Genomic DNA, 229,163 nt, shown 5'->3' on the forward strand with positions numbered 1-229,163 from the left:
TAGGTCATCGTCAAGATCAAATTCCGAAACCCCTATCTGCATCTGCAGGTAGGGGTTTTGTTTTGTCCGCAGGAAAATCTCGCTCGTAGGGGTTTCTATGCAACAGCCCGGGGCATGGCTATCATGCGGGCCTCATTGTGAGGCGAGACTTGCATGCTGACGTTGTTAAAGCTTCTTAAGGATGGTCGATTCCATTCGGGCCAAGCCCTGGGCGCTGCCTTGGGCGTCAGTCGTAGCGCTGTATGGAAGCAGCTTCAGCACTTGGAAGCTGAGCTCGGTTTGTCCATCCACAAAGTACGCGGTCGCGGCTATCAACTGGCTGCGCCGTTGACACTGCTTGATCCTGCGGAAATAAGCGCGCGGGCGCCTTCTTGTGAGTGGCCCATTCTAGTCTTCGACTCAATTGACTCCACCAACGCTGAAGCCTTACGCGCTATCGAGCGCGGCCAGCCTGCGCCCTTTCTGGTGCTCGCTGAGCGGCAAACGGCCGGTCGCGGACGACGCGGGCGCAAATGGGTGAGCCCATTTGCGGAGAACATCTATTACAGTCTCGTGCTGCGCATTGATGGCGGGATGCGGCAGTTGGAAGGCTTGAGTCTGGTTGTCGGGCTTGCCGTAATGCAAGCCTTGCGAGGGATTGGTATTTCAGGTGTGGGCTTGAAGTGGCCGAATGATGTTCTGGTGGGTCAGCAAAAGATTGCGGGAATACTGCTCGAATTAGTGGGGGATCCTGCTGATGTGTGTCACGTGGTGATCGGTGTCGGAATAAATGTGAACATGCAGATGACCGATGAGGTTGATCAGCAATGGACGTCCATGCGCCTCGAGTCGGGTAAGGCTGTTGATCGCAATCATCTGGTTGCGGAGCTAGGGTTGATGCTCCAGACCTATTTAAATCGCCACCAGACCGGCGGATTTCCGGCTATCCAGGCGGAGTGGGAGCAAAATCATCTATGGCAGGGCCGGGCGGTGTCGTTGATCGCCGGTGTTAATCAAATAGATGGCGAAGTCCTGGGTATCGATGGTCAGGGTGCCCTGCGCTTGAAGGTGAATGGTGTGGAGAAGATCTTTAGTGGTGGCGAGCTCAGCCTGAGGTTGCGTGATGATTCTTGAGCTCGATTGCGGAAACAGTTTCATCAAGTGGCGTGTACTCGGCGAGGATGTCCGGCGGGTAGTTGGCGAGGGGGTTGTTGATTCGGATCTCGCCTTGCTGGAGAGCTTGAAAGGGCTCGAGGGGCTCGCTCTCATACATTGTCGCTTAGTCAGTGTCAGAACCGCCGAAGAAACCAGTGCGCTGATTTCTCTGCTGACCGAGGCTTTCGGCGTTTCTGTGGTGTGCGCGGCACCGGCTCGCGAGATGTCCGGGGTTCGAAATGGCTATGAGGAGTTCGAGCGGCTAGGGCTTGATCGCTGGCTTGCAATGCTCGGAGGATTTCATCTAGCTTCGGGTGCTTGTCTGGTGCTCGACTTTGGTACGGCCGTTACGGCTGACTTTATTGCAGGGGATGGCGAGCATCTCGGAGGATTTATCTGTCCGGGGATGCCTTTGATGCGCAACCAGCTGCGTACCCATACCCGTAGAATTCGCTATGGAGATCTTGCTGCCGGGCGCGCTTTGGAGAGTCTTGTTCCTGGGCGTACAACCGTCGAGGCGGTCGAGCGAGGTTGTTTGCTGATGTTGAGAGGGTTTGTCCTGACTCAGCTTGAGTTGGCGCGCAGTTATTGGGGGGATGATTTCGCAGTCTTTCTGACTGGCGGGGATGCTGATCTGGTCTCCGAGATTGTGCCCGAAGCCAGGGTGGTTCCAGACCTGGTATTTGTAGGTTTGGCGATGGCGTGTCCCTTGTCCTGAGGTTTTTATGCGTTGGTTGTTTCTGCTGCTGCTTGTTCTTAATGTGTTCTATTACATCTGGCACCAACAAGAGGCTCCTCTGCGCGCAAAGGATGTAACCCCTTTGAGTTTGTATCGGGGGTCGCAGCAGGACATTCGCTTGTTGAGTGAAACGACTGACGCGGCTCGTGATAAAGGAAAGCCTGCCCAGGCAGATGATGGATGCCTCTATCTTGGCGGTTTTACTCGTCAGGAAGCGGCTCAGGCGGTCGAGCGGCGATTGAGTGGCATGGAAATCAAGTTCGAGTCCTTGCTGAGGCCCCCTGCCGAGTCTGATGGTTACTGGGTGCGTGTGGCACCAGAAAGCCGGCGTTTGCTGGGTGATTCACAGTTGCAAAACCTTTCTAAAGAATTCAATGAGTTAAAACATAAAATAATGCCGTGCGAGGGGGTTGCACCCGCCGAATAGTTTGCATAGAATGGCGCCCGCTTCGCAGTGAAGACCTTTAACGGTTGGCAGTGTGAAGCGAGGTCAACGCAGCTAACCTCAGGTTTTTAATGAGAAAATGCTTGACAGAAGGCTGGCATGATATAGAATGCCGGCTCGCTTAGGAGGGGTTCCCGAGCGGCCAAAGGGATCAGACTGTAAATCTGACGTCTACGACTTCGAAGGTTCGAATCCTTCCCCCTCCACCATTTTTAGCGAGAGCTGCAAGCTCCGCGGGTATAGTTTAGTGGTAGAACCTCAGCCTTCCAAGCTGATGATGCGGGTTCGATTCCCGCTACCCGCTCCAAGTTTGCAGGTCCTGCAAAGTGTTACGCTCTTGTAGCTCAGTTGGTAGAGCACACCCTTGGTAAGGGTGAGGTCAGCGGTTCAAATCCGCTCAAGAGCTCCATATAACAAGGCAGATATGAAAATATCTGCCTTTGTTTTAATGGCTGAGAGTACTTGCTTAATTCTTCTGCTAGGGGTGATTTCGATGGCTAAGGAAAAGTTCGAACGTAACAAGCCGCACGTCAACGTTGGAACCATTGGTCACGTAGACCATGGCAAAACGACCTTGACCGCCGCTCTGACCCGTGTCTGCTCCGAAGTATTCGGTTCGGCAAAGGTTGACTTCGACAAGATCGATAGCGCCCCAGAAGAAAAAGCTCGTGGCATCACCATTAACACTGCTCACGTTGAGTACGATTCGGCTGTGCGTCACTACGCGCACGTTGACTGTCCAGGTCACGCTGACTACGTAAAAAACATGATTACCGGTGCTGCGCAGATGGATGGTGCGATTCTGGTTTGCTCGGCCGCGGATGGTCCGATGCCGCAAACCCGTGAGCACATCCTGTTGTCCCGTCAGGTTGGCGTTCCATACATCGTGGTCTTCCTGAACAAGGCTGACATGGTTGATGATGCTGAGTTGCTGGAACTGGTTGAGATGGAAGTGCGCGATCTGCTGAGCACTTACGATTTCCCGGGTGACGACACTCCGATCATCATCGGTTCGGCGCTGATGGCGCTGAATGGTCAAGACGACAACGAGATGGGCACTACTGCCGTCAAGAAGTTGGTCGAGACCCTGGATAGCTATATTCCGCAGCCTGAGCGTGCTATTGATAAGCCGTTCCTGATGCCGATCGAGGATGTGTTCTCGATCTCCGGTCGCGGCACTGTTGTGACTGGTCGTGTTGAGCGTGGCATTGTCCGCATTCAGGAAGAAGTTGAGATTGTTGGTCTTCGTGACACTGTCAAAACTACTTGTACTGGTGTTGAGATGTTCCGCAAGCTGCTCGACGAAGGTCGTGCAGGCGAGAACTGCGGCGTTCTGCTGCGCGGTACCAAGCGTGATGATGTTGAGCGTGGCCAGGTTCTGGTCAAGCCTGGCACTGTCAAGCCGCATACCAAGTTCACTGCTGAGGTTTATGTTCTGAGCAAGGAAGAAGGTGGTCGTCATACGCCATTCTTCAAAGGCTACCGTCCACAGTTCTACTTTCGTACAACTGACGTGACTGGTAACTGCGAGCTGCCAGAAGGTGTTGAAATGGTGATGCCAGGTGACAACGTTCAGATGACCGTTACCCTGATCAAAACCATTGCGATGGAAGATGGCCTGCGTTTCGCTATCCGTGAGGGCGGTCGTACCGTCGGCGCTGGTGTCGTAGCAAAAGTCATCGAGTAAGTTGTTGTAATGTCTTTTTCGGGCCGGCATAATGGTCGGCCTGATTTTGTTTTAGGTCAGTAGCTCAATTGGCAGAGCGACGGTCTCCAAAACCGTAGGTTGGGGGTTCGATTCCCTCCTGACCTGCCAGATTCACTTGGTGTGTCTGGCTTTCTTTTCACAGGATCTTCATAGATGACTCCTAAAGCTGAAGCTCAAGGCTCTCGCTTCGATCTGCTCAAGTGGCTAGTAGTAGTCGCTTTGGTGGTTGTTGGCGTTGTTGGCAATCAGTATTACTCTGCTTCGCCGATCCTGTACCGCGTACTTGCTTTGCTTGTCATTGCTGCTGTAGCTGCCTTTGTAGGCCTGCAGACAGTCAAGGGCAAGTCTTTCTTTGTACTGGTGAAGGAAGCTCGCACCGAGATTCGTAAAGTCGTATGGCCAACTCGCCAAGAAACCACGCAGACCACACTGATTGTTGTGGCTGTTGTCCTGGTTATGGCGTTGCTGTTGTGGGGGCTTGATTCCCTGCTCGGCTGGCTTGTTTCCTTGATTGTCGGCTAAGGGTGTCCCGTGGCTAAGCGTTGGTACGTTGTGCATGCTTACTCCGGTTACGAGAAGCATGTCATGCGCTCGTTGGTAGAGCGCGTAAAGCTGGCTGGCATGGAAGATGGCTTTGGCGAAATTCTGGTTCCCACTGAAGAAGTGGTTGAAATGCGTAATGGCCAGAAACGCAAAAGCGAGCGCAAGTTCTTCCCAGGTTATGTGCTGGTCCAGATGGACATGAACGAGGGTACTTGGCACTTGGTCAAGGATACTCCTCGGGTGATGGGTTTCATTGGCGGTACCGCTGATAAGCCTGCACCGATCACGGATAAAGAGGCAGAAGCGATTCTGCGTCGCGTTGCTGATGGTAGCGACAAGCCGAAGCCGAAGACGTTGTTCGAGCCAGGCGAGTCGGTGCGTGTCAATGACGGACCGTTTGCTGATTTTACTGGCACGGTTGAAGAAGTTAACTACGAGAAGAGCCGGATCCAAGTGGCAGTGCTCATTTTCGGTCGCTCTACTCCGGTAGAGCTAGAGTTCAGCCAGGTCGAAAAGGTCTAGCTGAGCAAGCATCCCAACCCCGCAGCCCTAGGCTGTGGGGTTTTGTCGTCACTGGGATAAACGCGCAAGTAACCGGGGAGCCTTTCGAGGCGTTCGAACCCGTAATTGGAGTGCCTCATGGCCAAGAAGATTACCGCTTACATCAAGCTGCAAGTGAAGGCCGCTCAGGCTAACCCAAGCCCACCTGTTGGTCCTGCTCTGGGTCAGCACGGCGTGAATATCATGGAATTCTGCAAGGCTTTCAACGCCCGTACTCAGGGTATTGAGCCAGGTCTGCCGACTCCAGTGATCATCACTGTCTACAGCGACCGTAGCTTCACTTTCGAAACCAAATCCACACCTGCTTCGGTTCTTCTGAAGAAGGCTGCTGGTCTGACTAGCGGTTCCGCTCGTCCGAACACCGTTAAGGTTGGCACCGTGACCCGTGCTCAGCTGGAAGAAATCGCGAAAACCAAAAACGCGGATCTGACTGCAGCTGATATGGAAGCAGCCGTGCGTACTATCGCCGGTTCTGCTCGTAGCATGGGCCTTAACGTGGAGGGTGTGTAATGGCTAAGTTGACCAAGCGTCAAAAGGCTATCGCCGGCAAAATCGAAGCAGGCAAGTCCTACAACTTTGTAGACGCTGCTGCTCTGCTGGCTGAGCTGTCGACTGTCAAGTTCAGCGAGTCGTTCGACGTTGCTGTGAACCTGGGTGTTGACCCGCGTAAATCCGACCAGGTCGTTCGTAGCGCTACTGTGCTGCCACACGGCACTGGCAAGACTGTTCGCGTTGCTGTCTTCACCCAGGGTCCAGCTGCCGAGGCCGCTCTGGCTGCCGGCGCTGACCGTGTAGGTATGGACGACCTGGCTGCCGAAATGAAAGGCGGCGACCTGAACTATGACGTAGTTATCGCATCCCCGGATGCCATGCGCGTTGTTGGTCAGTTGGGTCAGATCCTGGGCCCACGCGGCCTCATGCCTAACCCTAAAGTCGGCACTGTAACTCCAGACGTAGCTACCGCGGTTAAAAACGCCAAGGCTGGTCAGGTTCGTTATCGCACCGACAAAAACGGCATCATCCACACCTCCGTTGGCAAAGTCGGCTTCGACGCCGTCAAGCTGAAGGAAAACGTTGAAGCCCTGATCGCTGATCTGAAGCGTATCAAGCCAGCTTCCTCGAAAGGTATTTACGTCAAGCGCGTTACCCTGAGCACCACCATGGGTCCAGGTCTGGTCATCGACCAAGGCTCGCTCGACGCGTAAGACACAGGTTGGCGCAAGCGATTGCGCCAATTGAAAGATTGGGGTCCCTGCCTGGCGGGGGCTATCCAAGACCGTAGGCGACGCAAGTCTTAAACCTCAAGCCTACGCAGATGGTGCTCCCGGTTCCTTACCGAATCAGACACCAAAACGACATCCGGCTTCGGTTGGATGAAACGGTAACAAGCAGGAGTTAAACCCGTGGCAATTAAACTCGAAGACAAGAAGGCCATCGTCGCTGAAGTCAACGAGGCTGCCAAAGTCGCTCTGTCCGCTGTCGTGGTTGATGCCCGTGGCGTAACAGTAGGCGCAATGACCGGACTCCGTAAAGAGGCTCGTGAAGCTGGCGTTTACGTACGTGTTGTACGTAACACCCTGCTCAAGCGCGCTGTTGCTGACACTGAATACAGTGTTCTCAATGACGTGTTCACCGGCCCGACCCTGATTGCATTCTCGAACGAACATCCGGGCGCTGCTGCCCGTATCTTCAAAGAGTTTGCCAAGGGTCAGGACAAGTTCGAGATCAAGGCAGCTGCGTTCGAGGGCAAGTTCCTCGCAGCTAATCAGATCGACGTACTGGCAACTCTGCCGACCCGTGACGAAGCAATTTCCCAGCTGATGAGCGTGATTCAAGGCGCTACCAGCAAATTGGCTCGTACTCTGGCGGCAATTCGCGACCAGAAAGAAGCTGCTGCAGCCTAAGGCTCGTCAACTTCTCGCGTTTTTTGTTTATTTCGATGGTCGCGTAGGCCGTCCCCCAATTCAGGAATTGAGTCATGTCTCTGACTAACGAACAAATCATCGAAGCAATCGGCCAGAAATCCGTAGTGGAAATCGTTGAGCTGATCAAATCGATGGAAGAAACCTTCGGTGTTACCGCTGCTGCTGCATCGGCTGGTCCAGCTGCTGCTGCCGCTGTTGTTGAAGAACAAACTGAATTCAACGTCATGCTGACCGAAGCTGGCGAGAAGAAAGTTAACGTGATCAAGGCAGTACGTGAACTGACCGGTCTGGGCCTGAAAGAAGCCAAGGCTGTAGTTGACGGCGCTCCTGGCATCGTTCTGGAAGCTGTTTCGAAAGACGCAGCTGACAAAGCAAAAGCCACTCTGGAAGAAGCAGGCGCTAAAGTCGAGCTGAAGTAAGCATCGACTTTGCACCTCCAGCCCGAGCGTTAAGCGAAAGGCTGATGGCTGGTGGCTCTTGCCACCGGCCTTTTTCCGTTATTGGCAGCCGACTGGGTCGGTGCTGGTAACGAGCTGTAACCACCCGATGCGGTGGCGCAAACCATGGGGTTTGCACGATTTTCTGGCTGCTCCCGTCGGGAGGGGCCAAACAAGCAGGTGACCAAGCTGGGGAACGCTGATGGCTTACTCATATACTGAGAAAAAACGTATCCGCAAGGACTTTAGCAAGTTGCCGGACGTCATGGATGTGCCGTATCTCCTGGCAATCCAGCTGGATTCGTATCGTGAATTCTTGCAGGCGGGAGCGACTAAAGATCAGTTCCGCGACGTGGGCCTGCATGCGGCCTTCAAATCCGTTTTCCCGATCATCAGCTACTCCGGCAATGCTGCGCTGGAGTACGTCGGTTATCGCCTGGGCGAACCGGCATTTGATGTCAAAGAATGCGTATTGCGCGGTGTGACTTACGCCGTACCTTTGCGGGTAAAAGTGCGCCTGATCATTTTCGACAAAGAATCGTCGAACAAAGCGATCAAGGACATCAAAGAGCAAGAAGTCTACATGGGTGAAATTCCCCTGATGACTGAGAACGGTACCTTCGTAATCAACGGTACCGAGCGTGTAATCGTTTCCCAGCTGCACCGTTCCCCGGGCGTGTTCTTCGACCACGATCGTGGCAAGACGCACAGCTCCGGCAAACTGCTGTACTCCGCGCGCATCATTCCTTACCGCGGTTCGTGGCTTGACTTCGAGTTCGACCCGAAAGACTGCGTGTTCGTGCGTATCGACCGTCGTCGCAAGCTGCCTGCATCGGTACTGCTGCGCGCGTTGGGCTATACCACTGAAGAAGTGCTGGACGCGTTCTACACCACCAACGTCTTCCACGTGCAAGGTGAAAACCTCAGCCTGGAACTGGTGCCTCAGCGCCTGCGTGGTGAAATTGCTGTCCTGGATATCCTGGATGACAAAGGCAAGGTTATTGTCGAGCAAGGTCGTCGTATTACTGCTCGCCACATCAACCAGTTGGAAAAAGCAGGGATCAAAGAGCTGCAAGTGCCTCTGGACTACGTCCTGGGTCGCACTACCGCCAAGGTCATCGTGCATCCGGCAACCGGCGAAATCCTGGCAGAGTGCAATACCGAGCTGAACACCGAGATCCTGGCAAAAATCGCCAAGTCTCAGGTTGTTCGCATCGAAACTCTGTACACCAACGATATCGACTGCGGTCCGTTCGTCTCCGACACTCTGAAGATCGACTCCACCAGCAACCAATTGGAAGCGCTGGTCGAGATCTATCGCATGATGCGTCCTGGCGAGCCGCCAACCAAAGACGCTGCCGAAACCCTGTTCAACAACCTGTTCTTCAGCCCTGAGCGCTATGACCTGTCTGCGGTCGGCCGGATGAAGTTCAACCGTCGTATCGGTCGTACCGAGATCGAAGGTTCGGGCGTGTTGTGCAAAGAAGACATCGTCGCGGTACTGAAGACTCTGGTCGACATCCGTAACGGTAAAGGCATCGTCGATGACATCGACCACCTGGGTAACCGTCGTGTTCGCTGCGTAGGCGAAATGGCCGAGAACCAGTTCCGCGTTGGCCTGGTACGTGTTGAGCGTGCGGTCAAAGAGCGTCTGTCGATGGCTGAAAGCGAAGGCCTGATGCCGCAAGACCTGATCAACGCCAAGCCAGTGGCTGCGGCGGTGAAAGAGTTCTTCGGTTCCAGCCAGCTTTCCCAGTTCATGGACCAGAACAACCCGCTGTCCGAGATCACCCACAAGCGTCGTGTCTCTGCACTCGGCCCTGGCGGTTTGACTCGTGAGCGTGCTGGCTTTGAAGTGCGTGACGTACACCCGACTCACTACGGTCGTGTATGCCCGATTGAAACGCCGGAAGGTCCGAACATCGGTCTGATCAACTCCTTGGCTGCCTATGCGCGCACCAACCAGTACGGCTTCCTCGAGAGCCCGTACCGTGTGGTGAAAGACGCTCTGGTCACCGACGAGATCGTCTTCCTGTCCGCCATCGAAGAAGCTGATCACGTGATCGCTCAGGCTTCGGCCACGATGAACGACAAGAAAGTCCTGATCGACGAGCTGGTAGCTGTTCGTCACTTGAACGAGTTCACCGTCAAGGCGCCGGAAGACGTCACCTTGATGGACGTATCGCCGAAGCAGGTAGTTTCGGTTGCAGCGTCGCTGATCCCGTTCCTCGAGCACGACGACGCCAACCGTGCGTTGATGGGTTCGAACATGCAGCGTCAAGCTGTACCAACCCTGCGCGCTGACAAGCCGCTGGTCGGTACCGGCATGGAGCGTAACGTAGCCCGTGACTCCGGCGTTTGCGTCGTGGCTCGTCGTGGTGGCGTGATCGACTCCGTCGACGCCAGCCGTATCGTGGTTCGTGTTGCTGATGATGAAGTTGAAACCGGCGAAGCTGGTGTCGACATCTACAACCTGACCAAGTACACACGCTCCAACCAGAACACCTGCATCAACCAGCGTCCGCTGGTGAGCAAGGGTGATCGGGTGCAGCGCAGCGACATCATGGCCGACGGTCCGTCCACCGATATGGGTGAGCTGGCTCTGGGTCAGAACATGCGCATCGCGTTCATGGCATGGAACGGCTTCAACTTCGAAGACTCCATCTGCCTGTCCGAGCGTGTTGTTCAGGAAGACCGTTTCACCACGATCCACATTCAGGAACTGACCTGTGTGGCGCGTGACACCAAGCTTGGGCCAGAGGAAATCACTGCAGACATCCCGAACGTGGGTGAAGCTGCACTGAACAAGCTGGACGAAGCCGGTATCGTTTACGTAGGTGCTGAAGTTGGCGCAGGCGACATCCTGGTTGGTAAGGTCACTCCGAAAGGCGAGACCCAACTGACTCCGGAAGAAAAACTGCTGCGTGCCATCTTCGGTGAAAAAGCCAGCGACGTTAAAGACACGTCCCTGCGTGTGCCTACCGGCACCAAGGGTACCGTCATCGACGTACAGGTCTTCACCCGTGACGGCGTTGAGCGTGATGCTCGTGCGCTGTCGATCGAGAAGACTCAACTCGACGAGATCCGCAAGGATCTGAACGAAGAGTTCCGTATCGTTGAAGGCGCCACTTTCGAACGTCTGCGTTCCGCTCTGGTCGGCCACAAAGCCGAAGGCGGCGCCGGTCTGAAGAAAGGTCAGGAAATCACCGACGAAGTTCTCGATGGTCTTGAGCATGGCCAGTGGTTCAAACTGCGCATGGCTGAAGATGCTCTGAACGAGCAGCTCGAGAAGGCTCAGGCCTACATCGTTGATCGCCGCCGTCTGCTGGACGACAAGTTCGAAGACAAGAAGCGCAAACTGCAGCAGGGCGATGACCTGGCTCCGGGCGTGCTGAAAATCGTCAAGGTTTACCTGGCAATCCGTCGTCGCATCCAGCCGGGCGACAAGATGGCCGGTCGTCACGGTAACAAAGGTGTGGTCTCCGTGATCATGCCGGTTGAAGACATGCCGCACGATGCCAATGGCACCCCGGTCGACGTCGTCCTCAACCCGTTGGGCGTACCTTCGCGTATGAACGTTGGTCAGATCCTTGAAACCCACCTGGGCCTCGCGGCCAAAGGTCTGGGCGAGAAGATCAATCGGATGGTCGAAGAGCAGCGTAAAGTTGCTGAGCTTCGCACCTTCCTGGACGAGATCTACAACCAGATCGGCGGTCGTAACGAAGATCTGGATAGCTTCTCCGACCAGGAAATCCTGGATCTGGCGAAGAACCTGCGTGGCGGCGTACCAATGGCCACTCCAGTGTTCGACGGCGCCAAGGAAAGCGAAATCAAGGCCATGCTGAAACTGGCAGACCTGCCAGAAAGCGGCCAGATGCAGCTGACCGACGGCCGTACCGGCAACAAGTTCGAGCGCCCGGTTACTGTTGGCTACATGTACATGCTGAAGCTGAACCACTTGGTAGACGACAAGATGCACGCTCGTTCTACCGGTTCGTACAGCCTGGTTACCCAGCAGCCGCTGGGTGGTAAGGCACAGTTCGGTGGTCAGCGTTTCGGGGAGATGGAGGTCTGGGCACTGGAAGCATACGGTGCTGCTTACACTCTGCAAGAAATGCTCACAGTGAAGTCGGACGATGTGAACGGCCGGACCAAGATGTACAAAAACATCGTGGACGGCGATCACCGTATGGAGCCGGGCATGCCCGAGTCTTTCAACGTGTTGATCAAGGAAATTCGTTCCCTCGGCATCGATATCGATCTGGAAACCGAATAACACGTGACGCGAATCGAGAGCGGGGCAGGATTGCCCGCTCTCTGCTCCGCCAGGAGGAAAGGCCTTGAAAGACCTACTGAATTTGCTGAAAAACCAGGGTCAAGTCGAAGAGTTCGACGCCATCCGTATTGGATTGGCATCGCCTGAGATGATCCGTTCGTGGTCGTTCGGTGAAGTTAAAAAGCCGGAAACCATCAACTACCGTACGTTCAAACCTGAGCGTGACGGCCTGTTCTGCGCCAAGATCTTTGGCCCGGTAAAGGATTACGAGTGCCTGTGCGGTAAGTACAAGCGCTTGAAGCACCGTGGTGTGATCTGCGAGAAGTGCGGCGTTGAAGTCGCGCTGGCAAAAGTTCGTCGTGAGCGCATGGCGCACATCGAACTGGCCTCGCCAGTTGCCCACATCTGGTTCCTGAAATCGCTGCCATCGCGTATCGGCCTGCTGATGGACATGACCCTGCGTGATATCGAACGCGTTCTCTACTTCGAGAGCTATGTCGTTATCGATCCAGGCATGACCACCCTTGAAAAAGGTCAGCTGCTCAACGACGAGCAATACTTCGAAGCGCTGGAAGAGTTCGGCGACGATTTCGATGCCCGCATGGGTGCCGAAGCTGTCCGCGAACTGCTGCACGCTATCGACCTGGAACACGAGATTGGCCGCCTGCGTGAAGAAATTCCGCAAACCAACTCCGAAACCAAGATCAAGAAGCTGTCCAAGCGTCTGAAGTTGATGGAAGCCTTCCAGGGTTCCGGCAACCTGCCAGAGTGGATGGTGCTGACCGTTCTGCCGGTTCTGCCGCCAGATCTGCGTCCACTCGTCCCGCTGGATGGCGGTCGCTTCGCGACTTCCGATCTCAACGATCTGTATCGTCGAGTGATCAACCGTAACAACCGCTTGAAGCGTCTGCTCGATCTGTCCGCTCCGGACATCATTGTGCGCAACGAAAAGCGTATGTTGCAGGAAGCTGTCGACGCACTGCTCGACAACGGTCGTCGTGGTCGCGCTATCACCGGTTCCAACAAGCGTCCTCTGAAATCCCTGGCTGACATGATCAAGGGTAAGCAGGGTCGTTTCCGTCAGAACTTGCTCGGTAAGCGTGTTGACTACTCCGGTCGTTCGGTAATTACCGTTGGCCCGACCCTGCGTCTGCACCAGTGCGGTCTGCCAAAGAAGATGGCTCTCGAGCTGTTCAAGCCGTTCATTTTCGGCAAGCTGGAAATGCGTGGTCTTGCTACCACCATCAAAGCTGCCAAGAAGATGGTCGAGCGCGAGCTGCCAGAGGTTTGGGACGTTCTCGCTGAAGTGATTCGCGAACACCCGGTTCTCCTCAACCGTGCACCGACCCTTCACCGTCTGGGTATCCAGGCGTTTGAACCGGTACTGATCGAAGGCAAGGCTATCCAGCTGCACCCTTTGGTCTGTGCTGCGTACAACGCCGACTTCGACGGCGACCAAATGGCCGTGCACGTACCGCTGACACTGGAAGCCCAGTTGGAAGCGCGTGCGTTGATGATGTCGACCAACAACATTCTGTCGCCCGCCAACGGTGAGCCAATCATCGTTCCGTCGCAGGACGTTGTATTGGGTCTGTACTACATGACTCGTGAAGCGATCAACGCCAAGGGCGAAGGTCGTGTGTTCGCGGATCTGCAGGAAGTTGACCGTGTGTTCCGTGCCGGCGAAGCCGCACTGCACGCCAAAGTCAAAGTGCGGATCAACGAAACCGTCAACGATCGTGATGGTGGCAGCGTCAAGAACACCCGTATTGTCGACACTACTGTCGGCCGTGCGCTGTTGTTCCAGGTTGTCCCACCTGGCCTGTCGTACGACGTCGTCAACCAGCCGATGAAGAAAAAGGCGATCTCCAAGCTGATCAACCAGTGCTACCGCGTGGTTGGTTTGAAAGAGACCGTGATCTTCGCTGACCAGTTGATGTACACCGGTTTTGCTTATTCGACCATCTCCGGCGTTTCCATCGGTGTTAACGATTTCGTTATCCCGGATGAAAAAGCCCGCATCATCGGTGCAGCCACCGACGAAGTGAAAGAGATCGAAAGTCAGTACGCCTCCGGCCTGGTAACCCAGGGCGAGAAGTACAACAAAGTAATCGACCTTTGGTCCAAGGCGAACGACGAAGTTTCCAAGGCGATGATGGCCAACCTCTCGAAAGAGAAAGTCATCGACCGTCATGGCGTCGAAGTCGACCAAGAGTCTTTCAACTCGATGTACATGATGGCCGACTCGGGCGCACGGGGTTCTGCTGCGCAGATCCGTCAGCTCGCCGGTATGCGTGGCCTGATGGCCAAGCCGGACGGTTCCATCATCGAAACGCCGATTACTGCGAACTTCCGTGAAGGTTTGAGCGTACTTCAGTACTTCATCTCCACTCACGGTGCTCGTAAAGGTTTGGCGGATACCGCGTTGAAAACTGCGAACTCCGGTTACCTGACTCGTCGTCTGGTAGACGTGGCGCAGGATCTGGTTGTGACCGAGATTGATTGCGGCACCGAACATGGCCTGGTAATGACTCCGCACATTGAAGGCGGTGACGTTGTTGAGCCGTTGGGTGAGCGCGTGTTGGGTCGTGTCATTGCCCGTGACGTATTCAAGCCAGGTACCGAGGAAATTATCGTTCCTGCCGGCACTCTGGTAGATGAGAAGTGGGTCGAGTTCATCGAGCTGAACAGCATCGACGAAGTGATCGTGCGTTCGCCGATCAGCTGCGAAACCCGCTACGGCATTTGCGCCAAGTGCTACGGCCGTGACTTGGCTCGTGGTCACCAGGTGAACATCGGTGAAGCGGTCGGCGTTATCGCTGCTCAGTCCATCGGTGAGCCGGGTACCCAGCTGACCATGCGTACGTTCCACATCGGTGGTGCGGCAAGCCGGACCTCCGCAGCCGACAGCGTTCAGGTGAAGAATGGCGGCACCGTCCGTCTGCATAACCTCAAGCACGTTGAGCGAGTGGATGGTTGCCTGGTTGCTGTGTCCCGTTCCGGTGAGCTGGCGATCGCTGATGACTTCGGTCGTGAGCGCGAGCGTTACAAGCTGCCGTACGGTGCTGTGATTTCGGTTAAAGAAGGTGACAAGGTCGACGCTGGCGCAATCGTGGCCAAGTGGGATCCGCACACTCACCCAATCGTTACCGAAATGAAAGGTACCGTGACCTACGTGGGCATGGAAGAAGGCATCACGATCAAGCGTCAGACTGACGAATTGACCGGTATGACCAACATTGAAGTACTCGACGCCAAAGACCGTCCAGCTGCCGGTAAAGATATCCGTCCTGCTGTGAAGATGGTTGATGACAACGGCAAGGATCTCTTGCTGCCGGGTACCGACGTAATCGCTCAGTACTTCCTGCCTGCCAACGCCCTGGTCGGTGTAGCGGACGGTGCGAAAATCGCGATCGGTGATGTTATCGCTCGTATTCCGCAAGAGACTTCGAAGACCCGTGACATCACCGGTGGTCTGCCGCGTGTTGCCGACTTGTTCGAAGCCCGTCGTCCGAAAGAAGCCTCGATTCTGGCTGAAGTCAGCGGCACCATCGCGTTCGGTAAAGAGACCAAAGGCAAGCGCCGTCTGGTTATCACCCCGAACGACGGTAGCGATCCGTACGAAGAGCTGATTCCGAAGTGGCGTCACCTGAACGTCTTCGAAGGCGAACAGGTAAACCGCGGCGAAGTTATCTCCGACGGTCCGAGCGATCCACACGACATCCTGCGTCTGCTGGGTGTGAGTGCGCTGGCCAAGTACATCGTGAACGAGATCCAGGACGTTTACCGTCTGCAAGGCGTGAAGATCAACGATAAGCACATCGAGACCATCCTGCGTCAGATGCTGCGTAAAGTTGAAATCGCTGAATCCGGCGATTCCAGTTTCATCAAGGGCGACCAGATGGAATTGACTCACGTTCTGGTAGAGAACGAGCGTCTGGCTGGCGACGAGAAGTTCGTTTCCAAGTTCACTCGCGTACTGCTGGGTATCACCAAGGCGTCGTTGTCCACCGAATCGTTCATCTCGGCGGCTTCCTTCCAGGAAACCACTCGCGTACTGACCGAAGCGGCGGTAACCGGCAAGCGCGATTACCTGCGCGGCCTGAAAGAAAACGTAGTCGTGGGTCGTTTGATCCCGGCGGGTACCGGTCTGGCTTACCACAGCGAGCGCAAGCGCCGCCGTGATGCTGACAAGCCGTTGCGCGTAAGCGCCAGTGAAGTGGAAGCTGCACTGACCGAAGCGCTGAACTCAAGCGGTAACTGAGTTCTGCGATAAATGAGCGTAAGGCCCTGGCCGTTCCGTTCATCGAATCGAGACAATTTGTCGAGGTTGGATGAGCGGGGAGGTCGGGGCCTTGCCTTGACTGGGGGCAAGATCCTCTTTAGACTCTTGTACCCCTAAATTTGGCGGGAATTCGTTCCTGCCATTTTGCTTTTCTTGCAAGACAATAGCGTCGCAAGACAACAGTGGAGCTAGTAGATGGCAACTATCAACCAGCTGGTACGTCAGCCGCGTAAGCGTATCGTCGAGAAATCCGACGTGCCTGCGCTGCAGAACTGCCCGCAACGTCGTGGCGTATGCACCCGTGTGTATACCACCACGCCGAAAAAACCTAACTCGGCACTGCGTAAAGTATGCCGTGTGCGTCTGACCAACGGTTTCGAGGTTTCCTCGTACATCGGCGGTGAAGGCCACAACCTGCAAGAACACAGCGTGGTACTGATCCGCGGCGGTCGTGTAAAAGACTTGCCAGGTGTTCGTTACCACACCGTACGCGGTTCTTTGGATACTTCCGGTGTTAAAGGTCGTAACCAGGGTCGTTCGAAGTACGGTACCAAGAAGCCTAAGTAGTAGTGGCTTTTTGTAAAAACTGATTTTCTATTTTTCTGAGTCGATAAGAGTAAGGTCGGAGGCGTCCCGAAAGGGCACCGATTCCGAGCGAACCTGAAGACCGTTTGAGGGCTTATCCATGCCAAGAAGACGCGTAGCAGCCAAGCGCGAAGTGCTTGACGATCCAAAATACGGCAGCCAGATCCTGGCCAAGTTCATGAACCACGTAATGGAAAGCGGCAAGAAAGCCGTTGCCGAGCGTATCGTTTATGGCGCGCTGGAAAAGGTTAAAGAACGCAAGAACAGCGATCCCCTGGAAATCTTCGAGAAAGCTCTCGACGCCATCGCTCCGCTGGTCGAAGTGAAGTCGCGCCGTGTAGGCGGTGCTACTTACCAGGTTCCGGTCGAAGTTCGTCCGTCCCGTCGTAACGCTCTGGCAATGCGCTGGTTGGTAGACTTCGCCCGTAAGCGCGGCGAGAAGTCTATGGCTCTGCGTTTGGCTGGCGAACTGTTGGACGCTGCCGAAGGCAAAGGTGCTGCAGTTAAGAAGCGTGAAGACGTGCACCGTATGGCTGAAGCCAACAAGGCTTTCTCGCACTACCGCTTCTAATTTTAGCGTCACTAATTTTGCGAGGGCTTTATGGCTCGTACTACACCGATTAACCGCTACCGTAACATTGGTATCGTTGCTCACGTGGATGCTGGTAAAACCACCACCACCGAGCGCGTCCTTTTTTACACTGGCAAAAGTCACAAAATGGGCGAGGTGCATGACGGCGCCGCGACCACAGACTGGATGGTGCAGGAGCAGGAGCGTGGTATTACCATTACTTCTGCTGCCATTACCGCCTTCTGGCAGGGTTCCGAGAAGCAGCACAAGGACCAATACCGCTTCAACGTCATCGACACCCCGGGCCACGTTGACTTCACTATTGAAGTTGAGCGTTCCCTGCGTGTTCTCGATGGCGCGGTCGTTGTGTTCTGCGGCACCTCGGGCGTTGAGCCTCAGTCGGAAACCGTATGGCGTCAAGCCAACAAATACGGCGTTCCACGTCTTGTTTACGTAAACAAGATGGACCGTGCTGGTGCCAACTTCCTGCGCGTGATCGGTCAGATCAAGCAGCGTCTGGGTCATACTCCGGTGCCAATCCAGTTGGCCATCGGTTCCGAAGACAACTTCCAGGGTCAGATCGATCTGCTGTCCATGGAAGCTGTTTACTGGAATGACGCTGACAAAGGCATGACTCCACGTCGCGAGCCTATCCCTGCTGAACTGCAGGAATTGGCTGACGAGTGGCGCGGCAACATGGTTGAGGCTGCGGCCGAAGCCAGCGAAGAGCTGATGAACAAGTACCTCGAGGGTGAAGAACTCACCAACGCGGAAATCAAGGCCGCTCTGCGTCAGCGTACTATCGCTGGTGAGATCGTTCTGGCTGTTTGCGGTTCTTCCTTCAAGAACAAGGGTGTTCCCCTGGTTCTCGACGCCGTGATCGACTACCTGCCTGCTCCTACCGACATTCCTGCCATCAAGGGTACTGACCCGGATGACGAGACCAAGGAAATGGAGCGTCACGCAGACGACAGCGAGCCGTTCTCGGCTCTGGCGTTCAAGATCGCTACCGACCCATTCGTGGGTACCTTGACCTTTGTTCGAGTTTACTCGGGCGTGTTGGCCTCCGGCGACGGCGTGATCAACTCGGTTAAAGGCAAGAAAGAGCGCGTGGGTCGTATGGTGCAAATGCACGCAAACGCCCGTGAAGAAATCAAGGAAGTGCGCGCTGGTGACATCGCGGCCTTGATCGGCATGAAGGACGTCACCACTGGTGAAACTTTGTGCAACGCTGACAAGCCAATCATCCTGGTTCGCATGGACTTCCCGGAGCCGGTTATTTCGGTTGCCGTAGAGCCTAAGACCAAGGATGACCAGGAAAAAATGGGTATCGCTCTGGGCAAACTTGCTCAGGAAGATCCATCTTTCCGCGTCAAGACTGATGAAGAGACTGGTCAGACGATCATCTCCGGCATGGGCGAGTTGCACCTGGACATCCTGGTTGACCGGATGCGCCGTGAGTTCAACGTCGAAGCCAACATCGGCAAGCCTCAGGTTTCCTATCGTGAGCGCATCACGAAGAACTGTGAAATCGAAGGTAAGTTCGTTCGTCAATCCGGCGGTCGTGGCCAGTTCGGTCACTGCTGGATTCGTTTTGCTCCTGCTGACGAAGGTCAGGAAGGTCTGCAATTCGTGAACGAAGTGGTAGGTGGTGTGGTTCCTAAGGAATACATCCCGGCTATCCAGAAGGGTATCGAAGAGCAGATGAAGAACGGCGTTGTTGCCGGCTATCCGCTGATCGGCCTGAAGGCTACCGTGTTCGATGGTTCCTACCACGACGTCGACTCCAACGAGATGGCGTTTAAGGTGGCTGCTTCCATGGCTACCAAGCAACTGGCCCAGAAGGGCGGTGGTGAGTTGCTTGAGCCGATCATGGCAGTAGAGGTTGTTACGCCTGAAGACTATATGGGTGACGTGATGGGCGACCTTAACCGTCGTCGCGGCATGATCCTGGGTATGGAAGACACGGTCTCCGGCAAAGTGATTCGCGCCGAAGTTCCGCTGGGTGAGATGTTCGGTTACGCAACCGACGTCCGTTCCATGTCCCAGGGGCGCGCAAGCTACTCTATGGAATTCAAAAAATACAATACGGCTCCGTCGCACATCGTCGAAACCGTTACCAAAAAACAAGGCTGATTCAGCCCCTTTAGGCTAGGAGTTAATTGTCGTGGCTAAAGAAAAATTTGACCGTACCCTCCCGCACGTCAACGTTGGCACCATTGGTCACGTCGACCACGGTAAAACCACGCTGACCGCTGCTCTGACTCGCGTCTGCTCCGAAGTTTTCGGTTCGGCCGTTGTTGCTTTCGACAAAATCGACAGCGCTCCGGAAGAAAAGGCTCGTGGTATCACCATCAACACCGCGCACGTTGAATACAACTCGCTGATCCGTCACTACGCTCACGTTGACTGCCCAGGTCACGCTGACTATGTGAAGAACATGATCACCGGTGCTGCTCAGATGGACGGCGCTATTCTGGTTTGCTCGGCCGCTGATGGTCCGATGCCACAAACCCGTGAGCACATCCTGCTGTCCCGTCAGGTTGGCGTTCCGTACATCGTTGTCTTCCTGAACAAGGCTGACATGGTTGACGACGCTGAGCTGCTGGAGCTGGTTGAGATGGAAGTGCGCGATCTGCTGAGCACTTACGACTTCCCGGGCGACGACACTCCGATCATCATCGGTTCGGCTCTGATGGCTCTGAACGGCCAAGACGACAACGAAATGGGCACCACTGCCGTTCGTAAACTGGTTGAGACTCTGGATAGCTACATTCCGGATCCAGTCCGTGTTATCGACAAGCCGTTCCTGATGCCAATCGAAGACGTATTCTCGATCTCCGGTCGCGGTACTGTTGTAACTGGTCGTATCGAGCGCGGTATCGTCAAGGTTCAGGATCCACTGGAAATCGTTGGTCTGCGTGACACTACCGTCACCACCTGCACCGGTGTTGAAATGTTCCGTAAGCTGCTCGACGAAGGTCGTGCTGGCGAGAACTGCGGCGTTCTGCTGCGTGGTACCAAGCGTGACGACGTTGAGCGTGGCCAGGTTCTGGTTAAGCCAGGTTCGGTTAAGCCGCACACCAAGTTCGAAGCTGAAGTCTACGTTCTGAGCAAGGAAGAAGGCGGTCGTCACACTCCGTTCTTCAAAGGCTACCGTCCACAGTTCTACTTCCGTACAACTGACGTGACTGGTAACTGCGAGCTGCCGGAAGGCGTTGAAATGGTAATGCCAGGCGACAACATCAAAATGGTTGTCACCCTGATCAAGACCATCGCAATGGAAGACGGTCTGCGTTTCGCTATCCGTGAAGGCGGTCGTACCGTCGGCGCTGGCGTCGTAGCCAAAATCATCGAGTAAGCTCTTTTTGAGTAAGCTTCGATGAGTTGAAAAAGCCTCCGCTTAGCGGGGGCTTTTTTATTGGGTTGACACCTATATGGGGCGTCTATAGAATTGCGCCTCCTTTTAACGGGCGTATTGCGCTCGGTGGGAATAGCAGCCGGAGTCTGAAATCCAATGCAAAATCAGCAAATCCGTATCAGGTTGAAGGCTTTTGACCATCGCCTGATCGACCAATCCACCCAGGAAATCGTGGAAACCGCGAAACGTACTGGTGCTCAAGTGCGTGGTCCAATTCCACTGCCTACCCGTAAAGAGCGGTTCACCGTTCTGGTCTCCCCGCACGTCAACAAAGACGCGCGTGACCAGTACGAGATCCGTACTCATAAGCGCGTTCTGGACATCGTCCAGCCAACGGATAAAACCGTTGATGCACTTATGAAGCTTGATCTTGCGGCCGGTGTGGAAGTGCAGATCAGCCTCGGCTAAGACTCGGTCTTAGTCGTGTAACGCTCTGAAATGGGCGGCCATAGCGGGTGAAAGCCCCGTACACTCATGAGGTTTACAACATGACTATTGGTGTAGTCGGTCGTAAATGCGGTATGACCCGTATTTTCACCGAAGAAGGTGTCTCCATTCCGGTCACGGTCATTGAGATCGAGCCGAATCGCGTCACCCAGTTCAAAACTGAAGAGACCGATGGCTATCGTGCAGTGCAAGTCACTGTAGGCGAGCGTCGTGCTTCGCGTGTTACAGCTGCTCAGGCTGGCCACTTCGCTAAAGCGAACGTTGCCGCTGGTCGTACCGTAATGGAATTCCGCCTTGAAGAAGGCGAGTACCAGGCCGGCGATCTGATCAACGCTGAAATCTTCGCTGCTGGTCAACTGGTTGATGTAACCGGTCAGTCCAAAGGTAAAGGCTTCCAGGGTACGATCAAGCGTTGGAACTTCCGCGGGCAAGATAATACCCACGGTAACTCCGTGTCCCACCGCGTTCCAGGCTCTATCGGCCAGTGCCAGACTCCTGGTCGTGTATTCAAGGGCAAAAAAATGTCCGGTCATATGGGCGCTGAGCGCGTGACCGTGCAGTCCCTCGAAGTAGTGCGCGTGGACGCTGAACGCAATCTGTTGTTGGTCAAGGGTGCTGTTCCTGGCGCTACTGGCGGCAACTTGGTTGTACGTCCAGCAGCCAAGGCTCGCGGTTAAGGGGAAGCTGACATGCAATTAAATGTAAATGACGCTCAAGCGATCGAAGTTTCCGAACTGACATTTGGCGGCGAATTCAACGAGACGCTGGTTCACCAAGCAGTCGTGGCCTACATGGCCGGCGGCCGTCAAGGTAGCAAGCAGCAAAAGACCCGTTCCGACGTTCGTGGTGGCGGTAAGCGCCCATGGCGTCAGAAAGGTACTGGCCGTGCTCGTGCCGGTACTATCCGTAGCCCAATCTGGCGTGGCGGCGGTACCACTTTCGCAGCTCGTCCTCAGGATCACACCCAGAAGCTGAACAAGAAGATGTATCGCGCAGCAATGCGTTCCATCCTTGCTGAGCTGGTGCGTACTGATCGTCTGGTTGTGGTTCAGGACTTCGCTGTTGATGCACCGAAGACCAAAGATCTGCTGAACAAACTGACCGGCATGGGCCTGACTGATGTCTTGATCGTGTCTGAAGTGGTTGATCAGAACCTGTACCTGGCTGCTCGCAACCTGCCACACGTTGATGTACGTGACGTGCAAGGTTCCGATCCAGTTAGTCTGATCGCATACGACAAGGTGTTGATCACCGTGTCGGCCGTGAAGAAATTCGAGGAGCTGCTGGGATGAACCAGGAACGCGTATTTAAAGTTCTGCTCGGCCCGCACGTTTCCGAGAAGGCTACGGTTCTGGCTGACAAGAAAGGCCAGTTCGTTTTCAAGGTTGCGACCGACGCAACCAAGCTGGAAATCAAGAAGGCCGTCGAAAGCCTGTTCAGCGTGAAAGTAGAGCGTGTTACTACCCTGAATGTTCTGGGTAAGAGCAAGCGCACTGCTCGCGGTCTGGGCAAGCGTAATGACTGGAAGAAGGCAGTTATCTCCCTTCAGCCAGGCCAAGATCTCGATTTCAGCAGCAGTGCTGAGTAAGGAAGGGGTGCATCATGGCAATCGTTAAATGCAAACCGACTTCCCCTGGCCGCCGTTTTGTGGTCAAGGTGGTCAACCAGGAGCTGCATAAAGGCGCTCCTCACGCACCGCTGCTCGAGAAAAAATCGAAGTCTGGTGGTCGTAACAACAATGGTCGTATTACCACTCGTCACATCGGTGGTGGCCATAAGCAGCATTATCGTCTGGTCGATTTCCGTCGCAATGACAAAGATGGCATCTCCGCCACTGTCGAGCGTATCGAATACGATCCAAACCGTACTGCTCACATCGCTCTGCTGCTGTACGCAGATGGCGAGCGTCGCTACATCATCGCCCCTAAAGGCGTGAGTGCTGGTGACCAGCTGATCGCAGGTGCTTTGGCGCCGATCAAGCCGGGCAACGCTCTGCAACTGCGTAACATTCCAGTTGGTAGCACCGTACACGGCATCGAATTGAAGCCAGGTAAAGGCGCACAAATCGCTCGTTCCGCTGGTGCTTCGGCTCAGCTGATCGCTCGTGAAGGTGTCTATGTGACCCTGCGTTTGCGTTCTGGTGAGATGCGTAAAGTGCTGGCTGAATGCCGCGCGACCTTGGGTGAAGTCTCGAACTCCGAGCACAGCCTGCGTTCGCTGGGTAAAGCTGGTGCCAAACGCTGGCGTGGCGTTCGCCCAACCGTTCGTGGTGTTGCCATGAACCCGGTTGACCACCCACATGGTGGTGGTGAAGGTCGTACCTCTGGTGGTCGTCATCCGGTATCGCCATGGGGCTTCCCGACTAAGGGCGCGAAGACTCGTGGTAATAAGCGTACCGACAAAATGATCGTCCGTCGTCGCAAGTAAATAGAGGGATACGACAGTGCCACGTTCTCTGAAAAAAGGTCCTTTTATTGATCTTCACCTACTGAAGAAGATCGAAGTGGCGGCGGAAAAGAACGATCGCAAACCAGTTAAAACCTGGTCGCGTCGTTCGATGATCCTGCCACAAATGGTCGGTCTGACCATCGCAGTGCATAACGGTCGTCAACATGTTCCAGTTCTCGTGAACGAAGACATGGTCGGCCACAAACTGGGCGAGTTTGCCGGTACCCGCACATATCGTGGGCACGTGGCAGACAAGAAAGCCAAGCGTTAAGGGGTAAGGAACGATGGAAGTAGCCGCTAAGTTGTCGGGCGCTCGAATCTCCGCCCAGAAAGCCCGCTTGGTCGCCGACCAGATCCGCGGGAAGAAGGTGGGCGAAGCGCTCAACCTGTTGGCTTTCAGCAGTAAGAAAGCCGCCGAGATCATGAAGAAAGTGCTGGAGTCGGCCGTAGCCAACGCCGAGCATAACGAAGGCGCAGACGTTGATGACCTGAAGGTCAGCACCGTTTTCGTCAACGAAGGGCGTTCGCTGAAGCGAATCATGCCACGTGCCAAAGGCCGTGCTGATCGCATCGTCAAGCGGTCTTGCCATATCACTGTCAAGGTTGCTGACAAGTAACGGAGTCGAAGAGATGGGTCAGAAAGTACATCCCATTGGCATTCGCCTGGGAATCGTCAAGGAGCACACCTCCGTCTGGTACGCAGACGGTCGGACTTATGCGGACTATTTGTTCGCTGATCTGAAGGTGCGTGAGTATCTCCAAGACAAACTAAAAAGCGCGTCCGTAAGCCGTATCGATATCCATCGTCCGGCTCAGACTGCACGTATCACCATCCACACCGCTCGTCCAGGTATCGTTATCGGGAAGAAAGGTGAAGATGTTGAGAAACTGCGTCAGGACCTGACCAAGCAAATGGGTGTGCCTGTGCACATCAATATCGAAGAGATCCGCAAGCCGGAGCTCGACGGTATGCTGGTTGCGCAGAGCGTAGCTCAGCAGCTGGAGCGTCGCGTAATGTTCCGTCGCGCTATGAAGCGCGCTGTTCAGAACGCCATGCGCATTGGTGCCAAAGGCATCAAAATCCAAGTGAGCGGTCGTCTCGGCGGTGCTGAAATCGCACGTACTGAATGGTATCGCGAAGGTCGTGTGCCACTGCACACCCTGCGTGCCGACATCGACTATGCCAACTACGAAGCTCACACCACTTATGGTGTGATCGGTGTAAAGGTTTGGATCTTCAAAGGCGAAGTAATTGGTGGTCGCCAAGAAGAGCTGAAACCACAAGCACCAGCGCCTCGTAAAAAAGCTGCTAAGTAAGGGGTACGCCAAATGTTGCAACCAAAGCGTACGAAGTTCCGCAAGCAGATGACAGGCCACAACCGTGGTCTGGCTCAGCGCGGTAGCAAAGTCAGCTTCGGCGAGTTCGCGCTGAAGTCTGTAGCTCGTGGTCGTCTCACCGCTCGTCAGATCGAGTCAGCGCGTCGTGCTCTGACCCGTCACGTTAAACGTGGCGGCAAGATCTGGATCCGTGTATTCCCGGACAAGCCTATTTCCAAAAAGCCACTCGAAGTTCGGATGGGTAAAGGTAAGGGTAGTGTGGAGTACTGGGTTGCCCAGATTCAGCCAGGCAAAGTCCTGTATGAAATCGAGGGTGTTTCTGAAGAGCTGGCGCGTGAGGCTTTTGCCCTGGCTGCTGCAAAGCTGCCGCTCGCCACCGCCTTTGTTAAACGGACGGTGATGTGATGAAAGCGAATGAACTTCGTGAAAAATCCGCACAGCAGCTGAACGAGCAACTGCTCGGCTTGCTGCGCGACCAGTTCAATCTGCGTATGCAGAAAGCAACTGGCCAGTTGGGGCAGTCTCATCTGCTCTCGCAAGTTAAGCGTGACATCGCTCGCGTGAAGACTGTGCTCAACCAGCAGGCAGGTAAGTAATCATGGCTGAAGCCGAAAAAACTGTCCGTACGCTGACTGGCCGTGTTGTCAGCGACAAGATGGACAAAACCATCACCGTTCTGATCGAGCGTCGCGTTAAGCACCCGATCTACGGTAAATACGTTAAGCGTTCGACTAAGCTGCACGCGCACGACGAAACCAATCAGTGCCACATCGGCGACAAAGTCACTATTCGTGAAACTCGTCCTTTGGCCAAGACCAAGTCTTGGGCGCTGGTTGATGTTCTCGAACGCGCTGTGGAAGTCTAAGGACTAGGGGTCGGAGAAATTATATGATTCAGACTCAATCCATGCTCGATGTGGCCGATAACAGCGGCGCTCGCCGTGTTATGTGCATCAAGGTGCTGGGTGGCTCCCATCGTCGTTACGCTGGTATCGGTGACATCATCAAAGTTACCGTGAAGGAAGCAATTCCTCGCGGTAAAGTGAAAAAAGGCCAAGTGATGACTGCTGTAGTAGTCCGCACTCGTCACGGCGTTCGCCGTGCTGATGGCTCCATTATCCGCTTTGATGGCAACGCTGCTGTTCTTCTGAACAACAAGCAAGAGCCGATCGGCACCCGTATCTTTGGGCCAGTGACCCGTGAACTTCGTACTGAGAAGTTCATGAAGATCGTCTCGCTCGCCCCAGAAGTGCTGTAAGGAGATCCGACATGCAAAAGATTCGTCGTGACGACGAGATCATCGTGATCGCCGGCAAAGACAAAGGTAAGCGCGGTAAGGTGCTTAAGGTTCTCGCTAACAACCGTTTGGTTATTGGCGGTCTGAACCTGGTTAAGCGTCATACCAAGCCTAACCCGATGTCGGGCGTGCAGGGCGGTATCGTCGAAAAAGAAGCTCCGCTGGATGCTTCTAACGTCGCCATTTTCAACGGCGAAACCAACAAGGCTGACCGCGTTGGTTTTAAAGTAGAAGACGGCAAGAAAATTCGTGTCTTCAAGTCGACCCAAAAAGCGGTTGATGCTTGAACACTGCTAGGTAGAAGACCATGGCACGACTAAAAGAGATTTACTGGAAGGAAATCGCACCGAAGCTTAAGGAAGAACTTAAGCTTTCGAACGTGATGGAAGTTCCACGCGTTACCAAAATCACCCTGAACATGGGTCTGGGCGAAGCGGTCGGTGACAAAAAAGTCATCGAGCACGCTGTTGCCGACCTGGAAAAGATCACCGGTCAGAAAGTCGTTGTGACTTACGCTCGGAAATCCATCGCTGGCTTTAAAGTCCGTGAAGGTTGGCCGATCGGCGTCAAGGTGACCCTGCGCCGTGAGCGTATGTACGAATTCCTGGATCGTCTGCTGTCGATCTCCCTGCCTCGGGTACGCGACTTCCGCGGCCTGAATGCCAAGTCCTTCGATGGTCGTGGTAACTACAGCATGGGCGTTAAAGAGCAGATCATCTTCCCGGAAATCGACTACGACAAGATCGATGCTCTCCGCGGTCTGGACATTACCCTGACCACCACTGCCAAGAACGATGATGAAGGTCGCGCTCTGCTGCGCGCTTTCAAATTCCCGTTCCGCAACTGATTGGAGTAGGAAAATGGCCAAGATGAGCATGAAAAACCGCGAGCTGAAGCGTCAGCTCACGGTTGCCAAGTACGCCAAAAAGCGTGCAGCACTGAAAGCTATCATCGTTGATCTGAACGCAAGTCCAGAAGCGCGTTGGGAAGCTACAGTAGCTCTGCAGAAGCAGCCACGTGACGCAAGCGCCTCGCGCATGCGTAACCGCTGCCGCCTGACCGGTCGTCCACACGGCGTTTACCGCAAGTTCGGCCTCGGCCGTAACAAACTGCGTGAAGCTGCAATGCGTGGTGACGTACCTGGTCTGGTTAAAGCCAGCTGGTAAGCACTATCAAAGTCTCGGTGTTCGGGATCGCAAGATCCTGACCGCCGGTGACCTTGAACTTGAATCAAGCCCCTATTGGGGCTTGATTCATTTGTGGGGTGTGTCTAGAATACCCGGCTCGCCTGAGCCCGTGCTTTTTTCGCGCGGATGTACTCGGCGACACGTAGTAGCCGCAAGGCTAATTTTTTGTGTATTAGGAGCGTCTAGCCCATGAGTATGCAGGACCCGTTAGCGGACATGCTAACTCGAATCCGTAATGCCCAGATGGCTGAAAAGTCCGTCGTAAGCATGCCATCTTCTACTTTGAAGGTAGCTGTTGCCAAAGTCCTGAAGGACGAAGGTTACATTGCGGGTTATCAGATCAGCAGCGAAATCAAGCCACTGCTGTCCATCGAGCTGAAGTACTTCGAAGGCCGTCCGGTCATCGAAGAAGTGAAGCGCGTTAGCCGTCCAGGCCTGCGTCAGTACAAGTCCGTCGATGATCTGCCAAAAGTTCGTGGCGGTCTCGGTGTGTCTATCGTCTCCACCAACAAAGGTGTGATGACGGATCGTGCTGCGCGCGCTGCCGGTGTCGGCGGCGAAGTTCTTTGCACTGTGTTCTAAGGGGGGATAAGCATGTCACGCGTCGCTAAGAACCCCGTTAAGCTGCCAGCCGGTGTCGAAGTCAAATTCGCAGGCCAACAGCTTTCGGTGAAGGGTGCCAAGGGTACTCTCGAACTGAACATCCATTCGTCCGTTGAGATCGTTGAAGAAGCTGGTGAGCTGCGTTTCGCTGCTCGCAATGGCGATCAACAAACTCGCGCAATGGCTGGTACCACTCGTGCGTTGGTTAACAACATGGTCCAAGGCGTAAGCCAAGGCTTCGAGCGCAAGCTCCAGCTGGTCGGTGTTGGTTACAAAGCGCAAGCAAAAGGCACAGTGCTGAACCTGGCTCTTGGCTTCTCGCACCCAGTGGATTATGAACTGCCGGAAGGCATCACCGCTGAGACTCCTAGCCAGACCGATATCCTGATCAAGGGCATCGATAAGCAGCTGGTAGGTCAAGTGGCCGCCGAGATCCGCGACTTCCGTCCACCAGAGCCGTACAAAGGCAAAGGTGTGCGCTACGCGGACGAAGTCGTCCGTCGTAAAGAAGCCAAGAAGAAGTAGGGCATAGCAAATGACCGACAAAAAAGTTACTCGACTGCGTCGCGCTCGCAAAGCACGCCTGAAAATGCACGAACTCGAAGTCGTGCGTCTCTGCGTGTTCCGCTCGTCGCAGCACATCTACGCCCAGGTCATTTCGGCCGACGGCAACAAAGTCCTGGCAAGTGCCTCGACTTTGGATAAAGAACTGCGTGATGGCGCCACTGGCAACATCGACGCGGCCACTAAGGTTGGCCAGCTGGTCGCTACGCGTGCTAAAGCCGCTGGCGTCTCGCAGGTGGCTTTCGACCGCTCTGGCTTCAAGTACCACGGCCGCGTCAAGGCGCTGGCTGATGCTGCTCGTGAAGCTGGGCTGGAGTTCTAAGTTATGTCAAATAACGACCAAAAGCGCGACGAAGGCTACATCGAGAAGCTGGTTCAAGTTAACCGCGTAGCCAAAACCGTTAAAGGCGGCCGTATCTTCACTTTCACCGCGTTGACCGTGGTTGGTGATGGTAAAGGGCGTGTTGGCTTCGGCCGTGGCAAGTCGCGTGAAGTGCCTGCTGCGATCCAGAAGGCAATGGAAGCTGCTCGCCGCAACATGATCCAAGTTGATCTGAACGGCACCACCCTGCAGTACGCAATGAAGTCCGCCCATGGCGCTTCGAAGGTGTACATGCAGCCTGCTTCTGAAGGTACCGGTATCATCGCTGGCGGCGCTATGCGTGCTGTCCTCGAAGTTGCTGGCGTTCAGAACGTTCTGGCCAAGTGCTACGGCTCGACTAACCCGGTAAACGTGGTTCACGCCACTTTCAAAGGTTTGAAAGCTATGCAGTCTCCTGAATCCATTGCCGCCAAGCGTGGCAAAAGCGTCAAGGAGATCTTCTGATCATGGCTACCGTTAAAGTTACGCTGATCAAAAGCATGACCGGCCGCATCCCTAACCACAAACTGTGCGTTAAGGGTCTGGGTCTGCGTCGCATCGGTCACACTGTAGAAGTACTTGATACTCCCGAGAATCGCGGGATGATCAACAAGGCTTACTACATGCTGCGTGTCGAGGGTTAATCGATGAAACTCAATGATCTGAGTCCAGCGCCGGGTTCCCGTCGCGAAAAGCATCGTCCGGGCCGTGGTATCGGTAGTGGTTTGGGCAAGACCGGTGGCCGTGGCCACAAAGGTCAGTCCTCCCGCTCCGGTGGCACCATTGCTCCAGGCTTTGAAGGCGGTCAACAGCCGCTGCATCGTCGCCTGCCGAAGTTCGGTTTCGTTTCCCTGAAGGCCATGGATCGCGCAGAAGTGCGTTTGTCCGAGCTGGCTAAAGTGGAAGGCGACATCGTCACCGTGCAGTCCCTGAAAGATGCCAACGTGATCAACGTCAACGTTCAGCGTGTGAAAATCATGCTGTCCGGCGAAGTTACTCGCGCTGTCACCATCGGAAAGGGAATCGGCGCCACCAAAGGTGCGCGTGCGGCTATCGAAGCAGCTGGCGGCAAGTTCGAGGAATAAATGGCTAAGCAAGGTGCTCTCTCTGCGCTCGGCAAAGGCGGTATGTCTGAACTTTGGGCTCGTCTGCGTTTTCTATTCTTGGCGATTATCGTCTACCGAATAGGCGCACACATCCCGGTTCCAGGTATCAACCCGGACCGACTCGCGGACCTGTTTCGACAGAATGAGGGGACCATTCTTAGCTTGTTCAACATGTTTTCCGGCGGCGCGCTGGAACGGATGAGCATCTTTGCACTGGGGATCATGCCGTACATTTCGGCATCGATCATCATGCAGCTGATGACCGCCGTCAGCCCGCAGCTGGAACAGTTGAAGAAGGAAGGTGAAGCTGGGCGTCGCAAGATTGCTCAGTACACCCGCTACGGCACTGTCGTCCTCGCTCTTGTTCAGGCAATTGGCATGTCCATTGGTCTGGCAGGGCAGGGCGTTGCGTTCACTGGTGACTTTGGCTTCCATTTCGTCGCGGTATCCACGTTTGTGGCTGGTGCGATGTTCATGATGTGGCTGGGTGAGCAGATTACTGAGCGTGGTGTTGGCAACGGTATCTCGATGTTGATTTTCGCAGGTATCGTCGCCGGTCTTCCGAGAGCGATCGGGCAGTCTTTCGAGTCTGCGCGTCAGGGTGATATCAACATTTTTGCCCTGGTTGCCATCGGTTTGCTGGCAGTAGCGATTATCGGTTTCGTGGTGTTCATTGAGCGTGGTCAGCGTCGTATTGCTGTTCATTACGCCAAGCGTCAGCAGGGCCGTAAGGTCTTTGCTGCGCAGACTAGCCACTTGCCGTTGAAGGTGAACATGGCCGGTGTTATTCCGGCCATTTTCGCGAGCAGCATTTTGCTGTTCCCGGCTTCGTTGGGTACCTGGTTCGGTCAGTCTGAAGGTATGGGCTGGCTGCAGGACATCTCGCAGTCGATCGCTCCTGGTCAGCCGTTGAATATTCTGCTGTTTAGTGCAGGGATTATTTTCTTCTGCTTCTTCTATACGGCGTTGATGTTCAATCCGAAAGACGTAGCGGAAAACCTGAAGAAGTCCGGTGCCTTTATTCCGGGCATCCGTCCAGGTGAGCAGTCTGCGCGCTACATTGATGGCGTTCTGACTCGTTTGACCCTGTTCGGTGCTCTATATATGACGGCCGTGTGTCTGTTGCCCCAGTTCCTGGTGGTTGCGGCAAACGTTCCGTTCTACCTTGGCGGGACCTCGTTGCTGATCGTCGTCGTGGTTGTGATGGACTTCATGTCCCAAGTACAATCGCACCTCGTTTCGCACCAGTACGAATCCCTGATGAAGAAAGCCAACCTGAAGGGTTACGGCAGCGGCATGTTGCGCTGAGTACCCATAAGGTTCGAGGAGTTGGTGATGAAAGTTCGTGCATCGGTGAAAAAGCTGTGCCGTAACTGCAAGATTATTCGCCGCGAAGGTGTTGTTCGAGTAATTTGCAGCGCGGAACCGCGTCACAAACAGCGCCAAGGCTGAGTGTGATTGTGCTTCAAGCCCGGCAGCTAGTGCGCTGCCGGGTTGATTATTTGTTATTACAGCGATATTATCTCGCGCCCTATTTCTTGGCTTCCGGGGCGTAGGTAGCTGTCAATTGGAGTCCCACTGAATGGCCCGTATTGCAGGCGTTAACATTCCAGATAACAAGCATACTGTTATCTCGCTGACCTACATCTATGGTGTTGGTCGCACTACTGCACAGAAAATTTGTGCAGTGACTGGGGTAAACCCAGCCGCAAAGATCAAAGATCTGAGCGACGAGCAGATTGAACAGCTGCGTGGCGAAGTGGCGAAGTTCACCACTGAAGGTGACCTGCGTCGCGAAATCAACATGAAAATCAAGCGTTTGATGGACCTCGGTTGCTATCGCGGTCTGCGTCATCGTCGTGGTCTTCCAGTACGCGGTCAGCGTACCAAGACTAACGCGCGTACCCGTAAAGGTCCGCGTAAGCCGATCCGCAAGTAATCGCCCCAGCGAATCGACAGGAAATTAATCATGGCTAAACCTGCTGCTCGTCCTCGTAAAAAAGTTAAAAAGACAGTGGTTGATGGCATCGCCCACATCCATGCTTCTTTTAACAACACAATCGTGACCATCACCGACCGTCAAGGCAACGCTCTTTCCTGGGCTACCTCTGGTGGTTCGGGTTTCCGCGGTTCCCGCAAGTCCACCCCGTTCGCTGCTCAAGTAGCTGCTGAACGTGCTGGTCAAGCTGCGCTGGAATACGGCCTGAAAAACCTCGACGTTAACGTCAAAGGTCCAGGCCCAGGTCGTGAATCCGCAGTCCGCGCTTTGAACGGCTGTGGCTACAAGATCGCCAGCATCACCGACGTGACGCCAATCCCGCACAACGGGTGCCGTCCGCCGAAGAAGCGCCGCGTGTAATCCAGGAGATTGTAAAGAATGGCTCGTTACATTGGTCCAAAATGCAAACTCGCTCGTCGTGAAGGCACCGATCTCTTTCTGAAGAGCGGCGTGCGCGCGATCGAATCGAAGTGCAACATCGAAGCAGCACCTGGTATCCACGGCCAACGCCGCGGTCGCCAGTCCGATTACGGCACCCAACTGCGTGAAAAGCAGAAGGTCCGTCGTATCTACGGCGTTCTCGAGCGTCAATTCAGCGGCTACTACAAAGAAGCTGCTGGCAAGAAAGGCGCAACTGGCGAAAACCTGTTGCAACTGCTCGAATGCCGTCTGGACAACGTTGTATACCGTATGGGTTTTGGCTCTACTCGTGCCGAATCCCGTCAGCTGGTATCGCACAAGTCGATCAGCGTTAACGGTCAGACCGTAAACGTTCCGTCTTACCAGGTTCGTGCTGGTGACGTGGTCGCAGTTCGCGAGAAAGCAAAGAACCAACTTCGCATTGTCCAAGCTCTCGATCTGTGTGCCCAACGTGGCCGCGTAGAATGGGTAGAAGTAGACACTGAGAAGAAGTCGGGCGTTTTCAAGAACGTTCCTGCTCGCAGTGATCTGTCCGCCGACATCAACGAAAGCCTGATTGTCGAGCTCTACTCCAAGTAAGGGCTAGAAAATAGGTGCATCCATGCAGATTTCGGTAAATGAGTTCCTGACACCCCGCCATATTGATGTGCAGGTTGTCAGTCCAACCCGCGCCAAGATCACTCTCGAGCCTCTCGAGCGTGGTTTTGGCCACACCCTGGGCAACGCGCTGCGCCGCATCCTGTTGTCCTCAATGCCCGGCTGTGCAGTAGTCGAGGCCGAGATTGACGGTGTGCTCCATGAGTACAGCGCCATCGAAGGTGTACAGGAAGACGTAATTGAAATCCTGTTGAACCTTAAAGGTCTGGCTATCAAGCTGCACGGTCGAGACGAAGTTACGCTGACCTTGTCGAAGAAGGGTTCGGGGGTGGTTACCGCTGCCGATATTCAGCTGGATCATGATGTCGAGATCGTTAACCCCGATCACGTAATCGCTAACCTGGCGTCTAACGGCGCCCTGAACATGAAGCTCACTGTAGCTCGTGGTCGTGGTTATGAACCGGCAGACTCGCGTCAGAGCGATGAAGACGAAAGCCGCAGCATCGGTCGCTTGCAGCTTGACTCTTCGTTCAGCCCGGTTCGCCGTATCGCATACGTGGTGGAAAACGCCCGTGTCGAACAGCGTACTAACCTGGACAAGCTGGTTATTGATCTGGAAACCAACGGTACCCTGGATCCTGAAGAGGCTATCCGCCGTGCTGCAACCATTCTGCAACAGCAGTTGGCTGCGTTCGTCGATCTCAAAGGTGACAGTGAGCCAGTGGTTGTCGAGCAGGAAGACGAGATCGATCCGATCCTGCTTCGCCCGGTTGACGATCTGGAACTGACTGTACGTTCGGCTAACTGCCTTAAGGCGGAAAACATCTACTACATCGGTGACCTGATTCAGCGTACCGAAGTAGAGCTGTTGAAGACTCCGAACCTTGGCAAGAAATCCTTGACTGAAATCAAGGACGTTCTGGCCTCCCGCGGTCTGTCCCTCGGCATGCGCCTCGACAACTGGCCGCCTGCAAGTCTTAAGAAGGACGACAAGGCGACTGCCTGATCGTCGTAATCACCGAACGTAGTGTTTGGTAAGGAATGAACCATGCGTCATCGTAAAAGTGGTCGTCACCTGAGCCGCACCAGCTCGCACCGCAAGGCCATGTTTCAAAACATGGCGGTGTCGCTGTTCGAGCACGAGCTGATCAAAACTACACTGCCAAAAGCCAAAGAACTGCGCCGCGTTGCTGAGCCGCTGATCACTTTGGCCAAGACAGACAGTCTGGCTAACCGCCGTCTGGCTTTCGACCGTACTCGTTCGAAAGCTATCGTTGGTAAGCTCTTCAACGACCTGGGCAAGCGTTATGCTACCCGTGAGGGTGGCTACCTGCGCATCCTCAAGTGCGGCTTCCGCACTGGCGACAACGCGCCTATGGCGTACGTCGAGTTGGTTGATCGTCCTGTCGGCGGTGAAGCTGTATCCGCTGAGTAAGACGTCAGTCTGAAACAAAGAACCGGGCCTAGTGCCCGGTTTTTTGTGCGTCTAAGAAACGCGCTGTTTGTACAAGCTTCCTTGCGGTTCATAACTTCAGTATATGAGCGGGATTGTTGGTAGTATTTTTCTATTGATATCTGCAAATTAATGAATTTGTAGGTGTCATGGTTGATGGTCAATACTCCCTCCCACGCCGATTAGCCGGCAGTTCCAAAACTGACAGAGGATGAGATCGCATGAGCCAAAACAAAACGCTTACGACCGCCAGTGGCGCTCCTGTCGCCGACAACCAGAATTCCCGCTCCGCCGGCCCTCGTGGCCCTTTGTTGCTCGACGATTTCCACCTGATCGAGAAGCTTGCGCACTTCAACCGTGAAAACATTCCTGAGCGTCGTGTACACGCCAAAGGTTCGGGTGCTTACGGTACATTCACCGTAACGCGCGATATCACTCAGTACACCAGTGCCAAGCTATTTGAATCCGTCGGCAAACAAACCCCGACCTTCCTGCGATTCTCCACTGTGGGCGGCGAACGCGGTTCGGCCGACACCGAGCGTGATCCACGCGGTTTTGCCCTGAAGTTCTACACAGAGGAAGGCAACTGGGACATCGTCGGTAACAACACGCCGGTGTTCTTCATCCGTGATCCGCTGAAATTCCCTGACTTTATCCATACCCAGAAGCGTCTGCCGCAAAGCAACCTGAAAAGCGCGCAGATGATGTGGGATTTCTGGTCGCATTCGCCTGAGGCGTTGCACCAAGTCACCATTTTGTTCTCGGATCGCGGTATCCCTGATGGTTATCGTCACATGCACGGCTTCGGTAGCCACACCTACAGCCTGATCAACGCCAATGGCGAACGTCACTGGGTGAAGTGGCACTACAAAACCAAACAAGGGATCAAGAACCTCGCCCCCGCAGAAGCAGCGCGCCTGGCGGGTACCGATCCGGATTACGCACAACGTGACCTGTTTGGCGCCATTGAGCGCGGTGATTTCCCGAAATGGAGTGTCAATATCCAGATCATGACCGAGGCCCAGGCCGAGGCTCATTACGAGAACCCGTTTGACGTGACCAAAACCTGGTCGCAGAAAGAGTTTCCGCTGATCGAAGTGGGTGAGTTGGAGCTCAACCGTAATCCGCTGAACTACTTCGCTGAAGTCGAGCAGGCGGCGTTCGGTCCGAGCAATATGGTCCCGGGTGTCGGTCTGTCGCCTGACCGCATGTTGCAAGGTCGCGTGTTCGCTTACGCTGATGCCCACCGCTACCGTGTTGGCACCAATCACCAGCAACTGCCGGTAAATGCGCCTCGCAACCCAGTCAACACTTACCAGCGCGATGGCTCCATGGCATTGGGGGCCAATGGTGGTGCAGCACCGAACTACGAGCCGAACAGCTACGTAGAATCACCGAAACAGGCACCGCGCTACGCGGAACCTGCGTTGGCCTTGAGCGGCGCGGCTGATCGTTACGATCATCGCGAAGACACCGACTACTACAGCCACGCCGGTGCGCTGTTCCGCCTGATGAGTGATGAGCAGAAGGCCTTGCTGGTCAACAACATTGCCGGCGCGATGGCTGGTGTTTCCAGCGATGTGGTTGATCGCCAATTGCAGCATTTCTTCAAGGCCGATCCGGCGTATGGAGAAGCAATCGCAAAGGCGCTCAACGTACAGCTTAACTAAGTCTAAACGATAAGCAGAACCGCCCTCATTTGGGCGGTTTTTGCGTTATTTAAGCTGCTTTTCTAAGAATATCTTCGCTTTTATAGCGTCTGGCGAGTGACCTTCCGGTCAGGTTGGTTCAAACTACAGACTTTAAAGCAGGGAGATGTAGGGCGATGCAAGGTCACCCAGACGTAATCGATTACCTCAACACGTTGCTGACAGGCGAACTGGCAGCTCGTGATCAATATTTCATCCATTCGCGGATGTACGAGGACTGGGGTTTCACCGAGCTCTACGAACGTATCAACCACGAGATGGAAGAAGAGGCGCAACACGCTGACGCCTTGATGCGTCGGATCCTCATGCTCGAAGGTACCCCGCGTATGCGTCCGGACGATCTGGATGTCGGCGCCACTGTGCCTGACATGCTCGCCGCCGACCTGCGTCTGGAATACAAAGTTCGCGCAGCTCTGTGCAAGGGCATCGAGCTTTGCGAGCTGCACAAGGATTACGTCAGCCGCGAGATCCTGCGCATTCAGCTGGCCGATACCGAAGAAGATCACACCTACTGGCTCGAGAAGCAGCTGGGTCTGATCAAACTGATTGGTCTGGAAAACTATCTGCAATCGCAGTTCTGATGCTGTTGTAGGAGCAGGGGGGGGGCGCCTAGCCATTGCCCGCGAAGGGATCGCCGCGGTGCACAGCCGGACCGAGGTGAGGCCTTCGCGGGCAAGCCTCGCTCCTACAGATACGCACAAAAAAGCCCCTGTCACCGATGAAGTGACAGGGGCTTTTTCGTGGCCCTGATTCAGGCCCTGTCGCGAGCCAGCAGCGGTTTCAGGTAGAAGCCAGTGTGAGACTGCTTCATCTCGGACACTTCCTCCGGTGTACCGACGGCAATGATCTGGCCACCTTTGGAACCACCTTCCGGCCCCAGGTCCACCAACCAGTCGGCGGTCTTGATCACGTCCAGGTTGTGCTCGATTACTACCACGGTATTGCCGTGATCGCGCAGACGATGCAACACGTCGAGCAGTTGCTGGATATCCGCAAAGTGCAGGCCGGTGGTCGGCTCATCGAGGATGTACAGCGTCTTGCCGGTATCGCGCTTGGACAGCTCGCGAGACAGCTTCACCCGCTGGGCTTCACCGCCGGACAGCGTCGTCGCCGATTGCCCCAGCTTGATGTACGAAAGGCCTACGTCCATCAACGTCTGAAGCTTGCGCGCCAAGGCTGGGACGGCGTCGAAGAACACCCGGGCTTCCTCGATGGTCATCTCGAGGGTCTCGTGGATGCTCTTGCCCTTGTACTTGATCTCCAGAGTTTCGCGGTTGTAGCGCTTGCTCTTGCAGACGTCGCACGGGACATAGATGTCCGGCAGGAAGTGCATTTCCACTTTGATCAGGCCATCGCCCTGACAAGCTTCGCAGCGTCCCCCTTTCACGTTGAAGGAGAAGCGCCCCGGCCCATAACCTCGGGAGCGGGATTCCGGCACACCGGCGAACAATTCGCGTATCGGCGTGAACAGCCCGGTGTAGGTTGCGGGGTTGGAACGTGGCGTGCGACCGATCGGGCTCTGGTCAATGTCGACGACCTTATCCAGATGCTCCAGACCTTTGATGTTGTCGTGAGCTGCAGCTTCCAGGGTCGTTGCGCCATTGAGTGCGGTGGCGCTCAAAGGAAACAGCGTGTTGTTGATCAGCGTTGATTTGCCCGAACCGGAGACACCGGTCACGCAGGTCAGCAGACCGATCGGAATTTCCAGGTCGACGTTGCGCAAGTTGTTGCCGCGAGCGCCTTTGAGGGCCAACGACAACTTCTTGTTACGCGGCGTGCGCTTGGCTGGAACTGCGATCTTTACCCGGCCCGACAGGTACTTGCCGGTTAGCGAATCAGGGTGAGCCATGACCTCGGCCGGTGTCCCTTCGGCGACGATATGCCCACCGTGCACACCCGCGCCCGGGCCGATATCCACCACATAATCGGCCAGACGAATCGCGTCTTCGTCGTGCTCGACCACGATTACCGTGTTGCCGATGTCGCGCAAGTGCTTGAGGGTGCCCAGCAATCGGTCGTTATCGCGCTGGTGCAGACCGATCGACGGTTCATCGAGGATGTACAGAACCCCCACCAGGCCGGCGCCAATCTGACTGGCCAGACGTATCCGTTGGGCCTCACCGCCCGACAGCGTATCGGCACTGCGATCCAGCGACAGGTAGTCCAGGCCGACATTGACCAGAAACTGCAGGCGCTCGCGGATTTCCTTGAGAATCTTGTCGGCGATCTCGCCACGGCGACCGGTCAGTTTCAGCACGCCGAAATATTCACAGGCGTCGCCGATCGGCAGGTTGGTTACCGCTGGCAAGGTCTTCTCGCCAACCCACACGTGTCGCGCCTCGCGACGCAGACGGGTGCCGCGGCAATCCGGGCAGGGTTGGGTGCTGAGGAACTTGGCCAGCTCTTCACGGACCGAAGCCGATTCGGTTTCGCGGTAGCGGCGTTCCAGGTTCGGCACGATGCCTTCGAACGGGTGTGAACGTTTGACGATGTCGCCACGGTCGTTCAGGTATTTGAAGTCGACGTTCTGCGAGCCACTGCCGTGCAGGATGAACTTCTGCTGATCGGCCGGCAGGTCATTGAACGGCATTTCAAGGCTGAATTTGTAGTGCGAGGCCAGCGACCCGAGCATCTGGAAGTAATAGACGTTGCGCCGGTCCCAGCCGCGAATAGCGCCTTCGGCCAAGGTCAGTTCACCGTTCACCAGTCGTTTGGTGTCGAAGAACTGTTTAACCCCCAGACCATCGCACGTCGGGCAGGCGCCGGCCGGGTTGTTGAAGGAGAATAGCTTGGGTTCCAGCTCGCTGATGGCGTGGCCACAGATCGGGCAGGCAAAGCGCGCGGAGAAGATGATTTCTTCGCCGGGCTCGTCATCCATCGGCGCAACGAGGGCGATGCCGTCCGCCAGTTTCAACGCAGTCTCGAACGACTCAGCCAATCGCTGTTGCAGATCGGCGCGGACCTTGAAGCGGTCGACCACGACATCGATCGAGTGCTTCTTCTGTTTATCCAGCTTCGGCAACTCGTCCAGCTCGCAGAGCCTGCCATTGACGCGGGCCCGCACAAAACCCTGGGCGCGCAGTTCTTCGAAGACCGAGAGGTGCTCGCCTTTGCGCTCGCGGATCACCGGGGCCAGCAGCATTAATTTGCTGCCCTCCGGTTGTGCCAGCACCAGGTCGACCATCTGGCTGACGGTCTGGGCTTCCAGCGGAATGTCGTGGTCCGGGCAGCGCGGAATACCGACGCGAGCGTAGAGCAGGCGCAGGTAATCGTAGATTTCGGTAATGGTGCCAACCGTCGAGCGCGGGTTGTGCGAGGTCGACTTCTGTTCGATGGAGATCGCTGGCGACAGGCCTTCAATGGTGTCGACGTCAGGTTTTTCCATCATCGACAGGAACTGCCGGGCGTAGGCCGACAGCGATTCGACATAACGGCGCTGGCCTTCGGCGTACAGAGTGTCGAAAGCCAGGGACGACTTGCCGGATCCGGACAGGCCAGTGATAACGATCAGTTTGTCCCGTGGCAGGGTCAGGTCGATGTTCTTCAGGTTGTGGGTTCGGGCCCCACGAATCAGGATCTTGTCCAAAGTGGCCTCGCTCGGCGGGCGTCGAAAACGTAGGAGTATACGGCCAAATACTGGATGGATGCACACTATCAAATGCGGGGTGCGCAGCGTTGCATGAAGACTGCGTCATCTGTGCGCGTCATAGCGTCGCGATATACCCCGTCAATCGATGGGACTGGTAGAATCGCCGCCGGTTCACATGAGGTTTTTCCATGCACGATCCCCACAGCGAACGCATGAGTGGCAGTGAGACCCGCGCAGCAAGCGGTCTGGCCCTGGTGTTCGCCTTCCGTATGCTTGGCATGTTCATGGTGTTGCCGGTTCTGGCGACCTATGGGATGGACCTGGCAGGAGCGACCCCGGCCCTCATCGGGTTGGCGATTGGCGCTTACGGCCTGACCCAGGCGATCTTTCAGATTCCTTTTGGCTTCATTTCCGACCGCATCGGTCGCCGTCCGGTGATTTACCTGGGGCTGATCATCTTCGCCCTGGGGAGCGTGCTGGCGGCCAATGCCGATTCGATCTGGGGCGTCATCGCCGGACGGATCCTGCAAGGCGCAGGGGCGATTTCCGCGGCGGTCATGGCGTTGCTGTCAGACCTGACCCGGGAACAGCATCGGACCAAAGCCATGGCCATGATCGGCATGACGATTGGTCTGTCGTTCGCTGTCGCCATGGTTGTAGGACCATTGCTGACCCGTGTCTTCGGTCTGTCCGGGTTGTTCTTCGCCACCGGTGGCATGGCGCTGGTCGGCATCGTCATCGTGATGTTCATGGTGCCGCGTGCAACCGGGCCGTTGCAGCACCGCGAGTCCGGCGTCGCGCGCCAGGCGTTGATACCGACACTCAAGCACCCGGACCTGCTGCGCCTGGACCTGGGCATTTTTGTGTTGCATGCGATGTTGATGTCGAGCTTCGTGGCATTGCCCCTGGCCCTGGTCGAAAAAGCCGGGCTGCCCAAAGAGCAGCACTGGTGGGTCTACCTGACCGCGCTACTGATTTCCTTCTTCGCCATGATCCCGTTCATTATCTACGGCGAGAAGAGACGCAAAATGAAACGAGTTTTGCTCGGTGCCGTCGTGACGCTGATGTTCACTGAGCTATTCTTCTGGCAGTTCGGCGACAGCTTGCGGGCTCTGGTAATCGGCACGGTGGTGTTCTTCACCGCGTTCAATCTGCTGGAAGCCTCCTTGCCATCGCTGATCAGCAAGGTTTCACCGGCAGGCGGCAAGGGCACGGCGATGGGGGTTTATTCCACCAGTCAGTTCCTCGGTTCGGCACTGGGCGGGATCCTCGGCGGCTGGATGTTCCAGCACGGCGGTTTGTCGGTTGTATTCCTCGGATGCGCCGGCCTGGCTGCACTTTGGCTAGTCTTTGCTGTTACCATGCGGGAACCTCCGTATGTGACGAGCCTGCGCTTGCCGTTGTCGCCCGAAGCGATTCGTGAAGCTGGCCTGATCGAGCGCCTGAAGGCCGTCGTTGGAGTAACCGATGCAATCGTGGTTGCCGATGAAGCGGCGATTTACATCAAACTGGACACCGAATTATTGGATCGCACTACCCTGGAGCGTCTGGTGAATAACCCGGCCGCGGCAGCGTGCGAAGCCTAGGAGAACGTTATGGCCCGTGGGGTTAACAAAGTCATATTGGTCGGCACTTGCGGCCAGGATCCCGAAGTTCGCTACTTGCCTAACGGTAACGCCGTGACCAACCTGAGTCTGGCGACCAGCGAACAGTGGACCGACAAGCAAACCGGTCAGAAGGTCGAGAAGACCGAATGGCACCGTGTTTCGATGTTCGGCAAGGTTGCCGAAATTGCCGGCGAATACCTGCGCAAAGGTTCGCAGGTGTACATCGAAGGCAAGCTGCAGACCCGCGAGTGGGAAAAAGACGGTATCAAGCGTTACACCACTGAAATCGTGGTCGACATGCAAGGCACCATGCAACTGTTGGGCGGTCGTCCACAACAGGGCGACCAACAAGGCGGGGGCAATAACTACCAGCAGTCCGCTCCGGCCCCACGCCAACAGGCTCCGCGTCCGCAGCAGTCGGCACCGCAACAGTCGCGCCAGGCACCAGCTCCACAGCAGGCCGCTCCTCAACCGGCTCCGGATTTCGACAGCTTTGATGACGATATCCCGTTCTAGGATACGGCTTGGACTTTCTTGTAAGGTTTAGCCTCAAAACCCCCGATCGGTCCTCTTGACTGGTCGGGGGTTTTCTTTTGCGCCTCATTTTTGTAGGAGCCAAGCTTGCTGGCGAAAAACGATGACGCGGTTGGTCTGATTAACCGCGTGACCGTTCTTCGCCAGCAAGCTTGGCTCTACAGAAATACGGTCAACGGGATAAAGTGGTCACATTGGCCCGTGCCGAGTGCAATTTCTTGTAGCTATCGATCAACCGCAGGTGCCTATCGAGCCCCTCCAGTTTCATGCTGGTCGGCGTCAAGCCATGGAAACGCACGCTCCCGTCCACCGATCCGATCGCTGCATCCATCCGCTCGTTGCCAAACATCCGGCGGAAATTGGCCTCGTAGTCTTCCAGTTCCAGGTCTTCATCCAGCTTCATCTCCAGCACCACATTGACGGCCTGGTAGAACAAGCCACGCTCAACCGTGTTGTCGTTGTACTGCAGGAACATTTCCACCGCCTCTTTCGCCTCTTCAAACTGTTGCAAGGCGAGATAAATCAGCAGCTTCAACTCCAGGATCGTCAGCTGACCCCAAGCCGTATTGTCGTCAAATTCGATGCCGATCAAGGAGGTGATGTCGGTGTAATCGTCCAGCTCGCTTTCCACCAGACGCTCAACCAGCGCTTGCAGTTCGTCTTCGTCCAGGCGATGCAGGTTCAGGATGTCGGCGCGGAAAAACAGCGCTTTGTTGGTGTTATCCCAGATCAGATCGTCCACGGGATAGATTTCCGAATAGTTCGGCACCAGGATGCGGCATGCCTTCGCGCCGATATGCTCGTAGACGGCCATGTACACTTCCTTGCCCATGCCTTCGAGAATGCCGAACAAGGTCGCGGCTTCCTCGGCATTCGAGTTTTCACCCTGGCCGGAGAAGTCCCACTCCACGAATTCGTAATCCGACTTGGCACTGAAGAAGCGCCACGACACCACGCCGCTGGAGTCGATAAAGTGCTCGACGAAGTTATTCGGCTCGGTCACTGCGTGGCCTTCAAAAGTCGGCTGGGGCAAGTCGTTGAGACCTTCGAAACTGCGGCCCTGCAGCAATTCGGTCAGGCTGCGTTCCAGCGCCACTTCCAGGCTCGGGTGCGCGCCGAACGAGGCGAACACGCCGCCGGTACGGGGGTTCATCAACGTGACGCACATCACCGGGAATTCACCACCCAGGGACGCATCCTTCACCAACACGGGGAACCCTTGCGCTTCCAGCGCCTGAATCCCGGCCAGTATCCCGGGGTACTTCGCCAGCACGTGGGCCGGCACATCCGGCAGTGCAAATTCACCTTCGATGATTTCGCGTTTTACCGCGCGCTCGAAGATCTCCGACAGGCACTGCACCTGGGCTTCGGCCAGCGTGTTACCGGCACTCATGCCGTTGCTCAGGAACAGGTTTTCAATCAGGTTGGACGGGAAATACACCACCTCGCCGTCCGACTGGCGCACGTACGGCAGCGAGCAGATGCCGCGCTCTTCATTGCCCGAGTTGGTATCGATCAGATGGGAGCCACGCAACTCGCCGTCGCGGTTGTAAATCTTCAGGCAGTACTCGTCGAGAATTTCAGTTGGCAGCTCATCTTTTCGGCCAGGCTTGAACCAGCGTTCGTCCGGATAGTGCACATACGCTGCGTTGGCGGTGTCTTCGCCCCAGAACTGGTCGTTGTAGAAGAAATTGCAGTTGAGTCGCTCGATAAACTCGCCCAACGCCGACGCCAACGCGCCTTCCTTGGTCGCACCCTTGCCGTTGGTAAAGCACATCGGCGAGTGCGCATCGCGGATATGCAGCGACCACACATTGGGCACGATATTGCGCCACGAGGCGATTTCAATCTTCATGCCCAGGTCCGCCAGAATGGCCGACATATTGGCAATGGTTTGCTCCAGCGGCAGATCCTTGCCCGCGATATAGGTGCCCGTCCCGGAATTGGAAGCAGGCATCAACAGCGCTTGGGCGTCGGCGTCGAGGTTTTCCACCTCTTCGATCACAAACTCAGGCCCGGCTTGCACCACTTTTTTCACAGTGCAACGGTCGATGGAACGCAGAATACCCTGGCGGTCCTTATCGGAGATGTCCGCCGGCAACTCGACCTGGATCTTGAAAATCTGGTTGTAGCGGTTTTCCGGATCAACAATGTTGTTCTGCGACAGGCGGATGTTATCCGTGGGAATACTGCGAGTGTCGCAGTACAACTTCACGAAATAAGCCGCACACAACGCCGACGACGCCAGGAAGTAGTCGAATGGACCAGGTGCCGAGCCATCGCCCTTGTAGCGGATAGGTTGATCGGCCACCACCGTGAAGTCATCGAACTTGGCTTCAAGTCGAAGGTTGTCGAGAAAGTTGACCTTGATTTCCATGGGGGATTACCAGAATAACGGGCTAGACGATTTGGCCGCCATTATCCGGTATTTCAGCCGTAAGTCTTGCGGGCATCGTACTTATGTCCACACCGGCGATGGATGGGTCAGTCGAGTATCAGGTGCGGCAAGAAACGGCTCGAATCCTTGGTGATCAAACTGTTGTCTTCTCGCACGCCAATACCGGCCGCTTGGTCGCCGATGACCCAAGAGCCAACCAGCGTAAAGCTGTCGCCAAACTTCGGCAGCGGGGCGAATTCCTGAAGGATAAATGGCGCGTCGGTGTAGGGCCCGTCCTCTTTCACGATCAGACCGTCAGCGGTTTGCAGCTCGATGTTGGCGCCTTCCCGGGAGAAGAACGGCTTGCGCACCCAGCCTTTGGGCACTGCTTTGCCTGGGTCGGCATCCAGGTGCGCCGCGAGCAGGTTCGGGTGACCTTTGTTGGACTCCCACAGCAGCGGCAGGATGCCCTTATTGGAGATGATGGATTTCCAGGCCGGTTCGAAAAACTGTGTATCGCTCTGAGCAATCGCTGCACCAAAGGGCTCGTGGAAGATGAATTCCCAGGCATGCAGCTTGAACAGATGAGGAATCCAGCGATCTTCTAAATCGACGAAACGTCCTTCATGGGTGAGGCCGATGTCCTCGATGTCGATGTGTCGCGATTCGATGCCGACCTTTTCCGCGATCAGGCGCAAGTAGTCGGTAGTGCCTTTGTCTTCGACCGAATCTTTCATCGAGGCGAAATAGAAGGGCTGTTTCAGCTGCAGTTGAGCAAAGGCCTGATGCAGCTTGGTGTCGATGCTGTTGAACTGGTCGGCATGCTTGGGTAGCAAGCCGCGTTCGATGCATTGCTCCAGCCAGCCCCACTGAAACGCCGCCGCCTCATACAGGCTGGTCGGCGTGTCGTAATTGAGTTCCAGCAACTTGGCCGGCCCGCTGCCGTTGTAGGAGAAATCCATACGCCCATACAGGTGCGGGTGGCCTTCGAGCCATGAAGTGCGAACCATGTCGAAGAATGGCGCCGGAATGCTCAGGCGCTCCAGCAGCTCCTCGCTCTGAACCACGCGAGCCACCAGATCCATGCACATCTCATGAATCTCGGTGGTTGGGTCTTCGAGATCGTTCTCGATCTGTTTGAGCGAGAACTGGTAATACGCGCTCTCGTCCCAATAGGGTTCGTCGTCGATGGTATGGAACAGAAAGCCAAGACTTTCGGCCGTCTGTTTCCAGTCATGACGCTCGGCGCAGAGGATTTTCTTCATGGCGTTCGTTCCTTAACTGCTCGATCGGCCAGCACTGCTCGAACCGCCCCAACCGCTGCGGGCGCTGGCTTTGCTACCGAAGCCGCCACGAGACGTGGACGAGGCAACGGATATCGGCTTGGCGCCCGAACGGATTGAGTCGGTGTAGCTGCTGCCGTACCTTGCCTGATTGGACTTGGTAAAGGTTGATCCCTGCGAAATTCGCTGGTTGAGCGTTGAGGAGCCGTAGTTGCCGCGATCATCGCGGTAGCGGTAGACCGGCTGGGAGAAGTAGCTGCTGCGATTGCTACTCAGCATGTTGCCGATCAGCAGGCCGGTCAGCAGGCTGGTGCCGGAGAACCCGGAGCCCCCGCTGTTCGCTTCCGAGGCCGGCAGTTGAGCCTTGGCCGCGTCCACTTGGGATTGCGTCACCTCGCCATCGGCAGTCAGTTCGAAACCACCCAGCTTGGGGATGAACTTGCCGGCGGAATCCTGTTGGCACCAGTCGGCGACAAAGTCGGCATCGCAATCGGCCTGGTTGTCGTACACCGGCGCGAGACGGCGATGTTCAGCCATGGCGGCCATGTAGGCGTCAGAGCAGACGTCTACCGGGAGCTTTTCGTCGGCGCACTGCTGAACAGACTGGAAGTTGTACTTCTTCTGCACCGGGTAGGTTTTTTCCGCCTGCCCGCAGCCTGATATCGCCATGGCGACCGACGCTGCCAGCGAGAGCTGAACGTACTTGCTTCGTTTCATCGGGATCTCCGTGGCGCAATCAGTTCTGGGAAGGGGTCATGCACGCGGCGTTCAACATGCCGACGCTGATCGCCACTGCCGCGACATAAATACCCGCAGCGATTTCACCTTTTTTAATCCGCTCAGAGGTGCCTTTAAGCACCAGGCTGGTCACCAGAAACGCCAGCAGTTGCACGAAAGCGGCGATCACTGCCCAGACGACGAAGTCCAGAATGCTGATCGAGTAGGCAATCACATTGCTGGCCGGAATGGCGAAACCGATGATGGCGCCACCCAGCGCGATCGCGGCCGCAACGTTGCCCGAACGGATCAGTTCGAATTCTCTGTGCGGCGTGATTCGGGTGTAGATGAACTGGAACAGCGCGAACAGCACGGCGGCACCGAGGATGTACAAGACAAACCCGAGCACGGCGGCTTTGTTCAGGGAGATGGAGAGCGCTTCAAGCATGGACTTCTTCCTTTTTAAAAAGTGTTCAGGTCAGTGGTGTACAGCGAAATGCCCAGCGAAGTGCTCAAGCTGATGGTGCCCTCGGCGTCTTCTTCGACGGAAAACAGCAGGAATTCCCGGCGATCGGTCAGGCCGGTTTCGCGTGCGTACAGCATCGAACGGTGCTCGATGCTGTAAGACTCATCCGGGTTTTTCAGGTGTTCGCTCAATGCCACCAGTTCTGTCTGGCCGCTTTCGGTGCCCCATTCGCGGGTGTACTCGACACCGTTGTGGTTGTAAGTCGGCAGCCCGATCAGGCTTTCAGGACCGGCCAGCCGACGCAGCTCCGATTCACTGTTGATGGTGATGTAACTGAGGTAGTTGAACAGGATCACTGACTCGACTTGTCCGGCGATGTCGCCGCTGGTGTGCACTTGCAGCCAGTGGTCTTCGTCGTTCATGTAATAGCGCGACAGCCAGGTCGACTGCCCGAGATCAACAGTGCCGGCACTCCAGATCTGTTGGGAGCCAGGGATGACCACTGTGGTGTTGCCGTCGAGCAACAACTTCAGGGTGGTGTCGAACATCACGCCTTTGCCCAATGCCAGTCCAAGCGGACCGATGGCGGGCAGGGTTTCGTTGGCTGTCCATTTCGACTCTGTATTCGCTTTCGGGGCCTCAAGCCCCATCAACTGTTTAAACCATCCCATTGGTGATTTCCTTGAGGCGAGTGGAGGCGATGTAGAAGAGTTCGCCGCCCTCGATGCGAGTGGTGCCGGGCGGGTTGATCCAAGGCTGTCGGGCGGCTTTGGCACGGTAGCCGATCAGGGTCGCGTTATGGTGTTCTTTCATCTGTGTGTACAGATCGCCGAACGTTGCCTCAAAGGTGTCGGGCAAACTCATCAGGTATTGAGTGGCGCCTTGGCCCACGCACAGCAATTCATTGATGACCACTGACGAGCCCGGATCCTGAGAGGCGCGCACCAACATCTCGATGGCCATGCTTGAGGTGCATTCCAGGCTGGGTGCGTAGGCGCTGGCAAGGGCGGCGATTTCACTTTCATTGAAGTGGGCGACCACATGCCCGACAGGGCTCAGTTGATTGATCGCCAGCACGGTGGCCAGGGTCAGATCGTCTGAATGGGTTCGCACCAATACGCGTTCGGCACCGGGAACGCCGGCGCGCAGCAAAAGCGCGGCAGAGGACAGGCTTTCGCCTTTGATAAAGTCCGCTTTACCCGGCATGGGGTTTTCTTCGAGGTCGCAATCGCAAATGACGATCAGGTTGTCATTGGACGTTTCGTCCTGCAGCAATAATTCAATCACCCGCTCGCTGGACGCGCCTTCCCAGCCGATGAGAACGGTATGGCCGACCTTGCCGGTGAAATCGCCTTTGCCCTTCATGCCTTTTCTCCATACATCGATGACACTGCTGGTGGTTTTGCCGATGGCTGCCGTCAGCAGCGCAATGCCCCCGAGCATGACCCAGGTAGCCACGAAAATTCGTCCCGCCGATGTCTGTGGCGCGAGATCGCCATAGCCGACGGTGAGCGTGGTGGTGAGATAGAAGTAGGTAAACGTGGCGGCGGCGATGAGGTGTTGTTCGCCCAGAAGCACTAGGCCGATCCAGGCCGTGCTCAAGTGTATGCCCAACGCAATGGCCAAGCCTGCCCAGCCGAACCGATGGAAGAAGGACGAGGCGTACGTGCGCAATAAAAGGAAAATCGACATTACATCCCTGACTCCGTGGGGGGCTCATTCCTGGCGACATAATCGCTCTGGCGTCTGAGTGCTCAAGTGCGGTTACCGGGCGGCATTAAACCTGCTGCGCGGCGTAGATAACAGTACCTTGGCTGCAATAAATCCGGCGATCGCACCAAAAATATGCCCTTCGAAGGACATGCCCTGGCGAGGAAGGAAGCCAAAGATCAAGCCGCCATAGAGCAGGACCACGACACTCGCCGTTATCAGGTTGCTCCAGCTCCTCTGGAACCAGGCGCGCGACAGGAGGTACGCCCACAGCCCGAATACCCATCCGCTGGCACCGATGTGCACGCCTGCAAACCCGAACAGCCAGACCAGCGTACCGCCCAACAGAATAATGATGGCGCTGACGGCCATGAACCGGCTGAGCCCTTCGACGATGACCAGGGTACCAAGGATCAAAAAGGCAATCAGGTTGGTGCTCAGGTGCGCAAAGGACCCGTGCAAGAACGGCGAGGTGATGATGCCGACCAGTCCCTGCAATGTTCTCGGAACCAGGCCGAAGGCAATAAGGCTGTAGCCGGTCACCACATTGAGCAGTTGCAGCGCGACCATGAAGAGAGCCACGCCTGCGATTGTCTTGAACCCCTTCAGGGCATCCATCCGTGACCTCGACTCGGCAAAAAGAAGGGCATTGAATTAATGCCCGTCTGTTAATCAACTTCAGTCGCGACGCATCTCTTTGTAGCAGCTGCCGAGCCTGCGAGGCTGCGTTCGGCTGCGAAGCAGTCGTAAAATCAGAAATTGCGGTGCCTCAGGCAAATTGCATCAGCCGGACTCACGACTGCTGCGCAGCCGAACGCAGCCTCGCAGGCTCGGCAGCTGCTACGGATCGCATTAAGGCTTAACTTACCGGTATCAGAGCAATCAATGTCTGAGATGTTGCCTACGTGGATTACTCAGCCGATTTTTTCTTCAGGCGTTCCAGAATCGCATTGGCACTGCCTTCGTTCGGCGTGATGCCGGCTTCGCGAAGCTTGCGCTCCAGGTCGGTGCCGGTCGACGCATCGGCCAGTTGGTCCTGAGCTTCCAGTTCAGCGGCGCGTTGCTGTTGCTTGGCTTGCAGGCGGTTCAGCGTACCGACAGCGGTTTCCAGCTTGCCGTTGGCGCCGCCACTTGCGATCGAAGCACTGACCTGGGCTTTCTGAACGCTTTCACGCGCCTTGGCCATGTCCACTTGCTGACGCAGGCTTTTGATGCGGCTTTCGGCCTTGGTGATGTCTTTGCGCATATTGTCCGCGTAACCGCCGAATTCGGTGGCCTGCTTTTGCTCGACATCCAGTTCATTGGTCAGGGTCGAGATGGCTTCGGCCACTTCCAGTGCCAGGTCTTCGCGATTGGCCTGGATCGCAGCCAGGGCCTTGGATTCCAGGTCCTTGATCTTGGCGTTGTACTCGCTGACGCGATCAGCCGACAGTTTGTGCTTGGCCATGATGGTGACCAGCTCACGCTTGGCGTTGGCCAGCGCGCTGTCAGCATCGCGAATTTCCTGGTCGAGGATGCGCAGGGCCTGTTGGTCGACGATCGATTCGCCGACTTCGTTGGCGCCGCCACGCAGCGCGGTGAACAATTTGCTCCAGATGGACTGAGTCATTGGATATTTCCTGTTCCCGAATAATTAGATGAAGAAACGTTCAAAGGCTTCGCTGGCACGCTGGACGTTGTCGACGAGGGTTTTGACCTCGGTCACGACGTTGGTCAGACTGGAGTCGGAGCTCAACGCGCCGAACATGTTGTAAACGACCTGCCCGTTGGGCATGGACTCGATACCGATCGAGGACAGCGGGAACATTTCCCGGCTGCGCAGAACGGCATCGTTGAATGCCGGTACGTCGTTGATGGACTCGACGTCGACCAAAACGGTATCCACGATGACCTGATCGCCAACCACCGCGATGAAAATCGGCAAGCCACCGAAATCGTTCATTTCCAGCTTGATGCTGGACTCGGAGCCTTGAACGAGGGAGAGGGTGATGTCGTTCGAAATCACTTCGTCGAGGGCCTGAAGGGCGCTGTAGAGGCGATCGATGTTCCAGTTATTACCTGCGCTCATGTAATTCTCCGACATGAATGAGCCAGCCAGAATCGGTTGGCGTAGCTGTTTCTCCATCTGCTTGAGCAGGCTTCGGTTTTCGGGAAGCACCCAAGTCTCGTGTTTCACATACCCGGCGGCACCCAGGCCCGCACGCATCTGCTTCATGTAGAAGCTGGATGGTTTTTTCGCGGACGGTTTCGAGCGCTCTCCCTTTTGGCTCGCTGAATCGGTAGCAGATCCGCTAGGCGGATCTGATGGAGAGCTGCTGTTCATGATGCTGACCCCGTTGTGAAAAATCTCACGCGTGAGAAACACTACAGGCAATTTTCGCGACCCTCAATACTCACGCGTGAGATTTTTTCGAGCAATCCTGTGGGAGCGGGCTTGCCCGCGATAGCGATGTAACAGTCAACAAAGATGTTGGATGTTATGGCCTCATCGCGGGCAAGCCCGCTCCCACAGGTTCCTCATACTAATCAGCCAGAAAGTCGTCGGTGGATACAACGCTGGCATAGGCAAAGCCCAAGGCCGACATGAAGGCGGCGTGAACGTGGGCAGCCGGGACGGTGACGCCGTTGAATTCCAGGTCACGGGTGGCGCAGGCGTCGTGAATCACCGTGACGGTATAGCCCAGGTCGGCCGCGGCGCGGGTGATGCCGTCGATGCACATGTGGCTCATGCTCCCGACGATTACCAAGTGTTCGATGCCTTGCTGGTCGAGGATGGCTTCCAGTTCGGTCTCGCGGAACGCGTTGACGAAATGCTTGAGCACCACCGGTTCGTCGGCGCGGTTGAGGACTTTGGTGTGCAGCTTCGCGCCGTCGGAACCTGGGGTGAAGAACGGTGCGTCGTCGGAGGTGAACTCGTGGCGGATGTGCACCACAGAATCACCGGCCTCGCGAAACGCCTGAATCATCCGTGCGGCGTTGTCCGCTGCGGCATCGGCGCCCACCAGCGGCCATTTGCCTTGGGGGAAGTAGTCGTTCTGGATATCGACTACGATGAGTGCTTGCTTGGCCATGACTGTTTCCTCGAAGTGTGTTTGGGTGTGGAATCAAGTATTGGTGCTGGCCGTTCGTTCGAGGATTGGCTGCTCCGACAATAGCAGGGGGAAAACTGACAATGGGTGTAGAAAGGGCAGTCGCCGAACTGGGGGTGCTGATCTATCCCGGTGCGCAGATGGCGGCAGTGCATGGGCTGACTGACCTGTTCGACGTGGCCAACGGGATCGCCGCCGAGCATCAGGCGGCGCAGCTACCGTTGCTGCGGGTCAGTCATTGGCAGGCCAAGGGCGATCAAGTGCCCGAGCGGGTCTATGACACTGATCCCGGTCCGGCCGGCGCGTTGGTTGCCGTATTGATTCCGCCCTCGATCGGAGGTTTTTCCGAGGGGCAGGCGCCCCAAGGGCTGATTCGCTGGCTTCGTCAGCAACATGCCAACGGTGCGACCCTCGGCGGGGTCTGCGTGGGTTCTATTCTGTTGGCCGAAAGCGGTCTGCTCGACGGCCGTAGCGCGACTACCCACTGGACCTCGGCCAAGGCTTTCGCCGAGCGTTATCCGGCAATCAAGCTCAAGGCGGACACGCCCATTGTCGACGATGGCGACCTGATCACCACCGCCGGGTTGATGGCCTGGTCAGAACTGGGGTTGCGGTTGGTGAACCGCTTGCTCGGGCCGAGCATCGCCACCGGCACGGCACAGTTTCTGGTGGTGGAGCACAGCAATAGCGCGAGCGAGTGCGGCAGTAATTTTTCACCGATTCTCAGCCATGGCGATGCGTCGATTCTCAAGGTCCAGCATTGGCTGCAAAGCACCGGGGCAACCGATGTCTCGTTGGCGGCGATGGCCAAGCGGGCGGGGCTGGAAGAGCGCACGTTCCTGCGGCGTTTTCGTGCGGCAACCGGGTTGAAACCTACGGAGTACTGCCAGCACCTGCGAGTCGGCAAGGCGCGGGAAATGCTCGAATTCACCAACGGCACCATTGATCACATTGCCTGGACCGTGGGTTACCAGGACCCGAGTGCGTTTCGGGCAACGTTCAAGAAGATTACCGGGCTGGCGCCGAGTGATTACCGGGGGCGGTTTGGGGTGTCTGCGACCGCAGCAACGGCTCGGTAGTGAGCATCACCGCAGAACCCATTGTGGGAGCGAGCCTGCTCGCGATAGCGGTCTATCAGTCGAAATTGATACAAGCTGACCCACCGCATTCGCGAGCAAGCCCGCTCTCACATTAGATCTGTGCCAGACTTTGTCGTGCAAAATGCCGGGAGCATTGAAAGGTGTCGTGCAGAATAAAACAGGCCTTGTGCTACTACCTATTTCGCAATGGGCTGATTTGAAAACCGTTTTTCTCCAGCCGCCATTGGCCTGATCTCTGCACCTCCTTCAGCTACATTTATCAAACGCAGATTGAAGGGGAACGCATGACCCCAACAAACCGCAACAAACTGGTACTCGCCCACTCGGTGCGACCCAGTGCCTCGCTGCACGAAGTCGAAACCAATCGCGCGTTGGCCCGTTGGCTGGCGCAGGTTGTCGGGCTCGAATACGGCGGCAGTTACGACCCGCAGCTGCATAAAGGCCGGGATATTTATCTGTTGCCGACCCAAACGCTGGTAGGCGTTGCTGCCGCCCGGGAGTTGGGCGTCAAAGGGCCGGAGGATTTGTGGGGCGGTTACGTCGACCACGATTTCATCTGCACCAAAGCCATCAGCCATGGGTTGTTGAACCGCTATGCGTTCGCGCCCGAAGGCTGGTCGTCGTTGTTTTCCGAACGGGTTCGCAGCGTTGTACTCGATGGCCTCAGCGTGTTCTCCCTGGAAGATGCTCGCCCGGCAGCGGAGCATCTGCTCTACAGCGGTCCGATCCGCATGAAGCCTATTCATGCCTGTGCCGGACGCGGTCAGGAAGTGATCAAAAGCCTCGACCAGTTCGACGCCATTCTCGCGCGTCCCGATGCCAAAACATTGTTCACCGAAGGCGTGGTGCTGGAACAAGACTTGACCGAGGTGGTCACCCATAGCGTCGGTCAGAGTTTCATCGGCGACAAAGTGCTGAGTTATTGCGGTGATCAATACTTGACCGAAGACGGTCAGGGCGAGCAGGTTTATGGAGGGTCCAATCTGTTGGTGGTGCAGGGTTATTACGAAGACCTGCTGGCGCTGAAACTACCGGACGAAACGAGGCTGGCGATCCAGCAAGCACAGGTATTCGACAGCGCAGCCGATGAAGCCTACCCCGGTTTCTACGCCTCGCGGCGCAACTACGACATCGCCCAAGGGCTGGATTGCGATGGCAAACAACGCAGCGGCGTGCTCGAACAATCCTGGCGTTTGGGCGGTGCCAGCAGTGCTGAAGTCGCGGCGCTGCAGAGCTTCGTCAACAACCCCGGCTTGCGCGTGATTCGCGTGTCGTCGGTCGAAACCTATACCGACGGACCGCTGCCGGCCAACGCCATCGAGGTCTACCGCGGGCCGGCGGAACACAGTGACTTTCTACTCAAGTACGTAACGGTCAAATCCTATGACGGCTAGAAGCGAAACCATTCAAATCGACATCGACGATGAACAGATGAGCGGAACCTTTCTCAGCCCCAAATCGAAAGTCCCGGGTGTGCTTTTCGTGCATGGCTGGGGTGGTAGTCAGGAGCGCGACCTGGAGCGCGCCAAAGGCATCGCCGCGTTGGGTTGCGTGTGCCTGACATTCGACTTGCGCGGGCATACCGGCGGGACCGGTATTCCGTTGTCCCGGGTAACCCGCGAAGACAACCTGCGTGACCTCCTGGCGGCCTATGATCGACTGCTCGCCCATCCGGCGCTCGACACGTCGGCGATCGCCGTGGTCGGCACCAGTTATGGAGGTTATCTGGCGGCGATCCTGACGTCGTTACGCCCGGTGCGCTGGCTGGCGCTGCGGGTGCCGGCGTTGTATCGCGACGACTTTTGGCACACCCCCAAGCGTGAGTTGGACAAGCTCGATTTGCGCGATTACCGCAGCACGCGGGTCAGCGCCGACAGCAATCGCGCGCTGCATGCCTGTTCGCAATTTACCGGGGACGTGTTGCTGGTGGAGTCCGAGACCGACGCCTATGTACCCCACGCGACCATCATGAGTTACCGCGCGGCGTGTCAGCAGACCCACTCGCTGACTCACCGGATTATCGACGGTGCCGATCACGCCTTGAGCGAGCCCGTCTCGCAACAGGCGTACACCACGATTCTGGTGAGCTGGATCACGGAAATGGTGGTGGGCGAGCGGTTGAGCATTATTCAGTCGCGTTGAGATTTGCAGTGGTCTTGCGATTATTCGCGGGCAAGCCTCGCTCCTACAGGTTTTGTGTGATTCCTGTAGGAGCGAGGCTTGCCCGCGAAGGCGTCATCCCGAACGCCACACCTCACCCCGGTTTTTTCGAAATTCGCAACGACTTCGCCCTGGCTTCCACCACCAGGTACATCACCACGGTAATCAGCAGCGGCAGCAGGAAATAAATCGCCCGATAAGCCAGCAACCCCGCCACCAGGCTTCCTCGTGAGGCCTCGTGTTGCAGCAATGCCACGAACACCGCCTCCAGCACCCCGAGTCCGGCCGGAATGTGGGTGATAACCCCGGCAAAGGCGCTGATCAGCAATACGCCAAGCACCAGCGGATAGTCCAGCTTGCTCGGTAGCAGGGTGAAGATCACCGCCGCCATCAGCGACCAGTTCAGCGCGCCGAGGGCCAGCTGCAGGACCGCCATGTGCAACGACGGCAGGTTGATTTCCACGCCGCGAATCGACCACTCCCGCCGTCTGGAAAACCGACAAGCCACCAGATACGCCGCGCTCAACAGCAGCAATAACACGCCCACGCCTTGCAGGGCGTCGCTGCTCAGTTTCCAGCCCGGCGGCATTCGCACCAGTCCGCTGCTGAACACGGTGCCGGCAATCACCATGTAGCCGAACCAGTTGGTCGCCAGGCTCAGCCCGAGGATTTTCGCGATGTTGCTTTTGCTCACGCCGAGCCGCGAATACAACCGATAACGCATCGCAACCCCGCCGACCCAGGCGCTCAGGTTAAGGTTGAAGGCATAGCTGATGATGCCCACCGGCAGGATCTGCCGCCAGGTCAGGTCCTGTCGGATATAGGTGCGACCGATCAGGTCGAAACAGGCGTACACCAGAAAACTCAGCAACGTCAGTCCGAACGCTATGATCAGTGTGCGCACTTTGAGGTTGGCCAGCGTATCGAGCACTTCGCCCCATTCGATGCGTTGGGCAAGCATCGTGAACAGCACGATCAACGCCAGAAAAAACAGCATCGTCAGCGGCTTTTTCCAGCGGTGCCAGTGGGATTTTCGCGGCGTATCGGAGTGAGGCGCTGGCTGCGCATCAGAATGCCTCATGCCTTATCGCTCCCGGTCGGATGGATGAAGGGTTTGAGGCGCGGTTTATGCGCCGGCAGCCAACCGGCCCACGCCGGGAAATGCCGCAGGAAGTGAAACACCAGAAACCCGATGGTCATGTGCCAGATCCGCCCGCGAGGCGCCTTGTCCGCCGACATGACCTTGCAGTGGTTGCTGCTCAATTCGTCGAGGCGCTCGAACAGGTCGCGGTTGAAGGCGCGGTCACGGATCAACACATTGGCTTCCAGATTCAGCGACAGGCTCAGCGGGTCGAGGTTACTTGAGCCGACGGTGCTCCAGTCCTCGTCGACCAGGGCGACTTTGCCATGCAGGGGGCGGTCGCAATATTCGTAGATCGCTACCCCGGCCCGCAGCAGATAATCGTAGGTCATGCGTGCGGCGAGCCGGGCCACGCGCAGATCCGGCTGGCCCTGAAGAATCAGGCGCACCTCGACCCCTCGACGCGCCGCGTTGCGGATCTCCCGCAGCAGCCGATAGCCTGGAAAGAAGTAGGCGTTGGCGATGATCACGCGATGTCGGGCGCCGCGCAGTACCCGCAAGTACACCTCTTCGATATCGCCCTGGTGTTCACCATTGTCGCGATACACCAGCCGTACCTGACCATCATGATCGCTGACGGCCAGTTCCGCGAGCCGCTGTCTGCGGCGTTGCCACCAGTACTTGGCCCGGGCCGGGCGACCGCTTTGCAGCAAGGCGAAATGATGAATATCGGCCACCACCGGGCCTTGCACTTCAACCGAGTAATCCTGTTTGGCTTCAGGGCCGAAGTCGGCCAAATGGTCGGCGGAAAAGTTGATTCCGCCGAGGAACGCAATTTTGCCGTCGACCACCACAATCTTGCGGTGCAGGCGGCGGAACCAGTTGGTGCGGATGCCGAAGTGACGCGGGGCGGGGTCGAATATTTGCAGGCGAACACCCGCATTGCTCAGGGCTGCGAGGAACTCCGTACTCAATTCGCCACAGCCAAAACCGTCGAGGTTGACGGTGATGCGCACGCCACGTTGAGCCGCATCGATCAGGATTTTTTGCAGCTCATTGCCGACCTTGTCCTCGAACACAATGAAGGTCTCCAGCAGGATTTCACTCTGGGCCTGGCGCAGCGCTTCAAACACCCGTGGAAAGTATTCTTCGCCGTTCTCCAGCAATTGGACCCGGTTGTTACCGTGCCAGCCATATACGACGTCAGTCACCGCCGGTTCACGGGTGGCGGTGACGTGTTCGATCGCGGTTTTTTCCATCAAAGGGCCGGTCATAGCTCGATCTCCACCGATAGCGGTGCATGGTCGGAAAGGTGTGACCAGGGCCGTGCCGCCAGTACTCGCGGATGGCTGGCCTTGAGGTTACGCACGTAAATGCGGTCCAGGCGCAACGCCGGCAAACGCGCCGGGAAACTACGCGCCGGTTTGCCAAGCAGTTCAGCGAATACCTCACGCAAACCGCAGGGCTTGAGCAGCGCATCGGCGCGCAGGCGCCAGTCGTTGAAGTCGCCGGCGACCACCACCGGAGCATCCTCCGGCAACTCTTCCATACGTTGGGTCAGCAGCTTGAGTTGTGCCGTGCGATGACTTTCGCGAAGCCCAAGATGGACGCAAATGGCATGCACTTCCCGGCCATCGCCGGGCATCCGTAGCACGCAATGCAGGATTCCACGGTTCTCATGCCCGTGGATGGAAACGTCGAGGTTGTCGTGGCGAATGATCTGGAATTTCGACAACAACGCATTGCCGTGATCGCCCGCCGGGTAGACCGCGTTGCGGCCATAGGCAAATTGCGGCCACAAAGTATCGGCAAGAAATTCGTACTGGGGCATCGCCGGCCAATTGAGGTAGCGCTGTGGGTGATATTCGTGAGTGCCATGCACTTCCTGCAAAAACACCACGTCGGCGGACACACTGCGTACCGCTTCGCGCAACTCGGGCAGGATGAAGCGCCGGTTCAGCGCGGTGAAACCCTTGTGGGTGTTGACCGTCAGCACGGTAAAACGGCTCACGGCGCTGATGATGGGTTGCTGTTCATCCGTGGTGCCGACCGGTTCGGGAACGCTCATGGCAGCACTCCTTCGGCAACTGGCTCACCGGGGGCGGTGGCAAGGTCCTTGTCGAGATGGAAACGCTCAAGCAGGCGGCGGGCATCGAAGGGCGCCCGGACTTTGATGTCGTTATCGAAATAACAGAATACTTCCCGGGATCTACGTGTCTTGGGTTTTTGCCGAGGCGCGATCAATTGCGGATCTGCCGGTTGCTGTCCGTGATACCAGGCCTCGATCCGGTCACCCCAGCGTTTCAGCGCTTGTGGGGTGTAACCGCTGGCGTAGAGTTCTTCAGCACCGTGCAGGCGCAGATAGACGAAGTCGCTGGTGAGGTCCTCGCGATACGGCCATTTGCCGGCGGTGTCAGCGATCACCAGCGCAGTGTTGTAGCGTTTGAGCAGGCGGACGAAGGCGGGATCGACAAAGCTTTCGTGGCGAATTTCCACGGCATGACGCAGCGGTTTCTTGCCGTAGGCCTTCATGCTGGCATGACCGTTCAAGCGCGGCTCATGCTGGCGGGCGAGGGCGGCGGCCTGTTCCGTGTCGTGGGGTAATTGTTCGAGAAAGCTTTCGAACAATTCCGGGTCGAATTTGAAGTTGGGTGGAAACTGCCAGAGGATCGGGCCGAGTTTTTCCTTGAGTTCCAGTACTCCGGAGGCAAAGAAGTTCGCCAGCGGCTTATGAATGTCCCGCAAGCGCTTGATGTGGGTGATAAAACGCGGCGCCTTGACGCTGAACACGAAGCCCGCCGGGGTTTCCTCATACCACTGGGCATAACGTTCAGGCCGTTGCAGGGCGTAAAACGATCCATTGATTTCGATGCTGTTCACGGCCCGTGAAGCGAATTGCAGTTCGCGCTTCTGGGTCAGCCCCTTCGGGTAGAACTCCCCCCGCCAAGGCGTGTAGCGCCAGCCTGAAATACCAATATGAATCGCCGCCATGTCGCCTCCCGTCTATGTAGCCCTCGGACAGCCTCTGTCTTTTGATGACTGCCGGGCGTGCGAGAAAGTTTCGACGGGGGTACGGACGGTAAGGCGAAAAGCTTCGCGGGCAAGCCTGTAGTGGTTCAGTTTTTTTAAACCATTTCGTAGGAGCATTAGGCCGCTTGCTGCTCAAATAGCGCAGGCGGCAAGTGGTTCGAAGCAGAGTGGCAACGGCGATGGTTGTAATGTGAGATGAAATCCATCACATCCTTCTCCGCTTCGAAATGATTTTGGTATCCGTTCTCCGGCATCCAGTCGTGCTTCAATGTTCTGAAACAGCGCTCTACCACCGCGTTATCCCAGCAGTTTCCTCGACGACTCATACTCTGAACAATCCGGCTTTCTGCCAAGCAGGCAACAAATCGATCAGCTGTGTACTGACAGCCCTGGTCTGAATGAAATAGCAGCTCAGGCATTGGTCGGCGAAATGCCACCGCCAGCTTCAGGGCCTTTGCAGCGAGTTCTGCGTCGGCAGTTCGTGAGCACGCCCACCCCACAATCCTGCGTGAAAACAGATCCATCACTACCGCTAGATAAAGCCAGCTATTACCGACTCTGATGTAAGTAATATCGCCTGCCCAGAGAGTGTCAGGCTGGGTCGGATTAAAGCGACGATCAAGTATGTTTGGAGCAACGACTGCCGGTTTTGTCGCACGACGATAGTGGGCATAACGCGGTCTGCGACGGTGCAGGCCGAAGCTTTTGATCAGTGTGCGCATTCGATAGCGACCGATGTGGATCCCTTCTGTTCTCAACGCTTTGGAGAGCCCGCGAGTACCTAAGGCTTCCCGATGTTCTTTATGCAGTGCACGAAGTTTACGCCTTAGCCAACGCAGGCCAGGCTTTAGTCGCTTGGTTTTACGCTTCGTGTAATAGCTGCTTCGGGCAACGCCAAGCACGGAGCACATGCGCCGAATTGACATCGAGCCTCTAACGCCATCAATCATTTGGTTCGACCGAACAGAACCTTTAGATGAGAGGGCAATTGCTTTTTTAGTACTTGGTTCTCGGCCTCTAGCAACGCCAGTTTTGCCTGAAGCGATTCGATAAGTTCTTGATCTTGCAGTCGTGGCGGCTGAGCAATTCCTTCCTGCTCCCGACGCCATCGTACAACCCAGCGACGCAGGGCTGTGGGGCCCACACCAGTGGCTTCACAGGCTTTGGGGACGGAGTAATGCATCTTCACCACCAAGCGAATGGCTTCTGCTTTTTCTTCAGGCGTAACAACCCGATATCCCATGACGCTTCCTTAAATCGACGCTCCTACATCATGGTCTAAAAAAGTTCGACCACAACAGCCTCGCTCCTACAGGTATTCACACGCCCATGTAGGAGCTGCCGAAGGCTGCGATCTTTTGATTTATTAATGACTTATGACGATACGGGCAGAACCCTCAGCCGATTCGGCATACACAGGACCCAATCGATCAAGACGCCCACTCCAGGCGGTCAGTGCCAGTGCGACCAAGACCACCAGGCCGCCGATCCACGCGGTATGAATCAGGCCCATGTGCGCCACGATCAAACCACCGCCCCATGCCCCTCCGGCAATGCCGAGGTTGAATGCCGCAATGTTCAGGCCCGAAGCCACGTCCACCGCATTCGGGGTGTGATGTTCGGCCTGACGCACCACATACACCTGCAGGCCTGGCACGTTGCCGAAAGCGACGGCGCCCCAGACCAGCACGGTGGCCAGGGCCAGCCATGGATTGCCAGCCGTGAAAGTCAGCACGAACAACACGACGGCGAGCAGGGCAAAGATGATTTTCAGGGCGCTGATCGGGCCGTGTTTGTCCGCCAGTTTGCCGCCCCAGATGTTGCCGACAACCACCGAGATGCCATACACCAGCAAGACCAGGCTGACGGTGCTCGCGCTGAAGCCGGAAATGTCCTGAAGGATCGGCGCCAGAAAGGTGAAGGCAATGAACGAACCGCCGTAACCGACCGCCGTCATGGCATACACCAACAACAGGCGCGGCTGCTTGAGCACCTGCAATTGCTGCATCAGCGAAGCCGGTTTGCTGTGGGCGATGTTTTTCGGAACGTAGAGCAGGCTGCCGATGAAGGCGATCACACCCAATGCAGACACCGCGAGGAAGGTTTCACGCCAGCCGAAATGCTGACCGATAAACGTCCCCAACGGTACGCCAGTGACCAGCGCCACGGTCAGGCCGGTGAACATGATGGCAATCGCGCTGGCGGCTTTTTCCTTCGGCACCAGGCTAGTGGCGATGATCGACCCAATTGAGAAAAACACCCCGTGGGCCAGGCCCGTGACGATCCGCGCAATGATCAGCGACTCGTAACTCGGCGCTTTCCAGGCCAACAAGTTGCCGAGCGTGAATAGCACCATCACCGACAACAACAGCAGTTTGCGCGGGACTTTGCCGGTAAGGGCGGTCAGCACCGGGGCACCGATGGCCACGCCGAGTGCATAAAGGCTGACCAGCAGACCGGCGGACGGCAGGCTGACACCAAGGTCGGCGCCGATGGTAGGTAACAAGCCAACGAGGACGAACTCCGTCGTCCCGATGGCGAAAGCGCTGAGGGTCAGCGCGAGCAAGGCAATGGGCATGGCTGCAACTCCGGTGGGGATTGATTGATGGAGCGCAGTGTCGGGGTTTGGGTCGTGCGGAAAAATACAGGGATGGGCATTTGATATTTGCGCGCAGGTCAAATATCGAGCGAATGAATGGACCCTGTGGCGAGGGGGCTGGGTAATATCGATGAGTCGACACAAACCCTGTAGGAGCGAGGCTTGCCCGCGAAGAACGATGACGCGGTACTGCTGATACACCGCAGCGCTTCCTTCGCGGGCAAGCCTCGCTCCTACAGAGAACTATGGCGAGTCAGCTTATTGCGGAGTTCGGCACTGGCTTGCTGATCCAGCTCCAGCCAGAACTGCTGCTTGCCGGCGATCTCGGCGGCGGCCGGTATGCCGTCGCGATACACCAGTCGGTTGCTCGCCAGCGCCGGCACTTTCGCGCCTGGCAACAAGGTGCCGGCAAGGTTCAGCGGATCCACCCCACACACCGCGATCAGACTTCCATCATGAGGTCGCCGCCTGACTTCACGCAGCAAGGGAATCGCCTCGGGCAACGCAAATTGCTCCCCCGCCAGACCACTGACAAACCGCCCGCCACGAATCTCGCCCCGAGCTTCGAGCCGATGAAATGTGCGCAGCAATTCCCGCCAACTCGGCAACCAGTCCGCCTCACGCTCCAGCATGCGCCAGAACACCACGCCATAACGGCGCAACAAGGTCATGGCGATGTGTTCCAGGGTTTCGCTGGGTGTAGGCGCCGGTCGTTGCTTATCCACAACCGGCGCGGCAGCACCGCGGCGCAGCAAGGCCCAGCGTCCGGCATCGTCCATCCCGCCGGAAAACGCTCCGCGCCCACGACGACTGCTGCGATTCTGGCGTTTGCTGGCCGGGGTAATCAGCGCTCGCAGGCCGGCGAAGCTGTCGGCGTTTACCAGCCCGGCACCGACCAGTTCCTGCAAGGCGATTTCCAGTTCCGAGCGCAGCAGATGAGCTTCGTGAATCAGCTCATCGAAAAACAGTGCGCCATGCTGACTGAGCGCTTCATGGACCTTTTGCGTTTTGGGCGACAGTTCGCTGACCGGCGTCTGCTCGGTCAAGCCGCTCCACAAGCCGACCTGACTGCGCGGCAGCAATAGAATCGGCGTGCTGCGCAATGCCGTGCTAGCGCTCTTGTTGCGAGTGGTCAGGCGGGTCCAGACCAGTTTGCCGCTGCGGCACAACTCATCCAGCCAGCTCGCCGAATAGTCTTTGAGTCGCGCCGGCAGAATGTCGCTGTCCCACGCCGAAGCGGCGGCGGGGTAGCCTTCGAACTGGCTGATGATCGCCGGCAACACTGCGCGGCCCTGGCCTTGGCTCGCGGTGGAAAGATGCTGCCAGTCGAACAGAAAACGCATGAAATCCTGCAACGCCACTGGCTCGATTTCCCGTCGCAGCCGTTTGACTGTGTACCGATGAATCCGCGCCAGCAAATGCCGTTCACACCATTCTTCATCAGGGGCGCCTGGGGTGAATTGCCCGCGCAGTACATAGCCTTCGCGCTCCAGCTGTGCCAAAGCCTGAGTGACTTGCATCGCCGGCAATCCAAGCGGTTCGGCAATCGCCTTCAGCGGCAACGGACCAAACGCGCTGAGCCGCGCTCGGATCACTTCCAGCACCGCTTCGTCCGGCTCCCAGGTTTCATCGAAACCGGGCAACGCCTCCAACGGTGGAGCCCATGTGGCCTGTGGATAAATCGCCCGCAGGCAGGTCAGGCGTTCCAGCGCCAACCATAGCGATTGTTCGGTATTGATTTGCAAACGACTGGCTCGGCCAGTATCGGCGAGGGTGTTCAGCCACTCGAGCCAATTCGGATTGGCGTGGGCCTCGGCATCGGCGATGCACGCCAGGCTCATCAGCGCTTCATGCATTTCATCAATGCCGGTGGGCGCTGGCCAGGCTTCATCACGCACCGCGGTAATCGCCTCGGCGTCCAGCGCGCCGAGATCATCGGTGGACTGCGGATCGCTCCAGCGGCGATTGAGCACTGCCTGAGTGCGGCGCTCTTCCAGCGGCGCATCGTCGAGAAAGGTGTAGGGGCGGGCGCTGAGAATCTCCGCCGCCAGTGGCGAAGGCGCTGGCAGATCACGGCTGATCAGGCGGATATCGCCCTGTTCCATACGCCGCAACAACGCCAGCCAGCCTTCGCAGTCCATGGCTTCGTGCAGGCAATCATCGAGGGTTTGTTCCACCAGCGGATGGTCGGGAATCTCACGCTCGCCGGCGAGGTTTTCCACGCAGGCGATCTGATCCGGAAACACGCTGGCGATCAGGTCTTCGCTTTTCATCCGCTGGATCTGCGGCGGTACTTTTCGTCCGCCGCTGTAGCGCGGCAGCGCCAGGGCGACCCCGGCGTTCCAGCGCCAGCGCACACCGAACAGCGGCGCCTCGAGCACCGCTTGAATCAAGGTATGTTCGGCACTGTTGCTGTGCAGATAACGCCAGACCTCTTCCAGCTCGAAGCTGTGACCGGTGGACAGCGACAGCACAATAGCGTTCTCGCTGGCGGCGGCCTGCAATTCGAAGTTGAAGGTGCGGCAGAACCGCTTGCGCAGGGCCAGGCCCCAGGCACGGTTGATACGGCTGCCGAACGGCGAATGGATGATCAGTTGTGTACCGCCGGATTCGTCAAAAAACCGCTCCATCAGCAGCGTCTCTTGCGATGGCAAGGCGCCGAGGGTCTGGCGTGCCCGGGCCAGGTAATCGACCAATTGCTCGGCGCTGGCGAGGTTCAAGCCGAGGGTGTCGGTCAGCCAGTCGACGGCCGGTTGCAAGTTGCCGGGCGTGGCGCCAAGTAGCTCGTCGAGCTGCGCTTGCAGGCGGGCCACGGCGAACGACAGTTCATCACTGCGCCCCGGTGCTTCACCGAGCCAGAACGGAATGGTCGGCGGTTGCCCCTGTGCGTCCTCGACCCGGACCTTGCCGGTTTCGACCCGCAGGATTCGATACGAGGTATTGCCCAACTGAAAGATATCCCCGGCGATACTTTCCACCGCGAAGTCTTCGTTGACGCTGCCGATGTTCAGCCCTTGAGGCTCCAGCAACACGCTGTAGTCGGCGTTGTCGGGAATCGTCCCGCCGCTGGTCACGGCGGTCAGCTTGGCGCCTCGACGGCCGCGCAGGGTGCGGCTTACGGCGTCTCGGTGCAGATACGCGCCACGAACACCCAGGCGACCGCTGTAACCCTCGGCGAGCATTTTCAGCAGTGCCTGATAGTGCTTTTCGTCGAGCGCGGCGTAAGGCGAGGCGTTGCGCAGCATTTCCAGCAGCGCCTGTTCCTGCCATTCCTGGCAGCTGACTTCGGCGATGATCTGCTGGGCCAGCACGTCCAGCGGTGCTTCGGGGATCACTAACGTGTCGAGCTCGCCACGGCGGACGCAATCGAGCAGGGCAGCGCATTCGATCAGGTCGTCGCGGGTGGTGGCGAACAACCGGCCCTTGGGTGTGCCGCCGACCTGGTGCCCGGAGCGGCCGACTCGTTGCAAAAATCCGGCAATCGAGCGTGGCGAAGCGATCTGGCACACCAGGTCGACGTCGCCGATATCGATCCCCAACTCCAGCGAGGCGGTGGCGATCAGTACTTGCAGCTCGCCGCGCTTGAGCCGTTGTTCGGCGTCCAGGCGAAACTCTTTGGCCAGGCTGCCATGGTGGGCCGCTACCGCATCTTTGCCGAGGCGTTCGCTCAAGTGTCGACTCAGGCGTTCGGCCAGACGCCGGGTGTTGACGAAAATCAGCGTGGTCCGGTGTTCACGGGCGAGGGTGGCGAGTCGGTCATAGACCAATTCCCAGATGTCGTTGGCCATCACCGCTGACAACGGCACGGGCGGCACCTCTATATCGAGATCCCGTGGGCGGGCGTGGCCGATGTCGATGATGTCGCACTCGCGATCACGGCCGACCAAAAAGCGCGAGACCGCTTCGATGGGTTTTTGCGTGGCGGACAGGCCGATTCGCACCAGCGGTTGCGAGCAGAGCGCTTGCAGACGTTCCAGGCTCAGGGCCAGATGACTGCCACGTTTGCTGGCGGCAATGGCGTGGATTTCATCGACGATCACCGTGTGGGTGGTGCCGAGCATTTGCCGGCCGGAGTCGGAGCCGAGCAGCACGTAAAGGGATTCCGGGGTAGTTACCAGAATGTGCGGCGCGGTTTTGCGCATGGCCGAGCGGTCTTTTTGCGGCGTATCGCCGGTGCGCACGGCGGTGCTGATCGGCACGTTGGGCAGGCCCATCACCCGCAACTGCTCTGTAATGCCGGCCAGCGGGTTTTGCAGGTTGATCTGGATGTCGTTGGACAGGGCCTTGAGCGGCGAAACGTAGACCACCAGGGTTTCGTCCGGCAGACCGTCCGGGCTCTCCAAGCCTCGATGGACCAGATCATCGAGCACGGCCAGAAACGCGGTAAGGGTCTTGCCGGAGCCGGTGGGCGCGGCGATCAGGGTTGAACGGCGCTGGCGGATCAACGGCCACGCCCGGGCCTGAGCGGCGGTGGCCGTCGCGAAGGTATTGCTGAACCAGGCGCTGACGGCGGGGTGGAAGCCTGCCAGGGCAGCGTCCGTGGGGATGGGCAGATTCATGTCCTGATTTATGCGGGCGAGTCGGGGAAGATGCAAGTACCGCTCACGACCTTTGCCAGCCTTTAGGGCCCCATCGCGGGCAAGCCCGCTCCCACAGTGTTCTCTATTGTTCACAAATATTGCATTCACAGAAGATCCCTGTGGGAGCGGGCTTGCCCGCGATGGGGCCGGTTGCAGCACCGCAAATCCGGGAGATCTACACTTTACGGATGACGGTTGCGCACTAAACCCGCAAAATGCAACGATTCCGGCAACTATCGAGGACATCGCCTGCGGGCAATGTCGATTAAGCCATCGTTCCAATCAGACTGGGCCTGCTGACTCTATGCGAATGCGCCTTATGTTACTGGGCGGCGGAAATGCCCTTGGGCAGGCGCTGATTCGCCTCGGTGCGGAGGAAGACATCGGTTTCCTCGCCCCCCGCCCACCGCAAGACGGCTGGGACGCCGCGAGCCTGACGCAACTGCTCGACGATACCCGTCCGGATGCGTTGATCAATCTCGCCTACTACTTCGACTGGTTCCAGGCGGAAACCGTCAGCGAACAGCGTCTGGCCGAACAGGAACGAGCCATCGAGCGATTGGCCGAGCTGTGCCAGCATCACAACATTGTGCTGCTGCAACCGTCGAGTTATCGCGTGTTCGATGGCTCCCGGGCGACCGCCTACAGCGAAAAAGACGAACCGGTACCGCTGGGCCTGCGCGGCCAGGCCTTGTGGCGAATCGAGCAAAGCGTGCGCGCCATCTGTCCGCAGCATGTATTGCTGCGTTTCGGCTGGCTGCTCGATGACAGCCCCGACGGCACCCTCGGGCGATTCCTGGCCCGGGCCGAGAAAGCTGAAGAACTGTTTATGGCCGATGACCGTCGCGGTAATCCGACGCCGGTGGACGATGCCGCCCGGGTGATTATTTCGGTGCTCAAGCAACTCGATTGCTCCGCGCCGCTGTGGGGCACTTACCACTACGCCGGGCATGAGGCGACCACGCCGCTGGCACTGGGACAGGCTATCCTTACCGAAGCACGCGCTTTACACCCGCTGGCCATCGAGGCGCCGACCGCCCAGGCTCACGCCGCTCGGCCCGACGCAGCCGAAGAACCGCAACACGCGGTGCTGGCCTGCAAGAAAATTCTGCACACTTTCGGGATCAAGCCCCGCGCCTGGCGCGCGGCACTCCCGGGCTTACTGGATAGGTTTTATCGCCATGGCTGACGGCCCTGTTTTAATCACCGGCGGTGCCGGTTTCATCGGTTCGCACCTGACCGACGCCTTGCTCGCCAAAGGGCACTCGGTACGGATTCTCGATGACCTCTCCACCGGCAAACGCAGCAATCTGCCGCTGGACAATCCCCTCGTCGAACTGATTGTCGGCGATGTCGCCGATGCCGCGCTGGTGGCACAGGCCATGGTCGGTTGCAGCGCGGTGGCGCATCTGGCTGCGGTCGCTTCGGTGCAGGCTTCGGTGGATGACCCGGTGAAGACCCATCAGAGCAATTTCATCGGCTCGTTGAATGTTTGCGAAGCCATGCGTCAGGCTGGCGTAAAACGGGTGCTGTTTGCATCCAGCGCCGCGGTCTATGGCAATAATGGCGAAGGTGAGTCGATCGACGAAGACACGGCCAAGGCACCGTTGACGCCGTATGCGGCAGACAAGTTGGCGAGCGAGCATTACTTCGATTTCTATCGTCGCCAGCATGATCTGGAACCGGTGATTTTCCGCTTCTTCAACATCTTCGGCCCGCGCCAGGATCCGTCCTCGCCGTATTCCGGGGTGATCAGCATTTTCAGCGAGCGCGCGCAGAAAGGCTTGCCGATCACCGTGTTCGGCGATGGTGAGCAGACTCGGGATTTTGTTTACGTCGAGGACCTGGTGGACGTGCTGGTGCAAGCCATCGAGAAGCCGCAAGTCGAAGTCGGCGCGGTGAATGTCGGCTGGAATCAGGCGACGACCCTCAAGCAAATGCTTACAGCCCTCGAAGCGGTTGTCGGCAAGCTGCCGCCCGTGAGCTACGGCCCCTCGCGCTCCGGTGACATCCGCCATTCACGCGCGAATAACCGGCGTTTGCTCGAGCGGTTTACCTACCCCGAGCAGACACCAATGAGTGTTGGTCTGGCGCGATTGCTGGGGCACTGAGGTTAGATCGTTCCCATGCTCCGCGTGGGAATGCAGCCAGGGACGCTCCGCGTCCCAAGAGCGGACGCGGAGCGTCCGGTGAGGCATTCCTTTGCTGCCCGTGGGAACGATCAATGAAAAAGGCGCCTGTCGAGGCGCCTTTTTTTGCAGCGGGTTTAGAATTTGTAACCCAGACCCACCATGTAAATGAACGGGTCCACATCAACGTCGACCTTCGCCCGGGTGCCCGGCGCGACGGCGTTGTTTTCCACGGTTGCACGGGTGTCGATGTCGATATAGCGCACCTGGGCGTTGATCATCACGTTGTCGGTCAGCATGTAGTCGGCACCGACCTGCCAGGCCAGACCCCAGGAGTTTTTCGCCTTGAAGTTGCTGAAGCCGTTGGCGGCGGCTTCGCTGCTAACGTGCTCGTCGTAGATCCAGGTGTAGTTGATACCGCCGCCAATGTACGGCTGGAACGCGGACTTGGCGTCCAGCGGGTAGTAGACCAGGCTCAGGGTCGGCGGCAGGTGTTTGAGGGTGCCGAGTTTGCCGTTGGCGGCGCCGAGGGCGGTGCCTTTGAGCTTCACGTCATGCTCGAACGGCGAGGCCGCGAGCAGTTCGATCCCCAGGTTGTTGGTGATCATGTAGGCGAAGTTCAGACCCAGTTGCGTGTCGCTGCTCATGGTGGCTTTGCCACCCAGATCGGCGCCTTTCAGCGGACCTTGATCGACCTTGACGCTGGAACTGTCGGCATCCGGGTTGACGGTGATCGCACCGGCCCGAACGATGATGTCACCGGCGGTGTGAGCATGGGCGAGCGGGGCTGCGAGCGCGAGGGTGAACAGCGAAGCGCAGAGCAAGGACTTGTGCATGGGGGCTCCAAAGGACGTTAAAAATGTTCGATGTCCAATGGTAGGGATCCAACTGATACGGTCTTTTGATTCAGCTCAATGAAACAGTAATGGCCCCGATTTTTGCGGAACCTTTGATGGCCTCTTCGCGGGCAAGCCTCGCTCCTACGGGATTGGTGTTCTCCTTGTAGGAGCGAGGCTTGCCCGCGAAGGCGTCCTCACAATCAAAACAAAACCACCGGATTCACTCCGGCAATTCATACACATAAATCTTGTCCGCCTCCATCTGATACCCGGCATCCGCCAACTCGCTGGTGGACGCTTTGACCTGCAACGCACCTTCGATCCAGTACGGCTGATACAGCTCATCAAGCTTCACGCCGACTTCGCTTTTGACATGCACGATCTGGTTCGACGGTGGCGGCGGTACGTGGATGCAGGCGCCGAAATACGGCACCAGCAGAAACTCCGTGGTGCGGCCTTCTTCGCTGACTTCCAGCGGCACGATGTACCCCGGTAAACGAATATTCTTGCCATCGAGGCTCTTCACCACCGGCGCGTTTGGCATGTCCTGCCTGGCCGCTGGGGCCGACTCCGCGGACAACGCATCGCTCATCTTCGACAGATCATGCAGCGGCGTCATGTTCGGCACTTCTGGCGCCGCATCCGGCGGGATCATTTCCGACCAGGTCAGGTCTTTCGGCTCGGCCGCCCACAGCGGAAGGGCAACCAGCATCAACAGCGCAAGCACAGCGCGGGGCATCATTAATGTCCTCATAGTCGGATCGACAGGCCATCGGCCAGGGATTGGCGATACGCGCGCCAGGCCGGCACGCTGCCCATCAGCAGCGCGGCGATCAGGATGCCACCGAGCAGCGTCCATTCATATTCACTCGGCCAGGCCAGCGGCAAGTACAAGCCGTAATTCGCCTGCACGTAACCCTGCGCCACAGCGATGCACACATACAACAACGCCACACCGGCAATCACTCCGGACAACGCCAGGGCAAAGGCTTCCAGCACCAACAAGGTCGCGATGTGCCACGGCCGAGCGCCCACCGAACGCAGAATCGCCATCTCGCGGCGTCGCTCATTGAGGCTGGTGAGAATCGCCGTGAGCATGCCGATCAACCCGGTCAGCACCACGAACAGCGAGACCACGAACAAGGCTTTTTCCGCCGTGCTCATCAAACTCCACAACTCCTGCAACGCCACACCCGGCAGGATCGCCAGCATCGGTTCGCCACGGAATTCGTTGATCTCCCGTTGCAGCGCAAACGTCGAAATCTTGCTGTTGAGGCCGAGCATGAACGCGGTGATCGCTTGCGGCGTCAGGTCCATGTTGCGCGCTTGGTCAGCACTGATCCGGCCATTGCCGCGCGCCGGCACGCCGTTGTGCCAGTCGACGTGAATGGCTTCCATCCCGCCGAGGCTGATGTGCAGCGTGCGGTCCACCGGGGTGCCGGTGCGTTTGAGTATGCCGACCACGGTGAACGGTTTGTCGTCGTGTTTGACCAGGCTGATCACCGCCACGCCATGGGCCAGCACCAGTTTATCGCCGAGCTTGTAATGCAGCGCATCGGCCACTTCGGCGCCGAGCACCACTTCGAACGGATCGCTGGCGAAGGCGCGACCGTCGGCCAGTTCGAGGTGTTGTCGATGGCCGTACTGGTAATGCTCGAAGTACGCCTCGGTGGTGCCCATCACCCGATATCCGCGATGGGAGTCGCCGAGGGACATCGGGATCGCCCACTTCACTTTCGGGTTGTTGGCGAAATGTTCAAAGCTGTCCCAGCGGATGTTGTTGGTGGCGTTGCCGATGCGGAACACCGAGTACAACAACAGGTTCACCGAGCCGGAACGCGCGCCGACGATCAAGTCGGTGCCACTAATGGTGCTGGCGAAACTGGCCTTGGCCTCGGTGCGCACCCGCTCCACCGCCAGCAGCAGGCACACCGACAGGGCAATGGCGAACGCGGTGAGGATCGCGGTGAAGCGACGGTTAGCCAGGCTGGCCATGGCTAGACGAAACAAATACATCTCAGACCTCGGACGGGGTGGCGGCGCGATTGAGATCGGCCAGCGACAGGTGGCGATCGAACAGCGGCGCGAGGCTCTGGTCATGGCTGACAAACAACAGGCTCGACCCGGCTTCGCGGCATTCGGCGAACAGCAGGCGAATGAAGTTTTCGCGGGCGTCGTAGTCCAGCGCCGAGGTCGGTTCGTCGGCGATCACCAGTTCCGGTTGACCAATCAATGCGCGCGCGGCGGCGACCCGTTGTTGCTGGCCGATGGACAGCGAATCGGCGCGGCGGCTGAGGATGTTTTCATCCTTCAGACCCAAGTGGGCGAGCAGGGTGGCTGCCGCCTGATCGACACTGCCGTGACGCTGTTTCGCCCGTTCGGCGCGCAGCCTGGAGAAGTGGCAGGGCAGCTCGACGTTCTCGCGCACCGAGAGGAACGGCAGCAAGTTGAATTGCTGGAAGATGTAGCCGGTGTGATCGACGCGGAAGTGATCACGGGCGCCGGCAGAGAGCTCGGTCAGCTCCTGGCCGAGCAGGCGAATGCTGCCGTGATCGGGCTTCTGCACGCCACCGAGCAGGCCCAGCAGGGTGGTCTTGCCGCTGCCGCTGGGGCCTTTGAGGAACAGGGTTTCACCCGGTTCCAGACGAAACGCCGGGATATCCAGAAGCGGCGGATGACCGGGCCAACTGAAGTCCAGGTCGGACAGTTCGATGAGTGCTTGGGTCATGGCGCCGATTTCATGGGTTTTGGGTACTTGTCTCAACTTCACATTCAACACAACCCTTGTAGGAGCGAGGCTTGCCCGCGAAAGCCATCTCACAGTCGACATCACTGTTGAATCTAATGGCCTCTTCGCGGGCAAGCCTCGCTCCTACAGGGATTGGTGTTGGATCAGAATTTCAGGGCGGCAGCCTTGGCCGTCACTTCGACCCCTTGCTGCCCGCTCGGGCTGATCAGTTGTACCTGAATTTTCTGGGTAGCCGGGAATGTGTTGAAGACATTCGCCAGGTCCAGGGTCTTCAGCGCGCCCGGGGCCGAGCAGCTGAATTGGTAATGGGCGTGAATTTCGCTGTGGTCATGGTGATGCTCGTGACCGTCCTTGGCGTCTTCTTCGTCATGGTCGTCGGCATCCGGCTTGTCACCGAACAGCGGGCTTTCCAGTTCCTGAGTCGCGACCACGCAACCGGCGGCTTTTGGCAGGTTGAACAGCACCAGTGGTTTTTCCAGTTGCACGCGGACGGCGGCGACTTTGGCCTTGTCGGCATCGGTGGTGGCGGCGTGTTCGAAACCCACCAGGTTCATTGCCGGACTTTCCAGTTCCAGCTCCAGAGTCTGGCCATCCAGCGCCGCGTTCAGGCGACCGACGCCATGTTCGTGGGCGCTGAGGCTGCCGTGTTCATCATGATCGTGATCGTGCTCGACCGCCGCATGGGCGACAGCCAGCGGCAACAGGGCAAACGGCAAAGCGAGCAGCAGACGGCGCATGGCGGGTCTCCGAAGTAAAATGAAAAGTTTGTTATGTAATCTTATAACGAAAGTGCCGAGAGTTTGACCGTCTGCTTGGCGTAGCGCAAGACCCATGGGAGCATGCGAGTCAGGTATGTGCAGGAGCAGACTTATGTTGCGAATACGCGGAAGCATCGGCGACTGGCCGGTGGATTTGACCCTGGAACTGGATGAAGGCGACTGGGCACAGTTCGGTGCGCAGTTGCAGGCAGCAAAACCCGAGGCGAGTGCTACGCCCGTCAAACCGGTAAATCAGGACGATGCGCTGTGGCAGATCGCCCAAGAGCTGCTGCGCAAGGCCGGGCAATTGAGCGGGCCGGATTTGCTGGAGCAACTGGAAGGGCTGACCGGCAGCGCAGCGGCGGGCAAGCGCTTGCTGGTGCGGCTGCGACATTGCGCAGATGTGAAAGTGTCGAGCGGCGGCGATACGCCGCTCTATAGCTGGATCGAACCAAATTTGTAGGAGCAGAGCTTGCTCGCGAAGGCGATCTCAAGGACGCCTTCGCCGGCAAGCCGTGCTCCTACAAGGTCGTGGTCAATACAGGGCGGCGAACAGTTTGCGACGGTACGTGGTCACCAGCGAGTGATCGTTGCCCAGCAACTCGAACACTTGCAGCAAGGTCTTGTGCGGCAAGCCTTCGCTGTAGCTGCGATTGCGGATGAACAGCTTCAGCAAGGCATCCAGCGCCGCGTCGTATTGCTGACGGGCCAGTTGCTGGATCGCCAGTTGATAGACCGCCTCATCGTCCTGCGGATTTTTCGCCAGACGCGCTTTCAGGTCTGCCGCATCCGGCAAATCCCTGGCCTGACCGAGGAACTGGATCTGCGCCTTGGCACCGGCCAGCGCGGCCTTGTGCTCATCGGTCTTGACCGCGTCGAGCACGATTTGCGCTTCACCCAGTTCGCCGCGCTCGGTGAGACAGCGAGCGTAGAGGATCAGTGCCTTGGCGTTGGTGTTGTCTTCGGCCAGCAGCACTTTGAGCGTGGCTTCGGCGTCGGCGTAGCGGCCTTCATCAAACAGTGCCTGAGCCTGTTCGAACAGGTCGGCAGCAGCCGGCGGCGGCATTTGCACGTGAGGTTCGAGCATGGTGCGCACAGCGGATTCCGGTTGCGCACCGGCAAAACCGTCCACCGGCTGACCGTCCTTGAACAGCACCACCGTCGGCAGGCTGCGAATGCCGAAGCGCGCAACAATGTCCTGCTCGATGTCGCAATTGACCTTGGCCAGCAGCAACTCGCCCTGATAGCTCTCGGCGATGGTTTGCAGCATCGGCATCAAGGCCTTGCACGGCGCACACCATTCGGCCCAGAAATCCACCAGCACCGGTTTGTGAAAAGAGTTCTCGATCACCGACTGGTCGAAATCGGCAGTCGTGGCGTCGAAAATGTACGGCGTTTCCTGACTCATGGGGGATCTCGTAAAAGCGTGGATGTGGTCACTATAAGGCTTGGTGGGGGTGGCTGAAAGCGGGGTGGCCATTGAGTGATGTGCTGCCTGACGGGACGTCTTCGCGGGCAAGCCTCGCTCCTACAGGTTCACCTTCATTTCGAAATCGACGCTAACCCTGTAGGAGCGAGGCTTGCCCGCGAAGCTCTTAGTGCATGGTAAAGACTCACATGCCGAAACTCTTCGGGCTCGGCCAGATCGGGCAGGGTCATCGCCTCCAGCATTTCAATGCGCTGATACAACGGATGGCGAAAATCCCTCACGCGCGAATCCGCCACCAACGCTTCCCGGCCACGGCTGAGAAACTCGTCGAGCAGCGGCAGGTTTGCCCGGTCGTACAACACATCGGCCACCAGAATCAGATCGAACCGATCGGCCTCGGCGAAAAAATCCGTCGAGTAACTGAGTTGCACGCCATTGAGTTCGGCATTCGCCCGACACGCGGCAATCGCCAGCGGGTCCAGGTCACAGGCCACCACTTCCAGTGCCCCGGCTTTTACCGCCGCAATCCCTGCTATCCCAGAGCCGGCGCCGAAATCCAGCACCCGTTTACCTTCGACCCAGTGCGGGTGCTCAGCGAGATAGCGAGCCACGGCCAGCCCACTGGCCCAGCAGAAACTCCAGTACGGCGGTTCGTGAAGAATCCGCCGGGTTTCTTCCGGGCTGAAGGCACGGTCCATGTTATCGCCGTCGATCAGCCAGAGTTTCAGCTCGGTGCCCGGTAACTCGCAGGCTACAAGCTGTGCATCGCCGAGCAGTTCACCTAACGCCTGTTGCAGGTCGAGCGGTGCAATCATGGTGCTTTGACGAATTGCAGCTGACCCAGTGCCTGGGTGGTTGGCTGTGTGATCATTCGCGCTGGCAGATGCAGAATCAACTGCCCGGACTGGCTGGCGCGGCCGCGAAGCTCGACGCGGGCACCGGCCGGAAAGGATTCAGGGTTGAAACGCAGACGAAACGGCAACAGCTGATTGGTGCCGATCAGGTTGGAACTGGCGAGCAATTGTTGCGGGCGATCCTTTTCGTCGACCACCAGCAATGCCAGTTCGACTTCGGCTCCGGCCGGCACGCCCTGCAAGGTGCCGCTCAATTCACGTTGATAAGCCGGCAGCGGACCGAGTTCGGCCGACGCCTTGGCTTTCTTCTGCGCCTGTTGCGGTGCAGGGCCGGGTGTCGGCGGCTGGGATTTGGGCGCATCGCTGCCACAGGCCACTAGCAGGCTGAAAAGACTGAGCAAAACGAGCGGTCGTAACGGCATTGGCGGCTCCAGCAAATGAAATCCATGTACAGCCAGTCTGTATACCGCAAACCCTATGGCTTGTCTTGCCACGGGGATGCGCTACCATGGCCCTCCCATTTTTTGTTGCCTGCCACCATGCACTGTCCCTTCTGCGGTGCCAACGACACCAAGGTCATCGACTCGCGTCTGGTCGCCGAGGGCGAACAGGTGCGCCGCCGGCGTGAATGCCTGGCCTGCGGCGAACGTTTCACGACGTTCGAAACCGCTGAGCTGGTGTTGCCGCGCCTGATCAAAACCGACGGCAGTCGCCAGCCGTTCGACGAAGAAAAACTCCGTGCCGGCATGCAGCGGGCGCTGGAGAAGCGCCCGGTGAGTGTCGAGCGCCTCGAATCGTCGCTGGTGCATATCAAACACAAGCTACGCGCCACCGGCGAACGCGAGGTCAAATCCCTCGTGGTCGGCGAACTGGTGATGGCCGAGCTGAAGAAGCTTGATGAAGTCGCCTATATTCGCTTCGCTTCGGTGTACCGACGCTTCCAGGACCTCAACGAGTTCCGCGAAGAGATCGATCGCCTCGCCCGTGAGCCGGTAAAAGAATGACCACCTCCCCGGAACAAGCCATCCTCGACGCGCATTACATGGCCCGAGCCCTGGAGCTGGCGCGCAAAGGTCATTACACGACGCACCCCAATCCCCGGGTTGGCTGCGTGGTGGTGCGTGACGGGCAGATTGTCGGCGAAGGCTGGCATGTGCGCACCGGCGAATCGCACGCTGAAGTCCATGCCCTGCGCGCCGCTGGCGACAAGGCGCGGGGCGCCACGGCTTACGTGACCCTCGAACCTTGCAGTCACCACGGCCGTACGCCGCCCTGCGCCGATGCGCTGGTGAATGCCGGTGTGGCGCGCGTCGTCGCGGCGATGCAGGACCCGAACCCGGAAGTCGCCGGTCGCGGTCTGCAACGACTGGCCCAGGCCGGTATCGCCACTGAAAGCGGTGTGCTGGAAGGCGAGGCGCGCCAGCTCAATCAAGGCTTCCTCAAACGCATGGAACATGGCTTGCCGTTCGTGCGGGTCAAGTTGGCGATGAGCCTCGACGGTCGCACAGCGATGGAAAGCGGCGAGAGCCAGTGGATCACCGGGCCGGCGGCGCGTTCGGCGGTACAGCGTTTGCGCGCCGAGGCCAGCGTGGTGCTGACCGGCGCCGACACGGTACTGGCGGACAATGCGCGTTTGACCGTACGTGCCGACGAATTGGGTCTGGACGCTGAACAAACGACCTTGGCCATGAGCCGTCCGCCGCTTCGCGTGCTGATCGACGGTCGCCTGCGGGTGCCGCTGAATGCACCATTTTTCAAGGCGGGTCCGGCACTGGTCGCCACGTGTGTCGCGGTGGAAGAACAGTACGCCAATGGCCCGGAATGCCTGATCGTACCGGGCGATGACGGTCAGGTCGATCTGCATCAGTTGCTGGTCGAACTCGCCAACCGTGGCGTCAATGACGTACTGGTCGAGGCGGGCCCGCGACTGGCTGGCGCGTTTGCCCAGCTCGGGCTGGTGGACGAGTTCCAGATCTTCATCGCCGGCAAGTTTCTCGGCTCCTCGGCTCGACCGTTACTGGACTGGCCACTGGCGCAGATGAAAGACGCGCCCGAGCTCAAAATCACCGAAATCCGCGCGGTTGGCGATGACTGGCGAGTCACTGCCATCCCTGTGCCATCGGCGAGCGTATAATTCCCGGCCATTGCTCTAGCGCTGGCTCTGTTCTCGAGGAGGACTCCATGTTTACCGGCATTATCGAATCCATCGGCAGTATTCGCGCATTGACCCCAAAAGGCGGAGATGTGCGGGTTTACGTAGAAACCGGCAAGCTCGACCTGAGCGACGTCAAACTGGGCGACAGCATTGCCGTCAATGGTGTGTGCCTGACCGCGGTTGAATTGCCGGGCAATGGCTTTGCGGCGGATGTCAGCCGTGAAACCCTCGACTGCACCGCAATGAATGACCTCAAAAGCGGCAGCCCGGTGAATCTGGAAAAAGCCCTGACCCCGACCACCCGTCTCGGCGGGCATCTGGTCAGCGGTCACGTCGATGGCGTGGGCGAAGTGGTTGCCCGCACCGAAAATGCCCGCGCCGTGGAATTTCGCATCCGTGCCCCGAAAGACCTGGCCAAGTACATCGCCCATAAAGGCTCGATCACCGTCGACGGCACCAGTCTGACCGTGAACGCAGTCGATGGCGCCGAGTTCTTGCTGACCATCATTCCGCACACCCTGAGCGAAACCATCATGGCGTCGTACCAGCCAGGTCGCCGGGTGAACCTGGAAGTCGACTTGCTGGCGCGTTATCTGGAGCGCCTGCTTTTAGGCGATAAAGCCGCAGAGCCAACCTCCAGTAACATCACCGAAAGCTTTCTGGCCGCCAATGGCTACCTCAAATCCTGACCCAAGGGGGTGCCTTGTGGCGCTCAATAGCATCGAAGAACTGGTTGAAGATATCCGCCAAGGCAAGATGGTCATCCTCATGGATGACGAAGACCGCGAGAACGAAGGCGACCTGATCATGGCCGCCGAGTGCTGCCAGCCTGAACACATCAACTTCATGGCCAAGCACGCCCGTGGCCTGATCTGCATGCCGATGAGCCGCGAGCGCTGCGAACTGCTCAAGCTGCCGTTGATGGCCCCACGCAACGGTTCCGGTTTCGGCACCAAGTTCACTGTGTCCATCGAAGCCGCCGAAGGCGTGACCACTGGTATTTCCGCGGCCGATCGTGCGCGCACCGTGCAGGCTGCTGCCGCCAAAGACGCCAAGGCTGAAGATATCGTCAGCCCCGGCCACATCTTCCCGCTGATGGCCCAGGCCGGCGGTACGCTGGCCCGCGCCGGTCATACCGAAGCTGCCTGCGACCTGGCGCGCATGGCCGGTTTCGAGCCGAGCGGTGTGATCTGCGAAGTGATGAACGACGATGGCACCATGTCCCGTCGCGCCGAACTCGAAGCGTTTGCCGCCGAACACAACATCAAGATCGGCACCATCGCCGACCTGATTCACTACCGGATGATCCACGAACGTACCGTTCAGCGGATTGCCGAGCAGCCGCTGGACAGCGAATTGGGCCAGTTCAACCTGGTGACCTATCGTGATTCGGTGGAAGGCGACGTGCACATGGCCCTGACCCTGGGCACCGTGTGCGCCGAAGAGCCGACGCTGGTTCGGGTGCACAACATGGACCCGCTGCGTGACCTGTTGATGGTCAAGCAACCGGGCCGCTGGAGCCTGCGCGCCGCCATGGCTGCGGTTGCCGAGGCTGGCAGCGGCGTGGTGCTGTTGCTCGGTCACCCGCTCGATGGCGACGTGTTGCTGGCGCATATCCGCGAAACCGCGGATCACAGCGCCGTGAAAAAACCGACCACCTACAGCATCGTCGGTGCCGGTTCGCAGATCCTTCGGGACCTGGGTGTGCGCAAAATGCGCCTGATGAGTGCGCCGATGAAATTTAATGCGATATCCGGTTTCGATCTGGAAGTTGTAGAATACGTGCCCTCCGAATAATGACCGGCAGTTTGCGGGCCTGTATTCGCGGTTAACACATCACTGAGGGACGCGTAGAAAACGCGTCCCGGCTCTTTAAGAGATCTAACGAATGACCCTGAAGACCATCGAAGGTACCTTCATCGCCCCTAAAGGCCGCTACGCTTTGGTAGTGGGCCGTTTCAACAGCTTCGTCGTTGAAAGCCTGGTCAGCGGTGCAGTTGATGCCCTGGTTCGCCATGGCGTGAGCGAAAGCGACATCACCATCATCCGTGCGCCTGGCGCCTTCGAAATCCCGCTGGTTGCGCAGAAAGTCGCTCAGAAGGGCGAGTTCGCGGCAATCATCGCCCTGGGCGCAGTCATTCGTGGCGGTACTCCGCATTTCGAATACGTGGCGGGCGAGTGCACCAAGGGCCTGGCCCAGGTGTCCATGGAGTTCGGCGTACCGGTCGCTTTCGGCGTACTGACCGTTGATTCCATCGAACAAGCCATCGAACGTTCCGGCACCAAGGCCGGTAACAAAGGTGCTGAAGCTGCTCTGTCCGCTCTGGAAATGGTCAGCCTGCTGGCGCAGTTGGAGGCCAAGTGATTAGCGACGATAGCGATCGTTTCAACCCGCGCGATCCAAAGCCTGCGGATGCCGGCAAGCCATCGAAAAGCGTCAAGCGTCGCGAAGCCCGTCAGCTCGCGACTCAGGCGCTGTACCAATGGCACATGGCCAAGCAATCGCTGAACGAGATCGAAGCGCAGTTTCGGGTCGATAACGATTTCAGCGATGTCGACGGCGCCTACTTCCGTGAAATCCTGCATGGGGTTCCGGCTCAGAAGGACCGGATCGACGCCGCACTGGCGCCATGCCTGGACATCACCATCGAAGAACTGGACCCGGTTGAGCTGGCGGTTCTGCGCCTGTCCACCTGGGAGCTGCTCGAGCGCGTTGATGTGCCGTACCGCGTTGTGATCAACGAAGGTATCGAACTGGCCAAGGTCTTCGGTTCCACCGATGGCCACAAGTTCGTCAACGGTGTGCTCGACAAGCTGGCCCCGCGTCTGCGTGAAGCTGAAGTGAAGGCGTTCAAGCGCTGATCGGCGCTTGAACGCCAGTGTCCTGTCTCGCCGATGCGTTCCTTTTTTGGCGAGTGGCTGTTGTTGTCAGACAAGGCGCCGCGACGAGTCATAGCTGGCTATGGCGAGGAGCGGCAACGCAGACTGGCGACAACAGACGCCGCTAAAAAAGGAACAGCATTGGTGAGACAGGATACCTGATGGGTGAGTTTGAGCTGATCCGCAATTTCTTCGCCGCCGCGCCTTGTGCGCAAGGCGGCGAAGGCGTTGCTCTGGGGATTGGCGACGACTGCGCCTTGCTGGCTGTTCCCCCCGGGGAGCAGTTGGCGATTTCCACCGACACGCTCGTGGCCGGTGTGCATTTCGCAGACCCCTGCGACCCGTTTCTGCTCGGTCAGCGCTCGCTGGCTGTGGCTGTCAGTGATCTGGCCGCCATGGGCGCCGCTCCCATTGCCTTTACCCTTGCCCTGACCTTGCCGACGGTGACCACCGATTGGCTGGAAGCCTTCGCCCGTGGTTTGAACCTCATGGCGCAAAATTGCGGCGTGGCGCTGGTGGGTGGCGATACCACCCGTGGGCCGTTGAGCCTGACCATGACCGTGTTCGGTCGGGTACCGGCCGGTCTGGCGCTGACCCGCAGCGGCGCACAGCCGGGCGATTTGCTCTGCGTGGGCGGAGAGCTGGGTAACGGCGCGGGTGCATTGCCGCTGGTGCTCGGCCAGCGAATGGCTGACGCGGCCATCGCTGATCCGTTGCGTGCCCATTACTGGTCGCCGCAACCGCAGCTGGGTCTGGGCATGGCGTTGCGTGGCAGAGCCACTGCGGCGCTGGACATCTCCGACGGCCTGCTCGCCGATTGCGGGCATATTGCCCTGGCGTCGAAAGTCGGGATTCAGGTGGAGCGCAGCAAGCTGCCGCTGTCGAAGGCGCTGCTGGCCTTCCTCGGTCAGTCCGGTGCTGAGCAAGCCGCCCTGAGTGGCGGTGACGATTATGTGCTGGCCTTCACCTTGCCGCCCGCCGAGTTGCCATCGTTGCTGGCGGACGGCTGGCCGGTCCATGTGCTTGGGCAGGTGGTTGCAGGGCAGGGCGTGACACTGCTGGACGCCGACGGACACGACATCACCCCGCCAATCCGGGGTTATCAACATTTTCGGGAGACACTGTGACAGATCATCCCAATCAGGTCCCGGCGGAATTCGTACCGCCGTCAGTCTGGCGCAATCCGTGGCATTTCCTGGCGTTCGGCTTCGGCTCGGGAACCCTGCCAAAAGCGCCGGGCACCTGGGGTTCGTTGGTGGCGTTACCCTTTATTCCGTTGTGGCAGATGCTCCCCGATTGGGGCTACTGGCTGATGCTGGGCATCACCATGCTGTTCGGCTTCTGGCTATGCGGCAAGGTCGCCGATGATTTGCGCGTGCATGACCACGAAGGCATCGTCTGGGACGAAATGGTCGGGATGTGGATCACCCTGTGGCTGGTGCCGGAAGGTTGGTATTGGTTGCTGGCGGGGTTCTTGATGTTCCGCTTCTTCGACATCCTCAAGCCCTGGCCGATTCACTGGATCGACCGGCATGTGCACGGTGGTGTCGGGATCATGCTCGATGACGTGCTGGCAGGCGTATTTGCCTGGTTGGCGATGCAAGGGCTGGTGTGGTTTTTCGTCTGAGGCGTCAATTGAAAGAACTGGGGATGGTGCGCCGCGGGTTGCTGCTGATGGTTTTCGCGGCGTTTTGCTCGCTCGCCCGGGCGGGGGACGCACCGACGACGCCGTCCGTGATTCATCTGGCCAGCGAAGCCTGGGAAGACTTTACCGCCGCCGATGGCCATGGTTTGGGCTGGGATGTGTTGCGCGAAGTGTTCGAGCCGGCGGGCGTCAAACTGAACATTCGAACCGAACCTTATACGCGCGCCATGGGCCTGGCACAGCGTGGCGAAGTGGACGCTTGTGTCGGTTCTTATCGGGAGGAGGCGAGCGACCTGCTTTATCCACGATGGAATTTCGATACCGATCACATCTACGCATTGGGCTTGGCCAGCAATCCGGCGCCGACTCTGGATACCTTGGGCAGTTACCGATTGGCCTGGGTGCGCGGCTATAAGTACCAGGCTTATCTGCCCAATGTGCAGCGCTATAACGAAGTCGCGCGGCGTACGGGAATTCTAGCGATGCTGACTCACAATCGCGCCGACTACTACATTGATGCACTGACTGAAATCGATTACATCGTTAATCGAGCCAAGGACCCGTCGCTGTTTCGCCGCACGCATATTGCGGAGTTGCCGCTGTTTCTGTGCTTTGCCGATACACCTCGGGCCCGGCAGCTAATGGCGCTGTTCGATCAGCGCATGGACGTGCTGGTAAAAAGCGGCAAGCTGAAACCGATCTTCAAACGCTGGAAGCAACCTTATCCGTTTGGTTCGAACTGAATGCAGCCCATGTAGCAGCTGGCGAAGCCTGCGTTCGGCGGCGAAGCCGTCGTAAGTTCAGGCGCTGCGGTGTGTGAGATTGACCGAGTCGACAGGTTTCACGACGGCTGCGCCGCCGAACGCAGGCTGCGCCAGCTGCTACAGGGATGTATCGCGTAGACCCGATGATCAAACATTTTGATCGTTATAGCCGATAATTCAGCCTAAGCGTCTGCAGGAACGTGCTGTTACAATGCCGCCTCTGCGAATCTTCAGTACTTATAGATCAGGAGCACACCGGTGCCTGTCGTTTTTGTCGCCGCTTCCAAGCTGCCAACGCCTTTTGCGCAATTCACCATGCATGGCTTTCTCGATGAAGAGAACGGGCGCGAGCACGTGGTGCTGAGCCTGGGTGAGTTCGCCGACGGTGCTCCGGTACTCGGCCGGTTGCACTCCGAATGCCTGACCGGCGATGCCTTGTTCAGCCAGCGTTGCGACTGCGGTTCGCAACTCGAGGCAGCCTTGCAGGCGATCGCCCGTGAAGGTCGTGGCGTGTTGCTCTACTTGCGTCAGGAAGGTCGCGGTATTGGCCTGTTGAACAAGATCCGCGCCTATGAATTGCAGGACGGCGGTGCCGACACCGTTGAAGCCAACGAGCGTCTGGGTTTCGCCGCCGACCAGCGCGACTACGCCATGTGCCTGCCGATGCTGGAGCACCTGGGCGTGAAGTCCCTGCGTCTGATGACCAATAACCCACGCAAGGTCAAAGCCTTGACCGACATGGGCATCGTGGTTGCCGAGCGCGTGCCGTTGCACACCGGGCACAACCCGCACAACAAACTCTATCTGGCCACCAAGGCCAGCAAGCTCGACCATATGATGGGCAACGAACATCAGGGCGAGGTTGACCGGGCGTGACCCGCGGTCAGGTGCGGCGGCGACTCTCCGTCAACTGGTGGCAATACCTGGCGCTGGCCTTGCTGCCGCTGTTTGTGATCAATGGTGTATTCGGTCAAAGCGAGGCGATTCTGCCGGTGCTGGCCATGCCATTGTTCATCGCCGGTGTGGCCTCGATGTTTGTCAGCCTGAAGTTCTTTGGCGGCTACAAGCACGCGCTGATCGCCACCCAGAAAGCCCTCGACACCCCTGAAGAACCCGACGCCTGGATCGCCTTGGCCGCGAAACGCCGTGCCGCGTTTCTGGTCGCCGGCCTGCCCGCGTGGATTGGTGCGCTGGCGGTCTTCGTCGGTCTTGAAGCCGTACCGCTGGTGCTGCTGGCGCTGTCGACCACGGTGCTGTTCTACCTCTACCGTATCCCGCGTCAACTCGGCTGATGCGCAGCATTTGGCTGGCGGTGTTGCTATTGGCCGTCAGCGGCTCGGCGGCTGCGGTCGAGCGGGTCGTCAGTCTGGCACCGTCGCTTTCTGAAATCGTCGTTGAGCTGAACTCGGCTGACCTTCTAGTCGGTGTGCTGGATGCCGGTGAGCGTCCCGCTGAACTCAAAGACATTCCTTCCGTTGGCAGCTACGGCCAGTTGGATATGGAGCAACTGCTCAGCCTCAAGCCCGATCTGTTGCTGCTGTGGCCGGGCAGCGTGGGGCCGGCCCAGCGTGAGCAGCTCAAACGGCTGAACATTCCCACCTATGTCGCCGAACCTCACAACCTCGAACAACTTACCGCCCAGATCGAAGTGATCGCTACGCAGCTCGGAAGACCCGAGCGTGGCGTTTCATTGGCCAAAAATTTGCGTCAACGACTCGACTCCCTGCGCCAGCGTTATCGAAGGGATGAGCCGTTACGGGTGTTTTATCAAGTCTGGGATCGGCCGCTGTACACCGTGGGCGGTGGGCAGATCATCAGCGATGCGCTGCAGGTGTGCGGAGCGCGCAATGTATTTGCCGACCTGACACAGCCTGCACCGCAGATCAGTGTTGAAGCGGTGTTGCAGCGCAATCCCGAAGTGATTCTGGCCAGCGATCAGGCACAACTCGACGCTTGGAAAGCCTGGCCTCAGGTGACGGCGGTGGCGCAGGGGCAATTGCTGCTGGTGACGGACAAAGGCCTGGAGCGGCCGAGTGGGCAGATGATCGAAGCGACCGCCAAGTTGTGCCAGTTGATCGCGCCCGACCATTAAGATCGAGGCGCATTCATCGCGGGCAAGCCCGCTCCCACAGGGATCACACTGAACCTGTGGGAGCGGGCTTGCCCGCGATGAGGCCCGCTCAAACACCACAATCTCTGATCAAAACCCCGGCGTCCAGGTCACCCCGAACATCCACGCCCGGCCTTCCTCGCGATACCCATACTGACTACCGTCATGGCTGTACAACGCCCGGCTGTAACCCTTGTCCAGCAGGTTATCGACCTTCAATTCCAGCTTGATCTCGCGATTCACCGCCCAGCTGGTACGCAACCCCAGCAGCGCATACCCGTCTAATGGCTGCTGGTTGTTCTCGTCGTCATAACTGCTGCTCACCGCTTGCCAACTGGCGCCGAGGCCGAGTCGGTCAAATTGCCGATCCAGGTCCAGGCTCAAAGTCCGCCGTGCGCGACGGGCGAGGGTGTGGCCGCTGTCTCGATCCCGCGGGTCGATGATTGCTATGCCGAGGTTGCTCTGCCAGCCGAACAGCTCTTGTTTCAAGGCCGCTTCAAAACCATTGATTCGCGCCGAAGCGACATTCGCCGGGCGGTTATTGCTGCCGAAAATAATCGCGTCTTCCAGATCGGTGCGGTACAGCGAAGCTTCCAGGCGACTGGTTTCTGTCAGATGGCTGCGCCATTGCAGCTCATAACTTTTCGAGGTTTCGGGCTTCAAGTCCGGGTTGCTGAAATCCGGGTAGTACAGATCGTTGAAGGTCGGTGCGCGGAAGCCTTCGCTGTAGGTCAACAGCACATCGTTGTCCGGGTTCAGCGGCAGGGTGAACGTGCCGCTCCAGCTGTTCTGGCTGCCGAACTGCTGGTTCTGGTCGCGACGCAGACCCAGTTCGGTAGAGAAACTGTCGGCCTGATAGCGATGCTGGATAAACGCTGCGCGGTTCCAGCGGCTGTCTTCGTCGAACGCTGTGCTGCTGTTGATTCGGTCTTCGTACCAGTCGCCACCGAGGATCAGGCTGTTGCGCTCATCCAGGGTCAGGTCGTTCTGCCAGTTCACCGAATCGCGGTAAGTGTTGAACACGCTGCGCTCGTCGCTGAGCTTGTCGAGTGTCTTCTCGCGGTTTTCGCTGTGACCGAACTCGACGCGGGTTTTCCATCGGTCATTGATCCGCGCATCGACATAACTGCTGACGCTGCTCACAGAGAACTCGCTGTAGGGCTGCTGCTGGACCGATTCGAAGGTGGTCATGTCGAAGCGGCCGAACGGGTTGTCGAAAGCGCTTTTGCCCTGGTTATCCAGCAGATTGGCGCCGATTTCGATGTCATCGCTGAGGGCGTGACTCACGCTTAAGCTGACCGATTTATTGCGGTATTCATCGTGATCGCCATCACTGGGCCAGGACTCGTGAGTGCGATTGATGCCTGCCGTTTCATCAAGGCTGGCACCGAGATTGAAGCGGGTCTGCGCGTCGCCGCCGGATAATCCGAGGCTGCGCTCCCAGGTCTGGTTGCTGCCGACTCCCACGTGCATGCGTGGTTGCAGGCCCTGTTCGCCGCCACGGCGGGTGAAGATCTGGATCACCCCGCCGATCGCATCGCTGCCGTAAATCACCGAGCGTGAACCGCGCAGCACTTCGACGCGCTCGACCTGTTCGATGTTGATGTGTTGCAGGTTGCTGTCGCCCGAGGTCGAATTGCCGATGCGTTGGCCGTCGACCAGCACCAGACTTTGCGCCGACTTGGTGCCACGAATGTAGACCCCCGGCAGACTGCCGCGCCCTCCGGTTTGCCCGACCTGTACGCCCGGAACGCGGCGCAGCAACTCCGGGACGCTGCTCGGTTGCAGACGGTCGATGTCTTCGCGGGTGAACACGGTGTTGGCGGCGCTGCTGTCATTACGTGCTTCGACCTGACGGTTGGCGCTGATCAACACGTCCGGCAGTTTCAGGGCCTGGTCGCGTTCGAAGGTGTCAGCCAAGAGTTGGCCGGCCGGCAGAAGCGTCAGCGTCAGCGTCAGGGCAAGGCGGGAGAGTTTCATCGGAAGTCCATTGGCTTTGGAGCGAATACAGTTTTGAAAGGCATGAAAACCAATGTGGGAGCGAGCTTGCTCGCGATGACGGTGTGTCAGTCAACGAATATGTCGACAGTCAGACCGCTATCGCGAGCAAGCTCGCTCCCACAGGGTTTTGTATGTGTTTTTTAGAGGTTCAGCAGTTGCAAGCGCTGACGCACCGCTTCTTCGATCCCAATCTCATCCAGCCCGCATTCCGCCAGCATTTGCGCAGGCTTGGCGTGCTCCACATAGGCGTCCGGCAAGCCCAGGTGCAGCACCGACTTGAGGATGTTTTCCCGGGCGAGGAACTCGCTGACCGCGCCGCCGGCACCGCCCATGATTGCGTTCTCTTCGACGGTCACCAACAACTCGTGGCTGCCGGCGATTTCGCGAACCAGTGCTTCGTCGAGCGGTTTGACGAAACGCATGTCGACTACCGTCGCATCCAGCTTCTCGGCGACTTTCAGTGCCTCGGCCAGTTGCACGCCGAACACCAGCAGGGCGACTTTACTGCCCTGACGGCGAACGACACCCTTGCCGATTTCAATCGGTTCGAGGTCTTTCTCGATTGGCGCATTCGGGCCGGTGCCGCGCGGATAACGCACCGCCGCCGGGCCGTTGTACAGATGGCCGGTGCTGAGCATTTTGCGCAGTTCGTTTTCGTCGCTCGGGGTCATCACCAGCATGCCGGGGATGCAACGCAGGAACGACAGGTCGAAGCTGCCCGCGTGCGTCGGGCCGTCTTCGCCCACCAGACCTGCGCGGTCGATGGCGAACAGCACGTCGAGGTTTTGCACCGCCACATCATGCACAAGCTGGTCGTAAGCGCGCTGCAGGAAGGTCGAATAGATCGCCACCACCGGTTTTGCGCCTTCGCAGGCCATGCCGGCGGCGAGGGTCACGGCGTGCTGCTCGGCAATCGCCACGTCGAAATAGCGCTTCGGGAAGCGCTCGCTGAAAGCCACCAGATCGGAGCCTTCCTTCATTGCCGGAGTGATCCCGACCAAGCGTGAATCGGCAGCGGCCATGTCGCACAGCCATTCACCGAACACACCGGAATACTTCGGCCCGCCGGCTTTCTTCGGCGCGGCGGCAGGAGCATCCACAGGTTCGAGTTTGGTGATGGCGTGGTAACCGATCGGGTCGACTTCCGCCGGAGCGAAGCCTTTGCCTTTCTTGGTGACGACGTGCAGGAATTGCGGGCCTTTCAGGTCGCGCATGTTGCGCAGGGTGGCGATCAGGGTCGGCAGGTCGTGGCCATCGATCGGGCCGATGTAGTTCCAGCCCAGCTCTTCGAACAGCGTGCCGGGAACCAGCATGCCTTTGGCGTATTCTTCGGTGCGACGGGCGATTTCCCAGGCGCCAGGCAGGCGCGACAGGACCTTTTTGCTGCCTTCGCGCATGCTTGCGTAAGTGCGGCTGGAAAGGATTTTCGCCAGATAGTTCGACAGCCCGCCGACGTTGCGCGAGATCGACATGTCGTTGTCGTTGAGGATCACCAGCATGTTGGCGTCCACTTCCGGCGCATGGTTCAACGCCTCGAAGGCCATGCCGGCAGTCAGTGCGCCGTCGCCGATCACTGCAATCGCCTTGCGATCACTGTGTTGCAGCCGGGCGGCAATCGCCATGCCCAGCGCTGCGCTGATCGAGGTGCTGGAGTGGCCGACGCCAAAGGTGTCGTACTCGCTCTCGGAACGACGCGGGAAGGCGGCAACGCCGTCCTTCTGGCGCAGGGTGCTCATGCGCTCGCGACGGCCAGTGAGGATTTTATGCGGGTAGGCCTGATGACCCACGTCCCACACCAGCCGGTCATCCGGGGTGTCGAAGACGTAATGCAACGCGATGGTCAGCTCGATGACGCCCAGGCCGGCACCGAAATGCCCGCCGGTCTGACCGACCGTGTAGAGCAATTCCAGGCGCAACTCATCAGCCAGGGTTTCCAGCTCGGCTTCGCCTAACCGGCGCAGGCCGTCCGGCGTGTTGGCACGGTCGAGCAGGGGCGTGGTCGGGCGCTTGCGGGGAATCTCATGAAACGTCGTGGGCATCAGGCGAATCGTTATAGGTATAAAAGATGCGGCAGTTTACCTGATGCATCGCCCCCTGCCCACGCGTTGGTTTTTTTTGGCGGATACGCCGTCAGCTGCGCCGATCCACGATGTACCGGGCCAGATCGCGCAACGGTTCGGCCGCCGCGTCAAACGGTCGCAGCGCGTGCAGGGCCTGGTCCCGCAGTTCCAGGGCGTAAGCCTTGGCCGCGTCGAGACCGAGCAGTGCCGGGTAGGTCGGCTTGTCCCGGGCGATGTCGGCGCCCTGGCGTTTGCCGAGGGTTGCGGTGTCACTTTCGACGTCGAGAATGTCGTCCTGGACCTGAAATGCCAGGCCAATGGCCTGTGCATAACTCTGCAGGGACTTCAGTTCGTCCTTCCCGGCATGACCGCTGGCCAGGGCACCGAGCTTGACGCTGACTTCGATCAACGCGCCAGTCTTGTGCCGATGCATGTATTCAAGGGCTTTTTGATCGAGTTTCAGGCCCACTGAGCCGAGGTCGATGGCTTGCCCGCCAACCATGCCCGCCGGGCCTGCCGCCAACGCCAGGGCGCTGACCATCTGCAGACGGGTGTCGGCGTCGCAACTGCTCAGGCGCGGGTCGAGCAGGGCGCTGAAGGCCAGACTCTGTAAACCGTCACCGGCGAGGATTGCACAGGCTTCATCGAATTTTTTATGCGTAGTCGGCTGGCCGCGACGCAGATCGTCGTCGTCCATGGCCGGCAAATCGTCGTGTACCAGCGAATAGGCATGGATCAGTTCAACCGCACAGGCTGCGCCGTTGGCTTGCTCGGCCTTGCCGCCCAGCGCTTCACATGCGGCATAAGCCAGTAGCGGACGCACACGCTTGCCGCCATTCATCACGCTGTAGCGCATGGCTTCGTAGAGGCGGGCGAGTTCAGGGCTCGGCGGGCTGAACAGGGTTTCCAGCGCAGCATTGACGCGGGCCTGGCTGGCCGCCGAATACGCCGCAATCATTCCGGCTGATCCGCGTCGAAAGGTTCCTCGGCCAGCTCCCCATCACGCTCGAGCAGCACTTGAACCTTCTGCTCGGCCTGAGCCAGCGCCGCCTGGCAATCGCGGGTCAACCCGATGCCCTGCTCGAAAGCGGTCAGCGAGTCTTCCAGCGACAATTCGCCGTTCTCCAGACGCTCCACCAGCGTTTGCAGGTCAGCGAGGGATTGTTCGAAATCCAGTGCAGCTTTTTTGCGGGCCATGGCGGCTATTTCCGGTTGACGTTAAACCGGCGCGACACTAGCAGAGAGAGGGAGTTGGGGCAAATAGGCGGTAAGTGTTGCGATCGCTGCAGAAGGTGGAATAGACGAGGCAATTTTTGAGCGCTGACGTAAACTTTGCTTACAGAATTCCAGGGTCCGGTCTCGTACGCGAGTGTTGACGCGATAGCCTGTCGATCATCGGCCTGCGCTTTGTCAGGCATCAAGGAAGGCCATGATGGCGGTGGTTTCATTAAGGGAATGAGATGTTCGAGATAGATCGCAGCAGTAAGACGCTGTTGGTGGACCAGATCCGAAGCGCAATTATTAGCCGCATTGAATCTTTTCAATGGGTTCAAGGCAGCAGGTTGCCATCGGTCAGGGCGCTGTCCAGACAACTGGGCGTCAGTAACTTTACGGTGAGCAGCGCTTACGAGGACCTCGTGGCGCAGCACATTATCGAGTCCCGACCCGGGGCCGGTTACTTTATTCTGGCGACCAATCCAGCAGGACCCCTCAAGGATCTGGACGAGTTGATCCCGCCGTCCAGCCTGCATGCGGGGTTTCTGTACCGCGCGCTGGACCCTTCCCAATACGATATTCCCGTCAGTTCAGGTTACTTTCCTCCGTCCTGGCTGGCTGAAGCTGTGCCTGTTTCTGTGACCGGACGGTTGATTCGTAACACGCTGTCTTGCAGCGTTCCGGCGCCCGCGGCGGGTAGCCAGGCGTTGCGCTCGGTGATTGCGCGCAAGTTGCGAGAGGTTCATATCAATGCCTCCAGCAGCCAGATTGTGGTGACGGTGGGCGCTACCCATGCGTTCTCGCTGATACGTAATGTCATGCTCAAACCGGGTGATTACCTGCTGGTCGAGGACCCAAGCTACTTGTTGCTGCAGTTGAAGCTGATCAAGGGGCGGGACTTCAACATCATCACGGTGCCACGATTGGGCGATGGTCCGGACCTGGAGGCCATGGAGGCCATGCTGATCAAGTACCGGCCAAAACTGTTTCTGACCCAGACCCTGATCCACAACCCCACTGGCGGCAATACCTCCCCGGCCAATGGGTTCAAGATTCTTTCGCTGGCCGAGAAATATGATTTTCATATTGTTGAAGACGATATTTTCGGCTCGTTGTCTGCCAGGCAAACGCTTCGACTGGCCAGCCTGGATGGTTTGAATCGCACGTTTTACATCAGCGGTTTCAGCAAGGTGCTCAGTCCTGCCCTGCGCCTTGGGTATGTGGCGGCACCACCGGCCTTTGTCGAGCGTCTGGTGGAGCAGAAGATGTATAACTTGTTGTGCGGCTCATCCCTGGACGAAACCATCGTGACGTACACCCTGGAATCCGGGCGCTATCAACACCATCTGGATGCCCTGCGTCAGCGGGTGATGCAGGAACGTGTCAGGGCGCGGGAGTGGCTGGGCAAGGTCGGCGTGGTGTTTGATGAACCTGGCGTGGATGGCTTGTTCCTGTGGGCACGTTTCCCCGCGCACGTGGATATTCGCCGTTTGATTGAGCAGGCCCATGACGCCCGCATCTTTCTGGCTCCAGGGTCGTTGTTCAGCAACACCCGGGGCTACGATCAGTACATCCGCCTGAACGTCAGCCACTGCAATGACATCCAGTTCAAGCGTTTCATCGAATCTCAGACCTGCAGCGAAACAGCCCGCCGAGTCACCGAACACGACGTTTGAGATGTCCCGGTCAGGCGGATGACAGTCGATCTAGCTGCCCGGCGGCGTTTCACGGGTGAAGGGTGGGCGGTGCATTGATTCCCGATTTTGCTGCCAGCTTTTGAAGTATTCCACCAGAGTGGCCACTTCACCCAGATCTGCATAGGAGTAGATGACGCCATTGAGGATCTGGACTTCGTCATTATCGTGCAGGGCTTGAATGAGCGAATCCTCGACGATTTCCGAGCCGTTGACGGCCAGGCTGATGTCATCGATCCAGTACAGCGGTTTACCGTCCTGGCTCGACCACACCTGGGTATCGGCGTAAAAAGCCTTAAGCGCTAATCCATTGGTTTTCATAGACATATCGTTATTCCCAGTTCGACGGCAAGCATCGCCCGCCATCTGCTGATACTTCTCTTTTTCAGACAGGTTCTGTGGGTTATGTCTTTTTCTCCGTTCTGAAACGTTGCAGCTCAGAGGTGGGGCGAAAAAAGCTCGAAGAGGTCATGGGCGGGTTTCCATCTGGGTGTGGAGGGTGGAGCGCGCTGGTTGGCCAGCGCGCGGTCCTGTTCAGATGCGCTTGGACAGCCAGACCAGCACGATGACGATGGCGCAAACGGCCGGGGTCAGCCAGTTCCAGGACTCGCCCATCAGGATGATCGAAAAAGCAAAAGTGAAGAACGGTTGCAGCAATTGCAGTTGGCTGATGCGCTGGATGCCACCCAGGGCCAAGGCGCGGTTCCAAGAGAAGAAGCCCAGCAGGGAATTGATCAGGGCCAGGAACAACAGGGCGGCGACGCCTTGTCCAGGCAAGTTGGCGATAGTCTGGCTGTCATAGAGCCAGAGGCTGACCGGCAACAGCACTGGCAGGCTGATGACCAGGGTCCAGCACATGACCTGCCAACCTGGCAGTTCTTTGGAAAGCGCACCGCCCTGGGCGTAGCCAAAACCGGCCAGCAGTACGGCGCCCAGCAGCGCCAGGTCGCCAATGTAGATGTCTGAAACGTCCGACTTGATGACGGTGTAGGCCATCACGACCAAGAAGCCCAGGCTTGAAACCGCCCAGAACATTTTGGACGGGCGAGTGCCTGTAATCAGCGTGCCGAAGATCGCTGTGGACAGCGGTAGTGCAGCGAGCACCACACCGCCATGGCTGACCGGCACATATTGCATGCCCAACGCGGTGAGGATCGGAAAGCCGTAAACAATCCCCGTGGAGGTCAGCAACATCCGCTTGATTTGCGAGCGATTGGGAAACTTTGCCCGACCGATAAGCAAAAAGGGAATTGCCGCAAACGCAGCCAACACCGACCGAAAGAACCCGACTTGCAGGGCACTCAGGTCGCCAGCGAGCATTTTTGCCGCCGGTAAGGTCATGGCAAAAGCCGCGACCGAAATGAGGCCCAGGAAATAGGCTTGCAGGTCTTGATTCTTTGTTTCTTGAAAGCTGGCTACGTTGGTTTGCGTCATGGGACGTTTCCTTCTGGCTTCGTCGGTCGAGCGTCCACCCTGCGGGGGTGGACGTACACGCCGATCAGATCTGCAGATTAGGGAGCCTGGCGAGGGATGTACCGGTACGGCGACGGGCATGGGCAACGAACTGTATGGTTGCGCGGCCATGACAGTTGGAGGCCTGTCTGTTCTCGATAGAGTGCTAGCGTGCGTGCGCACACAGCTCGACGCTGATGAGAGGGTTCACTGGAGGAACGAGGAGCGCTTTAGCAGGTCTGGCTCGGGTAATAAAAGCCGTTATCCGATAACCGGTGCTCTTGACGTGAGTGTGAGCCGAATAAAAACTCTATTCGGCTCACATGGTGAGCCGAATATGACGCCTATTCGGCTCACCGTCCAGTTGTCGGACAGCATGTCGCCTCACATGCGGCTGTGACTGAATCGCGCAACATGGGTTGGCCGCAGGTCAATGGGTTGTTCAGGCTATTTTCAGACATTAAAAAGCCGGCTTGTGGCCGGCTTCTCGGGGACTGGCTTGATTTATTTTTGGTAAACCGCGCCAGCCTTCAAAACGTACACCCGGATCTTGCGTCCGGCTGTGGGACTCGGCGAGAAAGTCATCTGCCTTGTCGGTGCGATCTGAGCCTGAAGAAGGGTCGATGCGCAAATGTGGGGCGCAGCATACTGATTTTTTTGAGGAATTCCCAGCTTGGCATGCGGGGTAGAGCGATTGTGCAGAGGTGTAGCAGCTGACGAGGCTGCGTTCGGCTACTGCGCAGTCGAACGAGGCAAGCCCCTGTAGGAGCGAGGCTTGCCCGCGAAGAACAATGACGCGGTCTGCCTGGCGTACCGCGGCGCTCCCTTCGCGGGCAAGCCTCGCTCCTATGTATGGACCCGCCCCCTCGCCATGGTTGCTTACAGAAAGGGCACAGACGGCCGACGTTTGTTGAGCGTCGACCACCAGAATACCCACCCCAATACCCTGATGCTCTGCTTGTCGATCTGCTCGGCACTGAAGATCTCATCTGGATACTCGGCTTTGTTGTAGCTGCGCAATCGCAGCGCATTTCCCGGCATTCGATGCAGGTATTTGATCCGCAACATCCCGTCATGTTCGATCGCGTAAATCTCCCCATCAATAACCTGGGTAAGCCCGCGGTCGATCGCAAGCGTCGAACCGTCTTCAATCTTTTCGCCCATGCTGTTGCCGATCATATGAAAGCAGATGGCATCGGCATGATTGACTTCCAAAGAGTCGAGGTGGCTGCGGGGCAGGCGGATGGATTGGCTGGGGTCTTTGACGACGTGGGTTTTGTTGGAGCCCGGGGCGGTAGCTGTTTCTTTGTAGAAGGGCAACTCGACGTCGATGGACTCGATCACCGTATAGATGCCGCGAATGGCTTGGGCGTCGAAGGTGTTGCCGGCCTCGTCGAGCACGCGCAGGCGTGAGGATTCTTTCGGGCCTTCGCCGGTTTTCAGCCAGTCGCTGTTTACAGACAGTAGTCTGGCGACCTCTTCCATGCGATAGGCGGGCACACCTCGGGTGTACCAGTTGTGGATATTTTGCGCTTCCGTGTCGAAGAAAGCGGCAAATCCAGTGGTTGTAATTTTCGCCGCTTCGAGGAGTGCTTTAAACCGTGGGCCGCTAGTGTTCTTTTTCATAAACACGAGTTTACTGGCGCAGGATGGGGGTTTGAATAAACGATCCGTTCAAATTTCGAGGGAAATTTAAGACTGGATGTAAGACACTTTTAGTGGAAATTAAACTGGAAAAAACCCAAGCCAAGAAGCGCTATACGGACCGTTAAAGGTGAGTGTCTGAGCGGAGCGCCCACAAAAAACCCCGGATCAACCGGGGTTCTTCTTGGCGCCTGGAGCTAGAAGCTTACCGCGGCTTCTCAGCCTTTATAGGCAGCAACCGACTTCATGATCGCGTCACGGGCGGCATCTGCGCCGGCCCAGCCTTCGATCTTCACCCATTTGCCTTTTTCGAGATCTTTGTAGTTCGCGAAGAAGTGCTCGATCTGCTGAATCAGCAGCGCAGGCAGATCGGTGTATTCCTTCACGTCGACGTACAGCTGGGACAGCTTGTCGTGTGGAACCGCGATCACTTTGGCATCGCCGCCGCCGTCGTCGGTCATGTTCAGGATGCCGACTGGACGAGCGCGGATTACCGAACCTGGAGCAACCGGGTAAGGGGTCACGACCAGCACGTCGAGGGGATCACCGTCGTCGGCCAAGGTGTTCGGGATGTAACCGTAGTTGGCCGGGTAGAACATCGGGGTGGCCATGAAACGGTCAACGAACAGGCAGTCGCTGTCTTTGTCGATTTCGTATTTGATCGGCGCGTGGTTGGCCGGGATCTCGATCGCGACGTAGATGTCGTTCGGCAGGTCTTTGCCAGCCGGAATCTTGCTGTAGCTCATTGGGCGGTGCCCCCGTTAGTTGACCAAAAACACTTGGCCGGATTGACCAAAAAGTGGCGGCGATTATAGGCATATTCCGTCACCGTTGCTATGTACCAGAGGTCGTAGAGACCTTAGTCGTGTGCCTGATAGACAGGGTTCTCGGCCAGAAGTTGCCGCAGCCGGGCCAATGGATCCTGGCGATAAAACAGCTTCAGCTGCTCATAGACCTGTGGATAAGCCTCGTGCAGCAAATCCGGGGCGCTGAAGAAGTATTCGCTGGTGACCGCGAAGAACTCGGCGGGGTTTTCCGCTGCGTACGGGTCGATGGCGGTTTGCGCGTCAGGGTTGCGGTCCAGTTGCCGATCGAGGTCATTGTAGGCCTCTTGCATGACCCTGGCCCAGTCGCTGATACGCATATCGGCATGCAGCGGTGGCAGGCCATTGGCGTCGCCGTTGAGCATGTCGAGTTTGTGCGCGAGTTCGTGGATGACCAGGTTGTAGCCTTCCCAGCCACCGCTGGCCATTACGCCGGGCCAGGCGAGGATGATCGGGCCTTGTGGCCAGGCTTCGCCGCTGTGTTCACCGTCCCACTCGTGTTCGACGCCGCTGGCATCGCGATGGCGCTGGGGGCTGAGGAAATCGTCGGGGTAAAGGATGATTTCGTGAAAGCCCTGATACCAGTTCAGATCGCCCAGATGCATCAGCGGCAATTGGGCCTGGGCGGCGAGCAGCAGGCGTTGTTCCTGGTGAAGCTCGACGCCGGGCAGGGCGGTCAGGTGTTTGTCTTGCAGGAACAGCACGCACGCTTCCCGCAGCCACTGGTCTTCGGCTGCGCTGAGGCCATCGAGAAAGCTCAAGTGATGGCGCACCCGTTGCCACATGTCGTCGGCAATCGGATGCCTGGCAAGGGTGCGCTGGCGTCGCCAGGCGCTAAGGGACCACATCGTGAGTCAGCGTGGTTCGACTTTGGACGCGGCATGACCGAGGCGGCTGCGGATCACGCCGATGATCATCGGTAGCAGCGACAGGAGGATGATGCCCAGCACCAGCAGCGACAGGTTCTGCTTGATGAACGGTACGTTACCGAAGAAGTAACCCAAGGTGACCAGGCCACCCACCCAGAGGATGGTGCCGAGGACGCTGAATGCAAGGAAACGGGGGTAAGGCATTTTGCCAACACCTGCGACGAACGGGGCAAAGGTGCGAATGATGGGCAGGAAGCGCGCCAGGGTCACGGTTTTGCCACCATGTTTGTCGTAGAAGTCGTGGGTTTGTTGCAGGTAGTCGCGGCGGAAAATTTTCGAGTTCGGGTTGCTGAACAGCCTTTCGCCAGCGGTGCGGCCGATTACGTAGTTGGTGCTGTCACCGAGAATCGCCGCCAGCATCAGCAGGCCACCCAGCAGTACCGGGTCCATGCCGCCACCGGCCGCCACGGCACCCGCGATGAACAACAGGGAATCGCCCGGCAGGAATGGCATCACCACCAGACCGGTTTCGCAGAAGATCACCAGAAACAGAATGGCGTAAATCCATGCCCCGTAGTTAGTCACCAGCAGGTCGAGGTAAACATCGAGATGCAGGATAAGGTCGATCGGGTTGAAATCCATGGAAAGCACCTGTGGTGATTAGCCCGACTCTGCAGGCCTGTGCGGATGGCTTGGCGTAAGACTACAGCGGAGTGTGATTTTTCTTACGAGCCGGAAGAATGGGCATTATAGGGGGAGAGAAGCGAAAAACGCCTCGAGTTTGTAGCAGGGGATGTCGATGGGTTGCGTTGCTTGTGGAAAAAAATCGCAGCCCGGCAGCTCCAACTGGGAAATGCAGTCAGTACAAGGAGCTGCCGAAGGCTCGGGCCGCGTGCGGACGATCTTTCTGGGACTTAAATCCCGTCACTGATCGGCAACACGTAGTTTTTGAACTCGGTGTCTTCCTTGAACCCGATGGATTCGTAGGTTTTCTGCGCGACTTCGTTATTGCTGCTGGTGGAAACGCGCATGCGCACGGCATTGGTTTCCTTGGCCATTTTTTTCGCGGTGCGGATCAGGTTGTCGGCCACCAATTGGCGGCGGGCGTCTTCGGCGACGTAGATATCGTTGAGGATCCACACGCGTTTAAGCGAAAGAGACGAAAAGCTCGGGTACAACTGACAGAAACCCATCAGTTTGTTGTTGTCGTCATCGGCCAGGGCCAGGTAGATCACCGATTCCTTGCGCCGCAGGCGTTTCTCGAGGAACGCCCGGGACGAGTCCGGATAGGGCAGGGAATCGTAAAACTCACGATATTTGACGAACAACGGGGTCAGCAGGTCGAGGTGTTCGAGGGTCGCTTGAATAATCCGCATGGTAGGTCTCGTCTTCAAGTGGCTGTCTTACGTGGTGACGGCGATGGGAAATCCCTGGCAGCCGTGCATCGATCCTGCCTGAAACCTGAATAGAAACGCAATGCGGAAACGGTTCAGGCATCCGACGGGCTCAGTAGGAAATTACCTTTAATGTCCGCACCAATGTCCGACTCCAGCGTCTGAACCTGGGCTTCGTCCTTAAGACTGACCCCTGATAACTGCCGCCGACAGGCTTCGCGCATCAAATACAGCAAACGGTGTGCCGCCATGCCGTAACTCAAGCCTTCGAGGCGGACATTCGAGATGCAGTTGCGATAGGCATCCGTCAGTCCGACCTTTGGATTATAGGTGAAATACAACCCCAGGCTGTCTGGCGAGCTCAAGCCAGGGCGTTCGCCGATCAAAATGACCACCATTTTGGCGCCCAGCAGCTCGCCAATCTCGTCGGCTACCGCGACTCGGCCCTGTTCCACCAGAATCACCGGCGACAGGGACCAGCCCTCAGCGGCTGTCTGTTCTTCCATGCGCGCCAGAAACGCCAAGGTGTGGCGATGAACGGCCAATGCCGAGAGGCCATCGGCCACCACGACGGCCAGATCCACCCCGCCAGGATGACTCTGCGCGTAGTCGCGTAGCGTTTGCGCCGACTCATCACTTAGCTTGCGTCCTAGATCGGGGCGCTGCAGATAGCTGTTCCGGTCTGTGGCGGCGCTGTGCAGCAGTAAACTCTCACGCCCACGTTCGGCCAGTTGCGAACTGAGCCCCATGTGGTCGAACGGCAGGTGCACCGCATCCCGGGCCTGTGCATGGGCGTACTGAAAATCCAGCTGCGCGCCGGTCGGCATACTGGTGCCGGTGCGACCGAGGGCAATACGTGCCGGGGTCAGGCGACGCAGCTCCAGCAATGGGTTTTGCGGATCGACAGGTGGTTTATCCATCTCAATACTCATCCCAGTTGCGCCATGGCCTGACGGAAGGCCGGCGGCAGGTTGTCGCCGAAGTGAATTTTGCCGTCTGCCTGGGTGAAGATGCCCATGTTCGCCAGCCACTGTTCAAATTCTGGCGCTGGTTTCAAGCCTAAGGTTTTCCGGGCGTAGAGGGCGTCGTGGAACGAGGTGGTCTGGTAGTTGAGCATGATGTCGTCGGAGCCGGGGATGCCCATGATGAAGTTGATCCCGGCCACGCCCAACAGGGTCAGCAGGGTGTCCATGTCGTCCTGATCGGCTTCGGCGTGATTGGTGTAACAGATATCGCAACCCATGGGCACGCCCAGCAGCTTGCCGCAGAAGTGGTCTTCGAGGCCGGCGCGGATGATCTGTTTGCCGTTGTAGAGGTATTCCGGGCCGATGAAGCCTACGACGGTATTTACCAGAAACGGTTTGAAATGGCGCGCTACGGCGTAGGCGCGGGTTTCGCAGGTCTGTTGATCGATGCCATGGTGAGCGTTGGCCGACAAGGCGCTGCCTTGGCCGGTCTCGAAATACATCAGATTCTGGCCCAAGGTGCCGCGATTCAGGCTCAAACCCGCGTCATAGCCTTCCTGCAAGACGTTGAGGTTGATGCCGAAACTGGCATTGGCCGCTTCAGTGCCGGCGATCGACTGGAACACCAGGTCCAGCGGAACGCCGCGATTCACTGCCTCGATGGAAGTGGTGACGTGGGTAAGCACGCAGGCCTGTGTAGGAATTTCATAGCGCTGGATGATTGCATCGAGCATTTCCAGCATGGCGCAGATCGACGCGATGCTGTCGGTGGCCGGGTTGATACCGATCATCGCGTCACCGTTGCCGTACAGCAGGCCGTCGAGAATGCTCGCGGCGATACCGGCCGGTTCGTCGGTGGGGTGATTGGGTTGCAGGCGCGTAGAGAGCCGGCCGCGCAGGCCCAGCGTGCCGCGGAATTTCGTGATCACGCGGATTTTCTGCGCCACCAGCACCAAGTCCTGCACGCGCATGATCTTCGATACGGCGGCGGCCATTTCCGGGGTCAGGCCTGGCGCGAGGGCGCGCAGGCTCTGTTCGTCGGCGGCGTCGCTGAGCAGCCAGTCGCGAAAGCCGCCGACAGTGAGGTGGCTGACCGCTTTGAAAGCCTGTTTATCGTGAGTGTCGATGATCAGCCGGGTGACTTCATCGGTCTCGTAAGGGATCAGCACTTCTTGTAGGAAATGAGTCAGCGGGATGTCAGCCAGGGCCATTTGCGCGGCCACTCGCTCGCCATCGTTGAGGGCGGCAACGCCGGCCAGAAAGTCCCCGGAGCGCGCCGGGCTGGCTTTGGCCATGACGTCCTTGAGGCTGTCGAAGCGGTAGGTCTGGGCGCCGACCGTGTGAGCAAAACTCGCCATACAGATTCTCCGTGACGGCGCAGACAGGGCCTGCACCGGGATTTGCGGCCGTTAGTGCAAGGCTTCTTCAGCTTTCTGAATGGCCGCGAACTCTTCTTCGGGCGTGCCTGCTACCAAGTGATGCCGACTGTAGAAGGCAAAGTAAGCAATTAACACTCCATAGATGATCGCGGCGCCAATCACCACCCGCGGATCCACCAGAAAGCCCGCCACCACGGCGATGCAAGCTAACACCAGTGCCACGCCTGAGGTGAAGATACCGCCCGGCGTGCGGTACGGCCGATCCATTTTGGGGCGACGGATACGCAAGGTGATGTGCGCGGCCATCATCAGCACATAGGAGATGGTCGCGCCGAACACCGCCACCAGAATCAGCAGGTCGCCCTGGCCGGTCAGTGACAGGCCAAAGCCGATGATGCCGGGAATGATCAACGCCAGCACCGGGGCCTTGCTTTTATTGGTTTCGGACAGTTTGCGCGGCAGATAACCAGCTCGGGACAAGGCAAAGATCTGCCGCGAGTAGGCATAGATGATCGAGAAGAAACTGGCGATCAGCCCGGCCAGGCCCACCAGATTGACAAAGTGGCCCATCCAGGTCGAACCGCCATAGGCCTTGCTCAGGGCTTCGACCAACGGATTGCCCGAGGTCAACAGGGCATTGGCGCCCGCACCGCCAGGACCGATAACCAGAATCAGCAGGGCAAAGCTCACCAGCACCAGCATGGCGCCGATTAAGCCGCGCGGCAGATCGCGTTTCGGGTTTTTGGTTTCTTCTGCCGCCAGTGGCACACCTTCGACGGCCAGGAAGAACCAGATTGCGTAAGGAATGGCTGCCCAGACGCCGACATAGCCGAAGGGCAGGAAGCTGCTGGCGCCTTTGGCCTCGGTCACCGGGATGTCCAGCAAATTGGCGACGTTGAAGTGCGGCACCATCGCGATCAGAAATACTGCCAATGCCAAGGCCGCGACGGCGGTGATCACGAACATCAGTTTCAGGGCCTCGCCGACACCGAAAATGTGAATGGCGATAAAGATGATGTAGAACGCCAGGTAAATCATCCAGCCGCCTATGCCGAACAGCGACTCGCAATACGCCCCGATAAACACCGCGATCGCCGCAGGGGCGATCGCGTACTCGATCAGGATCGCGGTTCCGGTGAGGAACCCGCCCCAGGGCCCGAATGCGCTACGGGCAAATCCGTAGCCACCGCCGGCGGTCGGGATCATCGAAGACAATTCGGCCAGGGAGAAGCACATGCACAAGTACATGGTGGCCATCAGCAACGTGGCGAGAAACATGCCGCCCCATCCGCCTTGCGCCAAACCGAAGTTCCAGCCGGCGTAATCGCCTGAGATGACATAGGCCACACCCAGGCCCACCAGCAGGACCCAGCCCGCCGCACCTTTTTTCAGTTCACGTTGTTGGAAATAATCGGAGCCGACTTTTTCGAAGTCGACGGAGGAGATTGCCGGCTGCGCGCTGGCTTGATCGCTAGGCATAGGGGTTCACCTGTTCTTATTGTTTTTTAGTCGGCATTTTTGCCGGGGGTGACGCTAGATATTTCTGCTGGATATTCAACGTTTCGCGAGCAAGCCCGTTCCCACAGGAAGTGGCTTGCTCGCGACAGACGTTTAGAAGAAGCCCAACGGATTGATGTCGTAGCTCACCAGCAGGTTTTTGGTCTGCTGATAGTGGTCGAGCATCATTTTGTGGGTTTCACGACCGACGCCGGACTTCTTGTAACCGCCGAACGCGGCGTGCGCCGGGTACAGGTGGTAGCAGTTGGTCCACACACGACCGGCCTTGATGGCGCGGCCCATGCGATAGGCGCGGTTGATGTCGCGGGTCCAGAGACCGGCGCCCAGGCCGAACTCGGTGTCGTTGGCGATGGCCAGGGCTTCGGCTTCGTCCTTGAAGGTGGTGATGCTCACCACCGGGCCAAAGATTTCTTCCTGGAACACGCGCATTTTGTTGGTGCCCTTGAGTAGGGTCGGCTGGATGTAATACCCGGTCGCCAGGCTGCCCTCGAGTTTTTCCACCTTGCCACCGGTCAACAGCTCGGCGCCTTCGCCCTTGGCGATGTCCAGGTACGAAAGGATTTTGTCGAATTGCTGCTCGGACGCCTGGGCGCCGACCATGGTGTCGGTGTCCAGCGGGTCGCCACGTTTGATTTGCAGGACCTTCTTCATCACCACTTGCATGAACTCGTCGTAGATCGACTCTTGCACCAGGGCGCGGGACGGGCAGGTGCAGACTTCACCCTGGTTGAAGAATGCCAGCACCAGGCCTTCGGCGGCTTTCTCGATGAAGGTCGGTTCGGCTTGCATGATGTCGGCGAAGAAGATGTTCGGCGACTTGCCACCCAGCTCCACGGTGGACGGAATGATGTTTTCGGCGGCGCATTTCATGATGTGCGAGCCGACCGGGGTCGAGCCGGTGAAGGCGATCTTGGCAATACGCTTGCTGGTGGCCAAGGCTTCCCCGGCCTCTTTGCCGAAACCTTGCACCACGTTGAGCACGCCGGGTGGCAGCAAGTCGCCGATCAGCTCCATCAGCACGGTGATGCCCAGCGGGGTTTGCTCGGCCGGTTTAAGGACCACGCAGTTACCGGCGGCCAGGGCCGGGGCGAGTTTCCAGGCGGCCATCAGAATCGGGAAGTTCCACGGAATAATCTGTCCGACCACGCCCAGCGGTTCATGGATGTGATAGGCCACGGTGTTGCCGTCGATCTCGGCGGCGCTGCCTTCCTGGGCGCGGATGCAACCGGCGAAGTAGCGGAAATGGTCGGCGGCCAGCGGGATGTCGGCATTGAGGGTTTCGCGCACAGCCTTGCCGTTGTCCCAGGATTCGGTGATCGCCAGCACTTCCAGGTTCTGTTCGATGCGATCGGCGATTTTCAGCAGGACCAGCGAGCGAGCCTGGGCGGACGTTGCGCCCCAGGCATCGGCGGCGGCATGGGCAGCGTCCAGGGCCTTTTCGATGTCTTCGGCGGTGGAACGCGGGAATTCGGCAATAGGCTGGCCGTTGACCGGCGATGTATTGGTGAAGTACTGACCTTTGACAGGCGCGACGAACTCGCCGCCGATATAGTTGCCGTATTTGCTCTTGAACGAAACGATAGCGCCTTCAGTACCTGGGTGAGCGTAACGCATGATGGGTTTCTCCTTGGCTTTTGTGCTTATAAGGGAGGGCGCGCCAGAGCGCTGTATAAGCGTAGAGCAAAGGTCGGGCCACTGCCTTGCAGGTCTGGAAAATCAAGGCCTTGCGTGTTTTTTGTCGGACGGATGGGTGGCGTTTGTGACGCTTGCGGTACAGCCCCCGTGACACTTTGTACCGTTTGTGGCGCAGCCTGTGACTGACGGGTCTTGCCAGCATTGCAATGCAGGCCAGGCTGGAGGATGCTCGGTGCCCATATGACTAAGTCATAGGACTTACACACCTTTGATGCTGCCGCATAACCCTGTAGGAGCTGTCGAGTGAAACGAGGCTGCGATCTTTTGATTTTGCTTTTAAGGAACAAGATCAAAAGATCGCAGCCTCGTTTCACTCGACAGCTCCTACAGGGGCGGTGTAAACCGCTCGGGGAGAATAATAAGAAATGCACGACAACCATTTGAGTCGCCATGCCCAGCAAGTGCTGACCGTGACCCAGGGTAAATCCCACCTGCACGGTCCCGGCAGCGATCCGTCCATTGCCCGTTCCTGGCTGCGTTGTCTTGAGGACTATCACCTCGACCCGGCCCTGACCATGGCACCGACGGTGCTGGAACATGGCCGCGTGCTGGAAAGCCGCGAACGCTTGCAGCAGGTGCTGCAGATCGCCGGCACCGAAATGACCAGCCTCCACCAGCAACTTTCCGGCGCCGGCCACGCGGTGCTGCTGACCGATGCCCGCGGGGTGATCCTCAACTGCGTCACCGCGCCCACCGAACGGAAGATTTTCGAGCGCGCCGGCCTTTGGCTGGGCGCCGACTGGAGCGAAGCCTGCGAAGGCACCAATGGCATCGGCACCTGCCTGGTGGAGCGTCAGTCCCTGACCATCCATCAAGACGAACATTTTCGTGGTCGTCACACCGGCCTGACCTGCTCGGCGAGCCCGGTGTTCGATCCTCACGGCGAGCTACTGGCGGTGCTCGACGTGTCTTCGGCGCGTCACGAAGTTTCGCGGCAGAGTCAGTTCCACACCATGGCCCTGGTCAATCTGTCGGCGAAGATGATCGAGAGCTGCTATTTCCTGCGTTACTTCGACAATCAATGGTTGCTGCGTTTTCACCTGCAGGCTGAATCCGTCGGGCTGTTCAGCGAAGGGTTGCTGGCGTTCGACGGGGAAGGGCGGATCAGTGCGGTCAACCAGAGTGCGCTGAATTTGCTGGGGCATATTCGTGGTGGGTTGTTGGGTAAACCGGTGGAGGCATTTTTCGACTGCTCGCTGGATGAATTGCTCGGTCGCGCGAGCGCCAATGCCAGCGCCAGTTGGCCATTGCGCACCCGTGACGGGCGGCGGCTGTTTGCCGTGTTGCGCGGGCAGCCGTGCAGTATTCCGGTGCCAGTGGTGCAAAGCCCGATGGTTGCCGAGCGTGCGCGCTTGTCAGGCATTTGCCTGGGCGATGCCGCGTTGCAGGAGGATTTCCGCAAGGCCTTGCGCGTGTTTGAACGAGACGTGCCGTTGCTGATCAATGGCGAAACCGGCTCAGGCAAGGAGGCCTTCGCCAAAGCTGTGCATCAGGCTAGCCAACGGGCAGAAAAATCGTTCGTCGCCCTCAATTGCGCGGCAATTCCCGAAAGCCTCATCGAGAGCGAACTGTTCGGCTATCGCGGCGGCAGCTTCACCGGTGCCCGCAAGGAAGGCATGCGTGGCAAGTTGCAACAGGCCGATGGCGGGACTTTATTTCTCGATGAAATCGGCGACATGCCGCTGAGCATGCAGACCCGCTTATTAAGGGTGCTGGAAGATCGTCAGGTGGTGCCGATTGGCGGTGAGCCGGAATCGGTCAATGTACGGATCATCAGCGCCACTCACCGCAATCTGCTTGAACGGGTGCAGGACGGCAGTTTCCGCGAAGATTTGTATTACCGGCTCAATGGGCTGGAGGTCGCATTGCCGGCACTGCGTGAGCGCGCTGACAAATCACAGTTGCTCGACTTTTTGCTGGCCGAAGAGGCGGGCGGGGAAACGGTATTGATCGACGGGCCGGCGCGGCAGGCCTTACTGGATTTTGCCTGGCCGGGGAATGTGCGGCAGTTGCGCAATGTGCTGCGAACCCTGGCGGCGTTGTGTGACGGCGGTCGAATCGGGCTGGAGGATTTGCCGGCGACGATCCGCCAGTCCCGGCCGGTGACGGCGTCGGCGGTTGAAGAGCCGTCCGAGTATCCGCTGGATGATGCCGAGCGGCTGGCGTTGCTGACCGTGCTGGAGCAACAGCGCTGGCACATGACCCACACGGCTGAACAGCTGGGCGTCAGCCGCAATACCCTCTACAGAAAACTGCGTAAGCACGGTATCTCCCGCTAGGTGCACCGAATCCTGACCCTGATCCTGTAGGAGCGAGGCTTGCCCGCGAAGAACGATGACGCGTAATACCTGAAAAACCGCGGTGCATTCTTCGCGGGCAAGCCTCGCTCCTACAGAAATTTCGCTTAACTGACCGGCATTGAGGCTTGCCCGCGAAGGCCATCACGCGGTTTACCTGATGCACCGCGTTATCGTTGTTCGCGGGCAAGCCTCGCTCCTACGGGGTTGTGGTGTTTGTCTTGAAACACAAGGTGCGAATTTTCCTACCCTACGCTAACCTGCGGCCATGTTTTACGAGGTCGACTATGCACATTCATATTCTTGGTATCTGCGGCACTTTCATGGGTTCGATGGCGGTTCTGGCCAAAGAGCTGGGCCATCACGTGACGGGCTCCGATGCCAACGTCTATCCGCCGATGAGCACCCAGCTGCAAGCCCAGGGCATTGAGTTGACCCAAGGTTACGACCCGGCGCAGCTCGATCCGGCTCCGGATCTGGTGGTGATCGGCAATGCTATGTCTCGTGGCAACCCGGCCGTCGAATACGTGCTGAACAAAGGCCTGCCGTATGTCTCCGGCCCGCAATGGCTGGCGGATCACGTACTGCAAGGCCGCTGGGTGCTGGCGGTTGCCGGCACTCACGGCAAAACCACCACCAGCAGCATGCTCGCCTGGGTTCTGGAATACGCCGGCATGAGCCCGGGTTTCCTGATCGGCGGCGTGCCGCAGAATTTCTCGGTGTCGGCGCGTTTGGGCGGCACGCCGTTCTTCGTGATCGAAGCCGACGAATACGACAGTGCGTTCTTCGACAAACGCTCGAAATTCGTTCACTACCGTCCGCGTACTGCGATTCTGAATAATCTTGAATTCGATCACGCCGACATCTTCCCCGATCTGCCAGCCATCGAGCGGCAATTCCATCATTTGGTGCGGACCATTCCGAGCGAAGGCCTGGTGATCCATCCGACCACCGAACCGGCATTGCTGCGCGTGATCGAAATGGGCTGCTGGACCCCGGTGCAAACCACCGGTGCCGGCGGTCAGTGGCAGGTCAAGCTGCTCAGCGAAGACGGTTCGAAATTCGAAGTGATGTTCGAAGGCGCCGTTCAAGGCGTGGTCGAGTGGGACATGACCGGTCAGCACAACGTCGCCAATGCCTTGGCCACCTTGGCCGCCGCGCGTCACGTCGGTGTAGTGCCATCGATGGGCATCGCTGCACTGAGCGCGTTCAAAAGCGTGAAGCGCAGGATGGAAAAAGTGGCGGAAGTGCGTGGTATCACCATTTACGACGACTTCGCTCACCACCCGACCGCCATCGCCACCACGCTTGACGGTCTGCGCAAACGCATTGGCGATGCGCCGTTGATCGCGATCATCGAGCCGCGCTCCAACTCCATGAAGCTCGGCGCTCACCGCGATGGCTTGCCGGAAAGTGTGGTCGATGCCGATCAAGTGATCTGGTATGCGCCGGCCAACCTCGGTTGGGACCTGGGTGCCACTGCCGCGTTGTGCACCGTCCCGTCGATCGTCAGCGATTCCCTGGAAGGCATAATCGAGCGCGTGAAGAGCCAGGCTCAGCCCGGCACGCACGTGGTGATCATGAGCAACGGCGGTTTCGGTGGCCTGCACGGCAAACTGGCCGAGGCGCTGCAATGAACAACGGCCCGGAACGCATCACGCTGGCGATGACCGGCGCTTCGGGCGCCCAGTACGGCTTGCGCCTGCTCGACTGCCTGGTGCGTGAAGACCGCGAGGTGCACTTCCTGATTTCCAAGGCTGCACAACTGGTGATGGCCACCGAGACCGATGTTTCGCTGCCGTCCAAACCACAGATGATGCAAGCCTTCCTCACGGAATACACCGGTGCGGCTGCCGGGCAGATTCGGGTGTATGGCAAGGAAGACTGGATGTCGCCGGTGGCTTCGGGCTCTGGTTCGCCAGCGGCGATGGTGGTGGTGCCGTGCTCCACCGGCACCTTGTCGGCTATCGCGACCGGGGCCTGCAACAACTTGATCGAACGGGCTGCCGACGTGACCTTGAAGGAGCGCCGCCAGTTGATTCTGGTGCCGCGCGAGGCGCCGTATTCGAGCATTCATCTGGAGAACATGCTCAAGCTGTCGAACATGGGCGTGACCATTCTGCCGGCGTCGCCAGGTTTCTATCATCAGCCGCAGACCATCGATGACTTGATCGACTTCGTCGTGGCGCGAATTCTCAACTGTTTAAACATCCCGCAAGACATGCTGCCGCGCTGGGGTGAACACCATTTGAGCAGCGATGAATAAGCTGCTGATCATTCTGCTGGCTTTGCAATTGGCGGGCTGCGCCACGGCGCGCACCCTCGATGCCGCCAAGCCTGGAGCGCCGGTGGTGTATTCGGGAACGCGTCTGGATTGGTATGCGATGAACGGCGGTTGCTGCGCCATGGACCGATTTGGCGCAGAAGCGCCGACTTATCCGGGTGTTGACCTGCCGGCCAGTGCCTTGCTCGACACGCTGCTGTTGCCGCTGTCGTTGTTGACGGTGATTGGCGTAAGTTTTCAGGCGACGGGTGGATTGTAAAAAGCAAAAGATCGCAGCCTTCGGCAGCTCCTACTGGTGTACACATACCTATGTAGGAGCTGCCGAAGGCTGCGATCTTTTGATCTTACTTACCTAACTTGCGCAACTCATCCGACTCGACAATCCGCACGCCATCCTGCTCTTCCAATGCCAGACGCCACATGGCGCGGGCCAATTGGCAGGCTTCGATGCCGTGGTATTTACCTGGGATCAATCGCGACAACGGACCGGCAACTTTCTCGCCCAGTCGCGGCTCGACGCGATCGCCCAACAACAGCGAAGGCCGGCAAATGGTCAACTGCGGCCAATTCTGCGCGCGCAATGCGTGTTCCATCTCGCCTTTGACCCGGTTGTAGAAAATCGAGGATCGCCGATCGGCACCCAAGGCACTGATCACGATCAAGTGCCGTGCACCCATTTCCCGCGCACGTTTGGCGAAGGCCACGACCATGTCCAGGTCCACCGCGCGAAACGCTTGCTCGGAGCCGGCCTGCTTGAGCGTGGTACCGAGGCAGCAGTAGGCAATGTCGACGCGACCGTTCAATTGCGGCAAAAACGTTGCCGGGTCGCCGACCGGGTTTTCCAGGTGAGGATGCTCGGCCAGTGGCCGGCGTGAGGGGGCTAATACCCGTGTGATCGTTGGCTCGTTGAGTAGACGGTCAAGCAAATGTTCACCGGTTAACCCGGTAGCTCCGGCAAGCAATACATGCTGAGGCGTCAAGTACATAGTCATTCCCCCTTGATACTATTCAGCTTAGTTGCTCTTTTCATCCTTGCTGATAGAGACACTTTGCAGCGCCTTTCGTGCCTGCTGTTTGCGTAACGATTGCCAGTGGGCGAGCACGGTTTTCGGGGCCCAGATTTGCGGCTCGGAAGCTTCGAAATTATCGGCCAGTTCACGCTCGGCCACGGTGGCCCTGGCCAGTTTGAAAGCTTGTTCCAGATCGTCGGTCTGGTTCAGCGCCTGGGCGAACAGCGCATCACCGAAATACGTGAAGTTGGCTTCTTCCGAACACCCGAAGGACACTCGATCGGCGCGCGAGGCGGTCATGATCAGGGTGCGTTCGTCCTTGAGGGCGGGGATGAAGCCGCCGGAATAACAGGATGAAATCACGATGATTTTGTCGCGTTTCTTCAGGGGCGCGAGAACGGCGGCCAGTTCGTCGGCCGGCAGGTCGGCCAGTTCCAGGCGTGGCTGGTCGAGTACCAGTTCGTGTTCGCTGGTGCCATGGCTGGTCAGGTAAATGAACAGCAAGTCTTCCGGGCCGCTGCGTTCGGCCAGGGTCTGGGCGGCGCGGCGCAGGTTTTCCCGGGTGGCCATCGGCCGGTCGCCCAGATGGTCGCGATGGTTGACCAGGCGGATCTGGCCGAAAGCACCGAAACGGCTGGCGAGCATGTTGGCGACGTAGTCGGACTCGCGCAGAAACACGCTCTGCTTGCCGTCGCCGCCGAGGGTCAAGGTGTACAGTTCGACCGCCGGGGTCGAGGCCGGCACGTTGGCCAGCGCATCGTCGAGCAAGCGACCTTGGGCCAACAAGCCGAGTTCGAGCGGGTCGGGCAGCAGCTTGCCGTCGGCGTCGCGCACGCGTTGACTATTGACCCAGGTGCCGCTCTGCACCGTGCCATCGGTCAGCACCAAAGTACCTTGGCCCTGATAGTTGTCGCCGTCGAACTGGCCGACATAGAAACTGCCATCGGCCAGGTTCAAGCGACCCTGACCGGTGAAACGCCAGTCGCTGAACTGACCGATGTAGTGACTGCCGTCGGCGCCGATCAACTCGCCCTTGCCGCTGAGCACGCCTTCCTTGAACTGACCGAGCCAGACATCGCCATCGGCGTTTTCGTAGCGGCCCTTGCCATGCAGTTGATTGTTCTTGAAACCGCCGACATAGATATCACCATCGGCGCTGTTGAAGGTGCCATTGCCTTCCAGTTGGCCGTTGGCGAAATGCCCGGTGAACTGATTGCCGCTGGCATCGCTGCGTTGGCCTTCGCCGTTGGGTTTGCCGTGGGCGAATTGACCCTGGTACTGGCTGCCGTCTGCGAGTTCCAGACGACCGAGCCCTGAATATTGATCGGCCTTGAATTCGCCGCGATAGGTCATGGCGTTTTCTTTGAGGGTGCCTTCACCGTCGCGTCGACCCGCCTTGAAACCGCCGGTATAGCTGCTGCCAGTGGTGGTCAGCGTGCCTTGGCCGTCGAATAGCCCTTGCTGGAATTGCCCGCGATAGACCTCGCCGTTGCTGCCGTGCCATTCACCCTGGCCATGCCACTGGCCTTTATCGAACTGGCCGGCGTACCAGCTGCCGTTCGGGTAATCGATGCGGCCCTCGCCTTGCAGCAAGCCATTGACCAGATCACCGCGATAGCGTCCGCCGTCCGGCAGGCGAGCATCGGGGGGCAACAGCGATTCGCCATCGCCGCAAGCGGTGAGCAACAGGGTCAAAGCAAGGAGTGCAAGTGAGCGCATAGCGGGATCCGGGCAATTAGGCGACCGAGTATGCCGCAGCTATGTGTCGCATTTATAGAGACACGGCAGAGACACGGCGCGAAACAGCGTGAGCTGCTTCGCATCCGGGATGCTTTACACGAAGCAGAGGGAGAGTGGCTCGGCGATGTACGCCGGTTTGTCCGACCCTTCGATTTCAAGCGTGGCGGTGGCTTTGAGCAACCATTGACCGGGTTTCTTCTCGGTAACGTCGTTCATGTCGACCTTGAGTCGAACCCTGGAATTGACCTTCACGGGCTGGATGAAACGCACGCTGTCCAGGCCGTAGTTGACTACCATCTTCGCGCCTTCGGGCAGGATGAGGATGTCTTCCATCAGTTTGGGGATCAGCGACAGCGACAGGAAACCATGGGCGATGGTGCCGCCAAAAGGTGTTTGCGCGGCTTTGACCGGGTCGACATGGATGAACTGATAATCGCCTGTGGCTTCTGCGAACAGGTTGATACGTTCCTGGTCGATGGTGAGCCATTGGGAACGTCCGAGTTCCTTGCCGACATAATCTTTGAGCTCTGCAACTGGAACATAGGGCATTGAGACTCTCCTTGGGTTCATCGGTTTTATAGTTTTTCGAGTGGGGGGATTTGACCTCCCTGTGAACCACTTTAGATCAACATGGCAAATTGCTCCGGTCAACTATTCATGCTTTTGGCGAATGCCGATTCATAGCGTTGGCGTGCTTATAATGTCGGGCCCCTTCTTGTGGGGAGCGCGCGCGGGAGATGATGGATGTTGTTACGTGGCCTGACTTGGCTGGTGCTTTTTCAATTGCTCGGCACCGCCCTCAACCATTTGTTTTTACCGGTGCTGCCGGGGCCGATTATTGGCCTGCTGTTGCTGCTGGGGTATCTGATTATCCGCGGTCAAGTCGGCGAGCCGCTGAACCTGGCGGCCAGCAGCCTGCTGCGTTATCTGCCGTTGCTGCTGGTGCCGCCGGCGGTGGGCGTGATGGTTTACGCCGCCGACATTGCCGCGGATTTCTGGGCGATCACCGGTGCGCTGGTGTTGTCGCTACTGCTGTCGATGGCCTTCGCTGGCGTACTGATGCAGCGCATGGTCAAGCGTCACGCTCATCGCGAGGACGGCCAATGATTTTCGATTGGCACGGCGCCTGGGCGTCGGTGATTCATCATCCATTGTTCGGTATCGGGATTACGTTGGGCGCGTATCAATTGGTGCTGGCGGCGTTCGAGAAAACCCGCTGGGTTTTCCTGCAACCGGTGCTGGTCTCCATGTTGCTGGTGATCGCTGTACTGGTCGGTTGCGGCCTGAGTTACGCCGAATACCGCAAGAGCACCGAGATCCTCAGTATCTTGCTCGGGCCGGCCACCGTTGCGTTGGCGGTGCCGCTGTACCTCAATCTGCGGCGGATCCGGCAGTTGTTCTGGCCGATATTTACTACGCTGGTGATAGGTGGTGTGGTCGCCACGGGCATGGGTGTGTTGCTGGGCTGGTCCTTCGGCGCCGAACACATGATCCTGATGACCATGGCTCCCAAATCGGTTACCTCGCCGATTGCCATGCTGGTGGCGGAGCAGATTGGTGGCGTCGCGGCGCTGGCGGCGGTGTTCGTGTTGATTACCGGGGTGATCGGGGCGATCTTCGGGCCGAGTCTTTTGACCCGCCTCGGTGTCCACAGCCCAGAGGCCCGCGGTATGGCCCTGGGCATGACCGCTCATGCGGTCGGCACTTCGGTGGCCTTGCAGGAGAGTGAAGAGTGCGGCGCCTTCGCGGCGCTGGCGATGAGTCTGATGGGCGTAGCCACGGCGGTATTCCTGCCGTTGGCGGTGTCGATGGTGGTGTAAGGAAATGTCTATGAGTCTGCCGCTTTTTCCGCTGAACACGGTGCTGTTTCCGGACTGCATCCTCGACTTGCAGATCTTCGAGGCGCGCTACCTGGACATGATCGGTCGCTGCATGAAACAGGGCGGTGGCTTCGGCGTGGTGTGCATTATCGAGGGCGAAGAAGTCGGCATCGCCCCAGAAGGTTATGCACGGGTAGGGTGCGAGGCGCTGATCACCGATTTCCATCAGCAAGACAATGGCCTGTTGGGCATTCGGGTGAAAGGCGGGCGGCGTTTCCACGTTGTGCGTACCGAGGTGCAGCGCGATCAGTTGATCATCGCCGAAGTCGAGTGGCTCAAAGATGAGCCCGAGCAACCGCTACAGGATGACGACGCCGACCTGGTCGCGCTGCTCAAGGCTTTGGCGGAGCACCCGATGGTCGAAGCGCTGAGCATGGGCACCGAAGCGACGGGGCAGCAGTCGCTGGCCAACCAGTTGGCGTATCTGTTGCCGTTTGCCGAGGTGGACAAGATAGACCTGCTGCAACTTGATGATCCGCAGCAGCGGCTGGATGCGATTCAGGCGCTGCTGGATGAGTTGCAAGGGGAGTTGTTTGCCTGAGGCGCTGACTTTTTTTGTTGCCTATTGATTTTGATGGCCTGGCAGTTTGTTCGCCCGTGAACAGTGAAGCACCTGCCGCCCATCGATAACCCATAGCGACGCCAGGATAGTCTCCATGCGTCATTTTTTATGGATTGCACGCCGGTGGGCGGAATCGGTTTTAGAGGATCAGGTTCTGTAATGCTCGGGAACTGGCCAGACAATATCATTGGCAAATACCCCAACCCCTTTGGGAAGTTCTAGTACCGGTTTTCCCGAAGCGGCGACCTCATCTATCAGCTGATCATAACGAGTCACCGGTACGTAGAAAGTCCCATCACCCGGATCTACCTCTTTTCGATAGGATACGGCCAGGTTGTCTCCCGCCCAGGTGGCTTTCTCGATAGCGTCGGCGTCGGCACCGGCTTGTGCGTAAATATCGTCCACCCTGGCGGCCCGGCTTAATTCAGAATTTACCAGCCAGAGCCTCTCCGCGCTGATGCCGCGGGTGGGCATTGATATGCGGCCTTCCAGATAATCCGGGTCAAAGTGTATTCCAGTTCGATTAAGTTGCATGTTTTCCCAGCCGGGTACGACCTCGATCCCGCGTGTATCAATGACATAGATGAAACCCAGTCGTTGGTTTCGCCTGAGAGCCGGATAGTCTTTTGCGTCGTCAAACACAAAGGAGCTGTCAGAGTCCGACTCGGAGCCATCACGATTTCCTTCTGTAACAGTGCTATCCGAATCCGAATCCCTGCCGGGGTAGAGGTTTGCTTGAGAGTTGTACTCCAGTGAATGCTCATAACCGCCGAAATGATTTTTGTACCCGATGGCGTCGCCCAGACTGAACGTTACGCTGAATCCCCTTCTTGTGGTCGAACCGGTTGCATTGCCTTTAAGGTGGATCAAGCGCCTGTCTCGGGCCAACTCTATAGGTGTACGATGATCCCCCCTGAACATCGATGGAATATCCGTTCGGTATAAAGCGCCGTGCAGGTTGCGCTGATAGCCAGCATGTTCCAGGTATTCGTCAAAAAATTCTTCGGTATATCTATCCAGAGGTTTGAATTGGCGGCCATAATCTGCGCCTTCATTTCGCAACTTGAGGATGTACGGTTCCAGCTCTTCAGCGACCAGTTTAAATCTCTGATCGTCGCCTTTATTTTGGGTCAAAAGCTTGTGTTGTTCAGCCCACTCAGGCATTTGTCCGCTTTCCAGATCCTGGCGCAACCGTGTCTGTTGGTTCTCGCTCAGGTTGTAGCTGCGCAGCAGCTTCGCGCGTTCGACAAAGGAATGCTGCGGATAGATCCATTTCAATGAATCAGTCACATACAGGTGGTCGACAGGCTCTTCGAAACGCCGAACCCATAACGGCACTTTGCCGGTTTTTTGCACTTCGGCCCGGAAAACCAAAATTTCCGGGCCGTGAATCCGGTACAGTTTCCAGATTTCGCCATCGGTCCACTGCGCCAGGTTTATCGGTACAGACGCATCGCCCCTGGCTTGGGCTGGATCCACGCGAACCCATTGGTGTTGTTCATCCCTGAAGGCGAAACCGCTCTCAGGGGCGTGAAAAGGTGGTCCCCCAAAGCTGACTCCGTAATACCCCTGGGCGTCCGGTAGATGGGTGACGGTAAATCGGTTGCTGTCGAAGTAAGTGAGGGGCTTGTTCAAGCGCCAGACATTACCTTCGGCGCTTCGGTAAAGCGGTGGCCCGAAAGCCCCTTGCTCGTGCGCTGACTTCGCGCGGTAGGTGTTGAGCCTGGTATCGAACTCGACCATCACCGTTTGTGTGCGGTTATCCACGCCGTCGACCTCGACCTCGACGAACTTTCTATTCTTGAAAATCCGGAGTCCGTCCACGTCGGGCGCAGGTAACCTGCTGGAGGCCTGTTGCACATAGTGCTCCAGCGGTGGAGTCTTGATGCCACGGTGGGGTGGGGCGGGAGCAGGGATTGTTACCACGGTAGGATTCTTGAGCGCAATGTTATCGAGCGCACTGTCTTGGGCCCGTTTCACAGTGGAGGATGACTCGACTGAACCTTCGGGCCAGAATCGGTTGCCTGCAACGAAAGTTAAATCATCGGCCAAGCCGTCCGGCGTTCTCGGGCGGGGCGTTGAGATTCCCGGTGCATCGATCGATGGGGTTGTGGGCCGGGTTCCAGGTTTTTGGCGCATAAGAGGGCACTCCATTTTTTAATGAATCAGCCAGTCCTTCGGCTGAATGAGGCAAGCGCCGACGTGACGATGAACGTCACGTCGGGCTTGCAGTTATAAGTCGGTTACAGGTTGATTAAAGAGTCGGAATCGGTTCTATAAATAGAGTTTGGGGGGCAATGCGGTAGTCAGGATCCGTATCGATTCCCCAATAATCGTTGGTTGAGTTGTAATACACCGTTCCGTCAATTCGTGGCGAGAAGCCAATGTTTTTAACGGCAATTTTCATAGCCAGTTCGTCTCGCTGCTGGTGCGCACGGATGTCAGACAACAACGCATCGATGCTGGCGTAGCCTTGTGCGTTGATCAGGTAGAGTTGCAGCACTTCAAATAAAAGTTCGACTGAATAAATATTTCCGGATGAAGTTGCCACGCTGATGGATTCAACGGGGCCCGGGTGGTCCAGACTCGGTAACTGGATCAGTGCACTACCGACTTGCAGGTTTTCGGACGTCAGCCGTATTTCGTTGCGCGTAACTTTTTCTGTCAGTTCTGTACTAAAGAGGGTCCAGGTTGATGCGTCAGAGGTTTGCTCGATGGCACCCGGTGTGGACAGGCTGAACAGGGTGTTGCTGACGGGGTACACGTCGTAGCTCGAGGCTTGACCATGCATTACATAGATGCCGGTATGTGGGGGCGCGGGGAATGTAACCTGTTGGGGGGTGGTGGCGAGCGTATAGGGCTTAATATGTTTCGGTCTGATAAAACTATAGAGCCCGCGCCGAGGACTCAAACATTCCCTGGCGCTACGATATTTGAAACCTGGGGTGGCTGCGTCTTCACGGAAGTTAAGGTGAGGGGGGCGTATTTGATAGGATTCGCCATCCTGCATAATGAGTACAACATTCGCTAGGTAAAAGCCATTGGTCCGAATATTGTCATCAAAAGAGGTACCTGTTCTGCGTCCTTGTTTTTCATGAAAAAAGTTTGAGATGTTAACAAGTTTCGAGGATGGCAGCCGAATCCATATATTGAGTTTTGAGTAATTCAGGTTGGTATATCCTGTAGGACCCATGATCACTTCGACGGTATAACTGGCGTCGACTGCAACTATTTCTTCGCTTTTGAAATCCAGATAAACCACGGCACGAGTTTCAGGTGTGTAGGCATTGGCAACCAGATCGATTCTATGGCCAGCGCGCGAAACAAAGGTAGGCCTCGACTCCCGCTCTGCGAGCACCACGACTCCGCTGTTGGATATGTAGGGAGCCGGCGCGGGGTTACCGCCAAATCCGACGTAATCCACATCATAAGCGAGTGAGTCAGACGGAAGAGGAAGCAATGTGAGCTCCAGCCGATAATTGTCCTGAGTTTTAAACTGCAGCCGATTGTTTTTCACTCGGCGCACACCTTCAACATGTTCGTAGATATGTTCGATGGTCAACACATGGTCGGGGAGTAGGCCATCCTCGTCCCGCAACGAAGTGATGACCAGAGAAGTACCGACGATCTGACAGCGTTGAATGCGCTCCAATGACCAGCCGAATTCGATTAGGGTTGTTTGTTCGCTGTCTTCGACAATGGTCACTTCAGCTGTGGTGTCCGCAATGTAGTAGCGATCCATTCCGGGGCCGCCATCTACCCGAGAGCGCAAGCCGCGGATAGCGATCGTGTCATCTCCTGGTCCGGCATCGATGTAGTCGTAACCGTTGGCCGAGATCTGATTGGCTTTATCGTCCCCGGTGACTCGATTTGAACCGTTTCGCAAGGTCGAGATGTTTTCGATGGAGGTTAACTCCGCGATCAGGACGTCGTCTTTCGCACGGTCCTCATGACGCAAGGCAACCTTGCCGGTCTGCAGATTGACGTCGTAACCGACATGACGAGTATCAGCGCGGGGACGGGATCCCTCGAAGGTCAGGGTGTCGGAGCCCTCACATCCGTCAAGGACACTGGTTCGTGTCGGCTGCTGTGGCCGGTTCAGTTCAGCTTCGGTGGTTTCGAAGTGAAACCTGTCATTCTTGTCACCACCGACCAGTTTCTTGACACCCTCCCGATAGATGAAAATATTAGGCTTGTCCTTGGGAGCGTAGACCTGATCATCGCCGTCACCGAGCCGCCAAAAAATGCCTTTGTTTTCGCCTGGGCTGCCTTTGACGCTGCCTTTGAGGTCGTGCGGAAGACCATCACGAGCATGGATAATGTCGTCGGTGCCAACGATAACCGGCTCCGAATCGAGTTTGTATGGTTGTTCCCCGGCATTTTCGTCCCATTGGTAGTGCCAGATTTTGATTGTCTTCAGCGTGACATCGAAACCGCCATTTACAATGTATTCCAGTTCTTCTTTATAAGTACCTTCAAGCAAGCTTTTTGCCGAAAGCTCTAACTGTATGTTGTGATCGCTGACGGTCTTGTTAATCTTGTAGCGATCCATCACCTCCTTATCCTGGTCGGCACCCACGAAGGCGAGCCATCCGGCGCGTATCCGTTCGCCGAAGTCCAGTTCAACATAATCATCAATATCGTCCACGACACGTGCGGCCCGGTAAATTTCCGCTCCCAGGATGAGGATGGCAGCGGCAGCGAGGCCAACAGGGCCGGCGATGCTGCCGAAACCGGCCAGCGCTGCCGCGCCCAGCGCAATGCTGATGACCGCACTGGCCACGTTCACGCCGCCACTTACATAATGATCCTGGGCGATTTTTCCTTGCGAGGCGGCGGCAGCATTAAAGGCTTTAACGGCGCTGATAATGTCAAATGGCAAGGTAAGCACGCTGGCAAATAACCCGCCACCCCGACTGAATACGGCACCGACCGATGTGGCGGAAAATCGTTTAAGTATGACAGAGCCGCTCTCGAGCATCGCAACGCCAGTTTTGGTCAGGCCTTTTTCGATGATCAATGAACCGATTTCAGCGGCAATCGAAGCGCCGTTAAACGCCGCTTCGCCTGTGTCGCCAACCTTGATGGCTTCAAAAGCCCCTTTGAAGCCACTATAGATTCCGAAGGCCTGCATCCCCACGCCTATTGAGGCTACGCCGCGTTGCGCATAGCTTTTGGTCTTGGCTTTGAGCGGGCTAATGGGCTCTATGGCATAAATATCCAGCTTTTGCGCCGCCATGCCCAGCTTGTTGAGGCGATCCAACGGGCTGTCGGGCGTAAGCGGGTCTGAGGTGACGAACAGCGGTGGGGCGTCGACCGAACGACTGATGGCGATTTCATAGAACAGAGTGGCTACGATGCCACTGTCTGGGGTTTTCGCCGATTTAACGCGGGTCTCAACCAGGGTTGGGTCGAAACTCAGCCCATCGATAAAGATCTGGTCGGGAGCTCTCATATTCGCGTTTGCCGTGCTGATGGCGTGGCCATGCACCATCGCGCCCAAGGCCTTGAGTTCTACGCGGGTGATGTTGGAGTTGCCAAAGCGCAAGGGTCCGAAATGTTCATCGAGGATTTGGAGTGGGCGACGGGCAACTTGGCTTGGGTGCGTTGTGTCCAGCACTTCCGTTGGCGCAGGTGTCAAGGGTGGCGCGCTGGGAGATATGTCTATTTGGCCAGCGGCCGGCGCATGACTGTTGGCCGATGCACTGATCGCCGCTACCTGTATCGGGCGGTGAGTTGAACTTTCCATGGCGGGTTCGATAAGTTTGGCCATTGTTTAATCCTTTAAATAATGAGCGTTATAAACACCGATTTTCGTACCGGGTGCGGGGGTATGGTATTTCTTCATATGCAGAGTGTTAGATGTGAGGCGTCTTAATAACTGTGCAATTCTTTTTAAATTTCTCCAGGTTTTGTGGTTGTTTTCCGTTTGTGTCTTCGAGTTCAGTGTTTTAACGTGTCCTATGCACAAGGCGGAACTTCGATAAATCTGTCGCTCAGGGCCATGTTATGTCGTACCCAAATTCATTTTTATTGCCAGACAGTCTGAGCATCGGTTTACCCGCGGCCTCCACTTCATCGATCAATTGGTCGTATTCATGTTTGTTGGCGTGTCCCGCATGCGTAGAGGCTTCGATACGTTCGCCGCGACTGCCGGCTTGCTCCTCGATGTCGCGTACATTTGCGCCCTTTGTCAGGGCCGAGTTCAACAGCCAGATACGCTCTGCTTCCAGCCCCTTTTTGGTCACCGAAATCAACCCTTCGTAGTCATCGTCGGGGAACCAGGTGGACGGCGTGTCGCGTGCCGCTGAATTGAACAGATGGTTTTCTTCATGCGGGACCACCTCCATGTTGCGGGTATCCAGCGCATACAGAAACATTTCCGTCTGCCGCTCTCTGGTGCGTTCGTAATTGCGCTCATGATCCCAGGCGACCGGGCTTCCTGCATCCGACCACTCGGAAGATTCGCTGCTGTCCGTGTCGCTTGCATCACTGGTGTCGCTGTCCGAATGCGTATCAGTGTTTCTTCCGGGGTATTTGTTGGTTTGCGAGTTGAATCGCAAGTACTCAGGATCGGGGGCTGAGGCGTACATCAGGCCTTCCTTGAGACTGAAGGTGGCACTCATCGGCTTATGGGTGGTGGCACCGGGTTGGTGGGCATAGCGAGGAAGCATGGCGTCGTCGTTCGCCAGTTCGAAGGGGGTACGCTCATCGCCCCTGAACAGGGCCGGGACGTCAGTTCGATACAGACAGTTATTCTTGTTGCGCAGATAACCCATTTTCGCCAGAAGCGCCTCGCGTAACTCATGGGTCATGCTGGTTTCGGGGGCATACCAGTCATGCCGGGCATCACGCTTGAGATTCAGCTCGTTGATGACGTCGTGGCTGAATTGATCGAGGTAGTGTGGATTGCCAACATCTTCAGTCATGCGTTTGTGCGCTTGCGCCCATTGCGGCAATGTCAGCTCGGTTTGCAGGTGCTGTTGCAAGCGAGACAGTTGGCTTGGCAACAGATTGTAGGACTGCAAGAGCGCCTCGCGTTCGGTCGAGGTCAGGGTCGGGTGCAGCCAGCGCAGTGAATCTCGCAGCAGGTTAACGACCGGGTCGTGCGTTACATTCGGTTCGACCCAGTGCGGGGGCTTGCCCGAGGCCTGTGCTTCGCCCCGGAAACGCTCGATATCCCGACCATGAATCCCGTAGAGCTCCCAGATCTGCTGGTCGGTCCAGTGTGTCAGGTGAGTGGGTTGCGAGCCGAATCCTCCTATAGGAGGATCGACCTGAATCCAGTTTCCGAAACGATCTCTGAACGCAAACCGTGTATCGGATTCCGGCCCCGACCTGGGCTTGAATTCGTGATACCCCTGGGCATCCGGCGAGCGCATCGATGCGGTGTAAAGTCTTTGATCGATGTAAGTCGGCGTGTCGGAAGAGCGGGGTCGTTTTGGTGCGATGGCTGTATCGGGCTGCTTGATCACCGGTGGGGCAGGCCGTTTTGCCGCGGAGCCGCTTCCTGTCTGTTGGTCATGGTTGACCACAGGTCTCTCACTGATCTGCGCTGTCAGGCGCCAGGTAGGACTTCCGTCGTTTTTATACAGCACTGGGCCGGACGGGTTTTGCTCCGTCAGTAACTTCATTCGATAGACGCCCGGATTTGCATCAAGACCGACATGAGCTGTATGCACAACGCCTCCATCGTCTACATCGACAAATTTGCGCCCGACGATGTAGCGCAAGCCGTCTGCATCCGGTGCTTGCATGCCGCGCAGAAAGTTCTCCGATAACCAGTATCTGCTCAATGATTTGTCGCTCTGCGAATGGTCCGTAATCGTTCGAGTCGGCAAGTCGGTTATTTCAATGGAAGGAAGGAGGGGGGGATCAATGCCCGGGCGTGCAGCCTGATTGGAGGTCGATGGAATATTCGCGTCGGCAGACCAAATTCCATGAGGCACGAATACTGAACTATTCAACTCGGGCCTTATAGATGGCTCGTTCGTTGATACAGCTTTATGCGGAGTTGTTACGGGTGGTTTGCGGGGTGTTTTTGGGCTCATGGCAAACTCGCATATAAAATAAAATAAAATTGATAAGTTTTGTTCATGTATCTAATGGTGTTTTTGGTGAGCTTGATAAAGTGACTTGTTGGTCGTGCATGATGAAGACTTGCTGCGCGTTGATTCGCAGTAAGGTGGTTTTTAATGTAATTGATTTTCGAGGTCGTGAAAGGTGCAGAGTTTGTAAATGATGGAAAAATATGTAACTTACAATTATTTGTCAGACGGATGTTCTGAAAAGACGCGGTCGCACCGCAGGTCTGCGACTCACTAGATCAAGCGCCACGCTCGTCGGAGAAATCCTTGAAGCGTGGCGAGGAGGGAGCTCTTTACTGTTAGCCAATAGAGCGGCTAACCCGTGGTGTCAGTACGCGTACCGCAACATTGCGTGCGGCAGATGGCGCAGGGCAAAGAAACTGAACAGCGCCACCAGTGCCGGCAGGACCAGCCACCAGACCTTGAACGGCATGGCATTGAGGGGCGACTGGCGCTGGCTCAACCATAAACTCGCGGCACATACGCAGGCGGCCAACATGGCGCCGGCCAGTACGTCGGTCGGCCAGTGCGCTCCGAGATAAACCCGTGACAAGGCGATCGACAGCGCCGGCAGGCAGGCCAGCAGCAGCCAGGTCAGGCGCATACGCGGGGGCTGTCCGCGACCGGCGAGTACCGCAAGGGTCAGAAACAAGGCAAACGACCCCGAAGCATGGCCACTGGGCATGCTGTAGCTGGTCAAAGGATCGGTCAGCACTTCCGGGCGCACACGGGCGAAGAAGTGCTTGGTCGCGGTGTTGCCCAGCGCGGTGAACAGCAGGGTGCCGCCAGCGAAGATCGCGTGCCGCCATTGTCGTGTCAGCAACAACAAGACTGTCAGCAAGGCGCTGAGCATAAACATGTTGCGGAATTCGCCAATCAGCGTGAACACCACGGCCACTTCATCGAGCACCGGGCTGCGGTGTTCCTGGACCAGGGTCATCAATCCCTGGTCGAGCGCGGTCAGGTGCGGATAGCCGATGAATAACCCCGCCAGAATCAGCAAGCTCATGCTCGTTATAAATATCGTGGCCTTGCGATGCCGGCGCAGGCTGCTGGTTGCACTCAGCCCTAACATCACCGCAACGCTGCCAGCGACGATCCCGGCCTCAGGCCAGAAACCTTCCGGCAATGGCAAGCGAATCGCCGCTCCCGTGGCCCAGCCGGGTAGCAGATAGGCAACGCTCCAGCCTGCGGCGGCCAAGAGGCTGACGACGGCGAAGCGCGGGAACGGCATGTCGAACATCCCGGCAACCATCGGCAACATTGGCCGCAGCGGGCCGATAAAGCGTCCGACCAACAGGCTGGCGATGCCATAACGCTGGAAATACGCCTCGGCTCCGGCCATCCATTCCGGATGGTGGCGCAACCCCGGCAGGCGACGGATGTTCTGGTGGAAATGCCGCCCTAAAAAATACGAAACGATGTCGCCCAGCACACCGCCGAGGAAACCCAGCAGCAGCGTTTCACCCAATGACAACGCGCCACTGCCAGCCAGTACCGCCACGGCAAACAACAACACTGTGCCAGGCACGATGAGCCCGGCAATCGCCAGGCATTCCACACAAGCCACTATGAACACTGCCGCGGCCAGCCACTGCGGATTGACCGTCAGCCAATTGGTTACGCTATCGAGCCATGGGCCCATAAAAACAACTCCATCTGATTCAATTGGCCCTTGGTGGGCGAACACAATTTAAACAACGCTAAAATTCCTGTGGGAGCGGGCTTGCCCGCGATGGCGCCGGGACAGTCAGCATTGATGTCGACCGATATGGCCCTATCGCGGGCAAGCCCGCTCCCACAGTGATCTCCTCTGCATCAAGATTCAGCAGCTGTCAGGACAGCAAAAAATAATCGCGACCTTCGACTTGCCCCCGGCGTAGCGGGTTGCGTGTGCAGTAAAGTGCGTAAGCCGCATCAACAAAACGGTACATCAAGTGTTCGTCGCGCCCGTGGGGAATGCCCAGGCGTGTGGTCTGGATGATGTGCCCCGGCGCCGGCCCGACATCTTCCACCAGCAATACTTCATGGTCGAAGCGCTTGGCGTCCCAGACCGGCACCTTCAGCCCCAGTGCTTTGCAGAGCAACGTCTGCCCCGCACACAGTTTTTGCGAGGGGCGAGGGCGGCCCTGAGCATCGGGATTGTTCAATAGCATCTGCGCCAGGCTCGCCGGCCCGCTCAGTTCATCGATCCACGGATAGGCGGACTTGATCAGCACCGCATTGCCGGGACCCTGAGCGCTGAAGTTCAACGAATCACCGCCGCGGGCGTAATACATATAGATGTGGCCGCCATCCAGAAACAAAGCCTTACGCTTTTCTGTGTAGCCAAGGGAGGCGTGGCTGCCTTTTTCTTCGCAGTAATAGGCTTCGGTCTCGATGATCCGGGCACTGAGCCACAGGTCGCCGACCCGATGACGGATGATTTTGCCCAGTAAATCCCGGGCCAGCGTTTGCGCATCGCGGTCGAAAAATGCATCCGGCAGCCCCTTGGGCTGGCGCGTAGCGGATGCAGAAACAGGCAGGTTGGTCATGATGAACAGCGTTTATCAGGGCTGATTGAGTCGTGATGATAACAATATGCAGCTTAATCCCGGCTGAACGTCGGCAAATTGCCCTCCATTTCGACCATCCGCCTGTCACCGCTGTTAGTCCCGGGACGCGACAGCTATAATCTGCCGCTTTACTCTTTACCAAGACCTTAGCAAAGACCATTGCAGACCATGACTGAGTCCGTTCTTGACTACATGACCCGTTTGGGTCGCGCCGCCCGCGAAGCTTCTCGCGTGATCGGCCGTGCCAGCACCGCGCAGAAAAACCGCGCCTTGCAGGCGGCGGCCAATGCGCTGGACGCTGCACGCGCGGAGCTGACCGCAGCCAATGAACTGGATTTGGCTGCCGGCCGCGCCAATGGTCTGGAGCCTGCTCTGCTGGAACGCCTGGCACTGACCCCGGAGCGCATCGACGGCATGATCGTCGGTTTGCGTCAGGTCGCGGCACTGCCCGACCCGGTCGGTGCGATCCGCGACATGAGTTATCGCCCGTCTGGCATCCAGGTCGGCAAGATGCGCGTGCCCTTGGGCGTAATCGGGATCATCTACGAATCACGGCCGAACGTGACCATCGATGCCGCCAGCCTGTGCTTGAAGTCCGGCAATGCGACCATCCTGCGTGGCGGTTCCGAGGCGATTCACTCCAACCGTGCTATTGCCGCCTGCATCCAGCGCGGCCTGGCTGAGGCCGATCTGCCGGCCGCGGTGGTGCAAGTGGTCGAAACCACTGACCGCGCCGCCGTCGGCGCGCTGATCACCATGCCGGAATATGTCGACGTCATCGTGCCCCGTGGCGGTCGTGGCCTGATCGAACGGGTCAGTCGCGATGCCCGCGTGCCCGTCATCAAGCACCTGGACGGCATCTGTCACGTCTACGTCAGTGCCCACGCCGATCTGCCGAAAGCCCAGCGCATCGCGTTCAACGCCAAGACTTACCGTTATGGCATCTGCGGTGCCATGGAAACCTTGCTGGTGGATGAATCGGTTGCCAAGGAGTTCCTGCCGTCGATGGCTGCCCAGTTCCGCGAAAAAGGCGTCGAACTGCGCGGTTGCGAGCGAACCCGGGCAATCATCGAGGCCGTTGCGGCCACTGAGGAAGACTGGCACACCGAATACCTGGCGCCGATCCTCTCGATTCGCGTGGTCGAGGGTCTGGATCAGGCCATCGAGCACATTAACCAGTACGGCTCCCATCACACCGATTCGATCGTCAGCGAAAACCTGGCCGAAACCCGGCGTTTCGTGGCTGAAGTCGATTCGTCCTCGGTCATGATCAACACCCCGACGTGCTTCGCCGATGGCTTCGAATACGGATTGGGTGCCGAGATTGGCATTTCTACTGATAAGCTGCACGCCCGCGGCCCGGTGGGCCTCGAAGGTCTGACCTGCGAGAAGTACATCGTGGTCGGTGACGGTCAGTTGCGCGGCCAGGAGTCGCTCTGACTTGGGCGACCTCGACCCGTCAGCCCAAGTGACCGCCAGCGAGTCCCAGCCTCGACGCATTGGCGTACTGGGCGGGACCTTCGACCCGGTGCACATCGGCCATTTGCGCGGTGCGCTGGAAGTCGCCGAATCGCTGGCGCTCGATGAGTTACGTCTGACACCCAGCGCCAGGCCGCCTCATCGCGGTACGCCGCAGGTGTCGGCGAAGGACCGTCTGGCGATGGTCAAGTGCGCGGTGGCCGGTGTGCCACCGTTGGTGGTGGACGCCCGCGAATTGCAGCGGGACAAACCGTCCTACACCATCGACACCCTGGAACTGATGCGCGCCGAATTGGCCGCCCCAGACCAGGTTTTTCTACTTTTGGGCTGGGACGCATTTTGCGGCCTGCCCACTTGGCATCGCTGGGAAGAGTTGCTCCAGCATTGCCACATCCTGGTGCTGCAACGCCCGGATGCCGACAGCGAACCGCCGGATGCCTTGCGCAACCTGCTGGCAGCGCGCTCGGTGAGCGACCCGCTGGCCCTCAAAGGGCCGAGCGGACAGATTGCATTCGTCTGGCAGACGCCGCTCGCGGTATCCGCCACCCAGATCCGTCAACTGCTGGCCAGCGGTAAGTCGGTACGTTTCCTGGTGCCCGACGCGGTCCTGGCCTACATCGATGCGCACGGACTCTACCGTGCGTCGAACTGAAAAAGGGCGCGCTTCAAGGCACGTGAACGCGTGTATCGAAGCGCCCGAACACACGAGCAAAACGAGTTTTATATGACTGACAAAGACGTAAACAAAGTAAAGCGCAAAGGCACGTTCAAGAGCGCTCCGCTGCCAGTAGTGGCCAGTACCGGCCCGGAACTGCGCGGCGAAGAGCTGGTCAAGGTTGCCGTAGCGGCCCTGGAAGACGTCAAGGCCCAGGATGTTCTGGTGATCGACGTTCGTGAAAAGCAGAGCATCACTGATTTCATGATCATCGCTACCGGTACTTCCAACCGCCAGATCGGCGCGATGCTGGATAAGGTCCGCGAGGCGGTCAAGGCTCAGGGCGTCAAGCCGTTGGGTGAAGAAGGCAAGGGCGACAGCGACTGGGTGTTGCTGGATATGGACGATGTCATCGTGCACATGATGACTGCCAGCGCTCGCCAGTTCTATGACCTGGAGCGTTTGTGGCAGGGTGCCGAGCAGAGCCGTGCCGGCAGCGCCGCGCACCATAGCCCGGAAAACACCCATGAGCATTTCATCAAGCTCAACAAAGACCAGCAATAAGGGACCGCTGTGCGACTGCGACTGATCGCCGTCGGTTCACGCATGCCCAAATGGGTGGAAGAAGGCTGGCATGAATATGCCAAGCGTCTTCCATCCGAGCTGGCGCTGGAACTGGTGGAAATTCCGCTCAACACCCGCGGCAAGAACGCCGACGTGGCGCGCTTTATCCGTCAGGAAGGCGAAGCCATGCTGGCCAAGGTCGGGCCGAACGAGCGTATTGTCACCCTCGAAGTCCACGGCAAGCCCTGGAGCACCGAGCAACTGGCGGTCGAACTCGATCGCTGGCGGCTGGACTCGCGCACGGTGAATTTCATGGTCGGTGGCCCCGAGGGGCTGGCGCCGGAAGTCTGTGCCCGGGCGGATCAACGCTGGTCGTTGTCACCGTTGACGCTGCCGCACCCCTTGGTGCGGATTCTGATCGGCGAACAGCTGTATCGTGCCTGGACAGTCCTGTCCGGCCACCCTTACCACAAGTAGTTCTGCCCTCATGCCCCAGCCGATCCGCATCAAGGACCACGAAAAAGACGCCCGTCTGGTGCGTGGCCGCGTCGTGTTCGGGGCCATTGCAGTAGTGGTGCTGATTGGCGTGCTGATCGCGCGGTTGTATTTCCTTCAGGTGATCCAGTACGAGTACCACTCGACCCTGTCGGAAAACAACCGCGTCCATGTGCAGCCGATTCCGCCGACTCGCGGGTTGATCTTCGACCGCAATGGCGTGGTGGTGGCCGACAACCGGCCGAGCTTCAGCCTGAGCATGACCCGCGAGCGCTCCGGCAACTGGCAGCAAGTGCTCGACGTGATCGTCGAGGTGCTCGAGCTGACGCCCGAAGACCGGGTGATTTTCGAGAAACGCATGCGTCAGGGGCGCCGGCCGTTCGAACCGGTGCCAATCCTGTTCGAGCTGACCGAAGAGCAGATCGCCCGCATCGCGGTGAACCAGTTCCGTCTGCCCGGTGTGGAAGTGGTCGCGCAACTGGTGCGTCATTACCCGCAGGGTGCGCACTTTGCGCACTCGGTGGGTTACATGGGGCGGATCAACGAGAAAGAGTTGAAGTCGCTCGATCCGGTCAACTACAGCGGCACCCACCACATCGGCAAGACCGGCATCGAGCGTTTCTATGAGGCCGAGTTGCACGGTCAGGTGGGTTACGAGGAAGTCGAAACCAACGCACGAGGCCGCGTATTACGCGTACTCAAGCGTACCGATCCGATTCCCGGCAAGGACATTGTCCTGAGCCTGGACATCAAATTGCAGGAAGCCGCCGAAGCCGCGCTGGGTGGTCGCCGTGGCGCGGTCGTGGCGCTGGACCCGAACACCGGCGAAGTGCTGGCGATGGTCAGCCAGCCGAGTTTCGACCCGAACCTGTTCGTCACCGGCATCAGCTTCAAGGCCTATGCCGAGCTGCGTGATTCCATCGACCGGCCGCTGTTCAACCGCGTGTTGCGCGGCCTGTACCCGCCGGGCTCGACGATTAAACCGGCGGTGGCGATTGCCGGCCTGGATGCGGGCGTGGTCACGGCGTCGTCCCGGGTCTACGACCCCGGTTACTACCAGCTGCCCAACTACGATCACAAATACCGTAACTGGAACCGTACCGGCGACGGTTATGTGGATCTGGATACGGCGATCATGCGGTCCAACGACACCTACTTCTATGACCTCGCGCACAAGTTGGGGATTGATCGGTTGTCGGCCTACATGAGCAAGTTCGGCATTGGCCAGAAGGTCTCCCTCGACATGTTCGAAGAGTCGCCGGGATTGATGCCGACCCGGGAATGGAAGCGCGCGACCCGTCGTCAGGCCTGGTACCCGGGCGAAACGCTGATTCTGGGGATCGGTCAGGGCTACATGCAATCCACTCCGTTGCAGTTGGCCCAGGCCACGGCGCTGGTGGCCAACAAGGGTGTCTGGAATCGCCCGCATTTGGCCAAGACCCTCGAAGGAGCGAAGCCGGTGGACGAAAATCCGATGCCGGACATCATCCTGCGCGATCCGTCGGACTGGACCAGGGTCAACCACGGCATGCAGCAGGTAATGCATGGTGCCCGCGGTACCGCGCGCAAGGCCGCGATCGGTTCGCAATACCGGATCGCCGGCAAAAGTGGTACGGCTCAGGTGGTCGCGATCAAGCAGGGCGAGAAGTACGACCGCTCCAAGGTTCAGGAACGCCACCGCGACCACGCCTTGTTCGTTGGCTTCGCGCCGGCCGAAAATCCGAAAATCGTAGTGTCGGTGATGGTCGAGAACGGCGAGTCCGGCTCCGGCGTCGCCGCGCCTGTGGTGCGTCAAGTCATGGACGCCTGGCTCCTGGACCAGGATGGCCGACTGAAAGCCGAATACGCCAGCCCTATCAGTGCGGAGGCTACGGCCCGTGAATAGTAATTTCGATCGCATTCTCTCCAGCGAGGATGTGATGCGTCGCCGCGCGACGCTGTTGCAACGCATGCACATCGACGGCCCGTTGCTGATCCTGCTGCTGACCCTGGCGGCCGGCAGCCTGTTCGTGCTGTATTCGGCCAGCGGCAAAAGCTGGGACCTGCTGGCCAAGCAAGCCACTTCCTTCGGCATCGGCCTGGTGTCGATGATCGTCATCGCCCAGTTCGAGCCGCGCTTCATGGCCCGCTGGGTGCCCGTCGGTTACGTGATCGGCGTGCTGTTGCTGGTGGTGGTGGATGTCATGGGCCACAACGCCATGGGCGCCACGCGCTGGATCAACATTCCCGGGGTGATCCGCTTCCAGCCCTCGGAATTCATGAAGATCCTGATGCCGGCAACCATCGCCTGGTACCTGGCCAAGCGCTCCTTGCCGCCACAGCTCAAGCATGTAGGCGTAAGTCTGTTTCTGATCGGGTTGCCATTCATCCTGATCGTGCGTCAGCCCGACCTCGGCACTTCGCTGCTGATTCTCGCCGGTGGCGCGTTCGTGCTGTTCATGGGCGGGCTGCGCTGGCGCTGGATTCTCAGCGTGATCGCCGCGGCTGTGCCGGTGGCCATCGGCATGTGGTACTTCATCATGCACGACTACCAGAAGCAGCGAATCCTGACCTTCCTCGACCCCGAGAGCGATCCGCTGGGCACGGGCTGGAACATCATTCAGTCGAAAGCCGCCATCGGTTCCGGCGGCGTGTTCGGCAAAGGCTGGTTGCTTGGCACTCAGTCGCACCTGGACTTCCTGCCGGAAAGCCACACCGACTTCATTATTGCGGTGCTGGGCGAAGAATTCGGCCTGGTGGGCATCTGCGCACTGTTGCTGATTTACCTGCTGCTGATCGGTCGTGGGCTGGTGATTACCGCCCAGGCGCAGACATTGTTCGGCAAATTGCTCGCGGGCAGCCTGACCATGACGTTTTTTGTTTACGTTTTCGTCAACATCGGTATGGTCAGTGGCCTGTTGCCGGTTGTGGGGGTGCCGTTGCCGTTCATTAGCTACGGAGGAACTTCGTTGGTGACGCTACTGTCAGCGTTTGGGGTTTTGATGTCGATCCATACCCATCGTAAGTGGATCGCACAGGTTTGAATAAGGTGAAGATTTCAATGCAAGTAATGCGTGGCTGGGCGACTCGATACGCACCGTGGGTCGGCCTGGTAAGCATCCTTGGTACCGCGCAGCAAGCGTGGGCCGGCGATTACGAAGGCTCGCCCCAGGTGGCCGAGTTCGTCGGTGAAATGACCCGCGACTATGGCTTTGCCGGCGAACAGCTGATGGGCGTGTTCCGCGAAGCCGAGCGCAAACAGTCGATTCTGGACGCGATCTCCAAGCCCGCCGAACGGGTTAAACAGTGGAAAGAATATCGCCCGATGTTCATCACCGATGCGCGCATCGCCCGTGGTGTGGACTTCTGGCGTCAACACGAAGCGGTGCTGGCGCGTGCCGAGCAGGAATATGGCGTGCCGGCGCAGGTAATTGTCTCGATCATCGGCGTCGAGACCTTTTTTGGTCGAAATACCGGCAATTTCCGGGTGATCGATGCCTTGTCGACCTTGGGTTTCGACTATCCTCCCCGGGCCGAATTCTTCCGCAAGGAATTGCGTGAATTCCTGCTGCTGGCCCGTGAAGAGCAGGTCGACCCGTTGACCCTCAAAGGCTCCTACGCCGGGGCCATGGGCTTGCCGCAGTTCATGCCGAGCAGTTTTCGCGCCTATGCGGTGGATTTCGACGGTGACGGCCACATTAATATCTGGACCAACCCGATTGATGCCATCGGCAGCGTTGCCAGTTATTTCAAGCGTCACGGTTGGGTTGCCGGCGAACCTGTGGTCAGCCGCGCCGATGTGCGTGGCGATCAGGTAGACGAAGGTTTGACCGCAGGCATCGAGCCGACGAAAACCGTCGGGGAGTTGCGGGCGCTGGGCTGGTCGAGTCATGATGCGCTGCGCGATGATATGCCGGTCACGGCTTTCCGCCTGGAAGGTGACAATGGCCCTGAATACTGGATGGGCCTGACGAATTTTTACGCAATCACGCGTTATAACCGCAGCGTGATGTACGCCATGGCCGTACATCAACTGTCTGAACAGCTAGTCCAAGCACGGGGCGTCAAGTAATGCGGGCATTGCCTATGAATAAACCCCTGAAGCTCATGGCATTCGCCGCGTTGACGGTCCTGGTCGCCAGTTGTTCGACCAGCCGCGCGCCGGCTCAGAAGTCCCCGACCGCCGTTCGTTCGGCACCTGGCCTGGATATCAACCGGGCTCACAAGGATGGCGCACCCTGGTGGGACGTCGACGTATCGCGCATCCCGGATGCCACGCCGACCCTGCACAGCGGTCCTTATAAAGCCAACCCGTACACTGTGCTGGGCAAGACTTACTTCCCGCAGCAGGAATCCAAGACCTATGTCGCATCGGGCACGGCGTCCTGGTACGGCACCAAATTCCACGGCCAGAACACCGCCAATGGCGAGGTTTACGACTTGTACGGCATGAGTGCCGCGCACAAGACCTTGCCACTGCCCAGTTACGTTCGGGTGACCAATCTGGACAACAACAAAACCGTGATCCTGCGGGTCAACGACCGCGGGCCGTTCTATTCGGACCGCATCATCGACTTGTCCTATGCCGCCGCCAAAAAGCTCGGTTATGCCGAAACAGGCACGGCGCGGGTCAAGGTCGAAGGCATCGACCCGCAGCAATGGTGGGCAGCCAAAGGCCGTCCGGCGCCCTTGATGCTCAACGAGCCGAAAGTCGCGCAAAATAGCGCCCCGGTGCTTACGGCATCGGCCGGCACCGTCGAGCAATGGACCCCGCCGCCGCAGCAACACGCCGCGGCCGTTGTGCCCGTGCAGATCGATGCAAAAAAAAACGCTTCTGTACCAGCCTCTGGCCAGTATCTGCAGGTGGGCGCGTTCGCCAACCCGGACGCTGCAGAACTCCTGAGATCGAAGCTCAGCGGGATGGTGAGCGCTCCGGTGTTCATCAGCTCGATCGTGCGTAACCAACAGACACTGCATCGGGTGCGCCTGGGGCCGATCGGCTCGCCGGGTGAAATCCAGCAGGTGCAAAACAGCGTGCGGCTGGCCAATCTCGGTTCGCCGAGCCTGGTCAGCGCCGAGTAATACCTGGTTCTTGTTTGACGGTTCGCTTGCAGTTTGGGGGGCGAACCGGGTTGTTGGCTCGTTGAAGAACAAAAGCCCGGCAAGGGTTGCAGAGTGAGCAACTGAACACGCGACAACTTTTTAGAGAGTTGTCTGATTAGTTTTGCCCTAGGGCAGTTTCCATTAGCGATTTCGAGAGACGGATGAACATCACCACCTTTGCCAAACGCCTGTGCCTGCTAGTCCCGCTGCTCCTCTCGCCTGCCGCTTTCGCGGTCGAGATGATGCCGTCGCCACCGCAACTGGCCGCCAAAGCCTACGTACTCATGGACGCCAGCAGCGGCAACGTGCTGGTAGAGAACAACGGTGACCAACGTCTGCCGCCGGCCAGCCTGACCAAGCTGATGACCGCTTACCTCGCGACCCTGGAAATCCGTCGCGGCCAGATCGGCGAAAACGATCCGGTGACCGTCAGCGAGAACGCCTGGCGTACCGGCGGTTCGCGGATGTTCATCAAAGTCGGCACGCAGGTGACTGTCAGCGACCTGCTGCACGGCATCATCATTCAGTCGGGTAACGACGCCAGTGTTGCGCTCGCCGAGCACATCGCCGGCAGCGAAGACGCGTTCGCCGACATGATGAACAAAACCGTGGCCGACCTGGGCATGACTAACAGCCACTTCATGAACCCGACCGGCCTGCCGAATCCGGAGCACTACTCGTCGGCTCACGACATGGCGGTGCTGGCTCGCGCGATCATCCACGAAGACCCGGCTCACTACGCGATCTACTCGCAGAAAGAGTTCTTCTGGAACGGTATCAAGCAGCCTAACCGCAACCTGCTGCTGTGGCGTGACAAGACCGTCGACGGTCTGAAAACCGGTCACACCGACGAGGCCGGCTACTGCATGGTGTCTTCGGCCGTGCGTGATGGCATGCGCCTGATCGCCGTGGTGTTCGGCACCAACAGCGAAGTGGCTCGCGCCTCCGAAACCCAGAAACTGCTGACCTACGGTTTCCGCTTCTTCGAAACCCAGACCTTCTATCAGAAAGGCGCCGAGCTGGCTCAGGCACCTGTCTGGAAAGGCACGACCAATCAAGTCAAGGCCGGCCTGGCTCAAGACCTGACCATGACCTTGCCAAAAGGCCAGCTGAAAAAGCTCGCTGCCAGCATGACTATGACCCCGCAACTGATCGCGCCAATCGCCAAGGGCGATGTGATCGGTAAAGTCGAAGTGAAACTGGACGACAAAGTGGTGCATAGCGCCGACCTGATCGCTCTGGACGCGGTCGACGAGGGTGGTATCTTCCGCCGCATGTGGGATAGCATCCGTCTATTCTTCTACGGCTTGTTCAACTGAATTAGTGTGGACCTGCATGGCCCCGTTCCGATCCGGAGCGGGGCCATGTCCGTTGCCACGGCTTACGAGGCCGTTACGCCATGACAGACACTGAAGTAAAGGCGCCAAAAATCGAATTCCCCTGCGCGGATTACCCGATCAAGGTAATCGGCGACACAGGCGTGGGTTTCAAGGACACGATCATCGCGATCCTTGAGAAACATGCGACCGTTGACCACAACACCTTTGCCGAACGGCAGAGTACCAACGGCAAGTACACGACCATCCAGTTGCACATCATCGCCACCGGCCAGGAACAGCTGTACGACATCAACAGCGAGTTGCGGGCTACCGGTTTCGTGCACATGGTGCTGTGATGTCTGGCGCGGTGGGCTTTCGCGAGCTCGGTCAGATGGCTTACGAGCCGGTCTGGCATGCCATGCAGCGCTTCACCAACGAACGCGGCAGCGATGCCGCTGACGAGATCTGGCTGGTGGAACATCCGCCGGTATTCACCCAGGGCCAGGCCGGCAAGGCTGAACACCTGCTGCTGCCCGGGGATATTCCGGTGGTAAAGGTCGACCGCGGTGGTCAGGTGACTTATCACGGCCCCGGCCAACTGGTGGCCTACCTGTTGCTGGATGTGCGCAAGCTGGGGTTCGGCGTGCGTGACCTGGTCAGCCGCATGGAGCAATGCCTGATCGAGCTGCTGGCCAGCTATGGCGTGACCGCGGTGGCCAAGCCGGATGCACCGGGTGTCTATGTCGATGGCGCAAAAATCGCTTCTCTGGGTCTGCGGATCCGCCACGGTTGCTCCTTTCATGGCCTGGCCCTGAACGTGGATATGAACCTGGAACCGTTTCGACGGATTAATCCCTGCGGCTACGCCGGGCTGGCGATGACCCAGCTGCGCGATCACGCAGGATCGATTGAATTTGCCGAGGTAAGTGCCCGGCTGCGCGCGCAGCTCGTCAAACACCTCGACTATGCTGAGCAGACGACCCTAACGGGCGGAATCGACTGATATGACTACTGATGCAGTGCAAACCATGATCCCGACGCTCGATGTCACCGAGCGTCCGGCCCCGCGTGCCAAGGTTGAAGCCGGCGTCAAGCTGCGCGGCGCCGAGAAGGTTGCACGCATCCCGGTGAAGATCATCCCGACCACTGAACTGCCGAAGAAACCCGACTGGATTCGCGTGCGCATCCCGGTTTCCCCGGAGGTCGACCGCATCAAGGCCCTGCTGCGTAAACACAAGCTGCACAGCGTTTGCGAAGAAGCGTCCTGCCCGAACCTGGGCGAGTGCTTCTCCGGCGGCACCGCGACCTTCATGATCATGGGTGACATCTGCACCCGTCGCTGTCCGTTCTGCGACGTCGGCCATGGTCGTCCGAAGCCATTGGACGTCAACGAGCCGGAAAGCCTGGCCATCGCCATCGCCGACCTCAAACTGAAGTACGTCGTAATCACCTCGGTAGACCGCGACGACTTGCGTGACGGCGGTGCCCAGCACTTTGCCGACTGCATCCGCGAAATCCGCAAGCTGTCGCCGAACGTTCAGCTCGAAACCCTGGTCCCGGACTACCGTGGCCGCATGGACGTCGCGCTGGAAATCACCGCCGCCGAGCCACCGGATGTGTTCAACCACAACCTGGAAACCGTGCCGCGCCTGTACAAGGCTGCGCGTCCGGGTTCGGATTACCAGTGGTCGCTGACCCTGCTGCAACGCTTCAAGCAGATGATGCCGCACATTCCGACCAAGTCCGGTTTGATGCTGGGCCTGGGCGAAACCGACGAAGAAGTCATCGAAGTCATGAAGCGCATGCGCGAACACGACATCGACATGCTGACTCTGGGCCAGTACCTGCAACCGTCCCGCAGCCACTTGCCGGTCCAGCGCTTCGTGCACCCGGACACCTTCGCCTGGTTCGCCGAGGAAGGTTACAAAATGGGCTTCAAGAACGTCGCTTCCGGTCCGCTGGTACGTTCCTCGTACCACGCTGACGAGCAGGCGAAACTGGTCAAGGCCGAGCTGATGTCGTCCTGATCTGCTGTTAAAAATGAGACGCGCCCGCAAGGTTTTTCAGCCTTGCGGGCGTTTTTTTGCCTTGCTCACGGCAATTACAAACTTTTCCTGCAACCTGCGGGGCGATGGAGCCTCTTCTGTTTGTCCCCGTTCCTGACTACTGTGTGTTGAAGTTTTCACGCAGGGAGATTCATGGATGACTGCTCGACCGACCCACACCCTTTGTCCTCATGCCCCCGTTCCGGCCTTGCCGCCTGCAGGGCTGATCGGCGTGATCGCGCCCGCCGGCCCCGCAGCACTGGATACCGATAAAGCCATTGCCTGGATGCGCGCTCGCGGCTATTCGCTGCGAGTGTTTCCCGGCGTTTATGAGCAAGAGGGTTATCTGGCCGGCAGCGATGATGTGCGGCTCAATGACTTGCACGGCGCATTCGCCGACAGCGAGGTCGATGCCATCATCTGTCTGCGTGGCGGTTACGGTACGCCGCGTTTGCTCGATCGCATCGATTTCGAATTACTGCGCAACAACGCCAAGCCGTTTATTGGCTACAGCGACGTCACTGCGCTGCACTCGGCCATCAGTCGTTATGCAGGGTTCGTGACCTTCCATGGTCCGATGCTCAACGCCGACCTGCTGGGTGACAAGCAGCAACCCACCGAGTTCTCGTTTTTCAACATGCTGCGCGGGCAGGTAAAGGCGGGCAGTGTGCTTTCTCACCCGGTGGCCTGGCCGTTGACCACAATCGAGCCTGGCATCGCTCACGGGCGGCTACTGGGGGGCAATTTGTCGATGATCGCCGCGACCATGGGCACGCCTTACGAGATCGATGCCGAGGGCGTCATTTTGTTCATCGAGGACATTAACGAGCCGCTGTACCGCATCGATCGGTTGCTGACTCATTTGCGTCTGGCCGGCACGCTGCACAAGCTGCGCGGGGTTCTGGTGGGGGATGTGGCGGGGGTCGATGTTTCTGCGCTGGAGAGGTTGCTCAAGCAGACCTTTGCTCCTTTGCGGATACCGGTACTGGCTGGATGGCGTAGCGGGCATTGCGATCCGAATTTGACGCTGCCGATGGGCGCGCTGGTCAGGCTGGATGCGGGGGACAAGACGTTGGTGTTGGAGCAGGATGTGGTGATCAAGCGGTAGTTCGTTAGCGCCTGATAGTCAGTCTTCGCGGGCAAGCCTCGCTCCTACAGGGTACGTTGATCACGCAATCTCCGTAGGGGCGAGCAGTGCGGCGATCCGACTTGCCCGCGAAGCTTCTAGCGGCTACGCAACCCTTCCAGCAACTTGTGCGTCGGATAACCATCCGCCGGCCAGCCAAAGAACTGCTGGGCAGCGCGGATAGCTTTGCGGGTATTGGCGCCGATAATCCCGTCGGCGGTCCCCGCGTCGTAGTTCTGCGCGCTCAGCAGGTTTTGCAGCTCGATTCGCTCGGTACGGCTCAGCGGCAAGTCATCTTTGGGCCATAGACCGCTGATCAGGCCACCGCCATTGAAACGCTCGGACAACAGGCTAACGGCCAAGGCATAGGACGAAGAGTTGTTGTACTTGAGAATCGCGCGAAAGTTATCGAGGACCAAAAACGCCGGGCCGCGATAGCCTGCCGGTAGCAGCAGGGCGGCCGACAGATGTTCGGAACCTGCCGGAACCTGGGCGCCATTGGGCAGGGTCACCCCCAGTTGTCGCCACTCGGCAACGCTCTTGCGAATCGTGCCATCGGCCAGGGCGTAATTGAAGTTGCTCGGCAATTGCGCTTCGAAGCCCCAGGGCTGGCCTTTCTGCCAGCCAGAGCTTTGCAGGTAGTGCGCGGTCGAGGCCAATGCATCCGCGGAGCTGTTCCAGATGTCGCGGCGGCCATCGCCGTCGAAGTCTACGGCGTGGGTGTTGTAGGTGGTCGGAATGAACTGGGTCTGACCCATGGCGCCAGCCCAGGAACCGAGCATTTTCTCGGGGGCGATATCGCCCTGTTGCAGAATTTGCAGGGCCGCGATCAGCTGCGCGTGGGCAAAGCCCGGACGTCGACCTTCATAAGCCAGGGTCGCCAGGGAATTGATCACCGACTTGCTGCCCTGGAACTGACCAAAGTTACTTTCCATGCCCCACACCGCGACCAATGCCTGGCGGTCGACACCGTAGCGCTGCTCGATGCTTTGCAGGATGTCGGCGTACTCGCTGACCAACGCCTGACCTTTGCGCACCCGTAGCGGCGACAGCGCCCCGTCGAGGTACTCCCACACCGGGCGAGTAAATTCCGGTTGGCTGCGGTCGGCACGGATCACGCTGTCGTCCACGCTGACATTGGCAAAAGCACGGTCAAACAGGTCGGCGCGGATGCCGGCGACGAGGGCGTCTTTACGGAAACCCGCCTGCCATTCGGCAAAGGTCTGGGTTGGCTGGATGTCGAGATTTTCACCGGTCGGCACCACCGGCGGAATGATCGCAGGGGCCGTCGCAACGGTGCGAGTCTGAAGCGGTTGCGCGTCGGCGGCGGTGGGTTTTTCCGCGCAGGCGACAAGCAGAATGAGGCTGGAGGCAGCTATCAGTTGGCGAAGAGGCCAACGACGGGAAATACAAAGGGGCATGCACAGGTCCAGAGGATACGAATCAGGTGCAGACCTTAACATGTTGAGCGATGGCTTGCCTTTCAGGCCGCCAGAAAGTAAGAAGCCTCCCAGCTATTAGACTGGAAGGCTTCGCGGCGGTAGCTGCCTTTGCCCTTGCCGGCTCGTTCCTGACGGCTGCGGAACAGTGGCTGGGCGATGATGGATTTGGCCTTGTTGGGGCCATGCTTGGATGGCTTTTTGCTCATGATGATCTCTCGCAAGTGAGTGGGTTTTGCGGGGGGAATAATCTGCTGAAGTAGGGATTCTGTCTAGTCCCCACATTGTGTAGGACCTTTCTGCGATCGGACCTGTAGCAGCTGGCGAAGCCTGCGTTCGGCTGCGCAGCAGTCGTAAACCCTGAATCCTGGATCATCCTGACACACCGAGCCGCTTGGCTTGGCGACTGCTTCGCAGCCGAACGCAGGCTTCGCCAGCTGCTACAGAGGGCGTGTTTACTCGGCGGGCAATGTCAGTCGCTGGCCGGCCATCAACAACGTCAACCGACTCAAACTCATCCACGGCGAGCCCGCCGCCTGACCTTTGATTTGCGCATCGATGCGCTGCGCTTCGAGCAGCAACTGTGCCCAGCGTTGCGCCGAGTAGCGTTGCAGCGCCTTGCTCATCAGCGGTTTGCGTTTGTCCCAGATCGGCGGTCGGGCCTGGCTGAAGGCTTTGTCCAGCGGCACGCCCTGGCTGTATTGCAGCGACAGGTTGGCCAGCAGACGCAGCTCCCGGGCCAGCGCCCAGAGAATCACCGGCGGTTCGACGCCTTCGCCGCGCAACCCTTCGAGCATGCGCAGGGCGTGAGCAGCCTCGCCATTGAGAATCGCATCGGTCAGGCCGAAGACATCGAAACGCGCGCTGTCGGCCACCGCCGCTTGTACCGTTTCGACGGTGATCTGGCCGCCCTCGGCCATCAGCTTGAGCTTTTCGATTTCCTGGGCGGCGGCCAGCAGGTTGCCCTCGACCCTGGCGGCGATCAGTTCGACGGCGTCCTGGCTGGCGGAAAGCCCGGCCTGGGACAGTCGTTGACGGATCCAGCTCGGCAATTGGTTGGTGTCCACTGGCCAGATCTGCACGAACTGGGTCTGCGGACCTTCGATCAGTGCCTTGCCCCACTTGGTTTTCTGCGCACTGCCGTCAAGCTTGGGCAGGCTGATCAGCAGCACCGTGTCTTCCGCCGGGCGCGAGCAGTACTCGATGAATGCCGCGGCGCCTTTGTCTCCGGGTTTGCCGGAGGGCAGACGCAGTTCCAGAAGACGCTTTTCGGCGAACAGCGACATGCTGGCGCCGGCCTGCAGCAGCGTACCCCAGTCGAAACTGGCGTCGGCGGCGAAGACCTGGCGTTCATCGAAACCTTGCTGGCGGGCAGCTGCGCGAATGGCGTCGGCGGCTTCCTGACATAGCAGTGGGTCATCGCCACTGATGACGTAGACCGGCGCGAGGGCGCCTTGCAGGTGTTTACCGAGTTGGGCGGGGGCGAGTTTCATAAGAAGAGGCGAACGGGGCGCCTGAGCGCCCCGTAAGGCTTATTGCTGCGGCAGTTCAATAGGCGACTGACGCGGAGTCTCCGCTTCAGCTTTTTGCGCTGCTTCCAGGGCGTCGGTCTCAGCCTTGGCCCTGGCGTCAGCGGTCTGTTGCAGCTGTTCCAACTGAGTCGGGGTCAGCTGTTGCAGGCGCAGCATCATGCGTTGAACCAGTTCACGACGCATTTCCTTGCGGGCATCGTTGGCTTCCTGGTCAGAACCCACCAGGTTGTTGCCGTCATGGATGAAGACTTTCTGCACTTCGAGCTTGTCGCTCAGCAGTGGCAGGTTGCCCTGACCCCGGATGTCGTAGTTCAACACCATGGTCATCTGGTACTCGCCAGTACGACCGGCGCCCGCGTAACTGAGGATGCGCTGGCTTTCCTGCTCATCGGTCAGCACCAGTTTGTGAGATGCGCCGTTGTAGACTTTGACGCCGCTGCTTTCCAGCACCTGACGCAATTGCGTCACGGTTTCGCCGTAGGCATTGCGGGCGCTCAGGTCGAGTTCCTTGATCGCCAGTTCGGTGGTGCCGGTGCCGCGCAGCTGGAAACCGCAGGCGCTCAGCAGGACTGCAAGGCCCATCACCAGCAAATTGCGTTTGATCATCTTGTTGCTCCCCTTGAAACCATGTGGGCCGGTCAAGCGGCCCGAAAGGTTTTACTCGGCGCCAGGCACGACCTGGCGCCCGATCCAATTTAGCTGGCGACGATATTGACCAGTTTCCCGGGCACTACGATCACTTTGCGAATAGTCAGGCCATCGACGAAGCGCAGGACGTTTTCGTTGGCCCGTGCGGCAGCTTCGACTTCTTCGCGGCTGGCGCTGGCCGGCATTTCGATGTGGCCACGCAGTTTGCCGTTCACTTGAATGACAAGCTGCAGGCTGTCCTGCACCAGGGCGTTTTCGTCCAGCACCGGCCAACCGGCATCGATGACCGGGTCCGCATGGCCCAGGCGATGCCACAGTTCGTGGCTGATATGCGGGGTGATCGGTGCCAGCAGCAGGACTACGGTTTCCAGGCCTTCGTGAATCAGTGCGCGATCCTGTTCGGTGCCTTGCGCGGCTTTTTCCAGCACGTTCATCAACGTCATCACTTGGGCGATGGCGGTGTTGAATTTGTGGTTCTGGCCGACGTCGTGGCTGGCCTGCTTGATGGCCTGGTGGATCGAACGGCGAATGGCTTTCTGCTCGTCGTTCAGGCTGGCGACGTCCAGTTTGCCCGGCAGGCCCTGGATGACGTGCGCTTGAGCCAGACGCCAGACGCGCTTGAGGAAGCGGTGCGAGCCTTCTACTCCGGAGTCGGACCATTCCGCGCTCATGTCAGGTGGCGAGGCGAACATCATGAACAGGCGGCAGGTGTCTGCGCCGAACTGGTCAATCATCGACTGTGGGTCAACGCCGTTGTTCTTGGACTTGGCCATCTTTTCGGTGCCACCGATTTCCACCGGCAGGCCGTCTGCGATCAGCTTGGCGATAATGACCTTGGCCTTGCTGTCGCGTTCGAGTTCGACGTCCGCCGGGTTGAACCACGTATAGGCACCGTTGGCTTCGCGGCGATAGTAGGTCTCGGCGATTACCATGCCTTGGGTCAGCAGGTTCTTGAACGGCTCGTTGGAGCTCACCAGGCCTTCGTCGCGCATCAGTTTGTGGAAGAAGCGCGCATAAAGCAGGTGAAGAATGGCGTGTTCGATGCCACCGATGTATTGATCCACTGGCAACCAATGGTCGGCAGCCGATTTTTCCACCAGGCCACCTTCATAGTGTGGCGAGGCGTAGCGAGCGTAGTACCACGAGGACTCGACGAAGGTGTCCATGGTGTCGGTTTCACGCTTGGCCGCAGCGCCGCATTTCGGGCAGGTGCACTCGTAGAACTCGGGCATGCGCGCCAGCGGCGAACCGGCGCCGTCCGGTACGACGTCTTCCGGCAACACCACAGGCAGTTGATCTTCCGGGACCGGCACATCACCGCAGGTGTCGCAGTGGATGATCGGGATCGGGCAGCCCCAGTAGCGCTGACGGCTGATGCCCCAGTCGCGCAGGCGGAACTGGGTGCGCGAGGCACCGAGGTTTTTCTTGATCAGCGCCACTTCCATGGCGTCGAAGGCGCCTGCAAAGTCGAGGCCGTCGAATTCGCCGGAGTTGATCAGCGTGCCGTGCTCGCCGTACGCATCCTGCCAAGGGGCCGGGTTGGTGTCACCGGAACTTGTGCGCACCACGGATTTGATCGGCAGGTTGTACTTGGTGGCGAACTCGAAATCCCGTTCATCGTGAGCCGGAACAGCCATGACCGCGCCATCGCCGTAATGCATCAGCACGTAGTTGGCGACCCACACCGGGAGTTTCTCACCGGTCAGCGGGTGCTCGACGAACAGTGAGGTCGGCAGGCCTTTTTTCTCTTGAGTGGCCACGTCGGCTTCAGCAACGCTGCCGCCCTTGCATTCAGCGATGAACGCTTGCAGCTCAGGGTTGTTCTGCGCGGCCAGGGCAGCCAAATGGTGTTCGGCAGCCACTGCAACGTAGGTTGCGCCCATCAGGGTGTCCGGACGGGTAGTGAATACTTTCAGCGCGCCGGTTTCGCCGATGGAATCGACGTTGTACGGGAACTGCACTTCCATGCCGCGGGACTTGCCGATCCAGTTGCGCTGCATGGTCTTGACCTGCTCAGGCCAGCCCGTCAGTTCGTCGAGGCTATCCAGCAGTTCATCCGCGTAGGCGGTGATCTTGAAGTAGTACATCGGGATTTCGCGCTTTTCGATCAGCGCGCCGGAACGCCAGCCGCGACCGTCGATCACTTGCTCGTTGGCCAGAACGGTCTGGTCGACCGGGTCCCAGTTCACGGTGCCGCTTTTCTTGTAAATCACGCCTTTTTCGAACAGGCGAGTGAACAGCCATTGTTCCCAGCGGTAGTAATCCGGTTTGCAGGTGGTCACTTCGCGCGACCAGTCCACCGCCAGGCCCAGGCTGCGCAGCTGGCTTTTCATGTAGGCGATGTTTTCGTAGGTCCACTTGGCGGGCGCTACGTTGTTCTTCATCGCGGCGTTTTCCGCCGGCATGCCGAAGGCGTCCCAACCCATGGGTTGCAGGACGTTCTTGCCTTGCATGCGCTGGTAGCGGGAGATCACGTCGCCGATGGTGTAGTTGCGCACGTGCCCCATGTGTAACTTGCCGCTGGGGTAAGGGAACATCGACAGGCAGTAGAACGTCTCCTTGCCTGGCTGTTCACTGACTTCAAAGGACTTTTGCTCGTCCCAGAACGACTGGGCGGCGGCTTCGATTTCACGGGGCTGGTATTGTTCGTGCATGGCTACTTTTGAACTGAATAGGGGTGGCCTAATCCTCTTCAATGCAACGCTGGACGGTGATAACGCCAAATCGACGTTTCGGTGCCCAGGCGAGCTGGAAGTGGAGTTACAGGAAGCGCCGTAGCATACATGACCGCACTCTACCGAGGGAAACCCTGATTACACGCAAGGACGTGGCCAATACCCGCTCCGAGGGCCGTTGGTCGCGGCACTCAGCCGGTTTTTTCAGCGAGGCTAAGCTCTAAAAGGGGAGTGAGTCTTATCTTCAATGAGGTGATGGATGGTTGAGTCACAGCAAAAAGTTACAAAACCGGAGCTGTACGAAAAACTGATAGACCGTCTTGCAATGGCCCTGGATACGGCCAAAACAGCCGGACGGCTGCGTGATGAGCGTCCCCTGGAGCTGGAACTGCGTGGTTTGAGCCCCGCAGAGTTTGAACTGGTCAAGGCCTATCTGGATCGTAGTGAACGTGAAACGCACGGATGCTTGTCAGCAGCAGTTAAGCAACTCGAAGCACCACGTTCGGCCAAGATCATCTGGCTCAAGGATAAGGCACCCGGCAAAGGCTCGGTAAAGGTCCGGTCTTTGCAATTCAAGTAAGGGCACTTGAAGCCATGGAATATGGTTTTTTGAAGCAAAGTCCTTCCACATTTGTTGTCGCCTTGCGACAACCCACCTAGGCTTCGGGCATCTATGGAGATGCCCGATGCCTTTTCGTTATTTCATTAAACAACTTCTACTGCCGCCCGGCATTTTATTACTGTTACTGGTGCTTGCCTGGTGGTGGCGCCGCTCAAGACCGAGGCTGGCGGGGTTGTGTTTCATCCTGGGCGTGGGCGGCTTCTGGTTGATGAGCCTGCCGGTAGTAGTGGAGTGGAGTGCCAAGGCGCTGGAACGATCGCCGCCGCTGGCGCGGGAGGAGTGGGCAACCTTGGGTCAGCGGGCCGACGCAATCGTGGTGCTGGGTTCGGGGCGTGAACGTGGCGACCCGGCGTGGGGCGTCGACCAGCCGACCGGTGTAGGTCTGGGGCGTGAGCGCTATGCGGCGCGCCTGGCCAAAGCGTCCGGTTTGCCGATTCTGACCAGCGGTGGTCTGCATTACGGCACACCGCCGACGGAAGCGAAGCTAATGGCGGACTCATTGCTCGATGATTTTGGCGTGACGGTGCGCTGGCAGGAAGGGCGCAGCCGCACGACCTGGGAAAACGCGCAACTCAGCGCCCAAGTGTTATTGCCAGAGGGGGTCAAGCGCGTTGTGGTGGTGACCCAGGCCTGGCACATGCCGCGAGCGGTCTGGAGTTTCCAGCAGGCCGGATTTGAGGTGGTGCCCGCGCCAGTGGGTTTTTTAGGCGTGGATAATGCCCGGCCGCTGGGCGGCTGGATGCCGGAGTTCAAATCGATCTGGCAGAGCGGGCAGTTGATGAATGAGGCGGTGGGGCAGGTCGGGTATTTGATGTTTTATCGTTGAAGATCAAAAGATCGCAGCCTTCGGCAGCTCCTACAGGGTGTACACATTCCCACGTAGGAGCGGCGCGATACTTAAACGGTTTTCGCCATCCTGTTAGCCACCAACGCCCAGCCAAACAACAACACGCAAATGATGAGCAACGGCCACGAACGCCATTCCAGGTACGGCGTCAGGTTGTGCATTGGCACCACTTCGCCATACAGAATGCCTTGTTCGAACTGCGGGATCTGCGCAGTTATCTGGCCAAACGGGTTGATCAGACCCGTCACACCGTTGTTGGTGGCGCGGATCATCCAGCGGCCGGCCTCTAGTGCGCGCATTTGTGCCATCTGCAAATGTTGCAGCGGGCCGATCGAGGTGCCGAACCAGGTGTCGTTGCTGATGGTCAGCAGCAAATCACTACGGGCAGCGAGGCTGGCGGCGAATTCCGGGTAGACCACCTCGTAGCAGATGAACGGTGCAATCTGATAACCCTTGGCTTGCAGCAGCGCTTGATCGGCCGGCCCACGGGCAAAATCAGACATCGGCAGGTCGAAGAAGGCGATCAGACCGCGCAAGACTTCCTGCAATGGAACGTATTCGCCGAACGGCACCAGTTTCTGCTTCAGGTAAGTGCCATCGCCTTCACCGACCACGGTAATGCCGTTGAAAAAGCGCTTCTCGTGATGGAGTTCCTGGCGAATCGGCACGCCGGTGATCAGCGCGGATTTACGCTCGGCGGCGAAGCTGCCCATCATGTTCAGGTAACCCTCGGCGGACTCCTTGAGCACCGGGACCGCGGTTTCCGGCCAGATCAGCAGGTCGACGCGTTTGGAGCTGAAGCTCATGTCGCGGTACAGCGCCAACTGTGCATTGAGCTGCGAGGGGTCCCACTTCATGCTTTGTTCGATGTTGCCCTGAATCGCCGCGACGCTCAGGGGGGCGCCCGCCGGGCTGGTCCAGGCATGTTCCTTGAGGGCCATGCCGGCCACCCATGGACCCGCCAGCAGCAACACGCCGACAGCGATGAAGCCTTTACGGCCAGTGCGCACCAGTCGCGCGGCGTTGTAGATCAGCGCAGCCGTCAGAGCCAGGGTAAAGGAAATCAGCCACATTCCGCCGACAGGCGCGAGCCCGGTCAGTGGGCCATCAAGCTGGCTATAACCGGAATAGAGCCATGGGAAACCGGTCAGGAACCAGCCACGAAAGGCTTCCTGACCCACCCACAACGCCGCAAATGCCAAGGCATCGGCCAGCGGCGCTTCGTTACGGCGCAGCCAGCGCGCCCAAATCCAGGCGGGCAGCGCGAAGAACCAGGCAATCGCCGCAGTGAAGAGCAGCATCAAAAACCCGGCCAGCAACACCGAAGCGCCGCCAAAGTTGTGAATGCTGTAGTAGATCCAGCTGGTGCCCGCGGCAAACAGGCCGAAGCCGAAACACCAGCCACGGCCCAAGGCTTGGCGGGGGCTCAGCTCACGCAAGCCAGCGTAAAAGAAACCGACCGCCAGCAATGCCAGCGGCCAGATATCGAACGGCGCCAGAGCCAGAGTGGTGAGTGCGCCAGCCGCCACGGCCAGCAGATTACCGGGCCAGCCGGGATGGGTCAGACGACGCATTTCAATCCTTAGAATTACCGGGCAATGGGCGACAGACGCAGCAAATGAATACGACGGCTATCGGCATTGAGAATGCGGAAGCGATAGGCGCCGATTTCAGTGATTTCGTTGCGTTTTGGCAAGTGCCCGAACGCGCTCATCACCAAGCCGCCGACGGTGTCGAATTCGTCGTCGGAGAATTCGCTGTCGAAGAACTCGTTGAAGTTATCGATCGGCGTCAGGGCCTTGATCAGAAAGTCACCGCTGGGCAGCGGCTTGATGTAGCTGTCTTCTTCGACGTCGTGCTCGTCTTCGATGTCGCCGACGATCTGTTCCAGCACGTCCTCGATGGTCACCAGACCGGCCACGCCGCCGTATTCGTCAATGACGATGGCCATGTGGTTATGGTTGGCGCGAAATTCGCGCAGCAGCACATTCAGGCGCTTGGACTCGGGCACGAAGGTGGCCGGGCGCAGCAGATCCTTGATGTTGAAGCTGTCGCCGTTCTCCTTGAGGATCAACGGCAGCAAGTCCTTGGCCAGCAACACCCCCATCACGTCATCGTGGCTTTCGCCGATCACCGGGTAGCGGGAGTGGGCCGAGTCGACCACGGCCGGCAGGAACTCGCGGGGTGTCTGGGTCGCCTTGATGCTGATCATCTGCGAGCGCGGGACCATGATGTCCCGTACTTGCAGGTCTGCAACCTGGATGGCGCCTTCGACGATGGCCAGCGCTTCGCTGTCCAGCAACTTGTTTTGATGTGCGTCGCGCAGTAGCTCCAGCAGCTCCTGGCGGTTCTTCGGCTCGTGGGCAAAAGCCTGGGTGAGCTTACCCAGCCATGACTTCTGCCCGTTGCTCGATCGATCTTCGCTCATAGCGATTACTCTGAATCCTTTGTTGTTACGATTGGGGATGTGTCTGTTTCGTCGTCCGCATAAGGGTCTGGATGACCCAACTCTGCAAGCAACGTTCGTTCCAGTGCTTCCATTTCTTCGGCTTCATCGTCATCTATATGGTCGTAACCAAGCAGATGCAAGCAGCCGTGAATGACCAGATGCGCCCAGTGGGCCTTTAATTCCTTGCCTTGTTCCGCCGCTTCGCGCTCGACCACCGCTACGCAGATCACCAGATCGCCGAGCAGGGGAATATCGAGAAACTCATCGGGGACATCGGCCGGGAACGACAAAACGTTGGTGGCGTAGTCTTTCTGCCGCCAGGTGAAGTTCAGTTCGCGGGCTTCCTCTTCGTCGACCAGGCGGATGGTCATTTCGGAGTCGGCAGTACGCTGGCGCAGGGCCAGTTCGCACCATTGACGGAATTCGGCTTCGCTTGGGGCAGACGCTTCGGTAGCCAGTTGCAGATCGAGCTCAAGCATCCGGGCGAGTGTCCTTGGAAGAAAATTTCGCCGGTTCGTCGGCTGTGCGATTTTCGAAGCGTTCATAGGCTTCGACGATGCGCTGCACCAGCGGATGGCGCACCACGTCCTTGGGCATGAAATGGGTGAAACTGATACCCGGCACGTCTTTCAGGACTTCGATCACATGATGCAGCCCGGACTTGGTGCCTTTCGGCAGGTCGACCTGGGTGATGTCACCAGTGATAACCGCGGTGGAGCCAAAGCCGATACGGGTCAGGAACATCTTCATCTGCTCGACGGTGGTGTTCTGGCTTTCGTCGAGAATAATGAAGCTGTTGTTCAGCGTACGACCGCGCATGTAGGCCAGTGGCGCGACTTCGATCACTTGACGCTCGATCAGCTTGGCGACGTATTCGAAGCCGAGCATTTCGTAGAGCGCGTCATAGAGCGGGCGCAGGTACGGGTCAATTTTCTGGGACAGATCGCCGGGCAGGAAGCCGAGCTTTTCGCCCGCTTCAACCGCCGGACGGACCAGCAGAATGCGGCGGATCTGCTCGCGTTCCAGTGCGTCTACCGCGCAGGCAACGGCCAGATAGGTCTTGCCGGTACCGGCCGGGCCGATGCCGAAATTGATGTCGTTACCGAGGATTTCCTTCACATAGCGCAACTGATTCCTGCCGCGAGGGCGAATCGTGCCTTTCTTGGTGCGCAAGGCGACGGACGGTTCGGCGGGGGAGTGGTCGTCCAGTTCCTCGACGGCCGATTCCTGCAGAAACAGGTGAACTATGTCCGGCGACAGCTCGGTACCTTTGGTTTCCCGGTACAAGCGGCGCAGAAGGTTTTCCGCGGAGGTGGTGTGCTTGGGCTCGCCGATCAGTTCGAACTGGTTTCCGCGGTTACGGATCTCGATAGAGAGGCGCTGTTCGATCAAGCGCAGATGCTCGTCGAATTGCCCGCACAGATTGGCGAAGCGGCGAGCTTCAAAAGGCTCGAGGATGAAACGATGTGGTTCTATGGGTGCGTTCAAGGTCGTATTTAGCCGCCCAAGGGCAATTATGATGAATCAAGGATAGCGCCAGTCGCCTGGGTGCGAAAGCTCTTAAATATCGCAAAGTCAGTCACCGTCCCTGTGGGAGCCGGGCTTGCCCGCGATGAACGATAACGCGGTTTGTCCGACGGACCGCGGTGTAGCCATCGCGGGCAAGCCCGGCTCCCACAGGTGACGAGGTGTTACTGGATCAGCGAGCCCCGCAGGGAGTGCGGTTGCGCGGCATCGATGTGCACGTCGGCGAACTGGCCGATCAGGGTCGGATTGTCGCAGCGGAAGTTGACGATACGATTATTCTCGGTCCGGCCTTGCAGTTCACCGGGGTCTTTTTTTGAATAATCGGTTACCAGAATCCGCTGAATGGAGCCCACCATTTGTCGGCTGATCTCGAAACCTTGCTGGTTGAGACGATGTTGCAGGGCATTCAGGCGTTCTTTTTTCAGTGCTTCCGGCGTTTCGTCGGCCAGATCCGCGGCCGGCGTGCCTGGGCGCTGGCTATAGACGAACGAGTAGGAGAAGTCGAAACCGACGTCTTCGATCAGCTTCATGGTCTGTTCGAAGTCTTTCTCGGTCTCACCCGGGAAACCGACGATAAAGTCCGAGCTGATGCAGATCCCCGGCACGGCGGCCCGCAACTTGCGCAGTTTGGATTTGTACTCCAGCGCGGTGTGATTGCGTTTCATCGCCGCGAGGATCCGGTCGGAACCCGATTGCACCGGCAAGTGCAGGTGTTTCACCAGTTCCGGCACGTCAGCGTGGGCCTGGATCAGGCTGTCGGAGAATTCCAGCGGGTGCGAAGTGGTGTAGCGAATCCGGTCGATGCCATCGACAGCCGCCACTACGCGGATCAGTTCCGCCAGATCGGCCAGGCGACCATCGTGAGTGGTGCCTCGGTAACCGTTGACGTTCTGCCCCAGCAAGGTCACTTCGCGCACGCCGTTTTCGGCCAGGTGAATGATCTCGGCAATCACGTCATCGAACGGCCGGCTGACTTCTTCACCGCGCGTATAAGGCACCACGCAGAAGGTGCAGTACTTGCTGCAGCCTTCCATCACCGACACATAAGCGCTCGGCCCGTCGATGCGTGGCTCGGGTAAATGGTCGAATTTTTCGATTTCCGGGAACGAGACGTCGACTTGCGGCAGTTTGGTCAGGCGCGCGGCGTCGATCATTTCCGGCAGGCGGTGCAGGGTCTGCGGGCCGAATACCACGTCCACGTACGGAGCGCGATCACGGATGGCCGCGCCTTCTTGGCTGGCCACGCAACCACCGACGGCGATGACCATGTCCGGGTTCGCCAGTTTCAGTTCGCGCCAGCGGCCCAGTTGGGAATACACCCGGTCCTGGGCGCGTTCGCGGATCGAGCAGGTATTGAGCAGGATCACGTCGGCGTCTTCAGCGCGAGCGGTGACTTCCAGGGCCTGATGTTCGCCCAGCAGATCGACCATGCGCGAGCTGTCGTACTCGTTCATCTGGCAACCGTGGGTTTCGATGTAAAGCTTCTTGGCCATGGACAGAGTCATCACGTGATTCAAAGAACCGCGCATTATAGGGAACATGCTCCAAGGTTCCTACCGTTGCGCGTCCGGCGGCTATGCTATAGTTCGCGCCCTCATTTTTATCCCCGATGTGTTACCCGCCCACCATGACCAAACGTGAAGCTCCAATCTACAAGGTGATTTTCCTCAACCAGGGCCAGGTATACGAAATGTATGCCAAGCAGATCTATCAAAGTGATCTGTGGGGCTTCCTGGAAGTGGAAGAGTTCGTCTTTGGCGAGCGCACGCAAGTGGTCGTCGATCCGAGCGAAGAGAAGCTCAAGGCTCAGTTCGAAGGCGTTGTGCGCAGTTTTGTGCCAATGCATTCGATCGTGCGCATCGACGAGGTCGAGCGCCTCGGCACGCCGAAAATCAGCGAAGCCCGCGGCGCGGTCGGCAATGTCATGCCGTTTCCGATGCCGATGCCTGAGAAGTAGTCTTCGAGACCGGGTCGCTCCCTTCGCGGGCAAGCCTCGCTCCTACAGGCCAGCGCTGCCCTTGTAGGAGCGAGGCTTGCTCGCGAAGAGGCCAGAAAGGCCCACGCAAATTCAGGGCAGTGGCGAAAACGGCGTACGCCCATCGGCGCTCTGCAATTCCATCAGGTATTTACGGAAAATTTGCCCCAGCACCTGAGTAGCGACTTCCAGATCTTCGCGGGGCATTTTTTCGGCGACTTCGTCGGCGGTGTCCAGCGCCTCTTCGGCACCGTTGACCGCGGCCATTTTCAGCACGATATACGCCTGAACGTTATTGGCCGGCACGCCTTCGCCATGGAAGAACATGGTGCCAAGTTTGAATTGCGCCTGGGCGTGGCCTTGCAGCGAGGCTTTTTCGAAGTAGCTCAGGGCTTGATTGAGGTCGCGCGGCGCGTTTTTGCCGTCGTAGTAGAACTCACCCAACTCGTATTGCGCTTGCGCGTCCCCTTCATCAGACGCTTTCTGACAGGCGGCGAGCGCTTGCGTCAGGTCTTGCGGCTGAGTATTGAGGGTGCAGCGACCCATCGCCGGGATCAACAACGAGTTGCCGCCTGCTTGTGCGAGCGCGAGCAGGGGCTGAAGGAGCAACAGGCAGCCCAATGCAAGGGTGCGGCCGGTGCGGTTCATGGGAATCGACTTACCTCTGAGGGGCGCGTGGACCCATCGAGGGATCCAATAAGCGCGCATTATGAAATAAGCAGGGCCAACCTTACAAAGTCTTTACTCGTTTTTCTGCTGCGCGGGGAATATATCGCCCACTTTGCGGGGGATTATTGGCAGATGAGTAAGAAAAAGGAGGGGAATGTAGGTGAAAGCTGACGCTGGCAATGGCCAACGTCAGCGTTGCAGCTTTATTTCAATGCGGCGAAGGCACGCTCGGCAGCGTCCAGCGTCAGTTTCAACTCGGTTTCACCGTGGGCAATCGAGGTGAAACCGGCTTCGAAGGCGCTTGGCGCCAGATACACGCCGCCTTCCAGCATCAGATGGAAGAAGCGCCCGAACAGGCCGGCATCGCTGGCCATCACATCTTCAAAGGTCACGATGTCGTCGGCACCGCTGAAGTACAGGCCGAACATGCCACCGGCCTGAGTGGTCACGAACGGAATGCCGGCGGCGTCGGCGCGCTGCTGCAGGCCATCGAGCAGGCGGCTGGTGTAGTCGCTCAGCTCGGCGTGGAAACCAGGACGACTGATCAGGCGCAGAGTGGTCAGGCCAGCCGCCATCGCCAGCGGGTTACCCGACAACGTGCCAGCCTGGTAGACCGGCCCCAGTGGCGCGATCTGCTCCATGATCTTGCGTTTGCCACCGAAGCAGCCAACCGGCATGCCGCCACCGATGATCTTGCCGAAGGTGCTCAGGTCCGGGGTGACGCCGTAATGAGCTTGGGCACCGCCGAGGGCGACGCGGAAACCGGTCATCACTTCGTCGAAAATCAGCACCACGCCGTGTTTGTCGCACAGGGTCCGCAGGCCTTCGAGGAAACCCGGTGCCGGCGGTACGCAGTTCATGTTGCCGGCCACTGGCTCGACGATGATGCAGGCTACTTCCTGGCCGACTTCGGCGAGCATGGTTTCTACCGCGTCGATGTCGTTGAACGGCAGGGTCAGGGTGTGTTTGGCGAACGCCGCCGGTACACCGGCCGAACTCGGCACGCCTTGGGTCAGGGCGCCGGAACCGGCCTTGACCAGCAGGCTGTCGGAGTGGCCGTGGTAGCAGCCTTCGAATTTGATGATGCTGTCACGGCCGGTAAAGCCACGGGCCAGACGGATGGCGCTCATGGTCGCTTCGGTGCCGGAGCTGACCATGCGCACCATTTCCATCGACGGCACGATCGAGCAAACCAGGTCGGCCATCTCGGTTTCCATCGCGGTCGGGGCGCCGTAGGACAGGCCGTGTTCCAGCTGTTTACGCACCGCATCCAGCACGTCCGGATGGCTGTGGCCGAGAATCATCGGCCCCCAGGAACCGACGTAATCCACATAACGCTTGTCGTCTTCGTCAGTGACGTAGGCGCCTTCGGCGTGTTTGAAAAACAGCGGCGTGCCGCCAACGCTCTTGAACGCACGAACAGGCGAGTTCACGCCTCCGGGGATGTGTTTCTGGGCATTGGCAAACAGGGTTTCGGAACGAGACATGATCGGGCTCTCAGAAAATCAGGATTTGAATAATTCATTAAAGGCGCGGGCGCGGCGCGTCACTTCAGCCGTGCTCTCGGCGCCAAACAGACCATGCACCACCGCCAGCAGATCGACCCCGTGGGCCACCAGTGGCGCAGCGTTGTCCAGAGTGATGCCGCCGATTGCGCAGATCGGCAGATGCAATTTGCTGCGGGCCTGATCAAGCAGTTCAAGGCTGCAGGCCGGTGCGCCGGGCTTGGTGTTGGAGTTGAAGAAGCGGCCGAAGGCGACGTAGCTGGCGCCTTCTTTGGCGGCTTGTTCGGCGAATTCGAGTTGCGCATGGCAGGTCGAGCCGATGATTGCCTGGCGACCGAGCAGTGCGCGAACCGGCATCAGCGGGCCATCGGTCTGGCCCAGGTGCACGCCGACATTCAGGCGCGCGGCCAGTTCGGCGTCATCGTTGATGATCAGATGGGTCTTGTAGCGTTCGCACAGGTCGCGCAGGGCTTCGGCCTCGCGCAGGCGGCGGGCCTCGTCACTGCTCTTGTCGCGGTATTGCAGCAGGGTGACGCCGCCTTCGAGCGCCGCCTCCACGTACGAAAGAAATTTACCGGCCAGTAACTGGCTGTCGGTAATGGCGTACAGGCCACGTAGTTTCATCGGACAAGCCTCTGCGCTTTACGCATAGAAAATTACGAACAGAAGTCCAGTGGCAAGCGGCGCGGCACGAACTGGCCTTTGCCCAGCTGCTCCGCATCACGCAAGGTGCGCCAAGTGTAGTCAAGCGCGCTCTTTACGGCACTGGCGAGGTGTTCGCCCTGGGCCAGGCGACCGGCGAGGGCGCTGGCCAGCGTGCAACCGGAACCGTGATAACTGCCGGGCAGGCGCTGGCAGGTAAAGGTTTCGCGGCGACCGTCGCGGCTGTACAGGCGATTGTGTATTTCGTGTTCGTCGCCATGGCCGCCGGTGATCAGCAGGTGTTTGACGAACGGCAGGAGTTTTTCAGCGCACTCGTCCGCGGTGCCTTCGGGCAGTTCGGCGAGGATCCGGGCTTCGGGAAGGTTGGGGGTGGCAATGATCGACAGCGGCAGCAGTCGTTCGCGCATGGCGTAGCCGACTTCGTCCTTGCCCAGTCGTCCGCCGCCGCCAGCGCGCAGCACCGGATCGCAGACCACCGGCAAATGCGGGTGTGCTGAAAGCAATTCGACCACGGTGTCGACCATTTCCAGGGAACCGAGCATGCCCAGTTTGACGGCGGCGACTTCGGAGTCGTTGAGCACGGCGTTGGCCTGGGCCAACACCCACTCACGGTCGAGAACGCGGAAGTCAGTGACGTTGACGGTGTCTTGCACGGTCAGGGCGGTGATGGCCGGAGCCGCATGACAACCTTGGGCGAGCAGGGCTTCGATATCTGCCTGCAAGCCGGCGCCACCACTTGGGTCGTGGCCGGAGAGACAGAGGACAACGGGGCGAGAGCTGTAGATATTCATGGTGCGCGAGCTTACCACCAAACATGTTTTATCGGTGCGCGCGCGCATCGGAGCCGATTGTGCAACGAGCAAAAGATCGCAGCCTGCGGCAGCTCCTATATGGACCGCGGATCGATGCAAATCCGTAGGAGCTGCCGAAGGCTGCGATCTTTTGACCTTTCTGATTAAGCCAACTGCTCTAACTCAATGCATGCCGCTGGAACGCTTGTTCTAGAGCCTTTGTAGGAAAAATTTCAATGGTGTTCAATGGCCACCAACGGCTATGCTAGAGTGGATCCAAACCAATAACAGGTAATACCGGTTTTACGTCTACTCAAAAGGAATGGGGGGCTTCCTGACACAACCGGACAGGCCACGCTGGGGCTTAAATGCGCTATTTGCTGATGTTGCTGCTGTGCTTGCCCCTCCTGGCGAGCGCCGTCGAATTCGACGAGTTCACCCAGAGCCTTCCCCTGGGCCGAACGATGCAGATTTATGAAGACGCGGGCGGTCAGGCGAGCATCGCCGATGTCCGTGCGCAAGCGGCGGCCGGGCGCTTCAAATCCCATGACAAAGCCACCCTGAACGCCGGTTATTCGCGTTCGGCGTTCTGGCTGAAAATCGACCTGCAGTACCGTCCGACCAACCCGTCGGCACAACGGACCTGGTTGCTGGAGTTGGCCTATCCGCCCCTCGATCATCTTGATCTGTACCTGGCCGATGCTGACGGTGACTATCAATTGGTTCGACAGACTGGCGATGCATTGCCATTCGCCACTCGCGAGATCCGCCAGAACAACTATCTGTTTGATCTGAACTTTGCGCCCGAGCAGGCGCAAACCGTGTATTTGCGTCTGCAAAGCCAAGGGTCGGTTCAGGCGCCCGTCACCTTGTGGTCAAGCACCGCTTACCTCGAAGAGCAGCCGGTGCGGCTCTATGTGCTGGGGCTGATTTACGGTGTATTGCTGGGGATGCTGGTCTACAACCTGTTCATCTTTCTCAGCGTGCGCGACACCAGCTACCTCTATTACATCGTCTATATCGCCTCGTTCGGCTTGTATCAGCTGTCGGTGAATGGCGCGGCCGTGGAGTATTTCTGGCCGAACAATCCGTGGTGGGCCAACGCCGCGACGCCGTTCTTCATCGGCTGTTCAGGACTGTTCGGCAGCCAGTTCGCGCGCAGCTTCTTGCAGACGGCCACCCTCAGCCGCTGGCTTGACCGTTTGCTGCTGGCGTTGATTGCGTTCAGTGCGCTGGTGGTCGGGTTGTCATTGATGACCAGTTACGCCCTGGCCCTGCGTCTGGCGACGTTGCTGGCGTTGGTCTTTACCGTGGTGATTTTCGCCGCCGGGATTTTCGCCTGGTGGCGTGGCCTGCGGGTCGCGCGGTATTTCATCATTGCCTGGTCGGCGTTCCTGCTCGGTGGCATCGTCAACACCCTGATGGTGCTGGGTTATTTGCCCAACGTATTCCTGACCATGTACGCCAGCCAGATCGGCTCGGCGATCGAAGTGGCGCTGCTGTCCCTGGCCCTGGCCGATCGCATCAACGCCATGCGTGAGCAACAGGCACAAACGCTGTTCGATGCCGGTCAAAAGCTCGAAATACTGAACCAGCAATTGGCCCACAGTAACAAGCTCAAGGACGAATTCCTCGCGACCCTGACCCACGAACTGCGTACGCCCATGAACGGTGTAATCGGTTCATTGGAGCTGATGCAGACCGTCGAGATGAACCCTGAGCTGGAGCAATATCAGCAAACGGCTGCCGGTTCGGCGCGAGACATGATGCGCATGGTCAACGGCATCCTCACCTTGACCGAATTGCAGGCCGGCAAGCTCAAGGTCTATCCGGATACGTTCAGTTTGCGCGGTATGGTCGAGGCCTTGCGGGTGCAGTTCGATGGCAATGCGTCGAGCAAGTCGCTGGACTTCAAGGTCGAGGTTACCTCCGGGTTACCGGATCGCTTGCATGGCGACAGCGCCAAGCTGACGCAATGCCTCGAATGCCTGCTGGATAACGCGATCAAATTCACTCGGGTCGGTGGGTTGGCGCTGCGGGTGACGGGTAAACCGGTGGCGCCCGACCGGCTGGCGCTGTCCTTTGCGGTGATCGACACCGGCATTGGCTTTACCGATTTGGGGGAGGCAACGCTGTATCAGCGCTTCTTCCAGCTCGATGGCTCGATGACCCGTGAATACGGTGGTCTGGGCGTTGGCCTAGCCATTTGTCGGCAACTGGTCGAATTGCTCGGCGGGCGCCTGAGCCACCGCTCGGAACCGGGTCGCGGCAGTCGTTTTCAACTGGACGTCGAGTTCGAGCTGCCGGTGGTGGAATCTGCGCCTTCGATCACCCGGCAAACCACCGGCCTGCGTTTGCCTCAGGACTGCACGGTGTTGCTGGTCGATGACAACAGCATCAATCAATTGGTGATGCGTGGCATGTTGCTCAAGCTTGGGTTCCGGGTACGCACCGCCGACAGCGGTGTCGCCGCGCTCGATCATTTGCAGCGTGAAGCCGTTGACGCGGTGCTGCTGGATTGCCTGCTGCCGCCACTGGACGGCGCCTCGATCTGCTGCCAGATCCGCGCTTTGCCGGGTTGCGCCGAATTACCTGTGTTCATGATTGCTTTGAGTGCGGACCGGGCCTATTGCCCGAGCGACACGTTGGTCGACTACCTGAGCAAACCGGTGAAATTCGAGGACTTGCAGGCGGCGCTCTATCGGCGGGTGCTCTGTCCAGGCAAAGGCGAAAGCGCCGGCAATTAGGCAGATATGCCACTTTGTTCGGCCTCGGGGCGGTGCTTAACTGAAAGTCCCTTGGCTGACCAAAGGAGCCCCGTCATGAACCTGCATCAGTTCGCCGAAACCCACGAAGTCACCAACCAGCCTCCGTCGCTGGACGGCACCAACCTCTATCGCATCGACCTGCCTTTACAGGAGTGGTCGCGGCGTTTCGATGCCGGTTGGGCCGAGTCGCGGATCGACGCTTACGGCGCATTGGCCGGCGGGCCGCTGATGGAGGCGGGGTTTGCAGCCAATCAGAACAAACCGGTGTTCATCAGCCATGACCGTTACGGCCATCGCATCGATCTGGTGGAGTTTCACCCGGCCTACCACGAGTTGATGCGCACGGCGGTGGAACATGGCCTGACTGGCTTACCCTGGACCGACCCGCAACCGGGCGCCCACGTTGCCCGCGCCTCCATGACCTATTTGCACAGTCAGGCTGAAGCCGGCAGCGGTTGCCCGCTGACCATGACCTTCGCCAGCGTCCCGGCAATGCGCCTGCAACCGGATCTGGCCGAACAATGGCTGCCGAAAATCCTCGCCACCCAATACGACTCGCGCAACGTCGGCATGGCCCACAAGGCCGGCGTGACCATCGGCATGGCCATGACCGAGAAACAAGGCGGCACTGATGTGCGAGCCAACACCACCAAGGCTTATCCGGTCGGCGCAAGTGGCCCCGGTCAGGCGTATGAACTGGTAGGCCACAAGTGGTTCTGCTCGGCGCCGATGTGCGATGCCTTCCTGACCCTGGCCCAGACTGACAAAGGTTTGACCTGTTTCCTGCTGCCGCGTCATCGCCCGGACGACACGCGCAATCAGTTCTACATACAGCGGCTGAAGAACAAACTCGGCAACTGGTCCAATGCCTCCAGTGAAGTGGAATTCCGTGGCGCCCTGGCCTGGATGGTCGGCGAAGAGGGGCGGGGCGTTCCGACCATCATCGAAATGGTCGCCATGACCCGTTTCGATTGCATGGTCGGTTCCAGTGCGCTGATGCGCCAGGCGCTGACCCAGGCCAGTCATCACTGCGCCCATCGCAAGGTCGGAGGCAAATTGCTCAGCGAGCAACCCTTGATGCAAAACGTGCTGGCCGACCTGGCCCTGGAAAGCGAAGCGGCGTTGGCTTTGAGTTTGCGCATGGGCCGGGCGCTGGATCATCTGGATGACGAGCACGAAGCGAAATTCGCCCGACTGGTAACAGCGGTGGGCAAGTACTGGATCTGCAAACGCGCGCCCGCGATGATCAATGAGGCTGCCGAATGCATGGGCGGCGCCGGTTATGTCGAAGAAAGCATCCTGCCGCGTCTGTACCGTGAGGCTCCGGTCAACTCGACGTGGGAAGGTTCCGGCAACGTGCAATGCCTCGACGTGTTGCGCGCACTGTCGAAAGAGCCGGGTGTGCTCGATGTGCTGTTCGGCGAGTTGGGCGATGGTCATGGCGACAAGCGTCTGGCCGCGCATATCAGCCAATTGCAGGCGGCGTTCAAGGACCCCGCCGACATTCAATACCGCGCTCGCCAGCTCACCGAAGACATTGCCTTGGGGCTTCAGGCCAAGCTGTTGTTGGAGGCCGGTAATGCGGCTGTCAGTGATGCTTTCATCGTCAGCCGCCTCGGCTCGGCCGGACGGGTGTATGGAACGTTGCCGCGCGGGCTGGAGGTGGAAGCGATTGTGGCCCGGTCGACCCCGCAAGGGTTCTGACCACAATTTGATCAACACCACTGAAACCTGTGGGAGCGGGCTTGCCCGCGATAGCGGTTTAACATCCAACATTAATGCTGTCTGACACACCGCTATCGCGGGCAAGCCCGCTCCCACAGGGTTTATCTGTGTCCGGAATTGATGTGCAGCCAACACGCCACTGTTCCCGTGAAGCGACGATGCAGGCAAGATGAAGGTCTGCAAGCCAGAACACAGGAAGCTGATCGTGACCGAAGCGTTTATTGTCGTTCAAACCGCCGAGCAAGCCGTGGATCGGCTTGCTGCCTTGCACGAGCGTGCAACCACAGCGCTGAATCAGGCGCTCAAGCGTTATCTCAAGGATCGTGTCGAGCCGGACGCTGAACAGCGAGCTCTGTTTCGTTATCCCGAGTTGCGTCTGACCTACCTTTGCCAGGGCGAAGTCCCACAGACCACGCGCGCCTATGCCAAGGTTCAATTGCCGGGAACCTACAGCGTTACCGTCACTCATCCCCGCGCTTTCCGCAAATACCTGCTGGAGCAACTTGTCCCGTTGATGCACGACTTCACCGTGACCGTGGAAGTCGGTGTCAGTCAGCAGAACATTCCATATCCGTACGTGGTCGAGCAGGGCGATGAACTGGCCGGCTCTGGCGTCACCGCTGCGGTGCTGGCGCGAGTGTTCCCGAGTACGGATTTGTCGGCCGCGACCGATGGCATTGCCGATGGCCTGTACGATTGGGAAAACACCGACCCGCTGCCACTGGCCCTGTTCGACGCCGCGCGGGTGGACTTCTCCCTGCGCCGACTGGTGCATTACACCGGCAGTGACTGGCGTCATGTGCAGCCGTGGATTCTGCTGACCAACTACCACCGCTACGTCGATCAGTTCATCGTTCATGGCCTGGAGCAACTGCGCAACGATCCGCGTTTCGTGCGCATGGTGTTACCGGGCAACGTGATCATCGAAAAGGGCATGGACCACGGCGAGGCGTCGGCGATTGCCGCGGGCGTGGTCTGGCATCGCTACCAGATGCCGGCCTATCACCTGATCGCCAGCGACGGCCATGGTGTGACCCTGGTGAACATCGGCGTCGGCCCGTCCAACGCCAAGAACATCACCGACCACCTGGCGGTGCTGCGTCCGCATTGCTGGCTGATGATCGGCCACTGTGGCGGCTTGCGTCAGTCGCAGACCATTGGCGACTACGTGCTTGCCCACGCTTACATGCGCCGCGACGGGATTCTCGATCGCGTTGTGCCGCCGAACATTCCGATTCCGGCCTTGGCCGAAGTGCAGATGGCGTTGCAGCAAGCGGCGGCCAATGTCACGGGCGAGAAGGGCGATGATCTGAAAAAACGCCTGCGCACCGGCACCGTATTGACCTACGACGACCGTAACTGGGAGCTGCGCTGGGCGCAGGAACGTCCGCTGATCAACCTCTCCCGCGCCGTGGCGGTGGACATGGAAAGCGGCACCATCGCCGCGCAGGGTTACCGCTTGCGGGTGCCATACGGCACATTGCTCTGCGTTTCGGATAAACCGTTGCACAGCGAAATCAAACTGCCGGGTTCGGCCAACGCCTTCTATGAACGCGCGGTCAGCCAGCACTTGAAGATCGGCATCGAAGCGGTGGATCTGTTGCGCACCGAGCTCAACTCACTGCACTCGCGTAAACTGCGCAGCTTCGACGAGCCGCCGTTCCGCTAACGGTTTGTCATGGTCATTTGGCGGTCGGGGCACTAGCATGGTGAACCCTGACCGTTAGATGTTGTTTTGCCCATGTCGCGTCCTACTCGTCCACCTTCTCGCCGTCCAGGTGCGAAGCCATCCTCTTCAGCCCCGCGCCGTGTCGCCAAAGCGCCTCCGGCCGAGCCGAAACTGATTCTGTTCAACAAACCTTTCGATGTGCTGACGCAATTCAGCGACGGCGAAGGGCGGGCGACGCTCAAGGATTTCATCGAGATTCCCGGGATCTATCCGGCAGGGCGGCTGGACCGCGACAGCGAAGGCTTGCTGTTGCTGACCAACGACGGTCAGCTTCAGGCGCGAATTGCCGACCCGAAACACAAGCTGGCCAAGACCTATTGGGTGCAAGTGGAAGGCGAACCAAGCGCCGAGCAGTTGCAGCGCTTGCGCGATGGCGTCGAGCTGAACGACGGCATGACATTGCCGGCCGAAGCGCGACAACTGGATGAGCCGCAACTGTGGCCGCGCAACCCGCCGGTGCGCTTTCGTAAAAGCGTGCCAACCAGTTGGCTGGAACTGGTGATTCGCGAAGGCCGCAACCGTCAGGTACGGCGCATGACCGCGGCGGTCGGCTTGCCGACGTTGCGTCTGGTGCGAGTCAGAATCGGCGACTGGTCGATCGAAGGGCTCGATCAGGGCCAGTGGAAGGAAGTGCCGGCGCGCTTATAGAGTGCCGGATTCGATCATGCCGATGACCACGCTTTTGACCACGAACGCGGCCACGCCCAGTCCCAGTACGAAGAACAGAATGAACGAGCCGAAGCGCCCGGCCTTGGATTTTTTCGCCAGATCCCAGACGATGAAACCCATGAAAATGATCAAGATGCTGACCAGGCCAGTCATCATCCACTCTTCGAGTACTGCAGGATCCATCGAACATCTCCAGTGCAGGTGGGGCTAAAAGGCGCTGGAGTATACGCCATGGGGGATTGGCGGAGCATTGACCTGCGGCAGTGTGTCGCGGCTATTCGTCGCCTGTGCGGGCCCCTTCGCGGGCAAGCCTCGCTCCTACGGAGGGATGTCGAACGTAATACCGTGACCGACACAAAACCCTAGAGCGAGGCTTGCCCGCGAAGGCATTCTCAGCTGCGCAAATGAGTCAGCGGCAACTCGGTGCTGTTGAGCACCTGATTCAACACAAAACTCGATCGCACACTCGTCACCCCTTCAATCCGGGTCAGGTGCCCCAGCAGCAGTTTCTGATAGTGGTCCATGTCCGGCACTACCACTTTGAGCTGATAGTCTGCATCCATCCCCGTCACCAGGCTGCATTCCAGCACTTGCGGCAAGGTGCGAATGGCGGCTTCGAAGTTCTCGAAACGCTCGGGTGTATGGCGGTCCATGCCGATCAGCACGTAAGCGGTCAGGCTCAGGCCGAGCATCTTGCGGTCCAGCAAGGCGACCTGGCGGGTGATGTAACCGTCGTCTTCCAACTGCTTGACCCGTCGCGAGCAAGGCGAAGGCGACAGGCCGATACGTTCGGCCAGCTCCTGATTGGAGATGCGCGCGTCGCGCTGTAATTCAGCCAAAATGCTCAGGTCGTATCGGTCGAGTTTGCTCATCAATCAGGCCTTTGTCATAACTATTGCGGAGGATTATCTATCCTGAGTTAAAAATTGCGCAAGTGATGTTTATTTGAGCAATCTTCGCAATCCTCTGTCGTCGCTCCGGGCCTATTCTTAGCACCAGAATCACTGCTCGGACAAACAGTCCAGTGCGGCTCGCCCAATCAGGCCAGCTGCGGTCGCCACCCCCACCGGGGATGTGTTGGCCCCCGAGCTACACACTGTCCAGAAGACGGCGTGAGGTGAGCCGACGTCATAAGCGTCGAGCACGGACGAAGTTCTCAAGGGGAGGCCGACGGGTCTCCCTTTTTTCTTGCCCGGAATTTGACGCCCTCCCTCAATAAATAAGTTGCGCGGCTGATAACCTGTTGCAGAACCGCCCTGTGCTTTCCCAGTCTTACGTACAGGCCCTGACCCGCAGTGAGGAAAAGCATGAAGTCGCGCATCTGGCGTTTGGCCGGTGTTGGTTTGCTGTGTGTGAGTGTCGCTGCGCAAACGCTTGCCGATGAGCCGCAAATCCGTGGGCCTGATGATGGGCAACGTGGGTCGGATCATCAGGGGCGTGGTCAGGGTCATGACGGTAACAAGCAGCCACGCCCACAGAACAACGAAATCATTCGTGGCGACAACAGCCGCCAGTTCGAACTCCACGACCAGAATCAGGGCGGCGAGTGGCAGAACCGTCCGTCGCACGATCCCAATGTTCCGGGCCATGTTCAGGGCCGACCGCCGCAACAACCCAATAACAATCTGCCGATCCAGGGCCGGCCCGATACTGTGCGCCAGACCCAGGAGCCCCGGCGTGGCTACTATCAGGACGAGCCGCGGCGCAATCAGTACAACCAGCACTGGCAGACCGGTGCGCGTCCCGATGATCAGCGCTGGCCGGGTCGCCCGGATGGACGCGGCAATGGCTGGGGCTCCGGTCCGCAGTATCGTCCGGGCTACATGATCGACCGCTTCCCGGATCGCAGCTACCGCGTGCCGTATCGTGGCCAGGATTATTTCTATTCCGGTGGTTACTGGTATCGCCCGCAAGGCCCGCGTTACGTGGTGGTTCAGCCGCCTCGCGGGATTCGTGTTCGCTACTTGCCTGATTACGCGCGTGAAGTGTGGATCGGCGGGGCGCTGTTGTTCCTGGCGGCCGGCTCGTATTACGCCTATCAGGCGAGCACCCAGGATTACATCGTGGTCGAACCACCCGTGCAGCCACAACCGGTCAGCAGTGGTTATGACGTGGTGGCGTATCCGGCCAACGGCCAGTCACCGGAAGAGGTCAGTCGGGACGGTTATGAGTGCTATCGCTGGGCCGTGGAGCAGAGCGGTTTCGATCCGCGCGCCATGACCTATCAACCGGCTCCATCGGTGGTGCAAGCCTACCGACAGGCCCAGGGTAATTGCCTGGGCAGTCGCGGTTATCAGGTCAGTTACTGAGCCCTGGCGGCTTTCACCACTTCCTGCGGGTCGGCGTGCACCAGCACTTCGGCTCGCGGGTAGGCGCTGTGAATCGCCTCGGCGGCTTGATCGCTGATCCCGTGGGCGACTGACAGGGTCAGCTCCCCCGGCAATTCCAGATGCAATTGCACAAACCACTGATTGCCGGAGATCCGCGTACGCAAGTCGTGGGCACCCAAAACCCCCGGTACGCTGCAGGCCAGTTCAAGCATGTGCTGGCTGACATCCGGCGGCAGCTCTTCATCCATCAGCACCGCAAAACTTTCCCGGGCGATATGAATCGCGCTCCAGAGGATGTAGGCGGCGATCCCCAATCCGAACCAGGGGTCGACTTGATGCCAGCCAAACCCGGCCAACACCAGCGCCACCAGAATGCTGCCGTTGAGCAGCATGTCCGAGCGGTAATGCAGGGAGTCAGCGCGCACGGCGTTGGAACCGGTCGCCTTGATCACCCGATGCTGCAACATCAGCAGGACCAGCGTCAGGGCGAGGGAGAACACAATCACTCCGATGCTGAGCCACGGTGCGCCCACCGGCTCCGGATGTTTCAACCGTTCGAACGCCTGCAAGGCAATCAGCACCGCACTGCCGCCAATGAACAGCGCCTGAGCCATGCCCGCCAACGACTCAGCCTTGCCATGCCCGTAACGGTGATCCTCGTCGGCGGGGCGCAAGGCGTAATGCACGGCAAGCAAGTTGAGCAACGAGGTGACACCGTCGAGCGCCGAGTCGGTCAGCCCGGCAAGCATGCTCACCGAACCGCTCAGCCACCAGGCGATGGCTTTGGCGCTGATCAATATGCACGCCACCGCCACCGAGGCGCGCGTCGCCAGCCGCAGCAGGCGGGCGTGTTCGGTACTGGTGGTCATAAGTGCGGCTTTTCCTTTTTAGTGCACCGATTATGCGGCCGGTTGCAGGCCGAACATGGCCAGTTGCTGGGTGCTGCCCTTGTGCTGGATCAGGCGCGGATCGTCCAGCGGGAAGCTGCGGCCCAACTCGGTTTCGAGAATAGTCTGCAACTTGTGGTTATCGACCTTGCCGTCGGCACCGATGGCTTCCTTGAGTTTTTCCGGAGCCACCTGGGCGGTTCGGCCGGGCTCGTAGTAAATGGCGCCAGTCGCAAAGTCCACGGCAAAGGCAATCAGGCCCGGAATGATATAAAACAGCAGACCCACGGCATCCAGCGCGACGATGACCGGGTCGATCTTGCCATCGATCTGACCGCGACGATCAGGGTAGAAAATCGTGCCGCAGGCAGTCATTTGGGTCAGCAAGGTCGCGACCAGTACACCGCCAATCAAGCGAAAGGGAGCACGCATGTGAAATCTCCTGGGTTATCTGGAAACGAAGCGTCGTCGATATGAATTAGGACCGCGACGAACGCCTGGCAGTTCGCCGTTATACTCGTGGCTCTGTTTTGGAGCCAGCATGATTTCTTTGCCGATTGATGAAGTTTTACCTGCCCTGCGTGAAGCCCTCACTACACGCCACGAAGCCGTGCTTGAAGCACCGCCCGGCGCCGGTAAAACCACCCGCGTGCCCTTGGCCCTGCTCGATGAGCCGTGGCTGGCCGGGCAGACCATTCTGATGCTCGAGCCGCGCCGCTTGGCTGCGCGGGCGGCGGCGGAGCGGTTGGCCAGTGAATTGGGCGAGAAGGTCGGCGAAACCGTTGGCTACCGCATTCGTCTCGACAGCAAAGTCGGCCCCAATACCCGCATCGAAGTGGTCACCGAAGGCATCCTCACTCGGCGCTTGCAGGATGATCCGGCGCTGGAAGGCGTGGGTTTGCTGATTTTCGATGAGTTCCACGAACGCAGTCTCGACGCCGATCTGGCGTTGGCCCTGAGCCTGAATGGCCGCGAGCTGTTTCGTGACGATCAGCCGCTGAAAATCCTGTTGATGTCGGCAACCCTGGAAGGTGAACGCCTGGCCGGGTTGCTCGATGATGCGCCGATCTTGCGCAGCGAAGGTCGCATGTACCCGGTGGCGATGCGCTGGGGCCGGCCGTTTCAGCCGGGTGAATTCATCGAGCCACGGTTGGTGCAGACCGTCCTTGAAGCTTTGAATGATGAAACCGGCAGCGTGCTGGTGTTCCTGCCGGGGCAGGCGGAAATTCGTCGGGTGCATCAGCAACTCGCCGATGCACTGGGCGACAGCACACAGGTTTTGCTCTGCCCGTTGCACGGTGAATTGGACCTCGCCGCCCAACGCGCCGCGATTGATCCGGCGCCCGCCGGCAAACGCAAAGTGGTGCTGGCGACCAACATCGCCGAGACCAGCCTGACCATCAACGGTGTACGCGTGGTGGTCGATGCCGGGCTGGCGCGAGTGCCTCGATTCGACCCCGGCAGCGGCATGACTCGTCTGGATACTCAGCGTATTTCCAAAGCCAGCGCCACGCAGCGCGCGGGTCGGGCAGGGCGCTTGGAACCGGGCGTGTGTTATCGCTTGTGGTCGCAGGATCAGCACGAGCAACTGGCGGCCTACGCCAGTGCGGAAATTCTCTCGGCGGACCTTGCCGGGCTGGCCTTGCAACTGGGGCGTTGGGGCGTGAGGCCGGGTCAATTGGTTTGGCTCGATGTGCCTCCGGCAGCGGCTTATGCACAGGCTCAGGATCTGCTTGAGCGTTTGGGCGCGCTGGAGGGCGAAGCGCTGACCCGTCATGGTCAGGCGATGGCCGAACTGCCGGCTCACCCTCGCATCGCGCATTTGCTGTTGCGTGGTCAGGCGCTCGGCCTCGCTGACATGGCCTGCGATGTCGCGGCACTGCTCGGCGAGCGAGATATTTTGCGTGGCGCCGGGGCGGATCTGCACAGCCGATTGGTGCTGCTGTCCGGCGAAGAACGGGCCGCACGCGGCGCTCAGGGTGGCGTGCAACGGGCCCGGCAACTGGCGCGGCAGTATCGCGGTTATCTGCGGGGAAAAGCGACGGAGCCGGTCAGCAATCCCGAGCATCCGCGCTGGCTCGGCGCGTTGCTGGCGTTGGCTTATCCCGACCGCGTTGCCCAGCAGCGTCGTGCCGGTGGCGCGGAGTATCGATTGGCCAACGGTCGTGCCGCGCTGTTTGCCGAAGCCGATAGTTTGATGAAACAACCATGGCTGGTGATCGCCGATCTGGGCAGTCGTCAGGGCCAGCGTGAGGAACGGATTTACCTGGCGACGGATTTCGATCCGGCGCTGTTCGATTCAGTGCTGGCCGAGCAGGTGCGTTGCGTCGATCAACTGGATTGGGATGAGCGCGAAGGCGTGCTGCGTGCCGAGCGGCAGCGCAAGGTTGGCGAATTGATCCTCAGTCGCGAACCGCTGACCGGGCTCGATGAAAGCGCTCGCAGTCAGGCGCTGGTGAACCTGGTGCGGCGCAAAGGTCTGGAGCTGTTGCCCTGGACGCCAGAGCTGCGTCAGTGGCAGGCGCGGGTGGCGTTGTTGCGGCAACTGGATCTTGGCAGTAAGCAGCAAAGTGAATGGCCGGATGTCAGCGATGCCGCATTGCTCAAAAGCCTCGAGCATTGGCTGATGCCGTATCTGGGCAAAGTCTCGCGCCTCAGTCATTTCGCCAATCTGGACCTGTCGAGCATCATCCATAACCTGTTGCCGTGGCCACTGCCGCAACGGCTGGATGAGCTGGCGCCGCATCATTTGAGCGTGCCGTCGGGCTCGTCGATTCGTCTGGATTACAGCGAGCAGCCGCCGATTCTGGCGGTGCGTTTGCAGGAGTTGTTCGGCCTGGCCGAGACGCCGCGCATTGCTGGTGGGCGGCAAGTGGTGAAATTGCATCTGCTGTCCCCGGCGCGGCGACCGGTGCAGGTGACGCAGGATCTGGCGAACTTCTGGCGCAGCACCTATGCCGAGGTGAAGAAGGATTTGAAGGGGCGCTACCCGAAACACTATTGGCCGGATGACCCGTTGGTGGCCGAGGCAACCGCGCGGATCAAACCGCGCAAGTAAACCTGAGCGAGCCTGCTCGCGAAGGTCGTGAACGATAACGCGTGAAACCAGATGCTCAGCGGTGGCCGCCGGATCAGATTGATCCGCCCGGGTAAGCCTGCGGGGCTGACCAGTTTTTTCCTTCCCCAAAGCCACAAAAAACCTGCTTTCTCCGATTCCAGTGCATGCACAGAATGCAATTGCGCGTGCATTGGAATTTTAAGGAGTGAGTCATGACGTTCTCGATTATCGGACGCTGCCCTGAAACCGGGCAGCTCGGTATTGCCATCAGTTCTTCGAGCATTGCAGTCGGCGCACGCTGCCCTTGGGCGCGGGCGGGTGTTGGTGCTGTCTCCACGCAGAACATTACGCTGCCGGCGTTAGGCCCGCAGATCCTGGACCTGCTGGAGCATCAGCATCTGGAGCCTGACGCGGCACTGGACAAGGCACTCACGTCCAACGGCTGGAGCCAGTACCGACAGGTCACGGTGATCGATGCGTCGGGCCGGATTGCGCTGTTCAGCGGCAAGGAGTCGCTGGGCGTGCATAACGCAGTGAAAGGCGAGCAATGTGTCGCGGCGGGTAATCTGCTCAGTAATGTGCGGGTCATCGAGGCCATGGTCGAGGCGTTCGAGGCCGAGCCGGGTCAGTTGGCGGACCGTTTGCTGGCGGCCATGCACGCGGCCATGGCGGCCGGTGGCGAAGCGGGGCCGGTTCACTCCGCCGCGCTCAAAGTGGTGGGTGACCACACCTGGCCGATCATCGACTTGCGGGTGGACTGGGCCGAGGAAGATCCCATCGGGCAACTTGACGGCCTCTGGCAGGCCTATCGTCCACAAATGCAGGACTACCTGACTCGCGCGCTCAACCCGACGACGGCACCGAGCTATGGAGTGCCGGGGGATGAGTGATACATCCAGTCGCGAGCTGCTGGAGCGCCTGATTGGTTTTGCCACTGTCAGTCGCGATTCCAATCTTGAGTTGATTCGTTTCATCAAGGCCTATCTGGCCGAACACGGGGTTCAGAGTGAACTCTTCTTCAACGAAGAAGGCACCAAGGCGAATCTGTTTGCGACCATCGGCCAGCTCACCTCTGGTGGCGTGGTGCTCTCCGGTCACACCGACGTGGTGCCGGTTGACGGGCAGGCGTGGACGGTCGATCCGTTCCGGCTGACTGAAAGGGATGGTCGGCTGTACGGTCGTGGCACGGCAGATATGAAAGGCTTCATCGCCTCGGTCCTCGCGGCGGTCCCGACCTTCGTGCAGCGTCCGCTTCTGAATCCGGTGCATCTGGCCTTTTCTTATGATGAAGAAGTGGGTTGCCTGGGTGTCAGGCCGATGCTGGCCGAGCTGGAGAAGCGGCCGTTTAAACCCCGACTTTGCCTGATCGGCGAACCGACAGAGCTCAAGCCTGTGCTCGGCCACAAGGGCAAATTGGCGATGCGCTGCGAAGTGCGTGGTGCGGCGTGCCATTCGGCGTATGCGCCTTACGGGGTGAACGCGATCGAGTATGCCGCGCAACTCATTGGCCGGCTCGGCATGATCGGTGAGCAGCTGGCGCATCCCGACAACCACGACCAGCGTTTTGATCCGCCGTTTTCGACAGTGCAAACCGGTGTGATCAAAGGTGGCCGTGCGCTGAACATCGTTCCTGCTGAATGTGAGTTCGATTTCGAGGTCAGGGCGTTGCCGGACTTTGATGCTCAGGAAGTGGCGGATCAGTTGCAAGCGTTCGCACACGAACATGTGTTGCCCAAGATGCGGGCGGTGCAAGCCGACACCGACATTCGCCTGCGGCCGCTGAGCGCTTATCCCGGATTGGCGACACCACCCGAGAGTGAAGCGGCGCGGCTGCTTGCTCTGCTGAGCAACTCTTCAGAGTTTGGAACGGTCGCGTTTGGCACTGAGGGCGGGCTGTTTGATCAGGCTGGCATTCCCACGGTGGTCTGTGGTCCCGGGAGCATGGATCAAGGGCATAAGCCTGACGAGTTCATTACGCTGGATCAGTTGAGCGGTTGTGATGCGATGCTGATTCGGTTGGCTGACTACCTGTGTGGCGAGATTTAAATGTGTGAGTGAGCCTGCTCGCGATGGTTACTGGCTAAACGCGGCGCTCTTGAGTCCATCGCGAGCAGGCTCGCTCCTACAGGGGGGTTGCTACTTTCTGGCTCAGTTGTTCGCGGCAAAAGTCCACGAACAATTGCGCAGGCTTGGTCAGTTGGCTGCGTTTCAAATGGGCGGACGCCAGGCCGGACAGGGTGACCGGCTCTTTGATGTTCACCGAGATCACCTTTTTGCCATCGTAAGTGCATTCCGAATGCGGGCGTGTGACCAGGATCGAGAAGCCGAAACCCTGGCCGACCATGCCGCGCACCATCTCGATCGAAGGCGAGCTGAACACGATGTTGGGTGTCAGGTCCAGTTCGTGGAAGAGACTGACAAAGTAGGTCCGGCTCGGTTGCACATCGAGAAGAATCATCGGCTCGCTGCACAGGTCCCGTAGCGATACCTCCTTCTGGTCGGCAAAGCGGTGGCCTTCAGGCAGCAAGACGTAAGGCTTTTGCGGTGGCATCAGCGGCGTAGTTTGTATGGTGCCGTCCAGTCCGTGATCGTAGAGGAAGGCCACGTCGAAGGTGCCGGCGGTCAAGCCTTGCACCAGCTCCTGCTGCTCGCCATCGCGAATGCGTATGTCCACGCCCGGGTAAAGCTGGCGAAAACCTGCGATCAGTCGTGGCAAGTACAGCGGGGCGACGGTCTCGAAGCAGCCGATGTCGATTTGTCCGGACACCGTGTCGTTGTCGGCCAGCGCATTCTGTTCAAACTCCCTGGCCATGCGCAGCAGCTCCTGCGCTTTGTGATAGAAGCGCGTGCCGGTGGGCGTCAGCGAAACGCCTTGGGCGTGGTGGCGGATGAACAGCTGGACGTTGAACGACTCTTCCAGACTTTTGATCGCCGTCGAAACCGAGGGCTGCGCGATGTACAGCTGCCGCGAGGCCTCAGCGACGCTGCCGGCTTCTACCGTTGTGACGAAATACTTGAGTTGCCGCAGTGTATAGGAAGCCACACGCACCTCGTTCTGCTCTGTTTTGCGCTGAAAGACCGGATGGTCATCGCACAGATTGTTGACTGAACCTTACCCTATGCGGGTTCTGGACTGGGTCAGCGCTTACCCAGTTTTTTCTTATACCCCGAGCACATTTTTAATAATTTTCCTCTGCGCACGGTTGCCGCACTATCTCTACAACCTCTGATAACAACCCCGACCACCCTGGCGGTCGTAAAGGGAGCGTAGCGTGTTCGACCTCGACTATTGGCAGCAACGAGTTGCCCGGCAAACCTTCTCCGACAAAGCCTTGATCGATGGCCGGCAAGTCTCTGCGTCTTCGGGCGCAACATTCGATTCGATCAACCCGGCGACGAATCAGTTACTTGCCCGTGTCGCCGCGTGTGGCGAAGTGGAAGTGGAACTCGCCGTGCGCAGTGCGCGCCGTGCTTTCAACGAAGGCCCTTGGGCGCGGATGGCGCCGGTTGAGCGCAAGCGGGTGATGCTGCGTCTGTCTGAGCTGGTGCTGGCCCATCGCGAAGAACTTGCCTTGCTCGACTCGCTGAACATGGGCAAACCGGTGATGGATGCCTACAACATCGACGTCCCCGGCGCTGCCCATGTGTTCGCCTGGTACGGCGAGTCGCTGGACAAGCTTTACGATCAGGTCGCGCCGACGGCGTCATCGGTGCTGGCGACCATCACCCGTGAAGCGCTGGGCGTGGTGGCGGCCGTGGTGCCGTGGAACTTCCCGCTCGACATGGCGGCCTGGAAACTGGCACCGGCGCTGGCGGCCGGCAATAGCGTGGTGCTCAAGCCCGCCGAGCAATCACCCTTTTCAGCACTGCGTCTGGCCGAGTTGGCGTTGGAAGCCGGTTTGCCGCCCGGCGTGCTGAACGTACTGCCCGGACTGGGCGAGTTCGCCGGCAAGGCGCTTGGCCTGCATCCAGATGTCGATTGCCTGGTGTTCACCGGCTCGACTCAGGTGGGCAAATACTTTATGCAGTACGCCGCGCAATCGAACCTCAAGCAAGTCTGGCTTGAATGCGGGGGCAAGAGCCCGAGCCTGGTGTTCGACGATTGTCGGGATCTTGATCTGGCGGCGGAGAAAGCGGCGTTCGGCATCTTCTTCAATCAGGGCGAGGTGTGCTCGGCCAACTCGCGACTGTATGTCCAGCGTTCGATCAAGGATGAGTTTATCGAGCGTCTTCTGGAAAAAGCCGAAGCCTGGATGCCCGGCGATCCACTGAATCCTGCGAGCGCCGCTGGCGCCATTGTCGATTCGGCACAGGCATCGCGTGTGATGAGCTTTATCGAACGCGCCCACGAAGACGGAGCCCGACTGCTCACCGGCGGCCGTCGCTTGAGCTTCAACGGTTCCGACAACTTTATCGAGCCGACCATTTTTGCCGACGTCGCCCATGAGTCGCACCTGTCGCGCGAAGAGGTGTTCGGGCCGGTGCTGGCGATTTCCACGTTCGACACTGAAGAGCAAGCGGTGCGGCTGGCCAATGACAGTATCTATGGACTGGCCGCCTCTGTGTGGAGCGACGATCTGAATCGCGCGCACCGGGTTGCTCGGGCGCTGAAGGCGGGCACGGTGTCGGTGAACACCGTGGATGCCCTCGATGTCAGCGTGCCGTTCGGCGGCGGCAAGCAATCGGGTTTTGGCCGGGACCTGTCGTTGCACTCGTTCGATAAATACACCCAATTGAAAACAACCTGGTTTCAATTGCGTTGAGCGTCTCCTGAACAATTAACCGCACGCTGATTTTGTGTGCGGTTTAAAGAATAAAAAGATGTCATCACGCGGAGAGTCATCCGTGTACTTGCGGCTGCGTGGCCGTGACTGCCTCAGTAACTAACCACAATTAAAAAGTGAGGGAGCTTTCATGTTCAGATATTCGTCTTCGAGCGTTACAGCAGCGGCTGGTTTAACCGCGCTTCTGGTATTGACGGTGCCCGTTGTTGCGCACTCCGAAAGTCTTACGGTTATTTCCTTCGGTGGTGCCACCAAGGCAGCGCAAGAGGGGGCTTATTTCAAACCCTTTGAGCAAAGTGGCGCTGGCAAAGTGGTGGTCGGCGAGTACAGCGGAGAACTTTCCAAAATCAAAGCCATGGTCGATGTTGGCCAGGTCAGTTGGGACGTTGTCGAAGTCGAAAGCCCGGAACTGCTGCGAGGCTGTGAAGAAGGGCTGTTCGAGCGACTGGACCCGGCACTGATCGGCGAACCCAAAAACTATTTGCCAGGCGCCGTCAGCGAGTGTGGCGTGGCCAGTTATGTCTGGTCGATGGTGCTCGCCTACAACTCGAACAAGGTTGCCGCGGCCCCGAGCTCTTGGGCGGACATGTGGAACCTGCAGCAATTCCCGGGCAAGCGCGGCCTGCGCAAAGGCGCCAAATACACGCTGGAAGTGGCGTTGCTTGCCGATGGGGTCAAACAGGATGACCTGTACAAAGTGCTGGGCACCAAGGAAGGCGTGGACCGGGCGTTTCACAAGCTCGACCAGATCAAGCCCTCGATTCAGTGGTGGGAAGCCGGAGCGCAGCCACCGCAATGGCTGGCGGCAGGTGACGTGGTGATGTCGGCGGCCTACAACGGCCGGATTGCTGTCGCGCAAAAGGAAGGCTCGAAACTGGCCATCTCCTGGAACGGCCACCTCTACGATCCCGATCACTGGGCCATCGTTCGCGGCAGTCCGAACAAGGCGCTGGCCGAGCGGTTCATCGTGTTTGCCAGCCAGGCGAGCGGGCAGAAATTCTTCTCCACCCAGATCCCTTACGGCCCGATCCGCAAGGATGTGCTGGCGCAGCTTCCGGCCGACACGCTTGCCCAATTGCCCACCGCTCAGGCCAATCTTTCTGAAGGCCAGTTGGTCGATGCCACGTTCTGGGTCGATCACGGCGAAGAGCTTGAGGAACGTTTCAACGCTTGGGCGGCCCGCTAAACCGCTGCTGTCGCCAATCGCAACTCAAGGATGAGTCGCGATGTTTATCCCTGCCTTTCACATGAAGGCAATCAACAACAAGAAAACACGGGGAGTTTGTCATGAATTCAAGTACAACCGCGTCCATCCAGGGAAAGTCCGGCGGATTGCGCCGGGTCCTGGGACTGGGTTCGTTGCTCGCCGTTGCGGTGGGCGTCGTGGTCTCGCAGGGCGTCATGGTGCTGATGCTGCAAGGGGCGGGCATCGCCGGTTTCGGTTTTATCATTCCGTTGGCTATCGCGTATGTGCTGGCAATCACCTACGCCTGGTCGTTTTCCGAGCTGGCCTTGATGATCCCGAAGGCAGGCAGTCTCAGCAGTTACACCGAAGTGGCGATCGGGCATTTCCCGGCCATTCTGGCGACCTTCTCGGGCTACATGGTGGTGGCGATGTTTGCGCTCTCCGCCGAACTTTTGCTGCTGGATCTGGTGATCAGCAAGGTCTATCCGAATGTCATTCCGCACATGGTGGTGGCCTACGGCGTGCTGGGGCTGTTCACTGTGTTGAACCTGTTTGGCATTGATGTGTTCGCCAAGCTGCAGAACGTGCTGGCGCTGGTGATGGTGGTGATCCTTGTTGGCATGGGGCTGGCTTCGCTGAGTAACGGTCAGGCCAGTTTGCAACTGCCGCTCGATCAGGGCTGGAATCCGTTGGAGTTCGGTGCAATCACTCTGGCTGCGATGGCTGTCTGGGGTTTTGTCGGGGCCGAATTCGTCTGCCCACTGGTGGAAGAAACCCGCAATCCCGAGCGCAATATTCCACGCTCGATGACCATTGGTTTGACGGTGATTTTTGGCGTGATTGCGCTGTACTGCTTTGGCGCGCTGCTGTGCATTCCCCGTGAACAACTGGCCAGCGATGCGCTGCCTCACTACCTGCTCGCCACCACCGTTTTCGGTGAAGCAGGCAAGCTGTTCCTTGTGGTTGCGGCCATTACCGCCACTTGCAGCACCGTGAATTCATCCCTGGCTGCTTTGCCGCGCATGCTGTACGGCATGGCGCAAAATGGCCAGGCCTTCCCGCAATTCAAGAAGCTCACTGAACGCGGTCGCACGCCATGGGTGGCGGTGCTGTTCGTTGCCGCGATCACCGGCCTGCCGATCCTCATTCTGGGGCACGACGCTGCCGCGATCAGCTTGCTGCTTCTGGCTGCCGCACTGGCGTGGCTGTTGGCCTACATCATCGTGCATATCGACGTGATCGCCTTGCGCCGCCGCTATCCCCATCTGGCCCGTCCGTTCCGCTCACCGTTCTATCCTTGGCCACAAGTCGTCGGCATCGCCGGCATGCTGTTTGCGATCTACCACGTGTCGCCAACACCGGAGATGACCGCCAGTATTTTTGGCTGTGCCGGCGTGGTGCTGGGCGTGATTTCAGTAATTGCCGTGGTATGGGTCAAGTTCGTGATGCGTAAACCGCTGTTTACGCCGGAGCCGCTCATTCAAAACGAATCGCAGGGCAACGACGTGCCGAAAATGACTCCGATCGCTTCGGTGTCCGGGAACTGAACCTTTTTTCACTTCAGGAGAATAAGAAATGACAACAGACTACAAACCTCAGCGCGAAACCAAGGATTACCAAGCGGCCGATGCCGCCCACCACATCCAGGCATTCCTTGATCAGAAGGCGTTGAACGAAGAGGGGCCGCGCGTCATTGTCGGTGGTGACCGCCTGCATCTGTGGGATAACGACGGCAATCGTTACCTCGATGGCATGTCCGGTTTGTGGTGCACCAACCTCGGCTACGGACGCAAGGATCTCGCCGCGGCGGCGACCCGTCAGCTGGAGCAATTGCCGTACTACAACATGTTCTTCCACACCACTCACCCGGCGGTGGTAGAGCTATCCGAGCTGCTGTTCAGCCTGCTGCCCAAGCACTACAGCCACGCGATATACACCAACTCCGGCTCTGAAGCCAACGAGGTACTGATCCGTACTGTGCGCCGTTACTGGCAGGTGCTCGGCAAGCCGCAGAAGAAGATCATGATCGGTCGGTGGAACGGATACCACGGCTCTACCCTGGCCGCCAGCGCGATGGGTGGCATGAAGTTCATGCACGAAATGGGGGGTGTGATCCCGGATGTCGCGCACATTGATGAGCCGTACTGGTTTGGCCATGAAGGTGATCTGACGCCCACCGAGTTTGGTTTGCGCGCGGCGCAGCAACTGGAGACCAGGATTCTCGAGCTGGGCGCGGAGAACGTCGCTGCATTCATCGCCGAGCCGTTCCAGGGCGCTGGCGGCATGATCTTCCCGCCAGAGAGCTACTGGCCGCAAATCCAGCGAATCTGCCGCAAGTACGACGTGCTGCTGTGTGCGGACGAGGTGATCGGTGGCTTCGGGCGTACCGGTGAATGGTTTGCGCACCAACACTTTGATTTCGAGCCGGATACCCTATCGATCGCCAAGGGCCTGACCTCTGGCTACATCCCAATGGGCGGCCTGATTCTCAGCCGGCGCATGGCCGAGGTGCTGGTGGAGCAGGGCGGCGTGTTTGCCCACGGCCTGACCTATTCCGGTCACCCGGTAGCGGCCGCGGTCGCTATCGCCAACCTCACGGCGCTGCGTGATGAGGGTGTGGTCTCCCAAGTGAAAAACGACACCGGCCCGTACCTGCAACAGTGCCTGCGCGAGGTGTTTGGCAATCACCCTCTGGTGGGTGAGATTCAGGGTGTCGGCCTGGTGGCGGCGTTACAGTTTGCCCAGGACAAGGCGACCCGCAAGCGCTTTGCCAACGAAGGCGATATCACCTGGCGCTGCCGCACGATCGGTTTTGAAGAAGGCGTGATTATTCGCTCGACCCTGGGCCGCATGATCATGGCGCCGGCACTGATCGCCACGCGCGCTGAAATTGATGAGCTGGTTGGCAAGACCAAAATGGCCGTCGATAGAACCGCTAAAGAAATTGGCGTGCTCTAAATAACGATTAGGCTCGCGCCAATTTACTGTAGGAGCGAGCCTGCTCGCGAGGGTCGTTAACGATAATGCGTGTTGTCTGAATGAACGCGGCGCTTTTATGTTTTATCGCGAGCAGGTTCGCTCCTGCAAGTGTTGCGTTTATTAATACCGAGGTTAGTTGTTAGTTAGTTTTTTCATGGGCAACAACTACAAAAATCATATTTTCGCTATTGGCATTCGCTAAGCACAATAAAACGACCCCGCCAGCAAAGTTGTCTACGCGGAATTAATTGTTGAAACAGCTGATCTGTCGCGACTTGCCGCGCCATAGTCGCCTCTCTGAAGGACACAAGCATGAATGATAAAAAAATAGAAATAGATACGCTTGTCGTTGGGGCCGGCCAGGCTGGCGTCGCCATGAGCGAACACCTGAGCAAACTGGGTGTACCGCACCTTGTGCTGGAGCGTAACCGCATCGCCGAAGCGTGGCGCACTGGGCGTTGGGATTCGCTGGTGGCGAACGGCCCGGTCTGGCATGACCGCTTTCCCGGACTGGCCTTCGAAGACCTGGAGCCCGATGCCTTCGCCTCGAAAGATCGCGTAGCGGCTTACTTCGAAGCCTACGCCGAGAAGTTCGAAGCGCCGATTCGTACCGGTGTAGAAGTCAAGAAAGTGGTGCGCAACAGCGATCGTCCAGGCTTCACCATCGAAACCTCCGATGGCGTGATTCAGGCCAATCGCGTGGTGGCGGCGACCGGTCCTTTCCAGCGTCCGGTCATCCCGCCGATTGCGCCGAAAGACAGCACGATCACGCAGATTCACTCGGCCCAGTATTTCAACCCGCAGCAGCTGCCCGAGGGCGGTGTGCTGGTGGTCGGTGCGGGCTCTTCCGGTGTGCAGATCGCCGATGAATTGCAGCGTGCCGGTAAACAAGTCTACCTGTCGGTCGGCCAGCATGACCGTCCGCCTCGCGCCTATCGCAACCGTGACTTTTGCTGGTGGCTGGGGGTGCTGGGGCTTTGGGATGCCGAAGTGATGGAGCCGGGTCGTGAGCACGTCACCATCGCGGTGAGCGGTGCGCGTGGCGGGCAGACCGTCGATTTCCGCGGGCTCGCCAAACAAGGCGTGACGCTGGTGGGGCTGACCCAATCGTTCAACGACGGCGTGGTGACTTTCCAGCAGGATCTGGCGCGCAACATTGCCGCGGGTGACGCGAATTACCTGTCGCTGCTGGACGCGGCGGATGCCTACATCGCACGCAACGGACTCGACCTCCCGGAAGAACCCGAAGCCAGGTTCATGCTTCCCGATCCAGAGTGCGTCAGCAACCCGATTCTCGAACTGAATCTGGCCGAGGCGGGCATCACCTCAATCATCTGGGCCACCGGCTACGCCGTCGATTACAGCTGGCTGCAGGTCGACACCTTCGACGAGAAGGGCAAGCCGCGTCATCAGCGTGGGGTCTCGAACGAGCCGGGTGTCTACTTTGTGGGGCTGCCGTGGCTGTCGCGTCGCGGATCGAGCTTTATCTGGGGCGTTTGGCATGACGCCAAACATGTCGCTGGTCACATTGCCACCCAGCGCCAGTACCTCGAATACCGCGACCCGTCGCAGCGTTAAGAATCGATCGAGGGAATGGTCCTTTGGCCATTCCCGATCTACACCTTCAGTTTCAGGGGAATCAGTTGATGCCTACTCACACACGCATTCGCATGTTCAATACCAAGGACACCTATCCCAACCAGTCGCTGGACAATGATCTTTGCCAGGCGGTACGGGCCGGCAACACGGTTTATGTGCGCGGCCAGATCGGCACCGATTTCGATGGCAACCTGGTGGGGCTTGGCGACCCGGGTGCACAAGCCGAACAGGCGATGAAAAACGTCAAACAGCTGCTGGAAGAAGCGGGGAGCGACCTTTCCCATATCGTCAAAACCACCACTTACATCATCGACCCGCGTTACCGCGAGCCGGTTTATCAAGTCGTGGGCAAGTGGCTGAAGGGAGTTTTTCCGATCTCGACGGGGTTGGTCATTTCCGGGCTGGGTCAACCGCAGTGGCTGATGGAAATCGATGTGATTGCCGTCATCCCGGACGACTGGCAAGCGAAGTAAACCCGATCCCTGCAGGAGCGAGCCTGCTCGCGAAAAAACGTCCAGGCCACGCGTTCATTCAGACAGGGCACGTATTTGTTGACGACCATCGCGAGCAGGCTCGCTCCTGCAAGGTCAAGGCGCGGCGGGGAGGAGGAACCGCGCAATCACCGGCAAATGATCGGAAATCCGTAACGTATCGTCCTGCCGCACCCTCGCCTCCACCCGTTTGAGGTGCGGGCTGTAAAACAGGTAATCGACGGTCCGGTCCGGGCCGTTCAAACCCGGGTCATTCGGGTAATGGGTCAGCCATTGCGCCCGGTCGATACCGCTGGCTTCGTTGTTGGTGGGAATCATCGGGTATTTGTCCCACAGCACATGCAACGCACTGTCGGCGGAGTAGGGTGTGCGTTGCTCGGCGGGCAGGCGTCGATACTGGCCCAGCGGCAACAGGTTGAAGTCGCCACCGATCAGCCACGGCGTGCCGCGGCTTTCATACTTGTCGAGGACCTTGGCCACGGCTATCACCTGGCGTTGCAAGGTTTCGTCGAGCGGGGTGGTAGCACGGTCCAGATGGGTGTTGAACACGGCCATTTGGCCGCCGTTGCTCAATGGCAGATGAGTGACCAGCAAGGCGTTTTTCGGCTTGAACTGACGGCTGATGAAATTGGCCGGTGCAACCGGTAATTGCAGGCGTTCGGCGTGTTCGATCCGGTAGCGGCTCAGGGTTGCCAATTGCCGGCCAACGCTGCCGAAGATGTGCGGTTCAGGCACGAAGTCGGCCTTCCAGTCGAAGGTTTGAGCGCTGCACGGATACAGGTCGGTGACTCGATCCTGAAGCAATTTGAACTGGTTCTGATAGTCGCTGGCCTTGGCGCCGTCATCGAGTTCCTGCAACAGCACGATGTCTGGTTGCTCGTCGCGAATCACCCGCGCCACTTCGTCGAGGCTGAAGGCCATGTCTTCAGGTGTAGGGCTCTCGTCGTTTCCTGCGGCCAGGTCATTCCAGAATACGTAGCGCTTGCCTGCCAGGTACTGGACGTTCCAGGTCATCACCTTCAGCGCCTGGCCGGGCACCAGCGTCGGCGCCTGGGCGTTGCAACTGACCGGCAGCGCTTCCTTGGCTTCGGGGCGCCAGGTGAGGCTGTAGATCAGCAAGGCAATCAGGCCAATGGCAATCAACACGCACAGCAGGGTGTAGCGCAGTAGTCGGGTCATGGCTCGGCTTATAGCGTTACAAAGTTGATCCCGAGCATAACCGAGCGCAAACGGCATGCCCATCAATTAGCCGCGACACATATCCCTGTAGCAGCTGGCGAAGCCTGCGTCCGGCTGCGAAGCAGTCGTAATCCAGAGAACGTGGTCTACCTGATGCACCGTGAACACTGATTTCACGACTGCTTCGCAGCCGGACGCAGGCTTCGCCAGCTGCTACAGGGGGGCGCATCGTTCTTCAAAGCGCTCCGTCAGCTTTCTCGGGTGCATCGCTGATCAGCATGAACAAACGAAACACCACCACGCTGGTGAACAGTTGCAAAAAGCTGTGGGCGCTGTCGATCAGCAGCGAGATCACCGGGTTCTGCGGATCAGGGTAAACCGCCAGCGTCGCACCCTTGAGCACCCACAGTGGGGCCATCACGCACAGAATGCACACCAGAATGCGCAGGAAGTTTCCGCGGGTCAGGCGCAGGCTTTCCTTCATCGCCGCCAGCGGTGCCATGCCGCGCAGCACCAGCAGGTACTCGCCGAACGCCAGCGTCACCATCAGCCAGATGCCCGGCAGGAAGTACAGCGACAGGCCGATCAGGATCAGCAGCGTATTGAGGGCGGTCAGCAGGGCGAACCGCGGCCACAGGGTCGCGGAGGTTGCCAGCAAGTCGCGGGTGCGCGGCGATTCGCCACGGCTGCGGGCATCGAGAAACAGGATCAGCGCGGCGGTGTACAGCGGATACACCAGCAGGCCGACCATCACACTGATGCCGGGGAAACTGTCCGGCTCGGTGGAGTGGTTGACCACTTGTTGCAGCAGCGCCTCGAAAATCACCAGCGGCAGGCACAGCTGCACGATCTGGCGCAGATTGCGCTTGAAGAAATACAAAGAGTCACGCAGTACTTCGAACGGATTCATCAGTCGGTATCGCAGGTTGAAATCAGTGCCTCACTTTAACCGATGAACCCCTTTGGGGCGCAAACGTAAACGTTCGGTAAAGGTCATTGAAACATCCTGTATCAGCCTCCATTACGGGTGAGCACCTTATCCACCGTGGATGAGGGCGACGATTTTCCCGGCAATCTATGAGGTCGCCATGAACAGCGAAGAACAAACCCTGATCGATGGACTGTTTTCCCGGCTGCAACAGGCCGAAACGGATTCAGCCCCGCGCGACGCCCAGGCCGAAGCGCGGATCAAGGAGCACCTGACTCGCCAGCCAGCGGCGGGCTATTTCATGACCCAGGCGATTCTGGTGCAAGAGGCAGCCATCAAGAGCCTCGACGAGCAAAACAAGCAACTCACCCGACAAGTCCAGCAATTGCAGGCTGAACTGCAATCGACCAAGGCGCAGACGGCGGCTCCGGCGCCGAGCAGCGGTGGCTTTTTGTCGAGCATCTTCGGTGGTGGCTCCCGTGATCCGCAGCCTGCGCCGACTCAAAGCGCAGCCCCGTCGAATGGCGGCTGGCGTGAACCGGGGCGGCCGTCGTTCAATTCGCAGCCGCCGCAACAAAACTTCGGTGCCGCACCGCAGCAAAATTACGCACCACAACAGACGACCGGCAGCAGTTTCCTCGGCGGTGCATTGAAAACGGCAGCGGGCGTGGCCGGTGGCGTGATGCTGGCGCAGGGCATCAGCAGCCTGTTCCAGCACAATCAGCAGCCGGAAGTGGTTGAAGTCATCAAGGAAGAACCGGCTCAGGTCAACGATCAGAGCGACAGCGGCAATGATCAGCGCGTGGCTGACAACTCCAGCGACCAAGGCGGATTCGCCGACGCCGACTATAGCGATGACAGCTCATCGTTCTTCGGTGGCGACGACGATTCCTTCGTCTGATACATCTGTGGCGAGGGAGCGTGCTCCCTCGCCACATGGCCGATTATTCGCGGAACAATCCTTCGGGCTGGCATACTGGGCAACTTTTCGGGCCCTGGTGCCTGATCCCTGCCCGCGCTTCGGCGCGCTAATGAGGATGTACGGTGAAAAAAATCGCAGTGTTCGCCGATGTCCAGAACCTCTATTACACCGTGCGTCAGGCTTATGGTTGCCACTTCAACTACGCCGCGCTGTGGGCTGACGTCAGTAAAGAAGGGCAGATCGTCGAGGCCTATGCCTATGCGATCGATCGTGGCGACAGCAAGCAGCAGCAGTTTCAGCAGATCCTGCGCAATCTCGGTTTCATCGTGAAGCTCAAACCCTACATCCAGCGCAGCGACGGTTCGGCCAAAGGCGACTGGGACGTGGGCATCACCCTCGACATCATGGACGCCGCCGACCATGTCGACGAAGTGGTGCTGGCCTCCGGCGACGGTGATTTCGACATGCTGCTGGAACGCATCATCAGCAAGCATGGTGTGCAAGCGGTGGCCTATGGCGTGCCCGGTCTCACGGCCAATTCGCTGATCCGCGCTGCCAGCCGTTACGTGCCGATCGAAGGCGCGTTGCTGCTCAAGAATTGATTTTTACGGAGTTGAAACAGGTTTGGAACGCATAGCAGTCATCGACTTTGAAACCACCGGGCTCTCCCCGAGCAGCAGTTGCCGGGCCACGGAAATTGCCGTGGTGATTCTTGAACAGGGGCGCATCGTCGAGCGTTACCAAAGCCTGATGAACGCCGGGGTGCGGGTGCCGGCCTTTATCGAGCAACTCACCGGCATCAGCAACGCCATGCTGCGCACCGCGCCCTCGGCCGAGCAGGTGATGAACGAGGTCAACGAATTCGTTGGCATTACACCGCTGCTGGCGCACAACGCGGCGTTCGACCAGAAGTTCTGGGACTACGAGCTTGGGCGAATCAAACGCACACGCTTGCAGAACTTTGCCTGCTCACTGTTACTCGCCCGCCGCCTGATGCCCGCCGCGCCGGACCACAAACTCGGCACCCTCACCACGTTCGCCAGCCTGCCCAATACCGGCAAGGCTCACCGGGCCATGGCCGATGCGGAAATGGCGGCGAACCTGACGGTGCACTTGGCTGAAGAATTGCGGCGCAAGCATGGGCTGCGGGAGTTGTCCCATGATCTGCTCGTCAGTTTGCAGAAAGTGCCGGCGGCGAAGATCAATGAGCATCTCAAGCGGTATCGCGGGTTCTAAGGTTTTGTAGTGTTTCTACTGGCCTCTTCGCGGGCAAGCCTCGCTCCTACGGATTTACGCGCGCCCCGATATTGGGTTCGCCTCAAAAACCGTAGGAGCGAGGCTTGCCCGCGAAGGCGTCAGAGCAGACACCGCATCACGATTTGCCATTCCCCTCCAACTGCCCCAACGGCACGCGCTTTTCGATAGCGCTCGACAACACAATCGACGTCTTGCTGAACCCGAACGTGGCGATCCGGTTGATCAACTCTTCCAGCTCCGGCATCGAACCCACCGCCGCTTGCATGATCACGCACGGGTCGCCGGTGACGCGATGGCATTCGGTGAACTGTGGGATTTTGATCAGTTCGTCGTAGGTTTTCTGGTTACCGTGCTGGTTCAGGCGCAGTTCGATGACGCACTGGATCGGCAGTCCAAGCTTGGCCATGTCGACTTTCGCCTGGTAGCCGGTAATCACCCCGCAGGCTTCAAGTTTGGCCACGCGCTCGGCCACCGCCGGAGCAGACAGGTTTACCTTGCGCGCCAGTTCGGCGTAGGACGCCCGACCGTTTTCCAACAGGGCGCCGAGGAGCATGCGGTCGTATTTGTCCATCATGGCATTCCTGAAAAAAGACTGACTTTCGAAAGCACGGTTTATAGCGCTGAACTCCGTGTTTTGAAAAGTGTACTGGCGTGATAAACAGGTTTTGTAACTTATTTTCTGCCGTTGGCCTTTCTAGAATAGCTGCTCTCTTTGTCTTGTTCTCGAGTTGCCCATGCCTGGCATACGCCGTTTTTCCTTACCGCTGATCGCTGCTTTTTTCGCGCTGTACGTGATTTGGGGGTCGACCTACCTGGTGATTCGCATCGGCGTGCAGTACTGGCCGCCGTTGTTGCTGGCCGGTATCCGCTTCGTGATCGCCGGTACATTGATGTACGCGTTCCTGCGCTGGCGCGGGGCGCCTGCACCGACGTGGGCGCAATGGAAAGCGGCGGGGATCATCGGGATTTTGCTGCTGACCTTCGGTAACGGTGCGGTGAGCGTCGCCGAGCATACGGGCGTGGCCTCCGGCGTTGCGGCGTTGGCGGTGGCCACGGTGCCACTGTTTACCTTGCTCTGCGGATATTTCTGGGGCGCGCGTAATACCCGTCTCGAATGGGCCGGGATTGCGCTCGGGCTGATCGGTATCGCCATGCTCAACCTCGGTTCCAATCTGCAATCGAGCCCGTTGGGTGCGGCGTTGCTGGTATTCGCGGCAGCGTCCTGGGCTTTCGGTTCGGTGTGGAGCAAACACTTGCCGTTGCCTCAGGGCGCGATGGCCAGTGCCGTGGAAATGCTGGTCGGCGGTGTGGCGTTGCTGATCGGCAGTGTGTTGAGCGGTGAGCATCTGGAGGCCATGCCGCCGATCGAAGGTTGGGCCGCATTGGCCTATCTGACGTTCTTCGGTTCGATCATTGCCTTCAACGCTTACATGTATCTGTTGAAAAACGTGCGCCCGGCAGCGGCCACCAGTTATGCCTATGTCAACCCGGCGGTGGCGGTGTTGCTGGGTATCGTGTTTGTTGGCGAGACCATTGGTATCGAAGAAGCGCTGGCCATGGCGGTGATCATCAGTGCCGTGGTGTTGATCGGGTTGCCGCAGTGGCGTCGTGGTGCGGATCGGCCTGCCGTAGTGGTGCCGACAGAATCCCGCGCGAATTAGGGTAAACTGCGCGCCATTGCACACTCGTTTTGCACACTCTTTGCACAATCGCGCTGAATTTTCCTACGGTACTCCCATGACTTTCGCCACCCTTGGCCTGATCGAACCCTTGCTGCGCGCTCTCGAGACGCTCGGCTACCAGACCCCTACGCCGGTGCAGACACAAGCGATTCCGGCGGTGCTGGCGGGTCGTGACCTGATGGCCGCAGCCCAGACCGGCACCGGCAAGACCGCCGGTTTCGCCTTGCCGCTGCTGCAACTGCTGGCCATGGAAGGGCCGAAAGTCAGCGCCAATTCGGTGCGCGCACTGATCCTGGTGCCAACCCGTGAATTGGCCGAACAGGTTCATGAAGCCGTGCGTCAGTACGCCGAGAATCTGCCGTTGAGCACGTACGCGGTGTACGGCGGTGTCAGCATCAACCCGCAAATGATGAAGCTGCGCAAAGGCGTCGACCTGTTGGTGGCGACGCCGGGCCGCTTGCTCGACCTGTTCCGCCAGAACGCGCTCAAGTTCAATCAGTTGCAAACCTTGGTGCTGGACGAAGCCGATCGCATGCTCGATCTGGGCTTTTCCGAAGAGCTGGGGAACATTTACAAGGCGCTACCGAAGAAACGTCAGACGCTGCTGTTCTCCGCGACTTTCTCCGACGCCATCCGCACCCTGGCCGGGCAAATGCTCAACGACCCGCTGAGCATCGAAGTCAGCCCGCGCAACGTCGCTGCCAACACCGTCAAGCAATGGGTGGTGACGGTGGACAAGAAGCGCAAGTCGGAGCTGTTCGTTCACTTGATGCGCAAGGGCAAGTGGAAGCAGGTGCTGGTGTTCGCCAAGACCCGTAACGGCGTAGACGCGTTGGTGGAAAAGCTCCAGGGCCTGGGCATCAATGCCGACGGCATCCATGGCGACAAACCTCAGGCGACCCGTCAGCGCGCACTGGATCGTTTCAAGGCCAGCGAAGTGCAGATCCTTGTAGCCACCGACGTTGCCGCCCGTGGTCTGGATATCGAAGATTTGCCATTGGTGGTCAATTTCGACCTGCCGATCGTGGCAGAGGACTACATCCACCGCATCGGTCGTACCGGCCGCGCGGGCGCAACCGGGCAGGCTATTTCGCTGGTGTGTGCCGATGAAGTGAATCAGCTGTCAGCCATCGAGATGTTGACCCGTCAGACGTTGACTCGCCAGATGGAGCAGGACTTCGAGCCTGAGCACCGCGTGCCGGATACCGATGCCAGCGGTCAGGTGGTCAAAAAGCCGAAAAAACCGAAGAAGCCAAAAACCTCCAGTGGCGGTAAGCGCAATTTGGGCAAGTGGGTTGAGAGCGGGGATGCTTCGGCGCCGGAGCCTTCGATCAAGCCTGTGCGTAAAGTGCCGGTGTTTAATACCGGGCCGCGTAAGCGGAAGCCTTGATCCTCTGAAGATCGTTCCCACGCTCTGCGTGGGAATGCCTCAATGGACGCGCAGCAATCGCTTCGGCATGGGACGCGGAGCGTCCCGGGCTGCGTTCCTTTGCTGCGCGTGGGAACGATCAGTGTCGGTGCTTCAACCACTCCACCATCCCCAACCCCGCCGCTCGCCCACTGGCGAAACACGCGGTCAGCAGATAGCCGCCGGTCGGCGCTTCCCAATCGAGCATTTCCCCCCCGCAGAACACGCCAGGCAGTTGCTTGAGCATCAATCGTTCATCCATCGACTCGAACATCACGCCCCCCGCGCTGCTGATGGCTTCGTCCAATGGCCGGGTTTTCACCAACGTCAGTGGCAATGCCTTGATCGCTTTGGCCAGCAATGCCGGATCGGTAAAGTAGTCGGCCAGTGTCAGCTCTCGCAACAACGCCGCTTTCACGCCATCAAGGCCAAGCTGACTGTGCAGGTGTTTGGACATGGAACGTGAGCCGCGAGGTTTGCTCAGCGCAGCCTGAACTTTATCCACAGGCTTACCCGGCAACAGGTCGAGGTGAACGGTTGCCGAGCCGTGTTGATTGATCGCTTCGCGGATCGGTGCCGACAGGGCGTAGATCAAACTGCCTTCAATCCCCGTGGCAGTGATCACACATTCCCCGAGTCGTGGCACATCGTCATTGAGGCCAATGGCGATGTTTTTCAGCGGGCTGCCTGCGAATTTGCTGACCATCAATTCGCTCCAGGCCTGCACCTCGAAGCCGCAATTACTCGGTTGCAATGGCGCCAGTCCTACACCGCGCTGTTCCAGCGGCAGCATCCAGGCACCGTCCGAACCAAGGCGCGACCAGCTGCCGCCGCCGAGCGCCAACAGGGTCGCGTCGGGTTGAATGGTTTTTTCACCTTCGGGGCTGTCGATGCGCAAGTCACCCTTGTCATCCCAACCGAGCCAGCGATGGCGGGTGTGGATAACTACGCCGGCATCGCGCAGGCGCTTGAGCCAGGCCCGCAACAGGGGCGCGGCTTTCATGTCTGTGGGAAACACCCGGCCGGAGCTGCCGACAAAGGTTTCGATACCCAGGTCATGAATCCATTGGCATAAGGCGTCGGCGCCGAAGGACCGCAGCAACGGTGCAATCTGCGGTGCTCGTTCGGCGTAGCGTGAGAGAAACGCCGGGTAGGCCTCGGAATGGGTGATGTTCATACCACCGACCCCGGCGAGGAGGAATTTTCGCCCCACTGAAGGCATGCCGTCGTACAGGTCGACCTTGATTCCGGCCTGACTCAGCACTTCAGCCGCCATCAAACCGGCGGGGCCGCCGCCGATGATGGCGACGTGAGGGGGGAGGGAAGTGGAGGGCTGGGTCATGGCGAGAGCTGCGGTATGGCGGAGTAGCCGCGCATTCTAGCAGTACACAATAACTGTGGGAGTGGCGATGCGGCGATCCGACTTGCCCGCGATAGCGGACTGTCAGGCAACAATGATGTTGAATGTACCGGCCTCATCGCGGGCAAGCCCGCTCCCACAGGGATCATTGGTGTGTTCAAGGGCTGATCAAAAAACAACCGCCGGTCTGAAGCCTGCATCCGGCATGGCCTGCAGACCCTTTCACTCAGGTTATCCACAGGCGGTTCCACAGGCATTGTGGGTAAAGACCCACACATCAATGACAACCTGATGACTGCCACACCCGTTGGGCGCTGTGATGGAGGATTCCATGGCGGCGCGCCAGGGCTTTGCGGTCTTTGCTGTAGCCGCCGCCGATCACGCCGACCACCGGAATATCCCGGCCCAGGCAATGGCGCATTACGCTTTCATCGCGGGCGGCGACGCCTTCGTCTGTCAGCTTCAGATAACCCAGGGCGTCATCCTTATGCACGTCGACACCGGCATCGTACAGCACCAGATCCGGTTGGTAGAGCGGCAGCAAATAGTTGAGTGCGTCGTCCACCACTTTCAGGTAATCGGTATCGCCCATGCCCATCGGCAACGGAATGTCCCAGTCACTTTCGGCTTTGCGTGCGGGAAAATTCTTTTCGCAGTGCAGGGAAACGGTCACTGCCTCCGGGGTGTTGTGCAGGATTCGTGCAGTCCCATCACCCTGATGCACATCGCAGTCGAAAATCAGCACCCGATTCACCCGGCCACTTTCCAGCAGGTAATGGCTGATCACCGCCAGGTCATTGAAGATGCAGAACCCGGCGGGATGATCGTAATGCGCGTGGTGAGTACCGCCGGCCAAGTGACAGGCCAAACCATGTTCCAGGGCCTGTTCGGCCGCCAGCAGCGAACCGCCGACCGCTCGCACCGTGCGCCGGGCCAGCGCTTCACTCCAGGGCAGGCCGAGGCGTCGCTGGTCTTCGCGGGATAATTCGCCGCCCATGTAACGTTCGATATACGCAGGGTCATGGGCGAGGGCGAGAATCTCTGCCGGGCAGAGGTCCGGGCGCAGCAAGTCGGTGTCGCGGGCCAAGCCACTGTCCACCAGGTGATCGCGCAGCAAGCGAAACTTGTCCATGGGGAAGCGGTGATCCGCCGGGAACTCGGGGCTGTAGTCTTCGTGGTAGATCAATGGCAGGGGCATGGCTGATTTATACAGGAAGGCATGCAGGAATGAGTGAAGGATCCTAGGGGCTGTATGAAAACTCGCCGAGCGGCGATCAGGCAAGGCAAAAACAGGCGAGGAACGGCCGGGGTCGCGTTCGACTTTAGGAGACCTAAATGAGCATTCCGAGCCTGTTTTTAACGCAGCATGATCGTCGCGCAGGCAGTTTTCGTGCAGTGCCTACCAGCGATGTAGACTTGCGGGATAGGAAAGGGGGACGAGATGGAGCCGATACTGGAACTCGAAAGCGCACGACTGTTGTTACGGCAGTGGCGTGACGAGGATTTGCCGGCGTTTGCGGCGATGTGCGCCGATCCACAGGTGATGCGTTATTTTCCGGCGCCCTTGAGTCGACTGGAAAGTGCCGCGTTGATCGGGCGGGTTCGCGGGCATTTTGCCGAGCATGGTTTCGGCCTCTGGGCACTGGAACGTAAAGACACCGGCGCCTTTATTGGTTTTACCGGCCTCGGCGTGGTCGGCTTCGATGCGCCATTCACGCCGGCCATCGAAATCGGCTGGCGCCTGGCGCGCGAGCATTGGGGCCTGGGTTATGCCAGTGAAGCGGCATGGACCGCTCTGCGCTGCGGGTTTGATCGGTTGGCGCTGCAAGAGGTCGTCGCCTTCACCACCAAGACCAATCTGCCATCCGAGAAAGTCATGCAAGCGATCGGCATGCACCATGCCCCCTTTGATGACTTCGAACACCCGCGGCTTGCAGCCGATCATCCGCTGCGTCCGCACGTGTTGTACCGCATCACCCGTGAGCAATGGCTGCAAACCTTGCATGGATAAGCAGGCGCGGACGTTTACAATGGCCCTCATGTTGAACCGGGCCATAAACTGAATCGACCGCCGCAGCCAAGACTGCGCGGCATTGCGTTGTGTGAGGAGAGTCTGAATGAGCCAAGTGTTGGAAGATCTGGTAGACCTGCTGACCCTGGAACCGATTGAAGAAAACCTGTTCCGTGGCCGCAGCCAGGACCTGGGGTTTCGTCAGTTGTTCGGCGGCCAAGTGCTCGGCCAGTCCCTGTCGGCGGCGAGTCAGACAGTCGAGCCGGCGCGCCATGTGCATTCGATGCACGGTTATTTCCTGCGCCCGGGCGATGCCAAATTGCCGGTGGTGTATCAGGTCGATCGGGTGCGTGATGGCGGCAGTTTCAGCACGCGTCGGGTGACGGCGATCCAGAAGGGTAATCCGATTTTCACTTGCAGTGCCTCGTTCCAGTACGACGAAGAAGGCTTTCAGCACCAGACTGAGATGCCGCAAGTGGTCGGCCCGGAAAACCTGCCGTCGGAGCTGGAATTCACCCAGCAGCGCGCGCACCTGATCCCCGAACACATGCGCGAGAAATTGCTGTGCCCGAAGCCGATCGAATTCCGACCGGTCACCGAGGAAGATCCCTACAACCCGCAACCCGCCGATCCGGTCAAGTACGTCTGGTTTCGCGCCGACGGTGCCTTGGCCGACACCCCGGCGCTGCATAAATACCTGCTGGCCTACGCGTCGGACTTCGGTCTGCTGACCACCTCGATGCTGCCTCATGGCAAAACGGTCTGGCAGAAAGACATGCAGGTCGCCAGCCTTGATCACGCCTTGTGGTTCCACGCCGACCTGCGCGCCGATGACTGGTTGCTGTATGCCATGGACAGCCCGTGGGCCGGCAATTCGCGCGGGTTCTCCCGGGGTAGCGTGTTCAACCGTGCCGGGCAACTGGTGGCTTCGGTCACCCAGGAAGGCCTGATTCGTCATCGCAAGGATTGGGCATGAGCCTGGCTGAGGTGCGGCATTGGGTGTTCGACATGGACGGCACCCTGACGGTGGCCGTGCATGACTTCGCGGCGATTCGCGTGGCGTTGGCGATTCCCGCCGAAGACGACATCCTCACCCACCTCGCGGCGCTGCCGGCCGCTGAAGCCGCGGCCAAACACGCATGGCTGCTGGAGCACGAGCGGGATCTGGCGTTGGGTTCGAAGCCGGCGCCGGGCGCGGTGGAACTGGTGCGTGAGTTGGCCGGCCGCGGTTATCGTCTGGGCATTCTCACGCGCAATGCTCGCGAGCTGGCGCATGTCACGCTGGAGGCGATTGGCCTGGCGGATTGCTTTGCGGCAGAGGATGTACTGGGCCGCGATGAAGCACCGCCCAAGCCACATCCTGGTGGATTGCTGAAACTGGCCGAAGCCTGGAAAGTGCCGGCGAGCGAAATGGTGATGGTCGGTGATTACCGCTTTGATCTGGATTGCGGCCGGGCGGCGGGGACGCGGACGGTGCTGGTGAATCTGCCGGATAATCCGTGGCCGGAATTGACTGATTGGCATGCGCGCGATTGCGTGGTGTTGCGGCAGATGCTTTTGGCTTGAGGGCCTCTTCGCGGGCAAGCCTCGCTCCTACAGGTGATGTCGCTCACAACGCCATCCTGTAGGAGCGAGGCTTGCCCGCGAAGGCGTCAGTTCAGACACCACAAAAACTCACTGACCAAACAACACCTTCTGCCCCTCAGGCGACGTAAACATCCGATCCTCATCATGCCCCACCCCGGGCACTTCGATCAGTTGATGACTCAACCCTTGAGGATGGCGCCGTTTCAGATAATTGAAATAGTGGCGCCCACGAATCAATCGAGAAGCGCCCTGGGCTTTGGCTTCACAACTTTTATCCAGCGCCGGGTGATTCGGGTCGATGTCTTGCTGCCCGAGTAAATAAACGACATCACGTTTGACGTAGTTTTCTTCAAGTTGCGCAGGTGTTTGCCCATCGGCATAGGCGGGCAGATCCGCCAGCCCGTACTTCCAGCGGTTGAAGTTCGGACACTTCGCATGACTGAACGCCACTGGCCGTTGCTCATTGAACCAGGCGTACGACGAAGGATTGGCTATCACATAGCGCACTTTCACGCCCTCCGCGTCGAGGGCCGGCTGAGGGTGACTCAGCAAGGCATAACGCTGAACCACCTGAGCGCCGCCTGAGTGACCGGCAATGACGATTTGCTTCACGTCCGGAAACTGTCGCCGATCACCCAGTCGCGCGATGATTTCGTCGAGCGCCGCGTAGGAGCTCATCGTAAACGGCGCGGTGGATAAGCCGCCGGCCATCCAGTCATCGCCTTGCCAGCGTAAAACGCTGTCAGGCACCGTATGGCTGGCAATGTCGGTTTCGTTGAGAAACTGCGGGGCGAGCACCAACGTGTTCGCGCTTTGCCCGGCCTGCTCGGCTGCGCGTTCGGCGCTTTGGCGGTAGGTTCCAGCATCGCGCAATCGACCATGGACGATGATCAGCACGCGTTCGATTTTCGCCGGTGTCGGGCCGATGCTCACCGCGATTTCCCCGGCGCTCAACAGCAAGCGCCCGGAACTGATTTCTTTGACTCCCTGCTCGGCAGCCTGGGTGCTTGCGCAGGTAAACAACAGAGCCAGCAGCCACTTGTGCATCACAGATTCTTCGCGGCAAAGGTATCGCACTCGCCAACTTGGCCTTGTGCGAATCCGGCCTTGAACCAGCGTACTCGCTGGGCCGAAGTGCCATGGGTGAAAGAGTCTGGCACCACGCGGCCCTGACCTTGTTGTTGCAAGCGGTCGTCGCCGATGGCATTGGCGGCGTTCAAGGCTTCCTCGATGTCACCGGGTTCCAGCCAGTTCAGACGTTTCTGCGCATGGTTCGCCCAGACCCCGGCCAGGCAATCGGCCTGCAACTCCTGACGTACCAGCAAACCATTGTCGCCTTCCATCTGCCGGCCCTGTTGGCGAGCGGTCTGAATCTTTGCTGAAACGCCGAGCAAGGTCTGCACGTGGTGTCCGATTTCGTGAGCGATCACGTAGGCCTGAGCGAAGTCGCCCGCCGCGGAAAAGCGTTGGGACATCTCCTGGAAGAAACTCATGTCCAGGTAGACCTTCTGATCCGCCGGGCAATAGAACGGACCGGTCGCCGAAGTCGCCAAACCGCAGGCCGAGTTGACTCGGTTGCTGAACAGCACCAGGGTCGGGTCCTTATATTGCCGATCGGCCTGCTGGAAAATCTGGCGCCAGGTGTCTTCGGTATCGCCGAGGATCGAGCGTACGAATTCGGCCCCTTCATCATTGGCCGGTGGCGCCTTGCGGGTTTGGGTGGGCGCCGGGGCGGACTGTTCGCTCATTTGCCCGGTCAGTTGGCCGAGGATCTGCATCGGGTCCTGGCCGGTGATCCAGCCGATCCCGACGATCAACAATATCGCCGTCAGGCTCAGGCCTTTGCCTCCACCGAAGCGCATTCCACCGCCCCCACCACCGACATCGCCACGGGCATCGACCACGTTGTCGCTGCGTCGGCCTTTTTTCCAAAGCATGGGGGATCCTCTTTTCTTTCTGGTGAAGAAGCATGATGAAGACGCATGGTGATGAGTGTTGCCGGTGAGTAGGTATGGCGCCAGTCCGGTCGTCTGACAGCCCTTGGCGACAGGGGTTCTCCTAAGTGGCGACATTAGCGGTTTCATGGACGGACGGGTACTGCAGATCGGCCAAGACAGCTGCCGGCCGGGTTCCAGATTTTGCTTACCTGGAGTTGTCTTTTAGAATCAGCCAAACCTCATTCGGAATTTCCCATGGCAGGCAGTCAGATCGAACGTGTTTTCAGCGTGCTGGAAAGCCTTACCGGTGAACCCCAAGGTTTACCGATGCAGACGCTGGCCGAGCAACTGGACATTCCCAAGAGCGCGACCCACCGTCTGCTCGCCGAACTGATTCGTCTGGGGTATGTGCGGCAGAATCCGGAAAACCTGCGTTATCACTTATCGACCAAACTGGTCGCCCTGGGCTTTCGTTACTTGTCCGGCAGTGGCGCGGACATTGTGCAGCCAGTACTCGATCGGCTGGCCCGGGAGACCGGTGAACTGGTGCGTCTGGGGGTGATCGAAGGCGAGCGCCAGACCTGGATCGCCAAATCCCAGGGCGCCCGATCCGGCCTGCGTTACGACCCGGAGATGGGGCGCGATGCGCCGTTGTTTTACACCGCGTCGGGACACGCGTGGCTAGCCTGCATGAGTGATGCCGAGGCCTTGTCGCTGGTGGAACGCCAAGGCATTGACCGGCCCGAGGACCTCGGGCCGAATGCACCGCGCTCCAATATCGAATTGCTCGAACGCCTGCGTCTGGCCAGGGAGCAGGGCTATGCCTGGGTCGAGGAAAGTTCGGCGGTAGGCACGTCGGCGATTGCAGCGGTGGTGCGGCATCCGGGTAATGGTCGGGTGATCGGCGTACTCAGCATCGCCGGGCCGAGTGCGCGGATGCCGGGAGCACGGTTGCATGAACTGGCGCCGCTGTTGCTGAAGTTTGCCGAGGAGCTGTCGGCAGCGAGTCTGGCGTCGGAGTTGTTCGTTTAATTCAGCCTGCACAGAAAAATAGTGTGGGAGCGAGCCTGCTCGCGATAGCGAACTTTCAGCCAATGCAGATGTTGAATGTCAGTCCGTTATCGCGAGCAGGCTCGCTCCCACATTTTATAGGTGTGCACAGATGCGAATCTGTGCGCTGTTCGAACACTATTTGCTTTTGCTCATGTGAGAATCTGGAACCAGGTTCTAAATTATTTGAGTTCAGCTCCAACAATAATTCTGTAGGGGCGAGCGGTGCGGCGATCCGACTTGCCCGCGAAGCTTTTGATCTCAAATTCCCAAGGGAATACCCTATGACCCTCAGCACTCCGCTTTCCGGTGTCAATCAGCCCTTCAAAGGGATTCTGCTGATCGTCGTCGCCACTTTCCTGTTTTCCAGCCATGACGCCTTGTCGAAATACCTCTCGGGGTTCTATCCGATCATCATGGTGGTCTGGGCCCGCTATGTGATTCACACGTTGCTAATGGCCGGGATTTTTCTACCACAGTCCGGGTTGCGTGTTTTACGAACCAAACGGCCATTGCTGCAACTGTTGCGGGCGTTATGCCTGCTGGCGACCAGTCTGCTGTTCACCACCGGTTTGTTGTTCATCCCGCTGGCAGAAGCCACGGCGGTGAATTTTCTTGCACCGGTATTGGTGACTGCATTGTCGGTGCCGCTGCTAGGTGAGCAGGTGACGCGCGGGCAATGGCTGGCGGTGATTTGCGGGTTCATCGGGGTGTTGATCATCGTCCATCCCGGCGGCGAACTGTTCACGCCTGCGGTGTTGCTGCCGTTCTGCTCGGCGCTGTTTTTCTGTTTCTATCAATTGCTCACCCGCAAGCTCAGTGAAATCGACAGCCCGACCACCAGTAACTTTTTTGCCGGGCTCTGCAATACGTTGGTGATGAGCGCGCTGGTGCCGTTCTTCTGGCAAGTCCCAAGCCTGGGTCATGGGGTTTTGATGGTGGCGCTGGGGGCGTGCGGGATGACGGCGCATCTGTTTCTGACTCAGGCCTTCCGTCACGCCGCGCCCGCGTTGTTGGCGCCGTTCGGTTATTGCCAGATTGTCTTTGCAGGTTTGCTGGGCTGGTGGCTGTTTTCTCACACGCCGACCCTGACCACGGTGGTCGGGATCGTGGTGATTTGTTGCAGCGGGTTGGCAGCGGCGTGGCAACAACGGCGTCGACAAGAGGAAGGAGGCAGGCCTGGAATCAGGCCTGCCGAAGGAAGGGAATTTACGCGGTGACGGTAGGAATCTTGCGCGGCGCCATGAAGTACATCCAGATCAGCGCGATGAAGTACATCGCCGGAATCATGGTGAACAGCACGGTGTAGTTGTTGTTGGTGATTGTCAGTATGTGGCCGACTAACTGGGTCATGAACATCCCGCCGATGGCCGCGCACATTCCGCCGAAGCCGAACACCGTACTCATCATGTGCTTGGGCGTGTAGTCCATCACCAGGCTCCAGATGTTCGCGGTCCAGGCCTGGTGAGCACCGATGGCCAGGGAGATGGCAAACACCGCGAGCCACAAACTGCTCGAGCCGGCGGCCATGACCACGCCGATGATGCAGCAGGCGAACAGGAACATGGACATCAGTCGCGCCTTGATCGGGTTGATCCCGCGACCGATCAGGAACGAGGACAGGATTCCGCCACCGACACTGCCGAAGTCAGCCGTGAGGTAGATGATGATCAACGGGATGCCCATCTGGGTCACGTTGATCCCCAGGTTGTATTGCTGATTGAGAAACGGCGGAAGCCAGTACAGGTAGAACCAGAACACCGGCGCAGTAATCGAGTAGGCGAGGGCGAAGGCCCAGGTGCCACGCATGCGCAGGATTCGCGAGAACGGTACGCGGGATTGTTCCGGTTCGACTTCCTTCTGGATGTAGTCCAGTTCCGATTGTTTGACGCTCGGGTGATCTTCCGGGTTGAAGTACTTCAGACCCCAGAACAACAACCAGATGCCGCCCAGTGCCGCCATGCACAGGAACGCGGCTTGCCAGCCCCAGGCGTGGAGGATCAGCGGCAGCAGCATTGGCGTGAACATCGCGCCGACGTTGGTCCCGGCGTTGAAGATGCCGGTGGCCACGGCACGCTCGCCGGCGGGGAACCACAACCGCGTTGTTTTCACGCATGCCGGGTAATTCGCCGCTTCAGTCAAACCGAGAATGAACCGGCAGACCATAAAGCCCACCGCCGAAGTGGCCAGGCCATGAGCGCCGGTGGCCAGGCTCCAGAGCAGCACCGCGCAGAAGAACACGCGTTTAACGCCGACCCGGTCGATCAACCGGCCCTGCAGCACAAAGCCGATGGCATAGCCGACCTGAAACCAGAAGTTGATGTTGGCGTAGTCCATCGCCGTCCAGCTCATTTCCTTGGCCAGGATCGGCTGCATGACGCCCAGGGCGGCGCGGTCGATGTAGTTCAGGGTGGTGGCGAAAAACACCAGCGCCAGCATTCCCCAACGGGTTTTACCGACTGCCATGGCGCCGCGGATTTTGTCGCCGATGCCGCCAGTGGCGACGCCCATGGCCGGAGCCACGCGAGAGCTTTGAGAAGGAATCATGTGTGTGCCATCCGTTCAATGACTGACAAGTGAGGCTTGTCGGGACTTCAAGGGCGCGTGATCAATCGGCGGCGACAGGCGCGGGTGTGATTGATCGGCTGAGGTGTTTTCGTCGGACTGACGACAACGGGTTATTCAGCGAGCGGCACGGTTCGGCCGAGAGGGCGCAAGTTTCGGATGGACGCCAGGCACGGCGTGAGGGCGGTGGAGCAAGCAAACAAGGCGTTGAATGAGCGCATGAGCGTGTACCCGTTTTTGAAATTTTTATGTGGTGTTCAGGGTCTTTGGTAACCGAGTCCATGGGGTCGTGACCGGACTCAATGTGGTGTCGATGTTGCGCAGTGGACGAAAAATCGTCAATTCGCCAACTGCCATTGTGTTCGATAATCGCCCGCAAAACTAACCGGGTAGTACACTTTGAATTGCTGTGTGGATTCGTCAAGCCAATAATTTGCTAAAGGTAAAACCGACTCCGGGTAGCAGCTGCCGAAGGCTGCGTTCGGCTGCGAAGCAGTCGTAAATCTTGCATGCACGGTTTGCCTGAAACACCGCGATGCCGGTTTCTGCGACTGCTTCGCAGCCGAACGCAGGCTTCGCCAGCTGCTACAGAAAGCCTGTTACCAATCTAACAAGACCCGTCCATCCACCGGGAGTCGACACATGCAGCGTTCCATTGCCACCGTTTCCTTGAGCGGCACCCTGCCGGAAAAACTCGAAGCCATCGCCGCCGCCGGTTTTGACGGGGTGGAGATTTTCGAGAACGACCTTCTCTACTACGACGGTAGCCCGCGGGAAATCAGACAGATGTGCGCCGATCTCGGGATCGCCATCACGCTGTTTCAACCCTTTCGGGATTTCGAAGGTTGCCGCCGCGATCGCCTGCCACGCAATCTGGAGCGGGCCGAACGCAAGTTCGATTTGATGCAGGAACTGGGCACCGACTTGGTCCTGGTGTGCAGCAACGCCTCGGCCGACTCGATCGGTGATGAGCAGATCCTGATTGATGATTTGTACCAACTCGCAGAGCGGGCCAGTATTCGTGGCCTGCGGATCGGCTATGAAGCGCTGGCCTGGGGCCGGCATGTGAACACGTATCAACAGGTGTGGAACATCGTTCGCCAAGCCGATCATCCGAGCCTCGGCGTGTTGCTGGACAGTTTTCATACGCTGTCGCTCAGGGGCGACCCGAGCGCCATCGCCGAGATTCCCGGCGACAAGATTTTCTTCGTGCAAATGGCCGATGCGCCGATCCTGGCCATGGATGTGCTGGAGTGGAGCCGACACTTCCGCTGTTTCCCGGGCCAGGGCGAATTTGATCTGCCGGGGTTCCTCGCGCCCATCATCAAGAGTGGCTACACCGGGCCGCTGTCGCTGGAGATCTTCAACGACGGCTTCCGCGCCGCACCGCCACGGGCCAACGCCGCCGACGGTTTGCGTTCGTTGCTGTATCTGGAAGAGAAAACCCGCCAACGTCTGGAACAGGAAGCCACGCCCGCGACCAATCGCGACATTCTGTTCGACACCCCCAGCGCCAGCGAATACAACGGCATCGAGTTTCTTGAATTCGCAGTGGACGAAAGCCTCGGCGCCAAGCTGTCCCATTGGCTGGAGCGGCTGGGTTTCGTCAAGGCTGGGCAACACCGTTCCAAAAGCGTCAGCCTGTTGCGTCAGGGCGATATCAACCTGATCCTCAACTCCGAGCCTTACTCCTTCGCCCACAGTTTTTTCGAGGCCCACGGCCCATCGCTGTGCGCCACCGCCGTGCGGGTCAAGGACAGCACCAGTGCGCTGGCTCGCGCCGTGGCTTATAAAGGCCAGCCCTATCGCGGACTCGTTGGTCCTAATGAGCTTGAACTGGCAGCGGTGCGTGCGCCGGACGGCAGTCTGATTTACCTGGTGGACAAGGACGCCGACGTCTACGGCACCGACTTCAATCTGCAAACGACGGCCGTGGTCAGCGGTGGCCTCAAGCGCATCGACCACATGGCGATGGCACTGCCCGCCGACAGCCTCGACAGTTGGGTGCTGTTCTATAAAAGCCTGCTGGATTTCGAAGCCGACGATGAAGTGGTGCTGCCCGACCCGTATGGTTTGGTGAAGAGCCGCGCATTGCGCAGCCGTTGCAGTTCGATTCGCCTGCCGCTGAACATTTCCGAGAACCGCAACACCGCCATCTCACACGCGCTGTCGAGTTATCGCGGTTCCGGCGTGCATCACATCGCTTTCGATTGCGACGACATTTTCGCCGAAGTCAGCCGCGCCAAGGAGGCGGGCGTGCCGCTGCTGGATATCCCGCTCAACTACTACGATGACCTCGCCGCGCGGTTCGATTTCGACGATGAGTTCCTCAGCGAGCTGGCCTATTTCAACGTGCTCTACGACCGCGATGCTCAGGGCGGCGAGCTGTTTCATGTGTACACCGAGCCGTTCGAGGGACGGTTCTTCTTTGAAATCATCCAGCGCAAAAATGGCTATGCGGGTTATGGCGCGGCCAACGTGGCAGTGCGACTGGCGGCCATGGCCAAATCGCGAAGTGGTGGCGTACGTCAGGCAAAGTTGTAGGAAAATCGTAAACACGGGTACAAAACCGCTGCCTCGCGGCTTCCTTCACTGCGCGCGGCGGCCCATAATCGCCTGCTTGTGCAGTGATGGCCGTGAGCCCGCAATGACAATAATTTCAGAACTCTCCGTAGCGCCCGAAAAGCCAATTGCCGAGCCTCGCAAGAGTCGCAAGAACAACCCGGAAAAGACCCGCGAGAACATCCTTCAAGAGGCCATTGTCGAGTTCGTTCAGCAGGGACTTTCCGGTGCGCGCGTCGATGCGATCGCCGAGCGTATCCACACCTCCAAACGCATGATCTATTACTACTTCGGCAGTAAGGAACAGCTCTATGTCGAGGTGCTGGAGAAACTCTACGGGGATATTCGCAGCACCGAAAACCGTTTGCACCTGGCCGAACTGGCGCCGGTGGAAGCGATTCGGCGGTTGGTGGAATTCACCTTCGATCACCATGATCGCAACGTCGATTTCGTGCGTATCGTCAGCATCGAGAACATTCACAACGCCGAGTATGTGAAGCGCTCCGATGCGATCAAGGCGATGAACAACACCATCCTCGATTCACTGGGCGAGATCTTGCGACGCGGAGCTGCAGAGGGTGTATTCCGCTCCGACCTCGATCCGCTGGATGTGCATCTGCTGATCAGCTCGTTTTGCTTCTATCGGGTGTCGAACCGTCATACCTTCAGTGAGATCTTTCAGATCGACTTGCCGGACGAAAGCATCAAGCAGCGTCATCGGGAGATGATTTGCGAGTCGGTTTTGCGATACCTGCAGGCCTGACGCCTTCGCGGGCAAGCCTCGCTCCTACAGATCACGCGATCCGTGTAGGAGCGAGCGGTGCGGCGATCCGACTTGCCCGCGAAGCTTTTCAACCATTCATGCTTTGAAAATGCGCCAGCATCCGCTGGGCATCCGGCGCCACGCCGCTGAACAGTTCAAACGCCTTCACCGCCTGAAACACCGCCATGTTGCCGCCATCCAGGGTTCGGCAACCCAGCGCGCGAGCGTTGCGCAACAGTTCGGTTTCCAGCGGGAAGTAAACGATCTCCGCTACCCACAGCTGCGCCCGAAGCAGCTCTACCGGCACGGGTGTGCCCGGCAGTTTTTTCATACCCATCGGCGTGGTGTTCACCAATCCGTCAGCCTTACCCAACGTATCTGGCAAATCATGACCGGCCACAGCGCGACCGAAACCAAAATGCTGATTGAGGTTGTTCGCCAACGACTGAGCGCGACTTTGATCCACATCGAAAATGCTCAGCAGTTGTACGCCTTCGCTCAATAATGCGTGGGCCACTGCCGCGCCTGCGCCACCGGCGCCCATTTGCACCACGCGCTCAAGGGCAACGCCCTGCAAGCCACGGCGAAAGCCTTCGGCAAAACCCAGGCAATCGGTGTTGTGGCCGATGCGTTTACCGTCCTTCAGCACCACCGTGTTCACCGCGCCAATACCGCGGGCTTCCGGCGATAATTCGTCAAGCAACGGGATGATCGACTGCTTGCACGGGAAGGTGATGTTCAGCCCGGTGAAATTCATCCGTTCGGCGGCCATCAGCAGGTCGGGCAGGGCGCTGCTGTCGAGTTTCAATTGATCCAGATCGATCAACCGATACAAGTAACGCAAACCCTGCGCATCGCCTTCATGCTCGTGCAGCGCGGGGGTGCGGGAAGCTTGAATGCCGGCACCGATCAGCCCGGCCAATACCACGGTGTTCTGTGTCATGACGCTAAACCCTGCAAACGTTGGCTGAAATGCTCCAGCGCCAAACGATAGCCGTGGCTGCCAAAACCGCACATGACCGCGATGGCGATGGACGAAACAAAGGAGTGATGCCGGAAGGGTTCGCGGGCATGGACGTTGGACAGGTGCACTTCGATCACTGGCAGTTCGCTGGCGACCAAGGCATCGCGAATGGCGACCGAGGTGTGAGTCCACGCGGCCGGATTGATGACGATCCCGGCGCAACGACCACGTGCGGCGTGAATCCAGTCGAGCAGTTCGCCTTCATGGTTGGTCTGGCGAAATTCCACTGTCAGGCCGAACTCTTCGGCAGCGCGACCGCACAGCGCCGAAATGTCCGCCAGGGTTTCATGGCCATAAGTCGCCGGTTCACGGGTGCCCAGCAGGTTCAGGTTCGGGCCGTTGAGCACCAGAACGATAGGGGACATCGGGTCTCTCCACATATTATTTTTTGGCATTGGCCGAGGGTTTCAGCCTGTGGAGAGAAATTGTACTAACCGGTTAATAAGGTCAATTGAAGAGGGCGTCAAGCCTGGATTATTTGTGCGGTGATCGGACAGATCAGCGCGGCAGCTGCTCAACCAGAAAGTCGATAAACGCTCTTAGCCGCAACGGCACATGGCGACTTTGCGGGTAAAGGAGGGTGAAAGGGCGGGAGCGTCCGCCATAGGGTTTGAGCACTTCCACTAGCGAACCGTCCGCCAGTTCGTTTTCGACGATGAAGCGATAGGTTTGAAACAACCCTGCGCCGTGTTTCGCCAATGTCACGCCGCCCAATACGTCATCGGAGCAGCAGTAGTTGCCCTCGGCAAGAATCTCCAGCGGCACACCGTTGTCATTGAAAAGCCAGGCAATCCGCCGGCCGCTGCTGGGCAGTTCGTACTGAATACATTCGTGTTGAGCCAAGTCATCCAGCGTCTGCGGGATGCCGGCGCGCTTCAGGTAATCAGGGCTGGCAATCATCACCAGCGCGGCATCCTCCAGCGGCCGTGCAATCAGCCCGGAGTCGGGAATGGCCCGCACACGGATTGCCATGTCATAGCCTTCACCGACGAAATCGATGTTGCGATTGCTGATGTGCGCCTCGACCTTCACGGCGGGAAAGCGCGCCCGAAACGCAGGCAGCAAGGGCAGGATTCGATGATGGGCATAGGTCGTGGGAATGCTGATGCGCAAAGTGCCGGAAGGTTCTTGCTGCTGCCCCATCACCTCGCGCTGGGCCTCGACCAGTTGTGCGAGAGCCTCGCGACATTCTTCGAAATAACGCCGGCCACTGTCGGTCAGCTTGACGCTGCGGGTGGTACGCGCAAACAGCCGTACACCCAAACGTTCTTCCATGCGCGACACCGAGCGGCTGACGGCGGCCGGGGTCACGCCCGCCACCAGAGCCGCGGCAGTAAAGCTGCCGGCCTCGGCGGCCAGGCAAAACAGTTCGATGCTGCCTAATTGAAGATCGTCGAAATGTCGCTGCATGATTAATTACACCGGGAATCAAATGAAATGCCAGTGGCTGTATTTATCAAATCAGGACGCACAAATACAGGGCGTTTCAATCGTCCACAAAAAAGCCGTCCTGTGGACGGCTGATTTGTATATGGAGGCTGCGATCAACGACGGGTCAACAACACCCCGGATTCCATGTGATGGGTCCACGGAAACTGGTCGAACATCGCGCATTGGGTAATGCGGTGGGTGTCGTGCAGTTGGGCGATGTTGGCCGCCAGGGTTTCCGGGTTGCAGGAAATGTAGAGGATGTTGTCGAAGCGCCGGGTCAGTTCACAAGTGTCCGGGTCCATGCCGGCGCGGGGCGGGTCGACGAACACACTACCGAACTCGTAGCTCTTGAGGTCGATGCCGTGCAGGCGGCGGAACGGGCGAACTTCGTTCAAAGCTTCGGTCAGCTCTTCGGCAGACAAACGCACCAGCGTGACGTTATCCACTGAGTTTTCGCTCAGGTTGCTGAGTGCTGCATTGACCGAGGTCTTGCTGATTTCGGTGGCCAGCACTTTGCGCACGCGGGTCGCGAGCGGCAGGGTGAAGTTGCCGTTGCCGCAATACAGCTCCAGCAAATCGTCGGAGCGATCGCCGAGGGCGTCATACGCCCAGTTGAGCATTTTCTGGTTCACCGTGCCGTTGGGTTGGGTGAACGCGCCTTCTGGTTGGCGATAGCTGAAGGTGCGGCCGCTCACTTCGAGTTTCTCGACCACGTAATCATGACCGATCACTTCGCGTTTGCCCTTCGAGCGACCGATGATGCTGACATTCAGGTCGGCTGCCAGTTTCGACGCGGCCGTGTGCCAGTGCTCATCCAGTGGGCGGTGATAGCACAGAGTGATCATCGCATCGCCGGCCAGCGTGGTGAGGAACTCCACCTGAAACAGCTTGTGGCTCAGCGCCGCACTCGCTTGCCACGCCGCCTTGAGCTGCGGCATCAACTGGTTGATGCGCAGGCTTGCGATCGGGAACTCTTCGATCAGGATCGGCGTGCGTTTGTCTTCCTGGGAAAACATCGCGTAGTGACGTTCGCCGGCTTCGCGCCACAGGCGGAATTCGGCACGCAGGCGGAAGTTTTTCAGCGGCGAATCGAACACTGTGGGTTCGGGTGCATCGAACGGGGCCAGCAGGTCGCGCAGGCGCGTAACCTTTTCTTCGAGCTGAACGGCGTAGGCCTGGGAGTCAAAAGTCATGCGTTGAACCAACCCAATTTGATCACGAACAGAATCGACAGAATCACCAGCGCCGAATTCAATTCACGGCCGCGACCGGACAACAACTTGATGGCAGTCCAGGAGATGAAACCGAAGGCGATGCCGTTGGCGATGGAATAAGTGAATGGCATGGCCAGAGCGGTGACCACGACCGGAGCGGCGACGGTGATGTCGTCCCAGTCTATTTCGGCCAGGCCGGATGTCATCAGTACGGCGACGAACAGCAAAGCAGGTGCGGTGGCGAAGGCTGGAACGCTGGCTGCCAATGGCGAAAAAAACAGCGCCAGCAGAAACAGGATCGCGACCACAATGGCGGTCAGGCCGGTGCGGCCACCGGCACTCACGCCGGCTGCGGATTCGATGTAGCTGGTGGTGGTCGAGGTGCCCAGCAAGGAACCGGCCATGGCCGCAGTACTGTCGGCGATCAGGGCACGGCCCATTTTCGGCATGTGGCCGTCCTTGCCCATCAGGCCGGCACGCTTGGCGACGCCAATCAGCGTGCCGGAGTTGTCGAACAGGTCGACGAACAGGAAGGCGAAGATGACGCTGACCAGACCGATGTCCAGTGCGCCTTTGATGTCCAGTTGCAGGAAGGTCGGCGCCAGGGACGGAGGCATCGACATCACGCCACCGAACGGGGTGAAGCCCATCACGATCGAAACAATGGTCACCGCCAGAATACCGATCAGCACAGCGCCGCGTACTGCAAGCGCTTCGAGAGCAACGATCAGGGCAAAACCGAGGGTCGCAAGAATCGGCGCCGGTTGCTTTAGGTCGCCGAGGCCGATCATGGTTGCCGGGTTGCTGACCACGATGCCGGCGTTGTGCAGGGCGATCAGGGCCAGGAACAGGCCGATACCGGCGGCAATCGCCGAGCGTAGCGCCAGCGGAATGCTGTTGATGATCCATTCGCGGATGCGGAAGATCGACAACAGGAAAAACATCACCGCCGAGATGAACACCGCGCCCAGCGCCACTTGCCAGGTGTGGCCCATGTGCAGGACCACGGTGTAAGTGAAGAAGGCGTTCAGGCCCATGCCCGGTGCGAGGGCGATCGGGTAGTTGGCGATCAGGCCCATGGTCGCCGAGCCGATGGCGGCTGCCAGACAGGTGGCGACGAACACCGCGCCCTTGTCCATGCCGGTTTCGCCGAGGATGCTCGGGTTGACGAACAGAATGTAGGCCATGGCCAAAAAGGTCGTGACGCCCGCCAGAATCTCGGTCCGCACGTTGGTGTTGTGTGCCTTGAGTTGAAACAGCCTTTCCAGCATGTCTGCTCCCCGTGGCGCGCCCGGCGCCGTGAATGTATCGACCTCAACAGCAAAGCACAGACCGCTGCAGGCGCCTGGTAATTTTCTGTGGGTCGGAAAAAGCCGCGCATCATACCAGCAGCGTGGGGCTATGGCTGCTTATGGCTGCGATCGTCGTCGATGTTTTGCACAAAACGGAACTGCGCCATACTGCGCGCTGTTTTTTTGGGGGAGGGAGGGGGTAGATATGCATTCCATTAATAAGCGTGTGATTGCGACATTCGGGTTGCTGCTGACCTGTTTCACCGGAGCGCAAACAGCCTCTGCGGCCATGGCACAACCGTTGAGCCAGGTAAAAGTACTCAAGGTCGAATCGCCAGGCTGCGGATTTGAAAATATTGCGGCCGGTCAGGACCAGACCCGCTGCAACCACAGTGGCCCAAACATCAAGGTCTACGTGCTGGAGGTCGGCTACGGTCGCGAGCCTCATGTTGCGCTGGACGGATTCAAGGTGGACGGTACCCGAACCCCTGTTTGTGCTTTTGATACCGGCAACCTGACCGAGTGCTCCGCCGGAAAAAAAACCGTCGGCTATCTGTACATCTTCAACCTGGCGGGCAAGCAGGACGGCATCTTCACGTTCAGCAACACCTCGATCAACGCGCCCGGCAATACGATGTCGACGCAGCTTTACATCAAGTAACGGCTGGCCTCGAACAAGGGTCAGGAAAGCTGACTACGCTTTAAAGATTATCCTGTGGACCGCGCCCATGACTTTTAGAGCCCTGATTACCCTCGCCGAGGGCATCGACGATCTGCAAAGCGTGACCCTGATCGATGTGCTGCGCCGCGCCAAGGTTGAAGTGGTGGTGGCCAGCATCGAGGCACGGCGCATGCTCACCTGCGCTCGCGGCACGCGCTTGACCGCCGATGCGATGTTGGTGGATTTGCTGGCCCAACCCTTCGACCTGATCGTGCTGCCCGGCGGTACCGTGGGGGCGCAGCATTTGGCGGCCCACCAACCCCTGCAACAACTGATCAAGGACCAGGCCGCCGCCGGGCGTCTGTTCGCCGGTATTGCCGAATCTCCGGCGCTGGCGCTGCAAACCTTTGGCGTGTTGCGTCAGCGACGCATGACTTGCCTGCCCACAGTCAGCAATCAACTGTCAGGCTGTAACTTCGTCGATCAACCGGTGGTGGTCGATGGCAACTGCATCACTGCCCAGGGTTCAGGCGCCGCGTTGGAGTTTGCGCTGACACTGGTGGAGCAACTCTGCGGCAAAGCCACGCGGTCGACGGTGGCAGGGGAGTTGGTGGTTTAAAGAGTGCCCGGGGAACAACAACGTCAGGCCCTGACCTCTTCCACCGGCACATGCATGCGGTCGCGGTTGGCCAGGGTCGGGAACAGTTTGATCCAGGTCCCGGTCACCATCAGCGTACCGATGCCGCCCATGACCACTGCCGGCACGGTGCCGAACCAGTGGGCCGTCAGACCGGATTCGAACTCGCCGAGCTGATTCGAAGCGCCGATGAACAAACCATTCACCGCGCTGACCCGGCCGCGCATTTCGTCGGGGGTTTCCAGTTGCACGAATGAGGCGCGGATCACCATGCTGATCATGTCCGCTGCGCCCAATACCACCAGCACGGCGAGAGAAAACCAGAACGAAGTCGACAGGCCGAAAGCGATGGTCGCCACGCCGAATACACCCACAGCGGTGAACATAACCCGTCCGACATTGCGCTCCACGGCAAATCGCGCCAGAAACAGTGACATCAGCAATGCACCGACTGCAGGGGCTGAACGCAGCAGGCCCAGACCCCACGGACCGGTCAGCAGAATATCTTTGGCGAACACCGGCAGCAGCGCGGTCGCGCCACCCAGCAGGACGGCAAACAGATCCAGGGAAATCGCCCCGAGAATGTCCGGGCGACTGCGAATGAAGCGAATGCCCGCCAGCAGTGAATCCAGTGTGGCCTTGCCCTTGTTCAGTGGTGTTTGCCGGGCCGGAAGGTTAAGCATCAGCGCACAGGCGATGAGGTAAAGGATCACCGTCGGGCCATACACCCAGACGCTGCCGAAGGCGTAGAGCAAACCGCCCAGCGCCGGGGCGACAATGGTCGCCGATTGTTGTGCAGATTGCGCCGCAGCAACGGCGCGGGGGAATAACGCGCTGGGCACGATGCTCGGCAACAAGGCCTGGGTGGTCGGCATTTCGAAGGAGCGGGCGGCGCCGAGCAGGAACGCGAGGATGAAGATCATCTCCCGGGTGACATGGTCGGTCGCGCTGCCGATGGCCAGTGACAGGGCGATCAGCGCTTGCAGTGACTGACAGAGCGCCGCGACCTTGCGCCGGTCATAGCGGTCCGCGACATGCCCGGTGTGCAGCATGAATAACACTCGAGGGGCAAATTCCACCAGGCCCACCAGGCCCAGATCGAGCACATTGCCCGTCAGTTGATACAGATTCCAGCCAATAGCCACGGTCAACATCTGGAAACCGCTGGCGGTAAACACCCGAGCCAGCCAGAACGCGATAAAGGGGCGGTGATGACGTAACAGCAGGGGCGCTTGGTTGGGCATCTGAAGGCAGGTCTGGGCGAGGGGAAGGGTCGAGATTATCACCAACCTGTAACGAGAAGTTGCAGGGCGGGGAAATTTAGTTAGCTAGACACCGATCTTGAAAACACAGAATCCCCTGTGGGAGCGAGCTTGCTCACGAAAGCGTCGGCACCTCCAACATAAAGGTGACAGGCAGATCGTTATCGCGAGCAAGCTCGCTTCCACAGGTAATGTGTTTGAGCTCAGGAGCAGAGCCATGAGGCAACCTGTCACGCGGCAAAAGACCACACCGTCCATCGGCAAAAATGCGACTACTCTTTCAACGTTGCTTGATCCAGATCAAGACCCTTCGTGGAATTGATCCGGCGGCCAGATGGCCAGACTCCCTACGTTTGTGATGATGGTACAAAAAGAACGAATTCGAATTCGCCACACTCCATATCCGTGGGGGCAGTGGGTGTAGGCCGCAAGCCTTCAGCCGGTATTACCTGACAGAGGAAGACTTATGTTCGGTTTGGAGGCACTTGATCTCGCCCGGATTCAGTTCGCATTCACCATTTCGTTCCACATCCTGTTCCCGGCCATCACCATTGGCCTGGCGAGTTACCTGGCGGTGCTCGAAGGCCTGTGGCTGAAAACGCACAACGATACTTACCGCGATCTGTACCATTTCTGGTCGAAGATTTTTGCCGTCAACTTCGGCATGGGCGTGGTTTCCGGTTTGGTCATGGCCTATCAGTTCGGCACCAACTGGAGCCGTTTTTCGGACTTCGCCGGTTCGGTGACCGGGCCGTTGCTGACCTATGAAGTGCTCACTGCCTTCTTCCTCGAGGCCGGTTTCCTCGGTGTCATGTTGTTCGGCTGGAACAAGGTCGGGCGCAAACTGCACTTTTTCTCGACGGTCATGGTGGCCATCGGCACGCTTATTTCGACCTTCTGGATTCTGGCCTCCAACAGCTGGATGCAGACCCCGCAAGGTTACGAAATCGTCAATGGCCAAGTCATTCCGGTGGACTGGCTGGCGATTATTTTCAACCCGTCGTTCCCCTACCGGCTGTTGCACATGTCCACGGCGGCGTTCGTTGCGACTGCCTTCTTCGTCGGTTCGTCGGCGGCGTGGCACTTGCTGCGCGGCAAGGACAACCCGGCGATCCGCACCATGCTCTCGATGGCGATGTGGATGGCACTGATCGTGGCGCCGATTCAGGCGGTTATCGGGGACTTCCACGGCGTCAATACGCTCAAGCATCAACCGGCGAAAATCGCTGCGATCGAAGGCCACTGGGAAAACGTTGGCAATGAACCGACCCCGCTGATCCTGTTCGGCTGGCCGGACATGAAAGCCGAGAAAACCAGATTTGCCGTCGAGATTCCCTATCTGGGCAGCCTGATCCTGACTCATAGCTTGGACAAGCAAGTGCCGGCGCTCAAGGAGTTCGCGCCTGAAGACCGGCCGAATTCGACCATCGTCTTCTGGTCGTTCCGGATCATGGTCGGCCTGGGCGTGCTGATGATCTTCACTGGTTTGTGGAGTCTGTGGCTGCGTAAACGCGACAGGCTTTATACCTCACGTCCATTCTTGTACATGGCGCTGTGGATGGGCCCATCCGGCCTGGTCGCGATTCTCGCCGGCTGGTTCACCACTGAAATCGGCCGTCAGCCGTGGGTGGTCTATGGCTTGATGCGCACGGCAGACGCGTCCTCCGGACACAGCTTCGTGCAGATGAGCATCACCTTGATCATGTTCGTTGTGGTGTATTTCGCGCTGTTCGGCGCCGGTCTTGGCTACATGATGCGCTTGGTGCGCAAGGGGCCGAAGATCGACGAAGGCAAGGAAACCAACGAAGGTGGTCCTGGCCAGCAACGCACACCCGCCCGTCCATTGTCCGCAGCTGATGACAATGGTGACGCTGATCACAACCACAGCCTGAACAAGGAGATTTGAATCATGGGTATTGATCTTCCGCTGATCTGGGCCGTGATCATCATCTTCGGCATCATGATGTACGTGGTCATGGACGGCTTCGACCTGGGAATCGGGATTCTCTTCCCATTCATCAAGGGCAAGAGCGATCGTGACGTCATGATGAACACCGTCGCCCCGGTCTGGGACGGCAACGAAACCTGGCTGGTATTGGGCGGCGCGGCATTGTTCGGCGCCTTCCCGCTGGCCTATTCGGTGGTGCTCTCGGCGTTGTACCTGCCGCTGATTTTCATGCTGATCGGGTTGATTTTTCGCGGTGTGGCTTTCGAGTTTCGCTTCAAGGCGAAGGACGAAAAGCGCCACCTCTGGGATAAGGCATTCATCGGTGGCTCGATCGCCGCGACCTTCTTTCAGGGCGTGGCATTGGGGGCGTTCATCGATGGGCTGCCGGTAGCGAATCGTCAGTTTGCCGGCGGCTCACTTGACTGGTTGACCCCGTTCACGATGTTCTGTGGTGCGGCGCTGGTGGTGGCTTACGCACTGCTGGGTTGCACCTGGCTGATCATGAAAACCGAAGGAAAATTGCAGGAACAGATGCATGACCTGGCGCGGCCATTGGCCTTCGTGCTACTGGCGGTGATTGGCATCGTCAGTATCTGGACACCGTTGGCCCACGCTGATATTGCTGCACGCTGGTTCTCCCTGCCGAACCTGTTCTGGTTCTTGCCGGTGCCGATTCTGGTGCTGGTGACTTTGTACGGTCTGATTCGGGCGGTGGCTCGCAATGCGCATTACACGCCATTCCTGCTGACCCTGGTGCTGATCTTCCTCGGCTACAGCGGTCTGGGTATCAGCCTGTGGCCGAACATCGTGCCGCCGTCGATCTCGATCTGGGACGCCGCCGCACCGCCGCAAAGCCAGGGCTTCATGCTGGTGGGCACACTGTTCATCATCCCGTTCATCCTGGGTTACACCTTCTGGAGCTACTACGTGTTCCGCGGCAAGGTCACCCATGAAGATGGTTACCACTAGCCCATACGACTACGCAGAGGAGAACGCGATGATGGCTGGAAAACCTGATTTGCAGGAAATCGAAGCGGCCGAGAAAAAGCCGCTCTGGCAGCGACTCGGCTGGCTGGCGATGATCTGGACCGGCAGCGTCGTGGCACTGTTTATTGTGGCCTCGCTGATGCGCATGTTCATGAATGCCGCCGGTTTGAGCACCCACTGAAATTCCCATCCCGTGGCCTTGCGGCACGGATTATAACCCTCCCGATGGAGGGTTTTTTTCGCTTTTATTTACGTGCTTTAAGGATCACGAACTTGGGAGTGGCCGCGACTTGCTCGACGCCGCGGAACAACCGCGCCAGCTTGCTGTGATAACCCAGGTGACGGTTGCCGACGATGTACAGCGCTCCGCCCACCACCAACGATTCACGTGCTTGCTGGAACATCCGCCAGGCCAGGAAATCGCCGACCACTTGCTGCTGGTGAAACGGCGGATTGCACAGCACTACGTCCAGGGATTGAGGTTCCTGCTCAGCCAAACCATCGCCGGCCCGCACGATCACGTCACGATCGCCCAGCGCCGCGCGCCAGTTTTCAGCGGCCGATTGCACGGCCATGAACGATTCGTCCACCAGCGTGTAGTGCGCCTCAGGATTTTGCAGAGCACTGGCAATCGCCAATACGCCATTGCCACATCCGAGGTCGGCTACCCGCGCTGCGCCGAGGTTCTTCGGCAAGTGCGGCAAAAACGCCCGCGTGCCGATATCCAGCCCTTCGCGGCAGAACACATTGGCGTGATTGAGCAGTTCGATAGCAGGCGAGTCGAGTCGATAGCGAGTCGGGTAGGGGGAGACAGCAACCGCTTTGGCTTGGGGCGTGGCGATTAACAGCCGGGCCTTCTTCACGGCCAGCGAGGCTTGCACCGGGCCGATGTAACGCTCCAGCAGATCGCCCGCAGCGCGTGGCAAATGCTTCACCATCGCGGCCGCAATCACTTGGGCATCGGGAGCCAGTTGCCCCTGTAACCGGATCAGTTGCTCTTCCAGCAGGGCCAGGGTTTTCGGTACCCGGATCAATACCCGGTCGAACGGCCCGATGAACGCTTCGCTGGCAGGCACCTTCGGCACTGCATCAAACGCCTGGCCGTTGCGTATCAAGTTTTTTTCCAGCCCCTGAAAAGCCAGAAAAGAATCGCCGCTGCTGGTCACCTGAACCTTGCCCATCAGGCTGGCGGCCAAAGCACCGAAGCTGTCGTTGAGCACCAGCACTCGGGTATCGGCTGCCGGTTGTTGCTCGGCCAGATGATTGAGCAGGTATTCGTCTGCGGCATCAAATGCTTGCAACGGTTCATTCTGCTGTTCTGGCTGGCGGATCAGATCGAGTCGAGCGAAAGGGGTTTCGAGCAGAGGCATGAGGCGGGGGCTCTGGGTAGTCAACGGGCGAACCATCCGAGTGGACTGCGTCATGGCGTTTCACACGGCATCACTCAGGATGGATCGCAAATGGTACGTTTTTTTCGCTTGGATTACTCGCGGGGATTACCGGACTCAATCAGATTCAGATGGCGCCCACTCTCGCCGCTCTGATCACTGCCGCAATCTTGTTGTTTACGCCGAATTTCCGGATGGCGCCGCGTATATGGAACTGTACCGTGCTTTCACTCAGGCAGAGAATGATCGCGATCTCGCCTGCCGTCTTGCCATCGGCTGAATACTTCAATACCTCGATTTCCCTGCATGATAAATGCACTGTGCCCGGTTTTGCGGGTGCAGGCAGTTCTTTCGCGACAAGCCGGTGCAGGTGACGGCTAATGAACAACGCGTAGCCCAGATTTTTATACAGATCATGCGTAGTAATCGGACAGTGGCTTCTGGCCAGGCTCAGCATGCTGCAAAGGCCGTTCTCATCATGAACGGATTGGGACCAGCCATAGCGCAGCCCTTGCTGTTTTTGTGCTTGCCGCAGTGTTGGTGTCTTGCAGAAGATTTCTTCCTGCCAAAGAATCGGTAATTCAGAACGATTGCAATGGGCCAGTACCGGATCGACCTCACTGAAATGCTCTTGTTCATATTTCGTGTTCCATTCGCTGGGATAATTATTCAGATTTATCGTATTGCGGCGTATCCCCCTTACTTGGGATGTTATTGAAAATGCACAGAAATTAAAGCCAAGATTTTTAACGAGATTGAGAGAAATCTCGTAGGCGGTCTCTATTTTCTGAGCGTAAGAAAGCTGCGTTAACTGTGATTCCTTCCACACTTTCATTGGGTAACTCCATTGCGGACTTACTTGCGTTGGCGCTGATTGGATCCAAGATCCGGGCACGCCACGAGTGTAGGAGAATTCCCACTTGTGTGCTGGATTTTTTCGCTCTTGAAGAAGCTTGCAACTGCATAACCGGTTCTTAGGTCTGTTACTAACGGAAATTAGAATTGTAGGGGGCTGTTAATGAAAGGGGCAAAAGCCATTACAAATCACCGGTGTTTATGCCACCTGCTTTGCGGGACACTGGCGTTATCTGTTGAATGGAGCGACCCATGACTGCCAGTGCAGAAAAATTCACACGCCAGACACTGCTCGACGTCCAGCCGTTGACTCCAAACCTGTTCACCCTGCGGACCACCCGGGATCCGGGCTTTCGTTTTCGCGCTGGGCAATTCGCTCGGCTGGGCGTGACCAGGGTGGACGGCAGTACGGTGTGGCGGGCTTATTCCATGGTCTCGTCCCCCTATGACGAATTCCTGGAGTTCTTCTCCATTGTCGTGCCGGGAGGGGAGTTCACCAGTGAACTGGGCCGGCTGGAAGTCGGCGATACGCTGCTGGTCGATCGGCAGGCCTTTGGTTATCTGACGCTCGATCGCTTCGTCGATGGCCGTGACCTCTGGTTGTTATCCACAGGCACGGGGCTGGCGCCATTTCTGTCGATCTTGCAGGACTTCGAGGTTTGGGAAAAATTCGAGCGCATCAATCTGGTCTACAGCGTGCGCGAAGCGCGGGAATTGGCGTATCAGGAGCTGATTACAGGGCTGGCGCAACGCGATTATCTGGCCGAGTACGCGCACAAGCTGCAGTTCATTGCCACCGTCACCCGCGAACAGCATCCGGGCGCCTTGAATGGGCGGATCACGACGCTCATAGAAAGTGGCGAACTGGAGCGAACGGCTGGTGTAGCGCTGACAGCCGAGCATTCGCGGGTGATGCTCTGCGGTAATCCACAGATGATCGATGACACGCGCAAGTTACTGAAACAACGAGACATGCACTTGAGCCTCAGTCGACGGCCCGGCCAAGTGGCAGTGGAGAACTACTGGTAAACAAACGGCGCCCGAAGGCGCCGTTTGTACCGTGTGATCTGTCATCAGGGCTGATTGTTCTGGGCCTTGAGCAGATCGCGAATCTCTTCCAGCAGCTCTTCTTCCTTGGTCGGAACCGGCGGCAGGGTTGGCGCAACGGCCTCTTCGCGTTTCAGACGGTTGATGGCTTTGACGCCCATGAAGATCGCGAAGGCGACGATGATGAAGTCGATCAGGCTCTGGATGAACTTACCGTAGGCCAGCACCACCGCTGGCACATCACCGTTGGCAGCCTTGAGCGTAACGGCCAGGTCACTGAAGTCCACGCCACCGATCAGCAAGCCAATGGGCGGCATCACCACGTCGCCGACAAACGACGAAACGATTTTGCCGAAGGCGGCACCGATGATGATACCTACGGCCATGTCGACCACATTACCTTTGACCGCGAAGGCCTTGAACTCACTTATCACGCCCATAGGTTATTTCCTTGTTACAGATGAGGTTGGTGAACGCAGTGTAAATCAGCAGAACGGCTCATGCTCGAAACACCGTCTTACAATGCTCGCTCTTATCGACAGATCTTCCGGCAATTAGTTTACAAAGTGCCACCAGTCGCGCGCGATTACCCGCTCTAGACCGGGCTTTCCAGAACCTTTTCGCTATCGGCTCGGTGCGCAATTTCTATTTATGTTTTGGCCTTTGGGTCACTAGCCTCTGTGGGGCGCACCTGGATGCGCCTTATAAAATCAGAGGAAACTTCCATGACAACTCCCCTTGGCCTCGGGGCTTTTCCCTTCCCTCGCACCCTTGGCGTTCTGGCCGCCAGCGTGCTGTCCTTCTCCGTCAATGCCGCGACCTTGACCCGCGATAACGGCGCCGCCGTCGGCGACAACCAGAACTCGCAAACCGCTGGCGCGACCGGGCCGGTGCTGTTGCAAGACATACAACTGATCCAGAAACTCCAGCGTTTTGACCGTGAACGCATTCCGGAACGCGTGGTGCATGCCCGTGGCACTGGCGCCCATGGCACATTCACCGTGACCGACGACCTCAGTGATCTGACCAAGGCCAAGGTATTTGCCGGCGGTCAGAACACGCCGGTATTTGTGCGTTTCTCTGCGGTGGTCCATGGCAACCATTCGCCGGAAACCTTGCGTGATCCGCGGGGGTTCGCTACCAAGTTCTACACCGCAGACGGCAACTGGGACCTGGTCGGCAACAATTTTCCGACCTTCTTCATTCGTGACGCGATCAAGTTTCCGGACATGGTCCACGCCTTCAAGCCGGACCCACGCACCAATCTTGACGACGACTCCCGTCGTTTCGACTTCTTCTCTCATGTTCCAGAAGCCACTCGCACCTTGACCGAGTTATATTCCAACTCCGGCACCCCGGCCAGTTATCGGGAGATGGATGGCAACGGTGTACATGCCTACAAGTTAGTTAATGCCAAAGGCGATGTGCACTATGTAAAGTTTCACTGGAAAAGTTTGCAGGGGATAAAAAATCTTGACCCTAAAGAAGTGACGGGTGTTCAAGGTCAAGACTACAGTCATATGACTAACGACTTGGTTTCACATATTAACAAGGGTGACTTCCCGAAATGGGACTTGTACATCCAGGTTCTAAATCCACAAGACTTGTCCAAGTTTGATTTCGATCCGTTGGACGCGACCAAGATATGGCCCGGAATTGCTGAGCGAAAAGTTGGACAAATGGTGTTGAACCGTAATCCGGCGAATGTTTTCCAGGAAACCGAACAAGTGGCCATGGCCCCGGCCAATTTAGTTCCGGGTATCGAACCTTCGGAAGATCGCTTATTGCAAGGACGAGTGTTCTCGTATGCCGATACCCAGCTGTATCGTCTGGGGGCCAACGCTCTGCAGTTGCCGATCAACGCCCCCAAAGTCGCCGTGAACAATGGTAATCAGGATGGCGCAATGAACATCGGTGCCAGCAGCACAGGCGTGAATTACCAGCCAAGTCGCCTGCTGTCCCGTGAAGAACCGCAAACCGCGCGTTACAGCCAGTCGGCGCTGTCGGGCAGCACACAGCAGGTGAAGATTCAGCGTGAGCAGAACTTCAAACAGGCCGGCGATCTGTATCGCTCGTTCAACCCGAAGGAACGTCAGGATCTGATCGACAGCTTCGGCGGCTCACTGGCCACCACCGATGATGAGAGCAAGCACATCATCCTGTCCTTCCTTTACAAGGCCGACCCGGAATACGGGACCGGAGTGGCCAAAGTAGCCAAGGGTGATCTGGCTCGGGTCAAGGCGCTGGCGGCCAAACTGGTTGACTGATCCATCCGCCTGAAGCGGGACCTCACGCGAGGTCCCGTTTGATCAAGGAGCTCTGTCATGCGTTTTTATCTGTCTGTGATTCTGGCGTGCTGGTCGCTCAGTGTGTTCGTCGGGTATGACGCGCAAGCCTCGAATGACCCTGCGGCGCTGAAAGCCCAATTACAGGATTACTACTTCGATGCTGCTCGACGGGGCGATGTGCCGATGCTCGAGACCTTCATCGAAGCCGGCTATTCCCTCGATATCCGCGATGGCAAGGGTTACACCGCGCTGATTCTGGCCGCCTATCACGGCCAGAGTGCCGCGGTAGATCGATTGCTCGATGCCGGAGCGGACGCCTGTGCTCAGGACCAACGTGGCAATACGGCATTGATGGGGGCGATTTTCAAAGGCGAAATGCAGATTGCCAGGACCTTGCTGGGTGCCCATTGCAACCCCGATCAACGCAACGGCGCAGGGCAGACTGCCGCGATGTATGCCGGGTTGTTCAAACGCGTCGAGTTGCTGGATGCACTCAAGGCCAAAGGGGCGGACATAGATGCCGAAGACCCGCTGGGCAATAGTGCCGCGCGTCTGGCCAGCGGTGAAATCCGTACGGCGCCGCCGCGCTGATCCGCGCGAGCTGAGCTATCATCGCGGTTTTTGCCGGGAGTTCAGATGGCCAAGGCCAAGCGCATGTACGGCTGCACCGAGTGTGGCTCAACCTTCCCCAAGTGGGCCGGCCAGTGCGGCGAATGCGGGGCCTGGAACACGCTGACCGAAACCATGGTGGAGAGCGGCGGCGCTGCAGCCCCCAGTGGTCGCACCGGTTGGACTGGTCAGCAGGCGCAGATCAAGACCCTGGCCGAAGTCAGCGTCGAAGAGATTCCGCGGTTTTCCACGGCGTCCAGCGAGCTGGATCGCGTTCTGGGCGGCGGCCTGGTGGATGGCTCGGTGGTGTTGATCGGTGGTGATCCCGGCATCGGCAAGTCGACCATTTTGTTGCAAACCTTGTGCAACCTGGCCAAGAGCATGCCGGCGCTGTATGTCACCGGCGAAGAGTCCCAGCAACAAGTGGCCATGCGCGCCCGGCGGCTGGGCTTGCCTCAGGATCAGCTGCGGGTGATGACCGAAACCTGCATCGAAACCATCATCGCCACGGCCCGGCAGGAAAAGCCCAAGGTGATGGTGATCGACTCGATTCAGACGATCTTCACCGAGCAACTGCAATCGGCACCGGGGGGCGTCTCCCAGGTGCGCGAAAGTGCGGCGTTGCTGGTGCGTTACGCCAAACAAAGCGGCACGGCGATTTTCCTCGTGGGCCATGTCACCAAAGAAGGCGCGCTGGCTGGCCCTCGAGTACTGGAACATATGGTCGACACTGTTCTGTATTTCGAAGGCGAATCCGATGGCCGCCTGCGTCTGCTGCGGGCGGTGAAAAACCGTTTCGGTGCGGTGAATGAGTTGGGCGTGTTCGGTATGACCGACAAGGGCCTGAAAGAAGTCTCTAACCCGTCGGCGATTTTTCTGACCCGCGCCCAGGAAGAAGTCCCAGGCAGCGTGGTCATGGCCACGTGGGAAGGCACCCGGCCGATGCTGGTGGAAGTCCAGGCGTTGGTGGACGACAGCCATATGGCCAACCCACGCCGGGTGACGCTCGGTCTGGATCAGAATCGCTTGGCCATGTTGTTGGCGGTGTTGCATCGCCACGGCGGCATTCCGACTCATGATCAGGACGTGTTCCTCAACGTGGTCGGTGGGGTGAAGGTGCTGGAAACGGCGTCCGACCTGGCGCTGATGGCGGCGGTCATGTCCAGTTTGCGCAACCGGCCGTTGCCCCATGATCTGCTGGTGTTCGGCGAAGTAGGCTTGTCGGGTGAAGTGCGTCCGGTGCCGAGTGGCCAGGAACGCTTGAAAGAGGCAGCCAAGCACGGCTTCAAGCGCGCCATCGTGCCCAAGGGCAACGCACCGAAAGAGGCGCCGCCGGGGTTGCAGATTATTGCCGTGACGCGTCTGGAGCAGGCGCTCGACGCGTTGTTTGAATAATTGCAAGCAACACACAATCCTGTGGGAGCCGGGCTTGCCCGCGATAGGGGTTAGTCAGTCGACATTTGTGGTGGGACTAAAATCGCCATCGCGGGCAAGCCCGGCTCCCACAGGTATTGCGTCGTGTCTTCAGATTTCGATCAGTGCGCCCAGCTCCCGCTCCAATTCCCGGGGATCTCCCAGATTGAGTTCGATCAATCGCCGCAGGCGCTCAATCGATTCCAGGCTGATGTGTTTGCAGACAAACCCGAGCTGCCCCTGATCTTCATGGGTCAGCTCCATATCCATTTTGATCTCGATGTCATCGCTCAGATGAATGTCGACCGAGAACGTCTGCTCCCGATTACCAAGCCAAGGCTCGGGACGCTGAATCAGCATGCCCTTGAGCGATAGGTCGAGCAATTGCACCGGCCAACGGTGCCCGTTCTGGCTCAGTTCGGTCTGTGCATTGAAGGCAATGCGCTTGAAACGGCGACGATCGGAATGCTGTTCGCTCATGGCCTGACCCTTTGTGCATGGTGCAATGACTATAGACCGGGCTGTGCGTGAACCGCCACGGGCACCGCGCAATCCCTTAAAAGAAGGGTCTAGACCAACGTTGGGGGTGGCCTTTGAGGCCAGTAGCGCTAAACTCCGGATGGCTGTCTTTCTTGTCCACTCTGGCTGGAATCATAAAATGAAAAATAATAATAGCCTGCTACGCCACTTACCCTGGCTGCTGCTGGCAATCCTGGGAGCGTGCGCCCTGGGCGTAGTGGCATTGCGCCGGGGCGAGGCGATCAACGCCTTGTGGATTGTGGTCGCCGCCGTGGCCATTTATCTGGTCGCGTATCGCTACTACAGCCTGTTCATCGCCAACAATGTGATGCAACTCGATCCGCGTCGGGCTACACCCGCCGTGCTCAACAATGACGGTCTGGACTACGTGCCGACCAACAAGCACATCCTCTTCGGTCACCACTTCGCGGCCATCGCTGGCGCGGGGCCGCTGGTCGGTCCGGTATTGGCGGCACAGATGGGCTACCTGCCCGGTACGCTCTGGCTGATTGCCGGGGTGGTGCTGGCGGGCGCGGTTCAGGACTTCATGGTCCTATTCATGTCCACCCGCCGCAACGGTCGTTCCCTGGGCGACATGGTTCGTGAGGAAATGGGCCGCATCCCCGGGACCATCGCGCTGTTTGGCTGCTTCCTGATCATGATCATCATCCTCGCGGTGCTGGCGCTGATCGTGGTCAAGGCGCTGGCCGAAAGCCCGTGGGGTATTTTCACGGTGATGGCGACCATCCCGATCGCGATGTTCATGGGCATTTACATGCGCTACATCCGCCCGGGTCGCATCGGTGAAATCTCGGTGATCGGCGTGGCATTGCTGCTGGGTTCGATCTGGCTGGGCGGGCAGATTGCCGCTGACCCGGTCTGGGCCAAAGCCTTTACCTTCACCGGCATCCAGATCACCTGGATGCTGATCGGCTACGGGTTCGTGGCGGCGGTGTTGCCGGTGTGGCTGATTCTGGCGCCTCGCGATTACCTGTCGACCTTCCTTAAAATCGGTACCATCGTTGCGCTGGCGATCGGCATTCTGATCACCATGCCCGAGCTGAAAATGCCGGCATTGACTCAGTTTATCGACGGCACCGGGCCGGTGTGGAAGGGCGGTCTGTTCCCGTTCCTGTTCATCACCATCGCCTGTGGCGCGGTGTCGGGTTTCCACGCGCTGATCTCCTCCGGCACCACGCCGAAGTTGCTGGATAACGAGGTTAACGCCCGCTACATCGGTTACGGCGGCATGTTGATGGAATCCTTCGTCGCCATCATGGCAATGGTGGCCGCTTCGGTGATCGAGCCAGGCGTGTACTTCGCCATGAACAGCCCGGCGGCGGTCGTCGGTGGTGACGTGGTGGCTGTCGCACAAGTCGTCAGCGGCTGGGGTTTCGCGATTACGCCGGAAGCCCTGCAAGCAGTGGCCAAGGACATCGGTGAAACCACCATCCTGGCCCGTGCCGGTGGTGCGCCGACCCTGGCGGTCGGTATCGCGCAGATCCTGCACAGTGTGCTGCCGGGTGAAAACACCATGGCGTTCTGGTACCACTTCGCGATCCTGTTCGAAGCACTGTTCATCCTGACCGCAGTCGACGCCGGCACCCGTGCCGGGCGTTTCATGCTGCAGGATTTGCTCGGCTCCTTCGTACCGGCGCTGAAACGCACCGAGTCCTGGACCGCCAATCTGATCGCAACCGCCGGTTGCGTGGCGATGTGGGGTTACCTGCTGTACCAAGGCGTGATCGACCCGCTGGGTGGCATCAACACCTTATGGCCGCTGTTCGGTATCTCCAACCAGATGCTGGCGGGTATCGCACTGATGCTGGCAACCGTGGTGCTGATCAAAATGAAACGCCAACGCTACATCTGGGTCACCATGCTGCCAGCCGTTTGGTTGCTGATCTGCACCACCACCGCAGGCTTCATCAAGCTGTTCGACGCCAACCCGGCCATCGGTTTCCTGTCGCTGGCGAAGAAATACAGCGATGCGTTGGCCAATGGGCAGATTCTGGCCCCGGCCAAGAGCGTCGAGCAGATGCAGCACGTGATCTACAACGCCTACACCAACGCAACGCTGACGGTGCTGTTCCTGTTGGTGGTGTTCAGCATCCTGTTCTATGCGCTCAAGGTCGGTATAGCTGCCTGGGGTAAAAAAGAACGTACGGATAAAGAATCGCCGTTCCAGGCTCAGCCGGATGCTTAATCGAGGATTGCACCATGTTCAATGACCTGAGTCGCCTGGGTAAATACCTCGGTCAGGCCGCGCGCCTGATGGTCGGCATGCCCGACTACGACAACTACGTCGAGCATATGCAAACCAAACACCCGGACAAACCGGTGATGAGCTACGAGATGTTCTTTCGCGAACGTCAGGAAGCCCGTTACGGTGGCAAGGGTGGGCCGAAGTGCTGTTGATCTACTAGCGGCGGGTTATCAGATGTAATGTGGAGCGGGCTTTTGTGGGAGCGAGCTTGCTCGCGATGCAGGCAACTCGGTATATCGCAACACCGAGGTGATGCCATCGCGAGCAAGCTCGCTCCCACAGGACCGCTCCCTTTTTTTGTGTAGTAGAAGGAGATCCAGTTTGTCCTCTCCCATTCCAGTAACAATCCTCAGCGGCTTTCTAGGCGCCGGCAAAACCACGCTGCTGCGCCATCTGCTCAAAGCCGAGCACGGCCTGAAAATCGCCGTGATCGAAAACGAATTCAGTGACGCCGGTATCGACACCCAACTGTTGGGCGACGAGCCAGTGCAAGTGATGACGCTGTCCAACGGCTGCGTCTGCTGCACCATCCATACCGACCTGACCAAGGCGCTGTACCTGTTGCTCGAACGCCTGGACAGCGGCGAAATCGCCTTCGATCGTCTGGTCATCGAATGCACCGGCCTGGCCGATCCGGCCCCGGTGGCGCAGACCTTTTTCATCGACGAAGAACTGCGTGAGCGCTACATCCTCGACGGCATCATCACCTTGGTGGACGCGGCCCACGCCGACCTGCACCTGACCCAGACCATCGCCCAGGCGCAGATCGGTTTTGCCGACCGCTTGCTGGTGAGCAAGCGCGATCTGGTGGACGAGCCGACCTTCACCGCCCTCAGCGAGCGCCTGACGCGCATCAACCGTCGCGCGCCGATCCGTGTGGTCGATCACGGCAGGATCGATCTGGCCGAACTGCTCGACGTGCGCGGCTTCAACCTCAATGCCGATCTCGGCGGTGGGATGAGTTTGCGTCCAGTGAGCAAGGCGCCGTCCATCGACCGTATCTCCAGCCTGGTATTACGCACCGACAAGCCGCTGGATATCGACAAACTCAGTGAGTTCATGAACGAACTGCTGGAAGACCATGGCAAGCAACTGCTGCGCTATAAAGGTGTTTTGAACATTCTGGGGGAATCGCGGCGCATGGTGTTTCAGGGCGTGCTGAAGCTCTATGGTTTCGACTGGGATACGGAATGGGCCGATGATGAAACACGCGAAAGCGTGATCGTGTTCATTGCCGATGATTTGCCGGAAGAGAAAATTCGTGAGGGGTTTGCGCGGGTTGCGGCGGATTGAAACGTTGTGTTCGTCAATGATGACGTCTTCGCGGGCAAGCCTCGCTCCTACAGTTTAGTGTGGACCGCAAATTTGTGGTCATCCGATCATCTGTAGGAGCGAGGCTTGCCCGCGAAGGCGATCTAACCGGCAACACGATTTCGGCTAAATACCGGTTCTGAGTTCAGTAATGTCTCTTCCAAATGATCAAGATGCCGGGTCATCAACGTCACTACCATTGCCACATCCCCGCACTCAACCGCATTCAAAATCCTTTCATGCTCCTGCCAGGCGCAATAACCTTCCGCCTGCGCATCAACCTGCGCAATCGCCAACGACGTCAGCGGCACCAGACTCCCGAGAAAATGCGCCAACGGTGCGTTCCCCGCCATTTCGGCCAGTTGCAGATGAAATTCCCCAGACAATCGAATGGCCGGACCACGCGCCGTGCATTGGCGTTCGCTGTCGATCAAGGCACGCAGGCGTTTCAAGTCTTGCAGGCGAGGTTGCTGGCAGGCCAGTCGAACCAGCGTGATTTCGGTCAGTCGTCGAGCATGCAGCGTCTGCCGAGTCTGCTCGACATCGGGGGCGGCGACTCGGGGACGATGGTTGGTGCGAAGGATAATGATCTGCTGATGGGACAGCTGCGTCAGCACGCCGCGAATGTCACTGCGTCGAGCGCTGAACATTTGCGCCAGGCTGTCTTCAGTAAAACGACTGGCGGAATGAATGCGCTGTTCGAGAATGGCGTCGAAGATCCGTGAATAGAGATCATCCGCTGGCGGTTTCCCGGGGGCCGTTCGGGAAAAGGGCAGGGCAGTGAATATCTGTGGTGAGGCGAAGCTGTTCATGGCCTGTCTCCAGTTCGAAGAGGGGTTCAACTGCCGAGGTGGTCGTCCGGGATGTTCAATTCGATGCCCATCCGTTGACCTTCCCGAAGGATGTGTCGACGCATCTCGGCGCTGGCCTGGGCGCTGTTTTTGCTGCGGATAGCTCGTACGACGGCTTCGTTTTCTTCAAGGCGTTCAGCCAGATGTTCCGGCGAATTGCGCAGCACGTCGGCGCTTTGCTTGAGGGCATTGCTGGTCTGTTGCACCACGCTCTGGAAAATCGGGTTCGAGGTCAGGGTGAACAGCTCCTCGTGGAACGCGATGTAGGCGTTCACGCCGGCCTCGCTGTCGTTGGCCTCAAGGGCTTCGCGCATGTCCATCAGGGTCAGACGCAGTTGCCCGACTTCCTTGCTGCTGATGGACTGCGCCACCAGGCCGACGATGAACGGTTCGAGGGTGTAGCGCAGTTGCAGCAAGTCTTCCAGGCTGGCCCCGGCTACCGCGCTCTCGTGGCTTTGGCTGTCGCTGAGATTGGCTTCCAGCACCACCACGCCTTTACCCGGCATGGAGCGCACCAGCCCGAGGGTTTCCAGCACGATGACCGCTTCGCGCAGGCTCGGGCGGCTGATGCCCAGTTGTTCGGCCAGTTCACGCTGGCCCGGCAGCATTTCGCCGGAGCGCCACTGACCGCGGGCCAGCGCGGCCCGAAGCTTTTCTACGACTGAATTTACAACGGTTGACGAGGTAATCACTGTTCGCTCCATGAGCATCCATAACGATTGATAACCGTACCTGCCCTTGGGCAGGCACGGCGATTATTCAAAACTCCTGCTGGTGCGCCGGGGCAACCGGTTTTCTCGGTTGGAAGGTATAACCCTGCTGGCCGGACAGCACCTTGTTTGCGCGTTGGATATCGATGTCTTTTTCCCAACGGGCGATGGCCACGGTGGCGACGCAGTTGCCGATCAGGTTGGTCAGAGCCCGGCCGATGCCCATGAACCAGTCCACCGCCAATACAAGCACCAGGCCGACCACCGGAATCGCCGGGATCGCCGTCAGTGTCGCGGCGAGAATCACCAGTGCTGAGCCGGGAATCCCGTGGGCACCTTTGGAGGTGATCAGCGACACCAGCAGAATTGTCAGCAGGTCAGTCATGGCCAGCGGCGTGCCGGTGGCGTTGGCGATGAACACAATGGCCAGGGTCAGGTAGATCGAAAAGCCATCAAGGTTGAACGAGTACCCGGTCGGAATCACCAGCCCGACCGTGGAGCTGCCGATGCCCAGATGCTCAAGCTTGCGCATGATTTGTGGCAGCACGGCGTCAGAGGAGGCGGTGCCCATGACGATCATCAGTTCTTCGCGCAGGTACTTGAGCAACGGCCACATCTTCAGGCCCGAAAGGCGCATCACCAAGCCAAGAATCAATGTCACAAACGCCACACAGGTCAGATAAAACAGGCCGACCAGATTGCCCAAGTGTTGCAGCGAGTCCAGGCCATACTTACTGGTGGTGAAGGCAATGGCGCCGAATACGCCGATTGGTGCCAGGCGCACAATCATGCCCATGATGCGGAAGATCACGTGGCTCAGCTCATTGATCAACCGGGAAATACCCGACGCTGCTTCGCCCACCAGGTTCAGCGCACTGCCGAACAGCACCGAAAACAGCAGGACTTGCAGAATATTGTTCTCTGCGAAGGCGCCGATCACCGAAGTCGGAATCAGGCCCATCAGGAACTGAGTGGTGGTGTGCATGTGCTGACCGCGCTGGGCGATGTCGCCCATATCGGCGGCGGAGAGCTGGTCCAGATGAATGTTCGCGCCACTGCCGATGCCGGTAGTGAAAGCAAACACCAGGCCGATCACCAAGGCGATGGTGGTCAGGATTTCAAAGTAGATCACCGATTTAAGGCCGATGCGTCCGACCTTCTTCAGGTCGCCGGCACCGCTGATGCCACTGACCACCACGCAGAACACGATCAAGCCAATGAGCATCTTGATCAGTTTGATGAAACCGTCGCCGAGTGGTTTGAGCTGGGCGGAGTATTCAGGAAGGGTCAGCCCGCAGACGATGCCGAGCACCAGTCCGAGAACCACTTGGAGGAAGATTGAACGCGAGCACCATCTGAGCATGGGAGGAATCCTGGTCGGTGTCCTGGTTGCCGTGCGCTTCGCGCATCAGATTCAGGACTTAATTATTGTGGTCTTACCGGTATGTCCAGTGCAGGCGCAGTCTACGCTGGGTTTTTTTAGGATTACAAGTGGAAATAGCAAAATTGGCATGACCGGTCTGACCAGTGGTGCCGCTCCCGTTCAAGATCAAAAGATCGCAGCCTTCGGCAGCTCACAGAAACCGTCTACACCCGTGGTTTCGCGAATGTACGCAACCTCTGGTAGGAGCTGCCGAAGGCTGCGATCTTTTGATCTTTATGGCGGACGAAAAAAACCGGCCATCACTGACCGGTTTTTTCATTACTGCGGTTTGCGGGGCAATTAAGCGCCGTATACCGGCAGCTTTTTGCAGATAGCCTTGACCTTCTCACGAACGGCGTCGATCACCGCTTCGTTGGAAAGATCTGCCAGGATGTCGCAGATCCAGCCGGCCAGCTCTTTGCACTCTGCTTCCTTGAAGCCGCGAGTGGTCACAGCCGGGGTACCGAAACGCAGACCGGAGGTGACGAACGGGGAGCGTGGATCGTTCGGTACCGAGTTCTTGTTCACGGTGATGAACGCTTTGCCCAGTGCGGCGTCGGCGTCTTTACCGGAGATTTCCTGCTTGATCAGCGACAGCAGGAACAGGTGGTTCTGAGTACCGCCGGACACCACGTCGAAACCGCGCTCGATGAATACGCCGGCCATGGCCTGGGCGTTTTTCACCACTTGTTGCTGGTAGGTCTTGAACTCCGGCTGCAGCGCTTCCTTGAAGCAGATCGCCTTGGCAGCGATCACGTGCTCCAGCGGGCCGCCCTGGGCGCCTGGGAATACCGCGGAGTTCAGCTTCTTCTCGATGTCGGCGTTGGCGCGAGCCAGAATCAGGCCGCCACGTGGACCGCGCAGGGTCTTGTGCGTGGTGGTGGTCACGACGTCAGCGAATGGAACCGGGTTCGGGTAGACGCCAGCGGCGACCAGACCGGCCACGTGAGCCATATCGACGAACAGATAAGCGCCAACTTTGTCAGCGATTTCGCGGAAACGCGGGAAGTCGAGGATCTGCGAGTAGGCAGAGAAACCGGCCACGATCATTTTTGGCTTGTGCTCAACCGCCAGACGCTCGACTTCGTCGTAGTCGATCAGGCCGTTGGCATCGATACCGTACTGAACAGCGTTGTACAGCTTGCCGGAGGACGAAACGCTGGCACCGTGGGTCAGGTGACCGCCGTGGGCCAGGCTCATGCCCAGAATGGTGTCGCCCGCTTGCAGCAGGGCCAGGTAAACGGCGCTGTTGGCTTGGGAACCGGCGTGTGGCTGAACGTTGGCGTAATCGGCGCCGAACAGTTCTTTGGCACGATCAATTGCAAGCTGCTCGACGATGTCGACGAACTCGCAACCACCGTAGTAGCGCTTGCCCGGATAACCTTCGGCGTACTTGTTGGTCAGTACCGAGCCTTGAGCTTCCATCACCGCAGGGCTGGTGTAGTTTTCCGAAGCGATCAGCTCGATGTGTTCTTCCTGGCGCTGAGCTTCTTGCTCCATGGCGGCAAAAAGGTCGGCGTCGTACTTGGCAATAGTCAAATCACGGCTGAACATGGCGGTCCTCAAGGATCGGGGCAGAAAAGGGAGGCATTCTAACCCAATGGGTTTTAGATGGCATATGAAAGGACATCATGTCGCAGACAAGTGGTGTTCATGCGCAGGATTTGCGGTGTCTGGGCAGGCCCCTTCGCGGGCAAGCCTCGCTCCTACAGACGGTGATATCCGTAGGAGCGAGGCTTGCCCGCGAAGGGGCCGCCAGCCTCACTACAAGAGTCAGTCAAACATGAAGAGGGCATCATTGCTGAACTGCGCCTCGAACCGGCTCGCTGGCATCGGTCGTCCAAACAGATATCCCTGAACCTCATCGCAACCATGCTCACGCAGGAAGTCGAGTTGCTCGTGGGTTTCCACGCCTTCGGCGATCACCGCCAGATTGAGGCTGTGGGCCATGGCGATGATCGCCCGGGCAATTTGCGCATCCTGTTCGCCCGAGGGCAGGCCATCGACGAAGGTGCGGTCGATTTTCAGCACGTCGATCGGGAATTGCTTGAGGTAGTTGAGCGATGAATAACCGGTGCCGAAGTCGTCGACCGCAATGCTCAGGCCGAGGTTTTTCAACCCGGCGAGGATCTGCATCGCCTCGCTGACTTCGCGCATCAGGATACTTTCGGTCAGTTCCAGCTCCAGGCATGCCGGCGGCAGGCCGGTTTCATTGAGGATGGTGGCGATCCGCGTGCCGAGCTGCCCGTCGGAGAACTGTCGGGCCGAAATATTCACCGAGACCTTCGGCACCCGCACTTTGGCTTGATGCCAGGTCTTGAGCTGACGGCAGGCTTCGCTGATCACCCAGTCGCCGACATCCACCACCAGCCCGAGCTCCTCGAGTACCGGAATGAAATCCCCCGGCGGCACCAGACCGCGTCGCGGATGGCGCCAGCGCAGCAGGGCTTCGGCGCCGGTCAGGCGTTTGCCGTCGCCGCTGAATTGCGGCTGGTAGTACAGCACAAATTCGTTTTGCTCCAGGGCATGGCGCAAGTCGCTTTCCAGCTCCAGACGCTCCAGGGCGCTGGCGTTCATGTCGGCCTGATAGAACTGGAAGTTGTTCTTGCCACGCTCCTTGGCGTGGTACATCGCGGTGTCGGCATTCTTCATCAGCTGACTGAGTTCGCTGCCGTCCTGAGGGCTCAGGGCGATGCCGATACTGGCAGTGACAAAGAACTCGCGGCCTTCCAGCACGAACGGTTTTACCAGGCTGGCAAGGATCTGTTCGGCCACATGAATCGCCCGGTTCAGCGCGATCTCCCGGTTGACCCGCGGTTGCAGCAGCAACGTGAACTCATCGCCGCCCATGCGCGCCACGGTGTCGTCATCGTCGACGCAACCGAGCAGGCGTGTGGCCATTTCCTTGAGCATGCGGTCGCCGGCGGCGTGGCCCAGGGAGTCGTTGATCGGTTTGAAACGGTCGAGGTCGAGGAACATCAGCACCACCCAGGACTTCTGCCGTTCAGCCGATTGCAGCGCGGTGTGCAAGCGATCCTGGAACAGCGTGCGGTTGGGCAGGTGGGTCAGAGCGTCGTAATAGGCGAGGCGGTGAATCCGTTGCTCACTGGCCTTGCGCTCGCTGATGTCGCTGAAGAAACACACGTAGCTGGCCAGGTCGCCTTCATCGTCGAGCACCGCGGTAATCCCGACCCATGCCGGGTAATGCTCGCCGTTGCGTCGCTTGAGCCAGACTTCGCCTTCCCACGTGCTGTGCTGATGCAATTGCTTGAGCACATAGCGCAGATGGGCTTCCTGCTGCTCATCGACAGTGAGCATGTTCGGCAACTGGTCGAGGACCTGGGCCACCGCATAGCCGCTGACGCGACTGAAAGCCTCGTTGGCCTGGACGATGTAGCCCGCCGGGTCAGTGATCAGAATCGCCGAGGTCGAGTGCTCGAATACCGTGGCCGCCATGCGCAGGTCTTTTTCGGCACGACGTTGCTGGCTGATGTCGCGACCGACCCCGAGCACGCCTTCGAAGGCGCCGTGTTCGTCCCAGACCAGCACCAGACGCAACTCGATGGGGATCTTGCGCCCGTCGGCCCGCAGGCAGTCGAACAGAAACAGCTGGGTCTGTACCTGACTGCGCAGCAACGCCAGTTGTTCGGGTTTATCCAGCGCTTTGCTGACCCGGTCCATCAGGCTGTAAATGCCAGTCAGTTGTTGCGGGTTGGCGATGGTCGATTGCCAGCCGTTCTGGAATATCCAGTCGGCGTCAAAGCCCAGCACGGCTTGCACCGAGGGGCTGACATAGTTGAGCGACATCTTGTTGTCGGTGGAGAAAATCACGTCGCTGATGCTTTCGGCGAGCATCCGGTAACGCTGTTCGCTGTCGCGCAGGGACTCACTGGCTTCGATCTGTTCGGTGATGTCCTTGGCCACGCCGATGATGCGCGTGACCTGATCGTGTTTGTCCCGCGCCAAGGCCTGTTCGCGAATATCGAAACGCCGCCATTTGCCATCACGATGGCGGAAACGCAGCAGGCATTGCATCAGTTGGGTGTAACCTGCGTGACGTTGCGACTGGCGTGACCGGTGGTAGTAGTCGGCATCTTCGGGGTGCAAGAGGATTTCCCAGAAGTACTCGCCCATCTGGTGCAGCTCGGTGCGGTTGTAACCCAGCGTTTGCCCCAGGTGATGGTTGCTGAAGATCATCCGCTGGCTGATCACATCCTGCACATACAGATGATCCGGTACGGTGCGCACCACGTCGGACCAGAACCCTTCACGCTCCAGCAGCGACAACTCGATGAGCTTGCGACTGGTGATGTCGCTGATGCTCAGGATTACCGCTTTGTAGTCGGCCTGATCTTCCGGCAGACGCAGCACCAGCCACAAATGCTGGTCGCGGCCGTTGGCGTCCTGGAGTTTGATTTCCAGCTCAAGCTGTTTCTGCTGGTGCAGCACCGCTTCGAGCACTTGATTGCCGATGGCCGTGCAGTTCAAGGGGCAGCCATCGATCAGCAGTTTCCAGGCCTGCTCGCAGGAATTGACATTGAGCAGCTGCAGGGCGACCTGGTTGACCTCGGTGATGCGCAGTTCCTGCAACAGTTCCTGGCGTTGTTCCGGTATCTCGAGCCAGGCTTTCAACTGCCCGCTGCTGTTGAGTTGAGCGTTGTCGAAAACACTTTTGAGCCCGGACAGGTCGAGTACGCACAGCGCAACGCCGGTGCCTTCGAAAATGTCTTGATAGCGTCGGCGGCCTTCATGCAGTTGGCGTTGACGGCGACGAATGTTCAGCAGAACGATGAACGGCAGCAGGGAGAAGGCCAAGCCCAGCAGGCATTTGCCGATGAACGCCGGCAGTAGTTGTTCGAGCACCCGTTGGCGGTCGAACAGCCCGCGCAATTGCCAGTCGCTGCTGCTCAGAGGGACTGTCAGCACGCTGTTGGCCAGTTCGTCGGCTGTCAACACGGCGGGCTTGGCCGAGGGCTGGGCGTCATCA

219 protein-coding genes, 4 tRNA genes and 1 pseudogene (1 of these 224 running past the window's edge) are annotated in these 229,163 nt (G+C 58.6%); 132 read left to right on the top strand and 92 right to left on the bottom strand.

From position 1 onward, the window contains the following. Positions 1-153 precede the first annotated feature (153 nt). The 50 genes from birA (at position 154) to bfr (ending at position 36,739) form a co-directional block, all read left to right on the top strand. Complete coding sequence (birA, locus tag NHU87_RS10425; RefSeq protein ID WP_253548085.1) at positions 154-1,113, top strand: bifunctional biotin--[acetyl-CoA-carboxylase] ligase/biotin operon repressor BirA; 960 nt, start codon at positions 154-156, stop codon at positions 1,111-1,113. Continuing rightward, positions 1,103-1,852, top strand: a complete 750-nt coding sequence (locus tag NHU87_RS10430) for a pantothenate kinase (protein WP_253548087.1) — start codon at positions 1,103-1,105, stop codon at positions 1,850-1,852. The genes birA and NHU87_RS10430 overlap by 11 nt, the downstream gene beginning before the upstream one ends. A 7-nt stretch (positions 1,853-1,859) precedes the next feature. Continuing rightward, a complete protein-coding gene (locus tag NHU87_RS10435) occupies positions 1,860-2,300 on the top strand; it encodes a hypothetical protein (protein WP_253548089.1) in 441 nt (146 codons plus the stop codon). A 142-nt stretch (positions 2,301-2,442) separates the two neighbouring features. Continuing rightward, a tRNA-Tyr gene (locus tag NHU87_RS10440) sits at positions 2,443-2,527 on the top strand. A gap of 24 nt (positions 2,528-2,551) precedes the next feature. After that, a tRNA-Gly gene (locus NHU87_RS10445) sits at positions 2,552-2,625 on the top strand. Positions 2,626-2,651: 26 nt separating this feature from the next. Continuing rightward, positions 2,652-2,727: transfer RNA gene (locus NHU87_RS10450), tRNA-Thr, on the top strand. Positions 2,728-2,811: 84 nt separating this feature from the next. Further along, positions 2,812-4,005: an elongation factor Tu gene (gene tuf / locus NHU87_RS10455; RefSeq protein ID WP_007896619.1), complete on the top strand. Its 1,194-nt coding sequence runs from the start codon at positions 2,812-2,814 to the stop codon at positions 4,003-4,005. 53 nt (positions 4,006-4,058) lie between these two features. Beyond that, positions 4,059-4,134: transfer RNA gene (locus tag NHU87_RS10460), tRNA-Trp, on the top strand. A gap of 45 nt (positions 4,135-4,179) precedes the next feature. Further along, positions 4,180-4,548, top strand: a complete 369-nt coding sequence (gene secE / locus NHU87_RS10465; RefSeq protein ID WP_007896620.1) for a preprotein translocase subunit SecE — start codon at positions 4,180-4,182, stop codon at positions 4,546-4,548. A gap of 9 nt (positions 4,549-4,557) precedes the next feature. Further along, entirely contained in the window at positions 4,558-5,091 is a 534-nt protein-coding gene (gene nusG, locus NHU87_RS10470; RefSeq protein WP_007896622.1) for a transcription termination/antitermination protein NusG, read from the top strand. A 117-nt stretch (positions 5,092-5,208) separates the two neighbouring features. Further along, the gene (gene rplK, locus NHU87_RS10475) at positions 5,209-5,640 is read left to right on the top strand and encodes a 50S ribosomal protein L11 (RefSeq protein WP_008008888.1); all 432 of its coding nucleotides are present in this window, start codon (positions 5,209-5,211) and stop codon (positions 5,638-5,640) included. Further along, positions 5,640-6,335 (top strand): 50S ribosomal protein L1, encoded by a 696-nt coding sequence (gene rplA / locus NHU87_RS10480; RefSeq protein ID WP_007896626.1) that lies wholly within the window; start codon positions 5,640-5,642, stop codon positions 6,333-6,335. The genes rplK and rplA overlap by 1 nt, the downstream gene beginning before the upstream one ends. A 198-nt stretch (positions 6,336-6,533) precedes the next feature. Beyond that, positions 6,534-7,034 (top strand): 50S ribosomal protein L10, encoded by a 501-nt coding sequence (rplJ, locus tag NHU87_RS10485; RefSeq protein ID WP_038981297.1) that lies wholly within the window; start codon positions 6,534-6,536, stop codon positions 7,032-7,034. A gap of 74 nt (positions 7,035-7,108) precedes the next feature. Then, entirely contained in the window at positions 7,109-7,474 is a 366-nt protein-coding gene (rplL, locus tag NHU87_RS10490) for a 50S ribosomal protein L7/L12 (protein WP_038981298.1), read from the top strand. Positions 7,475-7,694: 220 nt separating this feature from the next. Beyond that, positions 7,695-11,768: a DNA-directed RNA polymerase subunit beta gene (gene rpoB, locus NHU87_RS10495; RefSeq protein WP_038981299.1), complete on the top strand. Its 4,074-nt coding sequence runs from the start codon at positions 7,695-7,697 to the stop codon at positions 11,766-11,768. A gap of 64 nt (positions 11,769-11,832) precedes the next feature. Continuing rightward, on the top strand, positions 11,833-16,032 hold the full coding sequence (rpoC, locus tag NHU87_RS10500) for a DNA-directed RNA polymerase subunit beta' (RefSeq protein ID WP_007896632.1): 4,200 nt from the start codon (positions 11,833-11,835) through the stop codon (positions 16,030-16,032). Between the two features lie 216 nt (positions 16,033-16,248). Beyond that, a complete protein-coding gene (gene rpsL, locus NHU87_RS10505) occupies positions 16,249-16,620 on the top strand; it encodes a 30S ribosomal protein S12 (protein ID WP_002555494.1) in 372 nt (123 codons plus the stop codon). A gap of 118 nt (positions 16,621-16,738) precedes the next feature. Further along, entirely contained in the window at positions 16,739-17,209 is a 471-nt protein-coding gene (gene rpsG, locus NHU87_RS10510) for a 30S ribosomal protein S7 (protein WP_002555493.1), read from the top strand. A 30-nt stretch (positions 17,210-17,239) separates the two neighbouring features. After that, positions 17,240-19,345, top strand: a complete 2,106-nt coding sequence (gene fusA, locus NHU87_RS10515) for an elongation factor G (RefSeq protein ID WP_253548091.1) — start codon at positions 17,240-17,242, stop codon at positions 19,343-19,345. Between the two features lie 31 nt (positions 19,346-19,376). Continuing rightward, entirely contained in the window at positions 19,377-20,570 is a 1,194-nt protein-coding gene (tuf, locus tag NHU87_RS10520; protein WP_007896660.1) for an elongation factor Tu, read from the top strand. 156 nt (positions 20,571-20,726) lie between these two features. Further along, positions 20,727-21,038: a 30S ribosomal protein S10 gene (gene rpsJ / locus NHU87_RS10525; protein WP_003186070.1), complete on the top strand. Its 312-nt coding sequence runs from the start codon at positions 20,727-20,729 to the stop codon at positions 21,036-21,038. 80 nt (positions 21,039-21,118) lie between these two features. Continuing rightward, positions 21,119-21,754 carry a 50S ribosomal protein L3 gene (gene rplC, locus NHU87_RS10530; RefSeq protein WP_003186059.1) on the top strand — a complete coding sequence of 212 codons (636 nt, stop codon included), beginning with the start codon at positions 21,119-21,121 and terminating at the stop codon, positions 21,752-21,754. 12 nt (positions 21,755-21,766) lie between these two features. Continuing rightward, complete coding sequence (gene rplD, locus NHU87_RS10535; protein WP_007896707.1) at positions 21,767-22,369, top strand: 50S ribosomal protein L4; 603 nt, start codon at positions 21,767-21,769, stop codon at positions 22,367-22,369. Beyond that, positions 22,366-22,665, top strand: a complete 300-nt coding sequence (gene rplW / locus NHU87_RS10540) for a 50S ribosomal protein L23 (RefSeq protein ID WP_002555488.1) — start codon at positions 22,366-22,368, stop codon at positions 22,663-22,665. The genes rplD and rplW overlap by 4 nt, the downstream gene beginning before the upstream one ends. A gap of 14 nt (positions 22,666-22,679) precedes the next feature. Further along, entirely contained in the window at positions 22,680-23,504 is an 825-nt protein-coding gene (gene rplB, locus NHU87_RS10545) for a 50S ribosomal protein L2 (RefSeq protein WP_008053874.1), read from the top strand. A 16-nt stretch (positions 23,505-23,520) separates the two neighbouring features. Next, positions 23,521-23,796: a 30S ribosomal protein S19 gene (gene rpsS / locus NHU87_RS10550; protein WP_002555486.1), complete on the top strand. Its 276-nt coding sequence runs from the start codon at positions 23,521-23,523 to the stop codon at positions 23,794-23,796. A gap of 13 nt (positions 23,797-23,809) precedes the next feature. After that, positions 23,810-24,142: a 50S ribosomal protein L22 gene (gene rplV / locus NHU87_RS10555; protein ID WP_003103908.1), complete on the top strand. Its 333-nt coding sequence runs from the start codon at positions 23,810-23,812 to the stop codon at positions 24,140-24,142. A 13-nt stretch (positions 24,143-24,155) separates the two neighbouring features. Beyond that, positions 24,156-24,842 (top strand): 30S ribosomal protein S3, encoded by a 687-nt coding sequence (gene rpsC, locus NHU87_RS10560; RefSeq protein ID WP_003176422.1) that lies wholly within the window; start codon positions 24,156-24,158, stop codon positions 24,840-24,842. 12 nt (positions 24,843-24,854) lie between these two features. After that, positions 24,855-25,268 (top strand): 50S ribosomal protein L16, encoded by a 414-nt coding sequence (rplP, locus tag NHU87_RS10565; protein ID WP_007896757.1) that lies wholly within the window; start codon positions 24,855-24,857, stop codon positions 25,266-25,268. Continuing rightward, complete coding sequence (gene rpmC, locus NHU87_RS10570) at positions 25,268-25,459, top strand: 50S ribosomal protein L29 (RefSeq protein ID WP_002555481.1); 192 nt, start codon at positions 25,268-25,270, stop codon at positions 25,457-25,459. Before rplP ends, rpmC begins: the two co-directional genes overlap by 1 nt. Positions 25,460-25,461: 2 nt before the next feature. After that, positions 25,462-25,728 (top strand): 30S ribosomal protein S17, encoded by a 267-nt coding sequence (rpsQ, locus tag NHU87_RS10575; RefSeq protein ID WP_003176419.1) that lies wholly within the window; start codon positions 25,462-25,464, stop codon positions 25,726-25,728. A 23-nt stretch (positions 25,729-25,751) separates the two neighbouring features. Continuing rightward, the gene (gene rplN, locus NHU87_RS10580) at positions 25,752-26,120 is read left to right on the top strand and encodes a 50S ribosomal protein L14 (protein ID WP_002555479.1); all 369 of its coding nucleotides are present in this window, start codon (positions 25,752-25,754) and stop codon (positions 26,118-26,120) included. Between the two features lie 11 nt (positions 26,121-26,131). Continuing rightward, positions 26,132-26,446: a 50S ribosomal protein L24 gene (gene rplX, locus NHU87_RS10585; RefSeq protein ID WP_003176416.1), complete on the top strand. Its 315-nt coding sequence runs from the start codon at positions 26,132-26,134 to the stop codon at positions 26,444-26,446. Positions 26,447-26,466: 20 nt separating this feature from the next. Beyond that, entirely contained in the window at positions 26,467-27,006 is a 540-nt protein-coding gene (rplE, locus tag NHU87_RS10590; RefSeq protein ID WP_003176415.1) for a 50S ribosomal protein L5, read from the top strand. Positions 27,007-27,019: 13 nt separating this feature from the next. Continuing rightward, on the top strand, positions 27,020-27,325 hold the full coding sequence (gene rpsN / locus NHU87_RS10595; protein ID WP_003176414.1) for a 30S ribosomal protein S14: 306 nt from the start codon (positions 27,020-27,022) through the stop codon (positions 27,323-27,325). A gap of 210 nt (positions 27,326-27,535) precedes the next feature. After that, positions 27,536-27,928 carry a 30S ribosomal protein S8 gene (rpsH, locus tag NHU87_RS10600; protein WP_003186040.1) on the top strand — a complete coding sequence of 131 codons (393 nt, stop codon included), beginning with the start codon at positions 27,536-27,538 and terminating at the stop codon, positions 27,926-27,928. A 12-nt stretch (positions 27,929-27,940) separates the two neighbouring features. After that, the gene (rplF, locus tag NHU87_RS10605) at positions 27,941-28,474 is read left to right on the top strand and encodes a 50S ribosomal protein L6 (protein WP_003176412.1); all 534 of its coding nucleotides are present in this window, start codon (positions 27,941-27,943) and stop codon (positions 28,472-28,474) included. Between the two features lie 10 nt (positions 28,475-28,484). Then, the gene (gene rplR / locus NHU87_RS10610) at positions 28,485-28,835 is read left to right on the top strand and encodes a 50S ribosomal protein L18 (protein WP_003186037.1); all 351 of its coding nucleotides are present in this window, start codon (positions 28,485-28,487) and stop codon (positions 28,833-28,835) included. 3 nt (positions 28,836-28,838) lie between these two features. Next, positions 28,839-29,339 carry a 30S ribosomal protein S5 gene (rpsE, locus tag NHU87_RS10615; RefSeq protein WP_003186035.1) on the top strand — a complete coding sequence of 167 codons (501 nt, stop codon included), beginning with the start codon at positions 28,839-28,841 and terminating at the stop codon, positions 29,337-29,339. A 2-nt stretch (positions 29,340-29,341) separates the two neighbouring features. Further along, a complete protein-coding gene (gene rpmD / locus NHU87_RS10620) occupies positions 29,342-29,518 on the top strand; it encodes a 50S ribosomal protein L30 (RefSeq protein WP_003186033.1) in 177 nt (58 codons plus the stop codon). 3 nt (positions 29,519-29,521) lie between these two features. Beyond that, positions 29,522-29,959 (top strand): 50S ribosomal protein L15, encoded by a 438-nt coding sequence (gene rplO, locus NHU87_RS10625; RefSeq protein ID WP_007896782.1) that lies wholly within the window; start codon positions 29,522-29,524, stop codon positions 29,957-29,959. Then, complete coding sequence (secY, locus tag NHU87_RS10630) at positions 29,960-31,288, top strand: preprotein translocase subunit SecY (RefSeq protein WP_007896784.1); 1,329 nt, start codon at positions 29,960-29,962, stop codon at positions 31,286-31,288. Positions 31,289-31,315: 27 nt separating this feature from the next. Next, positions 31,316-31,432, top strand: a complete 117-nt coding sequence (rpmJ, locus tag NHU87_RS10635; protein WP_002555468.1) for a 50S ribosomal protein L36 — start codon at positions 31,316-31,318, stop codon at positions 31,430-31,432. Positions 31,433-31,562: 130 nt separating this feature from the next. After that, on the top strand, positions 31,563-31,919 hold the full coding sequence (gene rpsM / locus NHU87_RS10640) for a 30S ribosomal protein S13 (RefSeq protein WP_003186020.1): 357 nt from the start codon (positions 31,563-31,565) through the stop codon (positions 31,917-31,919). 30 nt (positions 31,920-31,949) lie between these two features. Continuing rightward, a complete protein-coding gene (gene rpsK, locus NHU87_RS10645; RefSeq protein WP_002555466.1) occupies positions 31,950-32,339 on the top strand; it encodes a 30S ribosomal protein S11 in 390 nt (129 codons plus the stop codon). 18 nt (positions 32,340-32,357) lie between these two features. Then, positions 32,358-32,978, top strand: coding sequence for a 30S ribosomal protein S4 (rpsD, locus tag NHU87_RS10650; protein WP_003176404.1), 621 nt, complete (start codon positions 32,358-32,360; stop codon positions 32,976-32,978). 22 nt (positions 32,979-33,000) lie between these two features. Continuing rightward, positions 33,001-34,002, top strand: a complete 1,002-nt coding sequence (locus tag NHU87_RS10655; protein ID WP_003186012.1) for a DNA-directed RNA polymerase subunit alpha — start codon at positions 33,001-33,003, stop codon at positions 34,000-34,002. Between the two features lie 42 nt (positions 34,003-34,044). After that, positions 34,045-34,431, top strand: coding sequence for a 50S ribosomal protein L17 (gene rplQ, locus NHU87_RS10660; RefSeq protein ID WP_007896790.1), 387 nt, complete (start codon positions 34,045-34,047; stop codon positions 34,429-34,431). Between the two features lie 239 nt (positions 34,432-34,670). Beyond that, positions 34,671-36,119, top strand: coding sequence for a catalase (locus NHU87_RS10665; RefSeq protein ID WP_253548093.1), 1,449 nt, complete (start codon positions 34,671-34,673; stop codon positions 36,117-36,119). Between the two features lie 155 nt (positions 36,120-36,274). After that, positions 36,275-36,739 (top strand): bacterioferritin, encoded by a 465-nt coding sequence (bfr, locus tag NHU87_RS10670; protein ID WP_253548095.1) that lies wholly within the window; start codon positions 36,275-36,277, stop codon positions 36,737-36,739. Positions 36,740-36,909: 170 nt separating this feature from the next. Here the strand turns inward: bfr and uvrA are convergent, their stop codons facing one another. Continuing rightward, positions 36,910-39,744 (bottom strand): excinuclease ABC subunit UvrA, encoded by a 2,835-nt coding sequence (uvrA, locus tag NHU87_RS10675; protein ID WP_253548097.1) that lies wholly within the window; start codon positions 39,742-39,744, stop codon positions 36,910-36,912. A 191-nt stretch (positions 39,745-39,935) separates the two neighbouring features. Between uvrA and NHU87_RS10680 the strand changes: the two genes are divergently transcribed. Beyond that, positions 39,936-41,333 (top strand): MFS transporter, encoded by a 1,398-nt coding sequence (locus tag NHU87_RS10680; protein ID WP_253548099.1) that lies wholly within the window; start codon positions 39,936-39,938, stop codon positions 41,331-41,333. Between the two features lie 9 nt (positions 41,334-41,342). Beyond that, positions 41,343-41,870, top strand: a complete 528-nt coding sequence (locus NHU87_RS10685; RefSeq protein ID WP_016969466.1) for a single-stranded DNA-binding protein — start codon at positions 41,343-41,345, stop codon at positions 41,868-41,870. A 190-nt stretch (positions 41,871-42,060) separates the two neighbouring features. Here NHU87_RS10685 and NHU87_RS10690 read toward each other — a convergent pair whose 3' ends face one another. From NHU87_RS10690 to NHU87_RS10735, 10 genes are all read right to left on the bottom strand, one after another. Next, a complete protein-coding gene (locus NHU87_RS10690; protein ID WP_253548101.1) occupies positions 42,061-44,265 on the bottom strand; it encodes an OsmC domain/YcaO domain-containing protein in 2,205 nt (734 codons plus the stop codon). 107 nt (positions 44,266-44,372) lie between these two features. Then, positions 44,373-45,530, bottom strand: a complete 1,158-nt coding sequence (locus tag NHU87_RS10695) for a glutathionylspermidine synthase family protein (protein ID WP_253548103.1) — start codon at positions 45,528-45,530, stop codon at positions 44,373-44,375. Positions 45,531-45,542: 12 nt separating this feature from the next. Then, positions 45,543-46,265 (bottom strand): DUF1190 domain-containing protein, encoded by a 723-nt coding sequence (locus NHU87_RS10700; protein ID WP_253548105.1) that lies wholly within the window; start codon positions 46,263-46,265, stop codon positions 45,543-45,545. Positions 46,266-46,284: 19 nt separating this feature from the next. Beyond that, positions 46,285-46,713: a DUF350 domain-containing protein gene (locus tag NHU87_RS10705; RefSeq protein WP_253548107.1), complete on the bottom strand. Its 429-nt coding sequence runs from the start codon at positions 46,711-46,713 to the stop codon at positions 46,285-46,287. 14 nt (positions 46,714-46,727) lie between these two features. Beyond that, on the bottom strand, positions 46,728-47,402 hold the full coding sequence (locus NHU87_RS10710) for a DUF2491 family protein (RefSeq protein ID WP_253548109.1): 675 nt from the start codon (positions 47,400-47,402) through the stop codon (positions 46,728-46,730). After that, complete coding sequence (locus NHU87_RS10715) at positions 47,389-48,423, bottom strand: ion channel (RefSeq protein WP_253548111.1); 1,035 nt, start codon at positions 48,421-48,423, stop codon at positions 47,389-47,391. The genes NHU87_RS10710 and NHU87_RS10715 overlap by 14 nt, the downstream gene beginning before the upstream one ends. A gap of 72 nt (positions 48,424-48,495) precedes the next feature. Further along, the gene (locus NHU87_RS10720; RefSeq protein WP_253548113.1) at positions 48,496-49,059 is read right to left on the bottom strand and encodes a rhomboid family intramembrane serine protease; all 564 of its coding nucleotides are present in this window, start codon (positions 49,057-49,059) and stop codon (positions 48,496-48,498) included. A gap of 292 nt (positions 49,060-49,351) precedes the next feature. Next, positions 49,352-50,050, bottom strand: coding sequence for a PspA/IM30 family protein (locus tag NHU87_RS10725; RefSeq protein ID WP_052967054.1), 699 nt, complete (start codon positions 50,048-50,050; stop codon positions 49,352-49,354). Between the two features lie 24 nt (positions 50,051-50,074). Continuing rightward, on the bottom strand, positions 50,075-50,656 hold the full coding sequence (locus NHU87_RS10730) for a YjfI family protein (protein ID WP_253548115.1): 582 nt from the start codon (positions 50,654-50,656) through the stop codon (positions 50,075-50,077). 307 nt (positions 50,657-50,963) lie between these two features. After that, on the bottom strand, positions 50,964-51,512 hold the full coding sequence (locus tag NHU87_RS10735) for a cysteine hydrolase family protein (protein WP_253548117.1): 549 nt from the start codon (positions 51,510-51,512) through the stop codon (positions 50,964-50,966). 101 nt (positions 51,513-51,613) lie between these two features. Between NHU87_RS10735 and NHU87_RS10740 the strand changes: the two genes are divergently transcribed. The 3 genes from NHU87_RS10740 (at position 51,614) to NHU87_RS10750 (ending at position 54,772) form a co-directional block, all read left to right on the top strand. Further along, on the top strand, positions 51,614-52,609 hold the full coding sequence (locus NHU87_RS10740) for a GlxA family transcriptional regulator (RefSeq protein WP_253548119.1): 996 nt from the start codon (positions 51,614-51,616) through the stop codon (positions 52,607-52,609). Positions 52,610-52,914: 305 nt separating this feature from the next. Continuing rightward, positions 52,915-54,024: a DUF3182 family protein gene (locus tag NHU87_RS10745; protein ID WP_253548121.1), complete on the top strand. Its 1,110-nt coding sequence runs from the start codon at positions 52,915-52,917 to the stop codon at positions 54,022-54,024. Beyond that, a complete protein-coding gene (locus tag NHU87_RS10750) occupies positions 54,014-54,772 on the top strand; it encodes an alpha/beta hydrolase family protein (RefSeq protein WP_253548123.1) in 759 nt (252 codons plus the stop codon). Before NHU87_RS10745 ends, NHU87_RS10750 begins: the two co-directional genes overlap by 11 nt. 112 nt (positions 54,773-54,884) lie before the next feature. Here NHU87_RS10750 and NHU87_RS10755 read toward each other — a convergent pair whose 3' ends face one another. The 8 genes from NHU87_RS10755 to NHU87_RS10790 form a co-directional block, all read right to left on the bottom strand. Then, entirely contained in the window at positions 54,885-55,871 is a 987-nt protein-coding gene (locus NHU87_RS10755; RefSeq protein ID WP_253548125.1) for a lysylphosphatidylglycerol synthase domain-containing protein, read from the bottom strand. Next, complete coding sequence (gene clsB / locus NHU87_RS10760; protein WP_253548127.1) at positions 55,868-57,145, bottom strand: cardiolipin synthase ClsB; 1,278 nt, start codon at positions 57,143-57,145, stop codon at positions 55,868-55,870. The genes NHU87_RS10755 and clsB overlap by 4 nt, the downstream gene beginning before the upstream one ends. Then, complete coding sequence (locus NHU87_RS10765) at positions 57,142-57,939, bottom strand: endonuclease/exonuclease/phosphatase family protein (protein WP_253548129.1); 798 nt, start codon at positions 57,937-57,939, stop codon at positions 57,142-57,144. Before NHU87_RS10765 ends, clsB begins: the two co-directional genes overlap by 4 nt. Then, on the bottom strand, positions 57,936-58,862 hold the full coding sequence (locus NHU87_RS10770; RefSeq protein WP_253548131.1) for a DUF72 domain-containing protein: 927 nt from the start codon (positions 58,860-58,862) through the stop codon (positions 57,936-57,938). The genes NHU87_RS10765 and NHU87_RS10770 overlap by 4 nt, the downstream gene beginning before the upstream one ends. A 155-nt stretch (positions 58,863-59,017) precedes the next feature. Beyond that, positions 59,018-59,851, bottom strand: a complete 834-nt coding sequence (locus tag NHU87_RS10775) for an IS3 family transposase (protein ID WP_367399029.1) — start codon at positions 59,849-59,851, stop codon at positions 59,018-59,020. Then, the gene (locus NHU87_RS10780) at positions 59,848-60,144 is read right to left on the bottom strand and encodes a transposase (protein WP_253548133.1); all 297 of its coding nucleotides are present in this window, start codon (positions 60,142-60,144) and stop codon (positions 59,848-59,850) included. The genes NHU87_RS10775 and NHU87_RS10780 overlap by 4 nt, the downstream gene beginning before the upstream one ends. A 123-nt stretch (positions 60,145-60,267) precedes the next feature. Next, positions 60,268-61,479 carry an MFS transporter gene (locus tag NHU87_RS10785; RefSeq protein ID WP_253548135.1) on the bottom strand — a complete coding sequence of 404 codons (1,212 nt, stop codon included), beginning with the start codon at positions 61,477-61,479 and terminating at the stop codon, positions 60,268-60,270. A 254-nt stretch (positions 61,480-61,733) separates the two neighbouring features. After that, positions 61,734-66,059 (bottom strand): DNA glycosylase AlkZ-like family protein, encoded by a 4,326-nt coding sequence (locus NHU87_RS10790; protein WP_253548137.1) that lies wholly within the window; start codon positions 66,057-66,059, stop codon positions 61,734-61,736. Positions 66,060-66,384: 325 nt separating this feature from the next. Between NHU87_RS10790 and NHU87_RS10795 the strand changes: the two genes are divergently transcribed. After that, positions 66,385-67,269, top strand: a complete 885-nt coding sequence (locus NHU87_RS10795) for a sugar nucleotide-binding protein (RefSeq protein ID WP_253548139.1) — start codon at positions 66,385-66,387, stop codon at positions 67,267-67,269. Further along, complete coding sequence (locus NHU87_RS10800; protein ID WP_253548141.1) at positions 67,262-68,191, top strand: NAD-dependent epimerase/dehydratase family protein; 930 nt, start codon at positions 67,262-67,264, stop codon at positions 68,189-68,191. The genes NHU87_RS10795 and NHU87_RS10800 overlap by 8 nt, the downstream gene beginning before the upstream one ends. Positions 68,192-68,346: 155 nt before the next feature. Here the strand turns inward: NHU87_RS10800 and NHU87_RS10805 are convergent, their stop codons facing one another. From NHU87_RS10805 to NHU87_RS10825, 5 genes are all read right to left on the bottom strand, one after another. Further along, positions 68,347-69,045, bottom strand: coding sequence for an OmpW/AlkL family protein (locus tag NHU87_RS10805; RefSeq protein WP_253548143.1), 699 nt, complete (start codon positions 69,043-69,045; stop codon positions 68,347-68,349). A 223-nt stretch (positions 69,046-69,268) separates the two neighbouring features. Next, positions 69,269-69,787: a DUF3299 domain-containing protein gene (locus NHU87_RS10810; RefSeq protein ID WP_253548145.1), complete on the bottom strand. Its 519-nt coding sequence runs from the start codon at positions 69,785-69,787 to the stop codon at positions 69,269-69,271. Between the two features lie 11 nt (positions 69,788-69,798). Continuing rightward, complete coding sequence (locus NHU87_RS10815) at positions 69,799-71,064, bottom strand: ABC transporter permease (protein WP_123498490.1); 1,266 nt, start codon at positions 71,062-71,064, stop codon at positions 69,799-69,801. Position 71,065: 1 nt separating this feature from the next. After that, a complete protein-coding gene (locus tag NHU87_RS10820; protein WP_253548147.1) occupies positions 71,066-71,776 on the bottom strand; it encodes an ABC transporter ATP-binding protein in 711 nt (236 codons plus the stop codon). Between the two features lie 164 nt (positions 71,777-71,940). Further along, entirely contained in the window at positions 71,941-72,534 is a 594-nt protein-coding gene (locus tag NHU87_RS10825) for a DUF2796 domain-containing protein (RefSeq protein ID WP_253548149.1), read from the bottom strand. 133 nt (positions 72,535-72,667) lie between these two features. Here NHU87_RS10825 and NHU87_RS10830 point away from each other — a divergent pair, with 133 nt between their 5' ends. Then, positions 72,668-73,018, top strand: a complete 351-nt coding sequence (locus NHU87_RS10830) for a hypothetical protein (protein ID WP_253548151.1) — start codon at positions 72,668-72,670, stop codon at positions 73,016-73,018. Positions 73,019-73,090: 72 nt separating this feature from the next. On the opposite strand, the gene trxA is transcribed toward NHU87_RS10830, so the two are convergent. The 3 genes from trxA to NHU87_RS10845 form a co-directional block, all read right to left on the bottom strand. After that, positions 73,091-73,963 (bottom strand): thioredoxin, encoded by an 873-nt coding sequence (trxA, locus tag NHU87_RS10835; RefSeq protein ID WP_253548153.1) that lies wholly within the window; start codon positions 73,961-73,963, stop codon positions 73,091-73,093. 134 nt (positions 73,964-74,097) lie between these two features. Next, positions 74,098-74,799 (bottom strand): class I SAM-dependent methyltransferase, encoded by a 702-nt coding sequence (locus NHU87_RS10840; RefSeq protein WP_253548155.1) that lies wholly within the window; start codon positions 74,797-74,799, stop codon positions 74,098-74,100. Further along, positions 74,796-75,260: a YbaY family lipoprotein gene (locus NHU87_RS10845; protein WP_253548157.1), complete on the bottom strand. Its 465-nt coding sequence runs from the start codon at positions 75,258-75,260 to the stop codon at positions 74,796-74,798. Before NHU87_RS10845 ends, NHU87_RS10840 begins: the two co-directional genes overlap by 4 nt. Positions 75,261-75,377: 117 nt before the next feature. Between NHU87_RS10845 and nrdR the strand changes: the two genes are divergently transcribed. The 12 genes from nrdR to NHU87_RS10905 all read left to right on the top strand — a co-directional run bounded on the left by nrdR (position 75,378) and on the right by NHU87_RS10905 (position 84,374). After that, entirely contained in the window at positions 75,378-75,842 is a 465-nt protein-coding gene (gene nrdR, locus NHU87_RS10850) for a transcriptional regulator NrdR (RefSeq protein ID WP_007906838.1), read from the top strand. Next, the gene (gene ribD / locus NHU87_RS10855; RefSeq protein ID WP_253548159.1) at positions 75,839-76,972 is read left to right on the top strand and encodes a bifunctional diaminohydroxyphosphoribosylaminopyrimidine deaminase/5-amino-6-(5-phosphoribosylamino)uracil reductase RibD; all 1,134 of its coding nucleotides are present in this window, start codon (positions 75,839-75,841) and stop codon (positions 76,970-76,972) included. Before nrdR ends, ribD begins: the two co-directional genes overlap by 4 nt. A 47-nt stretch (positions 76,973-77,019) precedes the next feature. Beyond that, the gene (locus NHU87_RS10860) at positions 77,020-77,682 is read left to right on the top strand and encodes a riboflavin synthase (protein ID WP_253548161.1); all 663 of its coding nucleotides are present in this window, start codon (positions 77,020-77,022) and stop codon (positions 77,680-77,682) included. A 16-nt stretch (positions 77,683-77,698) separates the two neighbouring features. Then, positions 77,699-78,790 (top strand): bifunctional 3,4-dihydroxy-2-butanone-4-phosphate synthase/GTP cyclohydrolase II, encoded by a 1,092-nt coding sequence (gene ribBA, locus NHU87_RS10865; RefSeq protein ID WP_007906834.1) that lies wholly within the window; start codon positions 77,699-77,701, stop codon positions 78,788-78,790. A gap of 91 nt (positions 78,791-78,881) precedes the next feature. Then, positions 78,882-79,358: a 6,7-dimethyl-8-ribityllumazine synthase gene (gene ribH / locus NHU87_RS10870; protein ID WP_003228649.1), complete on the top strand. Its 477-nt coding sequence runs from the start codon at positions 78,882-78,884 to the stop codon at positions 79,356-79,358. After that, complete coding sequence (gene nusB / locus NHU87_RS10875) at positions 79,355-79,855, top strand: transcription antitermination factor NusB (RefSeq protein WP_038981348.1); 501 nt, start codon at positions 79,355-79,357, stop codon at positions 79,853-79,855. Before ribH ends, nusB begins: the two co-directional genes overlap by 4 nt. A 179-nt stretch (positions 79,856-80,034) precedes the next feature. Further along, positions 80,035-81,000 carry a thiamine-phosphate kinase gene (gene thiL, locus NHU87_RS10880; RefSeq protein ID WP_253548163.1) on the top strand — a complete coding sequence of 322 codons (966 nt, stop codon included), beginning with the start codon at positions 80,035-80,037 and terminating at the stop codon, positions 80,998-81,000. Then, on the top strand, positions 80,997-81,500 hold the full coding sequence (locus NHU87_RS10885; protein ID WP_253548165.1) for a phosphatidylglycerophosphatase A family protein: 504 nt from the start codon (positions 80,997-80,999) through the stop codon (positions 81,498-81,500). The genes thiL and NHU87_RS10885 overlap by 4 nt, the downstream gene beginning before the upstream one ends. Positions 81,501-81,523: 23 nt before the next feature. Then, positions 81,524-82,261: a substrate-binding periplasmic protein gene (locus NHU87_RS10890; protein WP_253548528.1), complete on the top strand. Its 738-nt coding sequence runs from the start codon at positions 81,524-81,526 to the stop codon at positions 82,259-82,261. Between the two features lie 279 nt (positions 82,262-82,540). Further along, a complete protein-coding gene (gene ribA, locus NHU87_RS10895) occupies positions 82,541-83,158 on the top strand; it encodes a GTP cyclohydrolase II (protein WP_007906827.1) in 618 nt (205 codons plus the stop codon). Continuing rightward, positions 83,155-83,574: an MFS transporter gene (locus NHU87_RS10900; protein WP_253548167.1), complete on the top strand. Its 420-nt coding sequence runs from the start codon at positions 83,155-83,157 to the stop codon at positions 83,572-83,574. The genes ribA and NHU87_RS10900 overlap by 4 nt, the downstream gene beginning before the upstream one ends. After that, positions 83,574-84,374, top strand: coding sequence for a cobalamin-binding protein (locus tag NHU87_RS10905; protein ID WP_253548169.1), 801 nt, complete (start codon positions 83,574-83,576; stop codon positions 84,372-84,374). The genes NHU87_RS10900 and NHU87_RS10905 overlap by 1 nt, the downstream gene beginning before the upstream one ends. A 108-nt stretch (positions 84,375-84,482) precedes the next feature. Here the strand turns inward: NHU87_RS10905 and NHU87_RS10910 are convergent, their stop codons facing one another. The 4 genes from NHU87_RS10910 to NHU87_RS10925 all read right to left on the bottom strand — a co-directional run bounded on the left by NHU87_RS10910 (position 84,483) and on the right by NHU87_RS10925 (position 89,650). Continuing rightward, on the bottom strand, positions 84,483-86,372 hold the full coding sequence (locus NHU87_RS10910) for a TonB-dependent receptor domain-containing protein (RefSeq protein WP_253548171.1): 1,890 nt from the start codon (positions 86,370-86,372) through the stop codon (positions 84,483-84,485). A 161-nt stretch (positions 86,373-86,533) separates the two neighbouring features. After that, positions 86,534-88,432 carry a 1-deoxy-D-xylulose-5-phosphate synthase gene (gene dxs, locus NHU87_RS10915; RefSeq protein ID WP_253548173.1) on the bottom strand — a complete coding sequence of 633 codons (1,899 nt, stop codon included), beginning with the start codon at positions 88,430-88,432 and terminating at the stop codon, positions 86,534-86,536. A gap of 91 nt (positions 88,433-88,523) precedes the next feature. Beyond that, positions 88,524-89,411: a (2E,6E)-farnesyl diphosphate synthase gene (gene ispA / locus NHU87_RS10920; RefSeq protein ID WP_253548175.1), complete on the bottom strand. Its 888-nt coding sequence runs from the start codon at positions 89,409-89,411 to the stop codon at positions 88,524-88,526. Further along, entirely contained in the window at positions 89,408-89,650 is a 243-nt protein-coding gene (locus NHU87_RS10925; RefSeq protein WP_007894317.1) for an exodeoxyribonuclease VII small subunit, read from the bottom strand. The genes ispA and NHU87_RS10925 overlap by 4 nt, the downstream gene beginning before the upstream one ends. A gap of 263 nt (positions 89,651-89,913) precedes the next feature. Here NHU87_RS10925 and NHU87_RS10930 point away from each other — a divergent pair, with 263 nt between their 5' ends. After that, on the top strand, positions 89,914-91,344 hold the full coding sequence (locus tag NHU87_RS10930) for a PLP-dependent aminotransferase family protein (RefSeq protein ID WP_301271414.1): 1,431 nt from the start codon (positions 89,914-89,916) through the stop codon (positions 91,342-91,344). Between the two features lie 30 nt (positions 91,345-91,374). Here NHU87_RS10930 and NHU87_RS10935 read toward each other — a convergent pair whose 3' ends face one another. The 11 genes from NHU87_RS10935 to exaC all read right to left on the bottom strand — a co-directional run bounded on the left by NHU87_RS10935 (position 91,375) and on the right by exaC (position 103,021). Beyond that, positions 91,375-91,689, bottom strand: coding sequence for a hypothetical protein (locus tag NHU87_RS10935; protein WP_253548179.1), 315 nt, complete (start codon positions 91,687-91,689; stop codon positions 91,375-91,377). A gap of 207 nt (positions 91,690-91,896) precedes the next feature. After that, positions 91,897-92,796, bottom strand: coding sequence for a DMT family transporter (locus NHU87_RS10940; RefSeq protein ID WP_253548181.1), 900 nt, complete (start codon positions 92,794-92,796; stop codon positions 91,897-91,899). Positions 92,797-93,693: 897 nt separating this feature from the next. Continuing rightward, positions 93,694-94,440, bottom strand: a complete 747-nt coding sequence (locus NHU87_RS10945; protein ID WP_253548183.1) for a S24 family peptidase — start codon at positions 94,438-94,440, stop codon at positions 93,694-93,696. A 236-nt stretch (positions 94,441-94,676) separates the two neighbouring features. Beyond that, positions 94,677-95,204 (bottom strand): inorganic diphosphatase, encoded by a 528-nt coding sequence (gene ppa, locus NHU87_RS10950; protein ID WP_050681916.1) that lies wholly within the window; start codon positions 95,202-95,204, stop codon positions 94,677-94,679. Between the two features lie 113 nt (positions 95,205-95,317). Further along, on the bottom strand, positions 95,318-96,130 hold the full coding sequence (locus tag NHU87_RS10955; protein WP_253548185.1) for a zinc-dependent peptidase: 813 nt from the start codon (positions 96,128-96,130) through the stop codon (positions 95,318-95,320). Between the two features lie 6 nt (positions 96,131-96,136). Beyond that, on the bottom strand, positions 96,137-96,793 hold the full coding sequence (locus NHU87_RS10960) for a DedA family protein (protein ID WP_253548187.1): 657 nt from the start codon (positions 96,791-96,793) through the stop codon (positions 96,137-96,139). A gap of 272 nt (positions 96,794-97,065) precedes the next feature. Then, positions 97,066-97,527 (bottom strand): GNAT family N-acetyltransferase, encoded by a 462-nt coding sequence (locus NHU87_RS10965; RefSeq protein ID WP_253548189.1) that lies wholly within the window; start codon positions 97,525-97,527, stop codon positions 97,066-97,068. 113 nt (positions 97,528-97,640) lie between these two features. Next, a complete protein-coding gene (gene eutC / locus NHU87_RS10970; protein WP_253548191.1) occupies positions 97,641-98,465 on the bottom strand; it encodes an ethanolamine ammonia-lyase subunit EutC in 825 nt (274 codons plus the stop codon). A gap of 8 nt (positions 98,466-98,473) precedes the next feature. After that, a complete protein-coding gene (locus NHU87_RS10975; protein WP_253548193.1) occupies positions 98,474-99,868 on the bottom strand; it encodes an ethanolamine ammonia-lyase subunit EutB in 1,395 nt (464 codons plus the stop codon). 51 nt (positions 99,869-99,919) lie between these two features. Continuing rightward, positions 99,920-101,368 carry an ethanolamine permease gene (gene eat, locus NHU87_RS10980; RefSeq protein ID WP_253548195.1) on the bottom strand — a complete coding sequence of 483 codons (1,449 nt, stop codon included), beginning with the start codon at positions 101,366-101,368 and terminating at the stop codon, positions 99,920-99,922. A 132-nt stretch (positions 101,369-101,500) separates the two neighbouring features. Continuing rightward, the gene (gene exaC, locus NHU87_RS10985; protein ID WP_253548197.1) at positions 101,501-103,021 is read right to left on the bottom strand and encodes an acetaldehyde dehydrogenase ExaC; all 1,521 of its coding nucleotides are present in this window, start codon (positions 103,019-103,021) and stop codon (positions 101,501-101,503) included. A 446-nt stretch (positions 103,022-103,467) separates the two neighbouring features. Here exaC and NHU87_RS10990 point away from each other — a divergent pair, with 446 nt between their 5' ends. The 4 genes from NHU87_RS10990 to NHU87_RS11005 all read left to right on the top strand — a co-directional run bounded on the left by NHU87_RS10990 (position 103,468) and on the right by NHU87_RS11005 (position 107,942). Continuing rightward, positions 103,468-105,381: a sigma-54-dependent Fis family transcriptional regulator gene (locus NHU87_RS10990; protein ID WP_253548199.1), complete on the top strand. Its 1,914-nt coding sequence runs from the start codon at positions 103,468-103,470 to the stop codon at positions 105,379-105,381. A gap of 305 nt (positions 105,382-105,686) precedes the next feature. Then, positions 105,687-107,036, top strand: coding sequence for a UDP-N-acetylmuramate:L-alanyl-gamma-D-glutamyl-meso-diaminopimelate ligase (gene mpl / locus NHU87_RS10995; protein WP_253548201.1), 1,350 nt, complete (start codon positions 105,687-105,689; stop codon positions 107,034-107,036). Next, positions 107,033-107,665, top strand: coding sequence for a flavin prenyltransferase UbiX (gene ubiX / locus NHU87_RS11000; RefSeq protein ID WP_007894343.1), 633 nt, complete (start codon positions 107,033-107,035; stop codon positions 107,663-107,665). The genes mpl and ubiX overlap by 4 nt, the downstream gene beginning before the upstream one ends. Beyond that, on the top strand, positions 107,658-107,942 hold the full coding sequence (locus NHU87_RS11005) for a YceK/YidQ family lipoprotein (RefSeq protein WP_253548203.1): 285 nt from the start codon (positions 107,658-107,660) through the stop codon (positions 107,940-107,942). Before ubiX ends, NHU87_RS11005 begins: the two co-directional genes overlap by 8 nt. A gap of 85 nt (positions 107,943-108,027) precedes the next feature. On the opposite strand, the gene NHU87_RS11010 is transcribed toward NHU87_RS11005, so the two are convergent. From NHU87_RS11010 to NHU87_RS11020, 3 genes are all read right to left on the bottom strand, one after another. Further along, a complete protein-coding gene (locus tag NHU87_RS11010) occupies positions 108,028-108,669 on the bottom strand; it encodes an oxidoreductase (RefSeq protein WP_253548205.1) in 642 nt (213 codons plus the stop codon). 27 nt (positions 108,670-108,696) lie between these two features. Continuing rightward, positions 108,697-110,412: a C13 family peptidase gene (locus NHU87_RS11015; protein ID WP_253548206.1), complete on the bottom strand. Its 1,716-nt coding sequence runs from the start codon at positions 110,410-110,412 to the stop codon at positions 108,697-108,699. A 114-nt stretch (positions 110,413-110,526) separates the two neighbouring features. Further along, positions 110,527-110,982: a MaoC family dehydratase gene (locus tag NHU87_RS11020; protein ID WP_253548208.1), complete on the bottom strand. Its 456-nt coding sequence runs from the start codon at positions 110,980-110,982 to the stop codon at positions 110,527-110,529. A 195-nt stretch (positions 110,983-111,177) separates the two neighbouring features. Between NHU87_RS11020 and NHU87_RS11025 the strand changes: the two genes are divergently transcribed. From NHU87_RS11025 to NHU87_RS11035, 3 genes are read left to right on the top strand one after another with little or no spacing between them, the layout of a single operon-like run. Next, a complete protein-coding gene (locus tag NHU87_RS11025; protein WP_095633925.1) occupies positions 111,178-111,540 on the top strand; it encodes a CidA/LrgA family protein in 363 nt (120 codons plus the stop codon). After that, entirely contained in the window at positions 111,537-112,253 is a 717-nt protein-coding gene (locus NHU87_RS11030) for an LrgB family protein (RefSeq protein ID WP_253548210.1), read from the top strand. Before NHU87_RS11025 ends, NHU87_RS11030 begins: the two co-directional genes overlap by 4 nt. Positions 112,254-112,263: 10 nt before the next feature. Further along, a complete protein-coding gene (locus NHU87_RS11035) occupies positions 112,264-112,854 on the top strand; it encodes an LON peptidase substrate-binding domain-containing protein (protein ID WP_253548212.1) in 591 nt (196 codons plus the stop codon). Positions 112,855-113,022: 168 nt separating this feature from the next. On the opposite strand, the gene NHU87_RS11040 is transcribed toward NHU87_RS11035, so the two are convergent. The 5 genes from NHU87_RS11040 to NHU87_RS11060 form a co-directional block, all read right to left on the bottom strand. Beyond that, complete coding sequence (locus NHU87_RS11040; RefSeq protein WP_253548214.1) at positions 113,023-115,014, bottom strand: hypothetical protein; 1,992 nt, start codon at positions 115,012-115,014, stop codon at positions 113,023-113,025. Between the two features lie 115 nt (positions 115,015-115,129). Next, positions 115,130-118,648, bottom strand: a complete 3,519-nt coding sequence (locus NHU87_RS11045; protein ID WP_253548216.1) for a calcium-binding protein — start codon at positions 118,646-118,648, stop codon at positions 115,130-115,132. Positions 118,649-118,871: 223 nt separating this feature from the next. Beyond that, positions 118,872-120,671, bottom strand: coding sequence for a hypothetical protein (locus tag NHU87_RS11050; protein ID WP_253548218.1), 1,800 nt, complete (start codon positions 120,669-120,671; stop codon positions 118,872-118,874). A 619-nt stretch (positions 120,672-121,290) separates the two neighbouring features. Further along, positions 121,291-122,607, bottom strand: a complete 1,317-nt coding sequence (locus tag NHU87_RS11055; RefSeq protein ID WP_253548220.1) for a bifunctional DedA family/phosphatase PAP2 family protein — start codon at positions 122,605-122,607, stop codon at positions 121,291-121,293. Positions 122,608-122,797: 190 nt separating this feature from the next. Next, positions 122,798-123,496 carry a DNA-3-methyladenine glycosylase gene (locus tag NHU87_RS11060; RefSeq protein ID WP_253548222.1) on the bottom strand — a complete coding sequence of 233 codons (699 nt, stop codon included), beginning with the start codon at positions 123,494-123,496 and terminating at the stop codon, positions 122,798-122,800. Positions 123,497-123,685: 189 nt separating this feature from the next. Between NHU87_RS11060 and NHU87_RS11065 the strand changes: the two genes are divergently transcribed. The 13 genes from NHU87_RS11065 (at position 123,686) to NHU87_RS11125 (ending at position 136,264) form a co-directional block, all read left to right on the top strand. Beyond that, positions 123,686-124,957, top strand: coding sequence for a glutamate-5-semialdehyde dehydrogenase (locus NHU87_RS11065; RefSeq protein ID WP_253548224.1), 1,272 nt, complete (start codon positions 123,686-123,688; stop codon positions 124,955-124,957). A 1-nt stretch (position 124,958) separates the two neighbouring features. Further along, the gene (gene nadD, locus NHU87_RS11070; RefSeq protein ID WP_253548226.1) at positions 124,959-125,648 is read left to right on the top strand and encodes a nicotinate-nucleotide adenylyltransferase; all 690 of its coding nucleotides are present in this window, start codon (positions 124,959-124,961) and stop codon (positions 125,646-125,648) included. 72 nt (positions 125,649-125,720) lie between these two features. Then, complete coding sequence (gene rsfS / locus NHU87_RS11075) at positions 125,721-126,215, top strand: ribosome silencing factor (protein WP_253548228.1); 495 nt, start codon at positions 125,721-125,723, stop codon at positions 126,213-126,215. 9 nt (positions 126,216-126,224) lie between these two features. Continuing rightward, complete coding sequence (rlmH, locus tag NHU87_RS11080) at positions 126,225-126,692, top strand: 23S rRNA (pseudouridine(1915)-N(3))-methyltransferase RlmH (RefSeq protein ID WP_003185785.1); 468 nt, start codon at positions 126,225-126,227, stop codon at positions 126,690-126,692. 10 nt (positions 126,693-126,702) lie between these two features. Next, positions 126,703-128,595 (top strand): penicillin-binding protein 2, encoded by a 1,893-nt coding sequence (gene mrdA, locus NHU87_RS11085; RefSeq protein ID WP_253548230.1) that lies wholly within the window; start codon positions 126,703-126,705, stop codon positions 128,593-128,595. 34 nt (positions 128,596-128,629) lie between these two features. Beyond that, entirely contained in the window at positions 128,630-129,733 is a 1,104-nt protein-coding gene (gene rodA, locus NHU87_RS11090; RefSeq protein ID WP_253548529.1) for a rod shape-determining protein RodA, read from the top strand. A 17-nt stretch (positions 129,734-129,750) separates the two neighbouring features. Next, positions 129,751-130,761, top strand: coding sequence for a lytic murein transglycosylase B (mltB, locus tag NHU87_RS11095; RefSeq protein WP_253548232.1), 1,011 nt, complete (start codon positions 129,751-129,753; stop codon positions 130,759-130,761). Next, positions 130,761-131,771, top strand: a complete 1,011-nt coding sequence (locus NHU87_RS11100) for a septal ring lytic transglycosylase RlpA family protein (protein WP_253548234.1) — start codon at positions 130,761-130,763, stop codon at positions 131,769-131,771. The genes mltB and NHU87_RS11100 overlap by 1 nt, the downstream gene beginning before the upstream one ends. Positions 131,772-131,953: 182 nt before the next feature. After that, positions 131,954-133,111, top strand: coding sequence for a D-alanyl-D-alanine carboxypeptidase family protein (locus tag NHU87_RS11105; protein ID WP_253548236.1), 1,158 nt, complete (start codon positions 131,954-131,956; stop codon positions 133,109-133,111). Between the two features lie 80 nt (positions 133,112-133,191). Next, on the top strand, positions 133,192-133,467 hold the full coding sequence (locus tag NHU87_RS11110) for a DUF493 domain-containing protein (protein WP_253548238.1): 276 nt from the start codon (positions 133,192-133,194) through the stop codon (positions 133,465-133,467). Continuing rightward, complete coding sequence (lipB, locus tag NHU87_RS11115; protein ID WP_253548240.1) at positions 133,467-134,114, top strand: lipoyl(octanoyl) transferase LipB; 648 nt, start codon at positions 133,467-133,469, stop codon at positions 134,112-134,114. Before NHU87_RS11110 ends, lipB begins: the two co-directional genes overlap by 1 nt. A 1-nt stretch (position 134,115) precedes the next feature. Beyond that, the gene (gene lipA, locus NHU87_RS11120; RefSeq protein ID WP_007946663.1) at positions 134,116-135,138 is read left to right on the top strand and encodes a lipoyl synthase; all 1,023 of its coding nucleotides are present in this window, start codon (positions 134,116-134,118) and stop codon (positions 135,136-135,138) included. 175 nt (positions 135,139-135,313) lie between these two features. Beyond that, positions 135,314-136,264, top strand: a complete 951-nt coding sequence (locus NHU87_RS11125; RefSeq protein ID WP_253548242.1) for a S66 peptidase family protein — start codon at positions 135,314-135,316, stop codon at positions 136,262-136,264. 116 nt (positions 136,265-136,380) lie between these two features. Here the strand turns inward: NHU87_RS11125 and NHU87_RS11130 are convergent, their stop codons facing one another. The 5 genes from NHU87_RS11130 to leuS form a co-directional block, all read right to left on the bottom strand. Further along, positions 136,381-137,703, bottom strand: a complete 1,323-nt coding sequence (locus NHU87_RS11130) for a lytic murein transglycosylase (RefSeq protein WP_253548244.1) — start codon at positions 137,701-137,703, stop codon at positions 136,381-136,383. Positions 137,704-137,765: 62 nt separating this feature from the next. Continuing rightward, positions 137,766-137,930 (bottom strand): alternative ribosome rescue factor ArfA, encoded by a 165-nt coding sequence (gene arfA, locus NHU87_RS11135; protein ID WP_003176285.1) that lies wholly within the window; start codon positions 137,928-137,930, stop codon positions 137,766-137,768. A 246-nt stretch (positions 137,931-138,176) separates the two neighbouring features. Further along, positions 138,177-139,214, bottom strand: a complete 1,038-nt coding sequence (gene holA / locus NHU87_RS11140; RefSeq protein ID WP_253548246.1) for a DNA polymerase III subunit delta — start codon at positions 139,212-139,214, stop codon at positions 138,177-138,179. 39 nt (positions 139,215-139,253) lie between these two features. Beyond that, complete coding sequence (lptE, locus tag NHU87_RS11145) at positions 139,254-139,859, bottom strand: LPS-assembly lipoprotein LptE (RefSeq protein ID WP_253548248.1); 606 nt, start codon at positions 139,857-139,859, stop codon at positions 139,254-139,256. An 89-nt stretch (positions 139,860-139,948) separates the two neighbouring features. Continuing rightward, on the bottom strand, positions 139,949-142,555 hold the full coding sequence (gene leuS / locus NHU87_RS11150) for a leucine--tRNA ligase (protein ID WP_253548250.1): 2,607 nt from the start codon (positions 142,553-142,555) through the stop codon (positions 139,949-139,951). A 280-nt stretch (positions 142,556-142,835) separates the two neighbouring features. Between leuS and NHU87_RS11155 the strand changes: the two genes are divergently transcribed. Together NHU87_RS11155 and NHU87_RS11160 are read left to right on the top strand one after the other, a co-directional pair. Beyond that, positions 142,836-143,156 carry a hypothetical protein gene (locus NHU87_RS11155; RefSeq protein ID WP_253548252.1) on the top strand — a complete coding sequence of 107 codons (321 nt, stop codon included), beginning with the start codon at positions 142,836-142,838 and terminating at the stop codon, positions 143,154-143,156. Between the two features lie 106 nt (positions 143,157-143,262). Further along, entirely contained in the window at positions 143,263-144,024 is a 762-nt protein-coding gene (locus NHU87_RS11160) for a YdcF family protein (RefSeq protein ID WP_253548254.1), read from the top strand. Between the two features lie 71 nt (positions 144,025-144,095). Here NHU87_RS11160 and lnt read toward each other — a convergent pair whose 3' ends face one another. The 5 genes from lnt to miaB all read right to left on the bottom strand — a co-directional run bounded on the left by lnt (position 144,096) and on the right by miaB (position 149,514). Beyond that, positions 144,096-145,619: an apolipoprotein N-acyltransferase gene (gene lnt / locus NHU87_RS11165; protein WP_253548256.1), complete on the bottom strand. Its 1,524-nt coding sequence runs from the start codon at positions 145,617-145,619 to the stop codon at positions 144,096-144,098. A gap of 14 nt (positions 145,620-145,633) precedes the next feature. Further along, positions 145,634-146,473 (bottom strand): HlyC/CorC family transporter, encoded by an 840-nt coding sequence (locus tag NHU87_RS11170; RefSeq protein ID WP_030129528.1) that lies wholly within the window; start codon positions 146,471-146,473, stop codon positions 145,634-145,636. Positions 146,474-146,478: 5 nt separating this feature from the next. Continuing rightward, positions 146,479-146,973, bottom strand: a complete 495-nt coding sequence (ybeY, locus tag NHU87_RS11175) for an rRNA maturation RNase YbeY (RefSeq protein WP_052967417.1) — start codon at positions 146,971-146,973, stop codon at positions 146,479-146,481. Next, positions 146,966-147,982, bottom strand: a complete 1,017-nt coding sequence (locus NHU87_RS11180; protein ID WP_253548258.1) for a PhoH family protein — start codon at positions 147,980-147,982, stop codon at positions 146,966-146,968. Before NHU87_RS11180 ends, ybeY begins: the two co-directional genes overlap by 8 nt. Positions 147,983-148,185: 203 nt before the next feature. Further along, entirely contained in the window at positions 148,186-149,514 is a 1,329-nt protein-coding gene (gene miaB, locus NHU87_RS11185; protein WP_030129525.1) for a tRNA (N6-isopentenyl adenosine(37)-C2)-methylthiotransferase MiaB, read from the bottom strand. 134 nt (positions 149,515-149,648) lie between these two features. On the opposite strand from miaB, the gene NHU87_RS11190 reads away from it, so the two are divergent. Further along, positions 149,649-149,978 carry a DUF1820 family protein gene (locus tag NHU87_RS11190; protein WP_007894425.1) on the top strand — a complete coding sequence of 110 codons (330 nt, stop codon included), beginning with the start codon at positions 149,649-149,651 and terminating at the stop codon, positions 149,976-149,978. Between the two features lie 111 nt (positions 149,979-150,089). On the opposite strand, the gene NHU87_RS11195 is transcribed toward NHU87_RS11190, so the two are convergent. The 4 genes from NHU87_RS11195 to NHU87_RS11210 all read right to left on the bottom strand — a co-directional run bounded on the left by NHU87_RS11195 (position 150,090) and on the right by NHU87_RS11210 (position 153,624). Further along, on the bottom strand, positions 150,090-150,644 hold the full coding sequence (locus NHU87_RS11195; RefSeq protein WP_008070087.1) for a tetratricopeptide repeat protein: 555 nt from the start codon (positions 150,642-150,644) through the stop codon (positions 150,090-150,092). Between the two features lie 224 nt (positions 150,645-150,868). After that, on the bottom strand, positions 150,869-152,152 hold the full coding sequence (hemL, locus tag NHU87_RS11200; RefSeq protein WP_253548260.1) for a glutamate-1-semialdehyde 2,1-aminomutase: 1,284 nt from the start codon (positions 152,150-152,152) through the stop codon (positions 150,869-150,871). An 18-nt stretch (positions 152,153-152,170) separates the two neighbouring features. Further along, the gene (gene thiE, locus NHU87_RS11205; RefSeq protein WP_253548262.1) at positions 152,171-152,794 is read right to left on the bottom strand and encodes a thiamine phosphate synthase; all 624 of its coding nucleotides are present in this window, start codon (positions 152,792-152,794) and stop codon (positions 152,171-152,173) included. Between the two features lie 32 nt (positions 152,795-152,826). Beyond that, positions 152,827-153,624, bottom strand: coding sequence for a hydroxymethylpyrimidine/phosphomethylpyrimidine kinase (locus NHU87_RS11210; RefSeq protein ID WP_253548264.1), 798 nt, complete (start codon positions 153,622-153,624; stop codon positions 152,827-152,829). A 368-nt stretch (positions 153,625-153,992) separates the two neighbouring features. Between NHU87_RS11210 and NHU87_RS11215 the strand changes: the two genes are divergently transcribed. From NHU87_RS11215 to NHU87_RS11230, 4 genes are all read left to right on the top strand, one after another. Then, a complete protein-coding gene (locus NHU87_RS11215; protein ID WP_253548266.1) occupies positions 153,993-156,371 on the top strand; it encodes a hybrid sensor histidine kinase/response regulator in 2,379 nt (792 codons plus the stop codon). Positions 156,372-156,446: 75 nt separating this feature from the next. Then, entirely contained in the window at positions 156,447-158,096 is a 1,650-nt protein-coding gene (locus tag NHU87_RS11220) for an acyl-CoA dehydrogenase family protein (protein WP_253548268.1), read from the top strand. A gap of 190 nt (positions 158,097-158,286) precedes the next feature. After that, on the top strand, positions 158,287-159,786 hold the full coding sequence (gene amn / locus NHU87_RS11225) for an AMP nucleosidase (RefSeq protein ID WP_253548270.1): 1,500 nt from the start codon (positions 158,287-158,289) through the stop codon (positions 159,784-159,786). 72 nt (positions 159,787-159,858) lie between these two features. Then, on the top strand, positions 159,859-160,494 hold the full coding sequence (locus NHU87_RS11230; RefSeq protein ID WP_253548271.1) for a pseudouridine synthase: 636 nt from the start codon (positions 159,859-159,861) through the stop codon (positions 160,492-160,494). On the opposite strand, the gene NHU87_RS11235 is transcribed toward NHU87_RS11230, so the two are convergent. Continuing rightward, positions 160,489-160,698, bottom strand: coding sequence for a DUF2788 domain-containing protein (locus NHU87_RS11235; RefSeq protein ID WP_038981401.1), 210 nt, complete (start codon positions 160,696-160,698; stop codon positions 160,489-160,491). The two genes, NHU87_RS11230 and NHU87_RS11235, sit on opposite strands and share 6 nt — an antisense overlap. A 209-nt stretch (positions 160,699-160,907) precedes the next feature. Continuing rightward, positions 160,908-161,387: an Lrp/AsnC family transcriptional regulator gene (locus tag NHU87_RS11240; protein ID WP_007894448.1), complete on the bottom strand. Its 480-nt coding sequence runs from the start codon at positions 161,385-161,387 to the stop codon at positions 160,908-160,910. Positions 161,388-161,822: 435 nt separating this feature from the next. Here NHU87_RS11240 and NHU87_RS11245 point away from each other — a divergent pair, with 435 nt between their 5' ends. Beyond that, complete coding sequence (locus tag NHU87_RS11245; RefSeq protein ID WP_253548273.1) at positions 161,823-162,824, top strand: DUF6515 family protein; 1,002 nt, start codon at positions 161,823-161,825, stop codon at positions 162,822-162,824. Here the strand turns inward: NHU87_RS11245 and NHU87_RS11250 are convergent. Next, a complete protein-coding gene (locus tag NHU87_RS11250; protein ID WP_253548275.1) occupies positions 162,818-163,714 on the bottom strand; it encodes a cation diffusion facilitator family transporter in 897 nt (298 codons plus the stop codon). The two genes, NHU87_RS11245 and NHU87_RS11250, sit on opposite strands and share 7 nt — an antisense overlap. Before the next feature lie 30 nt (positions 163,715-163,744). Continuing rightward, positions 163,745-164,164: a polyribonucleotide nucleotidyltransferase gene (locus NHU87_RS11255; RefSeq protein ID WP_237883098.1), complete on the bottom strand. Its 420-nt coding sequence runs from the start codon at positions 164,162-164,164 to the stop codon at positions 163,745-163,747. Positions 164,165-164,273: 109 nt separating this feature from the next. Here NHU87_RS11255 and hrpB point away from each other — a divergent pair, with 109 nt between their 5' ends. From hrpB to argE, 3 genes are all read left to right on the top strand, one after another. Then, complete coding sequence (gene hrpB / locus NHU87_RS11260) at positions 164,274-166,790, top strand: ATP-dependent helicase HrpB (protein ID WP_253548277.1); 2,517 nt, start codon at positions 164,274-164,276, stop codon at positions 166,788-166,790. Between the two features lie 212 nt (positions 166,791-167,002). After that, positions 167,003-167,680, top strand: coding sequence for a DUF1028 domain-containing protein (locus NHU87_RS11265; protein ID WP_253548279.1), 678 nt, complete (start codon positions 167,003-167,005; stop codon positions 167,678-167,680). Then, a complete protein-coding gene (gene argE, locus NHU87_RS11270; protein WP_253548281.1) occupies positions 167,673-168,836 on the top strand; it encodes an acetylornithine deacetylase in 1,164 nt (387 codons plus the stop codon). The genes NHU87_RS11265 and argE overlap by 8 nt, the downstream gene beginning before the upstream one ends. A gap of 76 nt (positions 168,837-168,912) precedes the next feature. Here argE and NHU87_RS11275 read toward each other — a convergent pair whose 3' ends face one another. Further along, complete coding sequence (locus NHU87_RS11275) at positions 168,913-169,833, bottom strand: LysR family transcriptional regulator (RefSeq protein WP_253548283.1); 921 nt, start codon at positions 169,831-169,833, stop codon at positions 168,913-168,915. Between the two features lie 229 nt (positions 169,834-170,062). Here NHU87_RS11275 and NHU87_RS11280 point away from each other — a divergent pair, with 229 nt between their 5' ends. From NHU87_RS11280 to NHU87_RS11305, 6 genes are all read left to right on the top strand, one after another. After that, a complete protein-coding gene (locus tag NHU87_RS11280; protein ID WP_253548285.1) occupies positions 170,063-171,553 on the top strand; it encodes an aldehyde dehydrogenase in 1,491 nt (496 codons plus the stop codon). Between the two features lie 151 nt (positions 171,554-171,704). Further along, complete coding sequence (locus NHU87_RS11285) at positions 171,705-172,760, top strand: ABC transporter substrate-binding protein (protein WP_437180829.1); 1,056 nt, start codon at positions 171,705-171,707, stop codon at positions 172,758-172,760. Positions 172,761-172,861: 101 nt separating this feature from the next. Continuing rightward, positions 172,862-174,307 (top strand): APC family permease, encoded by a 1,446-nt coding sequence (locus NHU87_RS11290; protein WP_253548287.1) that lies wholly within the window; start codon positions 172,862-172,864, stop codon positions 174,305-174,307. A gap of 28 nt (positions 174,308-174,335) precedes the next feature. Continuing rightward, the gene (locus tag NHU87_RS11295) at positions 174,336-175,718 is read left to right on the top strand and encodes an aspartate aminotransferase family protein (RefSeq protein ID WP_253548289.1); all 1,383 of its coding nucleotides are present in this window, start codon (positions 174,336-174,338) and stop codon (positions 175,716-175,718) included. A 333-nt stretch (positions 175,719-176,051) separates the two neighbouring features. Then, on the top strand, positions 176,052-177,317 hold the full coding sequence (locus NHU87_RS11300; RefSeq protein ID WP_253548291.1) for a flavin-containing monooxygenase: 1,266 nt from the start codon (positions 176,052-176,054) through the stop codon (positions 177,315-177,317). A 68-nt stretch (positions 177,318-177,385) separates the two neighbouring features. Then, positions 177,386-177,811 (top strand): RidA family protein, encoded by a 426-nt coding sequence (locus NHU87_RS11305; RefSeq protein WP_128874422.1) that lies wholly within the window; start codon positions 177,386-177,388, stop codon positions 177,809-177,811. A gap of 114 nt (positions 177,812-177,925) precedes the next feature. Here NHU87_RS11305 and NHU87_RS11310 read toward each other — a convergent pair whose 3' ends face one another. Further along, complete coding sequence (locus NHU87_RS11310) at positions 177,926-179,008, bottom strand: endonuclease/exonuclease/phosphatase family protein (RefSeq protein ID WP_253548293.1); 1,083 nt, start codon at positions 179,006-179,008, stop codon at positions 177,926-177,928. Positions 179,009-179,243: 235 nt separating this feature from the next. Further along, entirely contained in the window at positions 179,244-179,918 is a 675-nt protein-coding gene (locus NHU87_RS11315; protein WP_253548295.1) for a YciC family protein, read from the bottom strand. A 178-nt stretch (positions 179,919-180,096) separates the two neighbouring features. Between NHU87_RS11315 and NHU87_RS11320 the strand changes: the two genes are divergently transcribed. From NHU87_RS11320 to NHU87_RS11330, 3 genes are all read left to right on the top strand, one after another. Continuing rightward, positions 180,097-180,837 carry a DUF2076 domain-containing protein gene (locus NHU87_RS11320; RefSeq protein WP_253548297.1) on the top strand — a complete coding sequence of 247 codons (741 nt, stop codon included), beginning with the start codon at positions 180,097-180,099 and terminating at the stop codon, positions 180,835-180,837. Positions 180,838-180,980: 143 nt separating this feature from the next. Continuing rightward, the gene (locus NHU87_RS11325; RefSeq protein WP_030129509.1) at positions 180,981-181,460 is read left to right on the top strand and encodes a LabA-like NYN domain-containing protein; all 480 of its coding nucleotides are present in this window, start codon (positions 180,981-180,983) and stop codon (positions 181,458-181,460) included. A 22-nt stretch (positions 181,461-181,482) separates the two neighbouring features. Then, positions 181,483-182,094 carry a 3'-5' exonuclease gene (locus tag NHU87_RS11330; RefSeq protein ID WP_253548299.1) on the top strand — a complete coding sequence of 204 codons (612 nt, stop codon included), beginning with the start codon at positions 181,483-181,485 and terminating at the stop codon, positions 182,092-182,094. Between the two features lie 136 nt (positions 182,095-182,230). Here the strand turns inward: NHU87_RS11330 and NHU87_RS11335 are convergent, their stop codons facing one another. Beyond that, complete coding sequence (locus NHU87_RS11335) at positions 182,231-182,686, bottom strand: Lrp/AsnC family transcriptional regulator (RefSeq protein ID WP_253548301.1); 456 nt, start codon at positions 182,684-182,686, stop codon at positions 182,231-182,233. Positions 182,687-182,849: 163 nt separating this feature from the next. On the opposite strand from NHU87_RS11335, the gene yedA reads away from it, so the two are divergent. Then, the gene (gene yedA, locus NHU87_RS11340) at positions 182,850-183,776 is read left to right on the top strand and encodes a drug/metabolite exporter YedA (RefSeq protein ID WP_253548303.1); all 927 of its coding nucleotides are present in this window, start codon (positions 182,850-182,852) and stop codon (positions 183,774-183,776) included. 76 nt (positions 183,777-183,852) lie between these two features. Further along, a complete protein-coding gene (locus tag NHU87_RS11345) occupies positions 183,853-185,187 on the top strand; it encodes a DEAD/DEAH box helicase (protein ID WP_095054647.1) in 1,335 nt (444 codons plus the stop codon). Positions 185,188-185,305: 118 nt separating this feature from the next. On the opposite strand, the gene NHU87_RS11350 is transcribed toward NHU87_RS11345, so the two are convergent. Together NHU87_RS11350 and NHU87_RS11355 are read right to left on the bottom strand one after the other, a co-directional pair. Further along, a complete protein-coding gene (locus NHU87_RS11350) occupies positions 185,306-186,547 on the bottom strand; it encodes a TIGR03862 family flavoprotein (protein ID WP_253548305.1) in 1,242 nt (413 codons plus the stop codon). A 295-nt stretch (positions 186,548-186,842) separates the two neighbouring features. Continuing rightward, positions 186,843-187,763, bottom strand: coding sequence for a histone deacetylase family protein (locus NHU87_RS11355; protein ID WP_253548307.1), 921 nt, complete (start codon positions 187,761-187,763; stop codon positions 186,843-186,845). A 243-nt stretch (positions 187,764-188,006) separates the two neighbouring features. Between NHU87_RS11355 and NHU87_RS11360 the strand changes: the two genes are divergently transcribed. From NHU87_RS11360 to NHU87_RS11370, 3 genes are all read left to right on the top strand, one after another. Then, a complete protein-coding gene (locus NHU87_RS11360) occupies positions 188,007-188,576 on the top strand; it encodes a GNAT family N-acetyltransferase (RefSeq protein ID WP_253548309.1) in 570 nt (189 codons plus the stop codon). Between the two features lie 106 nt (positions 188,577-188,682). Further along, positions 188,683-189,552 carry an acyl-CoA thioesterase II gene (gene tesB / locus NHU87_RS11365; protein WP_253548311.1) on the top strand — a complete coding sequence of 290 codons (870 nt, stop codon included), beginning with the start codon at positions 188,683-188,685 and terminating at the stop codon, positions 189,550-189,552. Next, positions 189,549-190,142 (top strand): HAD family hydrolase, encoded by a 594-nt coding sequence (locus NHU87_RS11370; RefSeq protein WP_253548313.1) that lies wholly within the window; start codon positions 189,549-189,551, stop codon positions 190,140-190,142. The genes tesB and NHU87_RS11370 overlap by 4 nt, the downstream gene beginning before the upstream one ends. A 108-nt stretch (positions 190,143-190,250) precedes the next feature. Here the strand turns inward: NHU87_RS11370 and NHU87_RS11375 are convergent, their stop codons facing one another. Further along, on the bottom strand, positions 190,251-191,210 hold the full coding sequence (locus tag NHU87_RS11375) for an alpha/beta fold hydrolase (protein ID WP_253548315.1): 960 nt from the start codon (positions 191,208-191,210) through the stop codon (positions 190,251-190,253). After that, positions 191,210-192,100, bottom strand: a complete 891-nt coding sequence (gene ypfJ / locus NHU87_RS11380; protein WP_253548317.1) for a KPN_02809 family neutral zinc metallopeptidase — start codon at positions 192,098-192,100, stop codon at positions 191,210-191,212. The genes NHU87_RS11375 and ypfJ overlap by 1 nt, the downstream gene beginning before the upstream one ends. Before the next feature lie 255 nt (positions 192,101-192,355). On the opposite strand from ypfJ, the gene NHU87_RS11385 reads away from it, so the two are divergent. Then, on the top strand, positions 192,356-193,132 hold the full coding sequence (locus NHU87_RS11385) for an IclR family transcriptional regulator (RefSeq protein WP_253548319.1): 777 nt from the start codon (positions 192,356-192,358) through the stop codon (positions 193,130-193,132). Between the two features lie 302 nt (positions 193,133-193,434). Next, positions 193,435-194,310: pseudogene (locus NHU87_RS11390) on the top strand (DMT family transporter); the annotation flags it as partial. A 49-nt stretch (positions 194,311-194,359) separates the two neighbouring features. On the opposite strand, the gene NHU87_RS11395 reads toward NHU87_RS11390, so the two are convergent. Then, a complete protein-coding gene (locus NHU87_RS11395; RefSeq protein WP_437180830.1) occupies positions 194,360-195,697 on the bottom strand; it encodes an MFS transporter in 1,338 nt (445 codons plus the stop codon). A 660-nt stretch (positions 195,698-196,357) separates the two neighbouring features. Here NHU87_RS11395 and quiC point away from each other — a divergent pair. Together quiC and NHU87_RS11405 are read left to right on the top strand one after the other, a co-directional pair. After that, positions 196,358-198,259 carry a 3-dehydroshikimate dehydratase QuiC gene (gene quiC / locus NHU87_RS11400; protein ID WP_253548321.1) on the top strand — a complete coding sequence of 634 codons (1,902 nt, stop codon included), beginning with the start codon at positions 196,358-196,360 and terminating at the stop codon, positions 198,257-198,259. Between the two features lie 103 nt (positions 198,260-198,362). Beyond that, entirely contained in the window at positions 198,363-199,040 is a 678-nt protein-coding gene (locus NHU87_RS11405; protein ID WP_253548323.1) for a TetR family transcriptional regulator, read from the top strand. An 88-nt stretch (positions 199,041-199,128) separates the two neighbouring features. Here the strand turns inward: NHU87_RS11405 and NHU87_RS11410 are convergent, their stop codons facing one another. From NHU87_RS11410 to NHU87_RS11430, 5 genes are all read right to left on the bottom strand, one after another. Further along, the gene (locus NHU87_RS11410) at positions 199,129-199,983 is read right to left on the bottom strand and encodes a shikimate dehydrogenase (RefSeq protein WP_253548325.1); all 855 of its coding nucleotides are present in this window, start codon (positions 199,981-199,983) and stop codon (positions 199,129-199,131) included. Beyond that, positions 199,980-200,429 carry a type II 3-dehydroquinate dehydratase gene (gene aroQ / locus NHU87_RS11415; RefSeq protein WP_253548327.1) on the bottom strand — a complete coding sequence of 150 codons (450 nt, stop codon included), beginning with the start codon at positions 200,427-200,429 and terminating at the stop codon, positions 199,980-199,982. Before aroQ ends, NHU87_RS11410 begins: the two co-directional genes overlap by 4 nt. Positions 200,430-200,562: 133 nt before the next feature. Then, on the bottom strand, positions 200,563-201,474 hold the full coding sequence (locus NHU87_RS11420; protein WP_253548329.1) for a LysR family transcriptional regulator: 912 nt from the start codon (positions 201,472-201,474) through the stop codon (positions 200,563-200,565). 134 nt (positions 201,475-201,608) lie between these two features. Continuing rightward, a complete protein-coding gene (gene trmA, locus NHU87_RS11425) occupies positions 201,609-202,688 on the bottom strand; it encodes a tRNA (uridine(54)-C5)-methyltransferase TrmA (protein WP_253548331.1) in 1,080 nt (359 codons plus the stop codon). Continuing rightward, a complete protein-coding gene (locus tag NHU87_RS11430; protein ID WP_253548333.1) occupies positions 202,685-203,980 on the bottom strand; it encodes an NCS2 family permease in 1,296 nt (431 codons plus the stop codon). Before NHU87_RS11430 ends, trmA begins: the two co-directional genes overlap by 4 nt. A gap of 226 nt (positions 203,981-204,206) precedes the next feature. Here NHU87_RS11430 and NHU87_RS11435 point away from each other — a divergent pair, with 226 nt between their 5' ends. After that, complete coding sequence (locus NHU87_RS11435) at positions 204,207-204,662, top strand: DUF4879 domain-containing protein (RefSeq protein WP_253548535.1); 456 nt, start codon at positions 204,207-204,209, stop codon at positions 204,660-204,662. 67 nt (positions 204,663-204,729) lie between these two features. After that, complete coding sequence (locus NHU87_RS11440; protein ID WP_253548335.1) at positions 204,730-205,281, top strand: DJ-1 family glyoxalase III; 552 nt, start codon at positions 204,730-204,732, stop codon at positions 205,279-205,281. Between the two features lie 23 nt (positions 205,282-205,304). On the opposite strand, the gene NHU87_RS11445 is transcribed toward NHU87_RS11440, so the two are convergent. Continuing rightward, complete coding sequence (locus tag NHU87_RS11445) at positions 205,305-206,543, bottom strand: MFS transporter (protein WP_253548337.1); 1,239 nt, start codon at positions 206,541-206,543, stop codon at positions 205,305-205,307. Between the two features lie 484 nt (positions 206,544-207,027). Here NHU87_RS11445 and NHU87_RS11450 point away from each other — a divergent pair, with 484 nt between their 5' ends. The 3 genes from NHU87_RS11450 to NHU87_RS11460 are packed head-to-tail and all read left to right on the top strand — an operon-like array spanning position 207,028 to position 209,677. After that, complete coding sequence (locus tag NHU87_RS11450; protein ID WP_253548339.1) at positions 207,028-208,467, top strand: cytochrome ubiquinol oxidase subunit I; 1,440 nt, start codon at positions 207,028-207,030, stop codon at positions 208,465-208,467. Between the two features lie 3 nt (positions 208,468-208,470). Further along, on the top strand, positions 208,471-209,478 hold the full coding sequence (gene cydB / locus NHU87_RS11455; RefSeq protein WP_253548341.1) for a cytochrome d ubiquinol oxidase subunit II: 1,008 nt from the start codon (positions 208,471-208,473) through the stop codon (positions 209,476-209,478). 31 nt (positions 209,479-209,509) lie between these two features. After that, positions 209,510-209,677, top strand: coding sequence for a DUF2474 domain-containing protein (locus tag NHU87_RS11460; RefSeq protein WP_052967973.1), 168 nt, complete (start codon positions 209,510-209,512; stop codon positions 209,675-209,677). A gap of 64 nt (positions 209,678-209,741) precedes the next feature. Here NHU87_RS11460 and NHU87_RS11465 read toward each other — a convergent pair whose 3' ends face one another. Further along, entirely contained in the window at positions 209,742-210,866 is a 1,125-nt protein-coding gene (locus tag NHU87_RS11465; protein WP_253548343.1) for a methyltransferase, read from the bottom strand. 145 nt (positions 210,867-211,011) lie between these two features. Beyond that, a complete protein-coding gene (locus NHU87_RS11470; RefSeq protein ID WP_253548345.1) occupies positions 211,012-211,719 on the bottom strand; it encodes an autoinducer binding domain-containing protein in 708 nt (235 codons plus the stop codon). Between the two features lie 272 nt (positions 211,720-211,991). Between NHU87_RS11470 and NHU87_RS11475 the strand changes: the two genes are divergently transcribed. Then, positions 211,992-212,768 (top strand): ferredoxin--NADP reductase, encoded by a 777-nt coding sequence (locus NHU87_RS11475; RefSeq protein WP_253548347.1) that lies wholly within the window; start codon positions 211,992-211,994, stop codon positions 212,766-212,768. 44 nt (positions 212,769-212,812) lie between these two features. Here NHU87_RS11475 and mscL read toward each other — a convergent pair whose 3' ends face one another. Beyond that, on the bottom strand, positions 212,813-213,226 hold the full coding sequence (gene mscL / locus NHU87_RS11480; protein ID WP_063342463.1) for a large-conductance mechanosensitive channel protein MscL: 414 nt from the start codon (positions 213,224-213,226) through the stop codon (positions 212,813-212,815). A 285-nt stretch (positions 213,227-213,511) separates the two neighbouring features. Between mscL and katB the strand changes: the two genes are divergently transcribed. From katB to radA, 3 genes are read left to right on the top strand one after another with little or no spacing between them, the layout of a single operon-like run. Next, entirely contained in the window at positions 213,512-215,053 is a 1,542-nt protein-coding gene (gene katB, locus NHU87_RS11485; protein WP_253548349.1) for a catalase KatB, read from the top strand. Between the two features lie 57 nt (positions 215,054-215,110). Further along, positions 215,111-215,665, top strand: a complete 555-nt coding sequence (locus NHU87_RS11490; RefSeq protein WP_253548351.1) for an ankyrin repeat domain-containing protein — start codon at positions 215,111-215,113, stop codon at positions 215,663-215,665. Positions 215,666-215,710: 45 nt separating this feature from the next. Further along, positions 215,711-217,078 carry a DNA repair protein RadA gene (radA, locus tag NHU87_RS11495; protein WP_007895270.1) on the top strand — a complete coding sequence of 456 codons (1,368 nt, stop codon included), beginning with the start codon at positions 215,711-215,713 and terminating at the stop codon, positions 217,076-217,078. A gap of 129 nt (positions 217,079-217,207) precedes the next feature. Here radA and NHU87_RS11500 read toward each other — a convergent pair whose 3' ends face one another. Continuing rightward, positions 217,208-217,576: a PilZ domain-containing protein gene (locus tag NHU87_RS11500; RefSeq protein WP_253548353.1), complete on the bottom strand. Its 369-nt coding sequence runs from the start codon at positions 217,574-217,576 to the stop codon at positions 217,208-217,210. Between the two features lie 178 nt (positions 217,577-217,754). Here NHU87_RS11500 and NHU87_RS11505 point away from each other — a divergent pair, with 178 nt between their 5' ends. From NHU87_RS11505 to yjiA, 3 genes are all read left to right on the top strand, one after another. Further along, entirely contained in the window at positions 217,755-219,821 is a 2,067-nt protein-coding gene (locus tag NHU87_RS11505) for a carbon starvation CstA family protein (protein WP_253548355.1), read from the top strand. A gap of 14 nt (positions 219,822-219,835) precedes the next feature. Continuing rightward, on the top strand, positions 219,836-220,033 hold the full coding sequence (locus tag NHU87_RS11510; protein ID WP_007895266.1) for a YbdD/YjiX family protein: 198 nt from the start codon (positions 219,836-219,838) through the stop codon (positions 220,031-220,033). Positions 220,034-220,202: 169 nt separating this feature from the next. Continuing rightward, complete coding sequence (gene yjiA / locus NHU87_RS11515; RefSeq protein ID WP_253548357.1) at positions 220,203-221,174, top strand: GTPase; 972 nt, start codon at positions 220,203-220,205, stop codon at positions 221,172-221,174. Positions 221,175-221,296: 122 nt separating this feature from the next. On the opposite strand, the gene NHU87_RS11520 is transcribed toward yjiA, so the two are convergent. The 5 genes from NHU87_RS11520 to NHU87_RS11540 form a co-directional block, all read right to left on the bottom strand. Then, the gene (locus NHU87_RS11520; protein ID WP_253548359.1) at positions 221,297-222,004 is read right to left on the bottom strand and encodes a GntR family transcriptional regulator; all 708 of its coding nucleotides are present in this window, start codon (positions 222,002-222,004) and stop codon (positions 221,297-221,299) included. 26 nt (positions 222,005-222,030) lie between these two features. Next, entirely contained in the window at positions 222,031-222,735 is a 705-nt protein-coding gene (locus NHU87_RS11525; protein WP_253548361.1) for a FadR/GntR family transcriptional regulator, read from the bottom strand. A 67-nt stretch (positions 222,736-222,802) separates the two neighbouring features. After that, entirely contained in the window at positions 222,803-224,116 is a 1,314-nt protein-coding gene (locus NHU87_RS11530; protein WP_253548363.1) for a C4-dicarboxylate transporter DctA, read from the bottom strand. A 360-nt stretch (positions 224,117-224,476) separates the two neighbouring features. After that, a complete protein-coding gene (gene glyA, locus NHU87_RS11535; protein ID WP_253548365.1) occupies positions 224,477-225,730 on the bottom strand; it encodes a serine hydroxymethyltransferase in 1,254 nt (417 codons plus the stop codon). Between the two features lie 219 nt (positions 225,731-225,949). After that, positions 225,950-229,163, bottom strand: partial view of a sensor domain-containing protein gene (locus tag NHU87_RS11540; RefSeq protein WP_253548367.1) — the 3' portion only. It continues 635 nt past the right edge of the window; only the last 3,214 of its 3,849 coding nucleotides appear in the window; the start codon falls outside the window, past its right edge; the stop codon is at positions 225,950-225,952.

The sequence above is a fragment of the Pseudomonas mandelii genome (assembly GCF_024138395.1).
Taxonomy (GTDB): Bacteria; Pseudomonadota; Gammaproteobacteria; order Pseudomonadales; family Pseudomonadaceae; genus Aquipseudomonas; species Aquipseudomonas mandelii_E.

Coding starts and splice junctions, on each gene's coding strand:
- birA (WP_253548085.1), top strand. CDS start 154: ATGCTGACGTTGTTAAAGCTTCTTAAGGATGGTCGATTCCATTCGGGC.
- NHU87_RS10430 (WP_253548087.1), top strand. CDS start 1,103: ATGATTCTTGAGCTCGATTGCGGAAACAGTTTCATCAAGTGGCGTGTA.
- NHU87_RS10435 (WP_253548089.1), top strand. CDS start 1,860: ATGCGTTGGTTGTTTCTGCTGCTGCTTGTTCTTAATGTGTTCTATTAC.
- tuf (WP_007896619.1), top strand. CDS start 2,812: ATGGCTAAGGAAAAGTTCGAACGTAACAAGCCGCACGTCAACGTTGGA.
- secE (WP_007896620.1), top strand. CDS start 4,180: ATGACTCCTAAAGCTGAAGCTCAAGGCTCTCGCTTCGATCTGCTCAAG.
- rplK (WP_008008888.1), top strand. CDS start 5,209: ATGGCCAAGAAGATTACCGCTTACATCAAGCTGCAAGTGAAGGCCGCT.
- rplA (WP_007896626.1), top strand. CDS start 5,640: ATGGCTAAGTTGACCAAGCGTCAAAAGGCTATCGCCGGCAAAATCGAA.
- rplL (WP_038981298.1), top strand. CDS start 7,109: ATGTCTCTGACTAACGAACAAATCATCGAAGCAATCGGCCAGAAATCC.
- rpoB (WP_038981299.1), top strand. CDS start 7,695: ATGGCTTACTCATATACTGAGAAAAAACGTATCCGCAAGGACTTTAGC.
- rpsL (WP_002555494.1), top strand. CDS start 16,249: ATGGCAACTATCAACCAGCTGGTACGTCAGCCGCGTAAGCGTATCGTC.
- rpsG (WP_002555493.1), top strand. CDS start 16,739: ATGCCAAGAAGACGCGTAGCAGCCAAGCGCGAAGTGCTTGACGATCCA.
- fusA (WP_253548091.1), top strand. CDS start 17,240: ATGGCTCGTACTACACCGATTAACCGCTACCGTAACATTGGTATCGTT.
- rpsJ (WP_003186070.1), top strand. CDS start 20,727: ATGCAAAATCAGCAAATCCGTATCAGGTTGAAGGCTTTTGACCATCGC.
- rplC (WP_003186059.1), top strand. CDS start 21,119: ATGACTATTGGTGTAGTCGGTCGTAAATGCGGTATGACCCGTATTTTC.
- rplD (WP_007896707.1), top strand. CDS start 21,767: ATGCAATTAAATGTAAATGACGCTCAAGCGATCGAAGTTTCCGAACTG.
- rplW (WP_002555488.1), top strand. CDS start 22,366: ATGAACCAGGAACGCGTATTTAAAGTTCTGCTCGGCCCGCACGTTTCC.
- rplB (WP_008053874.1), top strand. CDS start 22,680: ATGGCAATCGTTAAATGCAAACCGACTTCCCCTGGCCGCCGTTTTGTG.
- rplV (WP_003103908.1), top strand. CDS start 23,810: ATGGAAGTAGCCGCTAAGTTGTCGGGCGCTCGAATCTCCGCCCAGAAA.
- rpsC (WP_003176422.1), top strand. CDS start 24,156: ATGGGTCAGAAAGTACATCCCATTGGCATTCGCCTGGGAATCGTCAAG.
- rplP (WP_007896757.1), top strand. CDS start 24,855: ATGTTGCAACCAAAGCGTACGAAGTTCCGCAAGCAGATGACAGGCCAC.
- rpmC (WP_002555481.1), top strand. CDS start 25,268: ATGAAAGCGAATGAACTTCGTGAAAAATCCGCACAGCAGCTGAACGAG.
- rpsQ (WP_003176419.1), top strand. CDS start 25,462: ATGGCTGAAGCCGAAAAAACTGTCCGTACGCTGACTGGCCGTGTTGTC.
- rplN (WP_002555479.1), top strand. CDS start 25,752: ATGATTCAGACTCAATCCATGCTCGATGTGGCCGATAACAGCGGCGCT.
- rplX (WP_003176416.1), top strand. CDS start 26,132: ATGCAAAAGATTCGTCGTGACGACGAGATCATCGTGATCGCCGGCAAA.
- rplE (WP_003176415.1), top strand. CDS start 26,467: ATGGCACGACTAAAAGAGATTTACTGGAAGGAAATCGCACCGAAGCTT.
- rpsN (WP_003176414.1), top strand. CDS start 27,020: ATGGCCAAGATGAGCATGAAAAACCGCGAGCTGAAGCGTCAGCTCACG.
- rpsH (WP_003186040.1), top strand. CDS start 27,536: ATGAGTATGCAGGACCCGTTAGCGGACATGCTAACTCGAATCCGTAAT.
- rplF (WP_003176412.1), top strand. CDS start 27,941: ATGTCACGCGTCGCTAAGAACCCCGTTAAGCTGCCAGCCGGTGTCGAA.
- rplR (WP_003186037.1), top strand. CDS start 28,485: ATGACCGACAAAAAAGTTACTCGACTGCGTCGCGCTCGCAAAGCACGC.
- rpsE (WP_003186035.1), top strand. CDS start 28,839: ATGTCAAATAACGACCAAAAGCGCGACGAAGGCTACATCGAGAAGCTG.
- rpmD (WP_003186033.1), top strand. CDS start 29,342: ATGGCTACCGTTAAAGTTACGCTGATCAAAAGCATGACCGGCCGCATC.
- rplO (WP_007896782.1), top strand. CDS start 29,522: ATGAAACTCAATGATCTGAGTCCAGCGCCGGGTTCCCGTCGCGAAAAG.
- secY (WP_007896784.1), top strand. CDS start 29,960: ATGGCTAAGCAAGGTGCTCTCTCTGCGCTCGGCAAAGGCGGTATGTCT.
- rpmJ (WP_002555468.1), top strand. CDS start 31,316: ATGAAAGTTCGTGCATCGGTGAAAAAGCTGTGCCGTAACTGCAAGATT.
- rpsM (WP_003186020.1), top strand. CDS start 31,563: ATGGCCCGTATTGCAGGCGTTAACATTCCAGATAACAAGCATACTGTT.
- rpsK (WP_002555466.1), top strand. CDS start 31,950: ATGGCTAAACCTGCTGCTCGTCCTCGTAAAAAAGTTAAAAAGACAGTG.
- rpsD (WP_003176404.1), top strand. CDS start 32,358: ATGGCTCGTTACATTGGTCCAAAATGCAAACTCGCTCGTCGTGAAGGC.
- NHU87_RS10655 (WP_003186012.1), top strand. CDS start 33,001: ATGCAGATTTCGGTAAATGAGTTCCTGACACCCCGCCATATTGATGTG.
- rplQ (WP_007896790.1), top strand. CDS start 34,045: ATGCGTCATCGTAAAAGTGGTCGTCACCTGAGCCGCACCAGCTCGCAC.
- NHU87_RS10665 (WP_253548093.1), top strand. CDS start 34,671: ATGAGCCAAAACAAAACGCTTACGACCGCCAGTGGCGCTCCTGTCGCC.
- bfr (WP_253548095.1), top strand. CDS start 36,275: ATGCAAGGTCACCCAGACGTAATCGATTACCTCAACACGTTGCTGACA.
- NHU87_RS10680 (WP_253548099.1), top strand. CDS start 39,936: ATGCACGATCCCCACAGCGAACGCATGAGTGGCAGTGAGACCCGCGCA.
- NHU87_RS10685 (WP_016969466.1), top strand. CDS start 41,343: ATGGCCCGTGGGGTTAACAAAGTCATATTGGTCGGCACTTGCGGCCAG.
- NHU87_RS10690 (WP_253548101.1), bottom strand. CDS start 44,265: ATGGAAATCAAGGTCAACTTTCTCGACAACCTTCGACTTGAAGCCAAG.
- NHU87_RS10695 (WP_253548103.1), bottom strand. CDS start 45,530: ATGAAGAAAATCCTCTGCGCCGAGCGTCATGACTGGAAACAGACGGCC.
- NHU87_RS10700 (WP_253548105.1), bottom strand. CDS start 46,265: ATGAAACGAAGCAAGTACGTTCAGCTCTCGCTGGCAGCGTCGGTCGCC.
- NHU87_RS10705 (WP_253548107.1), bottom strand. CDS start 46,713: ATGCTTGAAGCGCTCTCCATCTCCCTGAACAAAGCCGCCGTGCTCGGG.
- NHU87_RS10710 (WP_253548109.1), bottom strand. CDS start 47,402: ATGGGATGGTTTAAACAGTTGATGGGGCTTGAGGCCCCGAAAGCGAAT.
- NHU87_RS10715 (WP_253548111.1), bottom strand. CDS start 48,423: ATGTCGATTTTCCTTTTATTGCGCACGTACGCCTCGTCCTTCTTCCAT.
- NHU87_RS10720 (WP_253548113.1), bottom strand. CDS start 49,059: ATGGATGCCCTGAAGGGGTTCAAGACAATCGCAGGCGTGGCTCTCTTC.
- NHU87_RS10725 (WP_052967054.1), bottom strand. CDS start 50,050: ATGACTCAGTCCATCTGGAGCAAATTGTTCACCGCGCTGCGTGGCGGC.
- NHU87_RS10730 (WP_253548115.1), bottom strand. CDS start 50,656: ATGAAGCAGATGCGTGCGGGCCTGGGTGCCGCCGGGTATGTGAAACAC.
- NHU87_RS10735 (WP_253548117.1), bottom strand. CDS start 51,512: ATGGCCAAGCAAGCACTCATCGTAGTCGATATCCAGAACGACTACTTC.
- NHU87_RS10740 (WP_253548119.1), top strand. CDS start 51,614: ATGGGTGTAGAAAGGGCAGTCGCCGAACTGGGGGTGCTGATCTATCCC.
- NHU87_RS10745 (WP_253548121.1), top strand. CDS start 52,915: ATGACCCCAACAAACCGCAACAAACTGGTACTCGCCCACTCGGTGCGA.
- NHU87_RS10750 (WP_253548123.1), top strand. CDS start 54,014: ATGACGGCTAGAAGCGAAACCATTCAAATCGACATCGACGATGAACAG.
- NHU87_RS10755 (WP_253548125.1), bottom strand. CDS start 55,871: ATGAGGCATTCTGATGCGCAGCCAGCGCCTCACTCCGATACGCCGCGA.
- clsB (WP_253548127.1), bottom strand. CDS start 57,145: ATGACCGGCCCTTTGATGGAAAAAACCGCGATCGAACACGTCACCGCC.
- NHU87_RS10765 (WP_253548129.1), bottom strand. CDS start 57,939: ATGAGCGTTCCCGAACCGGTCGGCACCACGGATGAACAGCAACCCATC.
- NHU87_RS10770 (WP_253548131.1), bottom strand. CDS start 58,862: ATGGCGGCGATTCATATTGGTATTTCAGGCTGGCGCTACACGCCTTGG.
- NHU87_RS10775 (WP_367399029.1), bottom strand. CDS start 59,851: ATGATTGATGGCGTTAGAGGCTCGATGTCAATTCGGCGCATGTGCTCC.
- NHU87_RS10780 (WP_253548133.1), bottom strand. CDS start 60,144: ATGGGATATCGGGTTGTTACGCCTGAAGAAAAAGCAGAAGCCATTCGC.
- NHU87_RS10785 (WP_253548135.1), bottom strand. CDS start 61,479: ATGCCCATTGCCTTGCTCGCGCTGACCCTCAGCGCTTTCGCCATCGGG.
- NHU87_RS10790 (WP_253548137.1), bottom strand. CDS start 66,059: ATGAATCTGCCCATCCCCACGGACGCTGCCCTGGCAGGCTTCCACCCC.
- NHU87_RS10795 (WP_253548139.1), top strand. CDS start 66,385: ATGCGAATGCGCCTTATGTTACTGGGCGGCGGAAATGCCCTTGGGCAG.
- NHU87_RS10800 (WP_253548141.1), top strand. CDS start 67,262: ATGGCTGACGGCCCTGTTTTAATCACCGGCGGTGCCGGTTTCATCGGT.
- NHU87_RS10805 (WP_253548143.1), bottom strand. CDS start 69,045: ATGCACAAGTCCTTGCTCTGCGCTTCGCTGTTCACCCTCGCGCTCGCA.
- NHU87_RS10810 (WP_253548145.1), bottom strand. CDS start 69,787: ATGCCCCGCGCTGTGCTTGCGCTGTTGATGCTGGTTGCCCTTCCGCTG.
- NHU87_RS10815 (WP_123498490.1), bottom strand. CDS start 71,064: ATGTATTTGTTTCGTCTAGCCATGGCCAGCCTGGCTAACCGTCGCTTC.
- NHU87_RS10820 (WP_253548147.1), bottom strand. CDS start 71,776: ATGACCCAAGCACTCATCGAACTGTCCGACCTGGACTTCAGTTGGCCC.
- NHU87_RS10825 (WP_253548149.1), bottom strand. CDS start 72,534: ATGCGCCGTCTGCTGCTCGCTTTGCCGTTTGCCCTGTTGCCGCTGGCT.
- NHU87_RS10830 (WP_253548151.1), top strand. CDS start 72,668: ATGTTGCGAATACGCGGAAGCATCGGCGACTGGCCGGTGGATTTGACC.
- trxA (WP_253548153.1), bottom strand. CDS start 73,963: ATGAGTCAGGAAACGCCGTACATTTTCGACGCCACGACTGCCGATTTC.
- NHU87_RS10840 (WP_253548155.1), bottom strand. CDS start 74,799: ATGATTGCACCGCTCGACCTGCAACAGGCGTTAGGTGAACTGCTCGGC.
- NHU87_RS10845 (WP_253548157.1), bottom strand. CDS start 75,260: ATGCCGTTACGACCGCTCGTTTTGCTCAGTCTTTTCAGCCTGCTAGTG.
- nrdR (WP_007906838.1), top strand. CDS start 75,378: ATGCACTGTCCCTTCTGCGGTGCCAACGACACCAAGGTCATCGACTCG.
- ribD (WP_253548159.1), top strand. CDS start 75,839: ATGACCACCTCCCCGGAACAAGCCATCCTCGACGCGCATTACATGGCC.
- NHU87_RS10860 (WP_253548161.1), top strand. CDS start 77,020: ATGTTTACCGGCATTATCGAATCCATCGGCAGTATTCGCGCATTGACC.
- ribH (WP_003228649.1), top strand. CDS start 78,882: ATGACCCTGAAGACCATCGAAGGTACCTTCATCGCCCCTAAAGGCCGC.
- thiL (WP_253548163.1), top strand. CDS start 80,035: ATGGGTGAGTTTGAGCTGATCCGCAATTTCTTCGCCGCCGCGCCTTGT.
- NHU87_RS10890 (WP_253548528.1), top strand. CDS start 81,524: ATGGTGCGCCGCGGGTTGCTGCTGATGGTTTTCGCGGCGTTTTGCTCG.
- NHU87_RS10905 (WP_253548169.1), top strand. CDS start 83,574: ATGCGCAGCATTTGGCTGGCGGTGTTGCTATTGGCCGTCAGCGGCTCG.
- NHU87_RS10910 (WP_253548171.1), bottom strand. CDS start 86,372: ATGAAACTCTCCCGCCTTGCCCTGACGCTGACGCTGACGCTTCTGCCG.
- dxs (WP_253548173.1), bottom strand. CDS start 88,432: ATGCCCACGACGTTTCATGAGATTCCCCGCAAGCGCCCGACCACGCCC.
- ispA (WP_253548175.1), bottom strand. CDS start 89,411: ATGATTGCGGCGTATTCGGCGGCCAGCCAGGCCCGCGTCAATGCTGCG.
- NHU87_RS10925 (WP_007894317.1), bottom strand. CDS start 89,650: ATGGCCCGCAAAAAAGCTGCACTGGATTTCGAACAATCCCTCGCTGAC.
- NHU87_RS10930 (WP_301271414.1), top strand. CDS start 89,914: ATGTTCGAGATAGATCGCAGCAGTAAGACGCTGTTGGTGGACCAGATC.
- NHU87_RS10935 (WP_253548179.1), bottom strand. CDS start 91,689: ATGTCTATGAAAACCAATGGATTAGCGCTTAAGGCTTTTTACGCCGAT.
- NHU87_RS10940 (WP_253548181.1), bottom strand. CDS start 92,796: ATGACGCAAACCAACGTAGCCAGCTTTCAAGAAACAAAGAATCAAGAC.
- NHU87_RS10945 (WP_253548183.1), bottom strand. CDS start 94,440: ATGAAAAAGAACACTAGCGGCCCACGGTTTAAAGCACTCCTCGAAGCG.
- ppa (WP_050681916.1), bottom strand. CDS start 95,204: ATGAGCTACAGCAAGATTCCGGCTGGCAAAGACCTGCCGAACGACATC.
- NHU87_RS10955 (WP_253548185.1), bottom strand. CDS start 96,130: ATGTGGTCCCTTAGCGCCTGGCGACGCCAGCGCACCCTTGCCAGGCAT.
- NHU87_RS10960 (WP_253548187.1), bottom strand. CDS start 96,793: ATGGATTTCAACCCGATCGACCTTATCCTGCATCTCGATGTTTACCTC.
- NHU87_RS10965 (WP_253548189.1), bottom strand. CDS start 97,527: ATGCGGATTATTCAAGCGACCCTCGAACACCTCGACCTGCTGACCCCG.
- eutC (WP_253548191.1), bottom strand. CDS start 98,465: ATGGATAAACCACCTGTCGATCCGCAAAACCCATTGCTGGAGCTGCGT.
- NHU87_RS10975 (WP_253548193.1), bottom strand. CDS start 99,868: ATGGCGAGTTTTGCTCACACGGTCGGCGCCCAGACCTACCGCTTCGAC.
- eat (WP_253548195.1), bottom strand. CDS start 101,368: ATGCCTAGCGATCAAGCCAGCGCGCAGCCGGCAATCTCCTCCGTCGAC.
- exaC (WP_253548197.1), bottom strand. CDS start 103,021: ATGCGTTACGCTCACCCAGGTACTGAAGGCGCTATCGTTTCGTTCAAG.
- NHU87_RS10990 (WP_253548199.1), top strand. CDS start 103,468: ATGCACGACAACCATTTGAGTCGCCATGCCCAGCAAGTGCTGACCGTG.
- mpl (WP_253548201.1), top strand. CDS start 105,687: ATGCACATTCATATTCTTGGTATCTGCGGCACTTTCATGGGTTCGATG.
- ubiX (WP_007894343.1), top strand. CDS start 107,033: ATGAACAACGGCCCGGAACGCATCACGCTGGCGATGACCGGCGCTTCG.
- NHU87_RS11005 (WP_253548203.1), top strand. CDS start 107,658: ATGAATAAGCTGCTGATCATTCTGCTGGCTTTGCAATTGGCGGGCTGC.
- NHU87_RS11010 (WP_253548205.1), bottom strand. CDS start 108,669: ATGTACTTGACGCCTCAGCATGTATTGCTTGCCGGAGCTACCGGGTTA.
- NHU87_RS11015 (WP_253548206.1), bottom strand. CDS start 110,412: ATGCGCTCACTTGCACTCCTTGCTTTGACCCTGTTGCTCACCGCTTGC.
- NHU87_RS11020 (WP_253548208.1), bottom strand. CDS start 110,982: ATGCCCTATGTTCCAGTTGCAGAGCTCAAAGATTATGTCGGCAAGGAA.
- NHU87_RS11025 (WP_095633925.1), top strand. CDS start 111,178: ATGTTGTTACGTGGCCTGACTTGGCTGGTGCTTTTTCAATTGCTCGGC.
- NHU87_RS11030 (WP_253548210.1), top strand. CDS start 111,537: ATGATTTTCGATTGGCACGGCGCCTGGGCGTCGGTGATTCATCATCCA.
- NHU87_RS11035 (WP_253548212.1), top strand. CDS start 112,264: ATGAGTCTGCCGCTTTTTCCGCTGAACACGGTGCTGTTTCCGGACTGC.
- NHU87_RS11040 (WP_253548214.1), bottom strand. CDS start 115,014: ATGCGCCAAAAACCTGGAACCCGGCCCACAACCCCATCGATCGATGCA.
- NHU87_RS11045 (WP_253548216.1), bottom strand. CDS start 118,648: ATGGCCAAACTTATCGAACCCGCCATGGAAAGTTCAACTCACCGCCCG.
- NHU87_RS11055 (WP_253548220.1), bottom strand. CDS start 122,607: ATGGGCCCATGGCTCGATAGCGTAACCAATTGGCTGACGGTCAATCCG.
- NHU87_RS11060 (WP_253548222.1), bottom strand. CDS start 123,496: ATGACCAACCTGCCTGTTTCTGCATCCGCTACGCGCCAGCCCAAGGGG.
- NHU87_RS11065 (WP_253548224.1), top strand. CDS start 123,686: ATGACTGAGTCCGTTCTTGACTACATGACCCGTTTGGGTCGCGCCGCC.
- rsfS (WP_253548228.1), top strand. CDS start 125,721: ATGACTGACAAAGACGTAAACAAAGTAAAGCGCAAAGGCACGTTCAAG.
- mrdA (WP_253548230.1), top strand. CDS start 126,703: ATGCCCCAGCCGATCCGCATCAAGGACCACGAAAAAGACGCCCGTCTG.
- rodA (WP_253548529.1), top strand. CDS start 128,630: ATGCGTCGCCGCGCGACGCTGTTGCAACGCATGCACATCGACGGCCCG.
- mltB (WP_253548232.1), top strand. CDS start 129,751: ATGCAAGTAATGCGTGGCTGGGCGACTCGATACGCACCGTGGGTCGGC.
- NHU87_RS11100 (WP_253548234.1), top strand. CDS start 130,761: ATGCGGGCATTGCCTATGAATAAACCCCTGAAGCTCATGGCATTCGCC.
- NHU87_RS11105 (WP_253548236.1), top strand. CDS start 131,954: ATGAACATCACCACCTTTGCCAAACGCCTGTGCCTGCTAGTCCCGCTG.
- NHU87_RS11110 (WP_253548238.1), top strand. CDS start 133,192: ATGACAGACACTGAAGTAAAGGCGCCAAAAATCGAATTCCCCTGCGCG.
- lipB (WP_253548240.1), top strand. CDS start 133,467: ATGTCTGGCGCGGTGGGCTTTCGCGAGCTCGGTCAGATGGCTTACGAG.
- lipA (WP_007946663.1), top strand. CDS start 134,116: ATGACTACTGATGCAGTGCAAACCATGATCCCGACGCTCGATGTCACC.
- NHU87_RS11125 (WP_253548242.1), top strand. CDS start 135,314: ATGACTGCTCGACCGACCCACACCCTTTGTCCTCATGCCCCCGTTCCG.
- NHU87_RS11130 (WP_253548244.1), bottom strand. CDS start 137,703: ATGCCCCTTTGTATTTCCCGTCGTTGGCCTCTTCGCCAACTGATAGCT.
- arfA (WP_003176285.1), bottom strand. CDS start 137,930: ATGAGCAAAAAGCCATCCAAGCATGGCCCCAACAAGGCCAAATCCATC.
- holA (WP_253548246.1), bottom strand. CDS start 139,214: ATGAAACTCGCCCCCGCCCAACTCGGTAAACACCTGCAAGGCGCCCTC.
- lptE (WP_253548248.1), bottom strand. CDS start 139,859: ATGATCAAACGCAATTTGCTGGTGATGGGCCTTGCAGTCCTGCTGAGC.
- leuS (WP_253548250.1), bottom strand. CDS start 142,555: ATGCACGAACAATACCAGCCCCGTGAAATCGAAGCCGCCGCCCAGTCG.
- NHU87_RS11155 (WP_253548252.1), top strand. CDS start 142,836: ATGGTTGAGTCACAGCAAAAAGTTACAAAACCGGAGCTGTACGAAAAA.
- NHU87_RS11160 (WP_253548254.1), top strand. CDS start 143,263: ATGCCTTTTCGTTATTTCATTAAACAACTTCTACTGCCGCCCGGCATT.
- lnt (WP_253548256.1), bottom strand. CDS start 145,619: ATGCGTCGTCTGACCCATCCCGGCTGGCCCGGTAATCTGCTGGCCGTG.
- NHU87_RS11170 (WP_030129528.1), bottom strand. CDS start 146,473: ATGAGCGAAGATCGATCGAGCAACGGGCAGAAGTCATGGCTGGGTAAG.
- ybeY (WP_052967417.1), bottom strand. CDS start 146,973: ATGCTTGAGCTCGATCTGCAACTGGCTACCGAAGCGTCTGCCCCAAGC.
- miaB (WP_030129525.1), bottom strand. CDS start 149,514: ATGGCCAAGAAGCTTTACATCGAAACCCACGGTTGCCAGATGAACGAG.
- NHU87_RS11190 (WP_007894425.1), top strand. CDS start 149,649: ATGACCAAACGTGAAGCTCCAATCTACAAGGTGATTTTCCTCAACCAG.
- NHU87_RS11195 (WP_008070087.1), bottom strand. CDS start 150,644: ATGAACCGCACCGGCCGCACCCTTGCATTGGGCTGCCTGTTGCTCCTT.
- hemL (WP_253548260.1), bottom strand. CDS start 152,152: ATGTCTCGTTCCGAAACCCTGTTTGCCAATGCCCAGAAACACATCCCC.
- thiE (WP_253548262.1), bottom strand. CDS start 152,794: ATGAAACTACGTGGCCTGTACGCCATTACCGACAGCCAGTTACTGGCC.
- NHU87_RS11210 (WP_253548264.1), bottom strand. CDS start 153,624: ATGAATATCTACAGCTCTCGCCCCGTTGTCCTCTGTCTCTCCGGCCAC.
- NHU87_RS11215 (WP_253548266.1), top strand. CDS start 153,993: ATGCGCTATTTGCTGATGTTGCTGCTGTGCTTGCCCCTCCTGGCGAGC.
- NHU87_RS11220 (WP_253548268.1), top strand. CDS start 156,447: ATGAACCTGCATCAGTTCGCCGAAACCCACGAAGTCACCAACCAGCCT.
- amn (WP_253548270.1), top strand. CDS start 158,287: ATGAAGGTCTGCAAGCCAGAACACAGGAAGCTGATCGTGACCGAAGCG.
- NHU87_RS11230 (WP_253548271.1), top strand. CDS start 159,859: ATGTCGCGTCCTACTCGTCCACCTTCTCGCCGTCCAGGTGCGAAGCCA.
- NHU87_RS11235 (WP_038981401.1), bottom strand. CDS start 160,698: ATGGATCCTGCAGTACTCGAAGAGTGGATGATGACTGGCCTGGTCAGC.
- NHU87_RS11240 (WP_007894448.1), bottom strand. CDS start 161,387: ATGAGCAAACTCGACCGATACGACCTGAGCATTTTGGCTGAATTACAG.
- NHU87_RS11245 (WP_253548273.1), top strand. CDS start 161,823: ATGAAGTCGCGCATCTGGCGTTTGGCCGGTGTTGGTTTGCTGTGTGTG.
- NHU87_RS11250 (WP_253548275.1), bottom strand. CDS start 163,714: ATGACCACCAGTACCGAACACGCCCGCCTGCTGCGGCTGGCGACGCGC.
- NHU87_RS11255 (WP_237883098.1), bottom strand. CDS start 164,164: ATGCGTGCTCCCTTTCGCTTGATTGGCGGTGTACTGGTCGCGACCTTG.
- hrpB (WP_253548277.1), top strand. CDS start 164,274: ATGATTTCTTTGCCGATTGATGAAGTTTTACCTGCCCTGCGTGAAGCC.
- NHU87_RS11265 (WP_253548279.1), top strand. CDS start 167,003: ATGACGTTCTCGATTATCGGACGCTGCCCTGAAACCGGGCAGCTCGGT.
- argE (WP_253548281.1), top strand. CDS start 167,673: ATGAGTGATACATCCAGTCGCGAGCTGCTGGAGCGCCTGATTGGTTTT.
- NHU87_RS11285 (WP_437180829.1), top strand. CDS start 171,705: ATGTTCAGATATTCGTCTTCGAGCGTTACAGCAGCGGCTGGTTTAACC.
- NHU87_RS11290 (WP_253548287.1), top strand. CDS start 172,862: ATGAATTCAAGTACAACCGCGTCCATCCAGGGAAAGTCCGGCGGATTG.
- NHU87_RS11295 (WP_253548289.1), top strand. CDS start 174,336: ATGACAACAGACTACAAACCTCAGCGCGAAACCAAGGATTACCAAGCG.
- NHU87_RS11300 (WP_253548291.1), top strand. CDS start 176,052: ATGAATGATAAAAAAATAGAAATAGATACGCTTGTCGTTGGGGCCGGC.
- NHU87_RS11305 (WP_128874422.1), top strand. CDS start 177,386: ATGCCTACTCACACACGCATTCGCATGTTCAATACCAAGGACACCTAT.
- NHU87_RS11310 (WP_253548293.1), bottom strand. CDS start 179,008: ATGACCCGACTACTGCGCTACACCCTGCTGTGCGTGTTGATTGCCATT.
- NHU87_RS11315 (WP_253548295.1), bottom strand. CDS start 179,918: ATGAATCCGTTCGAAGTACTGCGTGACTCTTTGTATTTCTTCAAGCGC.
- NHU87_RS11320 (WP_253548297.1), top strand. CDS start 180,097: ATGAACAGCGAAGAACAAACCCTGATCGATGGACTGTTTTCCCGGCTG.
- NHU87_RS11335 (WP_253548301.1), bottom strand. CDS start 182,686: ATGGACAAATACGACCGCATGCTCCTCGGCGCCCTGTTGGAAAACGGT.
- yedA (WP_253548303.1), top strand. CDS start 182,850: ATGCCTGGCATACGCCGTTTTTCCTTACCGCTGATCGCTGCTTTTTTC.
- NHU87_RS11345 (WP_095054647.1), top strand. CDS start 183,853: ATGACTTTCGCCACCCTTGGCCTGATCGAACCCTTGCTGCGCGCTCTC.
- NHU87_RS11350 (WP_253548305.1), bottom strand. CDS start 186,547: ATGACCCAGCCCTCCACTTCCCTCCCCCCTCACGTCGCCATCATCGGC.
- NHU87_RS11355 (WP_253548307.1), bottom strand. CDS start 187,763: ATGCCCCTGCCATTGATCTACCACGAAGACTACAGCCCCGAGTTCCCG.
- NHU87_RS11360 (WP_253548309.1), top strand. CDS start 188,007: ATGGAGCCGATACTGGAACTCGAAAGCGCACGACTGTTGTTACGGCAG.
- tesB (WP_253548311.1), top strand. CDS start 188,683: ATGAGCCAAGTGTTGGAAGATCTGGTAGACCTGCTGACCCTGGAACCG.
- NHU87_RS11370 (WP_253548313.1), top strand. CDS start 189,549: ATGAGCCTGGCTGAGGTGCGGCATTGGGTGTTCGACATGGACGGCACC.
- NHU87_RS11375 (WP_253548315.1), bottom strand. CDS start 191,210: ATGCACAAGTGGCTGCTGGCTCTGTTGTTTACCTGCGCAAGCACCCAG.
- ypfJ (WP_253548317.1), bottom strand. CDS start 192,100: ATGCTTTGGAAAAAAGGCCGACGCAGCGACAACGTGGTCGATGCCCGT.
- NHU87_RS11385 (WP_253548319.1), top strand. CDS start 192,356: ATGGCAGGCAGTCAGATCGAACGTGTTTTCAGCGTGCTGGAAAGCCTT.
- NHU87_RS11395 (WP_437180830.1), bottom strand. CDS start 195,697: ATGATTCCTTCTCAAAGCTCTCGCGTGGCTCCGGCCATGGGCGTCGCC.
- quiC (WP_253548321.1), top strand. CDS start 196,358: ATGCAGCGTTCCATTGCCACCGTTTCCTTGAGCGGCACCCTGCCGGAA.
- NHU87_RS11405 (WP_253548323.1), top strand. CDS start 198,363: ATGACAATAATTTCAGAACTCTCCGTAGCGCCCGAAAAGCCAATTGCC.
- NHU87_RS11410 (WP_253548325.1), bottom strand. CDS start 199,983: ATGACACAGAACACCGTGGTATTGGCCGGGCTGATCGGTGCCGGCATT.
- aroQ (WP_253548327.1), bottom strand. CDS start 200,429: ATGTCCCCTATCGTTCTGGTGCTCAACGGCCCGAACCTGAACCTGCTG.
- NHU87_RS11420 (WP_253548329.1), bottom strand. CDS start 201,474: ATGCAGCGACATTTCGACGATCTTCAATTAGGCAGCATCGAACTGTTT.
- trmA (WP_253548331.1), bottom strand. CDS start 202,688: ATGACTTTTGACTCCCAGGCCTACGCCGTTCAGCTCGAAGAAAAGGTT.
- NHU87_RS11430 (WP_253548333.1), bottom strand. CDS start 203,980: ATGCTGGAAAGGCTGTTTCAACTCAAGGCACACAACACCAACGTGCGG.
- NHU87_RS11435 (WP_253548535.1), top strand. CDS start 204,207: ATGCATTCCATTAATAAGCGTGTGATTGCGACATTCGGGTTGCTGCTG.
- NHU87_RS11440 (WP_253548335.1), top strand. CDS start 204,730: ATGACTTTTAGAGCCCTGATTACCCTCGCCGAGGGCATCGACGATCTG.
- NHU87_RS11445 (WP_253548337.1), bottom strand. CDS start 206,543: ATGCCCAACCAAGCGCCCCTGCTGTTACGTCATCACCGCCCCTTTATC.
- NHU87_RS11450 (WP_253548339.1), top strand. CDS start 207,028: ATGTTCGGTTTGGAGGCACTTGATCTCGCCCGGATTCAGTTCGCATTC.
- cydB (WP_253548341.1), top strand. CDS start 208,471: ATGGGTATTGATCTTCCGCTGATCTGGGCCGTGATCATCATCTTCGGC.
- NHU87_RS11460 (WP_052967973.1), top strand. CDS start 209,510: ATGGCTGGAAAACCTGATTTGCAGGAAATCGAAGCGGCCGAGAAAAAG.
- NHU87_RS11465 (WP_253548343.1), bottom strand. CDS start 210,866: ATGCCTCTGCTCGAAACCCCTTTCGCTCGACTCGATCTGATCCGCCAG.
- NHU87_RS11470 (WP_253548345.1), bottom strand. CDS start 211,719: ATGAAAGTGTGGAAGGAATCACAGTTAACGCAGCTTTCTTACGCTCAG.
- NHU87_RS11475 (WP_253548347.1), top strand. CDS start 211,992: ATGACTGCCAGTGCAGAAAAATTCACACGCCAGACACTGCTCGACGTC.
- mscL (WP_063342463.1), bottom strand. CDS start 213,226: ATGGGCGTGATAAGTGAGTTCAAGGCCTTCGCGGTCAAAGGTAATGTG.
- katB (WP_253548349.1), top strand. CDS start 213,512: ATGACAACTCCCCTTGGCCTCGGGGCTTTTCCCTTCCCTCGCACCCTT.
- NHU87_RS11490 (WP_253548351.1), top strand. CDS start 215,111: ATGCGTTTTTATCTGTCTGTGATTCTGGCGTGCTGGTCGCTCAGTGTG.
- radA (WP_007895270.1), top strand. CDS start 215,711: ATGGCCAAGGCCAAGCGCATGTACGGCTGCACCGAGTGTGGCTCAACC.
- NHU87_RS11500 (WP_253548353.1), bottom strand. CDS start 217,576: ATGAGCGAACAGCATTCCGATCGTCGCCGTTTCAAGCGCATTGCCTTC.
- NHU87_RS11505 (WP_253548355.1), top strand. CDS start 217,755: ATGAAAAATAATAATAGCCTGCTACGCCACTTACCCTGGCTGCTGCTG.
- NHU87_RS11510 (WP_007895266.1), top strand. CDS start 219,836: ATGTTCAATGACCTGAGTCGCCTGGGTAAATACCTCGGTCAGGCCGCG.
- NHU87_RS11520 (WP_253548359.1), bottom strand. CDS start 222,004: ATGAACAGCTTCGCCTCACCACAGATATTCACTGCCCTGCCCTTTTCC.
- NHU87_RS11530 (WP_253548363.1), bottom strand. CDS start 224,116: ATGCTCAGATGGTGCTCGCGTTCAATCTTCCTCCAAGTGGTTCTCGGA.
- glyA (WP_253548365.1), bottom strand. CDS start 225,730: ATGTTCAGCCGTGATTTGACTATTGCCAAGTACGACGCCGACCTTTTT.